The organism is Bacillus sp. LQ01 (genome assembly GCF_057624735.1).
The window spans coordinates 401,541-632,226 of record NZ_JBYEZL010000001.1; the positions used below are offsets into that span (position 1 = coordinate 401,541).

The 230,686-nt window shown below is 35.7% G+C and carries 247 protein-coding genes, 1 tRNA gene, 5 pseudogenes, 2 riboswitches and 4 other annotated features (2 of these 259 only partly in view); of the genes and pseudogenes, 161 read left to right on the forward strand and 92 right to left on the reverse strand.

The features are described 5' to 3' along the window. Both addA and AC22L0_RS02180 read left to right on the forward strand, forming a co-directional pair. On the forward strand, positions 1-107 hold the 3' end of the coding sequence (gene addA / locus AC22L0_RS02175) for a helicase-exonuclease AddAB subunit AddA (protein ID WP_487272123.1). Its footprint begins 3,619 nt before the window's first position; 107 of the gene's 3,726 nt are visible here — the last part of the coding sequence; its start codon lies beyond the left edge, outside the window; its stop codon occupies positions 105-107. A 12-nt stretch (positions 108-119) separates the two neighbouring features. Beyond that, positions 120-407 (forward strand): RNA polymerase alpha subunit C-terminal domain-containing protein, encoded by a 288-nt coding sequence (locus AC22L0_RS02180; RefSeq protein WP_000255725.1) that lies wholly within the window; start codon positions 120-122, stop codon positions 405-407. Between the two features lie 137 nt (positions 408-544). Here the strand turns inward: AC22L0_RS02180 and gerPF are convergent, their stop codons facing one another. The 7 genes from gerPF to AC22L0_RS02215 form a co-directional block, all read right to left on the reverse strand. Then, complete coding sequence (gerPF, locus tag AC22L0_RS02185) at positions 545-760, reverse strand: spore germination protein GerPF (RefSeq protein ID WP_001141566.1); 216 nt, start codon at positions 758-760, stop codon at positions 545-547. Between the two features lie 42 nt (positions 761-802). Continuing rightward, positions 803-1,189, reverse strand: coding sequence for a spore germination protein GerPE (locus AC22L0_RS02190; RefSeq protein ID WP_000902322.1), 387 nt, complete (start codon positions 1,187-1,189; stop codon positions 803-805). A gap of 15 nt (positions 1,190-1,204) precedes the next feature. Then, complete coding sequence (gerPD, locus tag AC22L0_RS02195) at positions 1,205-1,399, reverse strand: spore germination protein GerPD (protein WP_001052807.1); 195 nt, start codon at positions 1,397-1,399, stop codon at positions 1,205-1,207. A 6-nt stretch (positions 1,400-1,405) separates the two neighbouring features. Then, the gene (gerPC, locus tag AC22L0_RS02200; RefSeq protein ID WP_001070760.1) at positions 1,406-2,020 is read right to left on the reverse strand and encodes a spore germination protein GerPC; all 615 of its coding nucleotides are present in this window, start codon (positions 2,018-2,020) and stop codon (positions 1,406-1,408) included. Positions 2,021-2,087: 67 nt separating this feature from the next. Next, positions 2,088-2,294, reverse strand: a complete 207-nt coding sequence (gerPB, locus tag AC22L0_RS02205; protein ID WP_001012508.1) for a spore germination protein GerPB — start codon at positions 2,292-2,294, stop codon at positions 2,088-2,090. A gap of 14 nt (positions 2,295-2,308) precedes the next feature. Then, positions 2,309-2,530: a spore germination protein GerPA gene (gerPA, locus tag AC22L0_RS02210; RefSeq protein ID WP_001111187.1), complete on the reverse strand. Its 222-nt coding sequence runs from the start codon at positions 2,528-2,530 to the stop codon at positions 2,309-2,311. Between the two features lie 94 nt (positions 2,531-2,624). Continuing rightward, positions 2,625-2,804, reverse strand: coding sequence for an aspartyl-phosphate phosphatase Spo0E family protein (locus AC22L0_RS02215; RefSeq protein ID WP_000462845.1), 180 nt, complete (start codon positions 2,802-2,804; stop codon positions 2,625-2,627). Between the two features lie 246 nt (positions 2,805-3,050). On the opposite strand from AC22L0_RS02215, the gene AC22L0_RS02220 reads away from it, so the two are divergent. Then, positions 3,051-3,950 carry a fumarylacetoacetate hydrolase family protein gene (locus AC22L0_RS02220; RefSeq protein ID WP_001213086.1) on the forward strand — a complete coding sequence of 300 codons (900 nt, stop codon included), beginning with the start codon at positions 3,051-3,053 and terminating at the stop codon, positions 3,948-3,950. 35 nt (positions 3,951-3,985) lie between these two features. Here AC22L0_RS02220 and AC22L0_RS02225 read toward each other — a convergent pair whose 3' ends face one another. Beyond that, complete coding sequence (locus AC22L0_RS02225; RefSeq protein WP_000926864.1) at positions 3,986-4,270, reverse strand: hypothetical protein; 285 nt, start codon at positions 4,268-4,270, stop codon at positions 3,986-3,988. Between the two features lie 110 nt (positions 4,271-4,380). Continuing rightward, positions 4,381-5,571 carry an ornithine aminotransferase gene (gene rocD / locus AC22L0_RS02230; protein ID WP_000616658.1) on the reverse strand — a complete coding sequence of 397 codons (1,191 nt, stop codon included), beginning with the start codon at positions 5,569-5,571 and terminating at the stop codon, positions 4,381-4,383. Between the two features lie 150 nt (positions 5,572-5,721). Between rocD and AC22L0_RS02235 the strand changes: the two genes are divergently transcribed. Beyond that, complete coding sequence (locus tag AC22L0_RS02235; RefSeq protein ID WP_000233495.1) at positions 5,722-6,090, forward strand: YisL family protein; 369 nt, start codon at positions 5,722-5,724, stop codon at positions 6,088-6,090. Positions 6,091-6,144: 54 nt separating this feature from the next. Here AC22L0_RS02235 and AC22L0_RS02240 read toward each other — a convergent pair whose 3' ends face one another. Next, positions 6,145-6,699, reverse strand: coding sequence for a DUF2777 domain-containing protein (locus AC22L0_RS02240; protein ID WP_000616049.1), 555 nt, complete (start codon positions 6,697-6,699; stop codon positions 6,145-6,147). 238 nt (positions 6,700-6,937) lie between these two features. Between AC22L0_RS02240 and asnB the strand changes: the two genes are divergently transcribed. The 3 genes from asnB to katB all read left to right on the forward strand — a co-directional run bounded on the left by asnB (position 6,938) and on the right by katB (position 11,457). Then, positions 6,938-8,785 carry an asparagine synthase (glutamine-hydrolyzing) gene (asnB, locus tag AC22L0_RS02245; protein ID WP_162279730.1) on the forward strand — a complete coding sequence of 616 codons (1,848 nt, stop codon included), beginning with the start codon at positions 6,938-6,940 and terminating at the stop codon, positions 8,783-8,785. A 186-nt stretch (positions 8,786-8,971) separates the two neighbouring features. Beyond that, positions 8,972-9,931: a ferrochelatase gene (gene hemH / locus AC22L0_RS02250; RefSeq protein ID WP_065704614.1), complete on the forward strand. Its 960-nt coding sequence runs from the start codon at positions 8,972-8,974 to the stop codon at positions 9,929-9,931. A gap of 59 nt (positions 9,932-9,990) precedes the next feature. Then, positions 9,991-11,457, forward strand: coding sequence for a catalase KatB (gene katB / locus AC22L0_RS02255; RefSeq protein WP_098021194.1), 1,467 nt, complete (start codon positions 9,991-9,993; stop codon positions 11,455-11,457). A gap of 289 nt (positions 11,458-11,746) precedes the next feature. On the opposite strand, the gene AC22L0_RS02260 is transcribed toward katB, so the two are convergent. Beyond that, the gene (locus AC22L0_RS02260; RefSeq protein WP_023901154.1) at positions 11,747-11,902 is read right to left on the reverse strand and encodes a hypothetical protein; all 156 of its coding nucleotides are present in this window, start codon (positions 11,900-11,902) and stop codon (positions 11,747-11,749) included. A gap of 368 nt (positions 11,903-12,270) precedes the next feature. Between AC22L0_RS02260 and AC22L0_RS02265 the strand changes: the two genes are divergently transcribed. The 7 genes from AC22L0_RS02265 to AC22L0_RS02295 all read left to right on the forward strand — a co-directional run bounded on the left by AC22L0_RS02265 (position 12,271) and on the right by AC22L0_RS02295 (position 19,548). Then, entirely contained in the window at positions 12,271-12,621 is a 351-nt protein-coding gene (locus tag AC22L0_RS02265; RefSeq protein ID WP_000486133.1) for a YtxH domain-containing protein, read from the forward strand. 45 nt (positions 12,622-12,666) lie between these two features. Continuing rightward, positions 12,667-17,214, forward strand: a complete 4,548-nt coding sequence (locus AC22L0_RS02270) for a cation-translocating P-type ATPase (RefSeq protein WP_487272125.1) — start codon at positions 12,667-12,669, stop codon at positions 17,212-17,214. 5 nt (positions 17,215-17,219) lie between these two features. Further along, a complete protein-coding gene (locus tag AC22L0_RS02275) occupies positions 17,220-17,516 on the forward strand; it encodes a hypothetical protein (protein ID WP_098279289.1) in 297 nt (98 codons plus the stop codon). Further along, positions 17,506-17,739 carry a hypothetical protein gene (locus AC22L0_RS02280; protein WP_000148973.1) on the forward strand — a complete coding sequence of 78 codons (234 nt, stop codon included), beginning with the start codon at positions 17,506-17,508 and terminating at the stop codon, positions 17,737-17,739. Before AC22L0_RS02275 ends, AC22L0_RS02280 begins: the two co-directional genes overlap by 11 nt. A gap of 116 nt (positions 17,740-17,855) precedes the next feature. Continuing rightward, positions 17,856-18,473, forward strand: a complete 618-nt coding sequence (ytaF, locus tag AC22L0_RS02285) for a sporulation membrane protein YtaF (RefSeq protein WP_238439296.1) — start codon at positions 17,856-17,858, stop codon at positions 18,471-18,473. A gap of 20 nt (positions 18,474-18,493) precedes the next feature. Beyond that, positions 18,494-18,730, forward strand: a complete 237-nt coding sequence (locus AC22L0_RS02290; protein WP_001238640.1) for a hypothetical protein — start codon at positions 18,494-18,496, stop codon at positions 18,728-18,730. 176 nt (positions 18,731-18,906) lie between these two features. Beyond that, on the forward strand, positions 18,907-19,548 hold the full coding sequence (locus AC22L0_RS02295; protein WP_000076219.1) for a DUF1232 domain-containing protein: 642 nt from the start codon (positions 18,907-18,909) through the stop codon (positions 19,546-19,548). A 120-nt stretch (positions 19,549-19,668) separates the two neighbouring features. Here the strand turns inward: AC22L0_RS02295 and AC22L0_RS02300 are convergent, their stop codons facing one another. After that, on the reverse strand, positions 19,669-20,904 hold the full coding sequence (locus AC22L0_RS02300) for an ammonium transporter (protein WP_065704608.1): 1,236 nt from the start codon (positions 20,902-20,904) through the stop codon (positions 19,669-19,671). A gap of 213 nt (positions 20,905-21,117) precedes the next feature. Between AC22L0_RS02300 and AC22L0_RS02305 the strand changes: the two genes are divergently transcribed. Together AC22L0_RS02305 and AC22L0_RS02310 are read left to right on the forward strand one after the other, a co-directional pair. Beyond that, positions 21,118-22,419, forward strand: coding sequence for an alpha-amylase family glycosyl hydrolase (locus AC22L0_RS02305; protein ID WP_098905981.1), 1,302 nt, complete (start codon positions 21,118-21,120; stop codon positions 22,417-22,419). Positions 22,420-22,811: 392 nt separating this feature from the next. Then, positions 22,812-23,033 (forward strand): annotated as a pseudogene (locus AC22L0_RS02310) (hypothetical protein); the annotation flags it as partial. Between the two features lie 862 nt (positions 23,034-23,895). On the opposite strand, the gene AC22L0_RS02315 reads toward AC22L0_RS02310, so the two are convergent. Beyond that, on the reverse strand, positions 23,896-24,387 hold the full coding sequence (locus AC22L0_RS02315) for a YajQ family cyclic di-GMP-binding protein (protein ID WP_001040149.1): 492 nt from the start codon (positions 24,385-24,387) through the stop codon (positions 23,896-23,898). Between the two features lie 230 nt (positions 24,388-24,617). Between AC22L0_RS02315 and AC22L0_RS02320 the strand changes: the two genes are divergently transcribed. Continuing rightward, positions 24,618-25,472 (forward strand): CvfB family protein, encoded by an 855-nt coding sequence (locus AC22L0_RS02320; RefSeq protein ID WP_000281260.1) that lies wholly within the window; start codon positions 24,618-24,620, stop codon positions 25,470-25,472. A gap of 53 nt (positions 25,473-25,525) precedes the next feature. Here the strand turns inward: AC22L0_RS02320 and prsA are convergent, their stop codons facing one another. Together prsA and AC22L0_RS02330 are read right to left on the reverse strand one after the other, a co-directional pair. Continuing rightward, entirely contained in the window at positions 25,526-26,383 is an 858-nt protein-coding gene (prsA, locus tag AC22L0_RS02325) for a peptidylprolyl isomerase PrsA (RefSeq protein ID WP_001214216.1), read from the reverse strand. Positions 26,384-26,512: 129 nt separating this feature from the next. Then, complete coding sequence (locus AC22L0_RS02330; RefSeq protein ID WP_001120851.1) at positions 26,513-26,644, reverse strand: DUF3941 domain-containing protein; 132 nt, start codon at positions 26,642-26,644, stop codon at positions 26,513-26,515. Between the two features lie 100 nt (positions 26,645-26,744). On the opposite strand from AC22L0_RS02330, the gene AC22L0_RS02335 reads away from it, so the two are divergent. Further along, complete coding sequence (locus AC22L0_RS02335; RefSeq protein ID WP_000364432.1) at positions 26,745-27,602, forward strand: YitT family protein; 858 nt, start codon at positions 26,745-26,747, stop codon at positions 27,600-27,602. A 25-nt stretch (positions 27,603-27,627) separates the two neighbouring features. On the opposite strand, the gene AC22L0_RS02340 is transcribed toward AC22L0_RS02335, so the two are convergent. The 3 genes from AC22L0_RS02340 to AC22L0_RS02350 form a co-directional block, all read right to left on the reverse strand. Continuing rightward, positions 27,628-27,825: a DUF3813 domain-containing protein gene (locus tag AC22L0_RS02340; protein WP_000527407.1), complete on the reverse strand. Its 198-nt coding sequence runs from the start codon at positions 27,823-27,825 to the stop codon at positions 27,628-27,630. Next, positions 27,826-27,966: a hypothetical protein gene (locus AC22L0_RS02345; RefSeq protein WP_000516816.1), complete on the reverse strand. Its 141-nt coding sequence runs from the start codon at positions 27,964-27,966 to the stop codon at positions 27,826-27,828. Between the two features lie 105 nt (positions 27,967-28,071). Continuing rightward, positions 28,072-28,881, reverse strand: coding sequence for a Cof-type HAD-IIB family hydrolase (locus tag AC22L0_RS02350; protein WP_001041232.1), 810 nt, complete (start codon positions 28,879-28,881; stop codon positions 28,072-28,074). Positions 28,882-29,371: 490 nt separating this feature from the next. Between AC22L0_RS02350 and AC22L0_RS02355 the strand changes: the two genes are divergently transcribed. Further along, the gene (locus AC22L0_RS02355) at positions 29,372-29,551 is read left to right on the forward strand and encodes a YjzC family protein (protein ID WP_000531421.1); all 180 of its coding nucleotides are present in this window, start codon (positions 29,372-29,374) and stop codon (positions 29,549-29,551) included. Positions 29,552-29,759: 208 nt separating this feature from the next. Next, positions 29,760-32,360, forward strand: coding sequence for an ATP-dependent chaperone ClpB (gene clpB / locus AC22L0_RS02360; protein WP_000365404.1), 2,601 nt, complete (start codon positions 29,760-29,762; stop codon positions 32,358-32,360). Between the two features lie 38 nt (positions 32,361-32,398). Here clpB and AC22L0_RS02365 read toward each other — a convergent pair whose 3' ends face one another. After that, positions 32,399-32,581 (reverse strand): YjzD family protein, encoded by a 183-nt coding sequence (locus tag AC22L0_RS02365; protein ID WP_001211116.1) that lies wholly within the window; start codon positions 32,579-32,581, stop codon positions 32,399-32,401. A 156-nt stretch (positions 32,582-32,737) separates the two neighbouring features. On the opposite strand from AC22L0_RS02365, the gene AC22L0_RS02370 reads away from it, so the two are divergent. The 7 genes from AC22L0_RS02370 (at position 32,738) to AC22L0_RS02400 (ending at position 39,130) form a co-directional block, all read left to right on the forward strand. Beyond that, on the forward strand, positions 32,738-33,472 hold the full coding sequence (locus AC22L0_RS02370) for a lipase family protein (protein ID WP_000028691.1): 735 nt from the start codon (positions 32,738-32,740) through the stop codon (positions 33,470-33,472). Positions 33,473-33,501: 29 nt separating this feature from the next. Beyond that, positions 33,502-34,374, forward strand: a complete 873-nt coding sequence (locus tag AC22L0_RS02375) for an NAD-dependent epimerase/dehydratase family protein (protein WP_487272126.1) — start codon at positions 33,502-33,504, stop codon at positions 34,372-34,374. A gap of 54 nt (positions 34,375-34,428) precedes the next feature. Further along, entirely contained in the window at positions 34,429-34,605 is a 177-nt protein-coding gene (locus AC22L0_RS02380) for a ComZ family protein (RefSeq protein ID WP_001986215.1), read from the forward strand. A gap of 537 nt (positions 34,606-35,142) precedes the next feature. Beyond that, positions 35,143-36,075, forward strand: coding sequence for a beta-ketoacyl-ACP synthase III (gene fabH, locus AC22L0_RS02385; protein ID WP_001100533.1), 933 nt, complete (start codon positions 35,143-35,145; stop codon positions 36,073-36,075). Positions 36,076-36,106: 31 nt separating this feature from the next. Beyond that, the gene (gene fabF / locus AC22L0_RS02390) at positions 36,107-37,345 is read left to right on the forward strand and encodes a beta-ketoacyl-ACP synthase II (RefSeq protein WP_487272127.1); all 1,239 of its coding nucleotides are present in this window, start codon (positions 36,107-36,109) and stop codon (positions 37,343-37,345) included. A 106-nt stretch (positions 37,346-37,451) separates the two neighbouring features. Continuing rightward, positions 37,452-38,240 carry a DUF2268 domain-containing putative Zn-dependent protease gene (locus AC22L0_RS02395; RefSeq protein WP_000513275.1) on the forward strand — a complete coding sequence of 263 codons (789 nt, stop codon included), beginning with the start codon at positions 37,452-37,454 and terminating at the stop codon, positions 38,238-38,240. A 143-nt stretch (positions 38,241-38,383) separates the two neighbouring features. After that, on the forward strand, positions 38,384-39,130 hold the full coding sequence (locus AC22L0_RS02400; protein WP_000966128.1) for a YjbA family protein: 747 nt from the start codon (positions 38,384-38,386) through the stop codon (positions 39,128-39,130). Positions 39,131-39,286: 156 nt separating this feature from the next. Here the strand turns inward: AC22L0_RS02400 and trpS are convergent, their stop codons facing one another. Then, entirely contained in the window at positions 39,287-40,276 is a 990-nt protein-coding gene (gene trpS, locus AC22L0_RS02405; RefSeq protein WP_000110985.1) for a tryptophan--tRNA ligase, read from the reverse strand. 76 nt (positions 40,277-40,352) lie between these two features. Then, positions 40,353-40,569, reverse strand: a binding site (T-box leader). Between the two features lie 105 nt (positions 40,570-40,674). After that, positions 40,675-41,055 carry a DUF3899 domain-containing protein gene (locus AC22L0_RS02410; RefSeq protein ID WP_001044997.1) on the reverse strand — a complete coding sequence of 127 codons (381 nt, stop codon included), beginning with the start codon at positions 41,053-41,055 and terminating at the stop codon, positions 40,675-40,677. A gap of 319 nt (positions 41,056-41,374) precedes the next feature. On the opposite strand from AC22L0_RS02410, the gene AC22L0_RS02415 reads away from it, so the two are divergent. From AC22L0_RS02415 to AC22L0_RS02435, 5 genes are all read left to right on the forward strand, one after another. After that, positions 41,375-43,030 (forward strand): peptide ABC transporter substrate-binding protein, encoded by a 1,656-nt coding sequence (locus AC22L0_RS02415; RefSeq protein ID WP_000727217.1) that lies wholly within the window; start codon positions 41,375-41,377, stop codon positions 43,028-43,030. A gap of 128 nt (positions 43,031-43,158) precedes the next feature. Further along, entirely contained in the window at positions 43,159-44,088 is a 930-nt protein-coding gene (opp3b, locus tag AC22L0_RS02420; RefSeq protein ID WP_000534172.1) for an oligopeptide ABC transporter permease, read from the forward strand. Beyond that, the gene (gene opp3C, locus AC22L0_RS02425; RefSeq protein ID WP_000974106.1) at positions 44,085-45,101 is read left to right on the forward strand and encodes an oligopeptide ABC transporter permease; all 1,017 of its coding nucleotides are present in this window, start codon (positions 44,085-44,087) and stop codon (positions 45,099-45,101) included. The genes opp3b and opp3C overlap by 4 nt, the downstream gene beginning before the upstream one ends. A gap of 18 nt (positions 45,102-45,119) precedes the next feature. Next, positions 45,120-46,163 (forward strand): ABC transporter ATP-binding protein, encoded by a 1,044-nt coding sequence (locus tag AC22L0_RS02430; RefSeq protein ID WP_000854346.1) that lies wholly within the window; start codon positions 45,120-45,122, stop codon positions 46,161-46,163. Then, positions 46,156-47,091: an ABC transporter ATP-binding protein gene (locus AC22L0_RS02435; protein WP_000166348.1), complete on the forward strand. Its 936-nt coding sequence runs from the start codon at positions 46,156-46,158 to the stop codon at positions 47,089-47,091. Before AC22L0_RS02430 ends, AC22L0_RS02435 begins: the two co-directional genes overlap by 8 nt. A gap of 143 nt (positions 47,092-47,234) precedes the next feature. Here AC22L0_RS02435 and AC22L0_RS02440 read toward each other — a convergent pair whose 3' ends face one another. After that, complete coding sequence (locus AC22L0_RS02440; protein ID WP_009327244.1) at positions 47,235-48,680, reverse strand: MATE family efflux transporter; 1,446 nt, start codon at positions 48,678-48,680, stop codon at positions 47,235-47,237. 352 nt (positions 48,681-49,032) lie between these two features. Between AC22L0_RS02440 and AC22L0_RS02445 the strand changes: the two genes are divergently transcribed. Then, positions 49,033-50,679: a peptide ABC transporter substrate-binding protein gene (locus AC22L0_RS02445; protein ID WP_000727250.1), complete on the forward strand. Its 1,647-nt coding sequence runs from the start codon at positions 49,033-49,035 to the stop codon at positions 50,677-50,679. A gap of 29 nt (positions 50,680-50,708) precedes the next feature. On the opposite strand, the gene AC22L0_RS02450 is transcribed toward AC22L0_RS02445, so the two are convergent. Beyond that, entirely contained in the window at positions 50,709-50,912 is a 204-nt protein-coding gene (locus AC22L0_RS02450) for a hypothetical protein (protein ID WP_000559971.1), read from the reverse strand. A gap of 594 nt (positions 50,913-51,506) precedes the next feature. Here AC22L0_RS02450 and spx point away from each other — a divergent pair. Then, positions 51,507-51,902, forward strand: coding sequence for a transcriptional regulator Spx (gene spx, locus AC22L0_RS02455; protein ID WP_000258267.1), 396 nt, complete (start codon positions 51,507-51,509; stop codon positions 51,900-51,902). 49 nt (positions 51,903-51,951) lie between these two features. Here the strand turns inward: spx and AC22L0_RS02460 are convergent, their stop codons facing one another. Further along, positions 51,952-52,626 (reverse strand): TerC family protein, encoded by a 675-nt coding sequence (locus AC22L0_RS02460; RefSeq protein ID WP_000362615.1) that lies wholly within the window; start codon positions 52,624-52,626, stop codon positions 51,952-51,954. 345 nt (positions 52,627-52,971) lie between these two features. Between AC22L0_RS02460 and mecA the strand changes: the two genes are divergently transcribed. From mecA to pepF, 4 genes are all read left to right on the forward strand, one after another. After that, a complete protein-coding gene (mecA, locus tag AC22L0_RS02465) occupies positions 52,972-53,655 on the forward strand; it encodes an adaptor protein MecA (RefSeq protein WP_000350716.1) in 684 nt (227 codons plus the stop codon). Between the two features lie 72 nt (positions 53,656-53,727). Continuing rightward, positions 53,728-55,272: a cardiolipin synthase gene (locus tag AC22L0_RS02470; protein WP_000799198.1), complete on the forward strand. Its 1,545-nt coding sequence runs from the start codon at positions 53,728-53,730 to the stop codon at positions 55,270-55,272. A gap of 80 nt (positions 55,273-55,352) precedes the next feature. Further along, the gene (locus AC22L0_RS02475) at positions 55,353-56,597 is read left to right on the forward strand and encodes a competence protein CoiA (RefSeq protein WP_487272128.1); all 1,245 of its coding nucleotides are present in this window, start codon (positions 55,353-55,355) and stop codon (positions 56,595-56,597) included. Positions 56,598-56,648: 51 nt separating this feature from the next. Beyond that, a complete protein-coding gene (gene pepF / locus AC22L0_RS02480) occupies positions 56,649-58,475 on the forward strand; it encodes an oligoendopeptidase F (protein WP_048568765.1) in 1,827 nt (608 codons plus the stop codon). Between the two features lie 131 nt (positions 58,476-58,606). Here pepF and AC22L0_RS02485 read toward each other — a convergent pair whose 3' ends face one another. The 4 genes from AC22L0_RS02485 to AC22L0_RS02500 form a co-directional block, all read right to left on the reverse strand. After that, a complete protein-coding gene (locus AC22L0_RS02485) occupies positions 58,607-58,780 on the reverse strand; it encodes a hypothetical protein (protein ID WP_000750355.1) in 174 nt (57 codons plus the stop codon). Between the two features lie 229 nt (positions 58,781-59,009). Then, the gene (locus AC22L0_RS02490; protein ID WP_000360656.1) at positions 59,010-59,903 is read right to left on the reverse strand and encodes a ClpXP adapter SpxH family protein; all 894 of its coding nucleotides are present in this window, start codon (positions 59,901-59,903) and stop codon (positions 59,010-59,012) included. Then, on the reverse strand, positions 59,903-60,301 hold the full coding sequence (locus AC22L0_RS02495) for a globin domain-containing protein (protein ID WP_000043386.1): 399 nt from the start codon (positions 60,299-60,301) through the stop codon (positions 59,903-59,905). Before AC22L0_RS02495 ends, AC22L0_RS02490 begins: the two co-directional genes overlap by 1 nt. A gap of 168 nt (positions 60,302-60,469) precedes the next feature. Continuing rightward, a complete protein-coding gene (locus tag AC22L0_RS02500; RefSeq protein WP_000191120.1) occupies positions 60,470-61,048 on the reverse strand; it encodes a CYTH domain-containing protein in 579 nt (192 codons plus the stop codon). A gap of 144 nt (positions 61,049-61,192) precedes the next feature. Here AC22L0_RS02500 and AC22L0_RS02505 point away from each other — a divergent pair, with 144 nt between their 5' ends. The 4 genes from AC22L0_RS02505 to AC22L0_RS02520 are packed head-to-tail and all read left to right on the forward strand — an operon-like array spanning position 61,193 to position 63,957. Then, positions 61,193-61,564 carry a UPF0738 family protein gene (locus AC22L0_RS02505; RefSeq protein ID WP_001180003.1) on the forward strand — a complete coding sequence of 124 codons (372 nt, stop codon included), beginning with the start codon at positions 61,193-61,195 and terminating at the stop codon, positions 61,562-61,564. Between the two features lie 30 nt (positions 61,565-61,594). Continuing rightward, a complete protein-coding gene (gene yjbM / locus AC22L0_RS02510) occupies positions 61,595-62,233 on the forward strand; it encodes a GTP diphosphokinase (protein ID WP_001081482.1) in 639 nt (212 codons plus the stop codon). A gap of 18 nt (positions 62,234-62,251) precedes the next feature. Beyond that, the gene (locus AC22L0_RS02515) at positions 62,252-63,049 is read left to right on the forward strand and encodes an NAD kinase (protein ID WP_000673190.1); all 798 of its coding nucleotides are present in this window, start codon (positions 62,252-62,254) and stop codon (positions 63,047-63,049) included. 14 nt (positions 63,050-63,063) lie between these two features. Beyond that, the gene (locus AC22L0_RS02520; protein ID WP_098663894.1) at positions 63,064-63,957 is read left to right on the forward strand and encodes an RluA family pseudouridine synthase; all 894 of its coding nucleotides are present in this window, start codon (positions 63,064-63,066) and stop codon (positions 63,955-63,957) included. Positions 63,958-64,005: 48 nt separating this feature from the next. Here AC22L0_RS02520 and AC22L0_RS02525 read toward each other — a convergent pair whose 3' ends face one another. The 7 genes from AC22L0_RS02525 to AC22L0_RS02555 form a co-directional block, all read right to left on the reverse strand. Beyond that, on the reverse strand, positions 64,006-65,394 hold the full coding sequence (locus AC22L0_RS02525) for a peptidase G2 autoproteolytic cleavage domain-containing protein (protein ID WP_487272129.1): 1,389 nt from the start codon (positions 65,392-65,394) through the stop codon (positions 64,006-64,008). Between the two features lie 123 nt (positions 65,395-65,517). Beyond that, positions 65,518-66,258: a bis(5'-nucleosyl)-tetraphosphatase PrpE gene (gene prpE, locus AC22L0_RS02530; RefSeq protein WP_000872694.1), complete on the reverse strand. Its 741-nt coding sequence runs from the start codon at positions 66,256-66,258 to the stop codon at positions 65,518-65,520. 76 nt (positions 66,259-66,334) lie between these two features. After that, the gene (locus tag AC22L0_RS02535) at positions 66,335-67,495 is read right to left on the reverse strand and encodes an FtsW/RodA/SpoVE family cell cycle protein (RefSeq protein ID WP_000654704.1); all 1,161 of its coding nucleotides are present in this window, start codon (positions 67,493-67,495) and stop codon (positions 66,335-66,337) included. Between the two features lie 238 nt (positions 67,496-67,733). Then, positions 67,734-68,660, reverse strand: a complete 927-nt coding sequence (locus tag AC22L0_RS02540) for a glycosyltransferase family 2 protein (RefSeq protein WP_002004643.1) — start codon at positions 68,658-68,660, stop codon at positions 67,734-67,736. Positions 68,661-68,673: 13 nt separating this feature from the next. Further along, positions 68,674-69,426 (reverse strand): class I SAM-dependent methyltransferase, encoded by a 753-nt coding sequence (locus AC22L0_RS02545; RefSeq protein WP_001292838.1) that lies wholly within the window; start codon positions 69,424-69,426, stop codon positions 68,674-68,676. 183 nt (positions 69,427-69,609) lie between these two features. Next, positions 69,610-70,455, reverse strand: coding sequence for a TylF/MycF family methyltransferase (locus AC22L0_RS02550; protein ID WP_000444386.1), 846 nt, complete (start codon positions 70,453-70,455; stop codon positions 69,610-69,612). 122 nt (positions 70,456-70,577) lie between these two features. Continuing rightward, positions 70,578-71,474: a BclA C-terminal domain-containing protein gene (locus tag AC22L0_RS02555; RefSeq protein ID WP_487272130.1), complete on the reverse strand. Its 897-nt coding sequence runs from the start codon at positions 71,472-71,474 to the stop codon at positions 70,578-70,580. 165 nt (positions 71,475-71,639) lie between these two features. Here AC22L0_RS02555 and AC22L0_RS02560 point away from each other — a divergent pair, with 165 nt between their 5' ends. The 10 genes from AC22L0_RS02560 (at position 71,640) to AC22L0_RS02605 (ending at position 79,745) form a co-directional block, all read left to right on the forward strand. After that, positions 71,640-72,737 carry a glycosyltransferase gene (locus AC22L0_RS02560; RefSeq protein ID WP_000932913.1) on the forward strand — a complete coding sequence of 366 codons (1,098 nt, stop codon included), beginning with the start codon at positions 71,640-71,642 and terminating at the stop codon, positions 72,735-72,737. Positions 72,738-72,948: 211 nt separating this feature from the next. After that, a complete protein-coding gene (locus tag AC22L0_RS02565; RefSeq protein ID WP_053513441.1) occupies positions 72,949-73,638 on the forward strand; it encodes a class I SAM-dependent methyltransferase in 690 nt (229 codons plus the stop codon). Further along, on the forward strand, positions 73,635-74,321 hold the full coding sequence (locus AC22L0_RS02570) for a glycosyltransferase family protein (RefSeq protein ID WP_001271187.1): 687 nt from the start codon (positions 73,635-73,637) through the stop codon (positions 74,319-74,321). Before AC22L0_RS02565 ends, AC22L0_RS02570 begins: the two co-directional genes overlap by 4 nt. Positions 74,322-74,335: 14 nt before the next feature. Beyond that, positions 74,336-75,016: a glycosyltransferase family protein gene (locus AC22L0_RS02575; RefSeq protein ID WP_000651529.1), complete on the forward strand. Its 681-nt coding sequence runs from the start codon at positions 74,336-74,338 to the stop codon at positions 75,014-75,016. A 14-nt stretch (positions 75,017-75,030) separates the two neighbouring features. Further along, positions 75,031-75,768 carry a sugar phosphate nucleotidyltransferase gene (locus AC22L0_RS02580; protein ID WP_000676160.1) on the forward strand — a complete coding sequence of 246 codons (738 nt, stop codon included), beginning with the start codon at positions 75,031-75,033 and terminating at the stop codon, positions 75,766-75,768. Between the two features lie 8 nt (positions 75,769-75,776). Continuing rightward, a complete protein-coding gene (gene rfbC, locus AC22L0_RS02585) occupies positions 75,777-76,322 on the forward strand; it encodes a dTDP-4-dehydrorhamnose 3,5-epimerase (protein ID WP_000869415.1) in 546 nt (181 codons plus the stop codon). Positions 76,323-76,337: 15 nt separating this feature from the next. Further along, entirely contained in the window at positions 76,338-77,306 is a 969-nt protein-coding gene (rfbB, locus tag AC22L0_RS02590) for a dTDP-glucose 4,6-dehydratase (protein ID WP_487272131.1), read from the forward strand. A gap of 15 nt (positions 77,307-77,321) precedes the next feature. After that, on the forward strand, positions 77,322-78,176 hold the full coding sequence (gene rfbD / locus AC22L0_RS02595; RefSeq protein ID WP_000664653.1) for a dTDP-4-dehydrorhamnose reductase: 855 nt from the start codon (positions 77,322-77,324) through the stop codon (positions 78,174-78,176). 108 nt (positions 78,177-78,284) lie between these two features. Further along, positions 78,285-79,055: an enoyl-ACP reductase FabI gene (gene fabI, locus AC22L0_RS02600; protein WP_000421886.1), complete on the forward strand. Its 771-nt coding sequence runs from the start codon at positions 78,285-78,287 to the stop codon at positions 79,053-79,055. A gap of 141 nt (positions 79,056-79,196) precedes the next feature. Continuing rightward, positions 79,197-79,745, forward strand: a complete 549-nt coding sequence (locus tag AC22L0_RS02605) for a spore coat CotO family protein (RefSeq protein ID WP_098202690.1) — start codon at positions 79,197-79,199, stop codon at positions 79,743-79,745. A 48-nt stretch (positions 79,746-79,793) separates the two neighbouring features. Here the strand turns inward: AC22L0_RS02605 and exsY are convergent, their stop codons facing one another. After that, positions 79,794-80,258, reverse strand: coding sequence for an exosporium assembly protein ExsY (gene exsY, locus AC22L0_RS02610; RefSeq protein ID WP_001277743.1), 465 nt, complete (start codon positions 80,256-80,258; stop codon positions 79,794-79,796). Positions 80,259-80,383: 125 nt separating this feature from the next. Between exsY and AC22L0_RS02615 the strand changes: the two genes are divergently transcribed. Continuing rightward, on the forward strand, positions 80,384-80,743 hold the full coding sequence (locus AC22L0_RS02615) for a DUF1360 domain-containing protein (protein ID WP_000899664.1): 360 nt from the start codon (positions 80,384-80,386) through the stop codon (positions 80,741-80,743). 101 nt (positions 80,744-80,844) lie between these two features. Beyond that, positions 80,845-81,030: a hypothetical protein gene (locus tag AC22L0_RS02620; protein ID WP_021727509.1), complete on the forward strand. Its 186-nt coding sequence runs from the start codon at positions 80,845-80,847 to the stop codon at positions 81,028-81,030. A 75-nt stretch (positions 81,031-81,105) separates the two neighbouring features. On the opposite strand, the gene exsF is transcribed toward AC22L0_RS02620, so the two are convergent. The 6 genes from exsF to AC22L0_RS02650 all read right to left on the reverse strand — a co-directional run bounded on the left by exsF (position 81,106) and on the right by AC22L0_RS02650 (position 86,321). Then, positions 81,106-81,609 (reverse strand): exosporium protein ExsF, encoded by a 504-nt coding sequence (gene exsF, locus AC22L0_RS02625; RefSeq protein WP_000492943.1) that lies wholly within the window; start codon positions 81,607-81,609, stop codon positions 81,106-81,108. Positions 81,610-81,776: 167 nt separating this feature from the next. Then, positions 81,777-82,244: a spore coat protein CotY gene (cotY, locus tag AC22L0_RS02630; RefSeq protein ID WP_001277719.1), complete on the reverse strand. Its 468-nt coding sequence runs from the start codon at positions 82,242-82,244 to the stop codon at positions 81,777-81,779. 142 nt (positions 82,245-82,386) lie between these two features. Continuing rightward, the gene (locus AC22L0_RS02635) at positions 82,387-84,453 is read right to left on the reverse strand and encodes an ATP-dependent helicase (protein WP_000191202.1); all 2,067 of its coding nucleotides are present in this window, start codon (positions 84,451-84,453) and stop codon (positions 82,387-82,389) included. Positions 84,454-84,553: 100 nt separating this feature from the next. Further along, positions 84,554-84,976, reverse strand: coding sequence for a GNAT family N-acetyltransferase (locus AC22L0_RS02640; RefSeq protein WP_000543306.1), 423 nt, complete (start codon positions 84,974-84,976; stop codon positions 84,554-84,556). A 1-nt stretch (position 84,977) separates the two neighbouring features. Continuing rightward, a complete protein-coding gene (locus tag AC22L0_RS02645; protein WP_000765863.1) occupies positions 84,978-85,496 on the reverse strand; it encodes a YjcG family protein in 519 nt (172 codons plus the stop codon). A 93-nt stretch (positions 85,497-85,589) separates the two neighbouring features. Then, complete coding sequence (locus AC22L0_RS02650; protein WP_000084013.1) at positions 85,590-86,321, reverse strand: alpha/beta hydrolase; 732 nt, start codon at positions 86,319-86,321, stop codon at positions 85,590-85,592. Positions 86,322-86,524: 203 nt separating this feature from the next. Between AC22L0_RS02650 and AC22L0_RS02655 the strand changes: the two genes are divergently transcribed. Both AC22L0_RS02655 and AC22L0_RS02660 read left to right on the forward strand, forming a co-directional pair. Then, a complete protein-coding gene (locus AC22L0_RS02655) occupies positions 86,525-87,436 on the forward strand; it encodes a DMT family transporter (protein WP_000806941.1) in 912 nt (303 codons plus the stop codon). A gap of 76 nt (positions 87,437-87,512) precedes the next feature. Next, positions 87,513-88,085 (forward strand): Crp/Fnr family transcriptional regulator, encoded by a 573-nt coding sequence (locus AC22L0_RS02660; RefSeq protein WP_070757200.1) that lies wholly within the window; start codon positions 87,513-87,515, stop codon positions 88,083-88,085. Here the strand turns inward: AC22L0_RS02660 and AC22L0_RS02665 are convergent. From AC22L0_RS02665 to putP, 3 genes are all read right to left on the reverse strand, one after another. Next, complete coding sequence (locus AC22L0_RS02665; protein WP_084065209.1) at positions 88,078-88,746, reverse strand: DUF4386 domain-containing protein; 669 nt, start codon at positions 88,744-88,746, stop codon at positions 88,078-88,080. The two genes, AC22L0_RS02660 and AC22L0_RS02665, sit on opposite strands and share 8 nt — an antisense overlap. A gap of 201 nt (positions 88,747-88,947) precedes the next feature. Beyond that, positions 88,948-89,346, reverse strand: coding sequence for an Ig-like domain-containing protein (locus AC22L0_RS02670; RefSeq protein WP_000878734.1), 399 nt, complete (start codon positions 89,344-89,346; stop codon positions 88,948-88,950). 155 nt (positions 89,347-89,501) lie between these two features. Then, complete coding sequence (gene putP / locus AC22L0_RS02675; RefSeq protein WP_000107211.1) at positions 89,502-90,980, reverse strand: sodium/proline symporter PutP; 1,479 nt, start codon at positions 90,978-90,980, stop codon at positions 89,502-89,504. Between the two features lie 453 nt (positions 90,981-91,433). Next, positions 91,434-91,671, forward strand: a binding site (T-box leader). Between the two features lie 42 nt (positions 91,672-91,713). Further along, positions 91,714-91,958 (forward strand) — a binding site (T-box leader). 52 nt (positions 91,959-92,010) lie between these two features. Between putP and trpE the strand changes: the two genes are divergently transcribed. The 10 genes from trpE to AC22L0_RS02725 all read left to right on the forward strand — a co-directional run bounded on the left by trpE (position 92,011) and on the right by AC22L0_RS02725 (position 101,200). Then, complete coding sequence (gene trpE / locus AC22L0_RS02680) at positions 92,011-93,429, forward strand: anthranilate synthase component I (protein ID WP_139894373.1); 1,419 nt, start codon at positions 92,011-92,013, stop codon at positions 93,427-93,429. Beyond that, on the forward strand, positions 93,426-94,013 hold the full coding sequence (locus AC22L0_RS02685) for an aminodeoxychorismate/anthranilate synthase component II (RefSeq protein ID WP_000636318.1): 588 nt from the start codon (positions 93,426-93,428) through the stop codon (positions 94,011-94,013). The genes trpE and AC22L0_RS02685 overlap by 4 nt, the downstream gene beginning before the upstream one ends. Then, complete coding sequence (gene trpD, locus AC22L0_RS02690) at positions 94,010-95,035, forward strand: anthranilate phosphoribosyltransferase (protein ID WP_001067334.1); 1,026 nt, start codon at positions 94,010-94,012, stop codon at positions 95,033-95,035. Before AC22L0_RS02685 ends, trpD begins: the two co-directional genes overlap by 4 nt. A 1-nt stretch (position 95,036) precedes the next feature. Beyond that, a complete protein-coding gene (gene trpC / locus AC22L0_RS02695; protein WP_139894374.1) occupies positions 95,037-95,798 on the forward strand; it encodes an indole-3-glycerol phosphate synthase TrpC in 762 nt (253 codons plus the stop codon). Next, a complete protein-coding gene (gene trpF / locus AC22L0_RS02700; protein WP_000865118.1) occupies positions 95,795-96,409 on the forward strand; it encodes an N-(5'phosphoribosyl)anthranilate isomerase in 615 nt (204 codons plus the stop codon). Before trpC ends, trpF begins: the two co-directional genes overlap by 4 nt. Next, positions 96,406-97,599 carry a tryptophan synthase subunit beta gene (gene trpB, locus AC22L0_RS02705; protein WP_001105018.1) on the forward strand — a complete coding sequence of 398 codons (1,194 nt, stop codon included), beginning with the start codon at positions 96,406-96,408 and terminating at the stop codon, positions 97,597-97,599. The genes trpF and trpB overlap by 4 nt, the downstream gene beginning before the upstream one ends. A 3-nt stretch (positions 97,600-97,602) precedes the next feature. After that, positions 97,603-98,379 carry a tryptophan synthase subunit alpha gene (trpA, locus tag AC22L0_RS02710; protein ID WP_000537852.1) on the forward strand — a complete coding sequence of 259 codons (777 nt, stop codon included), beginning with the start codon at positions 97,603-97,605 and terminating at the stop codon, positions 98,377-98,379. Between the two features lie 73 nt (positions 98,380-98,452). Continuing rightward, a complete protein-coding gene (locus AC22L0_RS02715) occupies positions 98,453-98,812 on the forward strand; it encodes a DUF4029 domain-containing protein (RefSeq protein ID WP_000946131.1) in 360 nt (119 codons plus the stop codon). A 114-nt stretch (positions 98,813-98,926) separates the two neighbouring features. Beyond that, a complete protein-coding gene (locus AC22L0_RS02720; protein ID WP_487272132.1) occupies positions 98,927-100,426 on the forward strand; it encodes an L-lactate permease in 1,500 nt (499 codons plus the stop codon). A 90-nt stretch (positions 100,427-100,516) separates the two neighbouring features. After that, positions 100,517-101,200 (forward strand): DUF2278 family protein, encoded by a 684-nt coding sequence (locus AC22L0_RS02725; RefSeq protein WP_001128613.1) that lies wholly within the window; start codon positions 100,517-100,519, stop codon positions 101,198-101,200. 14 nt (positions 101,201-101,214) lie between these two features. Here AC22L0_RS02725 and AC22L0_RS02730 read toward each other — a convergent pair whose 3' ends face one another. Then, entirely contained in the window at positions 101,215-102,048 is an 834-nt protein-coding gene (locus AC22L0_RS02730) for a hypothetical protein (RefSeq protein ID WP_000424528.1), read from the reverse strand. 196 nt (positions 102,049-102,244) lie between these two features. Here AC22L0_RS02730 and AC22L0_RS02735 point away from each other — a divergent pair, with 196 nt between their 5' ends. Together AC22L0_RS02735 and AC22L0_RS02740 are read left to right on the forward strand one after the other, a co-directional pair. Then, a complete protein-coding gene (locus tag AC22L0_RS02735; protein WP_000650099.1) occupies positions 102,245-103,030 on the forward strand; it encodes a zinc ribbon domain-containing protein in 786 nt (261 codons plus the stop codon). A 19-nt stretch (positions 103,031-103,049) separates the two neighbouring features. Continuing rightward, positions 103,050-104,285 (forward strand): TcaA 3rd/4th domain-containing protein, encoded by a 1,236-nt coding sequence (locus AC22L0_RS02740; protein ID WP_097997944.1) that lies wholly within the window; start codon positions 103,050-103,052, stop codon positions 104,283-104,285. Positions 104,286-104,331: 46 nt separating this feature from the next. Here the strand turns inward: AC22L0_RS02740 and AC22L0_RS02745 are convergent, their stop codons facing one another. Further along, positions 104,332-104,754, reverse strand: coding sequence for a hypothetical protein (locus AC22L0_RS02745; RefSeq protein ID WP_000332420.1), 423 nt, complete (start codon positions 104,752-104,754; stop codon positions 104,332-104,334). 200 nt (positions 104,755-104,954) lie between these two features. On the opposite strand from AC22L0_RS02745, the gene AC22L0_RS02750 reads away from it, so the two are divergent. The 3 genes from AC22L0_RS02750 to AC22L0_RS02760 all read left to right on the forward strand — a co-directional run bounded on the left by AC22L0_RS02750 (position 104,955) and on the right by AC22L0_RS02760 (position 107,485). After that, the gene (locus tag AC22L0_RS02750) at positions 104,955-106,289 is read left to right on the forward strand and encodes an FAD-dependent oxidoreductase (RefSeq protein WP_487272133.1); all 1,335 of its coding nucleotides are present in this window, start codon (positions 104,955-104,957) and stop codon (positions 106,287-106,289) included. 100 nt (positions 106,290-106,389) lie between these two features. After that, a complete protein-coding gene (locus AC22L0_RS02755) occupies positions 106,390-106,878 on the forward strand; it encodes a GNAT family N-acetyltransferase (RefSeq protein WP_000634326.1) in 489 nt (162 codons plus the stop codon). Between the two features lie 196 nt (positions 106,879-107,074). Continuing rightward, the gene (locus tag AC22L0_RS02760) at positions 107,075-107,485 is read left to right on the forward strand and encodes a DUF3908 family protein (protein WP_097997942.1); all 411 of its coding nucleotides are present in this window, start codon (positions 107,075-107,077) and stop codon (positions 107,483-107,485) included. Between the two features lie 30 nt (positions 107,486-107,515). Here AC22L0_RS02760 and AC22L0_RS02765 read toward each other — a convergent pair whose 3' ends face one another. The 5 genes from AC22L0_RS02765 to odhA all read right to left on the reverse strand — a co-directional run bounded on the left by AC22L0_RS02765 (position 107,516) and on the right by odhA (position 117,323). Next, the gene (locus tag AC22L0_RS02765) at positions 107,516-109,057 is read right to left on the reverse strand and encodes a SagB family peptide dehydrogenase (RefSeq protein WP_001175532.1); all 1,542 of its coding nucleotides are present in this window, start codon (positions 109,055-109,057) and stop codon (positions 107,516-107,518) included. Between the two features lie 15 nt (positions 109,058-109,072). Further along, positions 109,073-111,022 carry a TOMM precursor leader peptide-binding protein gene (locus AC22L0_RS02770; RefSeq protein WP_000615607.1) on the reverse strand — a complete coding sequence of 650 codons (1,950 nt, stop codon included), beginning with the start codon at positions 111,020-111,022 and terminating at the stop codon, positions 109,073-109,075. Further along, entirely contained in the window at positions 111,019-112,938 is a 1,920-nt protein-coding gene (locus AC22L0_RS02775) for a putative thiazole-containing bacteriocin maturation protein (protein ID WP_001061550.1), read from the reverse strand. The genes AC22L0_RS02770 and AC22L0_RS02775 overlap by 4 nt, the downstream gene beginning before the upstream one ends. Positions 112,939-113,062: 124 nt before the next feature. Further along, positions 113,063-114,322, reverse strand: a complete 1,260-nt coding sequence (gene odhB / locus AC22L0_RS02780; RefSeq protein WP_000569926.1) for a 2-oxoglutarate dehydrogenase complex dihydrolipoyllysine-residue succinyltransferase — start codon at positions 114,320-114,322, stop codon at positions 113,063-113,065. A 133-nt stretch (positions 114,323-114,455) separates the two neighbouring features. Next, positions 114,456-117,323, reverse strand: a complete 2,868-nt coding sequence (gene odhA / locus AC22L0_RS02785; RefSeq protein ID WP_097997940.1) for a 2-oxoglutarate dehydrogenase E1 component — start codon at positions 117,321-117,323, stop codon at positions 114,456-114,458. Between the two features lie 725 nt (positions 117,324-118,048). On the opposite strand from odhA, the pseudogene AC22L0_RS02790 reads away from it, so the two are divergent. The 6 genes and pseudogenes from AC22L0_RS02790 to AC22L0_RS02815 all read left to right on the forward strand — a co-directional run. Next, positions 118,049-118,123, forward strand: a pseudogene (locus AC22L0_RS02790) (permease); the annotation flags it as partial. 28 nt (positions 118,124-118,151) lie between these two features. Then, complete coding sequence (locus AC22L0_RS02795; RefSeq protein WP_001178294.1) at positions 118,152-118,334, forward strand: DUF3976 domain-containing protein; 183 nt, start codon at positions 118,152-118,154, stop codon at positions 118,332-118,334. Between the two features lie 132 nt (positions 118,335-118,466). Then, a complete protein-coding gene (locus AC22L0_RS02800; protein WP_097813770.1) occupies positions 118,467-118,829 on the forward strand; it encodes a hypothetical protein in 363 nt (120 codons plus the stop codon). A gap of 111 nt (positions 118,830-118,940) precedes the next feature. After that, positions 118,941-119,099, forward strand: a complete 159-nt coding sequence (locus AC22L0_RS02805) for a hypothetical protein (RefSeq protein WP_227751897.1) — start codon at positions 118,941-118,943, stop codon at positions 119,097-119,099. 81 nt (positions 119,100-119,180) lie between these two features. Continuing rightward, a complete protein-coding gene (locus AC22L0_RS02810) occupies positions 119,181-119,726 on the forward strand; it encodes a hypothetical protein (protein WP_139848090.1) in 546 nt (181 codons plus the stop codon). 158 nt (positions 119,727-119,884) lie between these two features. Continuing rightward, complete coding sequence (locus AC22L0_RS02815) at positions 119,885-120,481, forward strand: DUF4878 domain-containing protein (RefSeq protein WP_001169482.1); 597 nt, start codon at positions 119,885-119,887, stop codon at positions 120,479-120,481. A gap of 61 nt (positions 120,482-120,542) precedes the next feature. On the opposite strand, the gene AC22L0_RS02820 is transcribed toward AC22L0_RS02815, so the two are convergent. The 3 genes from AC22L0_RS02820 to AC22L0_RS02830 form a co-directional block, all read right to left on the reverse strand. After that, positions 120,543-120,615: transfer RNA gene (locus tag AC22L0_RS02820), tRNA-Val, on the reverse strand. A 270-nt stretch (positions 120,616-120,885) separates the two neighbouring features. Beyond that, positions 120,886-121,350: a hypothetical protein gene (locus tag AC22L0_RS02825; protein WP_325832566.1), complete on the reverse strand. Its 465-nt coding sequence runs from the start codon at positions 121,348-121,350 to the stop codon at positions 120,886-120,888. A 588-nt stretch (positions 121,351-121,938) separates the two neighbouring features. Then, complete coding sequence (locus AC22L0_RS02830; RefSeq protein ID WP_000196288.1) at positions 121,939-122,160, reverse strand: hypothetical protein; 222 nt, start codon at positions 122,158-122,160, stop codon at positions 121,939-121,941. A 407-nt stretch (positions 122,161-122,567) separates the two neighbouring features. Between AC22L0_RS02830 and AC22L0_RS02835 the strand changes: the two genes are divergently transcribed. The 6 genes and pseudogenes from AC22L0_RS02835 to calY all read left to right on the forward strand — a co-directional run bounded on the left by AC22L0_RS02835 (position 122,568) and on the right by calY (position 127,383). Then, positions 122,568-122,795 (forward strand): hypothetical protein, encoded by a 228-nt coding sequence (locus tag AC22L0_RS02835; protein WP_000251856.1) that lies wholly within the window; start codon positions 122,568-122,570, stop codon positions 122,793-122,795. Positions 122,796-122,946: 151 nt separating this feature from the next. Continuing rightward, positions 122,947-124,233 (forward strand): D-alanyl-D-alanine carboxypeptidase family protein, encoded by a 1,287-nt coding sequence (locus AC22L0_RS02840; RefSeq protein ID WP_000247031.1) that lies wholly within the window; start codon positions 122,947-122,949, stop codon positions 124,231-124,233. A gap of 190 nt (positions 124,234-124,423) precedes the next feature. After that, entirely contained in the window at positions 124,424-124,993 is a 570-nt protein-coding gene (gene sipW, locus AC22L0_RS02845; protein WP_000767792.1) for a signal peptidase I SipW, read from the forward strand. 60 nt (positions 124,994-125,053) lie between these two features. Continuing rightward, positions 125,054-125,641 carry a CalY family protein gene (locus AC22L0_RS02850; protein WP_000172854.1) on the forward strand — a complete coding sequence of 196 codons (588 nt, stop codon included), beginning with the start codon at positions 125,054-125,056 and terminating at the stop codon, positions 125,639-125,641. A 119-nt stretch (positions 125,642-125,760) separates the two neighbouring features. Continuing rightward, positions 125,761-126,399 (forward strand): annotated as a pseudogene (locus tag AC22L0_RS02855) (DUF4047 domain-containing protein); the annotation flags it as partial. Between the two features lie 390 nt (positions 126,400-126,789). Further along, a complete protein-coding gene (gene calY, locus AC22L0_RS02860; protein WP_000053714.1) occupies positions 126,790-127,383 on the forward strand; it encodes a biofilm matrix protein CalY in 594 nt (197 codons plus the stop codon). Positions 127,384-127,456: 73 nt separating this feature from the next. Here calY and AC22L0_RS02865 read toward each other — a convergent pair whose 3' ends face one another. Both AC22L0_RS02865 and AC22L0_RS02870 read right to left on the reverse strand, forming a co-directional pair. Then, positions 127,457-127,780 carry a helix-turn-helix domain-containing protein gene (locus AC22L0_RS02865; RefSeq protein ID WP_000578885.1) on the reverse strand — a complete coding sequence of 108 codons (324 nt, stop codon included), beginning with the start codon at positions 127,778-127,780 and terminating at the stop codon, positions 127,457-127,459. A 79-nt stretch (positions 127,781-127,859) separates the two neighbouring features. Further along, positions 127,860-127,994 carry an anti-repressor SinI family protein gene (locus AC22L0_RS02870; RefSeq protein WP_000276219.1) on the reverse strand — a complete coding sequence of 45 codons (135 nt, stop codon included), beginning with the start codon at positions 127,992-127,994 and terminating at the stop codon, positions 127,860-127,862. A gap of 342 nt (positions 127,995-128,336) precedes the next feature. Here AC22L0_RS02870 and inhA1 point away from each other — a divergent pair, with 342 nt between their 5' ends. The 11 genes from inhA1 to AC22L0_RS02925 all read left to right on the forward strand — a co-directional run bounded on the left by inhA1 (position 128,337) and on the right by AC22L0_RS02925 (position 141,491). Further along, positions 128,337-130,727, forward strand: coding sequence for a M6 family metalloprotease immune inhibitor InhA1 (gene inhA1 / locus AC22L0_RS02875; RefSeq protein ID WP_001035943.1), 2,391 nt, complete (start codon positions 128,337-128,339; stop codon positions 130,725-130,727). A gap of 171 nt (positions 130,728-130,898) precedes the next feature. After that, positions 130,899-132,266, forward strand: coding sequence for an aldehyde dehydrogenase (locus tag AC22L0_RS02880; protein WP_458910372.1), 1,368 nt, complete (start codon positions 130,899-130,901; stop codon positions 132,264-132,266). A gap of 240 nt (positions 132,267-132,506) precedes the next feature. Continuing rightward, positions 132,507-133,490, forward strand: a complete 984-nt coding sequence (potA, locus tag AC22L0_RS02885) for a spermidine/putrescine ABC transporter ATP-binding protein PotA (protein ID WP_087875086.1) — start codon at positions 132,507-132,509, stop codon at positions 133,488-133,490. Further along, positions 133,487-134,335, forward strand: coding sequence for a spermidine/putrescine ABC transporter permease PotB (potB, locus tag AC22L0_RS02890; RefSeq protein WP_000715500.1), 849 nt, complete (start codon positions 133,487-133,489; stop codon positions 134,333-134,335). Before potA ends, potB begins: the two co-directional genes overlap by 4 nt. Before the next feature lie 6 nt (positions 134,336-134,341). Then, entirely contained in the window at positions 134,342-135,142 is an 801-nt protein-coding gene (potC, locus tag AC22L0_RS02895; protein ID WP_000714192.1) for a spermidine/putrescine ABC transporter permease PotC, read from the forward strand. A 38-nt stretch (positions 135,143-135,180) separates the two neighbouring features. Further along, positions 135,181-136,230: a spermidine/putrescine ABC transporter substrate-binding protein PotD gene (gene potD, locus AC22L0_RS02900; protein ID WP_000772485.1), complete on the forward strand. Its 1,050-nt coding sequence runs from the start codon at positions 135,181-135,183 to the stop codon at positions 136,228-136,230. A 59-nt stretch (positions 136,231-136,289) separates the two neighbouring features. After that, positions 136,290-136,937, forward strand: coding sequence for a phosphatase PAP2 family protein (locus AC22L0_RS02905; protein WP_000727790.1), 648 nt, complete (start codon positions 136,290-136,292; stop codon positions 136,935-136,937). 110 nt (positions 136,938-137,047) lie between these two features. After that, a complete protein-coding gene (locus AC22L0_RS02910; protein WP_084065183.1) occupies positions 137,048-139,240 on the forward strand; it encodes an MMPL family transporter in 2,193 nt (730 codons plus the stop codon). 101 nt (positions 139,241-139,341) lie between these two features. Next, entirely contained in the window at positions 139,342-139,758 is a 417-nt protein-coding gene (locus AC22L0_RS02915) for a hypothetical protein (protein WP_000490301.1), read from the forward strand. A gap of 100 nt (positions 139,759-139,858) precedes the next feature. Further along, the gene (locus tag AC22L0_RS02920; RefSeq protein ID WP_097813774.1) at positions 139,859-140,782 is read left to right on the forward strand and encodes an RluA family pseudouridine synthase; all 924 of its coding nucleotides are present in this window, start codon (positions 139,859-139,861) and stop codon (positions 140,780-140,782) included. 91 nt (positions 140,783-140,873) lie between these two features. Continuing rightward, a complete protein-coding gene (locus AC22L0_RS02925; protein ID WP_097813775.1) occupies positions 140,874-141,491 on the forward strand; it encodes a DUF1648 domain-containing protein in 618 nt (205 codons plus the stop codon). Between the two features lie 40 nt (positions 141,492-141,531). Here the strand turns inward: AC22L0_RS02925 and AC22L0_RS02930 are convergent, their stop codons facing one another. The 4 genes from AC22L0_RS02930 to AC22L0_RS02945 form a co-directional block, all read right to left on the reverse strand. Then, positions 141,532-142,359, reverse strand: a complete 828-nt coding sequence (locus AC22L0_RS02930; RefSeq protein WP_000747593.1) for a CAP domain-containing protein — start codon at positions 142,357-142,359, stop codon at positions 141,532-141,534. Positions 142,360-142,824: 465 nt separating this feature from the next. Further along, positions 142,825-144,153, reverse strand: coding sequence for a (Fe-S)-binding protein (locus AC22L0_RS02935; protein ID WP_000209649.1), 1,329 nt, complete (start codon positions 144,151-144,153; stop codon positions 142,825-142,827). Next, positions 144,150-145,562, reverse strand: coding sequence for a glycolate oxidase subunit GlcD (gene glcD, locus AC22L0_RS02940; protein ID WP_000890754.1), 1,413 nt, complete (start codon positions 145,560-145,562; stop codon positions 144,150-144,152). The genes AC22L0_RS02935 and glcD overlap by 4 nt, the downstream gene beginning before the upstream one ends. Before the next feature lie 117 nt (positions 145,563-145,679). Continuing rightward, positions 145,680-146,804: a CdaR family transcriptional regulator gene (locus AC22L0_RS02945; RefSeq protein ID WP_139848088.1), complete on the reverse strand. Its 1,125-nt coding sequence runs from the start codon at positions 146,802-146,804 to the stop codon at positions 145,680-145,682. A 127-nt stretch (positions 146,805-146,931) separates the two neighbouring features. On the opposite strand from AC22L0_RS02945, the gene AC22L0_RS02950 reads away from it, so the two are divergent. The 9 genes from AC22L0_RS02950 (at position 146,932) to AC22L0_RS02990 (ending at position 155,243) form a co-directional block, all read left to right on the forward strand. After that, a complete protein-coding gene (locus tag AC22L0_RS02950) occupies positions 146,932-147,906 on the forward strand; it encodes a YncE family protein (protein WP_001234147.1) in 975 nt (324 codons plus the stop codon). Then, positions 147,899-148,570 (forward strand): response regulator transcription factor, encoded by a 672-nt coding sequence (locus AC22L0_RS02955; RefSeq protein WP_001046405.1) that lies wholly within the window; start codon positions 147,899-147,901, stop codon positions 148,568-148,570. Before AC22L0_RS02950 ends, AC22L0_RS02955 begins: the two co-directional genes overlap by 8 nt. A 3-nt stretch (positions 148,571-148,573) precedes the next feature. Then, positions 148,574-149,974, forward strand: a complete 1,401-nt coding sequence (locus tag AC22L0_RS02960) for a sensor histidine kinase (RefSeq protein ID WP_000494818.1) — start codon at positions 148,574-148,576, stop codon at positions 149,972-149,974. A 382-nt stretch (positions 149,975-150,356) separates the two neighbouring features. After that, positions 150,357-151,046, forward strand: coding sequence for a FadR/GntR family transcriptional regulator (locus AC22L0_RS02965; RefSeq protein WP_254905699.1), 690 nt, complete (start codon positions 150,357-150,359; stop codon positions 151,044-151,046). Between the two features lie 168 nt (positions 151,047-151,214). Then, positions 151,215-151,934: a (Fe-S)-binding protein gene (locus AC22L0_RS02970; RefSeq protein ID WP_000869150.1), complete on the forward strand. Its 720-nt coding sequence runs from the start codon at positions 151,215-151,217 to the stop codon at positions 151,932-151,934. Positions 151,935-151,950: 16 nt separating this feature from the next. Further along, positions 151,951-153,372, forward strand: coding sequence for a LutB/LldF family L-lactate oxidation iron-sulfur protein (locus AC22L0_RS02975; RefSeq protein ID WP_000061930.1), 1,422 nt, complete (start codon positions 151,951-151,953; stop codon positions 153,370-153,372). Beyond that, complete coding sequence (locus AC22L0_RS02980) at positions 153,372-154,082, forward strand: LutC/YkgG family protein (RefSeq protein WP_000147183.1); 711 nt, start codon at positions 153,372-153,374, stop codon at positions 154,080-154,082. The genes AC22L0_RS02975 and AC22L0_RS02980 overlap by 1 nt, the downstream gene beginning before the upstream one ends. A 112-nt stretch (positions 154,083-154,194) precedes the next feature. Further along, positions 154,195-154,917 carry a prepilin peptidase gene (locus AC22L0_RS02985; RefSeq protein ID WP_000495716.1) on the forward strand — a complete coding sequence of 241 codons (723 nt, stop codon included), beginning with the start codon at positions 154,195-154,197 and terminating at the stop codon, positions 154,915-154,917. Positions 154,918-154,931: 14 nt separating this feature from the next. Next, positions 154,932-155,243, forward strand: coding sequence for a cyclic-phosphate processing receiver domain-containing protein (locus AC22L0_RS02990; protein ID WP_001103760.1), 312 nt, complete (start codon positions 154,932-154,934; stop codon positions 155,241-155,243). Between the two features lie 27 nt (positions 155,244-155,270). On the opposite strand, the gene AC22L0_RS02995 is transcribed toward AC22L0_RS02990, so the two are convergent. The 7 genes from AC22L0_RS02995 to phaQ form a co-directional block, all read right to left on the reverse strand. Beyond that, positions 155,271-156,122 (reverse strand): formate/nitrite transporter family protein, encoded by an 852-nt coding sequence (locus tag AC22L0_RS02995; protein WP_000893027.1) that lies wholly within the window; start codon positions 156,120-156,122, stop codon positions 155,271-155,273. A gap of 202 nt (positions 156,123-156,324) precedes the next feature. Continuing rightward, positions 156,325-157,119, reverse strand: coding sequence for a TerC family protein (locus AC22L0_RS03000; RefSeq protein ID WP_000383326.1), 795 nt, complete (start codon positions 157,117-157,119; stop codon positions 156,325-156,327). 82 nt (positions 157,120-157,201) lie between these two features. After that, positions 157,202-157,375, reverse strand: a riboswitch (yybP-ykoY riboswitch). 38 nt (positions 157,376-157,413) lie between these two features. After that, the gene (locus AC22L0_RS03005) at positions 157,414-158,733 is read right to left on the reverse strand and encodes a TrkH family potassium uptake protein (protein WP_000822330.1); all 1,320 of its coding nucleotides are present in this window, start codon (positions 158,731-158,733) and stop codon (positions 157,414-157,416) included. A 114-nt stretch (positions 158,734-158,847) separates the two neighbouring features. Next, a complete protein-coding gene (locus AC22L0_RS03010) occupies positions 158,848-159,033 on the reverse strand; it encodes an alpha/beta-type small acid-soluble spore protein (RefSeq protein ID WP_001140707.1) in 186 nt (61 codons plus the stop codon). A gap of 147 nt (positions 159,034-159,180) precedes the next feature. Then, positions 159,181-159,624, reverse strand: a complete 444-nt coding sequence (locus tag AC22L0_RS03015; protein WP_001067916.1) for a MaoC family dehydratase — start codon at positions 159,622-159,624, stop codon at positions 159,181-159,183. Between the two features lie 101 nt (positions 159,625-159,725). Further along, positions 159,726-160,250, reverse strand: a complete 525-nt coding sequence (gene phaP / locus AC22L0_RS03020) for a polyhydroxyalkanoic acid inclusion protein PhaP (protein WP_000448594.1) — start codon at positions 160,248-160,250, stop codon at positions 159,726-159,728. Positions 160,251-160,292: 42 nt separating this feature from the next. After that, the gene (gene phaQ, locus AC22L0_RS03025) at positions 160,293-160,745 is read right to left on the reverse strand and encodes a poly-beta-hydroxybutyrate-responsive repressor (RefSeq protein WP_000939955.1); all 453 of its coding nucleotides are present in this window, start codon (positions 160,743-160,745) and stop codon (positions 160,293-160,295) included. 198 nt (positions 160,746-160,943) lie between these two features. Here phaQ and phaR point away from each other — a divergent pair, with 198 nt between their 5' ends. From phaR to AC22L0_RS03050, 5 genes are all read left to right on the forward strand, one after another. Then, entirely contained in the window at positions 160,944-161,426 is a 483-nt protein-coding gene (gene phaR, locus AC22L0_RS03030) for a polyhydroxyalkanoic acid synthase subunit PhaR (protein WP_000566942.1), read from the forward strand. 150 nt (positions 161,427-161,576) lie between these two features. Next, entirely contained in the window at positions 161,577-162,320 is a 744-nt protein-coding gene (locus tag AC22L0_RS03035; RefSeq protein ID WP_000250407.1) for an acetoacetyl-CoA reductase, read from the forward strand. An 83-nt stretch (positions 162,321-162,403) separates the two neighbouring features. Continuing rightward, complete coding sequence (gene phaC / locus AC22L0_RS03040; RefSeq protein WP_000206336.1) at positions 162,404-163,489, forward strand: class III poly(R)-hydroxyalkanoic acid synthase subunit PhaC; 1,086 nt, start codon at positions 162,404-162,406, stop codon at positions 163,487-163,489. A 95-nt stretch (positions 163,490-163,584) separates the two neighbouring features. Next, positions 163,585-164,778: an NAD(P)/FAD-dependent oxidoreductase gene (locus AC22L0_RS03045; RefSeq protein WP_000772518.1), complete on the forward strand. Its 1,194-nt coding sequence runs from the start codon at positions 163,585-163,587 to the stop codon at positions 164,776-164,778. Between the two features lie 23 nt (positions 164,779-164,801). Continuing rightward, positions 164,802-166,151: a TrkH family potassium uptake protein gene (locus AC22L0_RS03050; protein ID WP_001204707.1), complete on the forward strand. Its 1,350-nt coding sequence runs from the start codon at positions 164,802-164,804 to the stop codon at positions 166,149-166,151. 38 nt (positions 166,152-166,189) lie between these two features. Here AC22L0_RS03050 and AC22L0_RS03055 read toward each other — a convergent pair whose 3' ends face one another. Then, positions 166,190-166,525 carry a DUF3905 domain-containing protein gene (locus AC22L0_RS03055; protein ID WP_000726027.1) on the reverse strand — a complete coding sequence of 112 codons (336 nt, stop codon included), beginning with the start codon at positions 166,523-166,525 and terminating at the stop codon, positions 166,190-166,192. A gap of 148 nt (positions 166,526-166,673) precedes the next feature. Between AC22L0_RS03055 and AC22L0_RS03060 the strand changes: the two genes are divergently transcribed. The 11 genes from AC22L0_RS03060 to cbpA all read left to right on the forward strand — a co-directional run bounded on the left by AC22L0_RS03060 (position 166,674) and on the right by cbpA (position 179,276). Then, a complete protein-coding gene (locus AC22L0_RS03060) occupies positions 166,674-166,826 on the forward strand; it encodes a hypothetical protein (protein WP_000240799.1) in 153 nt (50 codons plus the stop codon). Positions 166,827-167,054: 228 nt separating this feature from the next. Beyond that, positions 167,055-168,131 carry a putative 2-aminoethylphosphonate ABC transporter substrate-binding protein gene (locus AC22L0_RS03065; RefSeq protein ID WP_000750895.1) on the forward strand — a complete coding sequence of 359 codons (1,077 nt, stop codon included), beginning with the start codon at positions 167,055-167,057 and terminating at the stop codon, positions 168,129-168,131. 20 nt (positions 168,132-168,151) lie between these two features. Further along, positions 168,152-169,153: a putative 2-aminoethylphosphonate ABC transporter ATP-binding protein gene (locus tag AC22L0_RS03070; protein ID WP_000006190.1), complete on the forward strand. Its 1,002-nt coding sequence runs from the start codon at positions 168,152-168,154 to the stop codon at positions 169,151-169,153. Continuing rightward, positions 169,154-170,911, forward strand: coding sequence for a putative 2-aminoethylphosphonate ABC transporter permease subunit (locus tag AC22L0_RS03075; protein WP_000425514.1), 1,758 nt, complete (start codon positions 169,154-169,156; stop codon positions 170,909-170,911). A gap of 21 nt (positions 170,912-170,932) precedes the next feature. Then, a complete protein-coding gene (phnX, locus tag AC22L0_RS03080) occupies positions 170,933-171,727 on the forward strand; it encodes a phosphonoacetaldehyde hydrolase (protein ID WP_000687365.1) in 795 nt (264 codons plus the stop codon). Positions 171,728-171,742: 15 nt separating this feature from the next. Next, entirely contained in the window at positions 171,743-172,840 is a 1,098-nt protein-coding gene (phnW, locus tag AC22L0_RS03085) for a 2-aminoethylphosphonate--pyruvate transaminase (protein ID WP_097994915.1), read from the forward strand. Continuing rightward, positions 172,837-174,021: a saccharopine dehydrogenase family protein gene (locus AC22L0_RS03090; protein WP_000862174.1), complete on the forward strand. Its 1,185-nt coding sequence runs from the start codon at positions 172,837-172,839 to the stop codon at positions 174,019-174,021. Before phnW ends, AC22L0_RS03090 begins: the two co-directional genes overlap by 4 nt. Positions 174,022-174,061: 40 nt before the next feature. Continuing rightward, positions 174,062-174,844, forward strand: a complete 783-nt coding sequence (locus AC22L0_RS03095; protein ID WP_000117667.1) for a DeoR/GlpR family DNA-binding transcription regulator — start codon at positions 174,062-174,064, stop codon at positions 174,842-174,844. Between the two features lie 421 nt (positions 174,845-175,265). Continuing rightward, positions 175,266-177,566, forward strand: coding sequence for an NEAT domain-containing leucine-rich repeat protein (locus AC22L0_RS03100; RefSeq protein WP_002060989.1), 2,301 nt, complete (start codon positions 175,266-175,268; stop codon positions 177,564-177,566). Between the two features lie 330 nt (positions 177,567-177,896). After that, complete coding sequence (locus AC22L0_RS03105) at positions 177,897-178,526, forward strand: class II aldolase/adducin family protein (protein WP_000896005.1); 630 nt, start codon at positions 177,897-177,899, stop codon at positions 178,524-178,526. A 126-nt stretch (positions 178,527-178,652) separates the two neighbouring features. Then, a complete protein-coding gene (gene cbpA / locus AC22L0_RS03110; protein WP_001264207.1) occupies positions 178,653-179,276 on the forward strand; it encodes a cyclic di-AMP binding protein CbpA in 624 nt (207 codons plus the stop codon). 173 nt (positions 179,277-179,449) lie between these two features. Here cbpA and AC22L0_RS03115 read toward each other — a convergent pair whose 3' ends face one another. Beyond that, entirely contained in the window at positions 179,450-180,220 is a 771-nt protein-coding gene (locus tag AC22L0_RS03115; protein WP_001234107.1) for a divergent polysaccharide deacetylase family protein, read from the reverse strand. A gap of 477 nt (positions 180,221-180,697) precedes the next feature. Between AC22L0_RS03115 and AC22L0_RS03120 the strand changes: the two genes are divergently transcribed. After that, the gene (locus AC22L0_RS03120; protein WP_000495536.1) at positions 180,698-180,979 is read left to right on the forward strand and encodes an aspartyl-phosphate phosphatase Spo0E family protein; all 282 of its coding nucleotides are present in this window, start codon (positions 180,698-180,700) and stop codon (positions 180,977-180,979) included. A 29-nt stretch (positions 180,980-181,008) separates the two neighbouring features. On the opposite strand, the gene AC22L0_RS03125 is transcribed toward AC22L0_RS03120, so the two are convergent. Beyond that, a complete protein-coding gene (locus AC22L0_RS03125) occupies positions 181,009-182,505 on the reverse strand; it encodes a DUF3149 domain-containing protein (RefSeq protein ID WP_000865053.1) in 1,497 nt (498 codons plus the stop codon). 195 nt (positions 182,506-182,700) lie between these two features. On the opposite strand from AC22L0_RS03125, the gene AC22L0_RS03130 reads away from it, so the two are divergent. The 4 genes from AC22L0_RS03130 to AC22L0_RS03145 all read left to right on the forward strand — a co-directional run bounded on the left by AC22L0_RS03130 (position 182,701) and on the right by AC22L0_RS03145 (position 185,887). Next, positions 182,701-183,147 carry a MarR family winged helix-turn-helix transcriptional regulator gene (locus AC22L0_RS03130; protein WP_000203336.1) on the forward strand — a complete coding sequence of 149 codons (447 nt, stop codon included), beginning with the start codon at positions 182,701-182,703 and terminating at the stop codon, positions 183,145-183,147. Between the two features lie 156 nt (positions 183,148-183,303). Continuing rightward, positions 183,304-184,998: a M3 family oligoendopeptidase gene (locus tag AC22L0_RS03135; RefSeq protein ID WP_048568823.1), complete on the forward strand. Its 1,695-nt coding sequence runs from the start codon at positions 183,304-183,306 to the stop codon at positions 184,996-184,998. Between the two features lie 137 nt (positions 184,999-185,135). After that, a complete protein-coding gene (locus AC22L0_RS03140; protein WP_000941970.1) occupies positions 185,136-185,669 on the forward strand; it encodes a DinB family protein in 534 nt (177 codons plus the stop codon). A gap of 101 nt (positions 185,670-185,770) precedes the next feature. Then, the gene (locus AC22L0_RS03145) at positions 185,771-185,887 is read left to right on the forward strand and encodes a DUF6254 family protein (protein ID WP_000038355.1); all 117 of its coding nucleotides are present in this window, start codon (positions 185,771-185,773) and stop codon (positions 185,885-185,887) included. A gap of 11 nt (positions 185,888-185,898) precedes the next feature. Here the strand turns inward: AC22L0_RS03145 and kinB are convergent, their stop codons facing one another. Beyond that, positions 185,899-187,107 carry a sporulation sensor histidine kinase KinB gene (kinB, locus tag AC22L0_RS03150; RefSeq protein WP_139894378.1) on the reverse strand — a complete coding sequence of 403 codons (1,209 nt, stop codon included), beginning with the start codon at positions 187,105-187,107 and terminating at the stop codon, positions 185,899-185,901. A gap of 206 nt (positions 187,108-187,313) precedes the next feature. Then, a riboswitch (PreQ1 riboswitch) is annotated at positions 187,314-187,357 on the forward strand. A 93-nt stretch (positions 187,358-187,450) separates the two neighbouring features. Between kinB and queC the strand changes: the two genes are divergently transcribed. The 4 genes from queC to queF are packed head-to-tail and all read left to right on the forward strand — an operon-like array spanning position 187,451 to position 189,829. Next, positions 187,451-188,113, forward strand: coding sequence for a 7-cyano-7-deazaguanine synthase QueC (gene queC, locus AC22L0_RS03155; RefSeq protein WP_070757165.1), 663 nt, complete (start codon positions 187,451-187,453; stop codon positions 188,111-188,113). Further along, entirely contained in the window at positions 188,113-188,604 is a 492-nt protein-coding gene (gene queD, locus AC22L0_RS03160) for a 6-carboxytetrahydropterin synthase QueD (RefSeq protein WP_000368414.1), read from the forward strand. Before queC ends, queD begins: the two co-directional genes overlap by 1 nt. Continuing rightward, positions 188,597-189,313, forward strand: a complete 717-nt coding sequence (gene queE, locus AC22L0_RS03165) for a 7-carboxy-7-deazaguanine synthase QueE (protein ID WP_000036298.1) — start codon at positions 188,597-188,599, stop codon at positions 189,311-189,313. The genes queD and queE overlap by 8 nt, the downstream gene beginning before the upstream one ends. Before the next feature lie 18 nt (positions 189,314-189,331). Continuing rightward, the gene (gene queF / locus AC22L0_RS03170; protein ID WP_001986050.1) at positions 189,332-189,829 is read left to right on the forward strand and encodes a preQ(1) synthase; all 498 of its coding nucleotides are present in this window, start codon (positions 189,332-189,334) and stop codon (positions 189,827-189,829) included. A gap of 48 nt (positions 189,830-189,877) precedes the next feature. Here the strand turns inward: queF and AC22L0_RS03175 are convergent, their stop codons facing one another. Continuing rightward, positions 189,878-190,063: a YkvS family protein gene (locus tag AC22L0_RS03175; RefSeq protein ID WP_001165082.1), complete on the reverse strand. Its 186-nt coding sequence runs from the start codon at positions 190,061-190,063 to the stop codon at positions 189,878-189,880. Between the two features lie 272 nt (positions 190,064-190,335). On the opposite strand from AC22L0_RS03175, the gene AC22L0_RS03180 reads away from it, so the two are divergent. Further along, positions 190,336-190,479: a hypothetical protein gene (locus AC22L0_RS03180; protein ID WP_176268594.1), complete on the forward strand. Its 144-nt coding sequence runs from the start codon at positions 190,336-190,338 to the stop codon at positions 190,477-190,479. Positions 190,480-190,567: 88 nt separating this feature from the next. After that, positions 190,568-191,170, forward strand: coding sequence for a histidine phosphatase family protein (locus tag AC22L0_RS03185; RefSeq protein ID WP_000703098.1), 603 nt, complete (start codon positions 190,568-190,570; stop codon positions 191,168-191,170). 35 nt (positions 191,171-191,205) lie between these two features. Here the strand turns inward: AC22L0_RS03185 and AC22L0_RS03190 are convergent, their stop codons facing one another. Then, positions 191,206-191,784: a GNAT family N-acetyltransferase gene (locus AC22L0_RS03190; protein WP_000619548.1), complete on the reverse strand. Its 579-nt coding sequence runs from the start codon at positions 191,782-191,784 to the stop codon at positions 191,206-191,208. Positions 191,785-192,118: 334 nt separating this feature from the next. On the opposite strand from AC22L0_RS03190, the gene AC22L0_RS03195 reads away from it, so the two are divergent. The 13 genes and pseudogenes from AC22L0_RS03195 to AC22L0_RS03255 all read left to right on the forward strand — a co-directional run bounded on the left by AC22L0_RS03195 (position 192,119) and on the right by AC22L0_RS03255 (position 202,884). Further along, entirely contained in the window at positions 192,119-192,313 is a 195-nt protein-coding gene (locus tag AC22L0_RS03195; protein ID WP_000356684.1) for a hypothetical protein, read from the forward strand. Positions 192,314-192,412: 99 nt separating this feature from the next. Next, the gene (locus AC22L0_RS03200; protein ID WP_000502197.1) at positions 192,413-192,730 is read left to right on the forward strand and encodes a hypothetical protein; all 318 of its coding nucleotides are present in this window, start codon (positions 192,413-192,415) and stop codon (positions 192,728-192,730) included. Positions 192,731-193,207: 477 nt separating this feature from the next. After that, entirely contained in the window at positions 193,208-193,567 is a 360-nt protein-coding gene (gene nrdI, locus AC22L0_RS03205) for a class Ib ribonucleoside-diphosphate reductase assembly flavoprotein NrdI (protein ID WP_000959447.1), read from the forward strand. Next, positions 193,554-195,638, forward strand: a complete 2,085-nt coding sequence (gene nrdE / locus AC22L0_RS03210) for a class 1b ribonucleoside-diphosphate reductase subunit alpha (RefSeq protein ID WP_001215839.1) — start codon at positions 193,554-193,556, stop codon at positions 195,636-195,638. The genes nrdI and nrdE overlap by 14 nt, the downstream gene beginning before the upstream one ends. 154 nt (positions 195,639-195,792) lie before the next feature. Further along, positions 195,793-196,371 (forward strand): annotated as a pseudogene (locus AC22L0_RS03215) (ribonucleotide-diphosphate reductase subunit beta); the annotation flags it as partial. Between the two features lie 189 nt (positions 196,372-196,560). Further along, positions 196,561-197,334, forward strand: a complete 774-nt coding sequence (locus AC22L0_RS03220; RefSeq protein WP_000274263.1) for a GIY-YIG nuclease family protein — start codon at positions 196,561-196,563, stop codon at positions 197,332-197,334. Positions 197,335-197,463: 129 nt separating this feature from the next. After that, positions 197,464-197,859, forward strand: a pseudogene (locus AC22L0_RS03225) (ribonucleotide-diphosphate reductase subunit beta); the annotation flags it as partial. Positions 197,860-198,075: 216 nt separating this feature from the next. After that, entirely contained in the window at positions 198,076-198,456 is a 381-nt protein-coding gene (locus AC22L0_RS03230) for a GntR family transcriptional regulator (protein WP_000687512.1), read from the forward strand. Beyond that, positions 198,453-199,151: an ABC transporter ATP-binding protein gene (locus AC22L0_RS03235; protein WP_000137747.1), complete on the forward strand. Its 699-nt coding sequence runs from the start codon at positions 198,453-198,455 to the stop codon at positions 199,149-199,151. Before AC22L0_RS03230 ends, AC22L0_RS03235 begins: the two co-directional genes overlap by 4 nt. Next, complete coding sequence (locus tag AC22L0_RS03240) at positions 199,148-199,930, forward strand: hypothetical protein (protein ID WP_000843921.1); 783 nt, start codon at positions 199,148-199,150, stop codon at positions 199,928-199,930. Before AC22L0_RS03235 ends, AC22L0_RS03240 begins: the two co-directional genes overlap by 4 nt. Before the next feature lie 14 nt (positions 199,931-199,944). Beyond that, on the forward strand, positions 199,945-200,847 hold the full coding sequence (locus AC22L0_RS03245; protein ID WP_000528788.1) for an ABC transporter ATP-binding protein: 903 nt from the start codon (positions 199,945-199,947) through the stop codon (positions 200,845-200,847). After that, entirely contained in the window at positions 200,847-201,623 is a 777-nt protein-coding gene (locus tag AC22L0_RS03250; RefSeq protein ID WP_487272135.1) for an ABC transporter permease, read from the forward strand. The genes AC22L0_RS03245 and AC22L0_RS03250 overlap by 1 nt, the downstream gene beginning before the upstream one ends. Positions 201,624-201,870: 247 nt before the next feature. Then, positions 201,871-202,884: a CPBP family glutamic-type intramembrane protease gene (locus AC22L0_RS03255; RefSeq protein ID WP_487272136.1), complete on the forward strand. Its 1,014-nt coding sequence runs from the start codon at positions 201,871-201,873 to the stop codon at positions 202,882-202,884. 29 nt (positions 202,885-202,913) lie between these two features. Here the strand turns inward: AC22L0_RS03255 and AC22L0_RS03260 are convergent, their stop codons facing one another. Beyond that, positions 202,914-203,096, reverse strand: coding sequence for a DUF3913 family protein (locus AC22L0_RS03260; RefSeq protein WP_000707107.1), 183 nt, complete (start codon positions 203,094-203,096; stop codon positions 202,914-202,916). A gap of 100 nt (positions 203,097-203,196) precedes the next feature. After that, positions 203,197-203,649, reverse strand: coding sequence for an Lrp/AsnC family transcriptional regulator (locus AC22L0_RS03265; RefSeq protein WP_487272137.1), 453 nt, complete (start codon positions 203,647-203,649; stop codon positions 203,197-203,199). Between the two features lie 126 nt (positions 203,650-203,775). Between AC22L0_RS03265 and AC22L0_RS03270 the strand changes: the two genes are divergently transcribed. From AC22L0_RS03270 to AC22L0_RS03280, 3 genes are all read left to right on the forward strand, one after another. Beyond that, positions 203,776-204,186, forward strand: a complete 411-nt coding sequence (locus AC22L0_RS03270; protein ID WP_098280549.1) for a carboxymuconolactone decarboxylase family protein — start codon at positions 203,776-203,778, stop codon at positions 204,184-204,186. Positions 204,187-204,196: 10 nt separating this feature from the next. Further along, on the forward strand, positions 204,197-204,751 hold the full coding sequence (locus tag AC22L0_RS03275) for a cysteine hydrolase family protein (RefSeq protein WP_141536694.1): 555 nt from the start codon (positions 204,197-204,199) through the stop codon (positions 204,749-204,751). Between the two features lie 86 nt (positions 204,752-204,837). Further along, positions 204,838-205,236 carry an SseB family protein gene (locus AC22L0_RS03280; protein ID WP_000435265.1) on the forward strand — a complete coding sequence of 133 codons (399 nt, stop codon included), beginning with the start codon at positions 204,838-204,840 and terminating at the stop codon, positions 205,234-205,236. A 27-nt stretch (positions 205,237-205,263) separates the two neighbouring features. Here AC22L0_RS03280 and AC22L0_RS03285 read toward each other — a convergent pair whose 3' ends face one another. Further along, complete coding sequence (locus AC22L0_RS03285) at positions 205,264-206,184, reverse strand: S66 peptidase family protein (protein ID WP_098280550.1); 921 nt, start codon at positions 206,182-206,184, stop codon at positions 205,264-205,266. A gap of 115 nt (positions 206,185-206,299) precedes the next feature. Here AC22L0_RS03285 and AC22L0_RS03290 point away from each other — a divergent pair, with 115 nt between their 5' ends. Next, entirely contained in the window at positions 206,300-207,388 is a 1,089-nt protein-coding gene (locus AC22L0_RS03290; RefSeq protein WP_098023025.1) for an NAD(P)H-dependent flavin oxidoreductase, read from the forward strand. Positions 207,389-207,409: 21 nt separating this feature from the next. Here AC22L0_RS03290 and dltD read toward each other — a convergent pair whose 3' ends face one another. The 5 genes from dltD to AC22L0_RS03315 all read right to left on the reverse strand — a co-directional run bounded on the left by dltD (position 207,410) and on the right by AC22L0_RS03315 (position 211,725). Further along, positions 207,410-208,585 carry a D-alanyl-lipoteichoic acid biosynthesis protein DltD gene (gene dltD, locus AC22L0_RS03295; protein WP_487272138.1) on the reverse strand — a complete coding sequence of 392 codons (1,176 nt, stop codon included), beginning with the start codon at positions 208,583-208,585 and terminating at the stop codon, positions 207,410-207,412. Continuing rightward, a complete protein-coding gene (dltC, locus tag AC22L0_RS03300) occupies positions 208,582-208,821 on the reverse strand; it encodes a D-alanine--poly(phosphoribitol) ligase subunit DltC (RefSeq protein ID WP_000807310.1) in 240 nt (79 codons plus the stop codon). The genes dltD and dltC overlap by 4 nt, the downstream gene beginning before the upstream one ends. Positions 208,822-208,888: 67 nt before the next feature. Further along, positions 208,889-210,055 carry a D-alanyl-lipoteichoic acid biosynthesis protein DltB gene (dltB, locus tag AC22L0_RS03305; protein ID WP_000127929.1) on the reverse strand — a complete coding sequence of 389 codons (1,167 nt, stop codon included), beginning with the start codon at positions 210,053-210,055 and terminating at the stop codon, positions 208,889-208,891. Then, on the reverse strand, positions 210,052-211,566 hold the full coding sequence (gene dltA / locus AC22L0_RS03310) for a D-alanine--poly(phosphoribitol) ligase subunit DltA (protein ID WP_000770512.1): 1,515 nt from the start codon (positions 211,564-211,566) through the stop codon (positions 210,052-210,054). The genes dltB and dltA overlap by 4 nt, the downstream gene beginning before the upstream one ends. Before the next feature lie 12 nt (positions 211,567-211,578). Next, complete coding sequence (locus AC22L0_RS03315) at positions 211,579-211,725, reverse strand: teichoic acid D-Ala incorporation-associated protein DltX (protein WP_000440293.1); 147 nt, start codon at positions 211,723-211,725, stop codon at positions 211,579-211,581. A 337-nt stretch (positions 211,726-212,062) separates the two neighbouring features. Between AC22L0_RS03315 and amaA the strand changes: the two genes are divergently transcribed. From amaA to AC22L0_RS03340, 5 genes are all read left to right on the forward strand, one after another. Beyond that, entirely contained in the window at positions 212,063-213,232 is a 1,170-nt protein-coding gene (gene amaA / locus AC22L0_RS03320; RefSeq protein ID WP_098280551.1) for an N-acyl-aliphatic-L-amino acid amidohydrolase, read from the forward strand. 224 nt (positions 213,233-213,456) lie between these two features. After that, positions 213,457-213,639 carry a hypothetical protein gene (locus tag AC22L0_RS03325; protein ID WP_000929022.1) on the forward strand — a complete coding sequence of 61 codons (183 nt, stop codon included), beginning with the start codon at positions 213,457-213,459 and terminating at the stop codon, positions 213,637-213,639. Next, positions 213,632-214,078 carry a flavodoxin gene (locus AC22L0_RS03330; RefSeq protein ID WP_000041153.1) on the forward strand — a complete coding sequence of 149 codons (447 nt, stop codon included), beginning with the start codon at positions 213,632-213,634 and terminating at the stop codon, positions 214,076-214,078. Before AC22L0_RS03325 ends, AC22L0_RS03330 begins: the two co-directional genes overlap by 8 nt. Before the next feature lie 24 nt (positions 214,079-214,102). Then, the gene (locus AC22L0_RS03335; RefSeq protein WP_098450674.1) at positions 214,103-214,876 is read left to right on the forward strand and encodes a hypothetical protein; all 774 of its coding nucleotides are present in this window, start codon (positions 214,103-214,105) and stop codon (positions 214,874-214,876) included. A 185-nt stretch (positions 214,877-215,061) separates the two neighbouring features. After that, positions 215,062-215,223 (forward strand): hypothetical protein, encoded by a 162-nt coding sequence (locus AC22L0_RS03340; protein ID WP_000651086.1) that lies wholly within the window; start codon positions 215,062-215,064, stop codon positions 215,221-215,223. Between the two features lie 2 nt (positions 215,224-215,225). Here the strand turns inward: AC22L0_RS03340 and AC22L0_RS03345 are convergent, their stop codons facing one another. Next, on the reverse strand, positions 215,226-216,128 hold the full coding sequence (locus tag AC22L0_RS03345) for an aminoglycoside phosphotransferase family protein (RefSeq protein WP_487272139.1): 903 nt from the start codon (positions 216,126-216,128) through the stop codon (positions 215,226-215,228). A gap of 83 nt (positions 216,129-216,211) precedes the next feature. Here AC22L0_RS03345 and AC22L0_RS03350 point away from each other — a divergent pair, with 83 nt between their 5' ends. Beyond that, a complete protein-coding gene (locus AC22L0_RS03350) occupies positions 216,212-216,730 on the forward strand; it encodes a hypothetical protein (RefSeq protein WP_000715262.1) in 519 nt (172 codons plus the stop codon). A gap of 83 nt (positions 216,731-216,813) precedes the next feature. On the opposite strand, the gene AC22L0_RS03355 is transcribed toward AC22L0_RS03350, so the two are convergent. The 3 genes from AC22L0_RS03355 to AC22L0_RS03365 all read right to left on the reverse strand — a co-directional run bounded on the left by AC22L0_RS03355 (position 216,814) and on the right by AC22L0_RS03365 (position 218,590). Then, positions 216,814-216,963 (reverse strand): hypothetical protein, encoded by a 150-nt coding sequence (locus tag AC22L0_RS03355; RefSeq protein ID WP_000743742.1) that lies wholly within the window; start codon positions 216,961-216,963, stop codon positions 216,814-216,816. Between the two features lie 18 nt (positions 216,964-216,981). Continuing rightward, positions 216,982-217,155 carry a hypothetical protein gene (locus AC22L0_RS03360; protein ID WP_000341062.1) on the reverse strand — a complete coding sequence of 58 codons (174 nt, stop codon included), beginning with the start codon at positions 217,153-217,155 and terminating at the stop codon, positions 216,982-216,984. 76 nt (positions 217,156-217,231) lie between these two features. Further along, positions 217,232-218,590: an MATE family efflux transporter gene (locus AC22L0_RS03365; RefSeq protein WP_000665550.1), complete on the reverse strand. Its 1,359-nt coding sequence runs from the start codon at positions 218,588-218,590 to the stop codon at positions 217,232-217,234. 187 nt (positions 218,591-218,777) lie between these two features. Between AC22L0_RS03365 and uppP the strand changes: the two genes are divergently transcribed. After that, positions 218,778-219,569, forward strand: coding sequence for a bacitracin resistance undecaprenyl-diphosphatase (uppP, locus tag AC22L0_RS03370; RefSeq protein WP_000796258.1), 792 nt, complete (start codon positions 218,778-218,780; stop codon positions 219,567-219,569). Between the two features lie 29 nt (positions 219,570-219,598). Here uppP and AC22L0_RS03375 read toward each other — a convergent pair whose 3' ends face one another. Next, on the reverse strand, positions 219,599-220,186 hold the full coding sequence (locus AC22L0_RS03375; RefSeq protein ID WP_001999429.1) for a thioredoxin family protein: 588 nt from the start codon (positions 220,184-220,186) through the stop codon (positions 219,599-219,601). 33 nt (positions 220,187-220,219) lie between these two features. Continuing rightward, positions 220,220-220,651, reverse strand: a complete 432-nt coding sequence (locus AC22L0_RS03380; protein WP_070757154.1) for a regulatory YrvL family protein — start codon at positions 220,649-220,651, stop codon at positions 220,220-220,222. Between the two features lie 160 nt (positions 220,652-220,811). Here AC22L0_RS03380 and AC22L0_RS03385 point away from each other — a divergent pair, with 160 nt between their 5' ends. After that, positions 220,812-221,231: a MarR family winged helix-turn-helix transcriptional regulator gene (locus AC22L0_RS03385; protein WP_000081432.1), complete on the forward strand. Its 420-nt coding sequence runs from the start codon at positions 220,812-220,814 to the stop codon at positions 221,229-221,231. Between the two features lie 154 nt (positions 221,232-221,385). Continuing rightward, on the forward strand, positions 221,386-221,541 hold the full coding sequence (locus tag AC22L0_RS03390) for a hypothetical protein (protein ID WP_000184928.1): 156 nt from the start codon (positions 221,386-221,388) through the stop codon (positions 221,539-221,541). 22 nt (positions 221,542-221,563) lie between these two features. On the opposite strand, the gene AC22L0_RS03395 is transcribed toward AC22L0_RS03390, so the two are convergent. Further along, complete coding sequence (locus AC22L0_RS03395) at positions 221,564-222,799, reverse strand: dicarboxylate/amino acid:cation symporter (protein ID WP_000814807.1); 1,236 nt, start codon at positions 222,797-222,799, stop codon at positions 221,564-221,566. Between the two features lie 1,271 nt (positions 222,800-224,070). Between AC22L0_RS03395 and AC22L0_RS03400 the strand changes: the two genes are divergently transcribed. Continuing rightward, positions 224,071-225,414 carry a TrkH family potassium uptake protein gene (locus tag AC22L0_RS03400; protein ID WP_000383522.1) on the forward strand — a complete coding sequence of 448 codons (1,344 nt, stop codon included), beginning with the start codon at positions 224,071-224,073 and terminating at the stop codon, positions 225,412-225,414. 35 nt (positions 225,415-225,449) lie between these two features. On the opposite strand, the gene AC22L0_RS03405 is transcribed toward AC22L0_RS03400, so the two are convergent. Then, a complete protein-coding gene (locus AC22L0_RS03405; RefSeq protein ID WP_000136535.1) occupies positions 225,450-225,824 on the reverse strand; it encodes a hypothetical protein in 375 nt (124 codons plus the stop codon). A 188-nt stretch (positions 225,825-226,012) separates the two neighbouring features. Here AC22L0_RS03405 and ytfJ point away from each other — a divergent pair, with 188 nt between their 5' ends. Both ytfJ and AC22L0_RS03415 read left to right on the forward strand, forming a co-directional pair. Beyond that, positions 226,013-226,480 (forward strand): GerW family sporulation protein, encoded by a 468-nt coding sequence (gene ytfJ / locus AC22L0_RS03410; RefSeq protein WP_000204234.1) that lies wholly within the window; start codon positions 226,013-226,015, stop codon positions 226,478-226,480. Between the two features lie 108 nt (positions 226,481-226,588). Further along, entirely contained in the window at positions 226,589-226,678 is a 90-nt protein-coding gene (locus tag AC22L0_RS03415; RefSeq protein WP_000608227.1) for a hypothetical protein, read from the forward strand. 352 nt (positions 226,679-227,030) lie between these two features. Here the strand turns inward: AC22L0_RS03415 and AC22L0_RS03420 are convergent, their stop codons facing one another. Continuing rightward, positions 227,031-227,270 carry a YkuS family protein gene (locus tag AC22L0_RS03420; protein WP_000101022.1) on the reverse strand — a complete coding sequence of 80 codons (240 nt, stop codon included), beginning with the start codon at positions 227,268-227,270 and terminating at the stop codon, positions 227,031-227,033. 86 nt (positions 227,271-227,356) lie between these two features. After that, positions 227,357-227,596 carry a DUF3911 family protein gene (locus AC22L0_RS03425; protein WP_000752512.1) on the reverse strand — a complete coding sequence of 80 codons (240 nt, stop codon included), beginning with the start codon at positions 227,594-227,596 and terminating at the stop codon, positions 227,357-227,359. A gap of 414 nt (positions 227,597-228,010) precedes the next feature. Between AC22L0_RS03425 and ilvE the strand changes: the two genes are divergently transcribed. Both ilvE and ilvB read left to right on the forward strand, forming a co-directional pair. Next, the gene (ilvE, locus tag AC22L0_RS03430) at positions 228,011-228,907 is read left to right on the forward strand and encodes a branched-chain-amino-acid transaminase (protein ID WP_001005487.1); all 897 of its coding nucleotides are present in this window, start codon (positions 228,011-228,013) and stop codon (positions 228,905-228,907) included. A 15-nt stretch (positions 228,908-228,922) separates the two neighbouring features. Then, positions 228,923-229,150, forward strand: a binding site (T-box leader). 72 nt (positions 229,151-229,222) lie between these two features. Beyond that, positions 229,223-230,686 carry the 5' portion of an acetolactate synthase large subunit gene (gene ilvB, locus AC22L0_RS03435; protein WP_000095832.1) on the forward strand. The gene runs 237 nt beyond the window's last position, so 1,464 of the gene's 1,701 nt are visible here — the first part of the coding sequence; its start codon is at positions 229,223-229,225; its stop codon lies beyond the right edge, outside the window.

Consider the following 230,686-nt stretch of genomic DNA (forward strand, 5'->3'; position numbering starts at 1 on the left):
AGCTTTCGTTATATGCAAAAGCACTGGAGAAAAGCTTACAACATCCTGTAAAAGAGAAATGTTTATACTTCTTTGATGGGAATCACGTTGTAAATATTGAAGAATAGAGGGGCTTGAAAATGGTAACGGAAAAAACGTTAAGAACTTGTGAACAGGGACACGAGTACTATAAAAGTAGCGATTGTCCAACTTGCCCAGTCTGTGAGAAAGAGAGAAAACCAAAAGAAGGTTTTCTCTCTCTTCTTTCAGCGCCAGCAAGAAGGGCATTAGAACACCATGGAATTCAAACTGTAGAAGAACTCTCAAAATATAGTGAAAAAGAAATATTAAAACTGCATGGTATGGGACATGCGTCTTTGCCGAAGCTTAGGAGGGCTTTGGAGGAGAGCGGGTTATCATTTAAATAAAATGAAATAGTGCCTCTTCACTACTTACTTGTTTATACCACTATTTGTGGACAGTAAAGTTCTTGCTTATTAAAATTTTATTTTAATAATTTTGAATTAGATAAAAGAAAAAAGTAGGAGAATATCTCCTACTTTTTTTACGCTGTTCCAATCTGATCTTGATCTGCCACATCAGAATCAAATGTATTCGTTGCACTAACACCGTTAAACGTATTCACGACAAACCCAACATTGGAAGCTCCAGATCCGTTATAGGCTTTCGTGTTTTCTTTCGGAGATACGTTATAAAAATCTCCTAAGTTGAAAGAGCCGTTACTGTTTTGCACGACGAGATTTCCTACAACCGAAGGCATACCATCCACCTACTTTACTAAGCTTTTTAATTACTATATGAATTATTGTGCGGAAGGTTCATCCGTAATATATTGGCGGATTTGTATAATACGAGAGTTATTAAAACCATAATCAACATTTCCAATTTGAAAGCAACCAGAATTTAAAAGTGTGCGTAATTCAACGTTATTAACTTCAATAAAAGGGCATTCATTTACAATGTTTAATTTTACATCTGTCGTTCGTTTTGGAATTGTAATGTGTTCATCTGTAAAGATTTCAAAAGCATCAAAGCGACCTTCTCCCCGTATATAAAAAGGAATTTCACGGTGGACGGCAATAGCTCTACTTTTTAATTCCATTTGGTTTGCATCTCCAACTTGAAATACACCAGCAATCCCTAAAGAAATAATAGAAACATTTTGGACAATAGACACATGATGCAACATAATTTCTCAGTCTCCTTAACCTGGAGTAGGAGGGACATCTGTTACTAATGGTACAAATGGACCCTCTGTAACTGTTTCAAATGGTGTATCGAGAATAGAAGATAGAATGAGGAGATTTGCATCTCCAATTAAAAAGAGTGCGGACGACGATACACCGTTCATTTTAATCTGTCCGACTTTTAACTCACGGTTTACAACGTTAAGGTTCATACATACTTACTCCTTTCGGAAATTTCCCGGTATGTGCTGAATAAAGGAGAGAAAGGCTTTGTCAATATCTTGTTTCATTGCCTGAATAATGATATCTCGTAAATAATCTGGATCTGTTGAAATACCTTCATATGATTGCGCTTGTGATAAATAATAAGGGAGTCGATGCTCCATCTGTTTTTTTATGTCATCCACCATCATTTGTCGATACATTTCATCAAGCGGTGTCCGCTCTTCTTGTTCAAAATGGAGAATACGATTATATGCTTCTTCATCTAAGTATCGATGCATTTCTTGGAGGATACCTTGATAAAAGTCTGGGTTTGTTTCAGTTTCAGGGTTTACCTTCAATGTTTCTGTATCCACTTGAAAATCTTCAATTTGTTGTCCTTTTGCTGAAAATGGGTTTAAACCAATATTTAAAGTACCATTTAAATTTTCGACTTTTAATTGATCGAATTTGTATTCCACTTTTCCTACAGAAGAGGAGGGGCGATTTTTTAATTCGTTAAGCTCTTCTTGGAGTTGGCGCACTTGATCTTCTAAATTCAGGATGGCTGCTTGTTGTGTTTGAAGAGCTTGTTGAAGTTGGTGTAAGTAAGTATATATATCTTGATTCATTTGTGAAACCTCCTTTTCAATAGGGAGGGTAAAAATATTCCTGCTATATATTTATGACAAGGATGTCTTAAGAAGAACTAGTTGATGGTTTGATAGAAATAATTTGTCCTTTCGCCTGTAATGGGCGAAGCGGCTCCGTAAATCCGCCCGTATTTGAAAATTTAGATAGGGCTTTAATACTTCCGGCAGTACCAATTTGGAACACAGAAGAGGTTGTAATGCTATCAATTTTAATACTGTTGATGATGATACTTTGGTTTACATAAAAATTCAATGCAATTGCCTCCTTTAAGTTGAGCCAATTATCGCTTGATCGATTACATCTGAATCGTTGACAGTCGTTGCACTTTGATAATTGTAGACAGAAACATTGTCTCCAACGTTGAAAGAGCCGGCCCCGGCGAAAGCACGTGAGTAACTAATAGGCCTAATCGCAAATACATCTCCAATATGAAAAATACCACTTGATCCAATATTGACGATACGAATATGTCCGACCATAGCTGGCATATAAAACACCCTTCGTTTTTAAAATTTTCTTTTCTACTATTGTATGGGCGTTTTCAATAAAATGTGTGTTTTTTTGAAATAAAAGACACACACGCTATTGCGTGTGTGTGTCGAGTGTTTGATTTGGGTGAAAATCCGTATGTACATGCCAAATTACATTTAAGAGCCTGTCCAGTTCTTGGCTACAATCCACTGTTTTTTGAGAAGTCATTCCATAGCGTTCAGCAAAATAAATCATTTTTTCACGTTTTTTTTCAATCGCTTGCTCAAACATTGAAATCGGCTCCATCTCTAAATGAAATTTTTAGTATATATGTAGTACATATTATACAAAAACTCCATAAAAAAGAAATACCTTCGCTAAAAAAAGTAAAATTTCTACATTTTATGCCAAATATAAAGGCGTAACGAATAGGGTATGAGAAGAATATTGTAAAAATTAGCGTGTATGAGAAGGTTTTTTTCTTACGGATGCGAATACAATTAAAGGGCATGAGTTTTAGGATGGAGAGTGGAAATATTGCGTTTTGTAACGGCGAAGAAAGAAGAAAAGGTATTTGTAGGTATTGTGGATGAAGAAGAAAAAAAGGTATTACACTTAAGAGAAGCGCAAAGACAAAAAGGGGAAAAGGTTACAATCCCTATTACAATGTTAGAGTGTATTGAAAGAGGAACTGAATGCTTTGAGAAAGTATGTGAAATTGTAAATTGGGCAAAAGAGAACGGGGAAGCGGCGTATTATCCGTTAACAGAGGTGAAAATATTAGCACCGATTCCAAGGCCAAGAAAGAATATTTTGTGCGTTGGAAAAAACTATCGTGAGCATGCCATAGAAATGGGCGGAATAGAGTCTATTCCAGAAAATATAATGATTTTTACGAAAGCACCAACAACAGTTATTGGCATAAATGAGCAAATTAATGGTCACCCTCATGCAACGGACGAACTAGATTACGAAGGAGAATTAGCTATCATTATTGGTAAGCGAGGGAAGCAAATAAAAAAAGAAAAAGCGCTTGAGCATGTTTTTGGTTATACGATTATAAATGATGTAACAGCTCGAGACATTCAAAGAAAACATAAACAGTTTTTCCTTGGGAAAAGCTTCGATACATTTTGTCCGATGGGACCGTATTTAATTCATAAATCGGTGGTTAATGCGCCGAATGCATTACACATTGAAACGGTAGTAAATGGAGAAGTAAGGCAAACTTCCAACACAAATAAAATGATTTTTTCAATAGAAGAAATTATTTCAACGATAAGTAAAGGAATGACTTTAGAACCAGGCGATATTATCGCAACAGGAACCCCGGCTGGTGTCGGAAAAGGTTTCACACCACCGAAGTTTTTACATGCTGGTGATGAAGTGGTTATTACAGTAGAAGGAATTGGTACTTTGCGAAATGTAGTGAAGTGAAGAAAAGAGCTATCTTGTTAAAAGATAGCTCTTTTTTATGGCCTTGGGTTATAGAGGTAATCAATAACGGAAAAAGTGTAAAGACCAATGAATGCAAGTGTACAAATGCCAAATAGTATAACCGTAAGTGCGCTTTTTTCTCGTCCAAAACCAATGATAGTAAGAATAACAGCAGTCCAAAATGATGCTTTCAGTAGTGTGAATGTAGTAGGAGTTGAGTAGTGAGTAAGCCATGTTGTGGAAAGTAGGAAGCCAAAGAATGTAACTAAAATAAAAGATGTAGCTAAATAGTTAATATGTTTACCATATCTTAATAGCATATCGCATCTCCTTTACGATTTTAAAATACAGAAAATTACAAAATTATCTTAATGTAAATGAATATAAAAAGAAAGAGGTTGTCCCAACATGTCGGACAACCTCTCTATCATTACGATAATACAGCTTTAATTTTTTGGAATGCCCACTCTAAATCTTCTTCAGAGATTACTAGAGGTGGTGCGATACGAATTACGTTTTCATGTGTTTCTTTACATAGTAGACCAGCTGCTTTTAGTTGTTCACAGTAAGGACGAGCTGGTTCGTTTAATTCGATACCGATGAATAAACCTTTACCGCGAACTTCAGTGATCATTGGGTTATCAATCTCTTTTAATTGCCCAACTAATTTTTCACCTAATTGAAGAGAACGCTCTGTTAATTTTTCTTCTTCTAACACTTCAAGAGCTGCGATAGAAACAGCACATGCAAGTGGGTTACCACCGAATGTAGAACCGTGAGAACCTGGCTCGAATACGCCTAAAATGTCGCGGTTTGCTGCTACGCAAGAGATTGGGAATACGCCGCCGCCAAGTGCTTTACCAAGTATGTACATGTCAGGAGTTACATTGTCCCAGTCACAAGCAAATACTTTACCAGTACGGCCTAAGCCAGTTTGGATTTCATCTGCTACAAATAAAACGTTTTCTTTTTTACATACTTCAAAAGCTTCTTTTAAGTAACCAGCTGGTGGGATGTTAATTCCTGCTTCACCTTGAATTGGCTCTAAAATGAATGCTGCTGTGTTTGGTGTAATTGCGGCTTTTAATGCTTCTAAATCACCGTAAGGAATTACAACGATGCCAGGAAGCATTGGACCGAATCCACGCTTGTACTCTTCGTTTGAAGACATAGAAACAGAACCCATTGTACGTCCGTGGAAGTTATCTTCACAAACGATGATTTCAGCGCGGTTTGCTTCTACTTTCTTCACATCGTAAGCCCAGCGACGAACTGTTTTAATTGCAGTTTCAACAGCTTCAGCACCTGTATTCATTGGAAGTACCATTTCTTTATTAGTTAGTTTCGCAACTTTTTCGTACCAAGGACCTAATTGATCGCTATGGAAAGCACGAGAAGTTAACGTAACACGATTAGCTTGGTCAATTAAAGCGTTAATAATTTTCGGGTGACGATGACCTTGGTTTACTGCAGAATATGCACTTAATAAGTCCATATAGCGGTTTCCTTCAGGATCTTCTACCCAAACACCTTCTGCTTTAGAAATAACGATTGGAAGTGGGTGATAGTTATTTGCTCCGTATGTGTCTGTAAGTTCGATAATATCCTTAGTTTGAATCATGATTGTTCCCCCTTTTGTTATTACAAGAAGTTTGTAAATACTCTAAATATTATAGCATTTAAATGTAAAAAAGCGAAACATTTCCTGAAAATAAATGAACATGTTATCATATAGAGTGAAAAAGTGTGAAAAGAGGAGGTAAGGGATACGATGGTACATATGCATATTACAGCATGGGCGTTAGGTTTAATTTTATTCTTCGTTGCGTATTCACTTTATTCAGCAGGAAGAAAAGGTAAGGGTGTACATATGGGGCTTCGCCTAATGTATATCATCATTATTGTGACAGGCTTCATGTTGTACATGAGTATTGTGAAGACAGCAACAGGTAGCATGCACATGTGGTACGGCCTGAAAATGTTAGCTGGTATTTTAGTTATCGGCGGAATGGAAATGGTTCTTGTGAAAATGAGCAAAAACAAACCAACAGGGGCGGTTTGGGGCTTATTTATTGTTGCGCTAGTAGCAGTATTATACTTAGGACTGAAATTGCCACTTGGCTGGTACGTATTCAAATAAAAATAAAACCACCTTATAATCTCAAAGACTTGGGAGATAAGGTGGTTTTTTATTTTATGTCGCATCGATATGCAACTCTTCTCCATTTACTTTCGTAAAACGGAACATATTTTTATTTGACGTAGTGTGACGGACGAAATGGTGCTGCAGTGTACAGATCATTTCGTCGTTATCAAACAAAAGAATATTTACTCCTTCGCGTGACTCCTCTTTCGGTAAGAAAGATAAATAATTATGACAATACATGCAATCATATAAAGAGTAGTGAAGTGATTGCAATGATTCAGTTAATAATGTGAAGACAGAGTCAGGTAATTCCTCGAGCCATTCATTATAGCTAAGAAGTAACTTTTTTCGAATACGTACCATTTCACCATTTTGCAAATGGTGTTGCTCGTTGGCGATTTGTAATACATCTTGTTCATAGAAACGGGCTGGTAACCAATTGTTATTATACAAAATTTCAAACCCATCTTCGGCAATATCTTCTAATAGAAACGCTTCATCATTTTCATCATCAAAGAATACCCATTCATTGTTTATATATTCTACATTACCGACTGTATGAGCACGGGGCTGGTTATATAAAATATGTTTACGTTGTATCATATACGATTTCTCCTTTATGAAAAGTAGTTATTCCTGTTATAGACAGTTCGTGCGTTCTTTATAACTAGACACATCTAGACATAGGTGGGCATACAATAAAACACGTTTTACTGAGTGAGAATGCTATTCCATATGTGGATAGTAGGTTATCGTCAAGTTTTTCATTTTTTGATCCGCACTCTTAGGGTGGGGATTACTGCACGTTCAAGAAAAGAAATAAGATGGAAGGATGATTTATATGTGCGGGATTACAGGATGGGTGGATTATAAACGCTCATTAGAAGGAGAAAGAGATGTCGTTACGAAGATGGCTGAGACGTTAGCGAAGCGGGGGCCGGATGATAATAAAGTTTGGATTAAAGGAAATGTCGCATTTGGGCATAAACGGTTAATTGTTGTTGATCCTGAGGGGGGGAAACAACCGATGACTTGTTTAAAAGATGAAACGAATTATGCCATTTGCTATAACGGTGAACTTTATAACACAGAAGACATTCGAAAGGAATTATTAAGAAGAGGGTATACGTTCAAAGGTCATTCTGATACAGAAGTATTATTAGCTTCTTATATTGAATGGAAAGAAGAATGTGTCGATCATTTAAACGGTATATATGCGTTTGCAGTATGGGATGAACAGAAAGAACAAGTATTTATTGCGAGAGATCGATTAGGTGTAAAGCCACTTTTTTATAAATATGATAGCGGACGCTTACTATTTGGTTCGGAGTTAAAAGCGATATTGTCGCATCCAGATGTGAAGGCGGAAGTAACATTAGAAGGGTTATCAGAAATATTCGGACTCGGACCGTCAAGAACGCCTGGCCACGGTATTTATGCTGGTATAAAAGAATTACGTCCAGGTCATGCGATGACATTTTCAAAGAACGGTTTGTGTATATGGAGATATTGGAATGTAGAAAGTAAAAAACATGAAGACTCTTTTGAAGAAACAGTAGAGAAAACGCGTTTTTTACTACAAGATGCTATTACAAGACAGCTTGTTTCTGATGTACCACTATGTACTTTTTTATCAGGTGGTGTAGATTCGAGCGCTATTACAGCTATTGCAGCGAAAGAATATGAGAGATCGGGAAAAGGGCAATTACACACGTATTCTATTGATTACGAAGATAATGACAAATACTTTAAAGCAAATGCATTCCAGCCAAATTCAGATGCTCCGTTTATTAATTTAATGACTGAGACATTTCAAACAACCCATCATCGCTGCGTCATTTCGAATGAAAAATTAGCAGAGTATTTAACTGAAGCAGTACTTGTTCGTGATTTGCCTGGTATGGCAGATATCGATTCGTCATTATTATGGTTTTGCCGAGAAATTAAACAAGATTTTGTCGTTGGCTTATCTGGAGAATGTGCAGATGAAATATTTGGTGGATATCCGTGGTTTTATAGAGAAGATGATTTACAATCGAGTGCATTTCCATGGATGCGTTCTACAGAGGCACGTGAACAACTTCTAAAAAAAGAATGGAGAAATAAATTAAAATTACAACAATATGTACAAAGGCGTTATGAAGAGTCGATTCAAGAAGTTCCTATTTTAGAGGGGGAAAGTCCGCTAGAAGCAAAAAGACGCCAATTATTTTATTTAAATATGGTATGGTTTATGACAACATTATTAGACAGAAAAGACCGCATGAGTATGGGGGCAAGTTTAGAAGTACGTGTTCCATTTGCAGATCATCGTCTTGTCGAATATGCGTGGAATATTCCTTGGGAAATGAAAATGTATAAAAACCGCGAAAAAGGTCTATTACGTAAAGCGTTAGAAGATGTACTTCCGCATGACATCTTATATAGAAAGAAGAGTCCGTATCCGAAAACGCACAATCCACACTATACAAACGCAGTAACAGTATGGCTTCAAAATATATTAACGGATAAAGGTTCAATTTTACACGAACTGTTTGATAAAGAGCAGTTGAGCGGATTGATTCAGTCTGGCGGCAGTGCATTTCAAACACCATGGTTTGGTCAATTGATGACTGGGCCACAGCTTTTAGCTCATTTAGCACAAATTCATGTTTGGTTTAAAGAATATGGGGTAAATATTAAGGAATAAGGGAAAAGCGGCTTACAATTATGTAAGTCGCTTTTTATTAAAGAAATTGTCATATAAAATTCAAAATCACCTTATAAATAATACTTAATTAGAATTATTATTTTGACGTACTTATTATTACTTGTTATAATTGGAAACAAACGTTCGGAAAAAGATTCTCATTTATAAAATTGAGGTGTTATATAGATGACAAAGAAAAGAATAGGTTTACTCGTAATGGCGTATGGAACACCAGAATCATTAGACGATGTAGAGGCATATTATACACATATCCGTCACGGGCGTACGCCATCAGAAGAAGCGCTTGAAGATTTAATTGGGCGCTATAAAGCGATTGGTGGAATTTCACCGCTTGCAAAAATTACGAAAGAGCAGGCGCATAAATTAACAGATTCAATGAATAACATATTTACAGAGTATGAATTTACTTGTTACTTAGGTTTAAAACATATTGCACCATTTATAGAAGATGCGGTAGAAGAAATGAAGCGTGATGGGATTGAGCAAGCGATTAGTATCGTATTAGCGCCACATTACTCTACATTTAGCATTAAAGCGTATAATGACCGTGCTATTCGTCTTTCGCAAGAAATTGGTGGTCCTGTTATTGAACCAGTTGAACAATGGTATGATGAACCGAAATTTATTTCGTATTGGGCAGACCAAATAAAAGAGACGTTTACAGAAATTGATAATAAAGAGAAAGCAGTCGTAATTTTTTCAGCGCATAGTTTGCCAGAAAAAATTATTGCAACAGGAGACCCATATGTAGAACAACTAAAGCATACGGCAGATTTAATTGCAGAAGCTGCAAATATTCAAAACTATACAATCGGTTGGCAAAGTGCTGGGAATACTCCAGATCCGTGGATTGGTCCAGATGTGCAAGATTTAACGAAAGATTTATATGAAGAGCATGGGTACGAATCTTTCGTATATTGCCCAGTTGGTTTTGTAGCGGAGCATTTAGAAGTTTTATATGACAACGATTATGAATGTAAAGTTGTAACGGATGAATTAAATGCCAAATATTTCAGACCAAATATGCCGAATGCACAATCTGCATTTATCGACTGTTTGGCTGAAATTGTTTCCAAAAAAGTGAAGGAAATAGTTGACAAAGATTTAGTTTTGAATAATAATTAATTTATAATAATTTTAAATAAATAATTATTACTACGAAAGAAAGAGGAGGATCCCCCTAGATGAATCCAAATAATCGCTTAACAACAAACCAAGGTGCTCCAGTTGGAGACAACCAAAATTCTCGTACAGCTGGTCGTCGTGGACCAGTATTATTAGAAGACTATCATTTAGTAGAAAAACTTGCGCACTTTGATCGTGAACGTATTCCGGAGCGTGTTGTGCATGCACGTGGTGCAGGTGCTCACGGTGTATTCGTAACGAAAAATAGTATGAAGCAATATACGAAAGCAGCATTTTTACAAAATGAAGGAACTGAAACGCCTGTATTTGTTCGTTTTTCAACGGTTATTCATGGTCAAGGTTCTCCTGAAACAGCACGTGACCCACGTGGGTTTGCTGTTAAATTTTATACAGAAGAAGGAAACTACGATATCGTAGGTAATCATTTACCAGTTTTCTTCATTCGTGATGCAATTAAATTCCCTGATATGGTACATTCCTTAAAACCAGCACCTGATACGAATATTCAAACGCCAGATCGTTATTGGGATTTCATGACGTTAAGTCCAGAATCTACACATATGATGACATGGGTATTTTCTGATTACGGTACACCAGCAAGCTATCGTGAAATGGAAGGTTTCGGCGTCCATTCATTTAAATGGATTAATGAAGAAGGCAAAATTGTTTATATTAAATACCACTGGAAACCACAGCAAGGTGTACGTAACTTAAATGCGAAAGAAGTGCAAGAAGTACAAGGGAAAGACTTCAATCATGCAACTCGTGACTTGTTCGATGCAATCGAAAAAGGAAATTACCCAAAATGGGATTTACACGTACAAGTTATGCAATTAGATGAAATGGACTCTTTGGACTTTGATCCGCTAGATCCAACGAAAGTATGGCCAGAAGATCGCTTCCCATTAATGGAAGTAGGGACAATGACGTTAAATCGTAATCCGAAAAACTTCTTTGCAGAAGTAGAGCAAGTAGCGTTCTCTCCAAGTGCAACTGTAAATGGTATTGAGCCATCGGAAGATAAATTATTACAAGGTCGTTTATTCTCTTACCCAGATACACAGCGTTATCGTCTTGGTGCAAATTACTTACAAATTCCTGTAAACTGCCCATACGCAGCTGTTCATAATCAACAACGTGATGGTGCGATGCAAGTGAATCAAAACCCATCTACAATCAACTACGAACCGAGTCGTCATGCAGAGAATCCAGTTGAAGATAAAACTTACCGCGATTCAACTATGAAAGTAGAAGGCTATGTATCTCGTGAAAAAATTGAGAAACCAAATGACTTCAAACAAGCAGGTGAGCGTTACCGTTCATTCTCTAAAGAAGAGCAAGATAACTTAATTGCAAACTTAACAAATGATCTAAAAGACGTAAATGAACGCACAAAATTATTAGCTGTTTGTAACTTCTTCCGTGCAGATCAAGAATACGGTATGCGTTTAGCACAGGCATTAAATGTTGATATTACGCAATATGTAGGAAATGCTCCGAAATAAATAGGAAAAGACGACCGGGCTTTGGTCGTCTTTTTTGTATAAAGTTATGTGGGGTATTTCGCATGTAAAACATGTCGGAATTTGTTGGTAAATCGATATGTTGTGTCGAACCGTTGATATATTGAAAGAAACAATCGATATATTTGAAAAATCGTTGATATATCCAAAAAATCGCTGATATATTCTCTCTAATACCAGATTGGGTATTGAGAAATCTATGTAACAAGTTCCCATTATTTAATAAGGCTAAGTGGCCTGAGTTCTACGATAGATAGGAACTCAGGCTTTTTTATGCAAAAAATTTATGAAATCTTTTTGGAATAAAACTGAGGACAAGAAAGAGGGCGATTTCTCCTAAAATAGCGACAATGATATTGAATAAAAAGGTACGGAAATTTGCAGTGATATGAGTAAGAATCGCGTATTTCCAATAAGATAAGCTCATGAAAATCACTCCTTGTAGCATTTTTTATAGTATATAAAATTTGTTTCGTAAAAGTGCGTGTCTTAGTTTGTGATTTGCGAAAAAACAAAATAAATTCTCAATATAATCTCAACAATTGCGTAACAAAACATGGAATATATTACCTGTTTAATGGCATAGGAATAGGAGTGTTTACAAAAATGTTTTTTGAATTAATATAAAATTTGCAAAAAACTAATAAATTGTTGAAATAATGCAAACGTAAATATATACTCTATATATACTTTTTACAAAAAAAGGATGTGATGAAATGAATTACATGTTTACTTGGTAGGATAGGATTGATTCACTTTACAAATTCGAAAAAAATTAAGTGAGGAGAAATGTACATGTTTCAATTTATGAAATCACCAATCGGTATAGCGGTTGGAGTAGCAGCGGTTATATTAGCGTCACCAAAAGCGAGAAAGGGGTTAAGAAAGCTAGCGGTAAAAACAGTATCTGCTTTTCTCGGTGCAAAAGAACAAATTCAAAATGCTAGTTCAGAAATGGAAGAAGCTTTACCGAAAGTAAAAGAAGCGGCACGTAAAGTGGCAGTAAAAACAGTATCGCCAATTATTGGAGCAGTAGAAGCTGTACCGACAACTATTTCTAAATTTCAGGAAAAATGGGCGTCTCGTGTAAATGCATATCATTCTGAGCAGAGTGTAGATTACGAAAGCATACCTGTTACTCCTTAGATAGTAAGTGATTTTACTTCCTTTACAAGGATAAGGAGGATGATGATGCAGAGTAAATTATTAAAAACGAGATTTATACGATCGTTACCTGGAAGAATTCGAATTGAAATATATAAACTAAAATACAACTTGGACATGGCGAACTTGATAGTAGAACGTTTTCGTGACGTGGAAGGTATTTATCAAGTGAGTCCCTCTATCTCTACAGGAAGAGCCCTGATTACTTACGATATCAACAAGACCTCTCTACATACCGTTTGTGAAATAATTAAACTCCTAGAAGAACAAACTACAAAGAATACTAACTTTAACAATATTGAAGAAACGAAGAAAGCAGAAGATTCTTCATCTAGTGTAATTTCTTACGAGAAAAAAGGTGAAGGTGTTCCATTGCCACTAGCGCTTTCTGTCGCTGGATTAGGTGCGTTCGGTATAAAGCAACTATTTATGGGAAGATCGGCTTTAGCTAGAAGTCCAGGGCTTTTTTACTTGTCGGGGGCTTTATCTGTTTTGACGGGATACCCGTTTTTAAAACGAGGATTCAAAAAAATGGTTGCTAGCAAAAAAGTGAATTCTGATCTAGTGCTTGGCATAGGAACGCTTGCACTCGCACTAGCGCGGGAAAATATCGTCGTACTAGCGGGACTTAGTCTATTAAATTATTTAAATTGGAAGCGTAGTCAAGCGAACATAAATGAAGAGACAGATTCGTATAAAGAAAGAATTTTATCCCCGGAGATTAAAGCATACAGTGAAAAGCAATCGAAATGGGGCATGCTTTTTGGGGGAGCAACATGGGCCTTTACGAGAAATCCACTACGCGGAATGGCGGTTTTATTAGCTGCGAATCCGAAACCTGCAGTTTCGTCTGCTGAGTATGCATGGCGACAAGGAGATCTCGTTGCGAGGGAAAGAGGATATCTTATTCCAAATGAAGGATCGTTATCTCAACTGTCCCGAACGAGAACAATCGTATTTGACGATGTATCGCGTATATTCTGTCATGAAGAAGCGGAGATTAGCTGCATTTCAGAAGATGAAGGGCAAGTTTGGTGCACGGCAGCCTCACTGCTGGAGAAAAGTGGGCATGATTGGAAAGAGGAAGTTGTGCAACGAGCGAAGCAAACAGGAAGAACGTTAAGGAAAGCTTTTGAAATCGAAGTTGATGACGAAGGGATAAAAGGTGACATACAAGGCATTCCATCCTTTATCGGGAGTAAAGTATTTGTGCAGCGAAATGGTGTAGATATAAGTGCTTATGAGTTAGAAGTGAAAGGACTTGGCAAAGAAGGATTTAACGTTCAGTTCGTTGCTAAAGGTAAAAAATGTGTAGGATTGTTAGTTGGATCGAAAATTACGATTACACCTGAATTCACAGAAATAATGAAAGAATTAGGTGAAAATCAGTGGAAGTTTGCAGTTTTGCAAAATAGTTTACATGTAAATCATAGTGTTCTTTCGCAGCACGGTATTGATGCAAGTTGGCAACATAGTGATGTTGTAGAGCGTGTGGAGCGTATTCGTTCAGATGGGGAAGAAGTATTATTTGTTTGTGAGGATAATATTGAATTTCCGTCTGTATCTTATTATGAAATGAAAAATATATTTCAGTCAATCGTCTATGCGAAACAAATCGATTTATTAGTGAAAGAACATTTTCGAGTAGCGAAAATATGGAATATTGCCGGGGAGATGCTGGCTGTTTGGTCTATATTCACGGCACCTATTATCGCTTTAATGGCAAATGCTCTATCTTTAACGCTTTTATCTAGAGCGAAGCGAGTAAGTGAGAAGATTTTTTCTAATAAAAAGTTACTGAATATGAACCACTCGGTAGCTAGAGAAACTTCTACAAAATGGTATGCACTCTCGCAAAAAGATGTAATAAAAGATTTACAAGTGGAGAAACAGCAAGGGCTAAGCGCTCGAGAAGTGAAAATGCGACAAGAAAAGTATGGAATGAATAGAATTGAACCGAAGCAGTCTGTTCCTTGGATTGTTTCATTTATGGGGCAATTTAAAGAGTTTACATCGCTTATTTTACTTGGAGCAGCTGGATTGTCTGTATTATCAGGCGGGGTGTTTGATGGATTAGCGATGGGGACAATTCTCGTCGTCAATGCGGTAATTGGAACCCTTCAAGAGCGAAAAGCAGAAAAAGTAGTAGAAGCTTTAAATCAATTCCGTGCGCCAAATTGTATAGTAACCCGTGAAGGGGAAGAGATAGAGGTAGCAAGTAGTGAGCTCGTCCCAGGTGATGTTGTCTGCCTTCAAGCCGGAGACCGCGTACCTGCGGATCTTCGTATTATAGACTCTTGGAATTTAGAAGTTAATGAAGCGATGCTAACGGGTGAGTCTCTACCAGTTGAAAAGAAAGTGGATGCGGTAGGGGAAGAATCTTCGTTAGCGGAGCAGAATAATATGCTCTTTATGGGCACATCCGTAACGCGCGGCAAGGCGAGAGCTATAGTAGTGGAAACCGGGATGAGTACAGAGATGGGCTATATGATTTCCTTAATGAAGGGGGAAGAAACAGAGCCTACACCACTACAGCAAAAGGTGACGTCTATTAGTAAAACCTTTATTAAAGGAGCATTTGTGGCTGGCGGTATTGTGCTTGTAGCAGGATTGCTACGCGGTTTACCGATTACGCAAATGATTACAACAGCAGTTGCTCTTACAGCATCTGCTGTGCCAGAAGGTTTACCGATTATGATTACAATCGCTTTAAGTGCAGGAATCTTTCGTATGCAAAAGCAAAATGCACTTGTTCGGAAGCTTTCCAGTTTAGAAACGTTAGGTAGAACAACTGTTATTTGTTCTGATAAAACAGGTACTCTTACGAAGAATGAAATGACAGTTAAAGTCATTGCCACACCAAATCGTATGTGGAGTGTATCGGGTGATGGATATGAACCAGTTGGTACAATATCGGATGTAACGTCGTCTAAAGTCGCAGCTGCTGTAGAGATGGAAGTAGAAGAAGCGACTTATCATGAAAGTGAAAAAACGCCGTTAGAACATCCAGATTTTGTTCGCGTTCTGCAAATTAGTGTTCTTTGTAATAATAGTAAGTTAGAACATGAAGACGATCAGTGGATTGTGAAAGGTGACCCAACTGAAGGGGCTTTATTAAGTTTTGCTTCTAAAGCGGGTGTTTCATATAAGGATATGGCATCATTTGAACGACATCATGAAGAACCGTTCGATTCTGAGACGAAAATTATGAGTGTCGTTTGTAAGGAAAATGAATCATTGTATAAGTTTTCGAAAGGATCTGTAGAGGCAATCCTTACTAGATGTAAATGGTATCAACATAACGGTGAAATCTATCCGTTATGTGATAAAGAAAAAGAGGTCATTTTACAACAAAATGAAGGTTTTGCAGAACAGGCATTACGTGTATTAGGTTTTGCGTATAGTAATGTTGAGAATGATGACCTTATTTTTGTTGGATTAGTTGGTATGATTGATCCACCAAAACCTGAAGTGGAAGAGAGTATTCGTGAAGCGATTGAACTTGGTGTAAAGCCTGTCATGATTACTGGGGATCATCCGACTACGGCAATTTCTATTGCGAAGCAGACCGGTATTTGGAATCGTGATGATCGTGTTTTGACAGGGGTAGAAATCGACAATGTAACAGATGAACAATTAAAAGAAATTGTAAAAAATACTTCTGTTTTTGCTCGCGTAACACCGGCACATAAGTTACGTATAGTAGCTGCATACCAAGCGGACGGTCAAATTGTAGCGATGACTGGGGATGGTGTAAATGATACACCTGCTATAAAGAAAGCGAACATTGGTATTGCGATGGGGCAAACAGGAACAGAAGTAACGAAAGAAGCTGCGGATCTTATATTGAAAAAAGATCATTTCGGTTCCATTGTGGAAGGGGTAAAAGAAGGTAGAACGATTATTGGTAATATTCGTAAAGCGGTTGGATGTTTATTGACGGGAAATTTAGCTGAAGTATTAGTGACAAGTGCGGCAGTTATTGCGGGAATGCCGATTCCGTTAGTACCAATTCAAATTTTATTAATGAATCTTATTACAGATGCTTTACCAGCGATGATTTTAGCTGTAAATCCTGGAAACAAAACGAAGCAAATGAAACGTCAAGATATTGTTGATAAAGAGTTGTACAAAAAAGTTGTAACGCGGGGAATACTGCTTGGAACAGGTTCACTTGCTTTATTCGGTATGAGCTTAGCGGTTGGCGTGCCTCTTGCGGTAGCGCAAACATCAGCATTTGCAGCATTAGTTGCCGGTCAACTTATTCAAACATTCTCTTGGAGACAAGAAGGATCGGACGAAACGATGCGTGATTGGTCAAAAGATCGTTTCTTTGTGACGGCGTTAGGAACGTCTTGGCTTGTATTATTATCAGCTATATATGTTCCGCCATTTGCTCGTATATTCCATACCGCTCCATTAACATTTATGCAATGGGTACCTGTTCTTTTTGTAGCTGGTACAGTGTCTCAAATTTCAAAACCTATTATTAAATTAATCTCATATAAGAATGATGACTCGAAAAAGTTGGTAGTTAATGAACTAGCATTATTAAAAAACAGTGTAAAGGAGTAATGAAAATGATACGAAAAATTGTTATTGGATCTACTTTAGCGTTAGCAAGTACCGCTTTATTACCTGTTGTAAGAAATACACTCCGTCCACTTGTTGAATCAGGTGCAAAAGGTGTGAAGTCTACTTTTGAAACGATTAAAGAAGAAGTGGAAGATATTATTGTAGAAGCGAAAATGGATAGAATGCAAAAACAATTCGAGAAAGAACTTTCTCATGTTGAAGAAGAACATTCTAATGAACAAGAGATAATTGAAGCAGCTGCAAAGGTTGAGGAAAAGGAGGAAGTAAGAAATGACGCATAAAGCTGTTGAACAAGATGTAGATTACCACCTAGAGAAAGCGTTAGAACATTTTGAGCAAGCATTAGATTTAAGTGTAAAAGCGGTATCGGAAAATAAAGCGATGCAAAAAGAAATTTCTAGTAAAATGGGATCTTTTACGGGAGATATTTTTCAATTCGTTCGCGAAAAAGGAAAAGTACATCGTATGAATATAATGAAGTGGTTCACTCTACCCCGTTTTTAAACAGAGCTGTTAAGTGGAAGGAATATAGGGAGTTATTTTCTTCCTATATTCCTATTCCATGCTATGTATGTCACGTTAGTTTCCGGGATGTTCAACAATACGAAGGGGTGAACGAAATGGCAGCATGGATGATGGTATTAGCACTAACGTTTTCATCGAGTATTGACAACTTAGGGGTAGGAATTTCTTATGGCATTCGAAATATAAAAATTAGTCATCTATCAAATTTTATTATTTCGGTAATTTGCTTTTTATTTAGTGTAGTAGGAATATATTTTGGCTTATGGCTATCAAAAATTTTACCTGGGATAATGCCGGTTGTAATCGGTTCGTTCTTATTAGTTATAATCGGTCTCCGAATCATCTTACTAGCAATTCCTCGGAAGGTTTCGGTGCAAGAGATTGAAGGAGAAGTGGGGGACACTGAAATAAATGGCTTAACGAAAAATATCGGTAAATCTGGGGGAATCGGTTTTGTGGAGTCTATTTTTCTTGGGATTGGTTTATCTGCTAATGCGCTCACAAATGGATTAGGAGCGGGTTTGTTCGGTTTGAATCCAATTGCTGTTTGTATTGCAGCTGCAGTTGGTAGTTTTATTACAGTATGGGGCGGAGTTGTGTTGGGAAGAAAGATAGCTCACGTTCGCATCGGTAAATTCACTTTAGGTCAGTTTGGTACATTGATTAGTGGAACATTATTATTAGTTATTGCCTTTGCTGCATTTTTTGATTAATTCATAGAAGGTGAGTGAAAGTGAGATTACTGTATAAAAGACTGAAATATTCGGAATTAGAATCGGAGTTACAATTAGTAGAAAGTGTTTTAAGTTCGGGGTATTTTATTTTATTGGATTTAATCTTCGTATCTTTCTTATTAATGGTACTGACCTTTTCTATGCATCATTCATTTTTTATAGCAATTGTCACATTCGTGAGTTCTTACATAATTTGTGGTAGTGTATTTTTATTATTACGGAAATGGTTAAAATGAGTTAAAAAGCTATCTTAATTTTTTAAGATAGCTTTTTTGTTTACAAAATGTAAACATATAAAGGACTTCTATCTTGTAAATAGTCAAAAAAATTTGTTAATATGAATTGTATAGAGATTGTAGTTGTTTTTCTTATAATAACTATGGTTATTCTCGTGAATAAAGGGGAATGAGATATGTCTCAAGATAATGAAAAAAGTAATCTTGGATTGTTGTTGAAAAAGTTACTTAAGGAAAAGTCTTTATCGATGCGAAAGCTTAGTTTGCTTACTGAAATTGATACGGCTACTATTTCAATGATTGTAAATGGTAAGCGAAAGGCAAATCCGAAGCATTTGCAAAAGTTCGCGGAGAGTCTTGGTGTTCCAGTTGGTGATTTGTTTGTGGCAGCAGGCTATTCTATTGAAACGAAACAGGAGGAGCAATCGGATATTCATGTTTCCATTAATAACATTGAACATTTACTTGAATCCGCACAGCTCTATGATCAAAAGTTTAGTATATCGAATGTAGAGCAGCAATTAACGAATTATGAACAATATTCGCAAACAGAAGAAGGCAAAGAAACGATTGAAAAGGGGTTTCTTGAAAAGATTCAAAAGGTAAGCAGTATTGGCCCGTTTATTAATGATTTAAAAGAATTGTATGAAAGATTTACGAAGAAGAAGGGAACGACTGCAGAACTTGCTTTAATGGGAAGTGCGCTGATCTACTTTATATTATCGGTCGATGTAATTCCGGATTATATATTTCCAATCGGCTATTTAGATGATGCGGTTGCAGTACAACTCGTTTTAAATGCACTAATGAAAAGGTAAGATGTTTATGTGAATAGATAGATAAGGATATTTATATACCAATAGTTTGAGATAATTGTATCGTTATGAATATACGAAAAAGGTGTACCCCGTGTTAGAACGGAGTACACCTTTTTCGTTTTAATTTGCCGATTCTTCTACATACTCATAAGCTTTCTCACCATGCATCGAAATATCAAGTCCCATGTGTTCCTCGTGCTCATCTACTCGAACGGGGAGGAAAAAGCTAATAACTTTAATAATGGTGTACGTCATTATGATTGTAAAGGCATAGGTTGCCCCGATTGCTACAAGTTGTTTAAACAGTAACGCGGCGTTTCCGTAAAACAATCCGTTCGCACCATCCCCGTTTACGGCAGTAGTTGCAAATAGTCCTGTTGCAATACCGCCCCAAGTTCCTCCGATGCCGTGGCATCCAAAGGCATCAAGTGTATCGTCATAACCGAATTTTGTTTTTAAGAAGAAAACGGCGCCAAAGCATAATATGCCACCAATTGCTCCGATAAGAAGGGCGGAGAAAGGTGTAACGAACCCGCAAGCTGGTGTAATAGCGACTAGACCAGAAACAACTCCGCAAGCAGCTCCCATTGCGGTCGGTTTTGATTGGAAGAACCATTCAGAAAGCATCCAAGTTAGAGCCGAGGCAGCGGCGGCTATATTTGTATTAATAAATGCAGTTAACGCTACGTCGTTTAAGGATAATGCGCTGCCGACGTTAAAGCCGAACCAGCCAAACCATAATAAACCTGCGCCTAACATTGTAAATGGCAAATGGTGAGGAGAAGAACCATTTATGTTTTTTCGTTTTCCAAGGAAAATAGCTAATACAAGACCAGCAACTCCGGAAGTGATGTGAACGACGTTTCCGCCAGCGAAGTCTAGGGCGCCAAGTTCCCTTAGCCACCCACCGACGCCCCATACCCAATGAGCGACAGGATTGTAAACGATTGTTGTCCATAGAAGGATAAAAATAAGAAAGGCAGAAAATCGCATTCTTTCAGCAAATGCACCTGAAATTAAAGCTGGAGTTAAAATGGCGAACATGAGTTGAAACATCATGAATAAATTGTGAGGAATAGTAGATGAGTAGTCTGGATTTGGTGCGTAGGTAACTCCGTTTAGACCGAACCAATCAAGTGTACCGATAAGCCCGTGCCAATCTGGTCCGAATGATAAAGAATAGCCGATAACAATCCATTGAATCGAAACGATAGCCATTGCGCTATAACTATGCATCGTTGTACTGAGTACGTTTTTGCTGCGAACCATACCTCCATAAAAAAGTGCCAATCCTGGTGTCATCAACATGACCATTACTGTCGTCATAAACATAAAAACTGTATCTCCCATATCCATGATCTCTCCTCCTGTAATGTTAGAAAAAATAACATATATTTGTTATGTTTCATATCATATTCGAAATTAAACCAAAAATCAACTAAAAATTCAGAAGATTATATATATGATGTAATGAAACCTAACATGAATTATTTTGTGAGGATTAAAATCGACATATGCGCTTCATTCAGAAAATTGGTATAATATTCTTACAATTAAAGAACTTGGGGGATGCGTGTGGGAAAAATACGGACTAGGAAACTATTCATTTGTTTTTGCTTAGCTGTTGTTTTGTTTGTACCAATACATACTTTTGCAGACGAAAAAAGAGAGTGGCGAGATGAAGTTATATACTCCATTATGATTGATCGCTTCAATAATGGAGAACCGAAAAATGACAAGCAGTTAGAAGTTGGTAATTTAGAAGGGTATCAAGGCGGGGATATAAGAGGAATTATAAAAAGGTTGGATTACATAAAAGAAATGGGTTTTACTACCATTATGCTTTCGCCGCTTTTTGAAAGTGGAAAGTACGATGGATTAGACGTGCGAAATTTTAAAAAGGTAAATGAACATTTCGGGACAGACAATGATGTGAAAGAACTTGTAAAAGAAGCTCATGCAAAAGGAATGAAAGTTGTATTTCAATTTCCACTTGGAGAAAACGAACAACAGGTAATTGATGCAACGAAATGGTGGATAAAAGAAGTTGATTTAGACGGAAGTTATGTTATACATAGTGAAAAAAAGCCGCGTTCCTTTTGGGATAACGCGCAAAAAGATATGCAAGTGATAAAGAAAGATTTTCGTATTATGACAAAGGAGGATGGTGAATACAACGAAAAAATAGTAGAATCGTTTTCTAAAGCAGATGTATCGGTGAAATCGTTATACGATGTGAGTAAAAAAGAAGGAGAATTTGTTACGCTTTTAGATGATCAAGAAACAAAAAGATATGCGCGTATTGCAAAAGAAAATATGTATTATCCGCCATCACGTTTAAAACTGGCGCTTACTTATTTGTTAACATCACCTGGAATTCCGAATTTTTATTACGGAACTGAAATTGCATTAGATGGAGGAAGTGTACCCGATAATAGACGATTAATGGATTTTAAGTCAGACGAAAAATTTATGCAGCACATAACAAAACTAGGTGAACTTAGGCAGGCGAGACCGTCTTTACGACGCGGTACGTTTGAGCTTCTGTATGATAAGAGCGGGATGAGCGTACTAAAACGAAAATATAAAGATGAAGTAACTTTAGTAGCAATTAATAATACGAAAGAAACACAAAAAGTCTCCTTACCTGCAAGTGCAATTGGTGAAAAACAAGAGTTAAGAGGATTGTTGCAGGATGAAATTATAAGAGAGGAAAACGGAAAATTTTATCTCGTTTTAAAGCGTGAAGAATCAAACGTGTATAAAGTTAACGGAGAAACAGGTGTGAATTGGTTATTTATCTCCTTAATCGTTGGTGTGAATGTATTATTTATTGCGTTTTTAATTGCAGTTAAAAGGAAACGTAGATGAGAAGTTGCTGGCTCTATGTTCATGTCTTCTTATTGTATATGTAAGTTTGTTCGGTGGCGCGGTAGTATTTATTCTGTTGATATGAAATTTCTTAAGAGAAACGATGTGAGAATGAAAACGTCCCTAGTGAGAGGAGGGCCAGGTTAGGAAGGGGATTTTCTTCCTAACCTGTTTTTTGTGTTAGCACCGATAGGGAAGAATCTTTGAAACAATCAATAATTGCAACTATATTAATTTTACATTACATTAAAAGTTAGAGAATACTCTTATACTAATACAGTGCTAAATAGTAGGTGGGAAAATGGAGTTTTACGATTTGGGTATTACCATTAAAGAGCTTAGAATTTAAAAAAATATATCACAATCCGAATTATGTCATGGAATATGTTCACAAAGTCAAATTAGCTATTAATCTAAATACTTTATACTTATTAGGTGAACTTTACTATTTAAAGGGATGGAATTTATTAAGATTTAAACAACAGAATGAAGAAGATATTGCAAATAACATAAAAAAAGCATTATTTATATTTGAACTAACAGAAAAAGAAAATCTGATAAAAATGGTTAAAGAAAAATATTTTGAAAACCAAAATGAAAAAAGCCACTCATAATTCATTTGGGGATTACTTGAAATATAATAGAACCTACAGGGAAAATCCCTGCAGGTTCTAAACTTATAAACTTTCTTCTAAAATATTAGTGTTTAATATAAATTTTTGAATAAGAGTTTACTTAGTGTACTTTTTATTTTGAAGTCTGCATCTTTATTAACCATTTATGCTTCTTTTTAACTCCATCCAAATATAATTAAAATTAAGATGGTTCAAGTCGGAGGAAGGCGCTTTGAGGTGTCTTTTTTTATGACTTTTATCATTAACTATTTAATGTTTTTTTAAATGATTACATGACATAGTTTTTTTGTACCAAGCTTTGTTGATACAGTTAGACTTATCCGTTAGTGAATTCGCATTATTAGAACATCCTACAGTATTTAGGGAGAATGTGGCCAATAAAAACCATAGTATTAATTTCTTCATATAACCACTTCTAACTCTTTTTTAATTAACATTTTTTAAGTTCCTTATTAATTTTACAATACATTAAAGGTTGGGAAATATTCTTATACTCATAAATTGTTACGTTTTGGCGGGGGGAGGAATTATGAGTTACAGCGATTTTTAAGATGACTTTGGTCTAGGGTGTAGTTACTAAGAAAAGTAATTCAAATCGAAGGGGGAAACGTCTTGAGGTGTCTTTTTCTTATTTTCAATAAGGTCTGCTAAATACATGTATAAAACAAATTCTACAATAAGGCCTAGTTTAATCATACGGTCACTTGTAAAGTATGCGTATGGTTAGACCCTGTTCACTTAGCGATTTTCACCGCATATACCTTTTTCTATAGTTTGTTCTCGTAATATTGTCTCTACAAGACAAAAAAGAAAACTCCTCTAATTAAGAGGAGTTTTCTTTTTAGCGGTAGTTAATGAACTGTACGTCGATTGGTAAATCAGCGCTACGAACAGCTGCGATTACTGCTTGTAAGTCATCACGGCTTTTTGCTGTAACACGTACTTGATCATCTTGTACTTGTGTTTTTACTTTTAATTTCATTTCTTTAATGATGTTGTTAATTTTTTTCGCGTTATCTTTATCGATACCTTGTTGAAGTGTTGCGCGTTGGCGAACAGTGTTGCCAGTTGCAGCTTCAACTTTTCCGTAATCTAAGTTCTTAATTGGAACGTTACGTTTTACAAGTTTAGAGATAAGAACGTCTTTTACTTGCTCTAATTTAAACTCGTCATCAGAAGTTAAAACAAGTACTTCTTTTTCTAATTTAATATCACTTTTACTTCCTTTAAAGTCATATCGGTTTTGGATTTCTTTTAATGCGATATTAATTGCGTTTGTTACTTCAGGTAATTCTACTTTCGAAACGATGTCAAAAGAACTATCTTTTGCCATAGTTAGCACCTCCAAATAAATTTCTAATCTTTTTATGTACTGTACATACTAAAGTATAGCTGAAAACGAGTCTAGACTTAAGTGTTTTCGTACTTATATTCATGTAACCTCATTTTATTATAGTGAATTTTGGGTAGTTGGACAAATATAGGAAAAATCATGTTATAATTAACTTTTGTTTGGAATGATAAAAAAGATAATTTTATATATATAGAAGGGAATTAAAAAATATGTATTTGCAAATAGGATCGATTGAACAGGTAACTGTTTTACGCGAAACGGAAATCGGATATATGGTTGGGAATGAAGAAGAAGAAATTTTCCTACATAAAAACGAAGTGGCTGGAGAAATTGAAGAAGGCGATACGATTGATGTATTCTTATACCTTGATCACCAAAATCGTATTTCAGCAACAATGAAGGAACCGATTATTACAACTTATGATTGGAACTGGGTAAAGGTTGTAGAAGTTATTCCTAGTTTAGGTGTGTTTGTTGATATTGGTGTGTCAAAAGATATACTAATTCCAGCTGATGAGTTCCCGATTTATATGCCGGTATGGCCAGAAGTAGGCGACGAATTATATTGTACGTTAAAATTAACGAATCGTGATCGTTTAATTGCTCTTCCGGCAAGAGACAGTGATATGCAAGAAATTATCGTAGATGCAACGCCATCTATGCGTAATAAAAACGTAAACGGACGTGTATATCGTTCACTTCAAGTTGGTTCATTCATACTAACGGATGAGCATTTCCGTGCTTTCCTACACCATACAGAAAGAAAAGAACAAGTCCGCATCGGTCAGCGTGTAACGGGCCGTATTATTGACGTAAAAGATGACGGTACAATTAACATTTCACTTCTTCCTCGTAAAGAAGAAGGAATGGAAGATGATGCTGCAGTAATTTATGCATATATGGAAGAACGAGGCGGAGCAATGCCGTTTTGGGATAAGAGCCATCCAGAAGATATTAAAGAACGCTTTAACATGAGTAAAGCTGCATTTAAGCGCGCACTTGGTAAGTTGATGAAAGAAGAAAAGGTTTACCAAGAAGAAGGTTGGACGTACTTTAAGAAATAAGATGAAAGATTAAAAAGCACACCCTTATCTAAAAAGATAAGGGTGTGCTTTTTTTAATTTCCTTGCGGAGAAACAAGAGTAAATGTATCTTTCAAATCACTATCATTTATTTTAATATTTGCCTTTTTTAATTCCTCTTGTAACAATTTTTTGCTGAATACAGGATCAGCAGTACGTTCTTCCTCTAAGTTTTTGCGAATAGAGTTTTTTACCTCATCGTAAGGTTTTAAATCTTTTTTATCAGTTAATTTAATAACGTGATAACCGTTTGATGATTTTACGGGATTGCTAATTTGTCCAACATTTAGTTTGTAGGCAGCCGTTTCGAATTCAGGAGCCATTGTACCTGAATTGAAGTATCCAAGGTCTCCGCCTTTATCTTTTGATAGTAGATCTTGTGATTCTTGTTTTGCTAATTCTTCAAATGAAGCACCAGCATCTAGTTTACTCTTTATTTCTTTCGCTTCATTTTCGTCACTTACTAAAATGTGACTCGCTTTAATTTCTGGCTTATAGTGGTCTTTTACGTCTTTCTCTGTAATGCTTTTCTTAATCGCTTCATTCATAGCAAGTTTGAACTTAATTTGATTTTTAAAATCCTCTTCATCTTTTAAACCATTATTTTCTAATACTTTTTTGAATTGATCTCCATATTGTTTTTTTACCTTTTCTACTTCTTTATTTACCTCTTCATCAGATACTTTATATTTTTTTGTGATGACGTCTTGTGCCATCATTTCGTATAGCATGTCTTTTCCGTAACGATCTTTCAATTGTTTTTCGAAGTTATCCTTTGTAATGGTCGAGTCTGTTGCTGTAGCGACTGTAGCTGAGCCGTTTTTTTGTCCGCAAGCAGATAACATCAATATACTTATTAGTGCAGTAATAATGAAAATATGTTTCCCTCTCATGCCAACACCTCATCCGAATATGTTATCGCTATTGTAGAATATAGAAGTGAACATGAAGTGAATTTTTAATGTTTTTTTCCTTTAAAATGTAAAAAAGTACATCAACATAATTGTTGATGTACGATGGAATCAAAGGTGATCGGTCTTTTTAGAGTATGCACGTTTACCTTGCTGAATATTTTTTTGCTCTTGCTCATTTTTTTGTGTGCGTTTTGCGTTATTATCGCGTGCTTTTTTGTCGTTATCACTCGTATGTGGCATATGTATCAACTCCATTTCTAAACGTTGTACGTTTATCATTTCCTTTTTCGTAAAGACTATGTATAGCGGTGCATTTATGAAGGGTAAAGGTGGATTCGAAATGGATTTGAAGTTGAATTATACTGAACTTATAAAGAAGTTAATCGTTGTAATCATCGCAGGTTTATTAAACGCGATTGGGATGAATTTATTTTTAACACCAGCAAAAGTGTATGCGAGCGGCTTTGCTGGATTGTCTCAATTATTATCGCAAATATTAGGTGATTTTTTATCGATTCACATATCTACGGGAGTATTGTTTAGCTTATTTAATATTCCTGTCGTTATTTTAGCGTGGAAAAAGGTTGGAAAGGCCTTCACCTTTTTTAGTTTTCTTTGTGTTATATTTATGACTCTGTTTCTAGAAATCATCCCTGTTAGAGCGGTTTCGAATGATATCATATTAAATGCGATTTTTGGTGGGATTATTTCGGCAATTGGAGTAGGGATTGCTTTAAAGTGGGGTGCTTCTACAGGTGGATTAGATATTATCGCCATGATTTTATCAAAAATAAAAGATAAGCCTGTCGGTACATACTTTTTCTTTTTTAATGCAATTATCATTATTGCTGCTGGCTATGTATATGGATGGGAAAAAGCGTTGTATACGCTAGTGACTTTATATGTATCAACGAGAATTATTGATGCAATTCATACTCGTCATGTAAAGATTACAGCATTAATTGTTACGAAGAATGGGGCAGACGTAAGAAAGGCGATTCACTCGCGATTAGTAAGAGGGATTACAACGATACCAGCAACAGGTGCTTATACGAATGAAAATAAAGAAATGTTAATGATGGTTATTACCCGTTACGAGTTATACGAATTAGAGAGGATTATTAGACAAGTGGACCCAGGTGCATTTACAAATATACTGCAAACAGTTGGGGTGTTCGGATTGTTTCGGAAAGATTAAAGAGGACCAAAGTTGGTCCTCTTTTTTAATGTAAATTCGTAATGTTTTGCAATTGCTCTTGCATTTCACGGAGCTGAACTTTTTCAGCAGTTGAAGAGTTTGCGTAAGCGGATTGCAAAGCATTTTTTGCTCTATACACGAGATCTTGTTGCTCAGTACCGCTTGAACAAGATACGGCATTTTCAACAGCATCTCTAGCTTGTTGGAATAGTAAGTTCCCCATTTAAACCCCTCCAAAAGAAGAGTTACTTCTTGCTTTTTCTGCCTCAGCTAATGTACCTCTGTACGGGAATCTTGCATCATGCTTCATAACAGCATCGGCTCCTTGTTGGATAAAACGTTTTGATTTGTTCTTTTTACCCATTCGAAAAACCCCCTTTATTTAGCTGAAAACAATCGACGCAATGTCTCATGCGTCTACTTATAGTATGGACATTTGGCAGGAAACTATAAGTAGGGAATTTTTAGATTACAACCCAAGAACCTCTTCTAAATATAAAGCAATACCATCTTCTTCGTTCGTTAACGTCGTATGGTTTGCGAGTGATTTTAATTCAGGGATGGCATTTCCCATTGCGATGCCGTGACCAGCAAATTCAATCATTTCAAAATCATTATCTTCATCACCGAAAGCGATAATTCGCTCTTGTGGAATGTTGTAATGACTAGAAATTTTTTGTAATCCAACTGCTTTATTTAATCCGCTTTTCACAATTTCAATAATCGGCCAAGGTGCGCCCCATTTTCTATGGTCGATTACTTCCGCATGCATATCCGTTAAATGTTGACGAATTGCAGTAGAATGCTCGTCATGTGCGTCAATTAATAAGCAAGTTGGATGATCGTTTAAAATATTTAATAAGTCTCCCGTAAAAATCTTAGGAGAGCCGAATTCGAAAATATGTTTTTTATCTTCATCAATTTCACGAACATACACATCGTCCATTACTTCCGCGTATATATTTTTTACGCCAAAATCAAAGCAAGCTCGGACAATTTCTTGCGCTGTTGCTAGCTCAAGAGGAGAGTGATGTGTTCCCCAGTTTGAATCAAGAGGATGATGTACGTAAGCGCCGTTAAAGTTTACGATAGGTGTGTTAAGATCAAGTTCTTTATAGTAATCGTAACTAGCACGGAATGGACGTCCTGTTGAAATAACAACAATATGTCCCTGTTCCTTTGCTTTTGCAATTGTATGTTTCGTTCGAGTGGAAATTATTTTGTTGTCTGTTAATAAAGTGCCGTCTAAGTCTAATGCGATTAAATGTTGTTTGTTCATAATTTCACCTCTTATAATAATTTTTTTGTATCTATCTGTATTTCCGTTTTTAATATGCAGAAATAAGAGGTTAGGCTCGGTGAAATCACCATAGATGGAAATTTCACTATATATCCATCTTACGTCTCAAAGCGCTGTGGTGTCTACTATTTATCGTTGGAAATTAAGAAAAGTCAACATCTTTTTAGAAAGTTCAAACAATGTTTCTTTCATTATGTACAAATTGTGAAAAGGGTTACATTGCTCGTGTGATGAGGCATATAATGAACATGTAATCTTCTCGTATATGTTTGACTCTCCTTTGAAACTAGCCTAGAGTAGGTTGGTTTCTTTTTTTTCTACAAGTAGGAAAGAAATCCCTGCTTACGCTTGTGTCATTCATATATATGTACAAGAATGAGATGTAGTACTGTTTCCTAAACATGACAGAAAAGCTTTCTTTTAAAATGGATATACTAATGAGGCAAGACGTCATGGAAGGAGAATGAAGATGGGACAAAATCGCAGGTTTCGTTCTGGACAAAAAGCGCCGAATGATGGCATTTACGTAGAAATTGGTGAAACGGGAAGTATGGTGAAAGATCCGCAAATGGTGAAATTAACTGCCGGTGAAAAGTTTCCGGATAACACGAATCATAACCGCCAGTGGACATATAAAAGAAAACCGTAACAGAAGCCGCAATCATTATTGCGGCTTTTTTGTCGTTACACATTGTAATTTCATTTACCGTATTTTTAGCAGTATAATGAATGCTCTCTTTTTCTTTTTCAAATAATAAGTTTGAAAATACATAGGCAAAATTATTGTATAAAAAAGTCAGTTGGCGTATAATCAAATCAAAGGTCAAAGAAAGTCAAACTTTTGGAGGGCTGTAAAGATGGACTTAAATCAAATGACAACAAAAACACAAGAGGCGATTATGAGTGCCCAATCTTTAGCGGTATCTCATCATCACCAAGAGGTGGATACTGTTCATCTATTACTTGCATTATTAGAAGAGCAAGATGGATTAGCAGTACGTATATTTCAAAAAATGAATGTTGATATAGAAGCATTAAAGCAAGGTGCTGAAAGTTTAATTAAAAAGAAACCTTCTGTAACGGGGAGCGGTGCAGAAGTTGGAAAATTGTATGTAACGAGCGCTCTGCAACAACTGCTTGTAAGAGCAGGGAAAGAAGCAGAAAAACTGCAGGATGATTACATTTCAGTAGAACATGTGTTGCTTGCTTTTTCTGAAGAAAAAGGCGATATAAATCAATTATTTACAAGATTGCATATTACGAAAGATAACTTATTACAGTCTTTAATGACAGTTCGGGGGAATCAAAGAGTGACGAGTCAAAATCCAGAAGCAACTTATGAAGCGTTAGAAAAATATGGTCGTGATTTAGTGGCGGAAGTGAGAGCAGGGAAAATTGATCCTGTAATCGGCCGTGATAGTGAAATACGACGTGTAATTCGTATTCTTTCACGTAAAACGAAAAACAATCCTGTTTTAATTGGGGAGCCAGGTGTTGGTAAAACAGCAATCGTTGAAGGGCTAGCACAGCGTATCGTGAAAAAGGATGTACCTGAAGGATTGAAAGATAGAACGATTTTTGCGTTAGATATGAGTGCGCTCGTAGCAGGTGCGAAATTCCGTGGTGAGTTCGAAGAGCGTCTGCAAGCTGTATTAAATGAAATTAAAAAGAGTGAGGGCCGCATTTTATTATTCATTGATGAACTTCATACAATAGTTGGAGCTGGTAAAACAGAAGGTGCGATGGATGCAGGAAATATGTTAAAACCGATGCTTGCGCGTGGTGAACTGCATTGTATCGGGGCGACGACGCTCGATGAATATCGCAAATATATTGAAAAAGATCCAGCACTAGAAAGACGTTTCCAACAAGTATTAGCAGAAGAACCAACTGTTGAAGATACAATCTCAATTTTACGTGGATTAAAAGAACGCTTTGAAATTTATCACGGTGTAAATATTCATGACCGTGCGATTGTAGCGGCGTCAGTTTTATCAGATCGATATATTTCAGATCGCTTCTTACCTGATAAAGCAATTGACCTTGTTGACGAAGCATGTGCAACAATTCGTACAGAAATTGATTCTATGCCGACAGAATTAGATGAAGTAACGCGACGCATTATGCAGCTGGAAATTGAAGAAGCGGCTCTTGGAAAAGAAACGGATCGTGGTAGCCAAGAGCGTCTAAAAACATTGCAACGTGAATTATCGGATTTAAAAGAAGTTGCAAGTGGTATGAGAGCGAAATGGGAGAAAGAAAAAGAAGAAATTCACAAAGTTCGTGACTTACGTGAACATTTAGAACGTCTGCGTCGTGAATTAGAAGAAGCAGAAGGTAATTACGATTTAAATAAAGCAGCCGAACTTCGTCACGGGAAAATTCCAGCAATTGAAAAAGAGTTAAAAGAAGCGGAAGAAATGGGCGCGCATAATAAACAAGAAAATCGTTTATTACGTGAGGAAGTAAGTGAAGAAGAAATTGCAGATATTGTTTCACGCTGGACGGGTATTCCTGTTGCGAAACTCGTGGAAGGTGAACGCGAGAAATTATTACGCTTAGAGCAAATCTTATCAGAGCGTGTTATCGGACAAGAGGAAGCAGTAAGCTTAGTGTCAGACGCAGTTCTTCGTGCTCGCGCTGGTATTAAAGATCCAAACCGCCCGATTGGTTCTTTCATCTTCTTAGGACCAACAGGTGTTGGTAAAACAGAACTTGCAAAAACGCTAGCCCAGTCTTTATTCGATAGTGAAGAGCAAATGATTCGCATTGACATGTCTGAGTATATGGAGAAACACGCAGTGTCACGCTTAATTGGTGCACCTCCTGGATATGTAGGATATGAGGAAGGCGGTCAATTAACAGAAGCGGTAAGACGTAAACCATATTCCGTTGTTTTATTAGATGAAATTGAAAAAGCACATCCAGAAGTATTCAACATTTTATTACAAATGTTAGATGATGGACGCATTACAGATTCGCAAGGTCGTACAGTGGATTTTAAAAATACAGTTATTATTATGACTTCAAATATCGGATCTGCTCATTTACTAGATGGATTAGAAGAAGATGGTTCGATTAAAGAGGAATCAAGAGACCTTGTAATGGGGCAATTAAGAGGACATTTCCGCCCTGAATTTTTAAACCGTGTTGATGAAATTATTTTATTCAAACCTCTTACAACGAATGAAATTAAAAGCATTGTTGATAAAATTGTAAAAGAACTACAAGGTCGTCTAGCTGACCGTCACATTACAGTAGAATTAACAGATGCAGCAAAAGAATTTGTTGTGGAAGCTGGTTTCGACCCAATGTACGGAGCTCGTCCATTAAAACGATACGTACAGCGTCAAGTGGAAACGAAATTAGCACGAGAATTAATTGCAGGAACAATTACTGACAATAGTCACGTAGTTGTTGATGTAGAAAATAACGAATTAGTCGTTCATGTGAAATAAAAATAAAAAAGAGTTCGGATAAAATCCGGACTCTTTTTTTAGTGTTGTTCTACTGGCTCGTTTGGAATTGCAGCTGAAATTGCTAGTACTAACACAGCAAGAACAACTGAGAAAATAGACGCTTGGTTAAAGTCGTATGTACCGCCAGTCATAGAGCCGATTACATAGCTCATCATATGTACAAGTAAGAACGACCAAATTAATGCCCAAATGAAACGCATATTTTACACCTCTATTCGTTCAATCTGTCCTTATTGTAACACAATTGAAAAAAGAATATAGAAAAATATTTGTAGATTTTTCAACGCAAATTTGCATTCCGTTCATACATTATAAAAGAGTACTTTTATATGTTTAGAAAATAAGGCGGGGGAAAAATGAGTATTACGGAACGTTTTTTTTACTTAGAAAAAGAACCATGTGTCATTTATTTACCGGAGAAGCCAAATGGATTTTCTGTTATGCTCCTCGGTGATTATAACTACTTTATTGAGAATGGTACAAGTTTATGGACACAACATGCGGGTAAATCTTATTTTTTACATGGTCTTATTGAACAAGGCTACACGGTCTTTTCCTCTAATTTATACGGAAGACATTGGGGAAACGATCAATCTGTTCGTCTGGCAAAACGTTTATATGATGTTGTTTTGAGAAAAGAGACGTTAAATGCGAAAATGCACATTATGGCAGATGGTATGGGAGCGCTTGTAGCACTTGAAATGATGAACAAATATCCTGAATGTATTCGTTCTGTTGTTATGCTAAATCCGTGTTTAGATTTACCGGAATATGTAAGTTTTGAGAAAGAGCATAAATTTTTTTACAAGAGACTCGTGAAGGAATTAAGTTTGGCGTATGATGCCAAAGAAGAAGAATTAGAATCAAAAATAAATAAGAAATCATTTACGCTTCTTCCATCTTGTGTACCTGTTAAAATTTTCGTATCAACACAAGAAAAAAGAGGAAGAAAACAGCAGTTGCGTAGATATGAGAAAATGAGGCAACTAAATCAATGTGATACTTCTGTCTTGTTCCATCTGCAAGATGTGAAATATAAAATGGTTAGGCAAACGACTGATTTCTTTAAAAAATATGAAGAAGAATTATGAAGCTCCCATATACATAAATGAGGAGCTATTTGTTTCAGAGGGAAAGGGTTGGTGGTATGGAACGCGTGCTGATAATAGGTGCACTTACGTTTGTAGGTTATCACCTTGTAAATAAAATGATTGCAGAAGAAGTGGAAGTCTATGGTCTTGATTTTGATGAATTCGATAGTATGACCAAAATTAATGAAGAGAAGTTATTATTAATTGGGCGAAATGCGTTATTTACGTATTATTCGATAAGAGATGAAGATGGATGGAGATCGGTTGAGGAAGAGAGATTCGATACTGTTTATTTTTGCTTATATGAGCCAAATCAGCAAAGTGGATTTCGGAATGAAAGAGTCATATTACAATATTTAAAGCGAATTATAAGAATGTGTGAAGAACAAAAAGTGAAGTTAAATTTAATTTCTTCTATTGAAGTAGGCAGTACAGATGAATCCGAAAATAAGCGCCTATTTTTGAAAGTAGAAGAAGGATTGAAAAAAGGGAATTTACAATATAGTGTATTTCGAGTTCCAACATTATATGGACCGTGGCAACCGTCCTTTATGATGTTTCATCAGCTTATTTTATCAGAATTAGTTGAAAAAGAGTGGCGTTGTACGATTGAGGAAAAGGGGAATGATTTACTTTACGTTGAAGATGTATGTGAATACTTATGGGAACATGGAACGAACGAGGCGCATCTTGGTATATACAATTTACTTAGTGGTAAACAGTCATTATGGGAAAAAGGTATGAATCTTTTACGCGCGGATGATAAAGTAAATAAAAATAATAACGAAGTAAGAGATGAGGCTATCGAAGTAATTTCAATAAAAAGAAATACTCCGTTAGAATACGGTTTAAATAAGCAACTGGCACACATGAAAAAATATAAAGAGTTATACGAAGGGTAGTACGCGTGTTACACTATTGTATGTGAAAGTTTTAATGGAGAGGAAGAGTATAATATGAACGAAAAAAGCATGCAGTTTTTACAAATCGCAATGAAGCATTTACCGGAAGCAAAGGCAATTTTAGATGATAATGGAATTGCACTTGATATGGAGAAGGCACAGCCGGTGTTAGAGTTGTTAATGAAAGTTATGAACGAAGCTTACGAGCTTGGGAAAGCAGATAAAGAATAAAAAGCATCTTTTTAAGATGGAAGAGAGGCCCGAACCGTGGATAGAAGCGGTCAGGGCCTTTTTTATTCTCGCCTGGGGGAAAACCAGAGATATGAAGAGGATAAAGGAAAAGTAGTGAGGAGAACTGTCTAGTTTAGAAGGAAAGCAGATAAAGAATAAAAAGCATCTTTTTAAGGTGGAAGAGAGGCTCGAACCGTGGATAGAAGCGGTCAGGGCCTTTTTTATTCTCGCCTGGGGGAAAACCAGAGATATGAAGAGGATAAAGGAAAGGTAGTGAGGAGAACTCTCTAGTTTAGAAGAAAAGCAGATAAAGAATAAAAAACATCTTTTTAGATGGAAGAGAGGCTCGAACCGTGAACAGAAGGGTTTGAGTCTTTTTATATTTGAGAGGTATGTTTCTGTTTCTTTTAATGAAAAATAAAGTGGATAATGCGTTAGCTTTCTGTTTTATGCGAAATATATTCTAGACAAAAATACATTTATGTTTTAAAATTAGTACCAAGTCATAATAATTGATATAAAACGGAGGGCTGCGATGTGAACGTGGGCATTTTAGGGATCGGAAGATATGTGCCAGAAAAAGTAGTCACAAATCACGATTTAGAAAAAATAATGGATACATCCGATGAATGGATTCGTACGAGAACGGGAATTGCAGAAAGACGCATTGCCGATGATACAATAGATACTTCATATATGGCCGTAGAGGCTGCAAAAAAAGCACTTGAAGATGCAGGGGTTAGCGGAGAAGATATCGATCTTATTTTAGTGGCGACAGTAACACCAGATCGTGCGTTTCCAGCAGTAGCTTGTGTCATTCAAGAAGCGATTGGAGCGAAACATGCAGCTGCAATGGATGTAGGTGCAGCATGCGCTGGTTTTATGTACGGAATGATTACAGCGCAGCAATTTATTCAAACGGGGACTTATAAAAACGTATTAGTAGTTGGTAGTGATAAGCTATCTAAAATTGTAGACTGGAATGATCGAAATACAGCGGTATTATTTGGAGACGGAGCCGGTGCTATCGTAATGGGAGCAGTTTCAGAAGGAAGAGGCGTTCTATCTTTCGAATTAGGTGCAGACGGAAGCGGCGGTAAGCATCTATATCAAGACGAGTATGTTATGATGAATGGCAGAGAAGTCTTTAAATTTGCCGTTCGTCAACTTGGTGAATCTTGTCTTCGCGTGCTGGATAAGGCTGGTCTTACAAAAGAGGATGTGGATTTCTTAGTACCGCATCAAGCGAATATTCGTATTATGGAATCTGCAAGAGAGAGATTAAATTTACCACAAGAAAAAATGAGTATGACAATTGAAAAGTTTGGTAATACATCAGCTTCTTCAATTCCAATTGCAATGGTAGAGGAATTGCAAAATGGACGTATTCAAGATGGTGATTTAATTATACTTGTTGGTTTTGGCGGCGGATTAACATGGGGAGCAGTCGCTCTTCGTTGGGGTAAATAAGGACTGAGAGAAAAAAAGGAGTGTATTTTGTATGGAAAAAAAGAGGGTCGTAATTACAGGACTAGGAGCTGTTACACCGGTCGGAACAGATGTTGAAACAGCATGGGAAAACATTAAAAAGGGTGTATCTGGAATCGGACGACTTACAAGAATTGATCCGGAACTATTTCCAGCAAAAGTAGCAGCGGAAATTAACGACTTTGAAGTCGAGAAATATATTGATAAAAAAGAAGCGCGCCGTATGGACCGCTTTACACAATATGCAGTAGCAGCAGCGAAAATGGCAGTTGCAGATGCAAAGCTTGAAATTACAGAAGAAAACGGACCTCGAATTGGTGTATGGATTGGATCAGGTATTGGCGGTATGGAAACATACGAACAACAATTTAAGATTTTTACTGAGAAAGGCCCACGCCGCGTGAGCCCATTCTTCGTACCGATGATGATTCCGGATATGGCAGCAGGTCAAGTATCAATCGCAACAGGAGCAAAAGGAATTAACACTTGTTCTGTAACGGCTTGTGCATCTGGTGCAAACTCAATTGGTGATGCATTTAAAGCAATTCAGCGTGGTGATGCTGATGCAATGATTACAGGCGGAGCAGAAGCACCGCTAACAAGTATGGCATTCGCAGGATTTAGCTCAGCGAAAGCATTAACATTTAATGAAGACCCAGCAACGGCTTGCCGTCCATTTGATAAAAACCGTAGCGGTTTTGTAATGGGTGAAGGCTCAGGTATTCTAATTCTTGAAGAATTAGAGCACGCATTAGCGCGTGGTGCTCACATTTACGCGGAAATTGCTGGTTATGGTGCAACTGGAGATGCGTTCCATATTACAATGCCTGCTCCTGGTGGTGAAGGCGGAGTGCGTGCAATGCGTCAAGCTTTAGCTGATGCAGGCCTACAGCCAGAAGATATTGATTACATTAATGCGCATGGTACAAGTACGGATGCGAATGAAAAATATGAAACGATGGCAATTAAAGAAACTTTCGGTGAGCACGCGTATAAAGTAGCGATTAGCTCAACGAAATCAATGACAGGTCACTTATTAGGAGCAGCTGGTGCTGTTGAAGCGATTTTCTCTATTAAATCAATTACAGACGGAGTAATTCCGCCAACAATTAACTATGAGACACCAGATCCAGAATGTGACTTAGATTACGTACCGAATCAAGCGAGACACCAAGAAGTAAACGCGGTGTTAAGTAACTCATTAGGATTTGGTGGTCATAACGCAGTGTTAGTATTTAAATCGTATAAATAATAGATGAAATAAGGAGTTTTTTCGCAATATATTGCGAAAAAACTCCTTATTTATTTTTACGCCTTTTTCTCCTGTAGCATATACATAAGAAAAAGGAGGGATAAAGATGGGGATTGTTGAAACAGCTGAATGGCTACATTTATATTATGGGCGGCCAGAAAAACTTTGTGAGAAATTTACGAAGTATATTCCGTTGCCAAAAGAAAGGTTGTATCGCTTTTTAATTTCAAAAGGGATGTATCGCCCGATCATGCGCGGAGAAAAGGAAATTAAAGAATTAGAGGAAAAGGAAATTTGGAAAGAATTGAGCCTGGAGTATGATAAACTGAAAAACTGGTTAAAAGGTCCAGATGTCCCTGTCTTTATTTTATTATCAGATTCCTATAATCGAACTGTACAAGAAGAGTATAACGGTAGGGCTGGATTATCTATGCGTCATGTTATTTTCTTATTCGTATGTGGACGGAATTCGGTAGAAGAATTAAAAGTGTTATTAGCGCATGAATATCATCACATATGCAGGTTACATCAAATTGAGACGAAAGAAACAGAATATACATTACTTGATACGATGATTATGGAAGGGCTAGCTGAACAAGCAGTAACAGAAAGGTATACAGAAAAAAACAATGCACCGTGGACGGCGTATCTTTCAAAGGAAGAGGCTATTTATTATTGGAAAAATATTGTACATGAAAGAATAAGTATAAAACGAGGAACAAGGGAACATGACATCTTATTAAATGGCTTTCACTCTTATCCGAAGATGCTTGGCTATGCGCTTGGATTTCATATTGTCAAAGATTGTGTAACTTTGGAAGGAGAAGATACACTTTCTTTATTATCTATAGATGCAAAAGAAATATTGAATAAAGCAAGTACATTTCATATATAAAAAAACAGGAGTTCTATTTCCTGTTTTTTTAGTATTAATAGAAGAAAAAATAATAATTAGAATATATTTCCTCAAGTGGAATAAAGTTAAGCGAAAATGAACATAATGATTGGTACAAACAGTAGTGAAGTGAGGGGTAGTGAATGTTATATCTACATGATGTATGGGTAAATTGGTTTGAAGGTGAAGAAAATGGGTATAACGTTTGTCATTTTTACGAATGGCGGAAAGATGATACGATTGAGCTATTAGATCAAGTGCCATTATTAAAAGTAGATGCCACATTATATCATTACATCGAGAACGAATTGTTAGAGCTTCCGCAAAAAATGCTGGAAGACGTACATCATAAGGCTTATATTCGTAAAAATCATGAACGTTTGCAGCAAGAGTATTGCTTTGTTGTTACAGATGGAAAAGGAATTATTGCGATTGACACAATTGGTTACAATGTACCAATTCGCAAAAGCAGACTTATACCACGCCAAGAGCAGATGGTATATGAGATGGTAGAAAACGTACAAGCAGAAAAGTATGAGTTCCAAGTAGAAGAAACAGAAAAAGAACATCACATTTTATCACCATCGCCTTTCATTATGAATGGCTTGACTCGTAAAGAAAGACAGCTAAAACAATTATTATTTATGGCGTTAGATCAATTACATACAACGAAAAATACAGCAGAAATTCGCTATTGGTTCACAGAGTGGGATCCATCAGCATATGGAATGGTTCAACATATGGAATTTGAAGATATTTGGGTTAAGCTGTATGATGAAGCGAAAACAGGCTGGTCTGATAAGCATGAACAATTATGCGAGCGTCTCGTAAAAGGACAGCCATTTTTTGAAAAGTTATGGGAAATGGAAAATGAGCAAAAGGTAAATTAAAAAACCGCCAATTGGCGGTTTTTTAATTTTGTAGTAATCCAGCTCCGGCGGCAAGAATGTTCGGTGGCTTCGCGCCTTCCTGCGAGGCAAAAAGCGCCTCTACGTCAGGAGCTCCATCCCCCTCACATTCTGAACGAGCCGCTTCCACCTTATATGTTACCTACGTTTTCTGCTTAGTCCCATTGCGTTTTCTACTTTGCGTAGTTGTTTGAATGCAACGCGGTTTGCTTTTTCTGCACCTTTGTCTAGAATTTCGTCTAGTTCTGGTGAGTTGATTAGTTCGTTATATTTGTCTTGGATTGGACGAATTGCTTCTACGACTACTTGCGCTAGGTCGCCTTTGAAGTCGCCGTATCCTTTTCCTTCGTACATTGCTTCAATTTCTTCAACTGTTTTTCCAGAGAATGAAGAGTAGATTGTTAATAAGTTAGAGATACCAGGTTTGTTTTCTTTATCAAATTTCACAATACCTTCAGAGTCAGTAACAGCACTCTTAATTTTCTTTTCAATTGTTTTTGGTTCATCAAGCATACTGATCATTGATTTTGGATTCGGATCAGATTTACTCATTTTCTTCGTAGGTTCTGTTAATGACATAACGCGAGCGCCTACTTTTGGAATACGAATTTCAGGAATTGTGAACACTTCACGGAAGCGTTTGTTGAAACGCTCTGCTAGGTCGCGTGTTAATTCCATATGTTGCTTTTGGTCATCACCAACTGGTACGATTTCAGTGTTGTAAAGTAAAATATCAGCAGCCATTAATGGTGGATACGTAAGTAATCCAGCTGGAACTGAATCTCTACCCGAAGCTTTATCTTTATATTGCGTCATACGTTCTAATTCTCCAACGTAAGCAACAGATTGCATGATCCATCCTAATTGAGCGTGTGCTGGTACTTCTGATTGTACAAATAAAGTAGCTTTTTCAGGATCGATGCCGCATGCTACATAAAGTGCAGCAAGACTGCGGATGTTTTTACGAAGTCCGACGGGATCTTGAGGTACTGTAATCGCATGTTGGTTTACAATACAGAAATAACAGTCGTGTTCATTTTGAAGCTCTGTAAACTGCTTCATTGCGCCTAAATAGTTTCCAAGTGTAATCGTTCCACTTGGCTGAATACCAGAAAAGATAACTGACATAAGTAATTCCTCCTAAAATTGAATGCGTGATGGGGGGGAGAGAAGGCAAACAAAAAAGCCCATTCATCCCAAAAACTATAGGGACGAATGGACCGCGGTACCACCCTAATTATTTCACTACTGTGAAATCTCTCTAATCCATAATAACGTTAGGATATAACGCCAAAGCCTACTACTTTCGGTTCGGTTTGGTGCTCAAAAGCCCATTCCATACTGTACAATTACTTGTTCACACCAACCACAAGCTCTCTGAAATTGCCTCAATATGTACTCTTCTTTATCATCGCATACATATAAATTTATTTATTGTTACTTGAGCTCTTTTAATATGAAAGAACTAAAGTTTTATAACAAAATGTTTTGCTGATTATTATATCATATGGGATAGTGTTTGCAAACTACATCAAAATAGTAAAGCTAATAAGGGTCGAGAACAACCCAAGGAAGATACCTGTAATACAAATTGGATATGTCCATTTGAATGAATATGTTTTATAAATACGTTCTTTCTTATCTGTAGGTTCCTCGACTTCTTCAATTAAAGAGTCAATCTTTTTGTTCGTACCAAATACTCTTTGGAATGCGTAAATGGTTACATTGAAAAAACCATTTTGAAATATGTATAAAAAACCGCCGATAAGAATAAAAAACAGTGCAATATAAAACAAAATGTTGACAAAGTTCAACAAAAATTGAGATGAAATGAGGAATGCACCAATACTAGAAGCAATCATCGCTATAAAAATTAGTATACAAGTATGAAAAAAAACTTTATTCAAAATATTCCCCTCCGTCAAAATATTACTAGAATTATTATACTATAAAAGCTATAATAAGTACTAGGATTAATTTTTTGAAAATTATACACAATTAAAGGTCTGATTTTAAGATGATGGTAGCAATGTTAATGTATCCCTTTACGAAAAATTAAAAATATAAATATTTTATTAAAAATTTTAACAAAAAAACAAAAAACTATATTCACAATTGTTATATTATATGTATAATGAAAATTGTAGAAACTTGGAGATTATTCTTTCAATTCTACTTTTTAACAAGTGAGGGTACAGGAAGTGCAATTAGGGGAGGCAACACAACATGAAGAAAAAGATACCGTTATTACTTGCATCAACTTTAACTGCAAGTATGTTGCTTAGCGCGTGTAGCTACCAAAAAGATGACGCAAAAGCAAAAGGGAAAGAGAACGCTACGAGTAGTAGTAACGGAAAACAGATTCTTAATTTAACAGAGTTATCTGAAATTCCGTCAATGGATGCATCATTAGCATCTGATTCTTCATCTTCTACAGCATTAAATAATACGATGGAAGGTTTATATCGTATTGGCAAAGATCAAAAGAGAATGCCTGGAGTTGCAGAAGATGTCGAAAAGCTAGATGATGGGAAGAAATACATATTTAAATTAAGAAAAGATGCGAAATGGTCGAATGGGGAACCTGTAACAGCTAAAGACTTTGTGTATTCATGGAAAAGAGCAGTAAATCCAGATACAAAAGCAACGTATTCATACATTATGTTCGATATTAAAAATGCAGAGAAAATTCATAAAAAAGAATTACCTGCTGACCAATTAGGTGTAAAAGCGATTGATGATTATACATTAGAAGTAGAATTAGACAATCCCGTTCCTTACTTTATCGATTTAACAGTTTATCCAGTATTTTACCCACTAAATGAAAACTTTGTAAAAGCACAAGGTGATAAATTTGGTTTAGAGGCAAATACAACATTATATAACGGTCCATTCGTTATGAGTGATTGGAAACATGAACAAAGTTTCCAATTCAAGAAGAATCCTTCATATTGGGATAATAAAACGGTTAAAATCGAAGAAATCAACTTTAATATTGTAAAAAATACAGCAACTGATGTAAATTTATATGAGACAAACGCGATTGATCGAGCGGCTTTAACGTCTGAATTTGTTGATAAGTTTAGAAAAAGCCCAGAATTCCAAACAAGAAAAGAAGCAGGAGTTGCTTACTTAAGATTTAATCAAAGTAATCAATACTTAAGTAATAAAAACTTAAGAAAAGCAATTTCAATGTCCTTTGACCGTGATAACATTGCAAAAGTTATTTTAAATAACGGCGCAATTGGAGCTTACGGATTTGTTGGAAAAGATTTCGCTGAAGGTCCAAATAAAAAAGATTTCCGAGCTGAAAATGGAAAGCTAGTTGAAACAAATCCAAAAGAAGCAAAAAAGCTTTGGGAAACAGCGAAGAAAGAGCTTGGAACTGATAAAATCGAACTAGAATTCTTAAACTTTGATAATGAAGATGCTAAAAAAGTTGGGGAATTCTTAAAAGGTGAGATGGAAAAGAACTTACCAGGTTTATCAATTAAAATTAAACAGCAACCATTCGCACAAAAAAATAAATTAGAAGATTCTCAGCAATATGATATTGCGTTTGGTATTTGGGGACCAGATTTCCCAGATCCAATCTCATATTTAGATATGTTTGTTACGAATGGTTCTCAAAATAAAACAGGGTATTCTAATCAGAAATATGATGAGTTAATCCTAAAAGCTAAAACAGATACAAAAGATTTACAAGCTCGCTGGGACAACCTTCTAGAAGTAGAGAAGATGTTAATTAAAGAGGATGCAGTTATCACTCCAATCTTCCAAAAAGGTTCAGCGTATGTAGTAAAAGGTGCCGTAAAAGATATTATCCCAATTAACTATGGTGGTAAATTAACTTACAAATGGGCATCTGTTGAACAAAAATAATCTTTTTTTTCCATCGTTTACAAGGGTATATGCCTATGATGGGCATATGCTCTTATTTTAAAAAAATAAAAGTAAGAATATTTTAAACTATCTTATTGCTTTTGAGAAAAACGGGGAGGTGCTTGACTATGGGACGTTATGTATTAAAACGTTTCGTGTACATGGCTTTGACATTATTTTTAATTACTACAATGACTTTCTTTTTGATGAAATTACTTCCGGGTTCTCCGCTTAAAAACCAGGAGAAGCTATCACCGGCACAAAAAGAAATCATTCTTGAAAAATACGGATTGAATGATCCGGTACCAGTTCAATATGCACGTTACTTAGGTAACTTAGCAAAAGGTGATTTAGGGGTATCATTCCAATATGATAACCGCCCAGTAACAGACATGATTGTGGATCGTATTGGACCATCAGCCCAATTAGGTTTACAAGCGATTATATTAGGAACATTTATCGGTTTAATTTTAGGTATTGTTGCCGCACTTCGTAATAATACGTGGGTAGATTATAGTGCAACAGTTATTTCGGTACTCGGAATGTCGGTACCATCATTCGTATTCGCCGCATTACTGCAATATTTCGTAGGGGTAAAACTAGGCTGGTTCCCAGTAGCATTCTGGAAAGGACCAGAGTTTACTGTAATGCCTACAATTGCATTATCGATGGGAGTTATCGCGACAATCGCACGTTTCTCTCGTGCAGAATTAATTGAAGTTATGCAAGCCGATTACATTTTAACAGCGAAAGCGAAAGGAATTAGCCAAGGCGTTATCATTGTCAAACATGCACTTCGTAACGCGTTAATTCCAGTTGTAACAATTTTAGGACCAATGGTTGCGGCATTAATTACAGGAACACTTGTTATCGAGCAAATTTATGCTGTACCAGGACTTGGGGAACAATTCGTTAAATCGATTACTTTAAATGACTATACAGTTATTATGGGAACTACGATTTTCTATAGTGCGATCTTCATTTTAGTTATTTTCATTGTCGATATTTTATACGGAATTATTGATCCTCGTATTCGTTTAGCGGGAGGGAAAAAATGATGAAAGATGTACAAAAATTATCTCCAGATTTATTTCAACAAGCCAATCAAAATAATGTTGATAATGAAGTCATTGCCCGTCCAAGCTTAACGTTTTGGCAAGATGTAAGAAGACGTTTATTCCAACATAAAGGTGCGATGCTTGGCCTTGTATTGTTAGTTATCATTGCGCTATTAGCGATTTTTGGACCGATGGTAAGTAAACACTCGTATAAAGAGCAAGATTTAGGTCGTGCGAAATTACCACCAAAAATTCCAGTTATTGAAAATGTTCATTGGTTACCATTTGACGGTACAGATCAATATGGTGTTGACCAATATGAAAAACGTGATATTAAAGAGTACTTCTGGTTTGGTACAGATGACCTTGGCCGTGACTTATGGACAAGAACATGGGAAGGTACACGCGTATCATTATATATCGCTCTTTTAGCGGCAGCAATTGACTTAGTAATTGGGGTTGCATACGGAGGTATTTCAGCATTCTACGGCGGTAGAGTAGATAACATTATGCAACGTATTATGGAGATTATTAACGGTATTCCATACTTAATCATCGTTATTTTAATGGTAATCATTATGGGATCTGGTATTTGGTCAATTACACTTGCGATGGCGATTACAGGTTGGATAGGGATGTCGCGTATTGTTCGTGGACAAATCTTAAAGTTAAAAAACCAAGAATATGTATTAGCATCTCGTACATTAGGTGCAACAAATACACAATTAATTGTGAAACATTTAATTCCAAACGTAATGGGACCTATTATCGTAATGACAATGTTTACAATTCCATCAGCGGTGTTTGGTGAAGCGTTCTTAAGTTTCATCGGTTTAGGAATTCAGCCACCATTTGCGTCACTAGGTTCTCTTGTAAATGATGGTTATAAATCTATTCAAACGTATCCGCATATGATGTTCATCCCTGCGGTTGTCATCAGTATATTAATTTTAGCGTTTAACTTAATGGCAGACGGATTACGCGACGCGTTAGATCCAAAAATGCGTAAGTAAAAGAGGGGAGAGGCAAAGATGAAAACATTGTTAGAGGTAAAAGATTTACAAGTCTCCTTTGATACACATGCAGGTGAAGTACAAGCTGTACGCGGCGTTACTTTTGATTTGAAAAAAGGAGAAACATTGGCGATTGTAGGAGAATCTGGTTCAGGGAAATCAGTTACTTCTAAAGCGTTAATGGGATTAATTCCGAATCCTCCTGGACGCATTAAAAATGGTGAAATCGTATTTGAAGGTCGTGACTTAACAAAATTAACAGAAAAAGAAATGCAGCAAGTACGCGGTAAAGATATTGCGATGATTTTCCAAGATCCAATGACATCATTAAACCCAACGATGACAATTGGAAATCAAATTATGGAAGGTCTAATTAAACACCAAGGGATGAGTAAAGCAGATGCACGTAAAGTTGCTTTAGAGTTAATTGACCTTGTAGGTATTCCAAATCCAGAAGCTCGTTTAAAACAATATCCTCACCAATTCTCAGGTGGTATGAGACAGCGTGTAGTTATTGCGATGGCGTTAGCTTGTAACCCGAAGTTATTAATTGCCGATGAGCCGACAACAGCGCTAGACGTTACGATTCAGGCGCAAATTTTAGAACTTATGAAAGACATTCAGCAAAAAACAGAAGCAGCAATCATTTTCATTACGCATGACTTAGGTGTAGTAGCAAACGTTGCGGACCGAGTGGCAGTTATGTACGCTGGTAAAGTTGTTGAAATTGGAACTGTAGATGAAATTTTCTACAATCCGAAACATCCATATACTTGGGGTTTAATCGCATCTATGCCAAGTTTAGATGGTTCAGAAGAAGAGTTATATGCAATCCCTGGAACGCCTCCAGATTTATTGAAGCCGCCAAAGGGAGATGCTTTTGCACCACGTAACCCACAGGCACTGAAAATTGATTTTGAAATGGACCCACCTTTATTTAAAGTAAGTGATACGCACTATGCGGCAACTTGGTTACTTCACGAGCAAGCTCCAGAAGTAAAACCGCCGGCAGTCGTTGAAAAACGCATTCTTCAAATGAAAGCAGGTGAACAACATGACTAAACAACGTGAGAAATTAATTGAAGTAAAAAATGTAAAGCAGCACTTCGACGTGAGTGGTGGTGTTGTCAAAGCGGTTAATGATATTTCATTTGATATTTACCGCGGAGAAACATTTGGTCTTGTAGGAGAATCAGGTTGTGGTAAATCGACAACTGGAAGAACGATTATTCGTTTATATGATGCAACTGCTGGTGAAGTGTTATTCGATGGTGAAAATGTACATGGTAAAAAATCACGCGCAGAGCTGAAGAAATTCAACCGTAAAATGCAAATGATTTTCCAAGATCCATATGCATCATTAAACCCTCGTATGACAGTAGGGGATATTATTGCAGAAGGTATCGATATTCACGGACTAGCGAAAAGTAAAAAAGAGCGCATGGACCGTGTTCATGAACTATTAAACACAGTTGGTTTAAATAAAGAGCACGCAAACCGTTTCCCACACGAATTCTCAGGTGGACAACGTCAGCGTATCGGTATCGCTCGAGCGCTTGCTGTAGACCCAGAATTTATCATTGCCGATGAGCCGATCTCAGCACTTGACGTATCGATTCAGGCGCAAGTTGTAAACTTACTGAAAAAGCTACAAAAAGAAAAAGGTTTAACATACTTATTCATCGCCCATGATTTATCAATGGTAAAATACATTAGTGACCGTATTGGTGTAATGTATCGTGGCCAAATCGTTGAGTTAACAACAAGTGATGAATTATATGCGAATCCAATTCATCCATATACGAAATCACTATTATCAGCGATTCCACTTCCAGATCCAGATTATGAGCGCAATCGTAAACGTATCGTATATGATCCATCACAGCATAATTATGGTAGTGAAGCACCAACAATGCGTGAAATTCGCCCAGGACATTTCGTACTATGTTCGGAAGCGGAGTACAAGAAATATAAAGAGATTTATCAATAAGAAAAAGAGCCATTCTTCTGTTATGGAAGGATGGCTCTTTTTCTACTATATAAAAGAATTGTATACATTTGTCGGTCAGTCGATATATTTAAAGAATCGCCGATATAAATCTCATGTATCATTAGTGATATCCATATGCAAAATTACTGAACTTGAACAGAAACATTCTCCTCTTGTTCTTCAGGTTTAACAAGCGCATAACGCTCCCATGCTCTACTTTTCCAGCGGAAGAACATAATAATGGCACGTGTCCATTCGTCGATGGCGATTGCTAGCCAAATACCAACGAGCCCCATATCTAAATGAAAGGCGAAAAAGTAACCTAGTGGTAAACTCATTAACACCATAGAGAATGCACCGATTAAAACAGGATATTTTGCATCACCAGCTGCACGAAGCGAATTAATGATGACGATGTTCATCGTACGTCCCGTTTCAAGTAGTACACTTAGTAAAAGAACACTTGCGCCTAACCCGATAATGTGCGGATTATCTGTAAACAGTCCCATTAATTGTGTACGGAATGTAATAACGAGAGCGACCATACATAAAGTTACACCAATTGCCCATTTTACACTTTTCCACAAGCGTTCGTATGCTTCATCTTTTTCGCCACCACCAACGAGGCGGCCAATAATAATGGCTGTTCCCATACCAATTGCAATTGCAAATAAATAAGTGAACATGGAAATGTTAGTAGCGTATTGTCTAGCAGCTAATGATTCCGTTCCTAAGTACGTTGCGTAATAAAGGAAGACGATTTGACAAGCTTGATACATCACTTGTTCAAATGCAGATGGAATGCCAATTTTTAAAATTTTCCCAATGTATTCTTTGGATAAAGTGAAGTAATATTGTAATTTCACACGATATTCCATAACGCGGTATAGTAACCAGAAGAAAACAATAAGTGCGATCAATCGACTGATAGCGGAAGAAATTGCAGCCCCTTGTACACCGAGCTCAGGGAAACCAAATTTCCCGAAAATGAGTACGTAGTTTCCAGCGATATGAATCATATTCATTCCGAGTGAAATAAACATCGCTTGCTTTGTAAAACCGTGTACACGGATAATTGCGGCTAATGAGTTAATAATAGCTTGTAGGAAGATGGCTCCTCCGACGATAGATAAGTAGTTTTGCGCATACGTTAGTACATCGCCTTGTAAGTTCATTGCGAGCATCATATGTTTCGAAAATAAAAGAAAACCAGCGCTTATAACGAGCCCAACTATTAAATTTAATGTGACGGCTAATGCTGATATTTTAGATGCTTCCATAAAGCGTTTGGAACCGAGGTATTGAGATACAACGATAGCAGCGCCGTTCCCGATGACTTCTAATACCAAAATCGCAATATGAAGATATTGATTCGCTGCACCAACCCCAGATACAGCATCGTCTGATAATGCACTTAACATGAAAGTATCAGCGATCCCCATTAACATAAAAAGAAAAACTTCTAGAAAAATAGGCCATGTTAATAAGAATAAACTTAATTTCTCAGTAGGCCCGTTTTTTGCCTGAATTGCTGCCATGTCCGTCCCCTCTTTACCGATATCTATTTTTAGCAAAATGTATCGTAACATACTTTCTTAACCTTTGCACTCATTTTAGCCTACATATTTTTATTATGAAGAGAGTGCTATTTTATGATAAAAACAAAAGGATAATTATACATAAAATATTATGAGATATAAAATTCATTTTTCTCTGATAATTTAGAAAAGTATAAAAAATATTATTTTTAACACTTTAGTATGAATAATCAGCAATATGAAACGTTTACAAAGGTATATTTTTTAACGAAAAATTTTAATGAAATAGAAATATAAATATACAAAAAATATATTTGTGTGTATAATATGAATTATTAGAACATATATATATTTCTTTTTGTTTGAAAATGAAAGGGTTAACATTTTTTTGGAGGGTGGAAGTATGAAAAAAAAGATACCAGTTTTTGTAGCATCAACAGTAGCGATGAGCATGATGTTAGGGGCATGTAGCTATCAAAAAGATGAATCGCAAGCAAACGCTAAAGGGGATAGCGGAAAAAGCGGCGCGAAGCAAGTTATTAACTTAATTGAAACACAAGAAATTCCAACGATGGATCCAGCGTTATCAGCTGATGCAGTTTCTTCAAGAGTAATGACTAATACGATGGAAGGCTTATACAGTTTAGGAAAAGATGATAAGCTAGTTCCTGGTGTAGCGAAGGAATTCAAAAAATCAGAAGATGGTAAAAAATATACATTTAAATTACGTGAAGACGCAAAATGGTCAAATGGTGAGCCTGTGACGGCAAAAGATTTCGTATATGCATGGCAAAGAGCGATTAACCCAGATACAGCTGCGAAATCAGCGTACATTATGTATGATATAAAAAATGCAGAGAAAATTAATAAAAAAGAGATGAGTCCGGATCAATTAGGGGTAAAGGCGATTGATGATTATACATTAGAAGTGGAATTAGATAATTCAATTCCATACCTTGTAGATTTAATGGTATATCCAATCTTCTATCCTGTGAATGAAAAGTTTGTGAAAGAGCAAGGTACGAAGTTTGGTTTGGAAGCGAATACAACGCTTTATAACGGGCCATTTACATTAAGTGATTGGCAACATGAACGTAGCTTTAAAATGACAAAGAGCGCGTCATATTGGGACAATAAAGAAGTGAAGATTGAAGAAGTAAACTTTAATATTGTAAAAGATACATCTACGCCAATTAACTTATATGAAACAAATGCAATTGATCGAGCGTCGTTATTAGCGGAGTTTATTGATAAATATAAAGGAAAACCAGATTTCCAAACAGTAGAAGATACATCTGTATTCTTCCTTCGTTTAAATCAAAAAGATCCAGCTTTAGCAAATAAAAATATTCGTAAAGCAATTTCACTTGCTTTTGACCGTAAGCCATTCGTGGATACATTATTAAATAACGGTTCTAAGCCAGCGACAGGATTAATTCCTGATAACTTCATTAAAGGACCAGATAAAAAAGATTTCCGTGCTGTAAACGGGGATATTGTAAAACCAAACGTGAAAGAAGCGAAGAAATATTGGGAAGCTGGTAAAAAAGAACTTGGTAAAAATGAAATCGAATTAGAATTATTAAATGAAGATGTAGAGTTATCAAAGAAAACTGGTGAATATTTAAAAGGTGAATTAGAAAAGAATTTACCAGGTTTAACAGTAAAAATTAAACAACAACCATTCGCACAAAAACTAAAATTAGAAGATGCGGGCGATTATGTCATGTCATTCTCTGGATGGAGTGCGGACTTCCCAGATCCAATTACATATCTTGATATGTTTGTAACAGATGGGTCACAAAATAAGATGAAGTACTCTAATCCAAAATACGATGAAATCATTATGAAGGCGAAAAAAGATGGAAGCGATGTAAATGCTCGTTGGAAGAACTTATTAGAAGCAGAAAAAATGTTACTTGATGATGCTGCGATCGTTCCAGTATATCAACGTGGTAGAGCATATTTACAAAGAGATTCAATTAAAAATATGTATAACCATAAATATGGCGGCGATTTAAGCTTTAAATGGGCGTCAGTAGAGAAATAAGAAAAAAAGCAGGTGATCACCTGCTTTTTTTAATACGTTCGTTTCTTATAAATGCCTTTTCCGCCAACTTGGTTCCAGCCAGATTGTACATCCAAACTTTTGTTAACAAACTTCATTTTTTCTTTTCCACCAAAGAGCTTTTCGCCGATGCTATTTGTAATGACACCAATCAATGCTGTTATTCCGATGATGAGGGCAGCAACCGTAATAAAATCAATAAAAAAAGCAATCATTTGAAAACTCCCCCTTTGCCTGTCTGTATGTTTATTGTATGAGATAAAAAATGAAAAAGAAAGAAATGTCAGAAAAATATTTAATTTACTTTAGAAATCATGTAGACAGGAGGGAGGATATTTGTTAAAATAAGAACAAATGTTCCTTTTTTATTCTCATTTGTATAGTCTTACATTTCTTAATTGATTTATCAAGAAAAAGTAAGAAAACGTTCTCTTTTTCATAGGGAAGATTATAGATAAATAACTATATATTATATGAAAAATCTATGGGAAGTGAGTAGTAAAAGGGTTGAAAGTTATTGTTAAAGTACAGCTGAAATGAGCGTAATCATGTTACATAGCAGTGAAATACACGGGAGAGTTTTCTCAACTAGCAGGAAATTTACTGTATATTTCTTGCAAAATCTATTGTATAATGATTATAGAAGTTACTTATTAAAAGTAATTGTTGTTTATTATAAGTTGTTGCTTACATGAAATGTGATTTTTGTACTTTTCAATAAGACAAGTTATCACGAAAAATTGCTGAAGTTAGAAATTAAAACTGTATTTAGTACAGAATTTGTACTCTTTAAGGAGAGTGAGCTTTGTATGGTAACATTATATAGTTCTCCAAGCTGTACGTCTTGTAGAAAGGCGAAATTATGGCTAGAGGAAAATCATATTCCCTATACAGAACGTAATATTTTCTCAGATCCATTAACGATTGAGGAAATTAAAGAGATTTTACGTATGACAGAAAGCGGAACGGATGAGATTATTTCTACTCGTTCGAAAGTTTTCCAAGAATTGAATGTAAACTTAGAGTCTTTACCACTTCAAGATTTATATAAGATGATTCGTGACTATCCAGGGATTTTACGTCGTCCAATTATGATTGACGAGAAACGCCTTCAAGTTGGTTACAACGAAGACGAAATTCGTCGTTTCTTACCACGTACAGTAAGAACGTTCCAATTACGTGAAGCACAACGTCTTGTAAATTAATTATAATAATATGAAAACCTTCTACCTATTATATAGTAGAAGGTTTTTTTTAATGTTTCACATTGCGTAATCGAACTTGTTGTACAATAAAGCCGATGCATAAAATAGTGAAAATGAACAAATAAGGAATGCTTGCAGTGAAACTTGGATTGTTATGAAAAAAGGTTGCAAGTCTGTCTTCATGTGTAACCATTTTTCCTGCAGTATAGGCAAGAATTGCTGCACCGCAATAAATGAGGAATGGAAATCGCTCCATAAGTATTAAAATAAGTTTGCTGCCCCAAATAATAATCGGGATAGAAATGAGTAAGCCGATTATGACGAGTAAAAATCTCCCGTGAGCTGCACCTGCAATGGCAATAACATTATCAAACCCCATAACGAGATCCGCGAAAACAATTGTCCGCACAGCTTGAAATAAAGTTGTTTTTCCTTGAATAGAAGAAAGATCGTTGCTATTATCGGTTAATAAATTGACTGCAATTAATGTAAGTAAAACCCCGCCAATCAATTGTAGAAATGGAATGTCGAGTAAATAGACAGCTAGTATAGTAAGGACAATTCTTAGTACAATCGCTAAAAGAGTACCGATCAAAATAGCCTTATTTCGTTTCGATTCAGGTAAATTTCGGCTAGCTAGTGCGATGACGATTGCATTGTCACCACCTAATACAACATCGATACCGACAATCATTAGTACGGATGTTAAAAACTCTAAGTCCATTCGTCTGCCTCCATTTATGATGTTTTAATAAGCGAACTATATGTATGTGATGAAGAAAGTTGTTGTTAAATAATCTCTTCTAATAGAAGTTTCACTTTATTACAGTGTACGGGGGAATGTGGAAATGTATGTCCAAATTTTTTGTAAGTAAGAAATCGCTATAATAATATATTTACGTAGTTGATCGAGTAAAGATAGGCATATAACTATTTTTGTAAAATAAATCGATTTTATTTCCATTCTGGAGAATCTTATCATAAAATGAGAGTACAAGAATCTATTGATTTGTCATATGAGTGGGGAATCCCTTCATAACAATTCTAAGCAGGAAGGGAGAGTTGTATTTTGGATATTGAAAGAATTAATGATCATACGATGAAATTTTTTATTACGTACATTGATATAGAGGATAGAGGATTTAATCGTGAAGAGATTTGGTATGATCGCGAACGAAGTGAAGAGCTCTTTTGGGAGATGATGGACGAAGCTCGTGATCATGACGATTTCTTTATTGATGGGCCGTTATGGATTCAAGTGCAAGCAGTCGATAAAGGGATTGAAGTACTTGTCACGAAAGCAGAGCTTTCAAAGGACGGGCAAAAGCTGGAACTACCGATAGGGGTAGACAAAATTATAGATATTCCTCTAGATGAAGGCATCGAATCATTATTCCAGCAAGAATTAGTCGAAGAGGTAGAAGAACAAACAGGAACAAACTTTAATGAAGATGGTACGTTTGGCTTTTTAATTAAGTTTAATGATTTTGAAGATGTCATTTCATTAAGTCATCGTCTTATCTTTGAAGATATAAAAGATGAGCTGTATTCATTTGAGAACCGCTATTATGTATATGTGGAATTCGATGAAGTGCTACATGATGAAGAAGAAATCGATCGTATTTTAAGTATTATTTTAGAATATGGAGAAGAATCAACTTTAACAATTCATCGTGTAAGTGAGTATGGAAAACAAATTGTGAAAGAGCATGCGCTTGAAACGATTCGCAATAATTTTCCTGCTAAAACGTAGGCCGATTTCTGTAGTATGAAATCGGCTTTTTATATGAAGAATAGGAAAGCTTTCTTAGTTAGGAGGTAAGAGATGAAAAATACGTTAAAGCTGATTTTCTTTATACTGCTATTGTTCGCATTATTTGTTTCGTTACGTATGTTTATTGATGTAGCATTTTATTCAGATGTGATTGGGATAAAAGATGTTTCGGTTTTAGGTATTATTAGTATTTTATTTACAGTATCTGCGTTTTTAATTGGTTGCGTTATTTTCTTAGAGAACCGTCATCCGTCAAAAACACTTACATGGCTCATTGTGTTAGGTATTTTTCCGGTATTTGGATTCTTCGCTTATTTATTATTCGGACAGAACTTTCGGAGGAAGAGAATGTTCCAAAAGAAGGCGTTGCTCGATGAACAAGCGTTTTTACAATATAAGGGGCATGAAGATTACGAAGAACGGATTTTACGCAATCATAAGCATCAAGAGCTGTTATTTCGTTTAGCGGATCGCTTAGGCGCTTTAAATATTTCATTTCAAACTGAAACGAGAACATTAACAAATGGAGATGAAACGTTTCAGGCCATTTTAGATGGATTAAAACGAGCGAAACATCACATTCATATGGAATATTACATTGTGCGTGATGATAAGCTTGGAACGGAAATTAAAGATATTTTAATACAAAAATCAAAAGAGGGCGTAGTCGTTCGTTTTTTGTATGATGCGGTTGGAAGTTTTAAATTATCAAAATCGTATATTGAAGAATTAAACGATGCAGGAGTCGAAATGATTCCGTTCTTCCCTGTACGCTTTCCGATTTTAAACGATAAAATTAATTATCGAAATCATCGAAAAATCGTTATTATTGATGGAAATGAAGGCTTTGTAGGTGGATTAAATATTGGTGATGAATATTTAGGGAAGGATAAGTACTTCGGCTTTTGGCGAGACACACATTTATATTTGCGTGGTGAAGCTGTACAAAGTTTGCAGCTTATTTTCCTTCAAGATTGGTTTTATATGACTGGTGAGGCTGTGCTAGCCCCTGAATATTTACAAGCGAAAGCAGTTGAGGGGGAGCATTGGGGAGGCGTGCAGCTTGTTGCAGGTGGGCCTGATAATAAATGGGAAACGATTAAGCATTTATATTTTGCCATGATTGCTTCTGCTCGGAAATCCATTTGGATTGCAACGCCGTATTTTATTCCGGATGATGATATTTTATCCGCATTAAAGGTTGCTGCACTTGCTGGTATTGATGTTCGTTTATTAATGCCGAGTAAACCGGATAAGCGTACTGTCTTTTACGCATCGAGATCTTACTTCCCAGAGCTTTTAGATGCAGGTGTAAAGATATATGAATATGAAAAAGGTTTTCTTCATAGTAAAGTTGTCATCGTCGATTCTGATTTAGCTTCAATTGGGACAGCTAATATGGATATGAGAAGTTTTCATTTGAATTTTGAAGTAAATGCCTTTTTATATGATACAGATAGCATTCGAAAACTTGTTCAAGACTTTAAAGATGATTTAGAAGAATCAAGTGAAATTCATGTTGATCATTTTCATAAAAGACGTCTTCATAGACGAATTGTTGAATCAACATACCGCTTATTATCACCTTTATTATAAAAAGAGATGTCCGAAATTGGGACATCTCTTTTTTAAAAGGAATTTGTAACAAATTGTAGAATATAAGGAGCTGAAAGGGTGTGATTACGATATTTATCGCTAAAAGAGAAAACGGAGAGAAAATTCATTTACTCTATAATTGTAATGAAAAGCTTTTGCGCCGTATGCGTCAACAAGAACGATTCTTTTGTGTAGCTTGTGGAAAGGAAGTGCAAATGAAATTAGGGAAACAAAAAAGTTGGCATTTTGCTCATAAAAAAGTGAATTCATGTCTTGCCTTTTATGAAGCGGAATCAACGTATCATATGCACGGTAAAGAATTGTTATATAGATGGTTCAAGCGTCAAAACTTTCAGGTGGATATAGAGTACTACCTTCCAGAAATTAAGCAACGACCAGATGTTTTTGTAGAGAGGGCGGGCAGAAAAATTGCAATTGAATACCAATGTGCAAACCTCGCTATAGAGCAGCTGTACAAAAGAACATATTCGTATTGGCAAGCTGGTATACAGGTCATTTGGATCGTTGGTGGAAATCAATTGAAAAAGCAATCTGCATATTGGATGAAATTTTCCTCACTTATGGCTTTCTCCTTACAATCTTATCCTCAGCCACTTCTTATTTTCTTCTGTCCGAAACAAAAAACATTTATGAAATGTGTATTTGTCACTCCCTTTTCTACAAATGTCTTTTTCTCACATACTATATATTTACCAACTGATACGACTACTTTTGAAATGCTTTTTTCTCCCGTTCCTTTCGGGAAAGAAAGATTGGGTGAAGAGTGGAAGAAGAGAAAGAACTACTTCCGCAAAAATGCCCTGCCGATTTGGAATTATAATTATAAGTCATTATTACGCCTCTTATATCAATTTAAATGTACCCCAGCAAGCTTTCCTTCTGAAATTGGTGTTCCACTCCCTTCTGCATTTGCTTTACAAACAAACCCATTTATATGGCAAGCTTTTCTATATATGAAGTGTATAGGGAAGCTTGCAGTGGGAGAGTGTATTTCTCTTCAATACGTGTGTAGTTATGTAAAAAGGTATACGAAAAGGCGGATACTTCCGTACTTTTCAAAGCATATATGGAAAGTGGCAGTTACTGAATATATGACATTTTTATGCTATATAGGTGTTTTGCGTAAAGTGGGAACTTATACGTACCGGAAAATAAGGGATGTCATGATGTTAAAAACAGAGGAGGAGATTATAAAACATGATGAGATTTGCTTAATACATGCGCTATCTTTATTTGAGGCAAATTTTAACATGAGAGGAGGAAAAGGGGATATAATAAAGAATGATTGTGAAGGAATTACATAAGAAAAAAACGAATTGTACTTAAGTAGAGATATTTAAAGGAGGGCTTAAAGAATGTCTGAACAAAACAAAGCGAAAGCATTACCAGATCGCAACGAGATTGAAGAAGCAAGTACGTGGCGATTAGAAGATATTTTCCAAACGGATGCAGAATGGGAAAAAGAATTTCAAGCTATTAAAGAGCTATTGCCGAAGTTAACTGAATTTAAAGGGAAACTTAGTGACTCTGCGGACAATTTACTTGAGGCATTGCAATATGAAGATGAAATTTCAATGCGATTAGGTAAGTTATATACATATGCTCATATGCGTTACGATCAAGATACAACAAACTCTGTATATCAAGCATTAAATGATCGCGCAACAAATTTATATTCACAAGTATCTAGTAGCACAGCGTATATTGTTCCTGAAATTTTATCGATTTCAGAAGATACACTGCAAACATTCTTGAAGGAAAATAGAGATTTAAGTGTATATGAACATGCATTAGAAGAAATTACACGTCAACGCCCGCACGTATTATCAGAAGCTGAGGAAGCTTTATTAGCGGAAGCATCTGAAGTAATGAGTTCATCAAGCAATACATTCGGTATGTTGAATAACGCGGATTTAAAATTCCCATCTATTAAAGGGGAAGACGGAGAAGAAATAGAAATTACACATGGCCGTTACATTCAGTTTTTAGAAAGTGATGATCCTCGTGTTCGCAAAGATGCATTTAAAGCTGTATATGAAACGTACGGAAAATTTAAAAACACATTCGCAAGTACGTTAAGTGGAGCAGTAAAACGTAATAATTTCAATGCGCGTGTTCGTAAATATGATTCTGCTCGCCAAGCTGCATTGAGCAATAATAATATTCCGGAAGCAGTATACGATCAACTCGTTGAAACAGTAAATGACAACTTACATTTATTACACCGTTACATCGATATTCGTAAGCGTGCACTAGGACTTGATGAGCTTCATATGTATGATTTATATACACCACTTGTACCAGAAGTGAAAATGAATGTGAAATACGAAGAAGCGCAAGACCTTTTATTAAAATCTTTAAACGTACTTGGTGATGAATATGTTGATATTTTGAAAGAGGCATATGAAAATCGCTGGGTAGATGTGTATGAGAATAAAGGAAAACGAAGCGGGGCATATTCATCTGGTGCATATGGAACAAATCCGTATATTTTAATGAACTGGCATGATAATGTAAATAATTTATTTACACTTGCTCATGAGTTTGGTCATTCGGTGCATAGTTACTATACAAGAAAAACACAACCGCACGTATATGGTGATTATTCCATCTTCGTAGCAGAAGTGGCATCTACTTGTAATGAAGCGCTTCTAAATGATTATTTATTAAAAACGACAGAAGATAAGAAAGAGCGTCTATATTTATTAAATCATTATTTAGAAGGGTTCCGTGGTACTGTATTCCGTCAAACGATGTTTGCAGAGTTTGAACATATTATTCATAAGAAAGTACAAGAAGGACATGCTGTCACGCCAGACATGCTAACGGAAATTTACTACGATTTAAATAAGAAATATTTCGGTGACGCTTTAGTAATCGACGAAGAGATTGGTTTAGAATGGTCTCGTATTCCACACTTCTACTACAACTATTACGTATATCAATACGCAACAGGATTTAGTGCAGCGACAGCTCTATCTAAACAGATTTTAGAAGAAGGACAACCAGCAGTAGAACGTTATATTAACGAGTTCTTAAAAGCAGGAAGCTCTGATTATCCAATTGAAGTGCTGAAAAAAGCAGGAGTAGATATGGCATCTCCTGAACCAGTAAAAGAGGCACTACAAGTATTTGAAGAGAAATTAAATGAATTAGAAGCATTATTATTTGAAGAAAAGTAATGAAAAAAGACGAGGGATTGTATCCTCGTCTTTTTTGTTGAATAGATTTAATATCGATATTTGTTGAAGAGAAAGGTGGATTTTTTTGTTTTTTCTAACTGAAAGGATAGCTTTACGGCTGATTTTTGAAATTAAAACCCTTTGAATCGTTTTTTATAATTGAAATAAGAGAGTGTGATAACGATGATTCCGAATAAAAGAGGTAAGGCAATAATTTTAGGAAAAGCTTGTAGTAGAGAGAGGATGTACAAGAAAAAAGAAACGATGACAGCTAGAAAGAGAAGAGCAATATAAGATTTTTTCATAAATAAACCCCCTAAATGACCTTTTTTATAGCTTATTCAAAAATGAAAACGTTTAGAATGTGACAAAAGTGTGAAATTCGACAAAAGGGGTTGTCATCTGACGTCGAATCTTGTAATATAATAAGCGTGAACGAATTCACATACAAACATATACCCCTTTGTTTGAACGTGAAAATTTCTCCCATCCCCTTTAATATTTTTATAAGCCGTAAAGAAGAAGACCTGGTGTTTACACCAGGTCTTTTTCTTTTGCTATCCATTTCCAATAACGTTCGCATTTTACTTCTATCATTTGTACTTTTCGTTTCAGTTGTAATTTTTTTAGTTCGCGTTCAATTTCTTGTTGCGGACAGTCATAAATAAATGCTACTTCTTTTGAAGATATAAATTGTGTTGCTTCTAGTAGCACTTCTAAAGGTGGTAATGGTTCTGGCTCAATTTCACATTTTACAAGTTCTTTCAATAATTGTACGTATACATCGTAGGAATAATTTCCAGCGATTTTAATACCTTCTTCATCTGAGTTTGCATGAAAAAAGACGAGGGAAGGTATTTCTGTAATATGCATTTCATTCGTGAATTTCAAGTCACATTGGAAAGCTTTTTTTGCACTAGCAGAATGTAGATCTTTTTTAAATTCTTCTACATCAATATTGCTATCTCTCGCACATGCAAGTAATAGTTCGCAATCAGGGTTTGATACATTTTCAAGGAAAATGTATTCTTGGAGTTTTCGCAAAAACTTCGAACCTGCTTTTCGGCCTTGCAACTCCGCTGCCTTAATTGCCATCGAAACTAAATATGGTGTTGACGATGCTTCTTGCATATGTACTTTTCCATCACATGAAAAACCTTGTAAACTGGTTGTCTTTTCCCACACAAATCGAATATTAGCAGGTTTATTCCATTTGTGTGAGGAAGCGTTCGTTCCATCCACTTTCCCTGTTACGATATGACGAATAGAGAAGTATTTCCCGTATTCAAGCCATAGTTTAATAATAAAAGGCTCAATTTCCCAGCAATCTTTACAAAGTGGATCAATAAATAAATATGCTTCTACAGACTTATGCTCGCATGCGGAAGGAGATGGCATATTTATATGCTTTGCTTCCTGCTTATCCATTACACTTCACCTGTTTCGTTTGGAGTATTAACCATATGCTGAGCGGTTAATGCTAAACGTTCAAAAACAAACTCTCTTATATGACCATGCACTCCAGTATCATCCATTGCTTGCTCCATACATGATAGCCAAGCCTCTGCTCGTTTTGGGGTAATCTCAAACGGGAGATGGCGTGCTCTTAACATAGGATGACCATGTTCTTCAGTGTACAAATTAGGACCACCTAAATATTGGGTTAAAAATTGCTTCTGCTTCCTAGCGGTTTCTGTTAAATCTTCCGGGAAGATGGGAGATAAGTCAGGGTGTTTACTGACATAGGAATAAAATGTATCTACTAATATTGCAATGCATTGTTCACCGCCAATTGCTTCAAATGGTGTCATCGGTTGCTTGCTCATCCTTTATAAACTCCTTTTTCCATGAAATGTATATCTATTGTAGCAATGGAATGTTCGAGAGGGCAAATAAACAGCCTTCTCAAAGATTCTTTGCTTATTCTACGGGTGTAACCTTTTTTAGTGAGATGTATCCACTAGTGAAACATATTCACTAGTGGAATTTTCACTTTAGCGTGCTTTGTTTTGTTTGGCAAGGAAAAAGCGTTTTACTTTGTTATTTGTATGGCGAACAGGTATGTTATGTTGCGTTAATAAATCAATAAATGCAGCTTTTCCTGTTTCTTCATCTTGCACTTCAAATTCAATTTCATAATCATCGTGATTGTAATAGAAACTATGATCAAAGACAAGCGTTCCGCCTTTAAATAATGTTTCTGCTCTTTCTGTTGTTAAACTACCCATATATGTTAAAGCAGAAACAGGAATTTGTAATTTGTGTAATTGATCTACTACTGCTCCTTGAATGATTGTGTTTGTTTCCATCATCATTTTTGCTTCGTCTTCTGTTACGACTTGATGCGTTTCTAATAAACCGATTTCTGCAGGTTGTTTCAACGTTAACGTATAAGTTTCTCCTTTATGACGAATACGAAGTGCAGAGCCAGCTTCTTTTAACGAGAAGTCAGGTGTTTCAAAGTAGTGATTCACTTGTTTTGTAAATGCTTCAATAGAAAACGATTTACATAATGTATCGAATTCTTCTTTTGTAACGATATTTTTGAATTCAATTTCAATTTCTTGTGTCATTGTATAATCTCCTTTTGAAAAATAATTCTTTACACATTATCGCTTTTTCATAAATTTGGTTCAATGTTTTATTTGTTTGCGTCCATGTTATGATACAATAATACTGTTAAGTAAGACAGGAAGTTGAGATGGAGGAGTTAGAGCATGCAAAATAAAATCCAAGTTAAGAGCGTAGAAAAGAGAGAGAATGCTCTTATTTTTTGTGCGGAAAATAGTGAAATAGAGGTAAAGGAGTTAAGTGCGCGTAATCACGTACTTGTAGACTCAGACAATTTATCATTTTTATATATCTTAGAAAATGAATCATCTTTCATTTATGTAAGTATTCCGCACACATGCTGGGAAGCAATGCATGAAGCGATGAATAACGATGTGGTTATGTTCGTTCGCGTGAATGACATTGAAATGGAATTAGAAGGATTAAAAGAAGAAGTAGAATATTTAGTTGAAAATATTGAAGGTAATGCAAATTACGGAGAAGAACTAGTAACTGCTGTAGAAAAAGTATTTCTATAAGCAAATGGATTGATTTTGGTGGTGGTTGAAATGAATCGAAATTGGGAAGAATTTTTAGCACCTTACCACCAAGCGGTGGCAGAGCTGAAAGTGAAACTAAAAGGAATGCGTACTCAATTTGCAATGTTAACAGAGCATTCTCCAATTGAGTTTGTAACAGGAAGGGTAAAGTCGGTTGCAAGTATTATTGATAAAGCGGAGAAGAGAAATGTACCGCTAGACCGATTGAGAGAAGATATGCAGGATATTGCTGGGCTTAGAATGATGTGTCAATTTGTTGATGAGATTAAGCCTGTTGTAGAATATCTTCGAAAACGAAATGACTTTGAAATCGTGGAAGAACGTGATTATGTTACGCAAAAGAAAGATAGCGGTTATCGTTCTTATCATGTTGTCATTAGTTATCCTGTTCAAACGATTCAGGGTGAACAAAAAGTATTGGTAGAAATCCAAATACGCACGCTAGCAATGAACTTTTGGGCAACAATTGAGCATTCTTTAAATTATAAATATAGTGGACGTTTTCCTGAAGATATTAAAATAAGGTTGCAACGTGCAGCTGAAGCGGCGTTTTTATTAGATGAAGAAATGTCTTCTATTCGTCTTGAAATTCAAGAAGCGCAAAAGGCTTTTTCAAGAAAGCAAGAAACGAAAGATTCTGAATCATAAACTAAAGGGTGTTGGGCGATGAAATTTACAATTATGTCAAAGGGAGATCAATCATCAGATACACTGGCAAGCACGATGAAAGAGTACTTGCTAGATTTTGGATTTATAATGGATGAAAAGGAACCCGATATTGTAATTTCTGTTGGGGGAGATGGAACGCTTTTATATGCGTTTCATCGTTATTATAATCGATTGGATGAAACAGCATTTGTTGGTGTACATACAGGACATCTAGGTTTCTATGCAGATTGGTTACCGACAGAAGTAGAGAAATTAGTAATTGCAATTGCGAAAACACCATTCCAAGTGGTGGAATATCCGCTTTTAGAAGTTATTATTCGCTATGTGAATGGAAGTAAAGAGTCACAGTATTTAGCGATGAATGAGGCGACTGTAAAAAGTGCAGAAGGTACATTAGTAACAGAAGTAGAAATACGCGGAGAATATTTTGAAACATTCCGCGGAGACGGCCTTTGTATCTCTACTCCTTCAGGAAGTACCGCGTATAATAAAGCGCTTGGCGGAGCGATTATTCACCCATCTATTGAAGCGATACAAATTGCAGAAATGGCGTCCATTAACAATCGTGTATTTCGTACTGTAGGATCTCCACTCGTATTGCCGAAGCATCATACATGTGTGTTAAAGCCAGCTGCAGGAATGAACTTACAAATTACAGTGGATCATTTAACGATGGTTCATCAAGATGTGAAATCAATCCAGTATCGCGTCGCAAACGAGAAAGTACGATTTGTTCGTTTCCGTCCATTCCCGTTCTGGAAACGAGTTCGTGACTCGTTTGTTGCAGATAAATAGAAAGGGTTATATATTTGAACAGATTTACATTGAAATGGGATATAGGTCCGGCTGAAGAGGGAACTTTAGTTAGGGAATTTTTGAAAACGAAATGTATTTCTAAAGCCGCTTTAACGGATATAAAGTTTCACGGCGGGGCAATTGAAGTAAATGGTCAACATGCGAGTGTTCGTCATCAGTTGCGTGCTGATGAAGAATTACGTGTCTTTTTTCCAGTTGAGGAAAGAAGTGAAGGGATGATGGCAGAAGATATCCCTTTAAGCATTGTATATGAAGATGACGCGGTTCTTATCATTAATAAAGAGGCGAACATGTCAACGATTCCGTCTAGAGAACATCCGACAAGGAGTGTTGCCAATGCGCTTTTATCTCATTATGATAAGCAGCACCTTGCAAGTACAGTGCACATCGTAACACGTTTAGATCGTGATACTTCGGGGCTTATGCTTATTGCAAAAAATCGTTTCGTGCATCATCTTTTATCGAAGCAGCATCAACAAAAAGCTGTGAAACGAACGTATGAAGCAATTGTTCACGGAAAGATTGTAGAACGAGAAGGAATGATTGATGCACCAATTGGTCGAAAATCTGATAGCATTATTGAGCGAACGGTTTGTGAGGATGGACAAAGGGCAGTTACTCATTTTAAGGTAATTGATAGTACATATCATAAGACACATGTAGCGCTTGAGCTTGAGACAGGAAGAACGCATCAAATTCGTGTGCATATGGCTCATATAGGACATCCGTTACTTGGTGATAGCTTATATGGAGGGAGAAGGGATGAAATGAAACGGCAAGCACTTCATAGTAAATCTTTGACGTTTTATCATCCTATTTTAGAGAAAGAGATGTCTTTCACTATAAAGCTTCCAAGCGATATGCAAGAAGTGTTGCGGCATACTTAAAAAGGGGACAAAATTCTTATATTATAAAGAATTTTGGTCCCTTTTTTCTTAGCGGAATAATATTAAAATTTGGTTTTCACCCGTACGCTTTATAACGAAAAATCCACTTTCGGCTTTTGTAGCAATGCCATTGTCATTTGGACGACAATATCCATGTGCTTCGCAAGTGCCGTCATCACGTACTAACATTTGTCCAATTAATCCGACAGGAAGCCACTCGGCGCGATCTTTTCTTGCTACATATTTGCAAGTTGGATCCCATTCTGTATTTAAAAGAGGTTGTATTTCTTCGGCTTCCGTCCATACATATTGGCGTTTTCCAAAGTTATCTGTTTTATAACGTTTTTGCCAACTTAAAGCCCCGCTATTTCCTATAAGGGCAGGGGTTGCACTAGATATTCCTAAAATGAACGAATCGCGTGAAGTAGCTATCCGAATTTTTTCTTCGTTACTAAATGTAACGAAATAACCGACATCAATAGGTTTATAACCTTCGGTTTCAAACATTTGTGCAAAATCCGTTCCGCTTGCATTGTAAGACGCGCCCTCAATGTACATTTCTCCATTATGAGCAAGCCATTTAGCCCCGATATTATGGTCGGTGTCGCTTACACCATTTGCAATAAACCAAGAATAAGCTTCTTCTGCAGTGCCGAAGCGCCCCATAATATGGCTACCTGCAAAATGAGCTGTTGATGTATGATGACCTTCCGCATGAGAAGAGGATCCGTTAGCGATAGTTGCGTTTCCTTCTGCGTGTGCTGCTTCGCCTAAAGCAATTGTCTGTTTACCCTCCGCATGAGAATAAGCCCCGCCTGCTGTCGTTTCACTTCCCTCACTATGCGAACTATGTCCAGTTGCTTTTGAGTTTGATCCTTCTGCATGAGAGAAAGAACCTTTTGCGTGTGTTAATAAGCCTTCCGCATGTGCTGCCATGCCCTCCGCATGAGAGTGAAGCCCCTCTGCATATGCATATCGGCCGCCCCTTTTAACTTTTGTATTTTCAGATGTAGGTGTCTCAATTATGAGGGGTTTTTCAGGTTGTATATCATTCGATGAAGCCAATGCCTCTTTTATTTTTTTTACTTTGTTTATAATAGCAGCTGGAATTTCTGGTTCCACTTTTTTATTTATTGCTACAGAAATATTTTCTTCCGTCTTTTCTTCTGCTTGATTAGAATGTATTACCTGTTCATCTTGATTTGAAAGCTGTTTATTTTTTTGTTGCATCTTTATTTTTCTGCGATTGATTATGCGGCTCATCACAGCATTTTCTAAAGAGACATATGTTGGTTTTACTTTGCTTTTTTTTGATGACTCTTGTTCTTCCAGTTCTTCTATCGCTGCAGCCCGAATACTACACCAGTTGTTAATTCCGTACATGGGCAGATATAAAGGGGGAAATTTTCTTTTTTGTTTAGAAGATTTTTTCTTCATTCTGTCACCTCCTGCGACATTATATGTAGTGTAATTAAAAAAAGATGCACTTTATTGCATCTTTTTTTAATTACTTTACCTAGTTTTATATGAGATCTGCCTAAATAATGCTAAGTAAGGTAGTTATGAAATTGGACGGAATTTCTCAGCGACAAAAGGTAAAGAAGAAGGGACAGAGATAGTCTCCATTTCAGGATAACGTAATCCGGTTAATTTGCCACCAAATACAGCACCAGTATCAATATTGACTGTCTGATTGACGAATCGAGGTTCTGCTACTGGTGTATGTCCATATACAATCCAAGCTTGCCCCTTGTATTCTTGCGCCCAATCGCGACGGACAGGTGAGCCATCGGCATGCTTTTCTCCTGTAATATCGCCATATAATACAAAGGTTTGTACTTTTTTATCTCGTCTTCCTATATAATCTTGCCGAATCCCAGCGTGACATACGATTACTCTTTTTTCATCTAGTATGTGGTAGAGCGGTGATTGTTCATAAAGAGTGATAAACTTTTCTTTTATAATGTTTTGCTTATTAGGAGGAAGTGCCTCATATTCAGCAACAGTTGTTTCAAGTCCGTGAGCGACTGTTACATTACGCCCAAGGAAAAATCGATATAGTTTATTACAGTGATTTCCAGGAGCGTAATAAGCTTCTTTTTTATGTATGACAAGTTCCCATACAATTTCAATCATACGTAATGAATGAGGACCACGGTCTGTAATATCGCCAACGAATGCAAGTTTACGTTGGTCAGGGTGAACCGGTAGACCGCTACTCCAGTTATATCCTAGCTTCTCTGTTAAATTTTGAAACTCTTGGAAGCATCCATGAATATCTCCTATAATGTCATATTTCATATTTAAACCTCCATCGTATTTTTCATTAGTATATCTAAAAAAGGATAGAGATAAAAATATAGCGTTTTTGTGTTGTTCATTTAAACATAAAGATTTTCGTTCTTGAGCGAACATTTAAAATGAATCCAATCGCAATCATGTATGTAAGCAGTGAACTTCCTCCGTAGCTCATAAGAGGTAATGTTATCCCTGTAATGGGAAGTAATCCGATTGTCATCCCGATATTTTGGAATACTTGGAAAGTAAACATTCCGATTGTACCAGCGCAAATGTAACTACCGAAAGGGTCATTACTTTCTAAAGCAATATGAATCATTCGAAAAATGAGTAAGAAAAAAAGAGAAATAATGACACTTGCGCCTAGAAATCCAAATTGTTCAGCGACATTAGTGAAAATAAAATCTGTATGTGGTTCTGGAAAATATACTTGTCCATTTTCCCACCCTTTTCCTTGCATTTCTCCGGATCCAGTCGCTAAGAATGCTTGTCTTAATTGATAGCCTTGTGCATCATATTTGTAAGGTGCTAACCATCCGTAGAAGCGATTTAATTGATATTCTTTTAAAATGTGTGCTTTAAAGAAATCTGTGTGAGTAAAAAAAATATATATTAATGTAGTTCCAGCAACGAAAGTAGCTGAAACTAATCCGAAAATAAAACGCCATCGTATGCCAGAAACTAGTATCATTGCTGCAAGCATCGCTGAAATGACCATTGTATTTCCTAAATCTGGTTCCTTTGCGATGAGTAGTAGTGGTGGCAAACTTGTTGCAAATATTTTTCCAAGTAGTAAAAAATCGTCATGTATTGTTTGGGAAAAATATTTCTCATTATGGTTTGCTATAATTCGTCCAATGACGATAATTAAAAATAATTTCATAATTTCAGAAGGCTGAAAATTTCCGATGCCTGGGAGCCTGTACCAAGCGGTAGCGCCTTTAATTGTAACGGCACCTGGTACTTGAAGTTCTAGTCCAATAAGTAGTACCATTGCAAAGCTGTACAAATACCAAGCAATTTTTTGATAACGATCGAAGTCGAGAATCATAATAACACCAATGGCTATAAATCCAATGAAATACCATTGGATTTGCTTTAGTACAAAATTGACGTTTTGTAAAAATGGCGGTAAAGAGGCTTGCGCACTTGCAATAGCACAACAACTAACAATCCCAATGGCAAATAAAATAAATAGTAATACGTAGTCTATTTGATATTGAGAATTTGGATCTTTCAATGTAGGTATTCCTTTCTACTGCTCTTTATAGTAATGGATTTTATCCCGCATTAATGGGCAGTAAGACCCCTACCTCAAAATTCAGCGAAAGCGAAGAAGTTAGGTGGGGGATCAACTGCCCGTAAAAGCCCGATTGGTGAGAGCTGATTAAAGTTTCACTTTATAGTATGAGAAAGAATGTATGAACTATACGAATGATTCACATATAGTCCATACACTTTTAATTTTGCAGAGTAGTTTAATTGTTTAACTCTTTAATAATTATATCCAAACAATGGGAAAGACGTACATGTGCGTCAGGAAAAATATCTAGTTGATGAAGATAGTATTTTAAGGAACTTTTACACCATTGGTAAGCACTAAGTAGAGCTGCTCTATAGTCTGTAGTATTTTGTAAAAAGCCATATTCTTTTGCTGTTATAACGAGGTGTGTGAAATCTTCACAACCTTGAAGGAGCTTATTGTGTATTTGTTGTCCAGCATGGTAGCGAAATTGACTTAAAGGCTCAGAAATGTATATTGCATTTCCTTTAGAAAGTAAAGAAATCCATGAGGCCATATCAACACTACAAGAATATTGTCGCTCTTTAAGGGTGCCAAAAGGTTCAGTGAGCAATTCCTTTCGGAACAAGGTAGTTGTAGGCTCACCGATAATGTTGTGTCCACCCTTTAACATCCAATTACCTAAAAATATCCCGTTTAATGGGGTGTCTTCACTATATAACCTTTGTGTTGGATGGGAATCACCTATTAGATTTCCATGATCATCAATGCGTACTCGATAAGAAGTAACAAGAGCAAGATTTTTATTGGGATCTTGCTCAAAATAGGTCATCATTTTTTGTATTTTATGCTTATAAAACACGTCATCGTCCATTAAAAAATTTATATACTCACCATTTGATTTTTCTATGAGCATAAGGTCATTGTGAAATTGTCCTAGAGTAGGGATATTTCGAATGTATGTTATATTTTTATAATTTGGTAAGTATTGTTCGCGTATTAAAGTTGCTGTTTCATCATTTGTACTATCATCTCCGATGATGATTTCAATATTAGAATAAGTTTGTGCCAATGCACTTTCTAGAGCAATTTTGAAATAATGAGGCCGATTATAAGTGGGAATAAGGATGGAAACGAGAGGTGGATTTTTTTCATTCATCATACATAACTTCCTTTCAGAAGCTTTTTTTTGTAAGAACAATATCTTGGTAACTTGTATATTCATGTCTGCCGCACCATAAACCGTAATGCGGCTTATTGATTATTTCTAGGCCGTACTTATTCAATAGATTGCAAATATCTGTCTCAGGATAAGCAACTGCGAAATTCGGAATATCTTTATTTACAACGTAGCAATTTTCGATTCGATGATAAAAACCTAATGTACTTTGTCCTGCATTTAAATAATAGGACGATTCAGGATTTATAAGAAAGAATGTAATGAAACATCTCCCGTCTTTTTTTAATACACGTACAATTTCAGATACGTAATGTTCTAATTCTTTTGGGAGAAGATGCGTAAATACAGAAGTTAAAAAAATAAAATCGAATGTCCCGTCTTCATAGGGGAAACGATATTGAGAGGCATCTTCTTTTCCTTCTGGATTATAGAATTGATTGTATATGTCAACATGTTCAAAGTGAAAATTATTACGCATAGTTGAAATGTTATTTTGACACCAAGTAATTCCATCTTTAAACAAATCAAATCCATAATACGCTCCATCATCATTTAAGTAATTCAATAATGGTACAGCCATTCGACCGACGCCGCAGCCTACATCTAATACTTTTTCATTTGGTTTTAAAGCGCCAATTTGAATAAAATGCTTTAGGAACTCTTTTCCAACTTTTTTGAAGTCGCCACCTACATATTGGACGAGTTCAGGAGGGGGGAGTAAAGTCATTTCTTTGTTAAGTTCACTCATGAGTATACCCCTTTCTTGTATGAGAAGATGCAGTAAATCTATTAATAAAATTTTCAATTTGTATTGAGAGAACACAGGAAAACAATTGTTATATGTAAGGAGATTCCGAAAAAGAATACTTAATTGGATTAGAAGTGAGAGAAGGATGAGTGAAAATGAAATCTCCTATAGATTAAATCTTTTTTATTCTTTTCTCCAATAAACGCCAAATACATCAATTTTAGTAATAGGGGCTTTTAAATTTCGTTGGTTTCTAAAGTCTGTCACAGCCTCAGCGCATGGCGGTAGCCCGTAGTCATCGATAATTATATAGCCACCTTTAGAAACTTTATCATATAAGTTCACGAGACCATCCATTGTGGATTCGTACATATCACCATCAAGCCGTGCAATTGCTATTTTTTCAATTGGTGCTGTTGGTAAAGTATCTTTAAACCAGCCTTTTAAAAATTTCACTTGATCATTTAGTAAATCATATTTTTTGAAATTCTCTTGTACTTGTTCTAAAGAGACGCGTAAATAATCGAATGTGTGCAAATAATCACCGTAATCTTTTGGATATTGTTCTAGATTCGGTGCTGGCAAACCTTCAAATGAATCAGCGACCCACACATTACGATTCGTAATGTTGTTTGCTTGTAAAAAACCATTCATAAAAATGCACGATCCTCCGCGCCATACACCTGTTTCAATAAAATCTCCCTCTATATTTTCACGAACAACGGTTTCCATTGCCTCTTGTAATTGGTTCATACGTTCTCGACCGATCATGCTATGTGCTGCTCTTGGCCAATCCATTCCATCATGGCGTTCACTTTTTGAAACATTTGGTTTTACAATTTTTAAGTTATGGTTTTCAGCATATTGCTTAATGAATAAAGGGAGGGGGACTGTAACTGGCTCGAATTCTAGTTCTTTTGAAATATGTAGAGATGCGGGTAAGTATGCCTCATATTCTAACCATATTTCAAATAAAATGGTCTTCTTTAGCAATTCGAGATAAAGCTGAACAGCAGATTTACTTTCCATATTTGTGCCTCCTGCAAAATGTCATACAACAATATGATTATGTAGATAGCGAATGTTTCATGATTGAATTTGAAATTGAAAAAGCAGTAAAACTGATATCAGTTTTACTGCTAAGTAAAAAATTAAGCGATTTTTTCAATAATAATAGATGCATTTGTACCAACAGCTAATGATAGCCCAAGCCCTGTAACGATTACTTCAATTAATGATGGAGTTGTCGTAATTTGCGTAATTGCTTGAACAACGATAGGTGCTCCAACTGAGATTAAAGTGGCCCCAGTACCTGGAACAGATACCCCATTTACTTGGATTGTAAGTCCTCCTAATAGACTTACTGCTGCAGTGTATACGATAACGGTAATTTTATAGAATCCAGTTTGACTAATTACGAAAGTATCAGGATCTAATTGAGAAATTGCTGTACCAAACTGAGATCCAACAGTATTAAATGGTACTGGAGCATTAAGTCCAATATCCAAAGAAATCCCAGCGGAGTTAAATGCATACAATCCTGCTGGAAGCCCTAGTCCAGATGGTCCAGTCGGTCCAGTCGGTCCAGTAGCCCCAGTCGGCCCCGTAGGTCCAGTACCCCCAGTGTCACCAGTCGGCCCTGTAGGTCCAGTAGCCCCAGTGTCACCAGTCGGCCCCGTAGGTCCAGTAGTCCCAGTGCCACCAGTCGGCCCCGTAGGTCCAGTACCCCCAGTGTCACCAGTCGGCCCCGTAGGTCCAGTAGTCCCAGTGCCACCAGTCGGCCCCGTAGGTCCAGTAGTCCCAGTGCCACCAGTCGGCCCTGTAGGTCCTGTAGGTCCTGTAGGTCCAGTTGGCCCAGTCGGTCCAGTTGGCCCGGTAGGTACAGTCGGCCCCGTAGGTCCCGTCGGTCCAGTCGGCCCGGTCGGCCCAGTCGGAAGGGTAAACGGTGGTATCGGTGGTAATGTAGGTCCTACAAGATTAGGGTCAAATGCACTAGCTGATAAAGATTCATCGGGATTTAATCCATTTGAATAATTATTATTTGACATAAATTCACCTCCATAAAGCGTTCATTATATAGTAGATGCAAAACCGAAAGAAAATGACACGGACATTTGAATTATTGAAAAGAAATCTTAAACTACTTGAACAATTTAAAAAAATGGAAAGTTTAGTATATGTATAACATATGATTGATTTGGAAGAGGGTGATTATGTTGAACAAGCAAGGAATTACAATTAGTTTATGTATGATTGTTCGAGATGAGGAGGAGACAATAGCCCGTTGTTTAGAAACAGTTGAAAAAATTGTGGATGAAATTATAGTAGTTGATACAGGTTCCGTCGATCGAACGAAAGAAATCGTAGAGAAATACACTTCTAACATATATGATTTCCAGTGGATTGATGATTTTGCAGCAGCAAGAAATTTTTCTTTTTCAAAAGCGACGCAAGAGTATATATTGTGGCTAGATGCAGATGATGTCTTATTAGAAGATGCTCAAGAAGCATTGAAACTTTTAAAAAGAGAATTAGATCCTAAAATTGATGCTGTTTCGATGCCTTATCATCTTGCAATGGATTCTAACGGGAAACCTTTATATTGTACAAAAAGAAATCGACTTGTAAAGCGTGAAAAACAATTTCAATGGTTTGGAAAGGTTCATGAGTATTTAGCTATTTCTGGTGAGGTTTTTAGTAGTAATGTTGCTATTACACATAAAAAAGAAAAAAAAGTAACAAATCGTAATTTGAAAATTTTTCAAAATACTGTAGCGGCAGGTGAAGAATTAAGTCCGAGAGATTTATTTTATTACGCAAATGAATCTACGGATAACCAAAAATATGATGATGCAGTTCTTCTATATGAAACATTTCTTAATCAAGACGAAGGATGGTATGAAGAGAAAATTTATGCATGTGGTAAGTTAGGAGATTGCTATGCAAAGCTAGGAATGTGGGAGAAGGCAATCGAATCTTGTGTGAAGTCGTTTCGGTATGACGTCCCTAGAGGAGAGAATTGTACAAGAATAGGATATATATATATGGAACAAGAAAAATATAATGAAGCGATATTTTGGTTTAAACTTGCTACGGAAGTACCAATGGCAACGGAAAGTCCTTTCCATAGTCCAGCTAGCTACACATGGCTACCCTATTTACAAATGTGTATTTGTTATAGCAGGTTAGGGGAGCAGGATAAAGCGTATTATTACAATGAATTAGCAGCTTCTTATGTTCCGAATAATGCTGCAATTGAATATAACCGTAAATATTTTCGGGGAGTTTTTGATAAACCATATAAAGTGTAATAGGTTTCGTTTTTTAGAAATGATTTATCGCTATTCTAACTCTAATAGATTGGTTATATATTAGAGTATCAGTAACGTAACCAATATAAATAAAAGATTTTATACTGCTATTTGCGGGCTAATAATCATTGGGGGATGAACAAAATCTGCACTTTATAGAATTCATATGAGATTTATATTTCTAATTCAATTTGCATAAGGAGTGTGTGAAATGAATCGCGAAAAAAGTTCTTTATATGAAGAAAAATCCGAGCATTATTATAATGCAGCGAATCCGAATTTATTAAAGCATATAAAAAAGGAATGGAAAGAAGTTCTTGATATTGGTTGCTCGAGCGGTGCATTGGGAGCAGCTATTAAAGAAAACGGTACACGTGTATCAGGAATAGAGGCATTTCCAGAGGCGGCAGAAAAAGCGAAGGAAAGACTAGATCATGTTATTTTAGGGGATATAGAAAAAATAGATCTTCCTTATGAGGAGGGGCAATTTGATTGCGTCCTATTTGGGGATGTATTAGAGCATTTATTTGATCCGTGGGCTGTGATTGAAAAGGTTAAGCCATATATAAAGCAAAATGGTGTGATTTTAGCAAGTATACCAAACGTTGCTCATATTTCAGTATTAGCTCCCTTACTTGCTGGAAATTGGACGTATACAGAATATGGTTTATTAGATAAAACACATATTCGTTTCTTTACATTCAATGAAATGCTAAGAATGTTTTTAAAAGCAGGATATTCAATTAGTAAAGTAGATCGTGTATATGTTGATCATAAAATGTATGAGTCGCTTATTGAGGAGTTATATGGAATTTGTAAAAAATATCGTCTTGGAAGTGGCTTCATGGCTGAGACAGTTGTATTTCAGTATATTATTGAAGCTGAAAAATCACAATTATGAGTGCTGCAGACAAAACAATATTATTTGTTACATGCATAAATGATCGGAAATTGTATGCAAACTGCGTGCGACATATATTGCAATTGTTAGTACCGCCAGGGTATATTGTCCAATTTATGCCGATTCGAAATGCGAAAAGTATGACGAGTGGATACAATCAAGCCATTTCGCATCCAGCGAAGTATAAAGTGTATTTACATCAAGATGTTTTTATTATAAATAGGGCTTTTTTATACGGATTACTTCAATTATTTGAGGAACATGAAAACCTTGGGATGATTGGGATGGTTGGAGCGCAATATGTTCCTCCGACTGGCGTATGGAACGAAGGGCGTGGAATTGTAGGAAAAGTCATTGGTTATATGAATGATTTGTTTTATATGGCAAGTTTAGAACAACCGTATCATGAATCAAAAACATTTATTCCTGTAGAATGTATTGATGGTTTATTAATGGCGACACAATATGATGTTCCGTGGCGAGAAGACTTATTTGACGGATTTGATTTTTATGATGTATCCCAATCATTTGAATTTAAAAAAGCAGGATATACAGTCGGTGTACCTGTACAGCGCGATGCTTGGTGTATCCATTATCATTTTGATGTGAATATGACGAACTATGAAAAGTATCGGAAAATATTTGTGGAACACTATATGTCAGATGTAAATAAGGAAGAATAAAAGGGGGGACAAAAATGAAAGATCATACAATATTAGTCGTTGTTTGTGTAAATAATGAGGAGCTTTTCAAACAATGTGAGAGCCAAATAAGAAACATTTTTGTTCCCTCTGGTTATGTCGTGCAAATTTTTCCGATACGAGATGCGCAAAGTATGGCAAGTGCATACAACCGAGCCCTTTCATATCCAGCGAAATACAAAGTGTATATACATCAAGATACATATCTTATTAATCGAGACATGTTTTCTACACTTATATCTCTTTTTAAAGAAAATGAAAAGCTTGGTTTAATAGGAGTCGCTGGGGCTCAGTTTTTACCGAATAACGGGATATGGTGGGAAGGAAAAAATTTAGTAGGGAAAGTGATTGAGTATAGAAGACGGAATTATCAATTATTAAATTTAGATCAGGTTTTTTATGGTAATCAACCATTTTTGTCAGTTCAGGCAATTGATGGTTTATTCATGGCAACGCAGTATGATATTCCGTGGCGAGAAGATTTGTTTCAAGGGTTTCACTTTTATGATGTGTCACAGTCTTTAGAGTTTCAAAGGGCTGGTTATTTAATTGGTATCCCAAATCAAGCAAATTTATGGTGTATTCATTACAACGGGGATGAGTTTGATGCGGATACATATGAGAAGTACCGGAAAGTGTTTGTAGAACATTACAAAGATATATTATCTCCATCATAAAGGAGAGATGAAAAGTGAAAGGAATTATTTTAGCAGGTGGTACTGGATCGAGATTATATCCAATAACGAAAGTAACGAATAAACATTTACTTCCTGTTGGTCGGTATCCGATGATTTATCATGCGGTATATAAGCTAAAACAATGCGATATTACAGATATTATGATTATTACGGGTAAAGAGCATATGGGGGATGTTGTTAGCTTTTTAGGGAGTGGTCATGAATTTGGAGTGTCCTTTACGTATCGTGTGCAAGATAAAGCGGGCGGGATCGCACAGGCGTTAGGGCTTTGTGAAGATTTCGTCGGGAATGATCGTATGGTAGTTATATTAGGGGATAATATTTTTTCAGATGATATTCTTCCGTATGTTGAAGAGTTTGCAAATCAAAAAGAAGGTGCGAAAGTGCTATTGCAATCTGTAGAAGATCCCGAAAGATTTGGCGTAGCACATATTCAAAACCGAAAAATAGTTGAAATTGAAGAAAAGCCGAAAGAGCCGAAAAGTTCTTATGCGGTTACGGGAATTTATTTGTATGATTCGAAAGTCTTTTCTTATATTAAAGAATTAAAACCTTCTGCACGGGGAGAACTTGAAATTACAGATATAAATAATTGGTATTTAAAACGAGGGGTACTTACTTATAATGAAATGAGCGGCTGGTGGACTGATGCGGGAACTCATGCTTCGCTTCAAAAGGCGAATACGTTAGCGCGTGATATTAATTTTGGGAAACAGTTTAACGGAGAATAGGTGAGAATATGAAAGTTGTAGAAACAAATTTTACCGATGCAAAATTGTTAGAACCGAGGTTGTTTGGAGACGAGCGTGGCTTTTTTTCAGAGAGTTATAATAAGCAGGTGCTAGAAACATTAGGGATAACGTATTCATTTGTACAGGATAACGTATCTTATTCGGCTAAGGCAGGAACGATTCGGGGACTACACTTTCAAAAAAAACCGAAAGCACAAACGAAACTCATTCAAGTTATGCAAGGGGCAATTTATGATGTTATCGTTGATTTACGAAAAAAATCACCAACATTTAAACAATGGAAAGGATATATTTTAAGTGCAGATAACCATCGGCAATTACTAGTGCCAAAAGGGTTTGCGCATGGATTTTGCACGCTTGTTCCGCATACTATCGTTATGTACAAAGTAGATGAATATTATAGCGCAGAGCATGACTCAGGATTACTTTGGGAAGATAAAGATTTAGCAATTCCTTGGCCAGTAACCGATCCTATATTGTCCGATAAGGATCAGATATTACCATTATTAGAGGAATATGAAGATAGTTTTTAAGTAGGAGCGTTGTTTATGAATATATTAGTGACAGGTGGGGCTGGATTTATTGGAAGTAATTTCGTTCATTACATGCTACAAAGTTATGAAACATATAAAATTATTAATTACGATGCATTAACATATAGTGGGAATTTAAATAACGTAAAATCTCTTCAGGATTACCCGAATTACTCTTTTGTAAAAGGAGAAATTCAAAATGGAGAGCTATTAGAACACGTTATAAAAGAGCGAGACGTACAAGTGATTGTAAATTTTGCAGCTGAATCACATGTGGACCGTAGTATTGAAAATCCGATTCCTTTTTATGATACAAATGTAATTGGAACGGTCACTTTATTAGAACTAGTTAAAAAATATTCGCATATAAAACTTGTGCAAGTGTCAACGGATGAAGTGTATGGCTCTTTAGGAAAAACAGGGAAGTTTACAGAGAAAACACCGTTAGCTCCAAATAGTCCATATTCTTCAAGTAAGGCGAGCGCGGACATGATAGCTCTATCTTACTATAAAACATATCAATTACCGGTTATAGTAACGCGTTGTTCTAACAATTATGGACCGTACCAGTATCCTGAAAAATTAATTCCATTAATGGTTACGAATGCACTAGAAGGAAAAAAACTACCGCTATATGGTGATGGTTTAAATGTAAGAGATTGGTTACATGTAACGGATCATTGCAGTGCGATTGATGTTGTTCTGCATAAGGGACGTGTAGGAGAAGTATATAATATAGGTGGAAATAATGAAAAAACAAATGTAGAAGTTGTGGAACAAATTATTACTCTTTTAGGAAAAACAAAAAAAGACATTGAATATGTTACAGATCGTTTAGGGCACGATCGTCGTTATGCGATTGATGCAGAGAAAATGAAGAATGAATTTGATTGGGAACCGAAATATACGTTTGAACAAGGATTACAAGAGACGGTGAAATGGTATGAAAAGAATAAGGAATGGTGGAAACCACTAAAAGATTAGTAAGGGGCATGTTAAATGAAAGAGAGGGTTATCATAACAGGAGCAAACGGTCAATTAGGAAAGCAACTATTTGAAGAGTTAGACTCTGAAGAATATGATATATATCCATTTGATAAAAAATTATTAGATGTGACAAATATATCCCGAATACAACAAGTGGTACAAGAAATAAAACCACATATAATTATTCATTGTGCTGCCTATACGAAAGTAGATCATGCGGAGAAAGAACAGGATCTTGCATATAGAATAAATGCAATCGGAGCTCGAAATGTAGCGGTTGCTTCACAATTAGTAGGGGCGAAGCTAGTTTATATTAGTACTGATTATGTATTTCAAGGCGCCAGACCAGATGGATACGACGAATTTCATAGTCCAGCGCCGATAAATATATATGGGGCCTCTAAGTATGCGGGGGAGCAGTTCGTCAAAGAGTTACATAATAAATATTTTATCGTTCGCACATCGTGGCTATATGGTAAATATGGGAATAATTTTGTGAAAACGATGATGCGATTAGGAAAAGAAAGAGATGAAATATCTGTTGTAGCGGATCAAGTTGGCTCTCCTACGTATGTGGCGGATTTGAATATGGTTATTAATAAGCTCATTCATACTTCTTTATACGGTACATACCACGTATCAAACAGAGGCTCATGCTCTTGGTTTGAATTTGCACAAAAGATATTTTCATACGCCAATATGAAAGTGAATGTATTACCTGTTTCAACGGAAGAATTCGGGGCTGCAGCTGCGAGGCCCAAATATTCTATCTTTCAACATAACATGCTACGATTAAATGGTTTTTCACAAATGCCGTCTTGGGAAGAAGGATTAGAGCGGTTTTTTATAGAAACCAAAAGTCATTAACAAATTTCTGTTAATGACTTTTTTGTTTGCCTTTAAGCGGTTTTATGGTACTATAATTATAGTATCAGGTACTAATAACAAGTATAAGTATTTCTGGGAGGATATATCATGGAACTATTACAAGGGAAAACATTTGTTGTTATGGGCGTTGCGAACCAAAGAAGTATTGCATGGGGAATAGCTCGCTCTTTGCATAATGCAGGTGCAAAATTAATATTCACATATGCAGGAGAACGTTTAGAAAGAAACGTTCGTGAATTAGCGGACACATTAGAAGGACAAGAATCACTTGTATTACCTTGTGATGTAACGAATGATGAGGAACTTACAGCTTGCTTTGAAACAATTAAACAAGAAGTAGGTACTATTCACGGTGTAGCACATTGTATTGCTTTTGCAAATCGCGATGACTTAAAAGGTGAATTTGTAGATACTTCTCGCGATGGATTTTTACTTGCACAAAATATTAGCGCATTCTCTTTAACAGCTGTAGCAAGAGAAGCGAAGAAAGTAATGACAGAAGGCGGAAATATTTTAACATTAACATACCTTGGCGGCGAGCGCGTTGTGAAAAATTATAACGTTATGGGTGTTGCGAAAGCTTCATTAGAAGCGAGCGTGAAATATTTAGCGAACGATTTAGGTCAACACGGTATTCGTGTTAACGCTATTTCTGCAGGACCAATTCGTACGTTATCTGCAAAAGGTGTAGGCGATTTCAACTCAATCTTAAGAGAAATTGAGGAGCGCGCACCACTTCGTCGTACAACAACGCAAGAAGAAGTTGGCGATACAGCAGTATTCCTATTCAGTGATTTAGCACGCGGTGTAACAGGAGAAAACATTCATGTTGATTCAGGGTATCATATCCTAGGATAAATATAATATTAATTTTTAAAGGACAATCTCTAAATGCTGAGATTGTCCTTTTTATTTGTTCTTAGAAAGAACGATTTTTAACGAAAGTTCTTACCACGTGATGAATATAACTATAATAGTACACGATTTATTTAGCTACGTATGGAAGTGGGAGGGACGAGTGTGAAGAATAAAAATAAAAGTTCAACAGTTGGAAAACCGTTGTTATATATCACGCAAGTAAGTTTAGAACTTGCTGCACCGAAAATAAAAAGGATTATCCTGACAAACTTTGAAAATGAAGATCAAAAAGAGAAAAGTAATAGACAAGAAAATATTGTAAGAAGTGCTGTGGAAGAGGTAATAGAACAAGAACAACAAGAAGAGCAGCAAGTGGAAGAAAAAATAGAAGAAGAAAAAGAAGAACACATAGAACAAGAAGAGCAAGAACCAGAACCAGAACCAGTAAGAACTGTCCCGTATAATAAATCATTTAAGGATATGAATAATGATGAAAAAATTCATTTTTTACTAAACCGCCCTCATTACATTCCGAAAGTAAGATGCAGAATAAAAACAGCTACAGTCTCATATGTTGGATCGATCATATCGTATCGTCATGGCATTGTATCTATTATGCCGCAAAATAGTATGAGAGATATTAGGTTGTCTATAGATGATATCCAATCGATTAGTATGGCCGGTTTTTAAATATGTAAAGGTGGTAGAAAGCTTCTACCACCCCAATAGTTTTTTAGTTTACTTTACGATAGAAACGTCGCGTAAGCATTGAATCGCACAGAAACAGCTTAAATCAACAGTAATGCAAGTAGTTGTAGATATTAATCTTGCATTTGGTACAGCTAAAAACGTACAAATTGGATCGTCACCAGGTGGTACCGGAGTACCGTCACCTAATACTACAGTTAATACACGTAGCACAGCACAGCTATCATCATCTACACTTTCCACACGGAAAATTGGAGATCGGCAGCTAGTAAGGCTTGAAGATGGTGCAAATGCTTCAAAAGGTTCTCCAGTTTTTGTGTATAAAATAAAAGGGCGTGTATTTGCTACTGATGCAGTATTGTGTGCACCTAAAAATGGGATTTCACAACCAGATCCACATGTTGTTGTAGAACAATCTTGTAATTCATTGATGAATTTTACAACGTCAACTACACAATGAGAAGAGCCATGGTGTTTATTTTCGTTACAACTCATTAATGTCACTCCTTATCTTCTTGTTTGTATTTACATTAATAAGATATTGGAGTCGAGGAGATTTGGTCACAATCTCAAGACCTTTTTTTTTAAATAGGCGAAAGAGGATAAGGGTAGGTGGAATTATGCTGTTTACAAGCTGGCTTTTATTTTTTATTTTTGCGTTAGCTGCTTTTAGGCTCACTCGTTTAATTGTTTATGATAAAATTACAGCCTTTTTGCGAAGACCATTTATTGATGAATTAGAGATTACGGAGCCGGATGGAAGTGTATCAACGTTTACAAAAGTGAAAGGTAATGGATTAAGAAAGTGGATTGGCGAATTATTAAGCTGTTATTGGTGTACAGGTGTATGGGTTAGTGCTTTTTTATTAGTCTTATATAATTGGATCCCTATCGTTGCGGAACCGTTACTTGCATTATTAGCTATTGCAGGAGCGGCAGCAATCATTGAAACAATTACAGGATATTTTATGGGAGAATAATATATTTTCATAATACGAGAAAAAGCGGAGTTTAAAAGAATGAGGGAACGGAAATAAAGAGTTGTTCATATAGTAAATAGACAGAATTGACAGTAGAGGAGATGTTTGCTGTGAGCAATAATCTAAGGCAGAATTCATATGACCTGCAGCAGTGGTATCATATACAGCAACAACACCAAGCACAACAACAGGCATATCAAGAACAATTACAACAACAAGGATTTGTGAAGAAAAAGGGATGCAATTGTGGGAAAAAGAAGAACACAATAAAACAATATGAAGAATGAAACACTCATGCTACTGTGAGTGTTTTTTATTATATATAAAAAGCGGTATTTCTGTATAAGAAATACCGCTTTTTACTAGCTAATTTGTGCAACTGTTAATGCTGCAGCACGAATGTCTACAGTTCCAATTAACTGAACTGGCACAATTTGAATTAAGTCACCAGGATTTAAGTTAATAAGAATAACACCGCTGGATACGTCTACTTCACCAGTACCAATAACGTTAGAACGAACTGCTGTACCTGATCCAGGAATAATGTTAGCTGGTGTATTTAATGATAAGAAGAAACGACCAGCTTCTGGTGCAGTAGGTACGTTATCAAGACTAATTGTTAATGTATAACTAATTTGATAAATACCAGCTCGTAGAATTCGAATGCCATCTCCGACACTTACTGTATCATTTATTACAGGAACAGTAATATTTGGGTTTGGACTTACGCTAGGTAATAATAGTGGTGTAAATAGTGAAGCAAACTGAGGTGCAGACGCGTTGAAAGCAAAACCAAAGGCAGGTAGTGTACTAGCTGGCTTCGCCTCACAATCGATTTTAGTAAATTCGCAATCAGAAGAGAACATGTTTTTCACTCCTTTATCTGTTTCTACTTTCAGTTAATGAAAAGGACAGGTTCTATGTTCTAGACAAGTTCCCAATTTTAAGAAATTTACATAAGAATACTCTTTAAGCATGGATTGGGTGGCAGAATACTCTGCCACCCAATCCATGCTTAACTCATTATTTAGTTTTAAATAGAAACATCACGTAAGCATTGAATAGCGCAGAAGCAACTTAAATCAACAGTAATGCAAGTGGAGGTTGATATTAGTCTTGCATTTGGTACAGCTAAAAACGTACAGATTGGGTCGTCACCAGGTGGTACAGCGGTACCATCACCTAAAACTACAGTTAATACACGCAATACAGCACAGTCATCATCATCTATACTTTCTACGCGGAAAATAGGAGATCGGCAGCTAGTAAGGCTTGAAGATGGTGCAAATGCTTCAAAAGGTTCTCCAGTTTTTGTGTATAAAATAAAAGGACGTGTATTCGCTACTGATGCATTGTTATGTGCACCTAAAAATGGAACTTCGCAACCAGATCCACATGTTGTCGTTGCACATTCTTGTAGTTCATGTATAAAACGAACAACATTCGATACACAGTTGAAATCACACTCATGTTGATGATCTTCATTACAATTGCAGCTCATTATGTTCACTCCTTCTCGTGAGTTCTGACATACACTATTACAATATGAGTGGGATATGGCTGATATTACGTTAATTCTCACGATAAAAACAAGGAATTTATATAGGAGGGATGTACATAACGTGATATAAAAAAAGACATCCTTATTTAGTGGATGTCTTTTCAGGTAAATCTTTTCGCACAGTATATAAAAAACGAGATATATCTAATTTCTTTCCTCTGAAAAATTGCGGAGAAGAAATGTAAAGTTCTTCTTTCGCACGTGTAATGGCAACATAAAGTAATCGGCGTTCTTCTTCTAACGCTTCAGAAGTTTCCGTAACACGATCATTTGCATCTTTTAAAGAAGAAGTATGAGGCAGGATTCCATCACTCGCTCCAAGTAAAAAGACACATGGAAATTCAAGGCCTTTTGCGTTATGAATTGACATAAGTGAAACGGCATCTTTTTGCGGCATTGTTTTTAATGCTTCCATTTCTTTTTGACCTTGAATCGCCTCGTCGATAAATTGTAAATAAGCTGGAATATCGGTGAAACGAGTTGCAGACTCCATTAATTCTTCCAACATTTCTTCTTGTATGTCTTTATGCATTGTAAAGGAAGAACGATCGTTATTTTGTAAGTACTCTAAATATTTTCCTTTACCATGAATGATTTCTTTTAATGCTTTTTTCGGTTCTAATTCTTTAATAAACTTAATAAAATCGATGCGCTCATTTACCTTTTTCACTTGAAAAGGTTTTAAGCTTGGATTTAATAGTAAGAAATGAAGAAGAGAAGGGAAGCGCCCCTCACCATATTTCCATTGTTCACGTTCAATAAATGAAATACAATCATCACGTCCGATATACATCGTCGGCAATATGTTTGAAAGTGATTCTAGTCGAAACGGCTCAATCACGAGTCTTAAATGATCTAATACAGGCTTAATTAAAGAATGTTCATAAAATGATTGGCTCGCTCCGTGTTTAATAAACGGGATTTTATGAATGGTAAGCTGATCAAGTAACGAACGACTTACAGAATGTGTGCGATACAGTAAACAAAAATCTTTAAAGTTACGTTCACCACTCTCTACTTTTTCTTGAATAAGCTGCAAAATTTGATTTGCTTCATCAAGAGTCGTAGCAGGTCTTGCATAAAAAGGTTGTACACCTTCCTCACGAACAGAGTATAGCTCTTTATCAAAACGTTCTTGATTTAATTTTATAACTTCATTTCCAAGCCCGACGATAAAGGGATTGGATCGATAATTCGTATTTAGTGCAATGATTGTTGTGTTATCAAATTCTTTTGGAAAAGATAAAATAATTTGGTGACTTGCTCCTCGCCAGCCGTATATCGCCTGGTCGTCATCACCTGCGATAAATAAATTATTTCTTGGCGTGGCTAACAATTTTACGATTTCATATTGTGCATACGATGTATCTTGAAACTCATCTACTTCAATATAGTGAAAACGTTGTTGTAATTGAGTTAGTAAAGGAGCATTATTTTCTAACATATAATATGTTTCCAATAAGATGTCATCGAAATCAATATAATTGTATCTTTGTTTTACCTCTTCAAAACGTTCGTATACTTCTTTAAATTCTTGTTCGACTGGTGTTTTCGCTTTTACATCTTTCGGACGATTTAATTTGTTTTTCTCAAGTGAAATCATCGCGAGCATCGTTTCCGCATCATAATCGTCTTTTAAACGCAATTCTTTTAAGATTTTCTTTATCATAATTTGTTTATGTTTTTCATTTGCTAAAATTTGCTGATTATAACCTTGGCTACGAAGCAATTTTAAAAAAACAGAGTGGAATGTACCAGCAACAACATAGCTACTTGCTGCATGATTCATACCCGGTAACTTCGCAACACGACTTCGTATTTCTTCAGCTGCTTTTTGTGTAAATGTAAGTAATAAAATATTTCGTGGATGAACTTGTTTTACATTTACTAAATAACCAACGCGAGTTGTTAAAACAGATGTTTTCCCGCTTCCGGCACCAGCTAGTGTAAGAACAGGACCTTCTGTTGTACGCACGGCTTCTAATTGTTTTTCGTTTAAAAAAACATTTTGTTGCTCGAGAGCGCGGAAATAAGCCGCATCTACATCTTCTTCCATAATTAAATGGGTAGATGTTTTCGGAATATGATATGTCGCACGCGGAATATCAGCGTGTGTTAACGATTTTTGTGAAAATTTTTCTTGTGTCATATGTTCACCTTCAAAACTATAGCATCAACATTTAACTTTAGCGGAAGAAAAAGAAAATAGCAATGTAAAAAAACAGGAGGGGTCACCTCCTGCTTTCAAATTACAATTCTTTTATCATTACGACGTGCGGGATATTTGCTTCCATAAATACATCAGAACTTGTTACATATCCAAGTTTTTTATAGAAATCTTCAGCATGTGTTTGAGCGTGAAGTTTCAATTTCGGTAGCGAATTTTCTTTTGCATACGCTTCAAGCGAATCCATAATAATTTTTCCGATGCCTTTTTTCCGATGGGAATTTAGCACGCAAATGCGTTCCATTTTTCCTATACCATCAAGGGTGCGAAAACGTCCAGCACCAACTGGAACATCATTGTCATATATAACAACGTGTGTTGAAGTTTCTTCAAACTCATCGTACTCTTCTTCAGCAGAGACACGTTGTTCATTTACAAACACTTGTTTACGTACAGAGAATGCATCTCTTAGTTGTTCGTCCGTTTGTACAATCTGTGCGTGCAAATTAGTTGTTCCCCTTTCCAAGACGGAATGTTTCGTGTACAGTCCATGTTCCATTTTCTAATTGATATAGAAGATGGAAACGATCAATTGGTTGTTCGTAATAGAAATCTTTCATACGTAATCGGCCCAACACATCAGCATGCTCTGCATCTGATAAGCCTTGTCCGATTGTTAAATGAGGTACGAAAGCATATTCGCGTTCTTGCGTGAATAACCCGCTATGCATTTCTTCATTTAAGAAAGTAAGTTCAGGTGTTTTTTCTACTTTAAAGTAAAGGACGTTATTAACAGGTGCGAATGAACCAACTTTCCCAACATGAAGGGTGAAAGGGTTCGTTTTACTTGCGATTGTATGTAACTCGTTTACAATCGACTCTAATTGTTCATCTTGCGCCTCAAAGGGTGTTTTCAATGTAATATGTGGCGGAACTAATGCGTAGTGCGGGTCATAACGTTTACGCAATCCGTTCGCTTTATCTTGAATCATTTTAGATGGAAAAATTACAATGCCTAATTTCATGTTCCAATTCCTCCCTTTGTAAGTCTAGTTAGATTTTGAGATAAATAAATCTCTTTATCTATTATATCAAATTATTCTGAATACTGCTCTCTATTATTTCATTGATAGAATATGAGAGAAGGCTTTCGGTAAATCAGTCTGCCAATATTTCCAAGTATGATTGCCTTCAAATTCCTCATAATGCGTGATGAAGTTTCTATCTGTAAGAAGCGTATTTAACTCACGGTTCGGCCCTACGAAATCAGATACTTGTCCATCAGTACGCTTTACAGCCGTTTCTTCTGTACCGATGACGTGATACAGTTCTAACGCCTGTGGATCTTTGAATTCTTTTGCTAAGTTCATCACTGTCTCATCCACAAATGGTGATTGCATAACGACTTTACCGAATGTATGCGGATACATAAGTGCAGTCATAAAGGAAACTGTTCCGCCAAGAGAATCACCAATTAAAACACGACCTTTTCCCATTTGGTACGTTGGATAATTTTCATCAATATATGGTGCAAGTTCATGAGCAAGGAAACGAATATATGCAGCATTTTTTACTTCATTTGGGAAATATTTTTCTTTACGATCATGTACATTTTTATATGGAATACCGACAATAATTGTACGGTCAATTTCTTCGGTTTCACGAAGGCGCTCAATTACACGGTGCGCTTTACCAAGCTGAAAATAATCTCTACCATCTTGTGCAATTACAACTGTATGTTTGTGCAGTGGTGTGTAATTTACTGGTAAATAAACGAGAAGTGTAACATCTTCTTGAAGTGATGCGCTATAAAATGAAATTTCTTCAATTCTCCCTATTGTTTGACTCATGTAGATCCCCCTAAATAAAAATTTACTGTAACGATTGTAAGAGCGACGCTTGTAGTGAAAAGGAAAGAAATATTCACTAATTGGTGCCTTAATTTCTATTTTACCATAATGGTACGAAGAATCTAAAAAATTAGTATTTAAGTTGCGAAAGAAAACGGATATAATGAAGTGGGATTTTTGACAGGTGAGAGGGGAGACAGGATTTGAAACAAGAAAAATCAATCGCACTACCATTAGCAATTTCTATAATTGCCATTTCCTTTGCAGCAGTTTTTGTAAAGATGTCCTCAGCACCATCTTCAATATTAAGTATGTACCGCTTATGGATTATCGTACTTATTATGCTGCCTATCGTATGGAAAAAAAGAGAGGAATTTAATAGGATTCAAATGAAAGATTGGGGCTTTTTAATTGGATCTGGTTTCTTTTTAGCACTGCATTTTCTTTTATGGTTTGAATCTTTAAAGCATACAACAGTTGCTAGTTCAACAATTATTTTGGCACTTCAACCAATCGTATCTTTAGTTGGAGGTTTTTTTCTATTTAAAGAAAGAACAACATATTCAGCCATTGCAACGATGGGAATCGCTATTTTAGGAGTAATGTGCATTGGTTGGGGAGATTTAGGTTTAAGTAAGCAAGCAATTTATGGTGACATATTATCCTTTCTAAGTGTAATAGCGGTTGTCGGTTATTTATTTATCGGGCAAACGACAGTGAAGAAAGTATCGCACTGGATTTATAGCTTTACAGTCTTTGCGTTCGCAGGTCTTTTTATGGGGATTTATAATGTTATATTACAAGTACCCTTTACAGGTTATACGAAGTGGGATTGGACTGTTTTTCTTTTACTTGCGGTTGTGCCGACAGTGTCACATGTAATTAATAACTGGCTATTAAATTATGTAAATGCAACGACAATTTCAATGAGTATTTTAGGAGAACCTGTTGGAGCATCTATACTTGCGTTCTTCTTACTTGGAGAAAAATTAAATGCAATGCAAATGATCGGTAGCATGCTCGTATTGTTTGGTGTATCTGTTTTCTTAATGCAGCAACAAAAGCGAACAGCAAAAAATGTCGTAAACGAGCCAGTGTATACACAGGAATTATAGTGTTAGGGGAGAAAAGAGAAGTTATGATACTTCTCTTTTTGTTTTATAGAAATGCGGGCGTAGAAGGGGGAGGAAAATGGAAGAGATATTAAAGAAGTATATGAATAGATTTACAACACTAAGTGAAGAAGAGCAGCAAATGATCCTCAGGGAATTACAAATTGAAGAATATAAAAAAGGAACAGTGCTCCTAAGACAAGGAAATGTTCCGTTAAAATGTTATTTTGTATTAAAAGGATGCGTTAGGCAACATAGTATAGATGAAGCAGGGAAAGAAGTTACATCAAATTTTTATACAGAAGAACAGGCAATTTCGAATTTCAACCATCATAAACAAGATAAATCTTCATCATATACGTTAACGTGTTTAGAAGATTGTACTGTAGTTGTTGGTGATCTACATAGTGAAAAGGACATGTATAATAAGTATTCACAATTAGAAGAAATGACGCGTAAAATGATCGAGTACAATTTCGGTGAAGTACAAGATGAACTTGCTGTATTTATCTCATCGACACCAGAAGAGCGATATAAAACATTGTTACGAAAACGCCCGTATTTAATTCATCGCGTTCCACAATATCAGCTAGCAAGCTATCTTGGCATGACACCAGAATCATTAAGTAGAATTAAGAAACGGCTTAATTAGAGTGTTTACCACCTTTCAATAGTAGCCATATCGCAAGTCCTAATTCACCTGCAATTATAGGTAATTGGAATAGTGATTGTATGAGTGAAATCATTGTATCGTATTGTGTAAACATTGTATTCATGACGTGAATTAGCATATAACCGGTAGCAGCAATGAACAGCAGTATACTAATAAACTTTGGTATCTGTTTAGAGAGAAAAGCTACATAGCCTAAAACGAAAAGATGCAATCCAAAAATGATCAATCCTACAGACCAAATGTATTCGAATGCACTGAGAAACAACATTGTATATGTTTCTGGATTTGCAATTGTATTTTTTGAAAGCAATAATGCCAATATTAGATTGAATATAGCAATCCCAAGTATAGCTGTATACATAAGACGAAGCAAAGCGGCTAGTAATGAGAGGCTAGTATGAATTGGTTTTAGAAAGAAATAAAGAGCCCACGCAGCGACAATATCAGTGATAAAAATGATAATCCACCCAAAAACTTCCGCTTTGAAAAGTGAATTTGAAGTTTGGATATTATGGAATGTTGTACTCGCATCTCCTTGTATAACGAGGTTTCCATGAACAAAACCGTAAGAGAAAAATGCAATGAATGCCATAACAAGAAGAGATGTGCTAGCAAATAAGGCGTACTTTCGTTCAGTCATAATATGTCCTCCTTTTCTAATATTGTTTTCATTGTAATAGGGAAGAGAAGGAGATTCATTGACTTAAATCAAGACGGGGAAAGTTTAGTAGAATTTCCATCAAAAAAAATGTATGGTTATATCCAATTTTTTATTAACCTTGTAAAAAGTAAAAACTCAAATATTGAAATCAAGTAAAAGAGTGGCTACGAAGCCACTCTTTTACTTTGGATTTGTCATATAAGGTTGTACATGAATGACACATAGGTCACGAAATTTGCCTTCAGCAGTTGTGACAATTACGACTGCTTTACCTGCACTTTTTCCAGTAATCGTCACGGTGTCACCTTTTGGATATATGGTGATGATATCAGAATTCATATTTGACCAAATAAGCTCTTTATTCGTTGCTTGTATTGGTAAAATAGAAGCTGATAACACAATGTTTTGTCCCGTTTTTATTTTTAATTTATGTTTTTCCATATGAACACCGATGACTGAAATAACAGAAGGAGCAATTGAAATTTTAGGCGGGTTAGGTTGCATGTTTAAACAAGACGCAGAAGTATTTGTGATAGGTGAAAATTTTCGTGTTTGTTGTTGCTGGAAAGCTGCTAACATGTTGGAGTCCCCTTTCTGTATAAGTGCTGATACTCATACTATAAAGGAGTAGTGTTATGTTAAATTTAACGAAACATAAAGAATTTGTTAAATTTGATAAAAAGATTGTCGAACTGTAAAAAATCTCTGCTGTTATGATAACAGCAGAGATTTTTTTATAAATTATGACGATGTTGTTTTTCGAAATCCTCAAATTGCTCTTTAACTTCTTTTGAAGGTTGTGTTAGTAAACTAACAATTACGATGGCTAGTAAACTAATAGCGAAACCTGGAATCATTTCATATAAGAAATCTTTTAAGAATTTGAATTGAGTCCATATAATAACAGTAGCGGCACCAGAAATCATACCGGCAAGTGCGCCCCACTTCGTCATACGTTTCCAATATAAGCTTAATAAAATAGCAGGTCCGAATGAAGAACCAAATCCAGCCCAAGCGTATCCAACAAGAGCTAAAATCGTATCATTTTGTTTAAACGCTAATGCGCACCCAACTAATGCAATAACAAGTACAGCCATACGACCGACAAATACAAGTTCTTTATCAGATGCAGAACGTTTGAAGAATGTACGATATAAATCTTCAGTTACAGCACTAGAAGTAACGAGTAGCTGTGATGAAATTGTACTCATAATCGCTGCTAGAATGGCTGCTAATAAAAATCCAGTAATAAGTGGATGGAATAAAATTTTCCCAAGTTCAAGGAAAATTGTCTCTGGATTAGATAATGTCAACTCTTGTTGTGAATAGTAAGCAATACCAATAAGACCAGTAAACATAGCTCCAACAACAGAGAAAATCATCCAGCTCATACCAATTCTTCGTGCACTTTTAAGTTCTTTTACAGAAGAAATTGCCATAAAGCGTACGATAATATGAGGTTGTCCGACATAACCAAGGCCCCATGCGAATAGAGAAATCATTCCTAAAGTAGAGGCACCTTTAAAAATATCTAGACGTGTTGGATCTACAGATCGAATTGTATCAAATGCAGGTCCAAGTCCGTTCGAATTCATAATTGTTACGATAGGAACAAGAATAAGAGCGACCACCATAATGATTCCTTGTACGAAGTCTGTCCAACTTACTGCTAAGAAACCACCAAATAATGTGTAAGCGACAACAACGCCTGCAACAATGAATAATCCAACATGATAGTTCATGCCAAATGAATTTTCAAATAATACAGCGCCTGAAACTAATCCTGAAGCTACATAAAAAGTAAAGAAAATCATAATAACAAGTCCGGATACTAAGCGTAGCATATGAGATTTGTCGTGGAAACGGTGTTCCAAAAATTCTGGAATAGTAATAGAGTTATTTGCAATTTCTGAGTAGGTACGTAAGCGAGGAGCGACATAAAGCCAGTTTGCGTATGCGCCTAGTGTTAGGCCGATCGCAATCCAACTACTACTTAATCCAACGCTAAACATTGCACCGGGTAATCCCATTAAAAGCCAACCACTCATATCGGATGCTCCAGCACTTAATGCTGTTACTGCGGGGCCTAGTGTACGCCCGCCAAGCATATAATCTGTTAAGTTGGACGTTCGTTTGTAGGCGAAATAGCCGATTACTAACATCCCGAGCATGTAAATAGAGATAGAAGTTAAAGTTAACATCTGCGTACTCATGTAGTTCCCCTTTCTTTTGTCAGGTCTTTTGATGCGTTATGCATATTTATCCCGCATTAACGGGCAGCAAAACTCCCACCTTAAAATTGGCTGGGCAAGGAAGTTAGGTGGGAGATCAACTGTCCGTTAATGCCCGATTGATTCAACTAATAATCAGTGGGGATGAACACCCTCTACTGATTAAAGTTTCACTTTATAATCTATCATGATTATTCTGAAAAATCCATATAGAAATACGAATTTTCAGAAATGTAAGCGTTTTTTGATGTCATTTTACTTTTTTAATATATAATATTCATACAAAAAACCTTATTTTTAATAGAGTATTTATTATATTTACATAAAAAGAGGTTGTTTTGTCAATATAATATTGAAAGGAAAGAAAAATAAAATTTTTAAAAAAGTATTGACTTGTGAAAAAAGTCAGGTCTATAATGAGTGCAACTTAAAAAAATGCAAGCGTTGATGAAGAAGAGTACACATGATGAACATGTCAGAGAGCTGATGGTTGGTGCGAATCAGTATGGAATTGATGTGGAATGGGCTTCGGAGCTTCCAAACCGAAACGAAAGAAGTAGGCTTTGGCGACATGATCTCATCGATACAAGAGACACGTATTGTTTTTGATACGGTAAAGTGCGTTACATTTGTAACGAATTAAGGTGGCACCACGGGAGTACCCGTCCTTTCTATAGGATGAGTACTCCCTTTTTGTGTATAAAAAATTAAATAAATGAAATCGTTTAAGTAAGAAGAGTACGTATATTGGAGACGTTACAGAGAGCCGGGAATAGGTGGGAGCCCGGTACGGTGCCATATACGGAATGGGCTTACGAGAGGTATGCTGAACAATTATTTTTAGTAGGCAACCCGGGTTCCGCCGTTACAAGGATAAGGTATAAAATTTGTACCTGAACAAAGCGGGATGCTTTTGCATCCAACACGAGGTGGTACCGCGGTATATTTATCGTCCTCTACATATTTTCGATATGTAGGGGACTTTTTTATTTTTCAGGGTGAGGTGAAGGACATGATGACGAAAGAAGAATTTATAAAACAAAAAAGAGAGAGAAAGACATTTTTAGTAATCACTGAAGAAGAAGGAGATAGCATTACGCCAATTTCTTTATATAGACGTATGAAAGGGAAGAAGAAATTCTTATTAGAAAGTTCACAGCTTCATCAAGATAAAGGGCGTTATTCTTACTTAGGATGTAATCCTTATGGAGAAGTGAAAAGCGTTGGTACGGAAGTGGAACGAACGATTTACGGCCGGGCAGAAAAGTTACAAGGTAACGTACTGCAAGTGTTAGAAGAAGTAATCATACCATCACAAGTAGACAGTCCATTTCCATTTTGCGGAGGAGCAGTTGGTTATATTGGATATGATGTCATTCGACAGTATGAAAACATTGGAGCGGATTTACACGACCCATTAAATATTCCGGAAGTACACCTTTTACTATATCGTGAGTTTATCGTTTACGATCATTTACGCCAAAAGTTGTCGTTTGTATATGTATGCAGGGAAGATGATTCAACAGATTATGAGGAAGTATACGAAAGGCTACGAGTATACAAAGAGGAAGTGCTACAAGGAGAAGAAGCTGAAGTAAATGCAATACAATCCCCATTATCATTCACTTCTTCTATAACGGAAAAAGAGTTTTGTGAGATGGTAGAAATTGCGAAAGAATATATAAGAGCGGGAGACATATTCCAAGTCGTACTATCACAGCGTTTACAAAGTGAATGTATTGGGGATCCATTCGGGTTATACCGAAAACTTCGAATTGCAAATCCATCACCATATATGTTCTATATCGATTTTCAAGATTATGTTGTACTCGGTTCTTCGCCGGAAAGTTTACTATCAGTAAGGGAGGATAAAGTGATGACGAATCCAATTGCTGGTACAAGGCCGAGGGGGAAAACGAAGAGGGAAGACGAGGAAATCGCAAAAGAACTGTTAGGCAATGAGAAAGAGCGAGCAGAGCATATGATGCTTGTAGATCTTGGGCGAAACGATATTGGTAGAGTGAGCGAAATCGGCTCGGTTACGATAGATAAATATATGAAAGTAGAAAAATATTCTCACGTTATGCACATTGTATCTGAAGTTTACGGAACATTGCGAAAACAAATGGGCGGATTTGATGCGTTAGCGTATTGCTTACCAGCAGGGACGGTTTCTGGAGCTCCGAAAATTAGAGCGATGGAAATTATAAATGAACTAGAGAATGAAAAAAGAAATGTATACGCTGGTGCAGTTGGATACGTTAGTTTTTCAGGAAATCTTGATATGGCGCTCGCTATTCGAACGATGGTCGTAAAGGATGAAAAAGCATACGTTCAGGCAGGAGCAGGAGTCGTTTACGATTCAGATCCAGTAGCTGAATATGAAGAAACATTAAATAAAGCGAGAGCGCTTTTGGAGGTAATGAAATGATTGTACTTATCGATAATTACGATTCGTTCACATATAACTTGTATCAACTGTTAGGCGAACATGAAGAAGAAATTGTAGTTGTAAGAAATGATGAAATAACGATAGAACAGTTAGAAGAGATGAATCCAAGAGGAATTGTACTTTCACCAGGACCAGGAAAACCAGAGGATGCTGGCATTTGTATCGACGTCATCCGTCATTTTTATAAGAACGTTCCCATATTAGGGATTTGTCTTGGCCACCAAGCGATCATAGCTGCATTTGGAGGAGACATTGTTAGAGCAGAACGTATTAAACATGGAAAAACATCGCGTGTGAAACATAACGGAATGTCAATCTTTTCATACGCTACACAGCCGCTAACGGCGATGCGCTATCATTCCCTTGTTGCAGAGCAAACGAGCTTGCCAAAGTGTTTTGACATATTAGCGACAGCGATGGACGACGGAGAAATAATGGCAGTCCGTCACAATTATTATCCGCTCTTCGGATTACAGTTTCATCCGGAATCAATCGCAACAGAAGAAGGCGGAAAGTTAATACGTGCCTTTTTAACAGAAGTAAAAGAGGAGGAAAGAGTATGAATAACTATCTTCGTAAATTAGTTGAGGGTCAACATTTAACAGAAGAGGAAATATATAAAGCAGGATTACTTTTATTAAGTGAAAACATATTAGAAAGTGAAATTGCAGCTTTCTTAGTCTTACTGAAAGCGAAAGGTGAAACTGCAGAAGAAATATACGGTCTCGTTCGAGCTCTTCGCGAAAAGGCATTGCCGTTTTCGAACCATATACAAGGAGCAATGGATAATTGCGGGACGGGTGGCGATGGTGCTCAAACGTTTAATATTAGCACAACATCAGCATTCGTACTGGCAGGAGCAGGTGTAAAGGTTGCAAAACATGGTAATCGTGCTGTTTCTAGTAAAACAGGAAGTGCAGACTTATTAGAAGAACTAGGTGTAAATATTAGTAGTACGCCAAACGAAATTGATTATTTACTAGAGCATGTAGGTATTGCATTTTTATTTGCACCAGCGATGCATCCAGCACTAAGGCGCATTATGAAAATAAGAAAAGAGTTAAACGTGCCGACGATCTTTAACTTAATTGGCCCTTTAACAAATCCAGTGAATTTAGAAACACAATTTGTCGGTATTTATAAACGAGATATGTTATTACCAGTTGCACAAGTATTACAAAAGTTAGGCCGGAAACAAGCACTTGTCGTAAATGGAAGTGGTTTTTTAGATGAAGCATCATTACAAGGGGAAAATCACGTAGTCCTTTTAAAAGGTAATGAAATAGTAGAAATGAGTATTGATCCAGAAAAGTATGGTTTTTCAAGAGTGAAAAATGAAGAAATTAGAGGGGGGAATTCAAAAGAAAATGCAAAGATTACGCTTGAAGTATTGAGCGGAGAAAAGAGTGTTTACCGCGATACCGTTTTATTAAATGCAGGTCTAGCTCTTTTCGCAAATGGAAAAACGGAAACGATTGAAGAAGGAATTAAACTCGCGGCACATAGCATCGACTCTGGAAAAGCATTAACCAAATTAAACTTATTAATTGCAGCAAGCAACGAAAAATTAGAAAGGGTGAACTAAAGTGGGGACGATTTTAGATAAAATTGTAGAACAGAAGAAAAAGGAAGTTGCGGAGTTATATGAAATATATACACCAGTAAAAACAAAAAGAAAGGCACATTCACTTGTAGAAGCGTTACAGCAGTTTACTGTCATTGCAGAAGTAAAGCGAGCATCACCATCAAAAGGAGATATCAATTTACACGTTGACGTACGAAAACAAGTGGGAACATATGAGAAATGTGGTGCAGGAGCAGTTTCTGTTTTAACAGATGGTCAATTTTTTAAAGGATCGTTTCACGATTTACAAACAGCAAGAGAAGAAAGTAACATTCCGCTTTTATGTAAAGATTTCATAATCGATAAGATTCAAATCGATAGAGCGTATGAAGCGGGAGCAGATATTATTTTACTAATTGTAGCAGCGTTAACGAAAGAGAAGTTAAAAGAGTTGTATAGCTACGTGTTAGAAAAAGGATTGGAAGCGATTGTTGAAGTTCATGATGAACAGGAATTAGAAACTGCGATTGTATTAAATCCGCACGTTATTGGTATTAATAATCGTAATTTAAAAACGTTCGAAGTAGATTTAAGCCAAACTGAAAAGCTTGGAAAAAGATTGAATGAGGAGAAACTACTTTGGATTAGTGAAAGCGGGATTCATTTAAAAGAGGATATTATTCATGTTAAAAAAGCAGGAGCAAAAGGTGTATTAATTGGAGAGGCACTTATGACATCATCTTCTATTAGTAACTTTTTTGAAGACTGTAAGGTGAATATATGAAAGTGAAAATTTGCGGCATCACTGATATGGAAACAGCAAAACGTGCTTGCGAATACGGCGCAGATGCACTCGGATTTGTTTTTGCAGAAAGTAAGCGGAAAATCACTCCAAAGAGAGCGGAAGAAATCATTCAGGAGCTTCCAGCCAACGTGTTAAAAATCGGTGTTTTCGTAAATGAATCAGTAGAAGTGATCCAGAAAATTGCAGATGAGTGCGGGTTAACACATGTACAACTACATGGAGATGAAGATAATTATCAAATTAGAAGATTGAATATTCCGTCTATAAAATCACTAGGAGTAACTTCAGAAAGTGATATGAAAAACGCTCAAGGGTATGAAACGGATTATATATTATTTGATAGCCCGAAAGAAAAGTTTCATGGAGGAAATGGAAAGACATTTTCATGGGAACTACTTGGGCATATGCCAAAAGAATTGCGAAAGAAAACGATATTAGCTGGTGGATTAAACGCTCTTAATATAGAAGAAGCAATTCGAACTGTTCGGCCTTATATGGTCGATGTGAGCAGCGGAGTAGAGACAGAAGGAAAGAAAGATGTAGAGAAAATAAAACAATTTATTATAAAAGCGAAGGAGTGTTCCAAATGAACTACGCATATCCAGATGAAAAAGGACATTACGGTATATACGGAGGACGATACGTTCCAGAAACGTTAATGCAATCTGTACTAGAACTAGAAGAAGCATATAAAGAAGCGATGCAAGATGAGGCATTTCAAAAGGAATTAAATCATTATTTAAAAACGTACGTCGGAAGAGAAACACCGCTTTATTTCGCTGAAAATCTGACGAAGTATTGCGGAGGTGCAAAGATTTATTTAAAACGTGAAGATTTGAATCATACAGGAGCTCATAAAATTAACAATACAATCGGTCAGGCACTACTTGCAGTGCGAATGGGCAAGAAAAAAGTTGTCGCTGAAACAGGAGCTGGACAACACGGAGTTGCAACAGCTACTGTATGTGCTCTTCTCGGATTAGAATGCGTCATTTTTATGGGAGAAGAAGATGTAAGACGTCAAAAATTAAATGTGTTCCGAATGGAATTACTCGGAGCGAAAGTAGAAAGTGTAGCGGCAGGTAGTGGTACATTAAAAGATGCGGTAAATGAGGCGCTTCGTTACTGGGTTTCACATGTGCATGATACGCACTACATTATGGGATCTGTTCTCGGACCACATCCATTCCCGCAAATTGTACGTGATTTCCAAAGTGTAATTGGAAATGAAACGAAAAAACAATATGAGGCGTTAGAAGGAAAGTTACCAGAAGCAGTCGTTGCTTGTATTGGCGGTGGTAGTAATGCGATGGGTATGTTTTATCCATTCGTACACGATGAAGAAGTTGCTCTTTACGGCGTAGAAGCAGCAGGGAAAGGCGTTCATACAGAACAGCACGCAGCTACTTTAACGAAAGGAAGCGTTGGGGTTTTACACGGATCGATGATGTACCTTCTGCAAAATGAAGAAGGACAAATTCAAGAAGCTCATTCTATTTCAGCAGGGCTCGATTACCCGGGTGTTGGGCCAGAACATAGCTTACTAAAAGATATTGGCCGTGTTTCTTATCATTCGATTACAGATGATGAAGCGTTAGAAGCATTTCAATTATTAACGAAAAAAGAAGGGATTATTCCGGCTTTAGAAAGCTCACATGCTGTCGCATACGCTTTAAAATTAGCGCCGCAAATGAAGAAAGACGAAGGGCTTGTCATTTGTTTATCTGGCCGTGGTGATAAAGATGTAGAGAGTATAAAACGTTATATGGAAGAGGTGTAAAAAATGGGAGTCGAAAAAATTACAGCAGCGTTTGAAAATGGTAAGAAAGCATTTATTCCGTACGTAATGGGCGGAGATGGTGGCCTTGAAAAATTAAAAGAAAGAATTCGTTTTCTAGACGAAGCAGGAGCAAGCATCGTTGAAATCGGCATCCCGTTTTCAGATCCAGTTGCAGATGGCCCAACAATTCAAAGAGCAGGGAAGCGAGCGCTAGATAGCGGTGTAACAGTAAAAGGCATTTTTCAAGCATTAATAGAGGTAAGGAAAGAAGTGCAAATTCCGTTTGTACTCATGACATATTTAAATCCAGTACTTGCATTCGGAAAAGAACGATTCATCGAAAACTGTATAGAAGCAGGGGTAGACGGCATCATCGTTCCAGACCTACCATATGAAGAACAAGACATTATTGCACCGCTCCTTCGAGAGGCAAACGTTGCGCTAATTCCACTCGTTACCATCACGAGCCCAATTGAGCGAATCGAAAAAATTACGAGTGAATCAAAAGGATTTGTTTACGCAGTTACAGTAGCGGGCGTAACAGGAGTACGTCAAAACTTTAAAGGTGAGATTCATAGTTACTTAGAAAAAGTAAAATCACATACGCATTTACCGGTAGTGGCAGGGTTCGGTATTTCAACAAAAGAACATGTAGAAGAAATGGTTACAATATGCGACGGAGTTGTCGTTGGAAGTAAGATTATTGAGCTTTTAGAAAATGAAAAGCAAGAAGAAATATGTGAATTAATATATGCAACAAAACAAAAAGAAGAGGCGTAGTCTCTTCTTTTTGTTTTGCGTAATAAATGTTAAAATATACAGAAAATACATATAATTTAGAGGGTGAGAAGGCATGCTAAGACGTAAACTACTATATCTATTCTTAACTGTACCGCTATACGCTTGGCTCATTAGCATGACGAAAATAGAGTTAATGGCTCTATTTTTAGGGTATGTATTCATCTTTTCCAACTTAAATCGCATTCAAGAACAGTCTATTTTAGAAATATGTCTATTTTCGATTAGTATAGAATTATTTAGTATCGTTTCGATTGTATTATTAAACGAATTATTTCTACGGATTCATTCATTTACATTAATGAAATTTTGGAATATTATATTGCAAGCAATATGTACTTACATTGTGTTTGTTGTGTTGAAAGAAATAGTCGGAAAGCAGACAGTTTTTCAGGATAATAGAAAATGGGAGTGAATGAAAAGGAGCCGTTTGGTTCCTTTTTTGAATCTGTTGTAAAAATAATTGAAAATTATAGTATCTGTTATATAATAGTTAAAAATTGTATTTTAAACGAAATGAGATGATAACATGGCCATATTGTTGGCACTTATCCCAATTATGATGATTTTCATTTGTTTATTTTTATTTAAACAAACGTCATTAAGGTCCTCGTTAATTTCTTATGCTGTGTCTGTTGGAATCGTTTTACTCTCGCCAATGTTTCAATTAGGGATAAGTGAAACTGTGCACGCAACGATTAAAGGATGGTTAATTTGTTTTATTGTCGGGTACGTTTTATTTTTCGGTATTTTTTTATTTCACCTCATGAACAAAATGGGGTACATCGATCAAGTAGCACGTTTTCTAGAAGCAGTTACTCAGGATCGCTTATTACAAATGCTGCTTATGTGTTTTGGCATTTGCCCGCTTATTGAATCAGTAAGTGGATTCGGTATTGGCTTCATGGTTGCAGCACCTATTTTTCTTTCATTAGGATATAAACCATTTCAAGCTGTACTACTCTCATTCATCGGCTTACTAGCTAGTTCATGGGGCGCAATGGCAACTGGTACGATTATCGGTTCGCAGCTAATAAATATGCCTCTTACAACACTTGGCACAAATACAGCGCTATTAAGTATTCCGATGTTTGCTTACTTCGTTATTCTTTCTTTACACGTTGTTGGCGGCTGGCAAGCGGTTATAGAAAAGTGGAAAGAAGGAGTAGGGTTCTTTCTATTATTTTCTCTCGGAATCTATCTTTCTAATGCGCACGTAAGTGTTGAACTAGCCGGGATATTAAGTTCTATCGTTACGATTACCTTTGGCTTTTTTATCATTAAATTAAAAGGAAAAAGTGGGCAAAATCTTATAACAGAACATGCGGCTGCAACGGAGAGAGAAGTATCCATTATAAAAATTATTAGCCCTTATATATTTCTAACAGTTTGTATTTTACTTTCTCGCCTCGTTCCAGCATTACATGATTTGTTCAGATCATATGCGGTTCTTGATTTGAAATCATACTCTTACAAACTAGAGTTACTATATTCACCAGGATTTTGGCTCGGTATGACTTGCTTATTTACTATTATTTTCTTCCGCATCCCGTCTAATATTATTAAACAATCACTCTCACAAACGATTAAACAATGGATTCCATTTGCTATTACGACGACAATGTTTATCGCCATTTCAGAACTAATGGGTGCATCTGGCATGCATTCATTACTCGCAAAGACAGCTGGTGAAACATTTGGAACCTTTTTCGTTTTCGTTGCTCCGTTTATTGGCGCTATTGGTGGATTTTTAACAGGTAGTAACGCAGGATCAAATGCAATGTTTATAAAACTACAAATGCAAACCGCACAAAACGTAGCACTCCCGTGGCAATATGTCACAACACTTCAAAACACCGCATCATCAGTAGCGACAATTGCTTGCCCATCACGGATTACACTAGGTGCTTACTTATGTAATATCCCTTACCGTGAAAATGAACTATTAAAGAAGACGACGTTAATGATCTTTGGTGCGGTTTTGCTTGTAGTGGTAGAAGTTATTGTTTGGTATATGTTGAGAAATTAAAAATCCTCCTAACATAGGAGGATTTTTTTTATGAGTGGATAATGATTTAAATATGAATAGCTTCTACTAAATGAATAGGAGATGAAATGTATGCCCCTAAAAAACTACGGTGTGTTAAAAGGTACAGTTATACAATCAAAGATTGGAAAAGGGAAAACACCTCATTATCAAGTTCATTTACAGGGCGAGACAGGAGTAAATTATCGTATTGCAATTAACGTAAAATCGCAAAGCTATCCGTCAGAAGTTTTATATTTTGCGAGTAACAATATTAAGTCAGAGGCGATTCATATTTTACCGACATTACCATTCGGTTTTACAGAAATAAAAAACAATGAACCGAAAGTAGCTTTAGATTATGTAAGAGGAAATCTATTTGACTCAAATCAAATGATTCCTTTGCCTCCCGAAAAAGCAGGAGCAGATAATGATTTAAATGAAAAAATAGAACGTTATATAAAACGAGCAATAGAAGAAAAAGCAATTATTTACGCGTTTGGTGAAAGATGGGGACCAGAAGAAAATACACCAGATTCCTATTTTCATTTCAAACCAGGAAACGGTATACATGATATTCATATGAATCAAGGGAATGTAGAAAAATGGCAAGGTGATGATGGCATATGGCAAGACGGAGGAATACTCATTCACTTTGAAAAGGAAGAAGAATGGATTGGTATCTTTCTTGCATTCCAATCACAGTCATGGTGTACCGATGAAGAAGGGCATGCTCGTGTGCCCGTTGAGCATTGTGATTATAAGGGGAATAATTAATAAGAAGAGGGCGTTTAAAAAGAACGCCCTCTTCTTATTTTATAAAACGAAAAACTAACAAGTGTAGAAATACAAGAGAAAAGCAGTGCTACACTAGAAAACGCAATGAGATACATATTATATTTCATAACCTGTCCAATTAGCTGGTTACTGTCGTATTGAAACAGTCCCGCGATGATGTTGAATAAAAATAAAACGATAAACATGATGATAACACCGTCTATTGATCCTTTAATGTCTGGTTTACTTAAAGCGATATGTGCGGAAATGCAAATGGCGATAAATAAAAATAACCAAAAGGAAGGATTCAATAAATTGCCGATTGTAAATAAGCTTTTCAATAATACAAACGTCGACAAGAGCATGTTTTGGATCATTTCTACATTAATAGAAGTAGAAGCAATCGTTTTTTCGAGAGTTGTATTAAATAAAAAATATGATTCTGGTACGAAATAGCGCATTAAAAGGATTAGTGCAGTAATACCAGAAATAATAGGCCCAATGCCGATGAAGAAATTTCCAATCCGTTGATACACACTTTTTTGATTGTATTGATGTTGTACGTAACCTAAAGCCCCTTGACTTGTATCTGTCGGGAAGAACTGCGTTGCTACAATCTTATGACGGAACAGCACGCACATAATGGCATGTCCAAGTTCGTGAATAGGAACACCGATCCAAGCCGTTAATAGGAATCCTTTTCGTCCAAAAGCTCTCGACCAATACATCCGTGTGAGAGATTCTAAATAGCCTAATAGAAATCCAATTACAATGATAACGCCAATTAAAGATAATAATTGGATTACGCTTGTAAGGAGTATTTGAAAAATTGAGTTTACCAATTCCATTGCCAGTCATCCAATCTGTTAAAAATATTATTTATTCTGTTTCATAATAGCATTTTTTTTCAAGATTACTAGCACATATATTTTCTTTCGGAAGAAGGATTTCAGAATCTTTTTCTTGTAGTCATGTTTTATGTCCAAAGTCATATATTGAATTTGTAACACCCTATATGGTATATGCTTAAGGAGGGATAAGAGAATGAAATGTCCGTCATGTCATACAGAAAATGCAGCGGAGGCAAAATTTTGCGGGAATTGTGGACATTCGTTAACGGAAGAGGTAGTGGCAAGTAGTGGTCAAGAAGAAGGGTCGGAACAAGCACGTGCGGCACAAGCAAAGGAAGCTCGGCCAAATGAAACGGTAGAGCAAGCGAAGCGGTTTGCGAGCGGCTATTTTCAATTTTTTAAACATGCATTACAAGCACCGACAGCGATTATGAAAAGCGGCGCTATTGAAGTGCGAAATGGAATTGTAAGTCTTGTTCTTATTTGTTTTTTAGGAGCATGTATTTTTTATAGAATGATGAGTGCAGCATCAGCAGTTACGAGAACATTTGCACCAGATATATCTACTCCCACGTTTTTTGGAGAATCTATAACGGTCTTTTTCTTTTTATTAATTTTAACTTTATTTGTCGGATTTATTATTTTTGTAAGTGGCAAGATGATGAAATCATCTTTTTCGTTTCTTGAAGTATTTGGTATATGGGGAACGATAGCGACGCCGACTATTGTCATATTAGTCCTTTCTTTTCTTTTTAGTTTCTTATTAATCTTTTTCTTACCGATATTATTATCGGTAGCTGCAACTTATATAGGGATTAGTATAACTGTAGCCGTATTAAAGCTAGACAATGGTGGATTAGATCTCGTTTACACACTTATTATTGCAAATGTTTTAATTGGAATTGCAACATTCATTGTACTTTGGTCTTACATTAGCACGATAATTCAAGCCTTAACACAGGGAATAACTGGCTTCTAATGAAAAGGTGGTTGACTGGATGAATGTATGTACAAAGTGCGGAGTTCAGTTTGAAGATAGTGTGCAATTTTGTCAAAACTGCGGGACGAAGAGGGGACGTTCTGTAGTAAAGAAGAACATGAGCGGTGGTGTAAAAGTTGGCATTACACTGTTAGCGCTATTTGTTATAGCGATTATTGGATTGTATTTGTACGGATTGTCGTATTATACGCAGGTGGCACAAGTAGACCGGATGATTACGATTTTACAAGAGAGGGACGGAGAGAAATTAGCTGAGATCGTTACGGCAGATGATCCATCGGTTATGATAACGAGAGAGAGCGTAACGCCTCTATTTTCATATATAAAAGAAAATCCATCTTACGTGAATGAATTAAAACAATATTTGAGACAAGGTGAAAAACAACGGGACGGAATAGAAAAAGCTGATTTTTCATTAACGAAAGACGGAAAGTATTTCTTTATATTTGATCGATATAAATTGAAAGCGAAGACGTACTATACAACTTTGCTTACAAATGAAAAAGGCGTATCGTTAAAAATGAACGGAAAAGAAATTGATAAGACAGATGACAAAAAGTTTGAGAAGCAATATGGGCCATTTCTTCCGGGAAATCAAGTGTTTCAATCAGAATATAAAAATGACTATGTAAAACTATCACGTGAGGAAAAGGTTGTACTTATGAAACAAAGCCAAAATAACGTAACGATAGATTTAACGTTGCAAGGTCAATATATTACAGTTCAAACGAACGCGCCTGGTGCAACATTGTACGTAAATCAAAAACCAGTTACAGCGCTCGCAGGAGAAGAAATTACATGGGGGCCTGTAGCGACTGATGGAAGCGCGAAAATTTATTTAGAACGAAATGGAGAAAATGGACGGGAAACGACAAAAGTAGAGACGGTAACGGCACTTTCGTCTTATAATCTTCCATTTCAAAAGAAAAGTACAGAAAAACCAGTTGTTTATAATGTTACTCCAACGCCCGCGACTGAGTATGTATATAATGGTTTCATCTTTCCTGATAGTGATATTCGAAAATTAACGAGCGCAGATTTAACATATTTATCGAAAGAGCAGTTGAAAATTGCTAGAAATGAAATATATGCAAGGCATGGACATATTTTTCAAACGAAAGATATGCAAGTGTATTTTGCAAAACAGTCTTGGTATAGAGAAAATCCTTATTTTACAGGAAAGTTAACAGATATCGAAACTTATAATATTGAACTAATCAAATCAAGAGAATAGAGCGCGTGAAAAAGGTACAGTGTATATTGCTGTACCTTTTCTATCGTTATTTGGCTGGACGAGGTTCCCTAGAGAAAAAGATATGAAAGAGAAATGTGACTTTACTTGCCCCTCCTGATGTACTGGCTTGCACATCAGATAAAGAACTAGACGTTAAAGCAGCTTCAGAATGAGGAGGGACGATTATTTTAAGAGCATCATCTGATTCTGAGGATGCAGTAACTGTTATTGTATCGTCAGAAAAATTTAAAATTTTAACAGTACCGACTGGAAAGATGGCCTTGCGAGCATGTGATGCAGAAGCGAAGCGGGTAGCTTTCCAAATAGTTTGTGAGAAAGTGTCATTGTCAGATAACCAAGCACGAGCACTGTATAAAGTTACACTAACGGTAAACTCCTGTTCAAGCGGGAGGGCGGGTTTCGGTTCTATCGGTTCCTCTGGAAGCTGGACGAGAAGGCCGGCGCACATGTATGTTTCACCTACTTTCAACTGGTTACTGTTATAGGATATTAAACATGTTGTTTATAAGACACGACAGGTACCTATTCATACATAAGTTTGTGCACAAAATTTGAAGATGAAATTCTCTTTCTTTACAATGGAAGTAGGTGTTATTTCTATAAAATATGGAAAACGTAAAGAGTATGTAAAAAAGAAGGAGTGGTAAAGTGAACTATGTCATTATTGGCGGAGATGCAGCTGGTATGAGTGCAGCGATGCAAATTGTTAGAAACGATGAAAATGCAAATGTTGTAACTTTAGAAAAAGGTGAAATTTATTCATACGCTCAGTGTGGATTACCGTATGTCATTAGTGGTGCTATCGCTTCAACTGAAAAGTTAATCGCGCGCAACGTGAAGACGTTTCGTGAGAAATATGGAATTGATGCGAAAGTGCGTCATGAAGTAACGAAAGTAGATACGGAAAAGAAAATGGTGTACGCAGAGCATACGAAGACGAAGGATGTCTCTGAATTTCCATATGATCGATTATTAATTGCGACTGGAGTGCGTCCTGTTATGCCAGAATGGGAAGGACGGGAATTACAAGGCGTTCATCTTTTAAAAACAATTCCTGATGCTGAGCGCATATTAAAAACGTTAGAAACGAATAAAGTTGAAGATGTAACGATTATTGGCGGTGGTGCAATCGGACTAGAGATGGCAGAAACATTCGTCGAACTTGGTAAGAAAGTAAGAATGATTGAGCGAAATGATCATATCGGTACGATTTATGATGCAGATATGGCTGAATATATACATAAAGAAGCAGATAAACACAATATTGAAATTTTAACGAATGAAAATGTAAAAGCATTTAAAGGAAATGAACGAGTAGAAGCAATCGAAACGGATAAAGGTACGTATAAAGCAGATCTTGTTTTAGTGTCGGTTGGAGTGAAGCCAAATACTGATTTTCTTGAAGGAACAAATATACGTAAGAATTATAAAGGGGCAATCGAAGTAAATGCATATATGCAAACGAATGTGCAAGACGTATATGCAGCCGGTGATTGCGCAACACATTACCACGTTATAAAGGAAATTCATGATCATATCCCGCTCGGAACGACAGCCAATAAGCAAGGGCGACTTGCTGGACTGAATATGCTGGATAAACGAAGAGCATTTAAAGGTACGTTAGGTACAGGCATTATTAAATTTATGGATTTGACACTCGCAAGAACAGGATTAAATGAAAAAGAAGCGAAAGGGCTACACATCCCGTATAAAACAGTCAAAGTAGATTCTACAAATATGGCGGGCTATTATCCAAATGCAAAACCACTTTACTTGAAATTACTATATCGCTCCGATACGGAACAATTATTGGGCGGGCAAGTAATTGGAGAAGAAGGGGTAGATAAACGGATTGATGTGATCGCAATGGCGCTTTTCAATAAAATGAGTATTCATGATTTAGAAGACGTCGACTTAAGTTATGCACCACCATATAACAGCGTGTGGGACCCAATTCAACAAGCGGCAAGGAGAGCAGAATAGCACTTTTTAAAGTGCTATTTTTTTGTTAAAGGGGAATTATCATTTTTGTCGAATGAAGAGGATCAGGAAATAGTTACATATGAGGAAGGGGAGTTTTTTTATGATTGTAGCACTTCAAAAAGTTCAAGAATCAGAAAAAGAAATATTACGTAATTTGTACGCATTATATCTTCATGATCTTTCTAAGTTCACTATGAATATAACTATCGGAGCCAATGGTTTTTTTGGATACAAAGATTTGCATATGTTTTGGAAAAATGACGGAATCACGCCGTATTTTATAAAAGTTGATCATAGTATTGTAGGATTCTTATTACTACTGGAACGTCCGTTTTTGAAGAAGGAAAATGATTTTGGTATTAATGATATTTTCATATTGAATCAATATAAAGGAAAAGGAATAGGTAAACAAGCTGTTGAGAATTTACTAGAAGAGAAAAGAGGACAATATTTCGTTATCGAACTTCTAAAAAATGTACCAGCAGTGTCGTTTTGGAAGAAAGTATATAAAAAACTGAACATAGAATTTGATGAGAGAGAGCAGTTAATTGATGATGAAGAATGTCTCGTTCAAACGTTTAAAATTTAATGAAATTGGTTTTCCTTTTATATTACTTTGAAATTTAACTTTATCCCGCTATTTGCGGACAGTAAGACCCCACTGATTAAAGTTTCACTTTATTTTGAATATACCGTTTCCCCTTGAAAACATATTACGTATCGCTTATATTTTCATATAGTATTTATTTTTTAAACGAAGCAATGAACGAACCAGGGGGCGCAGTATGGCAATTAACATGAAAACAATCGAAGAATGGATTGCTGAATCAAATGCAAGACATGAAGAAGACTTTGGACACGTTGTGGAAGAAATGAAAGAAGTATGTGTCGGACTTGATAACGCGACATTAATTTATACGAAAAATGTATTTTGTTTCGGTAAAAAAGTAGAAGTCTTTTTCTTCTTCCAAGACCATGTCGTGATTGGACAAGAAAAAGACGAATATATTGAGATTGAAAAATTAAAGTATGATGACATTACAAATAGTAACTTAAAAACAAATGACAAAAATACTACGTTAGAATTAAAGTTTGGTAACGGACAATCTATCAATTTAGATAGTTTAAATGATAACTACGGTACGAAAAATTGGTTATTTGCTAGACAAATTAAGAGTATTTTTAAGTTAATCTAGTAAAAAAGCACGCCGTCCATCGGCGTGCTTTTAACTATGCAAAGCCCCTTTTAACCAATTCCGCGCCCGATATGCCCCAACTGGAACTTGAATAAGAGATGTTTCATTCCCAGTATCTATTCCGTACAATTGATCACATGCATTTGTATCAAAACTAAGTAAAGGATGCCCGCCCATCCCCATAGCAGTTGCAGCAAAAACGAGTTTATGAACGAGTATACCTGCTTCCATTTGGTGAATACGGTATCCTCTATAGCCTAATGCACGTGTATAGTAATCTTTCTGTCCGACTACATGTAAGCAAAGTGGTACTTGAAAAAGGTTTACGTTATCCATCGTCATACTAGACTGAAGTGGGTAGCGAAGGTCTCCATACCGAATTGGTTGTATGGAATGTGTTTTACTGTTATAAGCGTAAGCTCCGTTTTCAATATTTTTCACGCTATAAAAACATCCGTATAAGGAGACGCGTGTATTTTCATTTGTATACTTACCGTCAAGGTCGTTGTAATAGGGGAAGGAAAGGCTCGCTTCTTGTAGTAAAGTAGCGAGCTCAGCTGCATCCCATTTCGTTAAAATAAAATCCGCATCAGGAGAATATCGTTTTTTACAAAGTTGTAGGAAATCATACGATAACCGTTCTACTTTTGGTAGCTGTACAGCGTACGGATTATGTTGATAGTGCTCTTCATGATGTAGTGTTTGGAAGTGTGCTGTTGATTCGATCATAGAAGCTTCATTTATTTTTGTTATCATCGGATATTCACCTACATGTTTTGAGCGAATGAAATGTTCATGTGCGAGCGGCGGAATTTGTTGCAACAACTCATGAGAAGTAACTGTTTTATTTTCACGGTAATCATTGTGAAACCAATTAGTTTCTGGCTCTGTACTTAAAGGAATAACGGCATACACACTTTCTTCACCTTCTGACAATCCGAGTAAATGGTTCAGTGCACGGTCTAGAAATTGAAAGTATACGCCGTTTGTATAACCGAATTGCTTTGCACATTCTAGCAATTGTCCAATGAGGACCCCGCTATCTAATCCTTGAAGACGATATGAAAAATTATTGTATTTAAAGAAATTTTTCCAAAACATAGTGGATACGAATGCAGCACCGAAACAATCATCTATATTACAGCGATTACCGAGTGTGTCTGCCAAATAAGAATCGAAATTTCCTTCGCGAAGTAAAATAAGTCGGTGATGCGCGGCGTCATAATGGTAAATGCCGTCTGGGTAATCGTCAATCTTTAAATAGATATACAATTCATTCGGATATAAAGCACCACCCGAAGGAATAGATCTTCGTAATACATTTCTCTCGCTATTTAGCTGACATAATTGTGTTACACCAAATGAATACCAAAGGTAGTGACCAATCTCATCTAAAGTAGGTGTAGTAGAAGAGTTCGGTAAAGATAATGGGATTTCTAAGGAGAGCGGGATGGTAGGTAAATTTCGATATAATTTATAAGGAAGCGGTGCGTCTTTCCAGTCCACCTCATGATTCGGCATAATTTCATCGATAGAGAAATGGAGATGATGTAAAAAAGTATCTAGCTGCATGAAATCCCTCCTTTACTATGGAAACGGATGTGGATGTGGATTTAATCTTTCATTCGTTAAAGGTTCGTCTGTATATCCAAGTGTCATCGGTACGGTATATACCCGGTCCAGTCCTGTAACTCGAGTAAGATGGTGACCAAACGTCATCGGTAGCATGCCTGGAATAATAACTTTTACACAATGTAATCCATTCTTTTCTATGAGGGGAACGGTTTGATCTACAACGATTATTTCAAGATTAGATTGATGCAAACGATTTAAAAGTTGGTGGAGATCGGATGTTAGATCCATATCAAATGATTGTGATACATTCATTTCTTGGAACGTTTGCACCGGTGCATCTTCCCGTAAAAGGAAGTGAAGACGTTCTTCTGTTTCTTTCAATCCATACAGCATACTATGGTCTTCCATTTTATTAACGAAATAAGGATCTTGTAAGCATTTTTCGTAGTATTCTCTTTTGTGCTCGAGCTCATCGTCTGTTATAAGTAACATGCCTGCTATTTCTTGAATGGCGCTTTTTAAGGCTCGAATAGGATCTAAATGAGCGCCTCCTGCACAAACAACGTTCATTCCATTTTCACGCGTATTTTTTGCAATTACCCATAAGCTAGGAATGCCGTGTTCCATCGTCGCGTTAAAAGCGTGTAATTCATATCCGGTAATCGTACGTAACCGCTGAATCATTAATTGTAATTCTGTATCATTTGCTGAATTAAGATCCAGGCGGGGAAGAGGTAATTCGGCATACCAAGTGAGTAAGAAGGCATCACGCTCTACAATTTCTAAAATGCCGTGAAAAATCGCTTCTTCTAAACTACCGCCAATTGCACATCCATTTGATGTTTCATACACGAAAGCATCTCGATGACCGAGGCTATAATAAGCAATTGATTCAGGAACTAAAAGCGGTCTGTTTTGTGATAAAGAATATCCCCATACCCAGTTTTGCTCATAATCAGGATCAAACGGCTTGAATGGAAAGTTATCACGATTGTAATGTTCATTTGTATGGACACCGAGTGTGAGGGGATTTAGTGCATGTTCCTCTAAATCATGAAAACTACCATGCACATTTGTCTTTTTCCCTCGAGGCGACATACCGCAATATCGTTCTAAACCTTCTAAAATAGCAGTTGCTTCACTCACTGCAAATGAATGAGTTCGTCCCGCAACACCTTCATTTCCGAACATTAATGGCATGTTTATAATGACGTCAGCGAATGGTAATACAGAATGCTGCATTTTTCCGTTCAACATACCGACCCGATAATCTAAATAGTCTCTCGTTAAAAATGTGTTTAGCTCATGAATGGAACGGCAGCGATACGTTTCGGTGCTTACTTTTAAACTCGGTTGTAAAGAAACTTCCGCCGCATCCGCAGTATCATCAGGTAAATTACTACATACAGGACAGAGAGGATCTGGAAGAAAAGAATGCCGCGTACATTGTAATGTTTGTAAGTTTAGTAAAATAAGTTCATTTTCTAAAGAAGAATGGTTATGAGTTAATATTTTTCCTGTTTCTGCGCAAATAAGATGGCACATTTGCAACATTCCATTTTGGGTGGCACGTACGTCACGTCTCGTTACATTATCTGCTTTAAAGGCATATTTCCGCTGTAGTTCCCACATTTCTTTTTGATCAAAGCCAGCGATAAAACGGCGTCCATCAGAACAATGGGAACATCCAGGCGTAAGAGGATGAATGTAAGGACCGATAATACCTTCGCCAAATGAAGTAAAACCACGAAGCCATGGAATATGATTTGAGCGAAAAATAAGTTCGGCATCATGATGAATAGTAGAAGGAGATCCGTCATGTAATACGAGAGCGAGATGAATATTTTCAGGAAGTTCTTCTGTAAGGGTCTGCTGACGAATGATGGAATATTGTTTGCATAATTGATCATGTACATAGTCTGCAAGAAGGCCATCTCCTATAAGCAATATATTTTGAATCATAAACCGTCCTCCTTTGCAATTAATACCCCATACACACCGTCTAGGTTTTCTTTCAAAAATGGTTCGATTGCTAAATCGAACACGAAGGGATAAAAATTATGTTCTTCTAAATGCTGTAAGGCAAGCTGTAAAGATTGCACACTTGGAATTTCTTCTTCCGCTTGTATTTCCACTCTAAAAGAATCCGTGTCATATAAAATAATAGAGGATTCAGGCAAGATATTAGCTCTGTAAGGAATTTCTTCATTTTGAACGTGAAAGAGTGATAGTTGTAGTGCGTTTCGTAACGCTAACGTCATATTAATATTAGATGCACCGTACCATCTATCATTTATACCAACCCAAACGACTGGAAAACTGAGAATCTCTTCACTCATTGCGATTTTAGGTGTTTCATGGATTGTAGAGAGAGCATCGTAATAAAATCTACAATGTTTATCTTGAATATCAATTAAATCAACAGTTGTAAGTTCCTCTAGAATATGTGACTGCCGCTCATACAGTTTATTGTTTAAATGTTGTTGTAGTGCCCGGTAAAATCCTTCTGTCATCGTTTCTCCAGCACCGATACCGATATTGTTATGTTCAGGAATAAGGCGGTGAATGATTTCTGCTACATATGTTTCAATTCCTGTTAAACCAGCTTCTCGGCGTGCTTCATTATGAGTCAATCCACTACGAGTCATAAGAGGCAGAAGGGGAGCTGGGCCATCTGATAGTGGAGTAGCTACTTGAATATAGCATTGTGATAATGGTAATTGATATGAATCTTGTTCATCCCATACATGGAATATACCGGCTTCTTTAGAAGTTAATGAATCGAAAAAGCGGAATACATCAGTTGAAGTATGTTGGCCATACCGATGCTCAAGTTTTTCAGAAATATTTTCTATCGTATCAATTGTAAAACTTTCATCAGTTACAAGAGGGTGTTTTATAAAAGGATGCCACGTTCCTTCAAGTGTTTCATAGTTTAATAAAAAGAATTGTGATTCTTTTTCACGATATGAATCATCCGCGACATGTTTAAACAATTCAAAAACGATTACATTTGCTAACATGGCAGATGTAATTGGTGAGAAGGAATCCGATGAATTTTCATTTTGTAAAGTCGTTTCATGTAGCCGATGCCATGCGGATTCCCAGCATTCATCACGATTTTCTGTTACGACAGGTCCAGCTATACCGAGTGTTGATAAACAAATAGCTGGTATGAAATTCTTTTTCGTTTCTCTACAAATAGTGTGAACTGTTTTTAAACCGTCAATGTCTCCGTTTTGAGAAACATATAAAATCCAATCAAAAGGTTCGAATACTTCACGCAAGGGACGGTCAATTGTAGTATCGATTTCTTGAAGGAGTACACTGTTATCAACTTCATATGCACATTCTATTAGCTCATGTATTCTGTCATAGTTTGTTTCATCCCGATCTGTAACGAGGTAATGAAATGTAGGTAAACCAGATTCTAATAAAGAAGAAACTAAGGAAGTGAGCATATCCCCAGAACCAAGTACAAGGACATTTGCTCCGCGGTATGTTTCAAACTTTAAAGCACCTGAATGAGAATCAGCTTCTAAAAATTCAATTTGTGAAGCATATCTGTCGAGTAATGTACTGTTTAATTCATGAGGTGCATCTTGATTTGCATCGCGAACGAAACCATTTTCATATAAAATCTCTCCAATTTCAAATACACGGTTTTGATAGGGGAGAGGGAGGCCATCGGTTATTTCGGCTAAAGAATAATTCCCGTTAAACATTGGCATTAATTTTTCAATCCAATCATAAATTCCATCACCGTCCATACGAAATGAACTGGCGTTATTTCGAAAATAGACACCCCCGTTTGAATCGGGGAGGAAGAAAGTATCCTTATTTACTTTAAGTTTTGCATGAATTGGAAGGTTATTCATTTTAATCCTCCTTACGTTTAGGCATACATTATTACCTTATGTCATGAAATTTGTCCCGTATGAACACAATAAAAAAAGGCTGTAGAATGATTCATTCTACAGCCTTTAATAGATTTTTAATCTATCAACCTTCTAATAATAATGACTTTGGATCTTCAAGCATATCTTTAACAGCAACAAGGAAGCTAACTGCTTCTTTACCATCAACAATACGGTGATCGTAAGATAAAGCAATGTACATCATTGGGCGGTTTTCCATACGCTCGTTATCAATTGCAACTGGGCGTACTTGGATTTTATGCATTCCTAAAATACCAACTTGTGGGCTATTTAGGATCGGTGTTGACATTAGAGAACCGAACACACCACCGTTTGTAATTGTAAATGTACCACCTTGTAGTTCTTTTAATGAAAGTTTGTTGTCACGTGCTTTTTTACCTAATTCACGAATTTCACTTTCAATTTCAGCGAAATTTAATTGGTTGGCATCGCGTACAACTGGAACAACTAATCCATCTGGAGCTGCTACTGCAATACCGATATCATAGAATTTTTTAATGATAAGCTCGTCACCTTGAATTTCAGCATTTAATAATGGGAATTGTTTTAATGCTGCAACAACTGCTTTTGTGAAGAATGACATGAAGCCAAGACGTACATCATGTTTTTTCTCGAAAGCATCTTTGCGTTCTTTACGTAATTCCATGATCGCACTCATATCAACTTCGTTAAATGTTGTTAACATTGCAGATGTTTGTTGAACTTCTACAAGACGTTTTGCAATTGTTTGACGGCGGCGGGACATTTTCACGCGCTCAACTGGTTTTTCGAATTCCGTTTTTGCAACTGGAGCAGGAGCTGGACTCTTTGGAGCAGCTGGTGCTTCTTTTGGTGCTGCAGCATGAGCTTGTACATCATGTGGTCTCACGCGTCCAAGTGGGTCTGTGCTACGTACGTCGTTTAAGTCGATTCCTAATTCACGAGCCATTTTTCTAGCAGCTGGTGATGCGATAGGACGGTTTGTATTTGGTAACCCTTGTAGTGTTGCAGTTTGCTCAGCATTTGGTGCCGCAGCTTTCGGTGCTTCAGTCGTTTCTTGTTTTGGTTGCTCAGCCACTGGTGCAGGTGTACTTACTGCAACTGGTGCTCCATTAGCATCTAAAATTGCGATAGTTGCACCAACTTCAACTGTATCCCCAGGTTCGCCTAGTAACTTCGATACAATACCTGAATCTTCTGCAATGATTTCTACATTGACTTTATCGGTTTCAAGCTCAACAACGCTGCCACCTTTCTCAACTTTGTCGCCTACGTTGATAAGCCATTGTGAAATAGTTCCTTCAGTAATAGATTCTGCAAGCTCAGGTACTTTAATTTCGATCATTTTAAATGTCCTCCCCTTATTTGCCTAACGGTGTGTTTTTTCTTCTTTTGTCTTCGGTAATCTCCATTTGTTAGCCTGGCCTTGGGCAGAATATCTGCCCAAGGAACAAGCTAGAAAGCTTCATTGTTACTTTTTAGTTGCTGTAAACTTCAATTTCTTGTTTATCTTGACGGAAGTTATACTTCACATCTAAAGCATGTGCAACAATTAGTTCTTGCTCAGCTTTGTGAGCGAATGGATCGCCGCCAGATGGACTAGAGCGATCAGGACGTCCAATGTAGCCTGTTTTCACTTTATCTCCAGCAAGCTCGAACAGAATTGGAGCCATGTAATGCCATGCGCCCATATTACGAGGTTCTTCTTGAACCCAAATGATTTCTTCTAAGTTTTTAAAGCGTTTAATAATAGATTGAACTTTCTCAGCAGGGAATGGGTACAATTGCTCAATACGAACGACATGAACTTCGTCTAAGTTGTACTCATGTTTACCAGACTCGATTTCTGCTGCTAAGTCAATCGCCATTTTACCTGTGCTTAAAACAAGACGTTTTACTTTATTTGGTTTCATGCCAAGGTTTTCTTGTTCTAAAGCAGGTTGGAAACGTCCTTCGCTTAACTGACTAGCAGTTGAAAGCGTAAGTGGGTGACGTAATAAACTCTTCGGCGTCATCAATACTAATGGTCGAACAGCTTCTGTTCCTAAGATAGATGCTTGACGACGCAGGATATGGAAGTATTGAGCCGCGCTCGTTAAGTTTGCAACTGTCCAGTTATTCTCAGCAGCTAACTGTAAGAAACGCTCTGGACGTGCACTAGAGTGCTCTGGTCCTTGACCTTCATAACCGTGTGGTAATAGAAGAACTAAGCCAGATTTTTGACCCCATTTTGCTCTTCCAGCTGAAACATATTGATCAAATAATGCTTGCGCAGTATTTGAGAAGTCACCATATTGCGCTTCCCACATAACAAGAGTTTCTGGAGCGAATACGTTATAACCATATTCGTAACCAACAACAGCAGCCTCTGATAACGGACTGTTATGAACAGAGAATGAAGCATTAATGTTTGGTAAGCGATGTAATGGTGAATATGTTTCATTTGTATCAGTATCGTGTAATACGATATGACGGTGTGCGAATGTACCACGCTGTGAATCTTGACCAGTTAAACGAATTGGCGTACCTTCTTGTAAAATAGAAGCGAATGCTAATGATTCAGCAAGTGCCCATTCAATTTTGCCGTTCTCTTCAAGAGCATCTTTACGGCGCTCAAGAATTTTCTTCACTTTCGGATATACGTTAAAGCCTTCTGGCCAAGATAGTAGACCTTCATTAATTGCACGAAGTGAGTCAATCTCAACGCCAGTATCAATTGACTGAATACCTTTTGCAACAACATCTGGTACTTTAACGTGAATTGTTGCATCACTCGTATCAGCTGGTGGTACTTGTGCATAGTCGGATTTTAATTGCTCTTGTATAAACTGTGTAATTGTTTCAACCTCATCTGCATTTAGAACACCAGCAGCTTGTAATTGATTTGCATAAATTGCTCTTACAGTTGGATGGTTTTTAATTTTTTTGTACACTTGTGGTTGCGTAACTGCCGGGTCATCCATTTCGTTATGACCGTAGCGGCGGTAACCAATTAAATCGATTAAGAAGTCTTTTTTGAACAACATGCGATATTGAATCGCAAGGTTAGCAGCTGCAAGACAAGCTTCCGGATCATCAGCATTCACGTGAACAATCGGAATATCGAAACCTTTTGCAAGGTCACTTGAATATTTCGTAGAACGAGAATCATAGCTATCAGTCGTAAAACCAACTGCATTGTTTGCGATAACATGAATCGTTCCGCCTGTTTGGTACGCGTTCAATCTGCTTAAGTTGAGTGTCTCAGATACAATACCTTGACCAGGGAATGCAGCATCACCATGAACTAAAATTACGAATGATTTTGAAGTATCTTGATCTGGAAGACCAGATTTTTTACGATTCTCTTGAGCCGCACGTGCGAAACCTTCTACTACAGGATTCACGAACTCAAGATGACTCGGGTTATTTGCTAATGTAACGCGAGTACTAACTTCTTCGTTACTAACGACTTGTTCTCTACCTAAATGGTATTTCACGTCGCCAGTCCAGCCAGAATTAGCCACTGCGCCTTCTATTTTTGCATGTTTGAACTCAGCAAACATGTGGCTATATGGTTTTTCTAATACGTGAGCAAGTACGCTTAGGCGACCGCGGTGAGCCATACCAATCATGACATCCTCTACGCCGTTCTTAGCACCTTCTAGAACAATTTCATCTAAAACAGGTACAAGCATATCAACGCCCTCGATAGAGAAACGTTTTTGCCCAACGAATGTTTTATGCAAGAATTGCTCGAAACCTTCAACAGCTGTTAAACGTTTTAAAAGAGCAGTTCGTTTTTTATTTGATAGTGGTTGACGCAATGAATTTGATTCCACCATTTGATGCAACCACGCGCGTTCTTCACTATCTTGTATATGAGAAAATTCATAAGCTAAAGATTTTGTATAAACGTCTTTTAATCTATGAATTACATCAAGTGCAGTGTGAATACCTTCTGGTGCATCTTGCCATACCGTTTTCGCTGGAATCGCTTTCAAGTCAGCATCGCTCAGTTCGTTCATTGCTTTCTCAAGAAGAGATTGTCCATTTGCAGCATCTTCCATCGGGTTGATGTGAGCCAACGTGTGCCCGAAAGAACGAATCTGCTCAACAAGTTGAACGACTTTAAGAATTTTTTCAATGTTACCTGTGTTTTGAGGAGAAAAATGTGTTGCTGTGTTGTCCCCTGTTACGACATCATCTTGAAACGAAGGAGCTCCAAAAATTTCAAAAAGCTCTTGTAATTCCGGATCAACAGAACCTGCTCCAGTTACGTAAAGATCATACTGCTCAATAACATAACCAAGGTTCGGACCGTGGAACTTGGCCCAAGGGTTTGTCGTTGTATTCTTCCTCGTCATTTGTTTAAACCTCCCAATGCATATAATCCTTTTCCATACAAAGGTGCATTTTGCTCTTTTTCAATAAGTAATGAATCAATAATCAATGTAAATGTTTTTCTTTACTCTTATGTTATTACAATAATTTACATAATACCAAACACTATTACTTATCTGTTTTGTAAAAAAACATTCACAATAACTTATCACCCAAGTTAATCTTTCATGTTATAAAGTAATTTTACAGAAAAATGGGGTGGATATATTTGGTATGCCTATACTAATAGCTATAATTGTTGCATTTAAATATAGGTATAATAGTTAGAATGTTTCGATAAAAACAGTTTGAATTATGTATATTGAAATAATAAGCGCTTTCATAGATATTATACAACAATATAACGGAATATAGTATAAAAAATAAAAAATTATGAATTTATCGTAAACTTTATTTAGATAGTGTTAAATATTGAAAGGAAAGTGAAGGATTTCTACAAAAAAAGTTGCTAAACATAAAAAATGCTCCATAAACAGTTAGTTTCTATAAATATGACGAAAAACACCGTAAAACAAATAACGCATTTCGTGAAATAAAGAAATAAATGAAATATTTTAAAAGGATAAAACAAATATGGAGATATTAAATTTTAAAAAAAGAAGTGAGGAGATATAGTAACAGTTATTTACAGTGTTCCGTGTTTCGCTTCAAAATAGACGTGCTGAAATTTAAAAAAGTTTCTTCTATATTATTGAATATACTTATGGCACTTACAATGAGTACCGTCTTTATCTCATTTGTTGTTTTAGCAAAAAGATATTAAGATGGAGGAGAGAAAGGAAGATTAACATATGCAAATGATGTATGCTTTTGGCATTGGGCTTGTATTATTTTTAGCCGTATTCTTATTTATTCGTAAAGACGTTCAAGGTGGGACATTAACGAAGCGAGGATTTTATAAATTAATCGGCTGTTTAGTTGTTATGCTTATAGCAATTATTGTAATGATCGTATTAATTAATCAGTCACTATAGAATGTAAAAACGGAACCTTACTTTGGTAAGGTTTTTCTTTATTGTTCAACCTGAAAATTACCACCAAATCCATTTTCTGAAAATAAATTGTGTTATATAATCCAATGAAATGATAGATAAGGAGTGTAGTATATGAATAAAAAAACTATCTTCTATTTATTAACTTGTATACTACTTGTAGCTAGTACTACTTATATAATATGTAACAAAAGAGAACAAGTGCCACCTATATTAGTATGGGACGAACAAGAATACTATGTTACGAATGAACCTGCCAAAGTAGAAGAAGTTGGGCAAAAACTTGGCGAAGTAACAAAGAAAATTAAAACAAGTAAAAAACCTACTAAAAATAGAGAATCTAATACATTACAAGAGAAAACAGAAGTATTCACAATGATTGAGGAAGAAAAAAGTGATTACCCGCCTTTAATCATAAAGGAAGCTTATAGTGATGAATATAGGGTAGTGAGGCTGATGTTGAAGCAAGTATTATGATGAAAAGGAGGTTCATATGCAGACACTAACTTCGTATCCGTAGTCGTTAAGAAAAATATTAGTCTTTTTCCTCCTATCCGTGCCGCTTACATTTTGATGAATAGAGGAGCAATGCAAAAGAGAGATTTCATTTTATATTTATTATTTACTGCTATTAATATATCGCTTTGGTTATTGCATATGATTTTTGATTGGAGTATGTGGATGGTAGCAGGGCATTATATAATTGGAGCAATTGTTATTGTTTTTTCAAATATAAATAAGAGATAATCCAGCAATCTTAAAGTTGCTGGGTTTTATTTTGATATTTATAATTAAGAAACAAATTTTGAATAGAGAGTAGTGGGCGTTATGAGATGGAAAGCAGGAACGTTTGAAAAAATAGAAACGAATGACTCATCTATTGAGAAACTCATACATACATTTAAGGAACAAAACGTAAATGGCGGAGTGGTTATAAGCTGTTTTAAAGTACATAACGAAAAATTTTTTAAAGAAATACCATATTGGAAAGATGGACACGAGCACTTCTTTAGAAGAATCTTTAACTCTTTAGATATAATCAATAGCTTAGAAGAGTTAAAAATACATACGTCAGAAAAATATAAGTTGCATTTTAAAGAGCAATGGGCAGTCATGCTTGATGGTAGCATTGCCGCTCAAATTTTGTCGGGCGGAGCATATGAAGGATTTAAGGAACGACCAGTTATCGCAAAACAATTAGCCGTGAATGTATGTCAATATATGTTCCAAGATCGCTATGAAGATATTAAAGTGTTCAAAAGCTATTGCCCTTGGACAGATTGGTTTTACGATGTTGCATGGGATGCTACTTGGATGGTGTTAGATAGTAGGGAGCGTAAAATGTGGTTCATTTGTGCTACGGATACAGATTGATAGAAGAGGGGCCTTGTAGGAATGCTGCAAGGTCCTTTATCTTTTGGGAATTAATAGAAAACAAATCATATAAATGCTATACTAAAAAATGTTTGTAATGTCAGTTTCATAATATTGTATGATGCTGACTTACTAGAAAAGATAAGAGGAGAATGAACGTGCAAAAGATAAAGAAATTATTGCTATTAATGATGGTAGTAGGATTAACAGCAGGTGTTTTAGCGGGGTGTGCAAATCCGAAAGATACTACAGAAGAATTTTTAACAGCGATACAAAAAGGTGATGTAGAAAAGGCTCGTACATTTGTTGAGAGTGACAAGGAATTTAATAAACTAAATGAAAAAACAGATGATGCTGAGGCAAAAGCAATGCTAAGTGCAATTACGAAAAACTTTAAATTTGAAAAGCTAGAAGAAGTATCGAAAAAGGATGACAAAGCAGAAGTGAAAGTGAAAATTACATCTGCAGATCTATCCGTTGCTGTAACAAAAGCAGTGGGAGAAGTTATGCCAATGGCGTTCGCTAGTGCCTTTAGTGAAGACAAAGAACAATCTGAAAAAGCAATCGAAAAAACAATGACATCAACTATCGTCAAAAACTTAGCAGATAAAGATGCAGCAATGGCAACTCGCGAAGTTACATTGAACTTAAAGAAAGACAAAGATGGCGACTATAAAATCGTTGCTGACGATAACTTGAAAGAAGTATTGTTTGCCAATGCGAAGTCTTTGGAGAAGATGTTTGGTGGGAAGTAATTGAATTAGATAAAAAGAGACACCATATCACGTAGAAGGTTGATATGGTGTCTCTTTTTTATGATCCCGGAGAGGCTCGAACTCACGACCTCCACCCTGTCAAGGTGGCGCTCTCCTTGCTGAGCTACGGGATCCCAACTATAAATGTTACCATCAGCAATGTATTTTCATTTCATTCGTGTAATCGGAGAATTTGTACAATTTGTTGAGTATTGTAACATTTGATGTATTCCTATAATAGCAACAAACTTTAATGGTGTAAAGGTGTAATTTTCTGAATATTCATATTCTAATTTTTGTATAAAAAAATAAGCCCCGAAGAGCTTATTTTAATAATAATATCAACGCAATTATCAATGATATTTTCAAAAATACAATCATAAATAATGGAGCTTGTTCATAAGCTATCGTCCTGTAACTGTCATTCCTGCTGTGTAAATTGTATCAATAGAACCGTCAGCGCCTTTTATTTCGACTTTATAACGATATGTTCCATCCTCATAAATATCATCGCCATATCCTGTGAAAGTTGCAATTTCATCATTGCTTTCAGCTGGGACCCATTGATTTTGCCAACGGAAGTTGGTTTCAAATTCTCCCCATCTATCGCCATATTTCTTTTCAAGGCTGACATTGTAATGAATTTCTTCAGCTCGGTCATTTGTAATTCTTGCAATTACGCTGTTACCAAAAGTAACTTGTGTAGAGTGTACCTGAACTGTAACACCGTTCACCGTTTCACCAGGACCACAAATGTAATGACAACCATCCCATTCGTCAGCATGTGCTTTTGGTGTTTCAATGTTCATAACCGTTAAACCGCCTAAAGCTAATGCGCCAGTTAATAATACTTTACCAAATGTTTTCACTTGAAATTCCCCCTAAGTATACTCTCAATTCGTTCGATAGATATCACATTAATCTAATGGAACGTTTTTTCCTTAAGTGTATTCGCTATGAATCTTTCATCTTGTAGTAATCTAATCACTACATAAAATTTCATAGTTTTGATTCCATATATGTATCATGATTTACATAGAACAAATCTGTTAATACGCTTTGGTTATTTACTTATTCCACTACTTCTATTACCTTTTATTGGTAAAACGTTGGTTTTATTATATAACATTATTATCTATTTACAAGAGAAAATAATACTGTATGCAAAAATGCATAATAAAAAACACTGCTTGTATTCTAGATTACAGATTAAATGGAGTGTTGGGTTTCAATTAATATTTGAGTGGAACTTAATGCTAATTTTTTATGCTTAACAGTATGCATATATCATCGTTTATTAAAGTCATAATTGATAAACCTTGTTCAGGGGACGCTCTTCCTGCTGAGCTACAGAATCTTCAAAAGGGAAAGTATAAGCGATTATGCTAGTAATGTATGAAGGAATAATGATGAGAAGCGAATTCAGTAGAAAGTAGTCTTTGGATGTAGTGGTTATATTATTTACGATACCAATCCAAAGGACCTTCAGCACTCAAATCAACAAGAAAAGGGAGTAAGAAATGTAAAGGTAAGCTTATAAGTTCTGGCATAGCGTTCACCGTTTTCTTTGATAGATATTGTCTCATAAAACAATACGGACAATCCTTTTCAAATGTCACGAGTATTGCCCATACATCTTTTATTGTCCACTTCGTTTTACAATACGTACAACGCGTCATGAGGTTCCTCCTCATTTTAAGTTTTCTTCTAGTATACTCCATTCCATTGTAAGAAAGTCATTTGTATTTGGTGTGGTAAAATGTAAGTTGTTTTATTTTTATGTGAATCTATTTAGTCATTTATGAACAATTACATATCATTTGATATTTTTGCAGAATGATAGATTTTCAGTTTCAATATGCCAATTGGCCAATATATCCTTTTTACAATTTACTGAAAATCATGTATAACAGAGATACATGATTATTTTATCTCGCTATTTGCGGGCAGTAAGATCCCTTACCTCGAAATTCAGCAAAAGTAAAGAAGTTAGGTTCGGATCGGAATGCCCGTAAAAGTCCGATTCGTGAGGGTTGATGAAAGTGTCACTTTATAAATATTCAGAAGTAGAGGGAGAAAAGTTGTAATGGTAAGAAAAACGTTCAAGATGCGCGTGTCTAAAAATAGAACGATTTCGATTAATGGATCGATTCTTGATGTGGATGTTACACATGATGAATTTTTACAAGAGTTTGTTGAGTGGGTTGATTCTAAAGGTTGGTCGTTTATGGGAATAACAGATGAGATTACGCCCGAGGAAGCTAGTCAAAAGTTAATAGATTCGTTGATTGATGAGAAGGATAAGAAAGAGTAATTCCTTCTTATTTTTATTGTATATTTATGTTCTTTATCGTAAAAGTATGATATAGTAAAAAATAGTGAAAATTCTTCCAATATAATACAAATTACATATGATTGGTAGATTTATTATTTTGTTAAGGAGTAAATGGAAAAGGGAGAGTCATATGGTAAATTTTAAGAAAATTTTGGTTTTTATTACAGTTATTTGTTCGTTTTTTTTGACGCCCATAACATTGCGTGCTGAGACGAATATTGGAGTAAATCCAGAACAAGTTGCACCACCACCTGCGGAAGGACCGAATGTTTTTAGTCAGTTTGCAACGACAATTGATGCAAAAACAGGAGATGTTTTGTATGATAAAAACGCATATCACCGAGCATATCCTGCTAGTACGACGAAGGTGTTAACAGCGATTTTACTCATGGAGCATACAAAGCCAGAGGATCAATTTACATTTTCACAATTAGCATTAGATCAAGAGAAGAGTAATTATCAAATTGAGTTTCAACCTGGAGAGACAATTAATAGAAATACTGCGCTTATGATTTTAATGGTGCTGAGTGCGAATGATGTGTCGTATGCGATTGCGGAGCGGATTGGCGGGAGTGTTGAGAATTTCGCTAATATGATGAATGAGAAAGCGAAGCAATTAGGGGCGAAAGATAGTCACTTTGTAACACCGAATGGATTGCATGATCCGAACCATTATACGACGCCGTATGATATGGCTATGATTACGAAGGGTGTGCAAAAGTATCCTGAAATTTTACAAGCGATGAATACGAAAAGAACGACAGTTACGACGTCTAGGCAGACGGTGTCTATTTTTAATAAATCTAATTTTTTTGAAAATCCATATAGCATTGGCGGTAAGACAGGGTTTACGAATGAAGCACGTAATACACTTGTTTTATTAAATGAGAAAGATGGAAATCGTATTATAAGCGTAGTAATGGCTTCTCAAAGACCTGAAATTTATGAAGATTTGAAGCAGATGGCGGAATATTCTTTCGGTCAATTTACGAAGCAAATGGTGCTTGATAAACATAATTGGCATCAAAAAACAACATATTTAAATAAAGATGTTAATTCTGAGTTGGAACAAAGTGCGGAGCTTATGCTTAAGAAAGATGAAGGGAAAAATGTGAAAACTATTTTCCGGGCGGCTTCATTAGATAAAGAATCTTTATATCATAAAGGAATACATCGTGGTGAGGTAGTTGGTGCAGTTGATATTACGAAAAATAATCAAACAATTGCGACGGTAAATGTTCTTTCAACAGAAGATGTCACTTTTACGATGCCTAAAAAAGATACAACTATGCCTGAAGTAAAAGACTCAAATGTGAAAGTAATAAGTGTTGGGATAGGTGCGATTATATTATTTGGAGCAATTTTATATGTAGTGTTGCGCCGAAATACAAAAGGAATGAAATCAGAAGGTAAATAAATTACTAATAAAAAGACTGTGTAAAATTTTGGCACAGTCTTTTTTCTATATTTTAAATAACTAATAATTGTAAATTTTCTTATTGCAATAACTTAAAGTTCGTTATATCATTTACTTGTGTTCTTGTTAAAGAACAAAGTGGATATTGCATACTTGAAATAATATAAAACAACGGAGAGGGAGAGAGACGATGAAATTAATATGGAAGATAATTAGCAACGCGATCTCATTTGTTTTATTTGCATTGATGGTTTTTTTAGCTTTTGTAGTTATTTCTTCAAAAGCAAGCGGTGGTGATCCGACAGTGATGGGATATCAATTTAAGAGCGTTCTTTCAGGATCAATGGAGCCGACGTTTTTAACAGGATCAATCATTGCAATAGAACCAAACAAAGATGGTTCTAAATATCAAAAAGGTGATGTTATTACCTTTAAAGAGAAAGATCAAAAAATTATCACTCACCGTATTATCGGTGTGAAAGATACAAATGGAAAAGTAATGTATGAAACAAAAGGGGATAACAACAACGGACCAGATTTAGAGCCAGTACTTGCAGAAAATGTAGTTGGAAAGTATGCAGATATTACAGTTCCGTATGTTGGTTATTTACTGAATTATGCGAATTCAAAAGCGGGAGCAGCATTACTTCTTATTATTCCAGGAGTCTTTTTACTTGGGTATTCCGCGATTTCTATTTTTGGTGCTATTCGTAGCATTGACGGAGAAAAGAAAGATAAAAAAGTAGAACAATCCGTCTAGTTCGTTTGGTTATACTTTCCGTTTAGGAAGTTAACAAATATATATTAAGGGGATATGGACATGACTTTAAAGAAAAAATTAGGAATGGGTATTACATCAGCAGTATTAGGAGCAGCTTTAGTTGGTGGAGGAACATTTGCATTTTTCAGTGATAAAGAAGTGTCAAATAATACATTTGCGGCTGGAACACTGGATTTAGCATTAAATCCATCAACAGTTGTTAACGTATCGAATTTAAAACCTGGGGATACAATTGAAAAAGAATTTAAACTAGAAAATAAAGGCTCTTTAAATATTAAAAAGGTTCTACTGAAAACAGATTATAATGTAGAAGATGTAAAGAAAGACAATAAAGATGATTTTGGTAAACATATTAAAGTAACATTCTTAAAAAATGTAGATAAGCATGAGACAATTGTGAAACAAACTACTTTAGATAAATTAAAAGGTGACACACTTACAGCTGTAGATAATGATTTATCGGCTTGGTTCTGGGATGAAAAAGGTATTTCAGCAGGTAAATCTGATAAATTCAAAGTGAAATTTGAGTTCGTTGATAATGGAAAAGATCAAAATCAATTCCAAGGCGATAAGTTACAATTAAATTGGACGTTTGATGCACAACAAACAGCAGGTGAAGAAAGATAATAAGAAAAAGGGCTATCACATGGATAGCCCTTTTTCTATTTTTCTAGTATTTGTCTATCAATTTTAATAGTTCTTTACTATAATATAGATAATGTTCTGTATAAAGAACGTAATGTTCGATGGGAGAGATTAAGATGCTGAAAAGACCGCGTAATTTTAAAAAGATGCTTATATTGCCGTGTATGTGTTCTATTACGTTTTATTTAGGATCTCAAATTATGACGCATACAGAAGCGGCGTTCATTCATGAAACGAAAGTAGAAGCGACGCTTTCTACAGCAATTATATTTCCGAAAACAGTTAATACGTTAAAAGAGCAATCTGAGAAACATAAACAGTTTATTGAGCGTGAGTATGGAACGATGAAGGGAAAATCGAAAGCAACTTCTATTGAAGAAATAAAACAGGCGATTTCTGTATGGCAACAAGGGCGTGAGAAAATTGTTGCTGAGAAGGAAGCCCTGCAAAATGTATATACTGAAATAGAAGCTCCTTACAATCAAATACAAGAAGAATTAAAGGTAAATAAAGATGAGTCGATGCAGCAAGTGTCCATATATGTAAATGAAGGCTTCCGCAGTATCAAAGAGAAGCGTGACTATATTGAGAAAGAAATTAGCTTGAAAGCTATTGATGAGCAAATTCAGGCTCTTCAGCAACAATTAAACGTTGCAATTGAAGCGGAAGGACAAAAGAAAGCCGAAGAACAGAAGAAAGCAGAAGAACAGAAAAAGCTAGAAGAGCAAAAGAAAGCGGAGTAACTGCTTTAGTGAAACAGCCGGAAAACAAGAATGTGGTGTAAGAGAGAGTGAACGAATAAGCAAGACTAGTAATATTTATACGAGTGTGAGGGAACGTTAGCCCTCACCTCTTTGTTTTTCTTTTTTCTTATAGTATTAAATGATTTGAGTGTGAAAAAAGTTATAAATTATCATTGTTTTTTTCTGAAAAGTCTAAATGATATTGAGAAATAAAAATAACTGAAAATATTAATAAATATGTGTTGTGTTTATATAGGGTTGTTCGTTATAATGAACATAAGGTTTTTAAAAAAGAACACATATTAGCTAAGCTAATATAGTTTTCTTTACATCTCTTATTGAAAAATAAGTGATAAAAATATAAAAAAAAGCTAGGGGGAATTGATTGTGAGTCTGAAAAAGAAATTAGGTATGGGAGTTGCATCAGCAGCATTGGGGTTAGCTTTAATTGGTGGAGGAACATTTGCATTCTTTAGCGATAAAGAAGTATCAAACAATACATTTGCAGCTGGGACGTTAGACCTTACATTAAACCCTAAGACGCTTGTAGATATTAAAGATTTAAAACCAGGGGATTCTGTTAAGAAAGAGTTCTTATTACAAAACAGCGGTTCGTTAACTATTAAAGACGTTAAATTAGCAACAAAGTATACTGTTAAAGATGCAAAAGGTGATAATGCTGGTGAAGACTTTGGTAAGCACGTTAAAGTAAAATTCCTTTGGAACTGGGATAAACAAAGTGAGCCTGTATACGAAACAACTTTAGCAGACTTACAAAAAGTTGATCCAGATCTTTTAGCTAAAGATATCTTTGCTCCTGAGTGGGGAGAAAAGGGTGGATTAGCAGCTGGTACAGAGGATTATCTATGGGTACAATTTGAATTTGTAGATAATGGAAAAGACCAAAATATCTTCCAAGGTGATACATTGAATTTAGAATGGACATTCAATGCTAACCAAGAAGCTGGGGAAGAAAAATAATAAAAAAAGCGGGTATTCCCGCTTTTTTTTATAAAGAAAAAGAAGTGCTGGTTGTAAGCACTTCTTTCTATTATTATTTTTGATTTTGCTTCCACTTTGTAAATTCAAGAAATTCACGAAATTGTTCTTTGGAGACACCAGAGTTCATTGCATCTTTAACGAGTTGTGTCCATTCGGAGTCTAGGTTAGTTTCCTTTGTTGTTTCATCATGAAGTAAAGTATCAACTGGAATTTGTAGAACTGCTGCGATCTTTTCAAGAAACTGAATGGAAGGGTTTTTTTGTAAATTTCGTTCTATAGAACTAATGTAAGATTTAGCAACGCCAGCTTTTTCGGCAAGTTCAGTTAATGAAATCCCTTTTTGTAAACGAAGGCGTTTTATACGTTCTCCAATCATATTTGCGCACCTTTCTATCAATATGTAGTTGTCTTATGATGTCATTATTATAACATAAACTTCGTTAAAAAGAACAAACCTATTGAGCCTGACTGGATGGCTTCATACGTTGGAAAAATTGCTCGATGTCTTGCATGGCGATACCAGCATCTAGAGCTTCAAGTATTAAATCAATCCATTCTTGATCCAGTGCGTCTGTCTTATCTTTGTACAAATGTAATTCCTCCCTAATTATCGGTCATAATTGCTGCTACAGAATACATGATAATGAAATCCGATTTTGTGTTTTATATAGTGAATTATCAAATATTGTGTAGATGAAACAAAGATAAAATCCCCATTAAACTCCCTCTATGGAAATTATAAATTGTTCGATAAAAACTTTCAATATTTTCAGAAAACATTGTTGAATTGTGATATATTCGTATACTAACTATGAAATTTTTACAAATATATTAAAAACATTACATAATATGACTAAATATTGAAAAAATATTGAATTTTTAATAAAATTCAATTTGTAATACATATTATTTATTAGGGGAGGAAATAAGGGATGAACAAGAAACCGTTCAAAGTTTTGTCATCAATCGCATTGACAGCTGTATTAGGCCTTTCATTCGGAGCTGGCACTCAATCTGCATATGCTGAAACGCCTGTGAATAAAACAGCTACGAGCCCAGTTGATGATCATTTAATTCCGGAAGAACGTTTAGCAGATGCATTAAAAAAACGTGGGGTAATTGATTCGAAGGCTTCAGAGACAGAAACAAAGAAAGCAGTCGAAAAGTATGTAGAGAACAAAAAGGGTGAAAATCCTGGGAAAGAAGCAGCGAATGGGGACCAACTTACGAAAGATGCATCCGACTTTTTAAAGAAAGTGAAAGATGCGAAAGCAGACACGAAAGAAAAATTAAATCAACCAGCAACAGGCACACCTGCAGCAACAGGCCCAGTTAAAGGCGGTCTAAATGGTAAAGTACCAACTTCTCCAGCGAAACAAAAAGACTATAACGGTGAAGTTCGTAAAGACAAAGTACTCGTTTTACTTGTAGAGTACGCTGACTTTAAACATAATAATATCGACAAAGAGCCTGGATATATGTATTCTAACGATTTTAATAAAGAACACTATGAAAAAATGTTATTCGGCAACGAGCCATTCACATTAGATGATGGAAGTAAAATTGAAACGTTTAAACAATATTACGAAGAGCAATCTGGTGGTAGTTATACTGTAGACGGAACAGTTACAAAATGGTTAACAGTTCCTGGTAAAGCTGCTGATTACGGTGCAGATGCTGCTAGCGGCGGCCATGATAATAAAGGGCCAAAAGGGCCACGTGATTTAGTAAAAGATGCATTAAAAGCAGCTGTAGATAGTGGTATTGATTTATCAGAGTTCGACCAATTTGATCAATACGATGTAAATGGTGATGGAAATAAAAATCAACCAGACGGTTTAATCGATCACTTAATGATTATTCATGCGGGTGTTGGACAAGAAGCTGGCGGTGGTAAATTAGGTGATGATGCAATTTGGTCGCACCGTTGGACAGTTGGACCAAAGCCATTCCCAATTGAAGGTACACAAGCGAAAGTACCATATTGGGGTGGAAAGATGGCAGCATTCGACTACACAATTGAACCAGAAGATGGAGCAGTTGGTGTATTCGCACATGAATATGGTCACGATTTAGGTCTTCCAGATGAGTATGATACACAATATAGTGGTCAAGGTGAGCCGATTGAAGCTTGGTCTATTATGAGTGGTGGAAGCTGGGCTGGTAAAATCGCTGGAACGACGCCAACGAGTTTCTCACCACAAAATAAAGAGTTTTTCCAAAAAACAATCGGTGGTAACTGGGCAAATATCGTAGAAGTAGATTACGAGAAATTAAATAAAGGTATCGGTCTAGCGACATATTTGGATCAAAGTGTTACGAAATCAGCAAGACCAGGTATGATCCGTGTTAACTTACCAGATAAAGATGTTAAAACAATTGAGCCAGCATTTGGAAAACAGTATTACTACAGCACAAAAGGTGATGATCTTCATACGAAGATGGAAACACCACTGTTCGATTTAACAAATGCAACGAATGCAAAATTTGATTTCAAGTCATTATATGAGATTGAAGCAGGTTATGATTTCCTTGAAGTACACGCTGTAACAGAAGATGGTAAACAAACGTTAATTGAAAGACTTGGTGAGAAAGCAAATAGTGGAAATGCAGATTCGACAAATGGAAAATGGATTGACAAATCATATGATTTAAGTCAATTCAAAGGCAAGAAAGTAAAATTAACATTTGATTACATTACTGATGGTGGTTTAGCATTAAATGGATTCGCTCTTGATAATGCTTCATTAACAGTAGATGGTAAAGTAGTATTCTCTGATGACGCAGAAGGTACACCACAATTAAAATTAGATGGTTTCGTTGTATCTAACGGAACAGAGAAGAAAAAACATAACTACTATGTTGAGTGGAGAAACTATGCTGGGGCAGATAACGCGTTGAAATTTGCTCGCGGTCCAGTATTTAACACTGGTATGGTTGTATGGTATGCAGATTCAGCTTATACAGATAACTGGGTTGGTGTACATCCAGGACACGGTTTCCTTGGTGTAGTTGATTCTCATCCAGAAGCAATTGTTGGTACTTTAAATGGTAAACCAACAGTTAAGAGTAGTACACGATTCCAAATCGCTGATGCAGCGTTCTCATTCGACAAAACGCCAGCTTGGAAAGTCGTATCTCCAACGCGTGGAACATTTACGTATGATGGCTTAGCAGGCGTACCAAAGTTTGATGATTCTAAAACGTATATTAATCAACAGATTCCAGATGCAGGACGTATTTTACCGAAGCTTGGTTTGAAATTTGAAGTAGTAGGACAAGCTGATGATAATTCTGCAGGTGCTGTTCGTTTATATCGTTAATACTGTAAAACTACCGAGAGATTTTCTTTCGGTAGTTTTTTTGTGAGCAATGAATTTTATATAGCTGAAAAAGTCATATATAATGTAACCTTAAGAATAGAGATTTGTTATATATGAAGTCTATATAAATAATGAAAGAATTGGATAAAAATAGTGGAAGAAGGTGAGTGAATGAGTATTTCCTCTATTGTAAGTAGGCAAAAGGAATATTTTTTAAAAGGGCATACGAGAAGCATCGAAATGAGAAAGAATAATTTGAAGAAGCTTTATGAAGGCATTCAGCATTTTGAAGAAGAAATATTTCAGGCATTGAAATTAGATTTAAATAAGTCAGTTCACGAGTCGTTTACAACGGAAGTTGGATATGTATTAAAAGAAATTTCCTTTCAATTGAAACATATTTCATCGTGGAGTAAACCGAAACGAGTTCGAACAGCACTCACTCATTTTGGATCAAAAGGAAAAGTAGTGCCAGAACCGTATGGTGTGACGCTTATTATTGCACCGTGGAACTATCCTTTTCAATTAGCAATTGCACCACTTGTAGGAGCACTGGCAGCTGGAAATACAATCGTTTTAAAGCCGTCAGAGTTAACGCCAAGCGTTTCAAAAGTGCTTAAGAGAATGTTAGATGAATTATTCCCAGAAGAGCTTGTAGCGGTAGTAGAAGGTGGCGTTGAAGAGAGTACATCTTTGCTGAGGGAACCGTTTGATTATATTTTCTTTACGGGTAGTGTTGGCGTTGGAAAAGTTGTAATGGAAGCAGCAGCGAAACAGTTGACGCCGCTCACTTTAGAACTTGGCGGGAAAAGTCCTTGTATTGTACATAAAGATGCAAAGATAGAGATGACAGCAAGAAGAATTGTTTGGGGTAAGTTTTTAAATGCAGGGCAGACGTGTGTAGCGCCTGATTATATGTACGTGCATTCTTCCGTGAAAGAAAAGCTAATTGAGGCACTGCGACATGAAATTACAGAGCAGTATAGTAAAGAACCTTTGCAAAATGAAAATTATGTGCGTATTGTCAGTGAGCGTCATTTTGAACGATTATGTGGATTTTTACAAGATGGTCAAGTCGTAATTGGTGGAAACTATAAGAAAGATACATTACATATTGAACCGACAGTACTAGCGGATATTACATGGCAAGATACTGTTATGGAAGATGAAATTTTTGGTCCGATTTTACCAATCATAGAGTACGACAATATAGAAGATGTAATTGGCACAATCCAGCAACATCCGAAGCCGTTAGCGTTATATGTATTTTCTGAAGATAAAGAAGTACAAAAGAAAGTGACGAGTAATATTTCATATGGTGGAGGCTGTATTAATGATGTTGTCTATCATCTTGCTACGCCATATTTACCTTTTGGGGGTGTTGGAAGTAGTGGATTAGGGGGGTATCATGGGAAAGAAAGTTTTCGGACTTTTTCACATTATAAAAGCATTTTAGCCCAATCTACAGCATTCGACATGAAAATTCGTTACTCTTCTACAAAAAGTGCTTTAAAATTCATCCGAAAGTTGTTAAAATGATGATGGTGTTTATCAGTAGGCGTAGCCGTATGATAATAGCCCCTTCGCAATGGAAGGGGTTTTTCTGTTCGACGTTATGTATCATGCGAAAATGAATCAAACATACTACATAAAGAATAGAAACGAACGCTTGCTAAATAACCATTTTTGTTTGGATCGAAACAAAAAAATAGTCTATAGAACATAAATATTTATTCATGAATATAAAAATTTAAAATTTAAGATAGATAGGACGGGAAAATGAAAAAGATTATTAAAGTTGAAGCAGTTGAAAAACATTTTGGAAATCAAGTGATTATCCCATCTCTTTCTTTAGATATTAAAGAGGGAGAGTTTTTAACAATTTTAGGGCCGAGTGGCTGCGGGAAAACGACGTTACTTCGTATGATCGCAGGATTTGAAACTCCAACTAAAGGGAATCTTTTATTAGATGATGAAAGAATTAACGATTTGCCGCCATATAAGCGTCATATGAACCTAGTGTTCCAACATTACGCACTATTCCCACATATGACAGTAGAGAAGAATATTTGTTTTGGTATGAAAATGCAGAAAGTATCAGCAGCAGAGCAGAAAGAGCGTGCTGAAGAGGCAATGCGTTTAACGCAGTTACTTGAGTTCCGTAATCGTAAACCTGCGAAGCTTTCTGGTGGACAACAGCAGCGTGTTGCAATTGCAAGAGCGATTGTAAATAATCCGCGTGTATTACTATTAGATGAGCCACTTGGAGCGCTTGACTTTAAGTTACGAAAAGACTTGCAACGTGAATTGAAAAACTTACAACGTAATTTAGGAATTACGTTCATATACGTAACGCACGATCAAGAAGAAGCAATGAGCATGAGCGATCGTATTGTAGTTATGAATAAAGGACATATCGAACAAATCGGAACACCGAAAGAAATTTACAATAAGCCGAAAACATTGTTCGTTGCGACATTCATCGGTGAAAATAATATTGTGAAAAACGGGGAAGGCTATGTAGCAATTCGCCCTGAAAATGTAAAAGTACGTTCGGTTGAAGAGTCAATTTTAAAAGAATACCATCTTGGACATATTGAAGATATCGAGTTTGTCGGAAATATGGAGAAGCTTTATGTACGTGATGAGAAAACATCAGAATTACTAATGGCATATCAAACTGCTGAAGAGGCAGTACAGTGGAGCATTGGAGATAATGTATATGTAGGCTGGGAGCAAGAGGACGAGGTGACCTTAAATTGAAAAAAGGGAAATTACTCGCACTACCTACAGTCGCGTGGCTGTTAATTTTCTTCCTAATCCCGCTCGTATTCGTATTAGGATTCGCCTTCATGCAGCGCGGAGCTTACGGGACAGTAGAAATGCAATTTACGCTGGAGAATATATCCCGTGTGTTTGATCCATTATACTTAGGAACGTTATGGGAAACTGTTAAAATTGCAGTTATTACAACAGTAATATGTTTATTAATTGGTTATCCGTTTGCGTATACAATTACAATTGTTGACCGCAAATACCGCTCTATTCTTTTATTATTGGCAACGATCCCGTTTTGGATTAACTTTCTTGTTCGTTCATACGCATGGATTGTTATTTTACGTTCACAAGGTCTTGTGAATACGTTGTTATTAAAGCTTGGCATTATTAGTGAACCGTTAAATTTATTATATAATACTCCTTCTGTAATACTCGGAATGGTCTATTCTTTATTACCATTTATGATTTTACCAGTGTATGCAGCAATTGAGCAGTTGGATAAGCGTAAGCTAGAAGCGGCTTATGATTTAGGAGCAACACCAATAAAGGCATTTTGGAATATAACAGTGCCGATGACGATGTCAGGAATTGCGACTGGTTCTATTTTAGTATTCGTTTCTTCTATCGGAATGTTTGTTGTATCAGACGTGATGGGCGGATCGAAAGTAGCATTAATTGGAAACGTTATTCAAAATCAATTCTTAGGTGCACGTGACTGGCCGTTTGGATCTGCGTTATCGATTATCGTTGTTCTATTCTCTGTTCTGTTAATTTACTTATATTATCGTGCAACGAAAGTATATAAATATAATGAGAACGGAGGGGAATAGGCAAAGATGAAGAAGTTTTTAGTTTCTTATTCTTGGTTAATTTTGTTATTCTTGTATTTTCCAATGATGGTTTTAATGGTCTATTCTTTCAACGACTCTCGCATTAATGCGGAGTGGGAAGGTTTTACATTCCATTGGTATACAGATTTATTTCAAAAACAAGATGTTATTGATGCATTTGTAAATAGTATTACGATTGCAGTTATAACAACGATTGTGACAACGGTACTTGGTGTATTCTTTGCAATCGCTTTACATCGTTATAAATATCGTTTTGAAGGGGCTATTAATGGCCTTGTATATTTACCAATTTTAATTCCTGATATTTTAATGGGATTATCTTTACTAATTCTTTTCAGCCAGTTAGGAATGGAACTTGGACAAACAACGATTATTATTGCACATATTACATTTAGTATTTCGTTTGTTGTTGTTATTTTAGCTGCGCGTCTTTCAAGTATGGGACGTGACTTAGAAGAAGCTGCAAATGATTTAGGAGCAACGCCTTGGCAAACGTTTCGTTATGTAACGTTCCCAGCAATTGCACCGGGAGTTATTTCGGCAGCATTATTAACATTCACATTATCAATTGATGATTTTGTAATTAGTTTCTTCGTATCAGGACCAGGATCAACAACATTGCCACTATACATTTACAGTATGGTTAAGCGCGGAGTATCACCAGAAATCAATGCTCTTTCTACAATTTTAATTGTTGCTATCGTAGGATTAATGGTTCTATCTGAAATCTTCCGGAATAAAGGTGCAGATGGTGAAGAAAACTCTGGAGGACACCTTCCTTTATAATACGAACGATATAGAAAGTACAAGGGGGTAATAAACCGATGAAATTAATGAAAAGAATAGCTGGCGCAGCAATTAGTTTTAGCCTTGTTGCTGGTGTGCTTGCTGGTTGTGGTGAAAAGAAAGAAGAATTAAATATTTATAGCTGGGCTGACAATTTTGATGAGCAAGTGCTAAAAGATTTTGAAAAGAAATATAATGTGAAAATTAACTATGACAAGTACGCAAGTAATGAAGAAATGCTTGCGAAATTACAAGCTGGTGGCGCAAAGTATGACTTAATCCAGCCGTCTGATTACATGGTTAAAACAATGGCGAAAATGGACTTATTAGCGCCGTTAGATAAAAAGAATATCCCGAATATCGAAAATATGGTTTCTAATTTCAAAACACCTGCGTTTGATCCAGAGAATAAATATTCTTTAGTGTACACTTGGGGTGTAACAGGGATTGCATACAATAAAAAGTATGTGAAAGAAGCACCTACAAGCTGGGCGGACTTATGGAATGAGAAATATAAAGGACATGTAACGTTACTGAACGATTCTCGTGAAGTATTAGGAGTGGGTCTTAAGAAGCACGGGTTCTCAAACAGTACGAAAGACGATGCACAATTAAAGACAGCAGCAGATGATTTAAAGAAGCTGCTTCCAAACTTATTAGCATTTGATACAGATAACATTAAACAAAAATTCATTACAGAAGATGCTTGGATCGGAACAGTTTGGTCTGGAGATGCAGCATTTATCGCAAAAGATAATAAAGATGTAGAATATGTTGTACCGAAAGAAGGCGGCACAATTTGGGCTGATACGTTAGCAATTCCAAAAGGTGCAAAACATAAAGAGCTTGCTGAGAAATTTATGAACTACTTACTAGATGAAAAAGTAAGTGTGAAAAACTACGAGTCAATTGGTTACAGTAATCCAAATGAAAAAGCTCATCCTCTTCATAGTAAAGAATACCGTGATAATCACATGATTTTCTTAACGAAAGAAGAGTTAGATCGTACAGAATGGCTTGTTGATGTAGACGATAAGTTAAAAGACTATGATCGTTACTGGACAGAGCTAAAAACAAAAGGTAAATAAGTAAGGAAATGCGGTTTCTAAAGTAGAAATCGCATTTTTTCATAGTAGGAGGAAATCGTTTGAAGAAGAAGTTACATCAGTATGAGGTAATGTGTATCGGTTTGTTATTTGCTGTATTTGGTATTGTTGCTTGGCGCGTACATGCAGGTGGCGTTACAGTGATGGATACATATGTCCGTGGATTAGTAAGAGGGCTACAAACGGAAAGTTCTCTTATATTTTTCTCGTACTTTACAAAATTGGGATCAGCAATTGGGATAGTCACTACGCTCGTTATAAGTTTGCTTGTTTTTTGGAAGAAGCGTTATTATGCTGCGATGATTGTATATCCAATGGGGATTTTAATAACACATCTTGTGAATAAAGGGATAAAAGAGATTGTAAAGAGAGAACGTCCGTCATTAAATGAAGCGCTAGATGCACTTGGATATAGTTTTCCTAGTGGACATGCAATGCTATCGATTATGACATTTGGATTTCTTACTTATATCATTGCTGCTAATTTGAAAAGCGTAGCTGGGAAATGTGTCACAACGATTTTGATGGGTATAGTAATTCTATCGATTGGATTAAGTAGAGTCATTTTAAATGTACATTACCCAACTGATATTTTAGCTGGTTACTGCGTAGGTGGTATTTTGTTAATTATCGCGATTTACTACCATCGTTTACTTACTGAGAGATTAGGGCTTAATAAAGAGAGATAGAAAAACGTCTGGAAAAACTATTATTATAGTTTTTCCAGACGTTTTTTGTTTATATCAAGATGTGATACAGTATAAGTGACAATTGAATTATTTAAAGTAGGTGAAAATGTGTGAAGACAAACGTACATAAAGTTGATAAGTGGGGGAAGTTAGGAGCCTTTTTGTATCAGTTTCGTTATACAGTAATTGTAGCGTTACTGTTGCTCGCAATCGCACTTGGGATTTTTGCTCCAAAGCTACCGGGAGTATTAGGTGGTGACGGTTTCCAAACGGAAGGCGACTATCAAAAAACAAAAGAAATTTTAGATCAAGATTTTAAGAAGTCTCAAGATACGCTTTTGCTCGTTTTTGAGAAAAATAAAGATGCTTCGCATGAGGAATTTAAAAAGCGAATAGATGAAATTGTAAAGAATGTTCAAGAGAAAGAGAGCTATGAATCTTTCCATCACCCAATCCAAAATAAAGAAATGCTACAAGATGACATCGGTTATGCGACAATTTTATTTTCCGGGAAAACAAATAAAGAAAGAATGGAAAAGACATTACAATTTGCTGATGAGATTGAGAAAGAAAGTAATGTAGCATTAAAAGTAACACCTACAGGATTTCCGAAAATTAATCAAGAGATTAATGAAAGAACGCAAAATGATTTAAAAGTAGCAGAAATGATTGGATTACCAATTGCGTTTCTTGTATTACTATTTTCGTTTGGTAGTCTTTTGGCATCAATTTTACCGATTTTGAATGGGGCGCTTAGTGTTATTAGTACGATGGGGATATTGTATTTCATCGGTGTTGATAAAGAACTATCTATTTTCGTGTTAAACGTTGCACCGATGATTGGACTTGCATTATCTATTGATTTTGCGCTATTATTTGTGAACCGTTTTCGAGAGGAAGTTGCTAAACGAACGGTAAAAGAAGCGATAGCAATTACATATCAAACGGCAGGACGTGCGATTGTATTTTCAGGATTATGCGTATTTGTTGGGTTATCCGGTTTGTTTTTCTTTAAGATAGATTATATTCAATCTGTCGCGATTAGCGGAATGATTGTTGTCATTATGAGCATTTTATTCTCACTCACACTTCTTCCAGCACTATTATCGTTAATAGGTAAAAGAATATTAAAAAAGAATCAAGTAGCACATACGCCGGCAAAAGCATGGCGTAAATTTGCACAATTTGTGATGAAACATCCAATTGCAATGATTATTGTTGTTACAACATTTATTGTTATTTGCTTATTACCGTTACGTACAGCTAATTTGCAGTTCCCTGGTGTTGAAGCTTTACCTGAAAAGAGTGATACAAGGATTGCATATGAAAAGTATGAAGAAGCATTTAATGAAACTGTCAAAACACACGCTGATGTTACGTTAGTTGTAGAGACGAAAAAAGATATGAAAGAAAAAGAAAGTCTACAAAAGATAGAAGAAGTCGTTCGAAAGTTAAAAGATGATAAGAAAGTACATGAAGTAAGAAGTTTATACGACGGGTTAACTGGAATGAAAGCAGATCAAGTTGTTGGAATATTGCAGTCGCCAGAATCAGCGAAACTAACTCCTGTATTTGAAGCATACACGCAAGGGAATAAGACGACGATAGAAATCTTTTTGAAAACAAAACCACGTACAGAGACTGCAAAACAGTGGGTACGTGACTTTAAAAAGAACTATAAAGAAACGGATGTTACGTATTATCTAGGCGGAATGACGACGTTTCAACAAGAATTAGAAGATGAAATTAAAGATAAAGTTGTAATTGGTATGTCTGTTATATTTGGATCGACCTTTGTTATATTATTATTTGCATTCCGATCTATACTCATTCCAATTAAGGCAATTGTTATGAATATACTTAGTTTAAGTGCAACCATTGGAATTGTTGTTTGGTTATTTGAAGGTGGTCATTTCGGTTTAGAAGCAAGTCCGGTTCTGTTTGTCTTACCAATCTTCATTTTTGGCCTCGTATTTGGGCTTAGTATGGATTATGAAGTATTTCTTATTTCACGTATTCATGAGCTCTATGAAGAAACAGGAGATAACGATCAAGCAACGTTAGAAGGGCTCGTTTCAACAAGTAGAATCATTACATCAGCTGCTTTAATAATGATTGTTGTAACTGGTGCATTCGCATTTACTGATATTTTACCAGTAAAGCAGATGGGTCTTGGCGTTGCATTAGCAATATTTCTTGATGCAACAATTATTCGTCTTATGCTCGTACCAAGCTTAATGAAGTTATTTGGAGACTGGAACTGGTGGTTACCATTTCGAAAAAAACGAGAAAAAGCATCGTAAAAAATGCTCATCAATATGATGAGCATTTTTTATGAATAGCAAAGCCTACATTTTGCAAATAGTATGTGATAAGAACATTACATAATAAGTAGGTGAAGGCAATGTTTCGTTATTTTAAGTTTAAGTTAAATGATACAGTACAGTTTGCTGAGAACGATGGGCATATGTATCGCATTGTCGGTTATCGGTTAGAAAAAGGATTTTATCCAAAAGATGAATGGACTCATATCATTTATGAACTACTTAGAGAATTTGACGGGTATACGATGGATGCAGAAGAGGAAGAACTTGTAAAGGTCGTTCAAGTAGAGGATGAGTATTACAAAATACAAGAAGTATCAGGTTATCGCTATCCAGTAAAAATGAAACAAAAACAACAAGTGATGAAAATAGAAAAGATGGACGATTTATTAGATGCTTACAATGATTATAAAAGGTTGGCGGATTTCTTTAAGGATTTATCGTATGAACAAAAAGCTGAAGAAGTATTGTTAGAAATGAAAAGACTTAGAGCTTGAGGGGCAGTCTATTATAAGACTGTCCTCTATTTTTGACAGTGCATCAAAGTGTGTTTTCCGTTACAATGAGAGAATCAATAGAAATAAGGTGATAAACAGTATGGAAACAAAGAAAAAGGGCGAATGGTGTGAAATTATCGTTCCAGCTAAATGGAATGGTATAAGTATTGAATCGGTATTAAAAGTAGAATGGGAAATACCGAAAAAGCTATTACATCAGCTTCGTATGGAAAAAGGTGTTACGGTTAACGGGGAACAAAGAAGATGGAATGAGCTTTTAAAAGAGAACGATAAGTTACAAGTCCATATGTTTGCGGAGGAAGAGTACGGTGTAGATCCAGAATATGGTGAATTACATGTAGTATACGAAGATGATCACGTACTTATCGTAAATAAACCAGAGCAAATGGACACACACCCTGCTGAAAAAGGTGGAACCGGGACGCTTGCAAATCTTGTTGCTTTTCATTTTCAAATGCAAGGTTTAGAGACGAAGGTGCGTCATATTCATCGTTTAGATAAAGATACGACAGGTGGTGTCGTGTTTGCTAAGCATAGAATTGCTGGTGCAATTATGGATCGTCTATTAATGGAAAGAAAAATTAAAAGAACGTACGCAGCGCTCGTTGAAGGGAAAGTAAAGAAGAAACAAGGAAAGATTGATGCTGCTATCGGAAGGGATCGCCATCATGCTACAAGGCGTCGTATTTCTTCAAAAGGTGACCAAGCTATCACATATTATAAAGTAGAAAAGTATTTTAAGAAGCAAAACACGACTTTCGTAACGTTACAATTAGAAACGGGTAGAACACATCAAATTCGTGTTCATATGAGTCATAATGGTAATCCACTAGTTGGGGATGTATTATATGGTGGACAAACAAAATATATGTCCAGTCAAGCATTGCATGCGATGAAGATAAATTTCTTGCATCCAATTACGAAAGAAGCAATTGAAGTTGATGTGCCGTTTCCTACAAATTTAAATAAAAAAATAAAAGAATTTCAAAAAGAAAATGCGTAAAGTATAAGTTTTAACTTGAAAAAAGTAGATTTTTGCAGGGATTTCTCTAAAAGAAGCGAAGCCGTTAAGAGAAAAGAGAGGTGAGAATCACTTGATCAAATATAAGTATGTACTTGGAATATTTTTCGCTTGTCTTTTACTTACTCTATTTCTCTATCCCTATTTACCAAATCGTATGGCAGTACATTGGAATGTAAATGGTGAGCCAAACGAGTTTATGAGTAAACAAGTTGTTGTAGCATTTATTCCCTGTTTTATTATTTCTTCATATGGATTTTTGTATATTATTTCACATAATATATTTAAGTTTAATGAAAGAGAGCATGGTATTATAGGCGGCTTTATAAAGAAAATTACGTTATTTATGTTGTTTATTCATATGCTTATCCTCTTTATTAATTTTAGGAAGGTGATATCCTTTCAAACAGGATTAACGATTGGGATTAGTATGTTTCTTTTTATGCTGAGTAAAGAATTTAAGAACATAAAAGGCAAAGAAAAAGAAAAAGAAAAAGACCCAATTAAATTACAAAAAATTCGTTTAGTGAGTAGACGGATTTTTCAAGTGATGGCATGGGGCATATTGTTTTCATTGTTTTTGAACTTAGAGTGGGGATTTTATGTATTGCTTAGTATAATAAGCTGTGGATCTATGTTGTTTATGTTATATATTTTCTATTCATACATAATAGAAAGCTATGAAACTTAAAAAAGAGTCTTCTCATTATGAGAAGACTCTTTTAATCTATTTACTTCGTAATAAATTGTTGTGTCCAGTAGTTGCCGCTTTCTACATAACCAACACCGATGTGAGTGAAGCCGTTATTTAAAATGTTTGCACGGTGTCCAGCGCTGTTCATCCAAGCTTGTACTACTTCTTCAGGTGTACGTTGGCCTTGAGCGATGTTTTCACCTGCAGATGTATAAGAAATACCAAATTTCTTCATCATATCAAACGGAGATCCGTATGTAGGGCTGTTATGATCAAAGTAGTTGTTTTTTTGCATATCTTCAGACTTAATACGTGCTACTTTGCTTAATTCAGTATCGATTTTTAGTGCTGGTAAGCCTTGTTTTGCACGCTCAGCGTTTGTTAATTCAACAACACGTTGTTCGAACTCACTTAAAGATTTTGCTTCTTCAGCAGGCTTTTGCTCAGCAGGTTTTTGTTCAGCAGGTTTTTGAGTATTGTTGTTTTCAGCAGGCTTTTGAGCTTCTGGTTTTTGAACTTCTTCAGCAGGCTTTTGCTCGGCTGGTTTTTGTTCAACTGGCTTTTGAGTTTCTGGCTTAGCTGTTGGTTGCTCAGTTACAACATTTTCAGTAGGTTGTTGACCAGGAATGAAGCAGTTTGGTTGGAAGTTTCCTTGTTGCCATTGTGCTAATGATTCAACTCCCATAGATTGTAAGAATGCTTGTAATTCTTGTTGGTTCATTTGTTTCATCATCACTTTTGAATGCTGAATATTTTGAACCTTTACGTTAGATGGTTGTACTGTTGCAGCTTGTGCATCTAGAGAAGATACTCCTAAAGTAAGAGCTGTTGCAGCAGCTACAGATAATAAAACACGCTTTTTCATGATGTGTGTCCCCCTATATAAAGTTTTAATTTGTTTTCACACGATTTGTTTTTGACAGCCTGTCTGACTGACAAATTCATCGTAGCATACAATTTGCGAGAAAAAAGATGGAAAAAAATTCATAGACTTTAAAATTACCTAATTTATCCTAAGAGGAGAAGGGAGCAAAAATAAGAGAAATATAGAGTATAAAAGGAATTTATAGTGTTTTTATACTTGGTTTTAAGAGGGGGTTTTTGGATAAAGTTACCTAAATAGAAAATGAAGAATCCTATTGTATCAATGGTTTGAACGATTTTTTGAGGAATATAATGGATTGATTTTTACAAAACTGTAATGTTTCTGTTGTTCTTTTTTATAATAAAGTAACATATTTTTAATGTTGTAGCAGACAAAAAAGCGGCTATCTCTTTACATAGACGAAGGAGATAGCCGTTTTCCTATTATTACGTATGTTACGAGTTATTACGAGTTAGTTTCAATTGCTTCTAATAATAAATCCACAATGTGAATTCCTCTCATTTTATGAGAAAGCCCTTCTCGCTCAATGCCCAATTTCATTTGTAATAAACAACCTGGATTTGCAGTAACAATGGTTGCTGCTTCTGTTTCATGCACACGGTCCATTTTGTAATCTAGAAATTCCATTGATAACTCTGAATGAACAATATTGTAAATACCAGCAGAGCCACAGCAGCGGTCGGCATCTTTCATTTCTCGATATGTTGCACCTTGGATAGCCTCTAGTAACATACGAGGTTCAGAAGATGTGCGCATAACATTGCGTAAATGACAAGAGTCTTGATACGTAATAACTTGCGGCGTGAGTCGTAAGTCAGTTCGCTTATGGAAGTCTAGTTCTACTAGTATAGCAGTAATATCTTTAATTTTAGAAACAAACTGCTTAGCACGTTCAGCCCAATCCGGATCATCCTTTAAAAGATAATCATAGTCTACAAGATAAGCCCCGCAACCACCTGCATTCGTAATAATATAGTCGATGTTTAAATCTTCGAATGCTTTTATATTTCGCTTTGCTAATTCTTTTGCTCCACTCTTTTCACCAGCATGTCCATGCAATGCACCGCAGCAACTTTGTGTTTTCGGAATAACGATATCACAACCAGCTAATTGAAGAAGTTTCATCGTTGCGTTATTTGTTTCTAAAAACATCGTATCCATTAAGCAGCCTGTGAAGAATGCAACTTGTTTTTTCTTTGTACTTTCTGCAGGTAAAAATGAAGGACGATCTTTCATCGCTTTCATTTTAGGGACTTTTGGTAAAACGAGATCCATCGTTGCAAGGGTTTCAGGGAATAACTTCATAATCCCTGTTTTATGTGTTAGCGTTTGTAAACCAGAACGTTGATAAAATCCGATTAGTCCAGTTAATGTTCTCATTCGATTTTGATGGGGGAATAATCCTTCAAAAACGACTTTTCGAACAGCTTTCACTGGCACTGAGAATTTTTTATTTTGATTAATAATATCACGAGCTTCTTCTAATAAATGTCCATAATTTACACCAGATGGACAAACAGGCTCACAAGCACGGCAGCCAAGACAAACGTTTAATGTATTTTCAACATCTTCATCTGGCTCGATTAAACCATCAACGACTGCTTTCATTAATGCGATACGTCCGCGAGGTGAATGTGACTCTTTATATCCAGATTGAATGTAGGTAGGACAAGTAGGTAAACAAAAACCGCATCGCATACAGTTTAGTAATTCATCTTCACTTAATCGTTCTTTAAATTCTTTTTGAATATTTTCTTTATTTAATGTGGTCATCGCTCAACCACCACTCTTTTTCGAGTGTCTTTCGCGAACATTTTTCCAGGATTCATAATGTTATTTGGATCGAAAGCTTGCTTTATTCCTTGCATAGCTGCAATACCTTCTTTACCTAATTTCATTTCTAAATATGGAGCTTTCATTGCACCAACACCATGTTCACCAGTAATTGTGCCACCAAGTTCAATTGCTTTCGCAAATATTTCAGCAAAAGCTTGCTCAGCTCGGTGCATTTCTTCTGCATTACGAGCGTCTGTCATACAAGTTGGATGTAAGTTACCATCACCAGCGTGCCCAAACGTACAAATAGGAATATTATATTTTTTTGCAATGGTATTAATAGCTTCAACCATTGGAGCTATTTGTGAACGTGGTACAGTTGCATCTTCTAATATTGTAGTAGGTTTTAATCTTGCAAGCGCTGATAGGGCACTACGACGAGCGGTACGAAGCGCATCTGCTTCTGTTTCATCTTTTGCAACGCGAACATCAACCGCATTCATAGAGTGACAAACGTTAGCCATTTTTTCAATATCTCGATTGACTACCTCGGGCGGACCGTCTTGTTCGATTAATAAAATTGCTTTTACATCTGTAGGTAAACCGATTTGTGCAAACTCTTCTACTACTTCAATTGTCGGTTGGTCTAAAAACTCCAGTGTTGCTGGAATGATTTTATTTGCAATAATAGAAGAAACAGCACGTGCAGCTTCATTAATATCTTCATATAGTGCAAGCATTGTTTTCTTTGTTTCAGGCATAGGAACAAGTTTTAATATAGCTTCTGTTACCACGCCAAGTGTTCCTTCAGAACCGATAAATAAACGAGTTAAATCGTAACCAGCTACATCTTTTGCTAATTTACCACCAGTGCGAATAATATCGCCATTTGGTAAGACAAGTTCAAGCCCCATTACATAATCACGTGTTACGCCATATTTCAAACCGCGTAATCCACCTGAGTTTTCATTAATATTACCGCCGATTGTAGAAATTTTCATCGAGCTTGGATCTGGTGGATAAAATAAACCTTTTTCTTCTACCGCTTTAATAATATCAAGTGTAATGACACCAGCTTGTACAGTAATTGTTAAGTTTTCTTCATCAATTTCTAAAATATTGTTCATATGGCGGAAAATAAGGACGATACCGCCTTCAAGTGGACATGTTCCTGCGCAAAGATTTGTTCCAGACCCGCGCACATACACAGGAATTTTGTGAGTGTTACATACTTTTAACACTTCAGCTACTTCATTTGTATTACGAGGAGCAATGACTGCATCAGGCATTGCTTGGAAGTTTGGAGTGGCATCATAACTATAAGTTAAACGCCCCATATTGGATGTATCTACATTATCTTCGCCAACAATAGATACGAATGAATGAATAATTTGTTTTTCTAACATTGGAAATCCCCCTCAAACTGTTAACGTGTTTAGTTATAATAAACAACGTGGTAACAGTGCTTTCATTATAATGATAAAAAAGTCGAGGGATTCTTTCTATGTATAATCATCTAAAGATTAATCTGTTTTATCGTTCTTTTTTGTATGATTATCTAATAGGAGGAGTGCGAAGTATAAAACGTTTAAGTCTTTGAATTGTTTTGGATCAAGTCCTGTATGTTCTTCAATCTTTTTTAGCCTATAATGTAAGGTGTTAATGTGTATATGTAATTGTTTAGCTGTCTGTTTATAAGATTGGTTATAATCGATAAATAAGCGTAAAGTGTGCATAAGCTCAGGAGATGATAGTAAGCTTTCGATGGTACGCTCTAGAAATTGTTCACGCGTTTCGACAGAAATATCTTGTAAACACATTTCTAAACGTAAATCTTCATTAAATACAATTTTTTTCGTTTCCAATGATACAGAAAGAGCACGTAATGCTTGTTCGTAACATATGTTCATATTGTTTGGGGTAACTGTTTGCCCAATCCCGATATATAAAGGAATAGAAAATAAAGCTTCGCAGTCTTGTTTTAACCGTTTTAAGAACTGATAAGTTTGTTCTTTGGAGCTCATCGCTGTAAATAAAATAAAACGATCATTTCCCCAGCGAACAAATAGATGCTCTTTTGTTAAAATATTTCGTACATGTTGCCATATTTTACGCTGGAGCATTGTGTCATTTTTGCCAATAGAAAACAAAACAAGTTGTTTTTTCTTATATAAATCAATGCCAAGTGTTTTGGCACGATCAAGAAAACTCGGGGACCACTCTGTATTTTGAAGCCAATCAAAGACAAAAGCTTCATAAGAACGGTGCTCAAGTTCTAATTGCTCTAAAAAGTAGTTTTCATGAATTAATAATTCGGTCATCTTACGCAATATTTCTCCGTAGCGTGAAATATTTTCAGGTTCTCCGGTAATCCCAATGACACCAATTACTTCATCATGAAATAATAGAGGAAGATTCATCCCAGCCTTTACACCTTGCAATCGCCTTTCATCTTCTTTTGTAATGATGACGGTTTTCTTTTGTTTAGCGCAGCGGAGTGCACCTTCATGAAATTGGCCAATTCTTTCTGTATCTGTACTTGCGATAATAACGCCTTCTATATTAATGATAATTATATTTTCTGTAATTAGTCTGCGTACTTCTCGTACAATTTTATTCGCTAAATCAGGAAATAGCATAATTGACACACCTCAAATTCTATTTGTTGTACATTATATATGTAAATTGAGTAAGAAAGGGGAATTTCACACTTTCCACACATTTATTTGTTATTTTACAATTATAACGAAATCATCTGAAGATGGAGGGAATCTTTTGAGAAAGTATGTTTTTCTTCTCTGTTTTTTATTTCTATTAGTAGGGTGTCAAGGAAGTTCATATACACCAATTGCTAAAGATAAAAATGTTATTATAACTACGAATATAAAAGAAGGCAGTATTAGTTTTATTGATAAAAAGGATAAAAAGTTAATTACGACATGGGAACTAAATGAGCCAATGGCCGGAATCACACTGCTTCCAAATGGCGATGAAATACTTGTATACGGTAAGCAATTAGAATATATGTATGTATATTCACTAGCGGAAGGAAGGCAAGTGGAAAAATATAAAACTGGAAAGGGCATTGTAAATGTGGTCGTATCAGCAGATAAAAAACAATTATTTGCTGCTGATCAAAATGTTCAAAAGGTAAGGTTCTTTACAATAAATGGGAAAGAAACAGGAAATGTTTCAACAGGAAAAGGGCCTATAACGATGGTAGAGTATCAGAATCGGTTATCTGTACTAAACTTTTATGATACGAAACTAACGACAATTGATACGAAGAAAAAAGAAGTTGTTCAATCCTTTATGATTCCGCCAGCATCAACAGGAGCGACGATTAGTCCTGATGGGAAAGAAATATGGATTGGCGGGCATGGTGATGGAAATCAAGTGAATGAGAAAGTATTAGTGTATTCTTTACAGAGCGGTGAAATGGTGCGTTCTTTACACGCTCCATTTATGCCTGTGAACATAACGAAAGATAATAAGTACGTATATGCATTAAGCCACGGTTCGAATATGCTTAGAAAATTTGATACTAGTACGTATAAAGAGGTAGCTTCCGTTGAAATAGGCTCAAATCCATTTGCATTTTTGAAAAGCGGAGCAGAAGGATATGTAGCAAGTTATGATAGTGATGAAGTGTGTGTTATGGATATGAAGAGTATGAAAATAAAACAAACAATTAAAGTCGGAAAAGGACCGTTTCAACTCATAGAGAGGGAAGGGAAGGACAATGAATAAATATAGAGTGCTAGTTGTAGATGATGAAAGTGATATGAGGCAGCTTGTTGGAATGTATTTGGATAACTTTGGATATGAGTGGGGAGAAGCTGAAAACGGAAAAGAGGCTCTTAAAAAACTAGAAACGAATCATTATGATTTCGTTGTATTAGATATAATGATGCCAGAAATGGATGGACTTTCAGTTTGTAAAGAAATTAGAAAAACGTCAGATGTGCCGATTATATTTTTAACCGCAAAAGGTGAAGAGTGGAATAGGGTGAATGGCTTACGTATGGGAGCAGATGATTATATTGTAAAACCGTTTAGTCCTGGTGAATTGGTTGCCCGTATGGAAGCTGTACTAAGAAGATATACAAAGCAAGAACAGCAAGAAGAGATTCAATTTGGACCAATTCTTATCAATGAAAAAAGCAGACGAATTGAGGCGAATGGTGAGTCGATTTCTCTTACTGTAAAAGAGTTTGATTTACTATATTTTCTTTGTCAGCATACAGGACAAGTATTTAGCCGGGAGCAATTACTTGAAAAGGTATGGGGATATGATTATGCCGGAAGTACAAGAACAGTAGATACGCACGTGAAAACGATGCGCTTGAAGCTTGGAGAAAGTGGAAACTACATTCAAACTGTTTGGGGTGTAGGCTATAAATTTGAGGTGTAACATATGTTTACGATGGTACAAAAACTTTGGCTTACAGTAGTATGTGCAGTATGTGTAACAGTGTCCTTTCTTTATTTCGTATCTTTATACTCGTATGAAAAGTTATACGTTGATAATTTAAAAACTTCGTTAGTAATGGAAGGGAAAAGTCTTGCTGCTCAATATGATAAGCGTGAAGGAATATCAACTTTTGAAGAGAAAGTAAGATCGTTTGATCAAATATCTAGTTCAGATGTTATTTTCGTATCTAATCCGCGTGATTTAAGCGCATGTTTGCCTTTTGATGTGCATCATCATTCTCTTATAAGTGAAGGAGATAGGCAAACGCTATTAGATGGGAAAACTGTGACAAAAATAGGATATGAAGAACATTTTGACCGTAATATTATGGGGGTTGTCATTCCTGTATTGGAAAATAAAAAATTAGTCGGAATTGTCTATTCGTATATTCCTTTAAAAAGTATAAAAGATTTAATCTATGATATGGGTCTTATTTTAGCACCGTTAGCAATTGCTATGATTTTAATTACGATATGGGTTGGAAGAAAAATTATAATTGCAATTACGAAGCCACTTTCGCAAATGGAGCGGGTTGCAAATCATTTGGCTACGGGAGATTTTTCGGAGCGGATTACAGTTTCTTCAGAGGATGAAATTGGACGATTAGGAAAAGCATTTAATAAAATGGCAAATTCATTAGAAACAGAAGATGTAAAGCGTAAGGAATTTTTAGCAAATGTTTCGCATGAACTTAGAACACCACTTAGTTATATAAAAGGGTATAGCGAGGCTATTTTAGATGGTGTTGCAAAGGGAGCTCAGCAGGAAAAAGTAACTCAGCTAATTCATAAAGAAGCAGGTCGTATGCAGCGTCTCGTTCATGACTTGTTAGACTTAGCACAATTAGAAGGTGAGCACTTTCCGTTAAAGAAGCAACCTATCGTTTTTTCACAGCTGATTGAAGACGTATTAGATACGTATGAGATTAAGTTTATAGAAAAGGAAATTCATATTTCAACCAATTTAAATCCAGAGGTCATTGTCATGATTGATGAGGATCGTATGCAACAAGTGCTTCATAATGTGTTAGATAATGCGATACGATATACAAATCAAAAAGGAAATATCGTTATAACTTTAGAGCAAATCGATGATTACTGTGAATTAAAAATAAAAGATACAGGAATTGGCATTGATATAGAGCATTTGGAGAATCTTGGGGAACGCTTTTACAGAGTTGATAAAGCGAGAAGTCGTCAACATGGTGGAACAGGTTTAGGCCTTGCTATTGTGAAACAAATTGTTCATATACATGGTGGACAGTGGAAAATTGAAAGTGAAAAAGATAAGGGAACAACGGTTATTATTAAACTGAATGTACAGGATGAGGGGGGCATGTTCTAATTTTTAGGGCATGTTCTTTATATTGAAGAAAATATTTATCCCGCTATTCGCCGGTCAGTAAGACCCTCACCTCAAAATTCAGCAGAAGCAAAGAAGTTAGGTGGAGGCACTGCTGCCCGTAAAAGCCCGATTGGTGAGGGCTAATAATCAGTGGGGGATGAACAAAACCCTCACTGATTAAAGTTTCACTTTATACGTAAAAATATAAATTAATATGTAATAAATATCGAAAATTTGACTATTTTATGAACAAAACATTTGTACTTCTTATCAATTCGGTCTAAAATAGTTATGATGCAAAGTTCTTATAAATCGTTTCAATTGTTGTTTGGAAGATACTGAGGTGATTTAACTGGAGTACAAATCTATTAAACCGAAAAAAATTTACGAAGAAGTATCTGAAGCTATTTTAACAATGATTAAAAATGGTACGTTAAAACCTGGTGACAAACTACTTCCTGTGCATCAATTAGCTGAGCAGTTTCAAGTTGGCAGATCTGCTGTTCGTGAAGCGCTAAGTGCGCTAAGAGCGATGGGCTTAATTGAGATGAAACAAGGAGAAGGTACATATGTGAAGAACTTCGATTCTTCTTCATTAACGAAATCATTAAACAATAGATTATTAATGAAGAAAGAAGATATTTTGAATTTATTAGAAGTACGAAAGGTGCTTGAAGTGGGGGCAGTTCGAGTAGCGGCGGCAAAACGTACGGAAGATAATTTACAAAATATGAAACATTGGTTAGATGAAATGGCAAAGAGCATTGGAGATGAAAAGGCTGGCGAAAAAGCCGATTTTCAATTTCATATGGGAATTGCAGAGTCTTCGCATAATAGCATTTTGCTTGAACTCATGAATCATGTTTCAGAGATGATTGCTGAAACGATTGGTGAATCAAGACGCATTATTTTATATGGTGAACAAACGACATCAGAACGACTTATAGAAGAGCATCAAGTTATATATGATGCGGTGTTAAAACAAGATGTAGAATTAGCGCAGCAAGCAATGCTAGATCACTTAACAAATGTAGAAAATATTGTCACAGGTAAAAACGATATAAATTCGTAATTTAATCTTTTAAAAATTTAATTTTCTGATAAAATAGAGAAAGATTAAGTAAGCGTTTTCTTTAGAAGAGGGAGAGGATAGGCCATGGTTGAGCCTATTTCTTCTCTGCTAAGTCATCTGATGACCATATGTTTGTTGGTGAAGTTGTAAAAAGGGGGAGTAATAGTTATGAAAGTTACTTTATTTGTTACTTGTTTAGTCGATATGTTTGAAACAAATGTCGGCAAAGCAACGGTTGAAGTGTTGGAGCGTTTAGGTTGTGAAATTGAATTTCCAGAAGCGCAAGTTTGTTGTGGTCAGCCTGCTTATAATAGCGGCCATGTAGAAGCAGCAAAAGAAGCAATGAAACATATGATTGAAACTTTCGAAGATGCAGAATATATTGTTACGCCATCTGGTTCTTGTGCGACAATGTTTCATGAGTATCCACATGTTTTCAAAGATGATCCAAAGTGGGCTAAACGTGCACAAAAAGTTGCTGATAAAACTTATGAATTTACACAGTTTATTGTGGATGTTTTAAAGGTTACTGATGTTGGTGCAAGTTTACCAGGGGTCGCTACTATTCATAAATCATGTCATATGACACGTATGCTTGGAATAAAAGAAGCACCAGGAATTTTATTATCAAATGTAAAAGGATTAACTGTGAGAGATTTGCCAAACGTGCAAAATTGTTGCGGGTTTGGGGGAACGTTTTCAGTTAAGATGACTCCAATTTCTGAGCAAATGGTAGACGAAAAAGTAGATAGTGTAATGGAAACAGGTGCAGATTATTTAATTGGTGCAGATTGTGGGTGTTTGTTAAACATTGGCGGACGTATTGAGCGTTTAGGAAAAGAAGTAAAAGTAATGCATATTGCTGAGGTACTGAATAGTCGCTCATGAAGGGGGAACATAAGCTATGTCTATGAAAATCAGTGAGAAAAAATTTAATGATCGCGTTGGTGATGGAATTCAAGATTCGTTTATGCGCGGAGCAGTATCTTCTGCACAAACGCGTTTATATACGAATCGCTTAAAAGCCGCAGATGAACTAGGAAACTGGGAAGAGTGGCGTGAACTAGGTGAACAAATTCGTCAACATACGTTAGAAAATCTTGATTATTACTTAATGCAGTTAAGTGAAAATGTATCAAAAAGAGGCGGACACGTGTACTTTGCGAAAACGAAAGAGGAAGCAGCAAAGTATATTCAAGACGTTGCAAAAAAGAAGCAGGCAAAAAAGGTAGTAAAATCAAAGTCGATGGTAACAGAAGAAATTAGTATGAACCATGCGCTTGAAGAGATTGGCTGTGAAGTGTTAGAGAGTGACTTAGGAGAGTATATCTTGCAAGTAGATAACGATCCACCTTCACATATTATTGCACCTGCACTTCATAAAAATAGAACGCAAATTCGCGACGTATTTAAAGAAAAGCTAGGCTATGAAAATTCTGATGACCCGTATGAAATGACAAAGTTTGTTCGTAAACAACTTCGTGAGAAATTTATGGATGCAGAAATTGGTGTAACTGGTTGTAACTTTGCTGTTGCAAATACTGGCTCTCTTTGTTTAGTAACGAATGAAGGTAATGCAGATCTTGTTATGTCAATTCCTAAAACACAAATAGCGGTAATGGGTATGGAACGTATGGTTCCGACAATGGAAGAATTAGATGTTTTAGTTGGTTTACTATGTCGTAGTGCAGTAGGTCAAAAATTAACAAGTTATGTAACAGTAGCGGGGCCAATTCAAGAAGAGGAAGTTGATGGACCTGAAGAATTTCATTTAGTTGTTGTTGATAATGGTCGCTCTCAAATTCTTGGATCTGAATTCCGTTCAGTATTACAATGTATTCGTTGCGCTGCTTGTGTTAATGTATGTCCTGTATATCGTCACGTTGGTGGACATTCATATGGATCGATTTACTCAGGACCAATCGGTGCGGTATTAACACCGCTTCTAGGTGGATATGATGATTACAAAGAGCTTCCTTATGCATCTAGTTTATGCGGAGCATGTACAGAAGCTTGTCCAGTAAAAATTCCATTGCATGATTTATTATTAAAACATCGTCAAGTCATCGTTGAGCAAGAAGGTCGTGCACCACTTGCAGAAAAACTGGCTATGAAAATGTTTAGTATGGGTGCTTCTTCAGCTGCTTTATATAAAATGGGTTCAAAAATGGCACCAGCGGCAATGAGTCCATTTACATCTGGTAATCGTGTATCAAAAGGTGTTGGACCACTTAAAAACTGGACGGATATTCGTGAATTTCCAGCTCCAAGTAAAGAACGATTCCGTGATTGGTATAAAGATCATAAGAAAGGCGGGGATAAATAATGACAGGATTAATTCAAAACCGTGATGCCTTTCTAGATAACATTGCAAAAGAACTTGGGCGCGCGCGTAAAACAGAAGGTGTAGAGCGTCCAGTATGGAAAAGTAATGTGAATATAGAAACGTTAAAAGATTATTCACAAGAAGAATTACTAGAAGTGTTTAAAGAGCAATGTACAAACATTCATACAACTGTAGTAGAAACGACAAACGACCGTTTAGGTGAAGACCTTCAAAAAGTAATCATGGAAAACGGCGGGGGACCTATTTTATTATCAGCAGATGCGCGTTTTGATGCATATGGTTTAACATCTTTATTTAAAGAAGAACTTCCAAAACGAGATGTTGAAGTAAATGTATGGGATCCAGAGAGAAAAGACGAAAATATGCGTTTAGCTGAAAAAGCGAATATTGGTATTGCATTTAGTGATTATACATTAGCTGAATCTGGTACAATTGTTGTACAAAGTCATAAAGGTCAAGGGCGTTCTTTACACTTTTTACCGACTGTATATTTTGCTATTATTCCACGTGAAACACTTGTGCCTCGTATTACACAAGCAGTTCAGGATATGAACTCACGCGTAGAAAATGGGGAGACAGCGGCATCTTGTATTAACTTTATTACAGGGCCAAGTAACTCGGCTGACATCGAGATGAATCTTGTTGTCGGAGTACATGGACCATTAAAAGCAGTTTATTTCATCGTATAAAAGAGGGGAAAGCAGGCCTGGAAATGGCCTGCTTTTTAGTAGAATAAAGGATAATATGAAGTAGAAGTTCTCTCCTTTTTTTGCTATGTTTTTTGGGAAAGGAGAGGAAGGGATGTTCACTTATTTATATGCACTGTTAGCAGGGATGGTGTTTGGTTCTTTTTTTATGCTAGTTGCGATGAGGGTTCCATTAGGTGCTTCTATTATTACCCCGCGTTCACATTGTGATTATTGCAAATATGTGCTAAGGACAAAAGAACTAATCCCCATCATTTCATTTTATATACAAAGAGGCTGTTGTACGAATTGTAAGAGGAAAATTCCAATTATGTATGTAGCATTTGAATGTATAACAGGAGGTATATTTCTTCTTACAGTGTATATGATTGGAATAGAACGAGAGCTTATTATTATTTTATCCCTTTTTTCGCTACTTCTTATTATTTCAGTTACAGATTACTTATATATGTTAATTCCTGATTGTATTTTAATTTCGTTTGCCTTTTTACTCATTCTCGAAAGTGTTTTTGTACAATTAGTTACTTGGACAGATAGTATAGCTGGTAGTGGTGTTATATTTATTTTGTTATATTGCATGCAAAAGATATATCCAGAAGGGCTTGGCGGAGGAGATATAAAACTACTTTCGTTACTTGGATTTATAGTAGGAGTGAAAGGAGTTTTTATCGTTTTATTTTTAGCATCTTGTTTTAGTCTTTGTTTTTTCGGGATTGGTATCGGATTAAAACGTATAGAAGTACGAAAGCCAATTCCATTTGGTCCTTTTATTAGTCTCGGGGCAATATGTTATGTATTGGCCGCATATTCAAATTAGAGAGGGAATCGAAAATGAACGTATATATGGATGATCAAAGAAGTTGCCCGTTCGGGTATGTGCCCGCAACTACAGTAGAATGTGCTTTGCAAATGGTTCGGGATTATGATGTGAATATTCTTTCTCTTGATTTTAATATGGGATGGGGAGCGAAAAATGGACTAGATTTTGTAGAAGCTTTTTGTACAGAGGGGTTATATGTAAATGAAATTCACTTTCATACGAATGATGTCATCGGTATGCACAAGATGAAACAGAGAATGGATAAGGGAAAGGAAGAAGGAGAAATTACTCCTCACCTTGTTATTAAATACGTGGGAAGCTAAAAACTCCAAAGTAAAACTTTGGAGTTTTTAATGTTTCATATGGGCTTGTAAAGGAATAATCTCTTCTTGTTGAGCTGTTGCGATTTCAGTTTCTTCCTGTTGAACTTCAGGCGTTTTCTTTGTTAAGTAGTGGTATACCATACCGACAAATACTGATCCGCCAATAATGTTACCAATTGTAACAGGAATTAAGTTATGAATAGCACCTGAAAAAGAAATTGTCTCAGGATGCGGTGAAACTAAAGATAAAGCAAAGAGTGATAAGTTTGCAATACTATGTTCGTAACCAGATAAGAAGAATGTGAAAACAAGTAGCATCATGACCATTATTTTTGCTGTGTCACCTTTAACCTGAGAAGGTAAGAAGCAAGCAAGACATACGAGCCAGTTACATAAAATGGCTTTAAAGAATAACTGCATCGTAGGTGTATTCATCTTTCCTTCAACGACTTTACTCATTAAGTGACCGTGATCAATTGCTTCAAAAATTCCAGTTGCGTAAAATAGTAAGGCAAAGAATAATGCGCCGGCTAAGTTACCTGCATAACAAGCAACCCAGTTACGAAGTGTATCAGAAATCGTTGTTTCTTTTCTTAAAGTTGCGACAGTAAAGTACATTGTGTTCCCAGTAAACAATTCAGCACCGCCATATATAATAAGTACGAGAGCAATCCCGAAAAACATAGAAGCGGCTAAATAAGTTGCTGGTGAATCTGCAATGTGAAAAAAGTTACCTAATTTAAAACATAGTACAATAATAAAACCGATATAAATACCAGCAAGTGCAGCACGAATGAAATATTGCATTGGGTTTGTATCTAGTATTTTCTTTTTGCTTTTAGCCAGTTTGACAACATAATCTAGTCCTTGTTCTAGCATGAGTAATACGCTCCTTTAGTAAATCTTCTATAAATACTCCTTATATGAATAAAGTACATGGAATTGTTCTTACTTTCAATAAGTTTGTGCAATGTTTCACAAAAAGGACATACATACATTAAGAAAACGTTTACAAAAGGTAGTATAATGGAATTTTTTCTGGACATTGCGAGGAAGAAAGGAAAAAGAAAAAGCGCTGTAATTACAGCGCTTTTTCGTCTAAATTCTTTTCCACTTTTACTTCTACTTCTTTTGAGAAGAACCAACCACCAACTGCGATTCCGACTAATACAATCCAGAATGTAAGCTTCCACGGAGTGGATTCTGGGAATGAATGTGGAATTACATTTAATGCAGGATGTGCTAATGTATAAACTGCTAGCTTCACACCAACCCAACCTACAATTAAGAATGCTGCAGTTTCAAGCCCTGGTTTACGTTTTAAGATTTGTACGAAAGCAGTTGCTGCAAATCGCATAATGATTAATCCGATAAGTCCACCTACAAAGATAACAACGAATTGCCCAGTATCAAGACTACCAATTGTACCTAGTCCTGTTTTTGGTAAAGTCATTGCTAGTGCAACAGCAGCTAAAATTGAATCAACTGCGAAGGCGATATCAGCAACCTCAACTTTAAATACAGTCCACCAAAAGTTCTCTTGTTTTTTCTTTGCTTCTTTTTCTTCTGTTTCTTCATCTGTATTCTTTTTAACATATGTTTTAAATAAGTGATTACCAGCGATAAACATAAGGTAGATGGCACCGATTGCTTGCACTTGCCATACATCGACTAAGAACGAAATCATAAATAACGATCCAAATCGGAAAACGAATGCCCCCGCTAATCCGTAAAATAGTGCTTTCTTTCGTTTTTCTTCTGGTAAATGTTTTACCATAATTGCAAGAACAAGAGCGTTATCAGCCGCTAAAATCCCTTCAAGTGCAATTAGGATGAGTAATACCCAACCATACTCCAATAATAATGATACATCCATGTACATTCTCCTCTCATCTCTATAACTTCTAAATAAGTGAAGAATTTCCCCACTATTTAGTTTCCCCATACTCCTGCCTATTAACTTTGGGAGAATCTGGAAATGAATGCAAAAAAGACCTCTGCCGTTAATAGGCAAAGGTCTTGCTAGACATATGTAATAAAAATGCCAACAAAGCCGGAAGAACTAAGTTCTACGTAATGACGACTTTGTTTCCAAGATATATTCTTGGACGCTACTCCCCTTTGGAGATATGTTATTGTATTCTCATTATATGGATAATTTATACGGTTGTCAACCTGTTAAAATATCTTCATTCGGATATTTTATTTTTCGGTTCTTTTTACGAGCAAATGAAAATGCCAATGTTAAAGGACCCATTTTCCCAAAAAACATCATAAAAATAATAATCGCTTTTCCAATTATAGTTAAGTGGGGTGTTAAGTTCATACTGAGGCCAACAGTCCCAAATGCTGAAAATACTTCGAAAGCACTCATCAATAGAGGAACTCGTTCAGTAATACTCAAAATTAAAATAGCAAAAAAGATAAATGAAATAGAAATAATAGTAATGGTTAATGATTTGACAATGAGAGTATCTTTAATGGATTTTTTAAATACGACAATATCTTCTTGTTGTTGTAAAAATTTAAATACGCCAAAAAATATGATTAAAAATGTTGTTAACTTAATCCCCCCACCCGTTGAAGCACTACCAGCACCAATAAACATAAGTAGCATCATTAATAGTAGGGAAGGTTTTGACAATGTAGAAATATCAACTGTATTAAAACCGGCAGTTCGCGTTGAAATTGCTTGGAAATAAGAGGCCATTCCTTCTTCAAATGGGGTAAACCCTCTCATAGAAAGGGAGTTATGGAACTCGAATATAAAAATAAAAAGGGTAGCAATAATGTTGATGATTAGAGTAGAAGAGAGCATAAGTTTTGAATGTAGTGTAAGGTTTTTAAAGTTTTTCTTTCTTTTTATGTCTACGATCACTGTAAAACCAATTCCACCTAAAATGATGAGAGAGGAAATGACGAAATTGACAATAATGCTATGAGAATGGGACATTAAATTATCGCTCCACACAGAAAAACCAGCATTGTTAAAGGCTGAGATTGAATGGAAAAAACTATAATAGATCCCTTTGGTAACCCCGTATTTTGGTACCCACTCAAAAGAAAGAATTAAAGTAGCGATACATTCGACTGTAAAAGAGAATAAAAATAATGCTTTGGCAAGACGGATGACGCCGCCTATATTCGTTTGATTTAATGCTTGTTGCAGTAAAATCCGATTTTGAAGACCGATTTTTCTTCCGAGCATAATCGCAATTAAGACAGCAAAGCTCATAATACCAAGCCCGCCAACTTGTATAAGCGTTAAAATGATACATTGTCCAAACAAAGTAAATACTTTTCCAGTGTCCACAACACCAAGCCCTGTAACCGTACAAGCAGAAACTGTTGTAAATAAAGCATCGAGCCATGAAATAGACGTTGTTGTAGCAATTGGAAGCTTTAATAAGCATGTACCTATAATTGATAACATGATAAAAGACAAAGTAAGAACGCGGGGAGGACTCATACGAATGTTAATCCGTTTCATGTTATATATCGTTCCTTTCTGTTTGCTCTTACTAGTATGTGAAAAAGTCCGATTATGTATGTGAAAAATAGAAAGAGGCAGAGAATATCTGCCTCTAAGCCATATGTTATATTATTATCCACGTAATTGTTGTTGAGCTAAAGAAACAAGACGTTTTGTTACTTCACCGCCAACTGATCCGTTAGAACGAGATGCTGTATTAGACCCTAAGCTTACGCCGAATTCTTGTGCAATTTCATATTTAAATTGATCAAGTGCTTGTTCAGCACCTGGAACTAGTAATTTGTTTGTTTTTGCCATGATGATACACATCCTTATGAGTAATCCAGTCCAGATAAGTACTTATCTGAATTGGTACTGTTATTTTATGTGGAACCGGCGTGCTCATACGCGGAAGTAATCGGTGTGATTAGAAGTTATTGGATAGAAAAAAGAGTAGCAAATTTGCTACTCTTTTTTTAGTATTGTCGCTGTACCTTCCACGACAATATCATCCGATTGATTATATATATTTGTTTGCAACGTAATGATTTTTTTATCGTCACGCTTCTTAATAACCTCTGCCACAACGCGAAGTGTATCACCGATTTTGACAGGGGCACGGAATGAAACATTTTGGGATAAATAAATCGTATTTTTGCCTGGGAGTTTCGTTCCAAGGATGGTAGAAATAAAACTCGAAACGAGCATACCATGGGCAATACGTTCTTTAAACATTGTCGTTTTCGCAAAAGAATCTAAAATGTGAATAGGATTCACATCTCCAGTCAATTTTGCAAAATTGATAACATCTTCATCTGTAATTGTTTTTGTAAGGGATGCTTGATCACCGACTTGAATCTCATCATAGCGAAGCTCCGGAACAGTTTGTGCTTCTTGAAATGGATTCATTTTGTCCTCCTTCTTTTCCATATCGAAAAATGTTAGCCATCTTGATGTAGTAGGAGGAAGAAAGAGTTTTGTTTGTGCTGCGGTTAGCTCCCACATTTTTCTTACTTGATGGAAGTAAATAGATTTTTTGAGTTTTCCTCGAACTTTTTTGCGAGTTCCAACTGTTTTGACTTGAACTCTTCCAAAAAACCCTCTAACTGTTTTTGAGCCTCTTCACGTTGTAATTGTTGTTGCTCAATAAATTGTTTTGTTGTTTCTTCAAATTGACCGCTTGTTTGTGTAAGAATTGACAAAGATGTTTTTGTAGGAGAAACAGTAAGTTGATGCATATGAGCAGAAAGTTCCTTCCATTTGTCCTGCCACTCGTTAATTTGATCATTTAAGGAGTTTCCAGTTAATTGTTTCACGTAATCTGTATATTGGTTGTTGAACTGAGCAGTGAGTTGTTGTAGTTCTTTTTCTAGTTCATCTACTCCTGATGTTAATTTATGCAAAGCGTCTTGTTGTTGTTTTAATGTTTCTAAAGTAAGCTGCTCTAATTGTTTCCCAGCTGAAGAGAAAAGGGAAAGTGATTGAGACCAGTTTTTCCAAAATGCATCGACTAATTCGTATGGTTTAGTTTCCATTGTTTGACCCCCAAATGTTTTTTTGCATATTGTGAACGCAGATTACTCTGCTGTACCACCAGGTGAAGATGAAGAATCCTTTTCATCCTTTTCTGGAGAAGTAGAAAATGGAAAGAATGCATTGGTGTATAACGTGAAAAACGTTCGCAACATATTTTGATAATGTTCAAAAGAAGTCGCACATGTTGTTAAATATTGCTCTCCATATTCAGTTAAAGAATAAATTCTTTTTGCCGGCCCTCCATCGCTTGTATCCCAAGTAGAAGAAATAAGGTTTTCTTTTTCTAATTTGCGTAGTGTTCTATAAACATTACCTTGGTCAACAGAAGAAAAGCCGATATCCATTAGCATTTGAATAAGTTTGTAACCATGAAGACTCCAGTCTTTTAGACAGAGAAGTAAGAAGGGAACTAAGAAGTTTTTTGGCATGGAGTTTGGTTGCTTCGCTTGGTTGCTCTCCAAACTTTCGCGTTGTTCTGGTTCATTTTGTAGCATGATTGTGCATCACCTCATGAATCAGTTAGATGGAATTTTTTGCTTATAAGTGCAATTTACACCTATCTGTTTTTAAAGTCAACACATTTGTTAGAAAATAGAAAAAAATAAAATATAGACTTGAAGTTTTATTCAGAATATTAGAAAATAGTGAATAGGTTGAATTGTTTCAAAAACGAAAAAGGGAGTGTAGGTAAAGTGATTGATCAAAAATTCGATCCACTACAAGCATGGAAAAATGCTTATGAACAAACCGAAACATTTTGGGGAAAAGCGCTCAATGAAACAATTAAAACAGAAGAATATTCTGCTTGGATGGGCAGCGTTCTAGATTTGAATTTGTTTTATCAAAAAGCATTAAATGATACGACAAAAAACTATTTAGAACAAGTAAATGTGCCGACGAAAGAGGATATCGCAAGAGTAGCTACGCTAGTTATTAACTTAGAAAATAAAGTAGATAACATTGAGGAGTTTCTAGAGGAGAAAGTCGATTCTTTAGGACAAGCTCCTACATTAAAGCGTGATGTGACGAAAGTGAAACAAGATATTCGTACGCTTGAAACAAAAGTAGATCAAATTTTAGAATTGCTAGAAAAGCAAAATGCAGTACTAGCTAAACTACAAGTACCTGTAAAAGAAGAGGTAAAGCCTGCGAATAAGCCAGAAAATAAAAAATGATAAAAGCGCTTGTTTATAACAGATAAAAGAGAGAGGGAGAATCTCTTTTCACGTATAAACAGCGAAACATAATTATATATGGACTCTATAGTATGAGTACTAAAATGATTCATAACAATCGTTCACAAATTCATTTAAGGGGGAAAAGAAATGGTTCAATTAAATGGAAAAGTAGCAATCGTAACAGGTGGAGCAAAAGGAATTGGAAAAGCAATTACAGTAGCATTAGCACAAGAGGGAGCAAAAGTAGTTATTAACTATAATAGCAGTAAAGAAGCAGCTGAAAATTTAGTGAATGAATTAGGAAAAGACGGACATGATGTTTATGCAGTGCAAGCGGATGTTTCTAAAGTAGAAGATGCAAACCGACTTGTAGAAGAAGCTGTGAATCATTTTGGTAAAGTTGATATTCTTGTTAATAATGCTGGTATTACAAGAGATCGTACATTCAAAAAGTTAAATCGTGAAGATTGGGAGCGCGTAATTGACGTGAATTTAAGTAGCGTATTTAATACGACAAGCGCTGTTCTTCCATACATAACAGAAGCGGAAGAAGGAAGAATTATTAGCATTTCTTCTATTATTGGTCAAGCAGGTGGATTTGGCCAAACAAACTACTCAGCAGCAAAAGCAGGTATGTTAGGATTTACAAAATCATTAGCGTTAGAACTTGCAAAAACAAATGTCACTGTAAACGCTATTTGCCCAGGATTTATTGATACTGAAATGGTAGCAGAAGTACCAGAAGAAGTACGTCAAAAAATCGTTGCAAAAATCCCGAAAAAACGTTTTGGTCAAGCCGATGAAATTGCAAAAGGTGTAGTATACCTATGCCGTGACGGTGCGTATATCACAGGTCAACAATTAAACATTAACGGCGGATTATATATGTAATGAAGTAAGAAAAAAGTGCATATCCATAGCAGGAATGCACTTCTTTTTTTAAGAAGGAAATCGACCAAAAAGGAGATAAAAAAATGACTACATTCGCAACAGAATGGGAAAAGCAATTAGAGCTATACCCAGAAGAGTACCGAAAAGCATACCGCCGAGTGAAAAGGGCGAGTGAAATTTTATTACGTGAACCAGAGCCGCAAGTAGGGTTAACGCCGAAAGAGGTTATTTGGACGAAGAATAAGACGAAGCTTTATCGCTACATTCCAAAACAAGAAAAAACACAAAGAGTTCCAATTCTGTTAATATATGCCCTTATTAATAAACCATATATTATGGATTTAACTCCTGGAAATAGTTTAGTGGAATATCTAGTGGATCGTGGTTTTGATGTGTATATGCTTGATTGGGGCACATTTGGTTTAGAAGATAGTCATTTGAAATTTGATGATTTTGTGTTTGATTATATTGCAAAAGCAGTAAAAAAAGTAATGCGAACTGCAAAATCGGACGAGATTTCTTTACTTGGTTATTGCATGGGTGGAACGCTAACTTCTATTTATGCAGCACTTCATCCGCACATGCCAATTCGTAATTTAATTTTCATGACAAGTCCTTTTGATTTCTCTGAAACAGGATTGTATGGCCCTCTATTAGATGAGAAATACTTCAATTTAGATAAAGCGGTTGATACATTTGGAAATATTCCGCCAGAAATGATTGATTTCGGAAACAAAATGTTAAAGCCAATTACGAACTTTGTTGGTCCATATGTTGCTTTAGTAGATCGTTCAGAGAATGAGCGCTTCGTCGAAAGCTGGAGATTGGTTCAAAAGTGGGTTGGTGATGGTATTCCGTTCCCAGGTGAATCATACAGACAGTGGATTCGTGATTTTTATCAAAATAATAAGTTGGTTAAGGGTGAACTCGTTATTCGCGGACAAAAGGTAGACCTTGCAAATATTAAGGCGAATGTCTTAAATATTTCCGGGAAACGTGATCATATCGCTTTGCCATGTCAAGTAGAAGCATTACTAGACCATATTTCTAGCACAGATAAACAATATGTATGTTTACCAACAGGGCATATGTCTATCGTTTACGGTGGAACAGCTGTAAAACAAACATATCCGACGATTGGAAATTGGCTTGAAGAGCGTTCTAATTAAAAATAAAAAAATCCAACTAGCTTATGTTAGTTGGATTTTTTTATGAAAAATAACAAAACATAGAAAGGAGAAATTTATATTTTAGGAGTATAATTATGAAACTTATGATGGGTAAGTTGTTTTGGAATACAGGAGTTTCTGTACCTTGTTATCCACTGTTAGAAAATGATATGATATGTGATGTGCTCGTAGTTGGAAGCGGCGAAGCCGGTGCTCATATAGCGCATTCGTTAGCGAAAATTGGCATGAGTGTTACACTTATTGAAAAAAGAGCAATTGCGTGTGGTAGCACAGCTGCTAATACAGGTTTACTACAATTTCTTCATGATAAATCGTTAACCTCTCTTATCCATACATTTGGTAAAGAAAAAGGGGTACGAGCATATAAGCTTTGTTATGAAGCGCTAAGAACAATGGAAGAGGTTATACCGACTCTTGATATTAATCCCCATTTTATTCCGCGAAATAGTTTATATTATGCAAGTAAAAGTGAGGATGTCTCATTTTTACAAGAGGAATATAATACGTTACAGAATTATGGATTTCCAGTTGAATATTTTACAGAAGCTGATATTAAGAAACGTTATTCTTTTGCAAAACAAGCAGCGTTATATACGCAAGGTGATGCTGAGGTGAATCCGTATTTACTAGCGTATAGTTTTTTGCATAAAGCAAACCAAATGGGAGCTAATATATATGAACATACAGAGGCAATACATATAAAAAAACGCAAAAATGATTTAATTTGTTACACGAAAACAGGAAATCAAATTGTAGCAAAGAATATTATTATGGCGACAGGTTATGAGGCGCTTTTTGGAAAGAAAGAAAAAAATACAACAGTAGACACCTCTTATGCAATTGTAACAAATGAAATAGATCAATTTGAAGGCTGGCATGAGCGATCGTTAATTTGGGAAACGGCACGGCCCTACTTATATTTTCGAACGTATCGAAACCGCATTATTGTAGGCGGATTAGATGAAGCGCTACAAATTCAAACAATTGGTGATACGAAATTATTGCATAAGCGTGATATCCTTATTAATATTGTAAAAGAGATGTTCCCGCAGTATAAAAATATACAGGCAGACTACTATTGGGCAGCCGCATTTGGTGGTACTCATGATGGTCTCCCCATTTTAAAAGAAGACGAAAAGATACATAATTTGTTTTATGCATTGCCGTATGGAGGTAATGGAACTGTATATGGAATGGTCTTTGCCAAATTATTTGAGCAGTTATTTACAAATAAAGAAAGTAAAGATTTTTCTTTATTTAATCGATAGAAAAAAGGTAGCGAAGTGATGGAATGAGAGATATAAAAAAGTTTTTACAAAAATTACGTCCTGTACAACTCATCGTTTTGTTTTATTTATTAGCGGTAGTTGTATCGGTGATATTGCTTAGTTTACCGTTTGTTACGAAGCCTGGTGTGAAATGGACATTTATAGATGCGCTTTTTACATCGGTTAGTGCGGTAAGTGTTACGGGACTGTCTGTTATTACGATTTCAGATACGTTTACTACAGCAGGAATTATTGTTTTAGCTCTTATTTTACAATTAGGCGGCTTAGGAATTATGGCGCTTGGGACATTTGTTTGGATCATTACGGGGAAAAAGATTGGTTTGCAAAGAAGAAGATTAATTATGGCAGACCATAATCAAGGAAATTTATCGGGTCTCGTAGAATTGATGCGTTCTATTTTAATTGTAATTATTTCAATAGAACTTATTGGAGCAATCTTATTGGGGACAAGATTTTTACTTTACTTTCCGACTTGGCAAGAAGCTTATTTTCACGGTTTCTTTGCAGCTGTTAGTGCGACTACGAACGGCGGATTTGATTTAACAGGACAATCATTAATTCCGTATAAAAAAGATTATATTGTTCAAATGATTCATATGTTACTAATTATTTTAGGAGCGATTGGTTTCCCTGTGCTAATGGAAGTGAAACAATTCCTTAGTAAAAGGAGACAACAATTATTCCGTTTTTCATTATTTACAAAATTGACGACAACAACATTTTTTGCACTCGTTGTTGTTGGTACAATTATGATTTTTTTACTGGAGAGAAATCATTTTTTAGTAGGAAAGTCATGGCATGAAACTGTATTTTATACATTATTCCAATCTGTGACGACGCGAAGTGGTGGACTTGCAACAATGGATATACGTGAATTATCACAACCGACGCTTTTATTTATGAGTATATTAATGTTTATAGGGGCATCTCCAAGTTCGGTTGGGGGCGGAATACGTACAACTACATTTGCTGTTAGTATATTGTCACTATACACCTTTGCAAGGGGCGGTAGAACAGTTAGAGTCTTCAAACGTCAGCTACATGAAGAGGATGTACTGAAAGCATCTGTCGTTATGACGATGGGGATTTTGTTATGTGCTACTGCGCTATTCATTTTATCTATTACGGAAAATGTACCGCTTATGAGCTTAATTGTTGAAGTTTGTTCTGCTTTCGGAACGACGGGACTATCAACAGGTGTCACGCCTGATTTAACAACTGTTGGGAAACTTGTACTTATTGTGCTTATGTTTATCGGACGCGTTGGTATTTTAACATTTATTTTAGCTAGTGGTGGAAGGGAACAACCACCTCGCTATAAATACCCGAAAGAGCGGATTATTATTGGATAGTATGAAACCATTCTACCTACGTTAGGTAGAATGGTTTTTTAGTCGTTAATTCCAAATTGTGGATGCATGAAAGCTTCATCTTTATTATCCGCTTCGTTTTTTAGCAACTCTTGATTTTCTTCTGAAATCCACCCAATATCATTTGTAGGATGGATCCACTCATCGCCAGCCATAATGGCAGGATCTACTTCATCACTCCAATTGTTAAGCGGACTGTTCTCGGAATTATATTTACTGTCTCCAATTACAACATTATATTGATTCACAAAAGGTTGTTGCATCGTTTTTCCTGTTCCTTTAAAAGATGGAAAATTCATTTGATGCGGGAGCGTTTCGTCTAAAATGGGTGATTGAATCTTTTCTTTTTTCTTCAAAATTATCGCTCCTTTTTATAATGATTTCTTCATATGTAGTATTTCCATCTAACGCCTCTTATGTACTTGTTAACACTTGCCAGTAATAATTATTTTAAGTTGTTTCAAACTAGAGTAGAAAGTGATTTCTTGAGAGCAGGTGAATGTATTGGTAAAAAGAAAAGTGAAACAAAATGCGGCAATCAATAATAATAAAACTCCGAAAGAAAGCTTACCAGATGCAGAATTTGCATTAGAGTATGAAGGAGAAAATAGCGCAAAGTATGCGAATCGTAATTCAAAAAAAGGGAAACAAAAATGAGGCGTTTTTTACAAACGCCTCATTTTTTTGTGGGATTATAAAGGTTTTTTTAATTATTTGTAAATTTAGTGTTTTCTATGAGCAGAAAAATGCGAAAAAACATAGAAGTAGCAACGTATTACACAAAAACAAACAACAAACAAAAGATTAATGTTGGTTTAATACTGCTTTTACACTAGTTGTTTATATTTGAGTTGTACATAAGATTTGTAAAAGGAGAGAGAAACAGTGAAAAAAACAATCTTTAAAGCTGTAGCGACTGGAATGGTATTTTCGTTATTAATGGGGTGTGGTGCAAAGAAGGAAGAAAGTGCTGGAGCGAAAGTGAAAGATGACAAATTATCTGGATCATTAACTGTTTACACAGCAATTGAAGAAGAGCTTGTACCAATTTATCTTGATTCCTTTAAAAAGAAATATCCTGATGTGAAATTGAACATTGTACGTGATTCAACAGGAGTTATTACTGCGAAATTGCTAGCTGAAGGGAAAAATACACAAGCAGATGTTGTATGGGGAACTGCGGCATCAAGTCTATTAGCTTTAGATAAAAAAGATATGTTAAAAGGATACTCTCCAAAAGGAGCAGATCGTGTTCTTCCACAATTTAAAGATGATAAGCAACCTGAAAAATGGGTAGGAAATACTGCATTTATGACGGGGATTGCTGTAAATAAAGAAGAGTTAAAGAAGAAAAATTTACCGATGCCAGAATCATATGAAGATTTAACGAAACCAGAGTATAAAGGAACACTTGTTATGCCACATCCAGCATCATCTGGAACAGGATTTTTAACAGTTTCTGCATGGCTACAAATCATGGGTGAAGATAAAGGCTGGGATTACATGAAGAAACTTCATGATAATATGGCAAGTTATACGCATTCAGGATCAAAACCAGCGAAATTAGCAGGAGCGGGTGAATATCCAGTTGGCGTATCAATGGTTTATAGTGCTTTGAAAGAGAAACAAAAAGGTGCACCAGTTGAAGTTGTATTGCCGAAAGAAGGATTAGGTTGGGAAGTAGAAGCGAACGCACTTATTAAAAAAGATAATGCAAAAAATGAAAAATTAGCGCAAGCATTTTTAGATTGGGCGATTACTGATGATGTAATGAAGTTATACTTCGAGAAAAATGGATTTGCGACAATTAAAAATGATTATAAACTTCCAGATGGATTCCCTAAAGATGTAACAGAAAAGTTATACAAAAAGAATGACTTTAAGTGGGCAGCAGAAAATCGTGACAAAATTTTAGAAAAATGGGAAAAAGAGTTTGGACAAAAAGCAGAACCGAAAAAGTAAGTGAGTGGGAGAGAGAAAAAATGAGCGAATATTTATCAATTCAACACATTCAAAAACAGTTTGATGCATTTACAGCGTTAAAAGATATTTCTTTTACTGTGAACAAAAATGAGTTTGTATGTTTATTAGGCCCAAGTGGTTGTGGGAAAACGACATTGCTTCGAATTTTAGCAGGTCTAGAAGAGGCAACAACAGGTAGTATAGCTGTGAATGGAAAAGATATTACAGCATTACCTCCTGGAAAGAGAAATTTCGGAATGGTGTTTCAATCGTATGCATTATTTCCGAATTTAACAGCACTTGAAAATATTGAATACGGCTTAAAGACAAAAAAATATGGAAAAGCAGAAGTAAAAGAGAAAGCGCTAGAGGCGTTAAAACTTGTAGATTTACTGAATGTAAAAGATAAATATCCTGCTCAAATGTCTGGTGGACAACAGCAGCGAGTGGCACTTGCACGTGCGCTCGCTCTGTCTCCAGATATTTTGTTACTTGATGAGCCGTTATCTGCTTTAGATGCGAAAGTACGTGAAAAGTTACGTAGAGAAATGCGTGATTTGCAAGAGAAAGTAGGAGTAACAACTATTATGGTCACGCATGATCAAGAAGAGGCATTAACGATGGCTGATAAAATTGTTGTAATGAATCATGCGGAAATTATGCAGATTGGAACACCAGAGGAGATTTATCAAAGACCAGCCAATCCGTTTGTGGCAGATTTTATTGGTTCTATTAATTTCTTTTCGAAAAATAACGAAGAGCATGCAATTCGTCCTGAACATGTAACAATTGTACAAAAGGACGGTATTAAAACAGTTGTGGAAAGTATGGAGTTTCGTGGATCTGTATATCGGACGGAAGTGCGAGTCGTAGAAGAAAACACACACCTTTATAATGAGAAAATTGTAGTGGATATATTAGCATCAGAAGTAGAAGTAGCTGATATTAGAAAAGGAAAGCCGATTCAAATCTCTTTCTCAGAAAATCATATGTTGTCATATGGAAAGAAGGTCATTGTATAGATGGAGATGTTAGAAAACTACAAGGTAGAAAGTGCGAAAAAAAAGATTAAGAGAAGTATAGGGAAAGAGGAATGGATCCAAAGGCTTGTAATTATCGGTATGATTCTTTCCTTCCTTATCATACTTGTATTACCACTATTACAACTATTTACACAAGCTTTTTATAATAAAGATGGAGTTTTCATTGGTTTAGCGAATTTCAGTAAATATTTCACAACACCGACTTTAGTTCAGTCTTTACAAAATACGGTATGGATTTCGGGCGCAACAACAATTATTTCAGTTTCAATTGCATTCGTTTACGCATATGCAATTGCCCGTACGAATGTTTTTGGAAAGCGTGTATTTCAGTATGTAGCGTTATTACCATTGTTTGCACCAACGATGATGCATGGTATAGCACTTACATATTTATTTGGTAATCAAGGGCTAGTAACGAAAGGAATGTTTGGGTTATTTGAAGGTATACAAATCCCTTTATATGGACCAGTAGGAATTGTAATAGCTGAAGTTATGTATACATTTCCGCAAGCCTTTCTCATATTACTAATTGCCTTTCAAGGATCCGATTATCGTTTATATGAAGCTTCTAATATGCTAGGGGCGAGTAAAACAAAACAATTTTTCACGGTTACTTTACCTAGTGTAAAGTACGGATTAATTAGTGCAATGTTTGTTGTGTTTACACTTAGTTTCACTGATTTTGGGGCACCAAAAATTGTTGGTGGACAATATAATGTGCTTGCTACTGACGTATACAAACAAGTAATTGGACAGCAAAATATGTCGATGGGTGCAACAGTTGGAATGATTTTATTAATCCCAGCTATATTCGCATTTGCAGTTGATCGTATTACGCAAAGAAAGCAGGCGAATTTCTTATCTTCAAAAGCAGTACCATACAGAATAATAGCTAATAAGAAAAGAGATGTCATCTCATTCATATACTGTAGTGTGATTACATTTATGATCATTCTGTTATTTGTGGCAGTTGGTATTGCTGCAAGTGTGAAAGTATGGCCATATAATATGAGTTTTACATTTGAGCATTTTAATTTTTCGAGTTTAACAGGAGATGGACTTGAAGCATTTAAAAATAGCGTAATTGTTTCAGCAGTTACAGCAGTTATTGGGGCGATTTTAACATTTGTATTTGCATATGCAATTGAGAAAATAGACCAGCTACAATTCTTCCGAAAAACAGGTTACTTTTTCTCTATCGTTCCTTTAGCCATACCAGGTTTAGTACTCGGATTAGGATATGTCTTTTTCTTTAGTCAACCAACGATTCAAATTTTGGGACTATCAGTAACGAACCCGTTTCATTCTTTATACGGAACAATCGCTGTGTTAGTACTAGTAAATATCATTCATTTTTATTCTGTAACATTTGTCACGGCAACGACTGCTTTAAAGAAATTAGATCGAGAGTTTGAGCTTGTTTCGCAGTCGATGGGTATTCCGTTTTATAAAACATTCTTTAGAGTAACGGTACCAATGTGTTTACCAGCAATTTTAGAAATGGTAATGTACTACTTCGTAAATTCAATGGTAACTGTATCGGCAGTTGTATTCCTATATGCAGCTGATTTTAAACTAGCTGCCGTATCAATCGTAAATATGGATGATGCAGGAAATGTGGCGCCAGCAGCTGCAATGAGTGTGCTTATTGTTGTTACAAATATTGTAGTAAGAGTTGTATATGAATGGGGAACGAAAGCACTTCGTAACCGAACTTCACAATGGCAAAAAAGATAAGTAAGAAAGGTGATGGACAGAATGAAAATTGAAGCAGTTATTTTTGATTGGGCAGGGACAACAGTTGATTACGGATGTTTTGCACCACTAGAAGTATTCATGGAGATTTTTCATAAACGGGGTGTAGCAATTACAGCAGAAGAAGCTCGTAAGCCAATGGGGTTATTAAAAATAGATCATGTAAGGGCACTTACTGAGATGCCTCGTATTGCGAGTGAGTGGAATCGTGTTTTCCGACAATTACCAACAGAAGCAGACATTCAGGAGATGTATGAAGAATTTGAAGAGATTCTCTTCGCTATTTTACCGCGCTATGCTTCGCCGATTAATGGAGTAAAAGAAGTGATTGCTTCTTTACGTGAAAGAGGAATTAAAATTGGTTCAACGACTGGTTATACGAGAGAAATGATGGATATTGTAGCAAAGGAAGCAGCGTTACAAGGATATAAACCTGATTTTCTTGTTACGCCAGATGATGTTCCAGCAGGCCGTCCATATCCATGGATGTGCTATAAAAATGCAATGGAACTTGGTGTGTATCCGATGAACCATATGATAAAAGTTGGGGACACAGTATCAGATATGAAAGAAGGTAGAAATGCTGGAATGTGGACAGTTGGTGTAATTCTTGGCAGTAGCGAGCTCGGTTTAACGGAAGAAGAAGTGGAGAAGATGGATTCGGTAGAACTTCGTGAAAAAATAGAAGTAGTTCGCAATCGTTTCGTTGAAAATGGGGCGCACTTTACGATAGAAACGATGCAGGAACTCGAAAGCGTAATGGAACATATCGAGAAACAAGAACTTATTATTTCATAAAAGGGGAATAGGATCATGACTGAAAATCACTACTTATTATTAACACCAGGACCATTAACGACAACAAAATCAGTAAAAGAAGTTATGCTATACGATTGGTGTACGTGGGATGATGAATATAATACGATGGTGCAAGAAGTAAGAGCTAAACTTGTATCGTTAGCGACGAAGGAAGAAGAGAAATATACAACAGTGTTAATGCAAGGAAGCGGTACGTTTTCAGTTGAAGCAGTAATTGGTTCTGTTATTCCGGCAAATGGGAAGATTCTCGTTTGTACAAATGGTGCGTACGGTAAGCGCATTGTGCAAATGGCAGAGATGTTACAGATTGATGTAGTGGTCAGTCAAACAGAAGAGTGGGAACCTACTAATATTGTAGAAGTAGAGAAGTTATTGCAAGAAGATAAAGAGATTACGCATATTGCAGTTGTTCATTGCGAAACGACGACAGGCATTATAAATCCAATTGTAGATGTATGTAAATTAGGAAAACAGTATGGAAAGGTTACAATTGTTGATGCGATGAGTAGTTTCGGCGGGATTGAAATAGACATTGCGGATTTACAAATTGATTTTTTAATTAGTAGTGCGAATAAGTGTATTCAAGGGGTTCCTGGATTCGGATTTGTAATCGCAAAACGTGATGAATTATTGAAGTGTAAAGGGCAAGGACGCTCTTTATCTCTTGATTTATATGATCAATGGGAAACGATGGAAAAACAAAATGGGAAATGGCGTTTTACTTCACCTACACATGTTGTACATGCTTTTTATCAAGCACTACTTGAACTAGAAAAAGAGGGAGGAGTAAGAGCGCGTTACAATCGATATTACAACAATCAAAAACTACTAGTAAATAGAATGGGAGAAATCGGATTTAAGCCACTAGTAGATGAGGAATACCAATCTCCTATTATTACATCTTTCATTTATCCAAAAGAGGGATTCGAGTTTCAACAGTTATATAACGAATTAAAGCGTTATGGATTTGTTATTTACCCTGGGAAAATTTCGAAAGTAGATACGTTCCGCATTGGAAATATCGGTGATGTACATGAACAAGATATTAATCGCTTAGTTGATTGTATTGCTAAAGGAGCTGTTATTGGGTGAAAGTGTTTTGCTTAGGTGGAGCAGGTAAAATTTGTCGCGAAGCTATTTTGGATTTAGTTCAATTTTCATCTTTTGAGACAATTACAGTAGCTGATTTTAACGAGGTAGAGGGCCGTAAAGTAGTAGAATGGCTCAACGACCCTCGTGTTGATTTTGTAAAAGTAGATGTAACGGATCACGAGGATACGGTTGCAAAAATGATTGGTTATGACATTGTAATGGACGGTACGACGATAAAGTTAAACAGATTGTCGACCCGCTGTATTGCAGAAGCAGGATGTCACGGTGTGAACTTAAATGGATTTGGTGAAGAAAATGAATCGCATGCTATATTTGTTGAAAATGAAAAGATATGTTTACCTGGATTTGGCATGACGCCGGGTGTAACGCAAATGATGGCAATGCATGCAGCAAATCAATTGGATACTGTAGAGTCTGTCCGTGTAAGTCACGGTTCGTATCGTCCGATTGCTTTTTCTGCATCAATTACAGAGACAACGACATATGAATATGATCCATATTTACCATCGCGTACAGTGTATGAAGATGGTGAATTTAAGCAAGTACCTCCGTTTGCGCGTCCGAGAGAAATAGAATTGCCAGAGCCTTATGGTAAGGCAACGCAGTATATCATTCCGCATTCTGAAACGATTACGCTAGCAAAGGCATTAGAAAATAAAGGTGTCAAACTGATAGAGACGAGAGGAACTTGGCCACAGCAAAATATGCAACTTGTACGTGCTTTATATGATTACGGCATATTGCGTAATGATCAGATTGAAATAAACGGGAAAGAAATAGGCATTATGGATTGTATTTCACAGTATTTATTGCAATCGAAAGAAGGGCAAGAAACAGAGCTTTATGGTTATGCACTTCATGTAGAAGTAATAGGTATGAAAAATAATGAGAAGCAAAGACATGTGTTATATCATACACATCCGTTATCTGATGGTTCTGTTGTAGGATGGGAAAAATTAAGAGCGTATACGAGAAACGTCGGTATTCCATTTGGGATTGCTGCAGAGTTAATTGCAAATGGAAATGTAAATAGGGTGGGTGTTGTTACGCCTGAAGAAGCCTTTGAAAATCCACAATTGATTTTTGATGAGCTAGCAAAGCGCGGTATTCATATTCATGAAGAAGTTTCTACTTATAAAGAAAATTATAGCTTTGTATAAGTAAGGACGTTTATAAGGGAGATATAAATGAGGTGAAGCTATGTCTGTAGTAGGAGAAGAAAGAAAGCGAACCATTCTTGAAAAGGTAGAATTTAAAGGGAAAGTAAAGGTTTCAGAATTAGCGAGAGAATTTGCTGTATCAACAGAAACGATTCGTCGATATTTAGAAGAATTAGATCGTGAAAAGAAGCTGAAAAAAGTGTATGGTGGAGCAGTTCAACTTCCAGGCGCTGGAGTAGAGGCACCAATGTTAGAAAGAGAAATGCTACATATAGAAGAGAAGAAAAGAATTGGTTATAAAGCAGCGACATTTGTAGAAGACGGTGATGTCATTGCAATTGATGATGGAAGTACACCGCTTCAAATGGTTCCATACCTTGTTCATCGTAAAAACTTAACGATTGTAACAAGTTCATTTCCAGTCGCAACACAATTAATTTCTTCTATTAATAAAAAGATGTTTCACGGTGAAGTTTTGTTTATAGGTGGAAAAGTATCTCCAAAGCATTCGCGTGTATCAGGGTCTATTTCTCAGCAAGTCATACAGCAATTTCATTTTCATAAAGCGTTCGTTTCGATTGATGGGTTATTACCTAGTTTTGGAGTTTCCAGCTTTGAATTAGAGAAAGCGAAATTGTCAGAGGCGATGATGAAATTAGCTGAGAAAACATATATTTTATGTGATCATACGAAGGTAGGCGTGAAAGGGAATTATCGTATAGCAGCAATTTCGCGTATTCAACACGTAATTTGTGATAAAAAAATGCCATATAGCTTTGAAGAAGAACTTAAGAAGCATAATATTCAGTGGACAGTTTGTTAAATACAGTGAAAGCACATAAACTCCCGCCTAATTTTTAGGAGGGAGTTTTATTATCTGTAAATCGTAAAATAAAAGATTTGCAGTTATGCAAAAAGTGGACACATTTTCTCACCTCTTTCATATAATTTACCAATACAAAAAAAGTTGGTCGAAGGAAAGAAGGGAGAACATGTCAGAACGAATATATAATAAACTTGTATTGTACGCGAATATTTTGCAAAAAATCGGTGTCATCAATGAGAAGGAAAAAAGTGAAATTCTTCATACGATAGGTAAAAAAGCCCTTTGAATAAAGGGCTTTTTTATTTTTTATCTTTAAAAATATAAATTTAATGCAATATTCTCATTGACAATGATAATGATATTCATTATCATTTATTTGTGGATAATTGATAATAATTATCAATTGTAAAGATTATATATGATAGGAGATATTATTTTGAAAAAAAATTACATGAAGGCGCTAGTAGTAGCGACAACATTAGCAATTCCATTTGCTACGTACTCTACTCCAGCATTAGCGGCATTAAAAGTTGAAGCAAATCAATCGGTAGCAGCAGCGAGTGATCGCACGTATGATACTGAGATTAAAATATATAAGGACCAAAAAGATGAGCCATCTATGGTTTCTCAATATATAAAAGATCCTAAAGTAACGATTGCAGCTGGCAAAAAAATTGTCACTGTAACAATGCAAGATAGTGATTATTTTCAATATCTTAGAATAGAAGATAGAAACCAGCCTGGTGTATTTCATGATGTGAAGGTTTTGTCAGAAGATAAGAGGAAGAATGGAACGAAAGTAGTTCAATTTGAAATTGGTGAGTTTGAGAAGAAGCACAATATGCAAATGCATATACTTATTCCAGCTATTGGATATGATCACAAATATCAAGTTCAATTTGAAATTAAAGATCCAACTGTAGGTAACAAAGAAACAGAGAAACCAGATGATAACTCTAATTCAGGCAATACGGAAACGGATAATCCAGTTGATAATCAAAATATGATAACAGATAACAAATTAAGAGAACTTGTGAATAAAAAAGTATTTAATAGAAAAGATTTAAATACACCAATTACGAAAGAAGAGTTATTACAAGTAAAGGATTTGTTTTTAAATACGAATGAGATACTTGATTATAGTGCATTAAAATATATGCCAAATTTAAAATCTTTAACAGTTGCGAATGCGAAGATAAAAGATCCGTCGTTCTTTGCGAACTTAAAGCAATTAAGTCATTTAGCTTTGCGTGGTAATGAATTTTCAGATGTAACGCCACTTGTTAAGATGGATAATTTAGAATCTCTTGATTTAAGTAATAATAAAATTACAAACGTTGCGCCACTAACTGAAATGAAAAATGTAAAAAGTTTATTTCTATCAGGCAACCAAATAGAAGATGTAACAGCATTAGCGAAAATGGAACAACTAGATTACTTGAATTTAGCAAATAATAAAATTACGAACGTTGCTCCATTAAGCGCTTTGAAAAATGTAACATACTTAACTTTAGCAGGTAATCAAATTGAAGATATTAAAGCGTTATATTCATTACCTTTAACAGACTTAGTATTAACACGTAATAAAGTTAAAGATTTATCCGGCATTGAGCAAATGAAGCAATTAGAAGAATTGTGGATCGGGAAAAACGAAATAAAAGATGTTACTCCTCTAAGTAAGATGACACAGTTAAAACAATTACACTTACCTAACAATGAGTTAAAGGATATTACGCCATTATCAAGTTTAGTAAACTTACAAAAGCTTGATTTAGAAGCGAATTATATTTCAGACTTATCACCAGTTAGTAATTTGAAAAAATTAGTATTTCTAAGTTTTGTTGCAAATGAAATCCGTGATGTCCGACCAGTTATAGAACTAAGTAAGACGGCTTATATTAATGTCCAAAATCAAAAAGTATTTTTAGAGGAAACAGAAGTAAATAAAGAAGTAAAAGTACCTATATATGAAAAAGATGGTGAGGTTTCTACGAAAATCCGTCTGAAGAGCGATAACGGTACGTATAGTAATGGTGTAGTGAAATGGAGTACACCAGGTGAGAAAATATATGAATTTGGTGTGAAAGATCCATTCGCGGATACAGGAATTTTCTTTACAGGGTCTGTTATTCAAAATGTAGTAGAAAGTAAAGACGGTAATACGTCTAAAGAAGATGAGAAAACAGAAGTGGTAGAATTTAAAGATGTACCAAAGGGACATTGGTCAGAAGAAGCAATTAATTACTTAGCGAAAGAAAAATTATTTATAGGCTATGGAAATGGTGAATTTGGATTTGGTGATAACATTACTCGTGGACAAGTAGCTCTTCTAATACAAAGGTATTTAAAATTAGAAAATAATCTAGTACCAAAAACGGCATTTACAGATACGAAAGGAAATATGTATGAAACGGCTATTGATGCAGTGGTTCAAGCTGGAATTATGACAGGCTATGGAAATGGTATGTTCCGTCCAGATGGAGTATTAACTCGATATGAAATGTCAGTAGTATTACAAAGAGTATTTCAGTTAAAAGAAAATGAAAATAGTGCAGAGAATTTTAAAGATATACCAAATGACCATTGGGCGAAAGGATATGTGAAAGCTTTAGTGGATAATAAAATATCAAAAGGCGATGGGGAAGGGAATTTTTTAGGAGATAATTTCGTAACACGTGAACAATATGCACAGTTTTTGTATAATGCAATAAAGAAATAAAGTGAAACTTTAATCAGTGGGGGTTTTGTTCATTCCCCACTGATTATTAGCCCTCACTAATCGGGCTGCCCGTTAATGCGGAATAAAAAATGAGGAAAATACGCTATTCTTTAATTAAAGAGTAGCGTATTTTTATGTACAAAATGAAATAGGAAATAGATAGGAGTATAGACATATGAATAGCCTATTTTAAAGAAGAACCACGAAACTATATTGACAAAAAAGCGTTCTCATGTGATAATTCAATTAATTTTTAGAATAATCAAAAAATATTCCTTTTACATAGAAAGGATTCGAACCTTATATGAATATTATGCCGGGGGTGACGAAATGTTATTTTTTCTGAAGAAATGGAATGAATTAAAAGATGTGAAATCTGAATTGGCACTTCGTGATTGGTTTTATGGTACCAAAATTAGCTTATCGCTATGTACGTCAAAAGAGCCGTTAACATTCTTAGTAAATGTTGAAGGAAGAGATAAAGGGCTATTTTCGGAAGAAGATTTTATTGTCGTAAATTGCATGTGCGAGTCAGTATTTGAAAATGAAGAAAAACCAGCTGCAGAGTCATTTATGCATGCGGATATTTATAAAAAAAGTAGTGCAGGATGTATTTTACAAGTGCAGACTGTAGATAGTCATTTAATATCAGAGTTATATGGGGAAGAAGGAGAAGTAACGTTCGATAAACGCAGTGTGGAGCGTGTTTTCGGAAAAGAAGGTATAACAGAAATGACAATTCCAATTGTAGAAGATGAAAAAAAATTCGCTGATTTATTAGAAAGGAATGTTCCGAATTTCATTGAAGGTGGAGGAGTAGTTCTTGTTCATAATTACGGCATGATTGTGTGGGGAAAAACGCCAGAAGAGGCGAAAAAATGGCTAGAGGGTATAGAATATTTAATGAACTATCATGTAAAGTTATTAATGATTAAGGGGGCAAGGAGCTCTGTTATATAAAAATGGATGTGATATAGCTACAAGTTAATAAATAAATGAAAGCGTTTTAAAAATAATTTCACTCATAAAATATAGGTCTCCTTATTATATATAGATTACATGTTGACATGTAAGGAGGAACATATTTTGCGAGTTAAATATCATTTTCTGCCAAAGCAGCAAGTAACATTTTGCAAAATAAATGATTCTGGTGAAGAGGCACTGCAAATGATGAACGAAACGGGATTTCGAGCCATCCCGGTATTAGCAGAAGATGAGAAGAAATTCACGGGGATTATTTATAAAGTAGATTTATTAGAAAAAAAATGCAATAGCGGATTAGAGCATGTAAGTGCAGGGGATATGCTCGACGATTCCAATGCATTTATTTTTGAAAAGGATTCCTTCTTCAGAGCCTTTTATGTAATTCGTCGGCTTCCGTTTTTAGCCGTGCTAAATGATTATAATGAATTTGTCGGTATGTTAACGCATTCGAATATATTTGATGTTATTGAAGATTCATTTGGTATGCGAACAGGTGGTTATATATTAACAATTGCAACACAAGATTGTAAGGGAACGATTAAAGAGCTTGGGACATTGTTAAAAGCATATAATATCGGTGGCCTATTTACGCTAGATAACGGTGATCAATATATCCGCCGCGTTATTGTAAATATATCAGATGAGTTAGATGAAACAAAATTAAAGCAATTAATCGGAAAAATAGAGAAAAAAGGATTCAGAGTGAGTCACGTAGATTATATTTAAGTTAAAAAGAAAAGTACCTATCTGTTATATATAGATAGGTACTTTTTTGTCCCACTATTTGTGGGTAGTAAAATCCACGCCTCAAAATTTGGTGAAAGCAAAGAAGTTAGGTGGGCGGGTGTTACCTGTAAAAGCCCAATTGGTGAGGGCTGATTATATGTGAGTAATGAACTTTATTTTGAAACAGGAGGCGGGGATAATGCTAGATCAGATAAGAAAATAAAGTCTGCATGCTCACGAATTTTAGGGATAGAAGTTTCAATAACGCGTGATGTAATTTCACCTGGGGGGCCCACATGCCCGATAGCTACCATAATAGGTTTTTCTTGAATTTTTTTGATGAGTAATTGGGCTTGTTTTGAAATATGTCCTGCTGTATACACATCATCAAAAAATAGTTGGTTTTCAATAATAGGAACTCCTAATTCTTTTCCGATTTTTGGGACGACACTATTAGGATTCGTTTTACTATCTAAGTAAAATAAACCGTGTTTTTTACAAGCAGCAAGTATAAGGCGAACAATTCTTTCATCCGCTGTTACTTTTGACCCCATATGATTGTTCATTCCAATTGCATGCGGTACTTCTTGAATGGCTTGTTCAAGTCGGTTGTTTATTTCTTCATCGCTTAAATCAGTTGTAATTGCTTTCGGCCCAAGCCATTCTTTTTTACCTTTTATAGGTTCCATTGGCATATGTATAATAACTTCATGGCCTTTCTTATGGGCAGCTATTGCGTCTTCTTTTGTGGAAGGAAGAAAAGGCATAACAGCAACAGTGAGTGGAATGGGAAGTGATAACATTTGATTAGTCCCCTTCATATTATTACCGAAATCATCAATGACAATAGCAACTTTATTCGTATGAGCATTTGCTTGAATAGGAAATAAGAAAGACGGTAAAAACAAAACAATGATGAATAATGCAATCGTATATTTTCGCATATAAATATTTCCTTTCTATTGTTATCCTGCTATTTGTGGGTAGTAAGACTCCCACCTCAACATTGGGCTGGATAGGTGGGAGATTCACTGCCTACCCGATTGGTGAATGCTAATTATCAGTGGGGGCTGAACAAAAAAACACTGATTAAAGTTTCACTTTATCAATCATCATTATGTTTTGCTTTTTTATATAAATTAAACAAAAAATGTCGAAGAAAAGTAGGTGGAAAATTAAGAATCCCCGGTTTACGTAGAATTTATAAAAAAAGAAGATGAAAAAAATGTCTATTATTGCGAATGTATTTACAAAGATAGAATAATTTGTAATAATTCTCAAAGTGAGGGTAAAGATTTGTAAATTACAGGGAGAAAATGTTAAATTTTCTGATTCTTCAAATTTGCATATGATTAAGTAGTTAAAAAAAGTCAATGGAGAAGTGAAGTTAAGAGCATGGAAGTATAATAAGGGGGATATGGATGTTTACTGTAAAAAGGAAGTACACATTAGAAAAGCTTTCACGTGATATTCATATGAAACGTGAAGAAATGATTCAACTAGGATTAACAAGTGGGCTAAATAGTAGGGAGACAATTCAAGTTAGTCAAGAATTGGACAAGCTTATTTTACAATATCAATGTTATAAAGAAAAACAAACACCGAAATGGTTTTCAATTATAAAAATACCTATTTTCCAAATCGGGTATGAAGGAAAATCAAATAATTTTTGGCGAATGCTTGTGGCTGGTTTTATGAAATAAGTATAATTACCCTTATAGGATAAGGATAATTATACTATGTGTAACGGAATTTCGATATGAACTGTCGTTCCTTCATTTTCTGTACTGTCGATAAAAATATGCCCATTATACATCTCTACAATTCGTTTACATATGACAAGTCCAAGACCTGTTCCAGTATCTTTATTAGTAAAGAACGGATGAAAGAGGTGTTTTTGAATATGTTGCGGAATCCCTTTTCCAGTATCTGTAATATGCAGTTGTGCGTGTGTTTCATTGTTTTTTACTACAATGGTTAGTGTATCATTAGAAGTCATGGCCTCAATTGCATTTTTGGTAATGTTTAAAACCACTTGTTTCATATGGTCTTTCGAACAACGGATATGAACAGGATGGTCTGGCAAATGTAAATGGAATACAATGTTATGTAAATTCGCCTCAGATTGAATAATTAATGCTACCTCATTTAGAATTGTTCTTACATCATATGTTTGTTCGATGATGGCGGTTGGCTTTCCTAGAATAAGAAATTCACTTACAATTTCATTGATTCGCTCTATTTCTTGTTCAATTACGGAAAAGTAGAACTGATCTTGTTCATCTTTATATTTCTCTTTTAATAGAGCGACGAGTCCTTTAATTCCAGTAAGAGGATTACGGATTTCGTGTGCTGTACTCGCTGCAAAAGTTCCAACTAATTCAATTTTCTGTAGTTCATTTTGTTGTCTTTCAAGTTTTGTTTGACGTTTTAACAACATATATTGAGCAAGCAAAAATAAAATAGACATTAAAAATAAAGTAGCTATACACTCTATTGCAACCCACTGGTATAAGGTTTTTTGATGAATGGGTAATGGAGAAACAGAGACCTTCCAATTTAATCTTTGGAGTGGGGTAGTAAGCATATTAGAATGCGTATCACTTGTGTCGTTATTATCATCGGTTAGAAAAACTACATCATGTTTATCAGTTACCTCAAAATGGTATTGTGGTTTAATGGCATTTAAAGAAGAGGAAATGTAATCAAAGCGTAAACTAGCTAATAATAATCCTGAGAGCTCCTTCTGTTTATTAAATATGGGGGCAGCAATCATAATAGCTTTATGTCCAAGAACGCGATCAGTAATGACTGATGATACAGTGGTTTTTTTAGTTTGGAGCGCGTCTTGAATATATTTACGGTCTGAAACATCTATAGGCTTTGATTCATCTTCAGATGCGATTGTAATGACTCCTTCTGGTGTAGCGTAATATAGACCAGAAAAGCGTGCATCGTTTCCATCTGTATCATGTACAATTTGTTTAATGCCATTTATATTACCAGTCTCGGTGCCTACAACTTTTGCAAGCATGTCTAAAGCAGAAATTGCTTCACCAAGATGATGATCCAAATAATCTCTATATAAAAAGAGAACTGTATGAGCAGATAATTTGTTTTCCTGTTTCATTTTATATGTATGGTACGAATAAAATGTAGCACCAATCCCTATTGTCGGTAGGATAACAAGCAATATATATATAATTATGCTTTGGAATTTGACTTTCAAATGTGGTACTCCTTCTTTTTTTATTATCATTATATATAAACTATGTTAAAATTGTCATGTTTTTATTCAAGAATGATTTTTAATATATTAGGGGAGAGGAAATGGATGAGTGAATGCTCATTCGGAATTCACATGAAGTATGAAGTGGTATTTTCTTTTTATTGCTGAGAATTTAAGTGAAGGGTTGAAAGTTGTATGACATCAAATAATGAACGAGAAGATATTTCTCAATCTTTAAAAGTATTTATTGCATTATCTCGTGTACATCGTTCTGTTATGGATACTACAAATAAATCTATACAAAGTAACGGGTTAAATCCAACTGAATTTGCTGTATTAGAACTGCTATATCATAAAGGCGGTCAACCACTCCAGCAAATTGGTGAGCGCATTTTAATAGCTAGTGGCAGCATTACATATGTTGTAGATAAGTTGGAGAAAAAGGGATTAGTAAAGAGAATCCCATGTCCGAATGACAGACGTGTTATTTACGCGCAATTAACTGAGTCTGGGGAGAACTTTATTGCTTCTATTTTTCCGGGGCATGAGAAAGTTATACATCAGTCTTTTGAAATGTTAACGAAAGATGAAAAAGATGAATTACTTGATTTATTAAAAAAAATTGGGAAGTATGAAAAATAATATGTTCCAAAGGAGCTTTGGATAAATAAATCCAAGGCTTTTTTATTTGTAATGAACTCATGGCAGTCACTGCCGAAATTTGTTGAAAATTAAGAGGGGATTCGAGAATACGTATTGAATTATAATAAAGGTATGTAATGGAGAGGAGGCTCGTTCATGTCATTTAAAGACTATGAATATAAACGCCCAAATATTGAAGAGTTAAAAGAGAAATTTACTGTTGCTTTAGAGAAGTTTGATAACGCAAAAACTGTAGAAGAACAAAAACAAGTCATTCATTCAATTAATGAGATTCGCAACGATTTTGGTACAATGGGAAACCTTTGTTACATTCGTCATTCTGTTGATACGACGGATACTTTTTATAAGGAGGAGCAGGATTTCTTTGATGAATTCTCTCCAGTTGTACAAGGATATGGTACAAAATATTATAAGGCACTCATTAATTCTCCATTTCGTGAAGAATTAGAGGCGTATTATGGAAAACAATTATTTGCTCTAGCAGAATGTGATTTAAAAACATATTCAGATGAAGTCGTGAAAGATTTACAATTAGAAAATAAATTATCATCGCAATATACACAGTTATTAGCATCTGCAAAAATTGACTTTGCTGGAGAAGAAAGAACGTTATCGCAACTGATTCCGTTTATGCAAGGAAAAGAAAGAAGCGAACGTAAAGCAGCAAGTGAAGCATACTACGGATTTTTAGCTGGAAATGAGGAAGAACTAGATCGTATTTATGATGAGCTTGTTAAAGTGAGAACGAAAATCGCAAAATCTTTAGGTTTCAAAAACTTTGTTGAACTTGGATATGCAAGAATGTACCGTACAGATTATAATGCGGAGATGGTGGCTAATTACCGTCAGCAAGTGCTAGATTATATCGTTCCCGTTACAACGGAATTAAGAAAGCGACAACAAGCACGTATCGGTGTAGAGAAGTTAGCTTATTACGACGAAAACTTTGAGTTTGCTACAGGTAACCCAACTCCAAAAGGAGATGCGGATTGGATTGTTGATCATGGAAAGACAATGTATAAAGAGTTATCGATTGAAACAGATGAATTTTTCAATTTCATGCTAGATAATGATTTATTAGATTTAGTTGCGAAAAAAGGAAAAGCTGGTGGCGGATATTGTACATATATTGAGAATTATAAAGCACCATTTATTTTCTCAAACTTCAATGGAACATCTGGTGACATTGATGTATTAACACATGAAGCAGGTCATGCTTTCCAAGTATATGAAAGTCGTAAATTTGAAATTCCAGAATATAATTGGCCAACATATGAGGCATGTGAAATCCACTCTATGAGTATGGAATTCTTTACATGGCCATGGATGAAGCTATTCTTTGAAGAAGATGCAGATAAATATTACTTCTCTCACTTAAGTTCAGCACTTCTGTTTTTACCTTATGGTGTATCTGTTGATGAATATCAACATTATGTATATGAAAATCCTGAAGCATCACCTGAAGAGCGTAAGACAGCATGGCGTAACATAGAGAAGAAATATTTACCACATCGTGATTATGAGGATAATGATTATTTAGAGCGCGGTGGTTTTTGGCAACGTCAAGGGCATATTTATAGCTCACCGTTCTATTATATTGATTACACGCTTGCTCAAATTTGTGCGCTACAATTTTGGAAACGTGCAAGAGATAATAGACAAGAGGCTTGGGAAGATTATGTGAATCTGTGCCAACAAGGTGGAAGTAAATCGTTCTTAGAATTAGTAGAAGTTGCAAATTTAACATCACCATTTGCTGAAGGCTGTGTGAAAAGTGTTATTACAGAAATTGAAGCATGGTTACATGCGATTGACGACACAAAATTGTAAAAAACATGCGCTTTTTTTCACATGTTTAACATCGACATAATGGGAAAATGATGAGATAATAAAAGAAAATTCAGAATACTAAAGAGGTGTTTCTAATAAGGAGCACCTCTTTTCACAAACAAAAGGGGGGAACAAGTATGCTTCAATCTAATATGGATGTAAGTTTAGAAAGTTTAGTAAACTCATTACAGTCTACTCGAAGCACGCTATTATCAGAAATTGAAATGTTAAATGACACAGAAGTGAATGTAAAGCCACGCCGTGATAAATGGAGCATTATTCAAATTTTACACCACTTGCATTTAGTTGAACAATCTGTCACGTCTGCCCTTGTATATGCTTTACAAAAAAAGGAAAGAAACATGACTCCATTTAAAGACCTCCAACTTACGCTTGATCGCACACATAAACGAGAAGCTCCTCAGCAAATGCAACCAACAGAAACTTTAATGAAAAAACAGCAAGGAATTCAATTGCTAGAACATTCACGCCAAGAACTATTACACGCGCTTCATAGTGTTATAGATGAAAAAGATTTATTTGAAAATGGATTAAAGCATCCTGTTTTTAATGATCTGAATTTGTATCAATGGGTTCAATTTCTTGATTTGCATGAACAAAGACATCTTACGCAGTTAAAAGAGGCGAAACATGCAATTTTGCAACGCTAAAGTGGAAGAAGTGGGAAACCACTTCTTTTTTGATACGTGCATAGTTTTCTTTCTTATTTTGGAATACTACATGGAGAAAGAAAAGAAGGAGTTGAAAAAACATGTCTAAGAAGAAGCGAGAAGAAGAGCGCGCCTGGAAAGCACGTAAAGAAAATCAACAACCGCACGGAAAAGTGAAAGCTTTTGCTGAATTAGTTGAAGGAACAGAAAAAACGTGATGAGTATTTCATCACGTTTTTTGTATGAGTGGAAAAGTTAATAAAAAGGTTGTACCGATTCCTTTTTCACTTATAATATCAATTTTTCCATTCATAGCTTGAACAACACTGAATACGACCATCATTCCAAGTCCAGTACCTTTTTCTTTCGTTGAATAAAAAGGAGAGCCAAGACGTTTTACTTGTTCTGAATCCATACCGACTCCTGTATCTTTTATATATAACTGAATATGCTTATGATCAGGAACTAATGTGAAATAAAGATCACCGCCTTTTGGCATAGCCTCAATGCAATTTTTTAAAATATTTAATAAACATTGATTTAGTTTTTGCTTTTCACCAGCGATAAAAAAAGAAGTGCTTTGCTTTATATAATGAGTACGTACATTTGTTAAATTAGTAAGCGGTGTAATTAACGACAATGCATGTAGTAATTCTTCTTCTAACTGTAATGTTTGTTCTTTTTCAATGCTTGGTTTAGCAAAGGTTAAATAATCTGTAAGAACATGATTTGCTTGTTCGATGCCGTTAATGGCAATGTCGATATACAATTTTCGTTCCTGCTCAGTACATGTATCTGATTGTAACAGTTGTAAAAAACCTTTCGTTGAAGTTAATGGATTGCGAATTTCATGAGAGATAGACGCTGCCATTTCACCAATTAAATGAAACTTTTCAGCATTTATAAGTTCGTTTTGGAGACGAACTTGAGTTTGTAATATGTGCAGTAAATATAAAATTAGAATCGTACCAAGCATTGAACATAACTCATACACAATAATATGCAGTATATAATCAGTCTTATTTGTAACCTTTGAAAGGAAGAAGGGTATCCAACTAAATCCGTATGTGAGACTGTAGATAATAGCAAGTGCTATTTTTATACGATTAGAAGTTTGATTAAAAAATTTATATGTTAATAGTAGAACAATAAATAGAAGAACAGAACCGATAAGAGATGGGAAAACACCTACCCCACCTAATAATAAGCGATATATGTTTAATACAACTAAGATAGAACCACCAGCAATAGGCCCTCCCGTTAATGTACCGACAATTAATACAATATGGCGCATATCAAATTGAAAACCATTATTTGTTTTTGCTGCAAATGTAATACAGAGTACGGTAGCAAGGCAACAGAGTACAATGAATATAGCTGAATTTAATTTAGGAGAGCGTTTCCCTTTTTGATTCCAAAATAAATGATATACGAGCATTGTAATCAGGATGAATAATATATTTAAAAAGAGATAAATAATAAAGGATTTCAGTGGGATGCCTCCTCTCTTCTTAGATTAAATTAATCATACTATAAAATGAAAGAAATGAAATAATAAATAGCGGAAAAATCAGAAATTTTTACGCTAGTATACAATATGTTACAATAAGCTGTGTCAATGAAAGAAGAAATTCCGTGCATCGCGCGGGAGAGGTTCGCGAACTCCCTCTATAAAAAACTATGGAAACAACAATATCCTTAGGTATTGTTTTGTTTTTTTATTGTGACAGTTCAAGAACGTTCTTTCTTCTTATTTATAGTAGAGAAGGAGAATGAGTGAAATGAAAAAAGAAAAAGCAGTTGTTGTTTTTAGTGGAGGACAAGATAGTACGACATGTTTATTTTGGGCAATAGAGCAGTTTGCAGAGGTAGAAGCTGTAACGTTTAATTACAATCAACGTCATAAGCTAGAAATTGATTGTGCAGCGGAAATTGCAAAAGAACTAGGAATAAAGCATACGGTACTAGATATGAGTCTATTAAATCAACTTGCTCCAAATGCGTTAACCAGAACGGATATGGAGATTACACATGAAGAAGGTGAATTGCCATCGACATTTGTAGATGGACGAAATTTACTCTTCTTATCATTTGCTGCTGTATTAGCAAAACAAGTTGGAGCACGTCATATTGTAACGGGTGTATGTGAAACTGATTTCAGTGGTTATCCAGACTGCCGTGACGTGTTTGTGAAATCGTTAAATGTTACTTTAAATTTATCTATGGATTACCCGTTTGTCATTCACACGCCACTTATGTGGATTGATAAGGCTGAAACATGGAAATTATCAGATGAACTTGGAGCATTTGAGTTTGTTCGAGAAAAAACATTAACATGTTATAACGGAATCATTGGTGATGGTTGCGGTGAATGTCCAGCATGTCAACTTCGTAAAACAGGATTAGATACGTACCTACAAGAACGCGAAGGAGCGAATAACTAATGGATAACTTTTTTGGATTTCGCATCGTAGAGAATTTGCAAAAAATGGACAAGGATATTCAGCGTAAACAACTCAAATACCATAATAAAAGAGTAATGGTCAGCAAGGAATTTACATTTGATGCAGCACACCATTTACACTGTTATGAAGGGAAATGTAAAAACTTACACGGTCACACATATAAAGTTGTATTTGGAATTAGTGGATATGTAAATGAAATAGGTCTTGCAATTGACTTTGGAGATATAAAAGAAATTTGGAAAAATGAAATCGAAATTTATCTAGATCATCGTTATTTAAACGAAACGTTACCTGCAATGAATACGACTGCTGAAAATATGGTCGTTTGGATTTATGAAAAGATGGCAGAAGCACTAACAAAAGAGAATCGAGTGAACGAATATAAAGGAGCTCGCGTTGAATTTGTTCGTCTATTTGAGACGCCGACTAGTTATGCGGAAGTAAGACGGGAGTGGATGCTTGATGAGTAAAATCCCTGTCTTAGAAATATTCGGTCCGACTATTCAAGGTGAAGGAATGGTTGTAGGGCAAAAAACAATGTTTATTCGTACAGCTGGTTGTGATTATAGCTGTGCTTGGTGTGATTCTGCTTTTACGTGGGATGGATCAGCTAAAGATCAAATTAGACAGATGACACCAGAAGATATTTGGGATGAGCTTGTTGCAATTGGAGGAGAAAATTTTTCTCATGTTACGATTTCAGGTGGAAATCCGGCATTACTGAAAAATATTGAGTTTCTTCTTTCTATATTAAAAGAAAATGGAATGCGAACGGCAATTGAAACGCAAGGGAGTAAATGGCAAGATTGGTTACTTCAAATTGATGAGGTAACAATTTCTCCAAAACCACCAAGTTCAACGATGAAAACAGATTTTCATAAGTTAGATGCTATTATTCAGAAACTAGCAGGAAAAGATATTAGTTTAAAAGTAGTAGTATTCGATGATCATGATTTTGAATATGCAGTTAAGATGCACGAACGTTATCCAAAGGTACCATTTTTCTTACAAGTAGGAAACGATGATACAAAAACAGTGGATGATGCGATGCTTATAAAAAATTTATTAGATAAGTATGAATGGCTGATTGATAAAGCTGTAAATTGTAAAGAGATGAATGATGCAAAAGTATTGCCTCAGCTTCATGCGTTAGTATGGGGAAATAAGCGCGGCGTATAACGAGAAGGGATGTTTAAAATGACAGGAAGATTAGATGAAGATTTAAAAGATGTAACATTACTAGGGAATCAAAATACAAAATATTTATTTGAATATAGCCCAGAAATATTAGAGGTGTTTGATAATAATCATCCAAACCGTGATTATTTTGTAAAATTCAATTGTCCTGAATTTACAAGTTTATGCCCGAAAACAGGACAACCAGATTTTGCAACAATTTATATTAGCTATATTCCAGAGCAAAAAATGGTAGAGAGTAAATCTTTAAAGTTGTATTTATTTAGTTTCCGCAATCATGGTGATTTCCACGAAGATTGCATGAACGTTATTATGAACGATTTAATTAAATTAATGGATCCGCGTTATATTGAGGTATGGGGGAAATTCACACCACGTGGTGGCATTTCAATTGATCCATACTGCAACTACGGGCGCCCAGGTACGAAGTATGAACAAATGGCTGACTACCGCATGATGAACCACGATCTATATCCGGAAACAATTGATAATCGTTAATAGAAAGAAAGGGCCTGTATAGTATACAGGCCCTTTCTTTCTATTATATTATGCATTTTGATTAATGACAGTATAGTTTTTATGACTTACAACTGTAAGAGGTTCCATATCTAGTTCTCTAAAATTCTTCATAATTGTTATATCAACAATAACAGAGTTTTGATTTACTTTTTGAACACGGCCTTGCATTCCACCTTTAAATTCGATGATATCTCCAGTTTCTGCGATCTGCATAAGCAACTCTCCTTGTTACAGTTTTCCCAAAAAAAGAATAAATTTGGGTTTTTTTATTTCCTCCTATTTTGAACCATATTTCCTACTTTGTAAATGTTTCCAAAGTAAAAATTCGAAAAATATTCACTTTTTGTAAGAAAATATGTAGAAAATCCATGTTTTTTAGAAAAAATAGCAAAAATGCGAGAATCTTTATATCGAGGTATAATGAAAAAGTAGAATAACCTGCTGAAGTGGGAGAAATTAGAGGCGGTAAAATGATGTTTGAATTTGTGGGGAGTGTTATAGCTTTAATTTTATTTTTATTTTCTTATATGCATTTAAAAAAGATTCGTCAATATGATACGAGTACATATTTTGATGGGATGGATGGTATCCATGCTTCGATAACACATGATAGTGGTGGAGAGATGTAAAGGGATATAACTTTATTTTCTTGCGTGGTATGATGTTTAGAACTAGTGCATAATAGAGTTCATAAGTGATGAATGGAGAGTGAAAAGAATGAAGATTTCTTTTATTCGTCATGGTTGTTTAAGTCGTATAAGAGAACCGATGACAATTAATTCATTTCACGAATGGATGAAACAGTATGATTCCGAGTCAATGATACAAAAAGCTAAAATGCCGATAGAAACAATAGAGGCAATTGAAGCAGCGAAATTTGTCTTAACAAGTGATCAAAGGCGTGCTGTACAATCAGCAGCTGAATTGACGGATTCTTTATCTTTTATGCAAAATTCTCTTTTTAGAGAAGCTGAAGTTCCTTCATGCTTTTTTGCTCCGAAGTGGTTGAAATGCACAATTAAGGTATGGATGTTCATTGGACGAACATTATGGATACTTGGCTACCATAAAGATGTTGAGTCTTATAAGGAAGTAAGAGAGAGGGTAAGGCAAGCGGCTTACCTGTTACATCGTTATGCTCTCGTACATGGAAGTATAGCTCTTGTAGGTCATAATTATGTGAATGTAATGATTGGTGCCGAACTGAGAGCGATGGGATGGTCTGGTTCTCCTATTTTGCACAGAGAGCCATGGGGATGTACAACATATACGTTTCACGAGGCGATGGATGGAAATATATTAAATACAAATTTAACATAAAAGCACACGATTTATATAAATCGTGTGCTTTCTTTTTAAGATATAGAAATTTTGACGTTTAATGGTTTTACGAGATGAGCATAAGGTTCCCCTACTAGCATAACAATTTCATCTTTTTTATAACCTAACTTTTCGTATAGTGAATAGGCGCGTTTGTTTTCTAAATTAACAAGTAAAGCGATTTTTTTATGCCCTTTTTCAGTTGCATAGATTTCGGCAGCTTCAATTAATTTAGAACCTATCCCTTTTCCGCCGTGTGCACTTGAAACTGATAATGTATCAATGTAATACTCATCAAGCTCAGCTTCTTTTTCTAACGTAATTGATTCATCTTTATGTAATGCTCTTAAGTGATGTACAATTGGTGCGTCAAGCTGTGTTGCTTCACTACCGTGATAAGCGACAATAATTCCAACTGCACTCTCGTCTTGTTCATAGACAAAACAGTTTTCGTAGCTCAGACGGTTATTTTCTTTTGAGAACCATGTCTCAAGTCCTAGTAATACTTCTGCTTCAACTGTGCTACCTGTGATTTTTTCAGCAATTTCATGCAGAGCATTATACAATAAAGGAGCTATTGCCATTGCATCTGTCTTTTTTGCTTTCCGAATCATAGTATCCCTCCTAGTTCTATTTGTATATTGTAGCATAGTGGTATGGAACTTTGCATAATTGAATGCCGAAATGTTTGATATAGAGAAGTAGCTATGTTAGTATATGATATTTAGTGGACATATAGTAAAACAATATTGTTTGCGAAATAACGAAAATAAAATCATGGCATAACAACGAGATAAAGTGAAACGTTAATCAGTAAGATTTTTTGTTCATTCTACGACTGATTAGTAGTCAACACCAATCGGACTACCTGCAAATAGCGGGATAAATTTACAGTTGTTGACCTATAGAATATAAGATAAAATAAAATATTGCAGAGAGGTGAAATACATGGATAAAGAATTAGCAAATACAATTTTAGATCAGCTAAAAAATGGTGAAATAAAGGAGTATGTTGTTACGAAAGATGTATTTTATACGTTCAGAGAAGTTGTTGTAAATAGAGAAGACTTTAAGCATTTCATTGGTAACGCACAGCGAGGCGGGCAAGTGATTTATACATATTCAGAAACGCCACGTTCATAAAGGAGAATTTTGATCAGCAGGGCATCTCTCACTGATTAGTAGCCTTCACCAAACGGACGTTTCATGCGGGATAAATAAAAGATAAAGGAGAGGGGAATTATGGGCGATTTTAAACAAGGCATTTTACCACATTGGGATTATATGTGGAAAGATAGAGCCGGCAATCGATTTATGGGAATGGTTATGTATCCAGAGAAACGAAAATGTTCAGCAAAAATGCTTCAGAAAATAAAAAGAGCATATGAAGAAGCAATAGAAATTAAAGTAACTGTACAAGTTCAACATACATATCAGTACGTAGAAGGACTGATTGTATACTTTGATGAAGAGGCTCCTGTATGTACAATGCTTGATAAAGATGAAAATCCACATCATATATTTGTAAAAGATATTTTGCGCATTGAGTACTCTGAATAAACTTTTCATAAATAAATTGAAGTTCCATAATAATAATCTTTTTCTATAATAGTTATCTTTTAGTATGTAACGAAAAACGAAAGTATATGTATAATATATTTAATAAGGTAAATTTGATAAATGTAATCGTTTTTTAGAGCAGATTATAGTTTCATATCTGTTCTTTTTTGCGTGATGCTGGAGAAATATATTTCTTCAGCATCTACCGTTTTATGACAAAATATATTGTTAACTTTTTTAAAAATAAGGTTAAATTCGTTGACAACTTTTTTGAAAAGCACTTTATTGACATGAGTTTTAGAATGTTGTTTCATAGTCATTGTATTGAAAAAAAACGGCTATCATGTCGAAAAGTAAAAGTTAAAAAAAGAAAGAATTTATACATATATCTTGTGTCTTATTTTGAAACGTAATACAATATATAGAGAAATCAAGAACAACATATAGAGAATATAGATTTGAGAGGGAGGGTCGGAAATGTTAGTTGCATATGATTCTATGACAGGAAACGTGAAGCGTTTCATTCACAAATTAAATATGCCGGCCGTTCAAATTGATGAAGATCTAGTAATAGATGAAGACTTTATTCTTATTACGTATACAACAGGTTTTGGAAATGTACCAGAACGTGTTTTAGACTTTTTAGAGCGCAATAATGAAAAATTAAAAGGCGTATCTGCAAGCGGCAATCGTAACTGGGGAGACATGTTCGGTGCAAGTGCTGACAAGATTTCTACTAAATATGAAGTGCCTATTGTATCAAAATTTGAGTTATCTGGAACAAATAACGATGTAGAATATTTTAAGGAAAGGGTGCGGGAGATTGCGACACATTGAACTGAATAATGAAATCACGCAAATGCAGGACGGTTTTTATCAGCTTCATAAAGATAAAGAGGCATTAGAAGTCTTTATGGAAGAAGCTAGAGAGAATACCGTTCCTTTTAATAGCGTGGCAGAGCGAATGGAGTATATGAAAGAACATGATTACTATTACAACGTTCTGGACGAGTATAGCTTGGAGGAAGTAGAGGAAGTATATAACATCGCTTATGGTGAAAACTTCGAGTTCCAATCTTATATGGCAGCATCTAAGTTCTACAAAGATTATGCGTTAAAAACGAATGATCAAAAACAATACTTAGAAAGCTATGAAGATCGTGTAGCAATTGTTTCATTATACTTAGGACGCGGTGATGTTTCGAAAGCAAGACAATTCGCAAGCATGATTGTAAAACAAAACTACCAACCAGCGACACCAACCTTTTTAAATGCGGGAAGAAGCAGAAGAGGAGAAATGGTGTCTTGTTTCTTGTTAGAGATGGATGATAGCTTAAATTCAATTGGCTTTAACATTAATACTGCGATGCAATTATCAAAAATCGGCGGGGGAGTAGCTTTAAACTTATCTAAGCTACGCGCACGTGGTGAGCAAATTAAAGGTATCGACAACGCTGCAAGTGGCGTAGTACCTGTTATGAAATTGCTTGAAGATTCGTTTTCATATGCGAATCAGCTTGGCCAACGAAAAGGTGCCGGTGCAGTATATTTAAACATTTTCCATTGGGATATTATTGAATTCCTTGATACAAAAAAAATAAATGCCGATGAGAAGAGCCGTATTCAGTCTCTATCAATCGGAATTATCGTTCCAAGTAAGTTCTTTGAGCTTGCTGAGAAAAACGAACCTTTCCATGTTTTCGCGCCTTATACGGTTTATAAAGAATATGGCAAGCATTTAGATGATATTGACATTGATGAAATGTACGATGAATTAATGAGCAATCCGAAAGTGAAGAAGAAGCCACTAGATATTAGTGCACGTGATATGCTTATTAAAATCGCTATGATTCAGCTTGAGTCTGGTTACCCATACTTAATGTTTAAATCAAATGCAAATAATCAACATCCATTGAAGGATATTGGAACTGTGAAGATGTCGAACTTATGTACAGAAATCTTCCAGCTTCAAGAAACTTCAGAAATAAATGATTACGGTACAGATGACATTATCCGTCGTGATATTAACTGTAACTTAGGATCGTTAAATATCGTAAACGTAATGGAAAATAAAGAAATTCGTGAAGCAGTTCATGCGGGAATGGAAGCTTTAACAGCTGTTTCTGATATGACGATTATTCCGAATGCACCAACTGTGAAAAAAGCAAATGACGAGCTTCATTCAGTTGGACTTGGAGCAATGAACTTACACGGATATTTAGCAAAAAATAAAATCGCTTATGAAAGTGCAGAAGCGAAAGAATTCGCTCGTACATTCTTTATGATGTTAAATTACTATTCTATTGAGAAAAGTATGGAAATCGCTACAGAAAAAGGCGAGACATTTAAAGACTTCGATAAATCTGATTATGCGAATGGCACATACTTCGAAAAGTATGAAACGACAGATTACAGTCCTGTAACTGAAAAAGTTCAGCAACTATTTGAAGGAATTCATATTCCGACAAAAGAAGATTGGACAAGTTTAAAAGAGCAAGTGCAGAAGAATGGTTTATACAACTCATATCGTCTTGCCATTGCTCCAACACAATCAATCAGTTACGTTCAAAATGCAACTTCAAGCGTAATGCCGATCGTAAGTCAAATCGAATCAAGAACATATGCGAATGCGACAACATATTATCCAATGCCGTATTTATCAAAAGATACGTTCTGGTACTATAAATCTTCTTACGATATGAATCAGTTTAAATTAATTGATTTAATCGCAGAAATTCAAGAACATATTGACCAAGGAATTAGTACAATTCTTTACGTTAATAGTGATATTTCAACACGTGAATTAGCACGTTACTACATCTATGCACATAAAAAAGGCTTAAAGAGTCTGTATTATACGAGAACACGTAAATTAAGCGTGGAAGAGTGTGTGGCTTGTACCGTTTAATGGCATATTGCCATACTAAATGAATAACCCAATAGTATGAGCAGGGTTATGAACCCTGCTCATACTTGGTTTGTTCTACTAAACGGTTAGCTTTTCATTGTTAGATGGAAATTTAACCGTTCAGTAGAACAATAATAGATATAGGGGTGATTCAATGCGCGCTGTTAACTGGAATAAAAAGGAAGATGATTTCAGTTTAATGTTTTGGAAGCAAAACATCGCTCAGTTTTGGACAGAAGAAGAAATCGCGGTTTCGTCTGACAAAAATACTTGGGTGCAATTATCGAAAGAAGAGCAAATTGCTTATAAGCGTGTATTAGGTGGTTTAACACTTTTAGATACGAAACAAGGTGGCGAAGGAATGCCACTTGTACTTGTTCATCTTGAAAATTTACAAGCGAAAAGTGTATTAGCTTTCATGGGAGCTATGGAAGAAGTACATGCGAAAAGTTATAGTCACATTTTCACAACATTAGCTACAGAAGAAGAAATTGATGATATTTTTGACTGGGTAGACAATCATCCGTTACTTGAGAAAAAAGCTGGTATTATTACTAGTTACTATCGTCGTTTATTAAAGCCTGAAGTAACGAAAAAAGAGTTATACATGGCAATGGTAGCAAGTGTGTTCTTAGAAAGTTACTTATTCTATAGTGGATTTTTCTATCCACTTTACTTAGCTGGTCAAGGTAAACTGACGGCAAGTGGTGAAATTATTAACCTTATTATCCGTTAACTTATGGCGGCTTTTGGTAGAGATACCAATTGAAAAACCCTTTTAATTGCTGGGACCCCCTATTGTAAATTTATCTGTATTATTATTGATGAATATATGCATTCAGGTTATTCTCTAACTATCAATAGATGGAAAGGAGAATAGCTGATAGGGCAATCAGCAGCGAAGCCTTTATCTAGCGATAACATGTACGGAATTTACTATTTAAAAATCAATGGGAAGTATTATATTGGTAAAGATGTGAACGTTTCAAATTTAAAACGAATTAGGGAACATATGTGGATGTTAAAGAGTGGTACACATTATAATAGGTATTTACAAGCAGTATACTGTAAATATGAATCCACTTTAGAATATGGAATTCTAGAGGAAATAGAATGTTCATTGGAAGAATTGAGTGAGATTGAGCAACAGTATATTTGGCTGTATGATTCTTATAATAATGGCTATAACTTGACGTTAGGCGGAGAAGGATTGGGTGGAATTAAATTCACTGAAGAACAATTAGAGAAGAAAAGGCAACGTGTTATAGGTGAAAAAAATCCACAATCAAAAATTACAGATGCACAATTTTTTGAGATTGTAGAACTACTAAAGTGCGGAAAGACAAATCCAGAAATTGCTGATATGTATAATCTTCATCCTAATTATGTATCTTTAATTCGACATAAGAAACGTTATAAATATCTTTGGGGAAAAGTGCAAAATTATATGCCGGTTAAATCTGAACACCAACTGAAAACAAGGGGACGTGTGACTCTTGAAATGTTTTTGGACATCGTTCAGATGCTACAAGCCGGTGAATCTAATGCATCCATTGAAAGAAAACATGGGTTATCGAGCGGCACAGGAAGCCGTATCAGACATCGAAAACTGTATAAACAGTGGTGGGTGCGATACGTAGATAAAGGAACGTTCAACGACTATCCCAATGGCGGTGAAATTCCGCAAGAGGAGTAGGGCCAAGCGGTGGGTGAGAATCCCTTAAATCGAAATGGAGGGCTACCTGAGAAGGTAGATGATATAGTCTCTTCTTACAGGAAACTGTAAGCTGTATAAACGGCATAGGAGTAGCGAACTTATGTGAAGGTAAAGGATGAGTCAATTCACGGCGTATTCGTCGGTATTTTAGCACAACAAATCTTCGCAGAACTTTCTGCAGAAGAGCAACAAGAAGTGCAAAAAGAAACACAAGAGTTATTAATGGAACTATATGAAATTGAAATGGCCTATACAGAAGAAATTTACACTTCTATCGGTCTTGTAGAAGATGTAAATCGTTTCGTTCGTTACAATGCGAATAAAGGGCTTATGAACTTAGGACTTGAGCCGAAGTTTGAAGAAGAAGAAATTAACCCAATCGTTTTAAATGGTTTACGTACAGATACGAAAAACCATGATTTCTTCTCTGTAAAAGGAAATGGTTACGTAAAAGCAACGAACGTTGAAAAGTTAGCTGACGATGACTTCGTGTTTAACTTTTAATATAGGATTATAAAGAAAAGCTGTCTTATTGATTGATAAGACAGCTTTTCTTTATAATTTTGTTTACATAACACTATTATTTTTGTATAGCGATTTATATTTGGGAAGTTCTATTCGGTTAACGGATAGAACTTTTTTGTAATTAAATGGGTATTTACAAACCTTTTGTATCAGTGTATTATTTAACTAGTACACCGATACAAAAGGAGGGAAGAAATGAAAATAGAGTTTTCTCCAAATACACCAATTTACATTCAGGTAATGGAATACATAAAAAAAGAAATCGTAACAGGACATTTATTGCCTGGTGATAAAATTCCCTCTGTCCGTGAATTAGCGAGTGAATTACAAGTTAATCCAAATACGATTCAGCGTACATTTCAAGAGCTAGAACGGGATGGAGTTGTTGTCACACGTAGAGGAATGGGACGGTATGTAACGAATGAAGGGGAGAAAATTATGGAGCTGCGAAAAGAGATGGCGAAAGAATTACTTCATTCTTTTATAGATGGAATGGACAATTTAGGTTTTTCAGAAGAAGAAATTCTTACAATTCTTCGTTCTTCATTACATGATAAGAGGGAGGAGAGCCAATGACAGAGCTATTGAAAATAGAAAACTTATGGAAGAGATACGGATTAAAAGCAGTGATCCGTGAATTAAACATAGAGATTACGGAAGGGAAAATCGTTGGGCTTGTTGGAGATAACGGGAGCGGGAAAACGACGTTATTGAAAATGATTGCAGGCTTGCAACACCCTTCTGAAGGTAGTATTACAATAGACGGTAAAAAGGTAGGATTACAGACGAAAGAAATCGTTTCATTTATGTCTGATAAGCCAGTCTTTGATGATTGGATGACTGTAAAAGATGCTTTATTTTTTTACCGAGATTTTTATAAAGACTTCGATATTCAAAAAGCGGTAGATACGATTGCAGAATTTAAAATACCGTTAGAAGAAAAAATTACAGCATTGTCAAAAGGTATGATAGAGAAGCTGCAAATCATTTTAACATTTTCTCGAAAAGCGAAGCTATACGTACTGGATGAGCCGTTGGGCGGGATAGATCCTCTTTCTAGAGAACATGTATTGGATTTAATTCTACAGTTCTATAGGGAAGATTGTACGATATTAATTTCCACTCACTTAATAAATGAAATTGAAAATATTTTTGATGAAGTGATCTTTTTAAAAGATGGAGAAATGGTTCTATATGAAAATGTAGAAGAAATTCGTTTTCAGAGAGGAAAAGCAGTTCATGAATTGTTTAAGGAGGTGTTTAGTAAGTGAAGTCAGTACTTTCCTATTTATGGAATGTAAATAAGAAAAGATATATTGTTACTTTTTTATTCTTTGTGCTAATTGAAGCTGTGTTATTTTCACAAATGATTGTAAGAAAAAGTGATGCGGCTATCAGTAGACAAGAGGGTATATTTGGAATCATTATGATTATATTTTTCTTTTATATTGTTTATATGTTTATACAAACAATGAAATCATATTCACGCTTACTAACTAATCCAATGTTACGACTTACAGCAATATCTGGGAAACAATATGTAATTTCTATGCTTATTTTCTCATTTATCGCAATGGCTATATGGTATGGGATATGTGGAATTCTTTTCTACGTAAGTTATGTATTAGCTTTTCCTACGACTTCTGTATATGTAGAGGCAAAAGAGATTATGCAAGTAGGCATAATTAATAATTTAATATATACGATAAGCGATTTATTTGAGTTTTTGTTTAGTGTGTTACAAATCATATTAGTAATTACTCTAGTTAAGTTACTTACCAAAAAGAAAAAGGCGCAAAATATACTGATCGTTATTATTTTTCTAGTAATAAATATAGCGATTACTTTAGCGACAACCTTGCTAGGAAAATTAGCTCCAGCTTTCCAAGTATTGCGAAGAGTAGAATATCATAGTGAAAGCAAGAGTCTATTTATTAATATGTTTCAAGAAAATGGATTTAACATTTTTAATATAAGTTTCATGGTAATGGTTAGTGCTCTAATAATATATGTAATTGCTTATATTATCGATAAAAAACTAGAAGTCTAAAGGAGGAATCAGCATTGGGAAACGTAGTAGTAAAGTTAGAGAATGTTCGAAAAAAGATTGGTGGAACGGAAATTATTCGTGGTTTATCATTTGAGGTTCGTGAAGGAGAAGTATACGGTTTCCTTGGACCGAACGGTAGCGGTAAGACGACGACGATCCGTATGATGACAGGTCTTATTTCAATGACAGAGGGCGATATTACAATTTGTGGACATAGTATTCGCTCGGAGCGTGAAAAGGCACTAGAGCAAATTGGAGCGATTGTAGAAAATCCTGAACTATATGATTATATGACAGGAATGCAAAACTTAAAGCATTTTGCGAACATGGCCATTACACCAATTAGTAAAGAGCGCATTGCTGAGATTGTCAAGCTTGTTGAATTAGAGCATGCGATTCATAAAAAGGTGAAAACATATTCACTTGGTATGAAACAACGTTTAGGAATTGCACAGGCATTACTTCATCAGCCGAAAATCTTAATTTTAGATGAGCCGACAAATGGACTAGATCCAGCTGGTATTCGCCAAATTCGTGATTATTTACAACGTTTAGCGAAAGAAGAGAATATTGCTGTAATCGTATCAAGTCACTTATTGAGTGAAATTGAATTAATGTGTGATCGCGTCGTTATTATTAAACAAGGTGAGTTTGTACAAGAGTACAACTTACATGAAAAAGTGAAACATGATGAGGCAGTCGTTGTAGCGTTTGAAGTAGATGAAGTTCAGAAAGCAAATGAAATCATTAAAGGTAAAGCAAAAGGGAATGTAATTGTAGCATCTGTAACAAAAGACAACATTCCGCAACTTGTAAAAAAACTTGTTCATGCTGATGTGCTGGTATATGGCGTTACTGTTCAAAATAAAACGTTAGAGGATGAGTTCTTAGCGATTACTGGGGGAGTGAAAGCGTAATGTTTAAATTAATTCAAAATGAATTTTTAAAGTTGCATGCGAAAAAAGGTATGTATATTTTAATTGGTGTCATTGCTTTATTAGAGATTTTAGGAACAGTAGTATTGGCGAAATGGGGCGACGCTGGTAGCTTAAGTGGATCTTACTTAGATTTTGCAAGTTCAAATATCGGCTTAATTATGATATTCACAACGATCTTTGGAATTACAATAGCTTCTCGTACAATTACAGATGAATTCCAAAAAGGAACGATTAAGCAATTATTAATTCGTCCAAGAAAACGAATGACAATTTTATTTTCTAAATATATTACAGTATTATTAACGATGTTATTTATCGTATTTGCTAGTATGTTAATTGCTATGATTATTGGTATAATTGTAATGGACGGTAGTAAAACTGAATTAACGTTAGGAATTGCTTTAAAAACAATTGTATATCAGCTGTTATCACCATTTTTCTTTGCAACACTTGCATTTTTCTTAGCAAACGTGTTTAGAAAGTCTGTATTACCAATAATTATTACGATGTTTCTATTATTCTTACAAGGTACAATTAACATGGTATTAATGATGTTTGCAAAAGGTGTAGCGAAGTTTGTAGTATTTAGCCATTTGGATTTAAGAGCTTACGATAGCAATAAATTAATTAGTGGCGGAGTAGAACCAACATTTACAGAATTTACATTTACAACTTCATTATTACTTGTAGCTGCATACTTTGTTGTGTTACTTGTAGCATCAAGTGCATTATTCCAAAAACGTGACGTATTATAATAAAAGAAATCCCCGCTTGTAAAAACGGGGATTTTTATTACATAAAATTCACTTAGATTGCAACTTGAAGAACAGCGATATGGTATTTTAAGAGATATGCTGTTTGAAATGATTTGAGAAAAATAGGAAGAATTTCAACTATATTCATATTATAATTTAATTATCCTGCTATTTATAGGGAAAGGATTGCCTATAAAGTACTGATTAAAGTTTTATTGTATTTTTACTATCTTTGGGGGTGTTCTATATGCACTATGCATTTTCACGTATAAGGCTACGTAGCTTTTTTGGATGGATGATTATAGGGGTGCTCCTTATAATCATCCCATTAGGTCTAGCAAATGTTTCTGAGAATACGATGGAGGTTATTTCACAAATAACTGTATTTTTTGTATTTCCGTTACTTTGGCTATACGTAAAAACAAATAAAAATAATATTGTATTTAACAGTTTTTTTAATAAGCCAGGACGTTTACCTTGGGGATTAATTATATTAGCAACGATAATGGGGATGATTTTTTCAGTTGGCATATCTCAGATTCAATTTTACATATTAGCACATACGTTACCGAATTTCTTAGTTACTATGCTAGAAGACGGAAATGTTATTAATACGAGTAACGTATATATGACGATATTTACTTTCATTTCAGCATGTGTGTTAGCACCTATTATGGAAGAGGTTATTTTTAGGGGATTTTTCTTACAGCGAATGGCTTATAAATGGGGAATTAAAAAAGCTGTAATTATATCTTCAATTATTTTTGGCTTAGGACATTTTGATGTTATTGGTGCGTTCATGTTTGGTGTCGTTATGTGTCTTTTATACATAAAGACAAAAAATATATGGACGAATATAGCTGTGCACGCTCTAAATAATTTGATTGCAACAAGTATGCAATTTTTCGGTGGAGAAGAAAGTGGTACAATCTCAATTACTGAATTACAAGCGCAAAGTAATTTATGGATTGGTATCGGTCTTACAGTTGTTGGATTACTTTGGTTAATTCCTTATGTTTGGAAACAATGGCGTACAGTAAAAGAAGTTGGCGTGCCACGAGTACGTTTTATAAATGAGCAAAAAGTAGTGAGTTCATCACAAGAAAATGAAGTGTATAGTCAAGTGATCGTAACCGATAGATTGATGGCCATAGAGTTACCAGATGAGGCTGTAAATAAGCTTCGGTTAGAAGAAAATGATTATGTAACAGTATCTGTAGAAGAAGATAAAATCGTTATAAAGAAAGCACATAATAGATAATTAAAAAGTAGCTCCTTAAGAGCTACTTTTTAATTTGTAATAATTTCCACACGAAAATTATTACCGTTCTTTACATATTTAATATCTGTAACAGTGCGGACCGTCTTTAAAATCTCCACTTTTTCACCAATTCGCGGGATGGTCGGAACATTGTCCCAAATACCAAGCAAGTCATCTAATTGTGCCGTTTTTTCATAAAACCAGATTTTCAATGTAAAGCCCCTTTCTCGAACTTTATGTATTTTAATACATAATATATTATTTTTATTCTTATTGTAAGGGGTTTTTTTATATTTTATGAATAAAAATAAATTAATCTTCTGGGAAGATATGTTCAATATCAGGAGTAAGAGATACTTCTGATAATACGATATGAGAAACGGTCGTTGCATATGAAGAAACATCATTGATAAATTCTTCAAGTTCAACGAGTGAAGGAACAGAAATTTTTACAATGTAGCATAAGCTTCCTGTTACTCGGTAACAAAAACTTGCAGATGGATAAGACTGAATAAATTGTTGCATACGTGTTGTATCACCATTTTTTAAAGTGATTTCTAGAATACAATCTAAAACAAGTCCTGCCTTTTTATAATCAATATCGATTGTGTATTTTTGAATAACACCTTCGCTTTCGAGCTTACGAACACGTTCTGAAGTAGATGGAGCAGATAAGTTTACTCGTTTAGCCAATTCACGCATCGAAAGGCGACTATCATTATATAATTCATTTAAAATTTTTCGATCAACAAGGTCTAATTGCATTTGTAAATATACCTCCAGTAAAATAATGATTTTTGTAAAGGAAAAATATAAATTAAGATTCATATGAAATGTAAAGTGAACGTTATTTATTTTACAATAAAACAGAAGGAAATAGGAGGGGAAATGATGGAGAGAATTTCATTATCAAATGTAGGAGATACAAAGTTTCAAAAGTTATTAGGGCATAATTCGGATATATTACATTCGTGGAGTACGTTAGAAGATAAACTGTACAATAAAGGAACTCTTTCAGCAGAGTTGAAGGAGCAAGTGAGAAGAACATTAGCGTATGGGAATGAATGTCCGTACTGTATGGCAAAGGGAAGACCTGATGATGTGCAAAAGGCAGAGGAGATTGGTGTAGCTGTTACTTTTGCGCATACATTTGTTCATGACCGAAAAGCAATAGATGATACTATGTTTCACGTATTAAAACAATATTGGACAGAAAAAGAAATTGTAGAGCTTTGCGCCTATGTTTGCTTTATTACTGCGTCACAACAACTTGGTTTTCTATTTCAATTACAGCCAAATTAAGGGGGAAATGATGACAAATCAAATAGCACTTATCATAATCGATGTACAAAAGGCATTTCAATTACCAGATTGGGGCGAGAGAAATAATATTTTTGCTGAAGAAAACATGAGAATTTTATTAGAAGAATGGAGAAAAAGGGAACGACCAGTTTTTCATATTCAACATGTAAATAAAGAAAATGCTCAGTCAATGTTTTATGAGAGAGCGGAAACGGTAAACTTTAAAGAAGAAGTGCAACCACTACTTGGTGAAGTGGTTATTCAGAAATTCGTTAACAGCGCGTTCATTGGGACAAATTTAGAAGAGCAATTAAGAAAGAACAAATGTAATGCAGTAGTGGTTGTAGGATTAACGACAAATCATTGCGTGGAAACTACGACACGAATGGCAGGGAATTTAGGATTTACAACATATTTAGTGAGTGATGCAACGGCTACTTTTAACCGTAAAGGTTTAGATGGTAAGGAGTATAGTGCAGAAGATATTCACAGTATGACACTTGTAAATTTACATGAAGAGTTTGCTACGATTGTGACGACAAAAGAAGTATTAAAATTATTTTAAGAAAATAATTACAAATTATGTAGAAAAAAATAAGAATATTTCGTATAATCTAAGTACAATCATTTTGAAAATAGGGGTGGCATCATATGGAGCAAATTTCAGTAAAGAAATTAGAAGAGGTACTTGTTGTAGCAGGGGATGATAAACAGAAGCAAAAGGAATTTTATGAATTGCTCTTATCTACTGAGTTTTATGTTGCTGGTTCACTAGAAGCAGAGGACGGGGCAACAGAGGGAATACTTCGTTTGCGTCATTTCCAAGGAGAAGGTAGATGGATCGTTCCGTTCTTTACACAAATGGAATTTGTAAAAGATGTGTTGCCAGAAGGAACACCCCTTATTACGATACGTGGGAAAGAGTTATTTGGTAGCATTGAGAAAGATGCTACAGCTGTATTAAATGTTGGTACTGATATAAGTAAAACATTTATTCCAGAAGAAATTGCAGATATCGCATCTGGACGAATTTTTAATTATTATAAGTAAAAGGAAAAGCGTAATCGCTTTTCCTTTTTAAGTTGAATATGGAGTGGCTATACCGGAAGAAATAGAGACTGTTTTATTATTCGTGTTTATTGTCGCTGTAGCTCCAAGTGGAATACCGATGTTTGGATTTATATGTCCAATTGGTAAACCGAATAGGACCGGTATATGATATGGTGCGAAATATTCATATAATATTGTTTGCAATGATTGAGATAGCTTTGAAGGATTGCAGTCGTGACAACTTGTGAAAATAACGCCCCTACATTCATTAAACTTTCCAGATAAAAGTAGCTGATTTAACATACGGTCAATGCGGTACGGTTCTTCACCAATGTCTTCAAGTAATAAAAGTGTATTGTCCGTATTTATCTCGTAGGGCGAGCCAATTATACTTGTTAACACAGCTAAATTTCCTCCAACTAACGTACCTGTAACTGTACTGTGAGAGCTAGGTACGATACATTCTGATGCAGATAAAATGGTTGAATACGGATGGAATAGCTGATTGAAAGAAGATAAAGAAAGAGAATCTACACCTTTCCCTAATTCTTCAATCATCGGGCCATGAAATGTCACAAGCTTTGCATAACGTGAAACAGCAGTATGTAAAGCTGTAATATCGCTATATCCCCAAAAGATTTTAGGGTTTTGCCGAATGATTTCATATTGAATGTGAGGGAGGAGACGAGCACTTCCGTAACCACCTCGTGCACAGAAAACGGCCTTCACTTCATTATTTGTAAATGCTTCATGTATATCGTCAAGCCGAACTTGATCACTTCCGGCTAAAAATCCATATTTCTCGTAAACACTCTTCCCGATTATGACGGATAACCCCATCTCTTGTAATATATTCACACCTTTTAATACATTTTCGATTGTAGGTGGACCAGATGGTGCAATGATCATTACTGTATCACCTTGTTTTAATGCATTTGGATAAATCATTAAGCTCAGCCTCCTTCTCTTTCAATATATTCGCTTCATATGAAGTTCAACCCTTGCAAAAGCAGGGGAAAGCTTATCAAATAAAGAAGATATAAAGGAAATAGGAGGGGAAATGATGTTTACAAGTCGAGTAACAGACATATTAAAAATTGAGTATCCCGTTGTTCAAGCCGGTATGGCAGGCGCGATTACGACGCCAGAACTTGTTGCAGCAGTAAGTAATAGCGGAGGATTAGGGACGCTTGGAGCGGGCTATATGAGCCCAGAACAAATTCGTGAAGCGATTTATAGAATAAGAGAACTAACAGATAAGCCGTTCGGTGTTAATTTACTTGTAACGAAAGAGATAGAAATAGAAGAAGAGAAGGTAAATGAGGCGAAAGTATTACTAAGCGGAGTGAATAGAGAATTAGGTATAGAAGTAGAAGGAACGTTAAAGCTTCCAAAAAGCTATAAGGAACAATTACAAGTGCTATTAGATGAAAAAGTACCGGTCGTTAGCTTTGCATTTCAAACGTTAGAAAAAGAAGAAATAAATGATTTAAAAAGAAATGGAATAAAAGTTATCGGAACAGCTACCCATGTGAAGGAAGCGAAAGTACTTGCTGAGCTAGGAGTAGATATTATTATTGGGCAAGGTAGCGAAGCAGGAGGGCATAGAGGAACGTTTATTGGGAAAGAACGAGATGCTATGATTGGTACTTTTGCGTTAATACCTCAGTTAGTAGGGGGTGTTCCGCATATCCCAATTGTCGCAGCAGGTGGTGTAATGAACGGACAAGGGCTTGTTGCAGCATTGGCACTAGGAGCAGAAGGTGTTCAAATGGGATCAGCCTTTTTAACAAGTGAAGAGAGTATTACGCACGATGTGTATAAAGAAGCGGTTTTACATAGTACAGATACGAGCACAACTGTAACTCGTGCGTTTTCTGGGAAATATGCGCGGGGTATTCAGAATGAATTTATAGAGAGACATGAAGGAAAAGAAGAAGGGCTGCCGATGTATCCAGTGCAAAACGTATTAACTTCTAAAATACGCCAAGAGGCAGCGAAGCAAAATAAGGAAGAATATATGTCACTTTGGGCAGGACAGGCAGCATCATTAGCTCGAATCGAATCAGCTCAGCATGTAGTGGAGCGAGTTATGAAAGAAGCAGAGAATACAATCGAACAATTACAAAATATATACAAAAAGACCACTTGAGTAATTCAAGCGGTCTTTTCATTAGTTTGCTTTATAAAATTGTTGGATGGCTTCGTCGATGTAAACCCAGCCTTTCCAACCTAAGTGCATATGATCTTTTAAGAAGTATTTATCGTATTCATGATTTGAGAAGTCGGCAATTGGATAACCAGCTTTTTCAATTTGCTCATGAACTTTCTTATAGTATGCTTCGCGGCGTTCTTTCGGGAAGCCAGCGTAGTCGTACCAAGGACCTTTGACAGGAACAGAAATGAAGAGTGGTTTTGCACCAGATTGTTTTAATAAATCAAGTACAATTTGTAAATCTTCATATTCTGGCGATTGGTCATAAGCATCATTTTTTAAGTAACCTTCACGTTGCTTTAATTTTTTCTTAATTTTGCTATTGAAGTAACCATCTTCGATACCATATTCATTAGATACAGATTCTGCTGCACCTGTTTGATCCGCATGTTTACGAGCCTCTTCCCAGTTCATTTGTTTTAATGAAGGGTCAAGCTTTTCTTTGTGTGGTTTAATATTAAACATAGCTGTAAATAAATCTTTACGATCTAAAATGTTACGGTAAATATAAGCGAAAGGTTTAGCAGCAAGTGCTTTTACTTGATACTTCGTATCATCATAAGCGATACCTTCAAGCGAGATTTTTAATAAAGTTTCTTTTTTTACAATCTCAAAGTTTAATAAACGCTTTGCAATTTGTTTTTTCATTTCAGGTTTTAAATCATTGTTGAAAATGAAGTGGTAACCTTGTTGTTTTGAAAAGTTAGGTGCAAAGTGCGTCTCGTCAATACCTTGTGGTACAAACCATTGCGGAGAAAGAACGAATACCATTTTCTTATCTTTCAATTGATCCATTGTAGATGCGAAGTTTAACACATGTACAAGGTCTTGTGTTCCGCCGCGTCCAAGAAGGAATGGCGTAAATCCTTCAGGCTTTACTTTAAAATAATTAGATGGATGGAAAGCATCCATACGTGCGAATTCCGATGAACCGTACATCGGAAGATATTTTGGATCTGCTAACATCTTTTGCTGTAAAATCATACTTTGAATTTTTTCTTCTTTTAAAGAAGTAGCAGCTTGTTCTACTTTTTCATCACTTAAAAGTGGAAGTAGGAAGCGCGTTGGAATAAGTAAGAATACAGCAAAAAGGGCCAATGCTAAAAGCATCGGACCAAATTTTGCTTTGTTCATCGGATTTCTTCCAACTTTTTAATAACCATGTTTGGTGTAGCCCACTCGTCACGGTCAAAATCAGAAATAGAAACTTCAATATCTAAACGCTCTTGGAATTCAACTAATAAAGATACTACAGCGAAAGAATCAAGGATACCTTCTTCAAATAATTGAACATCTAAGTTTTCTTTCACAATATCGTTTTCACATACTTCTTCTAAAATATCTAATACTTGCTCTTTGAATTCTGCCATTTTTAAAATCTCCTTTATATCCGAAATTATTATATGTGCAACTTCTTAATGGAATAAGAAGGGTGCATTAAAAGTATCTGTTAAGGTGTCCAGAGAAGATTAGGAAACCGAAACATACAACGTGGAACGTAATTACAATCGCAAGGACGTGTGTAAATTTATTGTTTGGCCAAAACTTATGCTTTTTGTTTTTTCGTTCGAAAATATCGAATAAAATGAACAGTGCGGCATGATAGAGACCATAAATAACATATTGTGCAACAGCGCTTCCTTGGATGTGCCAAATTCCCATAATGAAGAAGTTTAAAAATGCACCGATATACGAAATTGTGTAACGGTTCTTAATTAACTTTTTCTTCGTTGCAAAAAAGACGAAACGCATGTAAATAAAATCACGGAACCAGAATGATAAACTCATGTGCCAGCGGTTCCAGAAGTCTTTAATATTACGACTAAGGAATGGCTTATTAAAGTTTTCTGGCGTTTTAATCCCCATCATGTAACTGATACCAATTACGAACGCACTATAACCTGCAAAGTCAAAGAATAATTGCATGCTAGTAGCGTACATAAAAATCACATTAGATAAAAGTGTATCTTGATTGGCGAATACGGCCTTTACAAGATATGTTGTTATCAAGTGTGCAATTATAAATTTGTACAGAAAACCTTGGAAAATACGGTTAAGTCCTGTATATAGTAACTTTTGATATTCTTCACCACTAGGTGGCTTTTGAATATCTTTTTGGAATCTACGATAACGATCAATAGGTCCACTTGAAATCGCAGGGAAGAATAAAACAAACTCCCAGAAATTAAAGAAGGAAAGTTCTTTAATTAAATTATCACGAACTTCAAAGACCATTTGCACAGCTCTAAATGTTACGTAAGACATACCTGCGAAAACAATAAAATGTAATTCAGGTACAAAGGGTGCGATTTTTGCCAAAATAAGTGGCAAAATCGATAAAATAACAGCTATACAAAACATGAATGTACTATTATTTTGTTTTCTTAAAAGTAAATAGCCTTTAATTAGGGCATATTGCCAAATAATAAATGCGGCTAACATAATCGCTTGCTTCGGTTTATCTGAGAAGATAATAGCAATCATGACTAATGTTAATACTGCATTATATTTACGCAACATTTTACCTTTTAATCCAGCTATGATAGTAGGTATTAATAAAATGCCCACTATAGCGAAAAAATAAAATGATCCATATGCGGTCATGCTGTAACCTCACTCAATAATTTTTTGCGATCTACCTTTCCATTTGGTGTCATTGGAATAGAAGATTGATACATGAATTTACGTGGAATCATGTAGTTTGGTAATCGCTCATTGAGTTCTTTTTTGATTGCAGATGTTAATTTGAATTCTTTTTCAAATGAATGTTCTCCAGGAACAACAACCGCTAATAAATAATCGTATTTCTCACCTTTTTTAATTGGAACGATAACTGCTCCTTCTACGTAAGAACACGCACGAAGGTGATGCTCAATTTCTTCTAATTCCATTCGATAACCATGCAACTTAATTTGGAAATCAAGACGACCATTATAGAATAGAAGACCATTTTCAACATAGCCAGCATCGCCTGTTTTATAGGCGCGCTCACCGTCAATCATAGTAAATGCTTTTTCTGTTAATTCAGGGCTTCCTAAATATCCAACGCTTACGCTTGGACCGACAATTACGATTTCACCTTTTTCACCATCAGGTGCAATCGTGCCATCTTCTTTCATAATAAGAAGGCGACAGTCTGATTTACAATAGCCAACTGGAAGTGATTTGTATTGATTAAGCACTTCTTCTGTAACGTGAATACCTGTTACAGCGACAGTAGCTTCTGTTGGACCGTAAGTATTCATAATTGTTGCTTTTGGGAAACGCTCAATTAATTTTCTAGCCACTTCATTTGGTAACACTTCACCGCAGAATAAGAATGTTTTCATGTTCGGTAGCATACTTTCAGAGAAGGATGCTTCCATTAAACACATTTCAGCGAAAGAAGGTGTCGAAGTCCATACTTGAATATCCGATTGCTCTAAAGAAGCAAACAAGTCTTTTGGACGCGCAATCATATCTTTATCGATTGCCCAAAGTGTACCACCTGTTACTAATGATGGGTAAATATCCATTACAGATAAATCGAATGAGAAAGGTGCTTGATTTAAGAATACTTGCCCTGTTTGTAAGTTGAAATCTTCTACAGCCCATTTTGTAAAGCTAACAAGGCAGTTATAAGTAATCTGAACCCCTTTCGGATTACCTGTGCTTCCTGATGTGTAAATAATGTAGAAGTTCTCATCACCTTTTACCGCATGTTCAGGATTTGGAGTGTTCCCTTTATGAGTAAAGAAAATATCTTTTAAGTTGTCTTCACTTACGATGCGAACTGGTAAATCAGTTACAGTTACTGCTGTTGCCGATAAAAGTAATTTCGCACCAGAATTTTCAGCAATACGTTGTACACGATCAGCTGGGATAGATAAATCTACAGGAATGTAAGCATGTCCAGCTTTTACACATCCTAAAAAGTTAACAATCATTTCAGGTTGCATATGGCCATACACCATAATTGGTGAACGATCGTCTGGATACTCAGAAGAAATCCAATGTGCTAACGCATCAGAATCTTCCTTTAATTGTTTGTACGTAATTTTCGCATCTCGCCAAACAAAAGCGGTTTGATCAGGCGTTTCTGCAGCCCACTTTTCAATTTGTTCTAATAACTTCATAACGTTCCCACCCTAGAATTCATTGTAAATAAATGTACTTGTGTTTGTATCATGGAATCCATACAACCAAAGTAATGCAAATAAAATTGCAAGATAATAAACCGTCTTTGCAACCCATTGTGTGAGTGGTCGAGACCATATCTCTTTTAATCTTTCCATGTCTTTCCCTCTCTTAATGAAATAATAGCTCTTTGTAGGTATCATGTCCTACATTATTGTGAAAAAAACAAAATCCCACATTTTAGGTAAAAATAAGTCAAAAGGCTCTTTTTTGATATTAGCACTAAATACTAAAAAAGAAAATCCCTAACTTAGCAATTATATTACATTCAGCATGAATTTGTAATGGGTTTGACATGTAAATAGAAAGTGGATTGTGTGAATACATAAAAGTGGACTATAAGAATACGTAAAAATACAGTATTTGTTTTTATTAATCATTCAAGACGGAGTAAACTTTTAAATTTCTAGTTCTTTTGAAAAGGAGGAAATTATCATGAATAGAGTGTGGAAGAATCTAATTTCGGAAGAAAATATCGTGAAATGGAGAAGGCACTTCCATAAGTATCCGGAATTATCATTTCATGAAAAAGAAACTTCGCAATTTATATATGATACATTATGCTCATTTTCTTCTTTTGAAGTAACGAGACCGACGAAGTATAGTGTACTAGCAATTAAAAGAGGTGTGAAGCAAGGGAAAGTAATTGCGATTCGAGCTGATATAGATGCTTTGCCAATTCAAGAGGAGACAAGTAAATCTTATACATCTGTGAATAAAGGAATGATGCATGCATGTGGGCACGATGCTCACGCAGCTATTTTATTAAGCACAGCAGAGGTGCTATCAAATATAAAGGAAGATTTTGCAGGTGAGATTCGTCTATTCTTTCAGCACGCAGAAGAGGTGTATCCCGGTGGGGGACAAGAAATGGTTGAGGCAGGTGTAATGGACGGTGTTGATTATGTAATAGGTTTACATGTTATGTCTGGATTAGAAAGCGGAAAGATAGGAATTGTGTATGGGCCGATGATGGCGGCACCAGACGTATTTACAGTTGAAATTCAAGGCAAAGGAGGACATGCGGCGCGGCCAGAAGAAACGATAGACCCTATTGCTATCGGAGCACAGATTATTACAAATTTACAACATATCGTATCAAGAAATACGAGTGCTTTTATGCAAAGGGTTATTTCAGTTACACAATTTCATGGGGGAACGGCTGACAATATTATTCCTAGTACAGCAACTTTAATGGGAACCGTTCGTTCATTTAATCAAGCATTGAGGGTGGAAGCAGAAGGGAAAATCGAGAAAATTGTGAAAGGAATTACAGAAGCACATGGAGGATCGTATATATATACGTATCGATATGGATATGATCCGGTTATTAATGATGAATATATTACGAAAATAGTAGAAGAAAGTGCACTACATTTGTTTGGGAATGAGCGTGTTGTGAAGCTTGAACCTTCTATGGGTGGGGAAGATTTTTCAGCATATTTAAGAAAAGCACCCGGTTGTTTCATTAAATTAGGAACAGGTAATGAAAATATATATACTTGTTATCCACATCATCATCCGAAATTTGACGTGGATGAATCAGCATTAATTTGTGGAGTGGAGCTATTTTTAGAGACGACTATAAGATTACTAAAATCATAGAAAAACAAAAAAAGGCAACTGCACTCTATTGCAGTTGCTTTTATTTCTTTCCGTCAGAGAGGGCTGAGAAAGAACTATGCTCATTCATAGTATATGAATAGCTAACGGACAAGCTTGTACATTTTAATCATTTTTTAAAAAATAGTTGTTGACATTGATAATCAATGTCAATTAATCTAAAAGTAGTTGAAATTGATAATTATTATCAATAGGATGGATGCGACATGTTAATGAGAAAAAATTTTCACCTTCTGCGGAGGGGATTAAAAGATAAAAATAAAGATAAAGATGTTGATCAGCATATGGAATGGCAAAGAAATGTAATTCGGTCTGAATATGTAGATGAGAATAAGAGCATTCAAACAGAAAAAGAGATACAAAGTAAAGGGAGAGGTTCAGTTGAGTAAGTTAGTAATGATTTTTGCAAGTATGAGTGGAAATACCGAGGAAATGGCTGACCACATTGCCGGCGTAATTCGTGAAACAGAAAATGAAATTGAAGTTATTGATATTATGGATTCACCAGAAGCTTCTATATTAGAACAGTATGATGGAATTATTTTAGGTGCATACACTTGGGGAGATGGTGATCTTCCTGATGACTTCTTAGATTTTTATGATGCAATGGATTCTATTGATTTAACTGGGAAAAAAGCGGCAGTATTCGGATCGTGTGATTCGGCTTATCCGAAATACGGAGTGGCAGTTGACATTTTAATAGAAAAGCTACAAGAGCGCGGGGCAGCAGTTGTGTTAGAAGGACTAAAAGTAGAATTAACGCCAGAAGATGAAGATGTAGAAAAATGTTTACAGTTTGGAGCTGAATTTGTAAAACACCTTTCTTAATGGCAGAAGGGAGATGAAGAGCAAGTGCATGAGAAAATCTCAATCAAAACGATGACAGATTATCATTTGTATGATTTTATGCGTTGTCCGCATAAATTTTATTTTCGTCATATAAAAAGAAGAGAACCTTCTTCATTTGAATGGCAACAAATAGCACAAATGATTGTCAATCAAATTATTAACGAGTATTACACGCTACCTGCGGGTCAACAAACGAAAATTGTACTTTTAATATTAATAGAAAAGTATTGGAAAAAAGTAAGGATTAATATGTTTGCTTCGAAGACGGAGTACTATATTGTATTAGCGAAGCTAACGGATCACTTATTACAGTTTGTTGAAAAGGATGATAGTCAGACACCACCATTGTTTTTATACGAGAAGTTTCAAACATATATGGAAGAGTTAGGTGTTCACATGTCATTGACATTTGAAGTTGGTGAGTGGAGTGCTGGGTCGTTTGTAATTAAAAAGTATGTCGTCGATGCGGATGAGGAAATGCTTGCTCTTTGTCAGAAGCTAATGACAGTATTCAGTTATAAAGCTTTCGGCGTTCTTCCAGGAAAGATTGAAGTGATTAATTTAATAGAAGGAACTAAGTATGAGTGCATTCCAAAACAGGAAGATATTATAACTGGAATGGCTGATTTATCTAGAATGAAAGAAATGTTGCAACAACCTGAGCATTATACAGAGCGTCATTTTCGTTCTGAGTGTATAAGTTGTGCGTTTCGTAGTGAATGCCAAGGGGAAGAAGTAAAGAAAGAAGCGGAGCAGAAGAAAAATATCGTACATTAAAGGATGCAACTTTGCATCCTTTTTTGTTATTGACATGAAAAGCTTTTCATCATTTACGGTATATTTGTAGCAGATTTTAATAAAGTGAATCTTTAATCAGTGGGGGTTTTGTCAATCACCCACTGATTATCAGCCCTCATTAATCGGGCTACCCGCAAATAGCAGGATAAAGGGAGGAATAATCAATGAAAGATGAAACAAAAGTATTTCAATGGTTAAAAGAACAAAATGCTCCTTTTGAAATTCAACTGCAAATTTTACAGGCATTTCAATTGTATAAAGTCATTGTTGAAATGGATAAAAAGTTAATGATGTATGAGGAGAGAGTATATAGGGAGAGAATGTAATCTCATCCCTGTAATATCGTTTTTAGCTGTTCTGTGCCTGTAATGAATTCGAGTTTATTCTCTGACTCAAAGTTATAAATAATATTATGTAGTAAAGGAATGTATTGATAGAAGATAGTAATGCGATGAATGAGTAATGGATCATGATGAGAAATAAGTGTACTGTACTGTTCATATACAGATGTAGTAAACTCATGTCCGAAATCATAATATAGTCCTGCAAAATCAAAAGCAGGATCGCCAATTTGCGCATCACCAAAATCGATAACACCTGAAATACTTTTGTTATGCTTGTTAAATAAAATGTGATGATGAGTAAAATCAGCGTGAATGATTGTGTTTTGAAAAGTGGATGTAGCTAAACATGCAAAGAAATTTTCAAATAAGCGATTTAAGGCTAGTTTCTGTAATGAAGTAAGGCTAGTAGTGAGATATTGGTTTAATTTTGTTTGTAGCTCTTTCCAGTAGGTACATGTTTTTTCAATAGGGAAACATAGCGTTGTAACTTGGTGTAAAGGAATGCTATGTAGTACCGCAAGGAAAGTAGCTAATTGTGTAATAATTGCTTTCAGCTCTGGATCCTCCAGCGTGGCAACTGTGTCTGTTTTTAATGGTTCACCATGAATGAGAGTATAGTAACTACAAAGAGGAACCTCATCAGATTCATTTTTATAAATTAGGTGATATTGTGGAACTTCGATTTCTTGTAGTGATTGAGTGAGAATTGCGCATAGTTCTTTTTCTAACGGAATTCGCATCGCATATTCCTGTTTTCGCGGGAAACGAAACAATAGCTCATCATTTACTATAACTGCTACATTATCCCATCCTTCTTCATTTTGTTTATATGAATGTATAGAAAGATTAGGCAAAGCTTTTTTTATATAATGTTTGTAAGAGTCCATAATTGTTCCTCGTTTCTAAGTTAAGTTATTTCACTTTATGATATCAGAATTTTCTTTCTATATGTTAAAATATAGCTATCATTATTAAGAAGGGCGGGAGTATTACGAAAAAAAGACTGTTAATCAGTTCTCTATGTATCGCTTTTATATTGTTATGGTCATATAAAGAGGAGGTTTTTGCTACCTTTAAACCGATTGATCAGTACGAGTTAAATAAGGAGTTAAAGAACAAAAGTATAGAAAATTTAACTCATAATGAAATGAAAAAGGTAGGAGAGCATTTTGTGACCGAGCAACTATCAGTGTTTGGGTCTACTAATAAAGAAGATGTGAAACGAAAAGGTGAAGAACTATTTTTAAATAGAGGGTATGAACAATTAATGGGAAATTATTATCCAAATCGTTTTCGAGATTTAGAGTATAAATTTACAAACGAGGAGATACGTGAAGAGACCGATGAGAGTTTTCTTTATCAAGCTGTAGCGTACGTTGCGGGTACTGAAAATGGTAAGAGAAGCGAAATGAAATTGAATTATGAAGTGAAAATTGTAAAGGTTAATAATATATTTATGGTGCTAGAACAAAAGCAGCGCGTACAATAAAGGAAATTCATTGCTCAATAGAACATTTTGGGGTGTGTACTACTTAATGCGGAATAAAAAGGCCCTCAAGGAATAAAGGGCCTTTAAAGATTTTCATTTTGTTGACCAAGTTCTTTTTGAGCAATATATAAATTTCCTTGCTCGACTTGTTTAAGGGTATGAACAGAATCTCCTGCATATCCTTTTTGTGTTTTAACAGTTCTTTTTGAACGATTGGAATCTTGTTTCTTCATATAGTAGGCCACCTTTCATCAAAAATAAACGAAAATGATAAGTATGAGTAATACAGCAGCGAAAATGGTAATGCCCATTAAAAACGAAGTGTTTTTATATTTAGGTGGCTTATGTACATCTTGCCGATATCCAGGTGAAATTTCAGGGGCAAATTCTTCATCGAATGATTGCTTTTTTTCTTTGTCATCCATATGTACCCACCTTTCTTTTTCATTATATTATACGTTACAAGAAAAAATATGCATAAAGAAAACAGCCGCTTTATTATTAGCGGCTGTTTTGTGTTGTATATTTTCGTTGTACTTGAAAGAGACGGATAAGTAGGAAGGCAGCGCCAAATGCTAGACCGATAATAAGACCGATCCAATAGCCTTTTGCGGCCCATTCTGTATACGTTGCTAATATATAACCTAGTGGTAGACCTATTATCCAATAAGCAATTAAAGTCATAATTAGAGCGACATTTACATCTTTATAACCACGCAGAGCTCCTTGTACAGGGGTTGCAATTGCATCTGAAATTTGAAATAAAATCGCAAAGATAAGAAATTCTTTTGCTAAATGATGAACTTTTGCATCTGTCGTATAAATAGAAGCAATTTGATCATCAAAGAAGTAGAGAAGAATCGAATATAATAAAGCAAAGGCAAGGGCTAATCCAATTCCAATCAGTCCGTATTGTTTTGCATTATCGAAACGTTTTGCACCAACTTCGAATCCGACCGCAATAGTCATTGCCATTGCTAAACTTAGCGGAGTCATATATAACAAGGAAGCAAAGTTCATAGCTGCTTGGTGAGCTGCAATAGTTGTCGTACTAAAATTACTCATCATAAGCGTTACCGCAGCGAAAATACTCGTTTCAAAAAAGATAGCAAATCCGATAGGGACGCCAAGCTTTAAGAATGCTGTCCAACTCGAAAGAGAAGGGCGGTATAATTGTTTGAAAATGTTGAAAGAGGCAAAAGGCTCTTTCGTCTGAATAATAATGACTGTAATAATTAAAATGCACCAATATGTTGCAGTGGAAGCAATTGCCGCTCCAACACCACCAAGTTTTGGGAAACCGAAGTTACCAAAGATTAATAAGTAATTTAATATTACGTTAATTGGTAATGATAGTAATGTAATAATCATCGTTGTTCGAGTTTTTCCTAATGCATCAATAAATCCACGTAAAACCGTGTAAGTGAATAAAGGTATAATTCCTATTGCGATAATACTTAAAAATTGAGCTGCAATACGTTCCACAGGTTCTTCTAAGCGCATGCCGTTTAAAATAGGTGAAACGACGAAGAAACCGATGAGGATAACAACGAAACTAGCACAAATTGCTAAATAAACTGCTTGTATGACAACGTGGGGAACGTCCTCTTTTTTCTTGGATCCAACGAGCTGTGCAACAATGGGAGTCGTGGCCATTAAAATTCCTGTTAACCCAGTACTAACTGGAATCCATATACTTGTTCCAATTGCGACACCTGCTAAATCAGTTGGGCTTGCATGTCCTGACATTGTTGTATCGAAAAAGCTCATCGCAAATAATGACATTTGCGTTACGAAAATCGGAAAAAATAGTAATACAAATTGCTTTAACTTTTGTGAGAATGAAGTAGTTTCTTTCATAAAATCCCCTTTCCGTATAAAAAAACAAACTCTTACTATCATACAATTTAATCAAAGATTAGAAAAGAAATACGCGCCTACAACATATGAAGCCAATAAAAAAAAGGATGCACTTTGAAAAGGGATAAGGTATTATGATAAGGTGTGAAAAAATTACATATTATTTGTTATTAAGGAGGCACTACTTGTGGCTGATTGGTTAATTGGTTTAATCATGGGTGCTGTTGAAGGGTTAACAGAGTTTCTACCAGTATCATCAACAGGACATATGATTTTAACAGGACATTTAATTGGATTTGACGATGAGAGAGCGAAAGTTTTTGAAGTTGTAATCCAATTGGGATCGATTTTAGCGGTTGTAGTTGTATTTTGGAAACGATTATGGTCGTTAGTTGGAATTGGGAAAGTAAAAGAAGGGCCATCGTTAAATTTATTACATATTATTATTGGGATGATTCCTGCCGGGGTACTCGGTGTATTATTCCATAGTGCAATTAAAAAGGTTTTATTTGGTCCAGGACCAGTTGTCATTAGTTTAGTAGCTGGTGGTATTTTAATGATTGTTGCTGAGAAGTTTTCAAAACCAAGTACAGCAAGAACGTTAGATGAAATCACATATAAGCAAGCATTTACAATTGGAATGTTCCAATGTTTAGCACTTTGGCCAGGATTTTCTCGTTCTGGTTCTACAATAAGTGGTGGTTTATTAGCTCGCGTGTCGCATACAGCGGCAGCTGAATATACGTTCATTTTAGCAGTACCGATGATGGTAGCTGCAACTGGATTAGATTTAATTAAAAGCTGGGATGTATTAAGCTCGGCAGATGTAACGCTATTTGCAACAGGATTTGTAACTGCATTCGTTGTTGCGATGCTTGCAATTGTCTCATTCTTAAAATTATTATCTCGTGTAAAACTAACACCGTTCGCTTATTATCGTTTCATTTTAGCTGCGGTATTCTATTTCTTCATTATGTAAAATAAAAACCTGCCGAGCTCGGCAGGTTTTTATTTTACTAATTTTTCTATCATGTTTTCCATTACATGTTCCCAAAGAGAAGTATCATCAGCTAATGTAGCACGGAAATTAGCATACATTTCTTTTTGTTTTTCTTCGAATGTTGGATCTTCTTTTTCAGGTAATGTAGCGCGCATTGAAGTTACTAATTCTTGTACTTTTGGAGCGCGTGGTCCAAAGACGGCTTGTTCATTTCCATCTTTATCAATGAAAATAAAGATTGGAATCGCACGTGCTGTTCCATTTGTTAAATATTGATCCATTAATTCTAAGTTTTCATCGCGAATTAATAAACGCATATCAATATTTGCAACTTCAGAAATTCGTTTCATAACAGGTACGCATAAAAGAGCATCGCCACACCAATCAGCAGTTAATACGATAACACGCCAGCCATCATTTTGACGTTCTTCTAATACAGGAAGTAATTCATTTGGAATTAAAAAATTATTGTAAATGTGTAGTAGCTCGTATTGGTTTACTTGCATTTCATTCACATATGTATCAAAGGACATACCTTTATCAGCCCATTGTTGTAAGTTCATAATTAACACCTCTTTAGTAAGATTTGCTTTCATTGTACCAACTTTTATATAGAAAAGCTTGTATTCTTACTCTTTCTTGTCACTTAATAATTTATTTAATAGAAAAAAGAATAGTACGACACATAATTCAGTTAAGTTGGACATTTGTACGCTTTCTATCCAATCATCAGCAGTATGAATGACGAACCAATCTAGTGTAATTTCAATGAATGAGAAAAGAGTGAGAGAAATCCAATTTGGCATGTTTTGAGTCAATGGATATAGCAGCGCTTTGAAGAAACTGAAAATAAATAATGTAATACCATCTAAGAAAGTGATTAATAAAAAAAAGAGAAGTAAAGCAGTACGTGAACTATACGCTATACCTGTAATTTGAAAGATTCCTACATATACAAAAAATATAAATGTAAAAACTATAATGAGAAAAAGAGCAATAATACTAATGATAATTGTTTTATCTTTTAGGCTGAGATTTGAGAACCTCTCCTCCTCACGCATTAAAATACCCCTTTTTCTGGAAGTTGACTTCATTTTATCATGAAATACATATTAAAAAACTACGAATTATGGGAAAATAAGGTGACAAAAAGTAAGATTTCATGTAAAATTATTAATAAGGTTTTTATTTAACTAAATGAAATAAAAGGAGCTGTCAATGTTGTCTCAAAATCGAGAGCAATTAATGGAAGAACTATCGACAAATGTGTTTGCTATGTTTCGCACGTTGCGTAATGATATCGGAAAAATATTCGGTGGTTACATACCGTGGAATGAATTCATCGTCCTAAGAATATTAAATCGTACGAATAAAGAAATGGTATCGCGTGTAGCAAATGAATTAAATGTGTCGAATAGTCATATTACAGCTGTTACAGAAAAATTAATTAATAAAGGTTTTGTAACTCGTTCACGTTCTACATCAGATCGCCGAGTTGTGTATTTAGAGATTACAGAACAAGGGAAAGATTTAGTTGCGAAAATGGAAGATGCGAAAAAACAATATTTACAAGAAAGATTCTCTGCACTTTCAGAAGATGAAATGAATGTAATGATTTCAATTTCCAAAAAACTTATTTAAGTGATTATAAACAAGAAAACGCTTACGTGATAAAATAGAAGGTCTTCCTTATAGATGGGAGATCTTCTTTCGTGTGTAATAGATGTTAATAAATAAAATGTGTATGAAAAAAGATAGAGCGCCATACTACTAATACAAGGAAGGAGGGAGAAATATGACGAATCGTAACGGTAGTAAAGGGAGCGGTAATCAAGGATCACCAAAGTCCGGCCAGTTTAATCAAGAATTTAGCACTGAATTTGAAACTGGTAATGATAATAAAGGGAAAGAATATCGTTCTAAAAAAGGGAGTAAATCAAAAAAGGAGTGAATTAATTCACTCCTTTTTTGATTTACGATGCTGCCGATTGATCCGTATTATATTTTTCTTCTGATTTTGCGACAATCATTGCGCAAATTGCATCGCCAGAAATGTTTACAGCTGTTCTAGACATATCTAGAATACGGTCAATACCGATAATTAAAGCGATACCTTCTACTGGTAGATTTACTTGATTTAAAACCATTGTAAGCATTACAAGTCCAACACCAGGTACACCAGCAGTACCGATACTAGCTAGTACAGCAGTTAATACGACCATAGCTAATTGCGGTAATGTAAGTTCAACTCCGTATACTTGAGCGATAAATACAGTGGCTACTCCTTGCATAATGGCAGTACCGTCCATATTAATAGTTGCCCCTAGTGGTTGTACAAATGAGCTTATCGCTTTTGGAACGCCAAGCTTATCTTGTGCTGTTTTCATTGCAAATGGAAGCGATGCATTAGAGCTAGATGTACTAAATCCAATTGCCATTACTGGCCCGAAATGTTTAAAGAAACGAACAATACTTTCTTTTGCTAATATCTTTAATAAGCCACCATATACAAAGACCCCGTGAATAATGAGTACTAACATAACGACAATCATATACTTGAACATCGCAGCGACGCCTGCAAGCCCCATTTTACCAACGGATGAAGCGAGCAAACCGAATGTTCCAATTGGGGCTAATTTCATAACGAGATTAACAAGATACATCATTAATTCGTTGCCCTGTTCAAGTAATGAATGGATACCTTGAACTCGTTTTCCTAAAATAGCTATACCGAGTCCAATCAATACGGCAAAGGCAATGATTTGTAACATGTTTCCGTCAGCCATCGCTTTTGCTGGGTTATCTGGTACGATATTTAGCAATGTGTCAACGAAAGATGTTTCAGTTTTTGCACCTTCATACTTAAGACCTTCTGTTTTAAAATTACCGCCAGCTCCTGGTTTTATAATAAGTGCAAATGTAACCGCTATAGAGATGGCAACCGCAGTTGTTACGAGAAAGAATGAAATTGATTTTAAACCGATTCTTCCAAGTTGTTTCGGATCTCCAAGGCCGGCAGCACCAAGTACGATAGAAATGAACACAACAGGAACAACTAGCATTTTAATAAGTCGAATAAACAATTGACCAATTGGGTTGAACACATATTGATTTAGTGGCTCAAAGATAGATGGAGCAGCTAAATTTAGAGTGAGTCCAACAACTAGACCTAGAAATAATGCGATTAAGATTGCTTTTGTTTGTTTCAATAAAATCCCCCCTTTTGTTTTTGTGAAATTTCTTTCTAAAGTAATTATACCGAAAAAATCCCTAATTTAACAATATTTTCTGAATTTTTTGGTTTTTAGGTGTAGATAGACTGATTTTGTGTTTGGAAAATAAAATAGACCATCACATAGGATGGTCTAGGGAAGGGGACAATTTATGTCAATTTAATTAGGGATGGAAGTTGCTTTAAGACACTGGGGAATGTCTTATAAATTAGGGAGGAACAACTTCAATACATATACTATAAAAGGTAGGTGTGACTCTCATGTGAACATAGGGTGAAAGAGAGAGGGAGTTTTAAATAAAAGATAGAAAGACAAAAAATAAGACCATCACATAAGATGGTCAAGGAAGGGGACAATTTATGTCAATTTAATTAGGGATGGAAGCTGTTCAAAGACACTGGGGAATGTCTTATAAATTAGGGAGGAACAACTTCGATACATATACTATAAAAGGTAGATGTGACCTCTGTGTGAACATAGAGTGAAAGAGAGAGGGAGTTTTAAATAAAAGATAGAAAGACAAAAAAATAAGACCATCATTTATAAGATGGTCAAGGAAGGGGACAATTTATGTCAATTTAATTAGGGATGGAAGTTGCTTTAAGACACTGGGGAATGTCTTATAAATTAGGGAGGAACAACTTCGATACATATACTATAAAAGATAGATGTGACCTCTGTGTGAATATAGAGTGAAAGAGAGAGGGAGTTTTAAATAAAATGAAAATTTAATGAGTGTTTTTTGTTCATCCCCTGTTGATTATTAGCCTTAACCAATCGGGCGTTTATTGCCCACAAATAGCGGAATAAAAGATAAAGCAAACAAAAAATAAGACCATCATTTATAAGATGGTCAATGGAAGGGGACAATTTATGTCAATTTAATTAGGGATGGAAGCTATTCAAAGACACTGGGGAATGTCTTATAAATTAGGGAGGAACAGCTTCGATACATATACTATAAAAGGTGGATGTGACCTCTATGTGAACATAGAGTGAAAGATATGGGGATTTGAAAGATAGTACATATGAAATTGTTATTGCTAGCAATATAGAATTAGGATATAGAGTTTTCCAGCAAAAAACGAAAAGGAATCTGAATATAAATAAAAGTTGTAATCTATGAAAAAAAAGATTATGCTCAACTATATTATGAGAATATAAGGTTTGTCCCAATTATTTAAGGGCTTTTAAAAAGCTTTTTATTGTATGAGGGGAAGCTTCACTTTAATAAGGGAGTTAGTGATATGGACGTAACAAAAAAACAAGGGCTGTATAATCGTCTTATACGATTAAACCCACCACAAATATTAGCATTAGGCTTTTTCTGCTTAATTGTGGTTGGCGGTTTGTTATTAAAATTACCATTCGCAACGAAAGCACATATTAGTTGGGTAGATGCTTTCTTTACAGCAACGTCAGCAGCGACCGTAACTGGTTTGGGAGTAGTGGATACAGCAAGTACATTTACGATGTTTGGCGAAATTGTTATTATGTTTTTAATTCAAACAGGTGGTCTAGGTCTTATGACAATTGCTATTTTAATTGTTTGGGTACTAGGTAAAAAAATCGGATTACGCCATCGTTTATTAATTGGAGAAGCATTTAATCAAACAAATATAGGTGGTCTTGTAAAATTAGTAAAGCGTGTCTTTATATTTTCGATTTGTATTGAACTTATTGGGGTCATCTTTTTATCGTTTCGCTTTATTCCAGAGTTTGGTTTTGGAAAAGGTTTATACTATAGTATTTTTCATGTAATTGCATCTTATAATAATGCAGGGTTTGCTTTATGGCCAGATAATTTAACAAGATATGTAGGGGATCCCATTATTAATATTGGGATTTGCTCTTTAATTGTAATCGGAGGACTCGGTTTTACCGTATTAATTGATATATGGTATAGTCGCAGTTTTCGAAAATTATCACTTCACTCAAAAATAATGATTATTGGAACAGTAGTGCTAAATGTTATAGCAATGATTGTGATTTTTGTATTGGAATATAATAATGTGAAGACGTTAGGGAATTTATCTTTAAATGAAAAACTATGGGCTTCCTTCTTTCAAGGTATTACTCCGCGGACAGCTGGATTTAATACGGTTGACTATGGAGGTATGGAAGAATCATCTATATTATTTACGATGATTTTAATGTTTATTGGTGCAGGAAGTGTATCGACAGGTGGAGGAATTAAATTAACGACGTTTGTTATCTTAATTACATCTGTCCTTTCTTTCTTTAGAAAAAAGGAGGAAATTGTTTTATTTCAGCGTACAATTAAAATGTCGACAGTAACGAGGGCATTAGCAATTGCTGTTGCCAGTCAAATACTTATTTTAGCAGCGGTATTCATATTAATGCTTACAGAAAACTTCAGCTTTATTCAATTATTATTTGAGACAATATCAGCGTTTGGCACAGTCGGATTAACGATGGGAATTACTGCACAGCTATCGGCATTCGGAAAATGTATTATTATGTTTGTTATGTTCTGCGGATTAATTGGACCATTAACACTTGTGTTCTCTTTAGCGCGACCAGCAAAACAAAAAATAAAATATCCATCGGAAGATGTGTTTACAGGATAAGGTATCCCGCGTTAAGCGAGATACCTTTTTCTTTTTTAGAACAGGGAGAACAATAGACCAATAAGTGCTACTCGGAATAAAATTGCGATAAGTGCAGCAATTCCACCGACAACTGCAGCGATACCGCCAGTTACAGTAGCTCCGCGATTATAAGCGTAAATACCGAGTAAAACAGAAACAAGACCAAATAGTGTTGGAAATGTAAATAGCGATAAGATAGATAGCGCAAGAGCGATAAAACCAGCAGTTGATCCAGCAGCGGACGATTTTACAACATCTTTATCGTCTTTATCATCGTAATCATAATCAATGCGTTGTGGTGCAACCTCAGCGGCGTACTCTTCTTTATAGTCACTATAATCACTATCTATTCTATCTCTTTTTTTATAATCATCAAATTTCTCAGTCAAAGTCATGACTCCTTTCATAACAAGGTTCAATAGTAGTATGTATCTCTTTTTCTTTTTTATCCCGCTATTTGTGGGAGTCGAGCTACGTACACATCCCACTGATTAAAGTTTCACTATACCGGAGCATGTACAGGGAGTAGTATCTTTTAAAAGAAGGAAAATGTTTTTTTGAAATAGGAAAAGTTAGTATGACTTCCTCTATTTTGGAAAATATAAAAAGGAATAATGAGGAAAGGGTGCAATACATAATGGAACATCCAATTGAAAATTTAATGAAAACGGCAATGACAAATTTAAAAGAAATGGTAGATGTAAATACAATTGTTGGGAGCCCGGTTTCAACAGCTGACGGAAATGTAGTATTAACAGTATCTCAAGTGGCTTTTGGTTTTGGAGCTGGTGGAAGTGATTTTAAAGGGGATTTCATCACTGAAAAACATAACGGTGGGCAAAATCAGCATAAAGAGAACAAACAAGGGCATCCATTTGGAGGAGGAAGCGGGGCTGGGGTTTCCATTAGTCCAGTAGCTTTTTTAGTAGTTGGTTCTAATGGGGTGCAAGTATTACATCTCAACAGCAGTACACATTTAATTGAAAAGGCTTTAAATACTGTACCAAGCACTGTAGATAAATTTGTGAATGGTCGTCAAAAGTGAACTTGCATTTTTTAGGAATTATGATATATTAGAAAAAGTGCGCTTTAGGATGATCGGAATAATTGAAATGTAAATATATATGATGTGTGGAATAAGGGAGAGGAATTTATGATTAATATCAAAAACTTAGTAGTTGGCTTATTTATGTTAGTTAGCGGCTTTGTTGTATATGTAATAAAAGAAAAAGCTCCATTCTAAAACAGACAAACCGTTAATGTCTGTTTTTAATTTACGGAAAAAAGTTGACAAGTTATTGTATTGGTGTTAGAATTTTAATTCGTGTCTCGGTTACAGCTAGTGTAAAGTAAATATCTCTTATGAATGCAATACGAAAAGTTTGCGAAAGATCGGGTAATTTTATCAACAACTTTTGTGAACAAACCCTATAAATTGTATTTATAAGCTATATATGTATACTAGTGAATCAAGGAGCGGTCAGTGGAACCGTAATGATGAGAGAGAGGTAGGGCTTTCATCCAGTATATGTTACTTTCCCGTTAGGTGAATATAAAAAAGAGGACTCCTTTTAAAAGGGGTCCTCTTTCATTTTTTAAGTGCGACTTTCAACTTGTTGACAAATTTCATCCGTTGTTAAACCGTGAGCTGTAATGACTGATCCTTTAATTGATGTATCTGCAATGCCCATCACATTAGAATCTTGCCCAGTTACAACGCAACAATCACACCCTTGTGCATCCTGTTCTGAGTTAAGTGTAACAACTTCATGACCTTGTTGTTGAAGAGCTTGTTGAACGTCTGTTAATGAGTTTTCAACGCCAATTCTAGCCATAATTATCACCTCCTACCATCTAATTGCTAGTATGCTCAAGTTCACTGCATATATTTATGAAAAGACGGTAGGAAGTAAATCTTTGTTTAGTCGTTATATACGCCAGTAAGCATTTGACTAACGAATTGATCGTTTAATGTATCTTGTGCTGAAGAAGTATTTGAATGGATGTCGATTGAAGCAATAAAATGATTATGTTCTTTCGTATTTGGTTCTACCTCTACGTAATTATCGAATTTACAAAAACCTTTCGTATCCATTAGATCAAATAATTGCAGCATTTCTACTACCTCTTGTCTCGTTCCTTTAATTTGTACACACGCCATATTTATTTCCTCCTTTATTTTGACAAATTGTTTTTTAAAAATAGGATTATGATTACGAAATGAAAAATATGAATGTTATTTTTAGACAGCGCTATTTTTGTTATTTTCCCCCTTTTTCAGCAAAAGTCGTTATATATCCCCGGATTTATAAAATCGGACGTCCGTTTATTGAATACAATAGATTCGTATCAATTGATGAAAATCCTTCTTTTAAACAAATATTTTTTTAGTGGAAATTGGCGAAAAAAATTTTTTGACTTTTTGTAAACGTTAACAATGTTGTTAAATCAGTATAAGCAAAGAAGTACGTATGATTAAAAATTATAAATTTTCTAAAAATTCACTTGATTTATTTAGAAAGGAGAGTAAACTAGGAAACAATAAAAAATTCATAGAACATAGGAGGCGCTTCTAGTGAATGAGCAATGGATTTTCTTAAATGGAGAATTTGTTCCAAAAGATGAGGCAAAAGTTTCAGTATATGATCATGGCTATTTATATGGCGATGGAGTGTTTGAAGGAATTAGAGTTTATAGCGGTAATGTTTTCCGTTTGAGAGAGCATCTTGTCCGGCTGTATGAATCAGCAAAATCAATCCTTTTAGAAATTCCATATTCATTAGATGAAGTAACAAATATTGTTGTTGAGACGATTCGACAAAATAAATTATCTAATGGATACATTCGCCTTGTTGTATCAAGAGGAGCAGGAAATCTTGGATTGGATCCCGATTCATGTAAGAAGCCGAATGTAGTAGTAATTGCAGAACAATTATCTTTATTCCCACAAGAATATTATGAGAAAGGGATTCCAGTTGTAACAGTTGCAACGCGCCGAAATCGTCCCGATGTTTTATCCCCTCAAGTAAAATCTTTAAATTACTTAAACAATATTTTAGTTCGTATTGAAGCGAAATTAGCTGGAGTACAAGAAGCACTTATGTTAAATGATCAAGGATATGTAGCTGAAGGATCAGGAGATAACGTGTTTATTGTTAAAGGAAATAAATTAATTACACCACCAAGTTCTGCTGGAGCGTTAGAAGGTATTACACGAAACGCCATTTTAGAAATCGGCGAAAAACTTGGGTATGACGTAAGAGAAGAGTTATTTACAAGACATGATGTATATGTAGCTGATGAAGTGTTTTTAACAGGAACAGCTGCTGAAGTGATTGCTGTTACGACAGTAGATGGTAGAACGATTGGCTTAGGGCAAACAGGTCCACATACGAACCGTTTATTAAAAGAGTTTCGTAAGTTAGTTGTAGAAGATGGAGAGAAAATTTACGAAGAAAATAAAGTTGGATAACAACTTTTTTAACATAAGAAAGCGTTGATAGGGAGGAGTAGTTGATTGTGAAGCCTCACAGAGAGTCGGTGGTTGCTGAAAACCGATGGTTCACGTCGACGAACATCGCCCTTGAGTGCTAAGCTAAAGCATTTGTCTAGGCTTAGACGGTAGCTCCGTTATTAGCTAGATCCATTTATGGATCACTGAGGCAAGAGTATTCTTGCGAAGAAGGGTGGTACCGCGAAATCTTTCGTCCCTTCAGCACATAGCTGGAGTGTGGACGTAGGATTTTTTTATTGTATAAAAGTTTGAAAAAGGGGGCTTATAAGAACAATGTCTTCAAAAACGGAAGAGAAACTGGCAACTGGTGCACAGCTATTGTTAGAAGCGCTAGAAAAGGAAGGCGTAGAAGTGATTTTCGGTTATCCGGGTGGTGCCGTTTTACCTCTCTATGATGCATTGTATGATTGTGAAATTCCGCATATTTTAACAAGGCATGAGCAAGGGGCAATTCACGCTGCTGAAGGGTATGCCAGAATTACAGGGCATCCAGGGGTTGTAATTGCAACGAGTGGGCCAGGTGCTACAAATGTAATTACGGGTCTAGCTGATGCGATGATTGATTCATTGCCACTTGTAGTATTTACAGGCCAAGTAGCAACAACGTTAATTGGGAGCGATGCTTTTCAAGAGGCAGATATTATGGGACTTACGATGCCAGTGACAAAACATAACTATCAAGTGCGAAAGGCCTCAGATTTACCTCGAATTATTAAAGAAGCATTTCATATTGCTAAAACTGGAAGACCAGGACCAGTCGTTATTGACCTTCCGAAAGATATGGTAGTCGAGAAAGGTGAGCAATGTAGCAATGTACAAATGGATTTACCGGGATATAACCCTAATTATGAACCGAATCTACTTCAAATAAACAAATTACTCAAAGTAATTGAAACCGCAAAAAAACCGTTAATTTTAGCTGGAGCGGGTATATTGCATGCGAAAGCTTCGAAAGAATTGACAAATTTTGCTCGTAAATATGAAATCCCTGTTGTGCATACATTACTTGGTCTTGGTGGTTTTCCACCAGATGATGAACTATTTCTAGGGATGGGAGGAATGCATGGTTCTTATACAGCAAATATGGCGTTATATGAATGTGACTTACTCATTAATATAGGCGCGAGATTTGATGATCGGCTTACAGGGAATTTAGCTTATTTTGCTAAAGGGGCTACTGTTGCGCATATCGATATCGATCCAGCAGAAATTGGGAAAAATGTGCCAACTGAAATTCCTATTGTTGCAAGTGCTAAGCGGGCATTGGAAGTATTACTTGAACCAGAAGGGGGAAAAGAAAATCATCATGAATGGATCACTTTATTAAAGGGGAGAAAAGAACAATATCCATTCTCTTATAAAAGAAATTCTGAAAGTATTAAGCCCCAATACGCAATTGATATGTTATATGAAATTACGAAGGGAGAAGCGATTGTAACAACAGACGTTGGGCAACACCAAATGTGGGCAGCCCAATATTATCCGCTGAAAAATCCAGATAAATGGGTAACTTCTGGTGGATTAGGAACGATGGGGTTTGGATTTCCAGCAGCAATCGGTGCGCAAATTGCAAAGCCTGAAGAATTAGTTATTGCAATTGTTGGTGATGCTGGATTTCAAATGACTCTACAAGAATTAAGTGTATTAAAAGAACACGCTTTACCCGTTAAAGTATTTATTTTAAATAATGAAGCTTTAGGAATGGTAAGACAGTGGCAAGATGAATTTTACAATCAA

Excerpts from the sequence above, each read along its gene's own strand:
- AC22L0_RS02180 (WP_000255725.1), top strand. The coding sequence starts at position 120 with ATGGTAACGGAAAAAACGTTAAGAACTTGTGAACAGGGACACGAGTAC.
- gerPF (WP_001141566.1), bottom strand. The coding sequence starts at position 760 with ATGCCTTCGGTTGTAGGAAATCTCGTCGTGCAAAACAGTAACGGCTCT.
- AC22L0_RS02190 (WP_000902322.1), bottom strand. The coding sequence starts at position 1,189 with ATGTTGCATCATGTGTCTATTGTCCAAAATGTTTCTATTATTTCTTTA.
- gerPD (WP_001052807.1), bottom strand. The coding sequence starts at position 1,399 with ATGAACCTTAACGTTGTAAACCGTGAGTTAAAAGTCGGACAGATTAAA.
- gerPC (WP_001070760.1), bottom strand. The coding sequence starts at position 2,020 with ATGAATCAAGATATATATACTTACTTACACCAACTTCAACAAGCTCTT.
- gerPA (WP_001111187.1), bottom strand. The coding sequence starts at position 2,530 with ATGCCAGCTATGGTCGGACATATTCGTATCGTCAATATTGGATCAAGT.
- AC22L0_RS02215 (WP_000462845.1), bottom strand. The coding sequence starts at position 2,804 with ATGTTTGAGCAAGCGATTGAAAAAAAACGTGAAAAAATGATTTATTTT.
- AC22L0_RS02225 (WP_000926864.1), bottom strand. The coding sequence starts at position 4,270 with ATGCTATTAAGATATGGTAAACATATTAACTATTTAGCTACATCTTTT.
- rocD (WP_000616658.1), bottom strand. The coding sequence starts at position 5,571 with ATGATTCAAACTAAGGATATTATCGAACTTACAGACACATACGGAGCA.
- AC22L0_RS02235 (WP_000233495.1), top strand. The coding sequence starts at position 5,722 with ATGGTACATATGCATATTACAGCATGGGCGTTAGGTTTAATTTTATTC.
- AC22L0_RS02240 (WP_000616049.1), bottom strand. The coding sequence starts at position 6,699 with ATGATACAACGTAAACATATTTTATATAACCAGCCCCGTGCTCATACA.
- asnB (WP_162279730.1), top strand. The coding sequence starts at position 6,938 with ATGTGCGGGATTACAGGATGGGTGGATTATAAACGCTCATTAGAAGGA.
- hemH (WP_065704614.1), top strand. The coding sequence starts at position 8,972 with ATGACAAAGAAAAGAATAGGTTTACTCGTAATGGCGTATGGAACACCA.
- katB (WP_098021194.1), top strand. The coding sequence starts at position 9,991 with ATGAATCCAAATAATCGCTTAACAACAAACCAAGGTGCTCCAGTTGGA.
- AC22L0_RS02260 (WP_023901154.1), bottom strand. The coding sequence starts at position 11,902 with ATGAGCTTATCTTATTGGAAATACGCGATTCTTACTCATATCACTGCA.
- AC22L0_RS02265 (WP_000486133.1), top strand. The coding sequence starts at position 12,271 with ATGTTTCAATTTATGAAATCACCAATCGGTATAGCGGTTGGAGTAGCA.
- AC22L0_RS02270 (WP_487272125.1), top strand. The coding sequence starts at position 12,667 with ATGCAGAGTAAATTATTAAAAACGAGATTTATACGATCGTTACCTGGA.
- AC22L0_RS02275 (WP_098279289.1), top strand. The coding sequence starts at position 17,220 with ATGATACGAAAAATTGTTATTGGATCTACTTTAGCGTTAGCAAGTACC.
- AC22L0_RS02280 (WP_000148973.1), top strand. The coding sequence starts at position 17,506 with ATGACGCATAAAGCTGTTGAACAAGATGTAGATTACCACCTAGAGAAA.
- ytaF (WP_238439296.1), top strand. The coding sequence starts at position 17,856 with ATGGCAGCATGGATGATGGTATTAGCACTAACGTTTTCATCGAGTATT.
- AC22L0_RS02295 (WP_000076219.1), top strand. The coding sequence starts at position 18,907 with ATGTCTCAAGATAATGAAAAAAGTAATCTTGGATTGTTGTTGAAAAAG.
- AC22L0_RS02300 (WP_065704608.1), bottom strand. The coding sequence starts at position 20,904 with ATGGATATGGGAGATACAGTTTTTATGTTTATGACGACAGTAATGGTC.
- AC22L0_RS02305 (WP_098905981.1), top strand. The coding sequence starts at position 21,118 with ATGCGTGTGGGAAAAATACGGACTAGGAAACTATTCATTTGTTTTTGC.
- AC22L0_RS02315 (WP_001040149.1), bottom strand. The coding sequence starts at position 24,387 with ATGGCAAAAGATAGTTCTTTTGACATCGTTTCGAAAGTAGAATTACCT.
- AC22L0_RS02320 (WP_000281260.1), top strand. The coding sequence starts at position 24,618 with ATGTATTTGCAAATAGGATCGATTGAACAGGTAACTGTTTTACGCGAA.
- prsA (WP_001214216.1), bottom strand. The coding sequence starts at position 26,383 with ATGAGAGGGAAACATATTTTCATTATTACTGCACTAATAAGTATATTG.
- AC22L0_RS02330 (WP_001120851.1), bottom strand. The coding sequence starts at position 26,644 with ATGCCACATACGAGTGATAACGACAAAAAAGCACGCGATAATAACGCA.
- AC22L0_RS02335 (WP_000364432.1), top strand. The coding sequence starts at position 26,745 with ATGGATTTGAAGTTGAATTATACTGAACTTATAAAGAAGTTAATCGTT.
- AC22L0_RS02340 (WP_000527407.1), bottom strand. The coding sequence starts at position 27,825 with ATGGGGAACTTACTATTCCAACAAGCTAGAGATGCTGTTGAAAATGCC.
- AC22L0_RS02345 (WP_000516816.1), bottom strand. The coding sequence starts at position 27,966 with ATGGGTAAAAAGAACAAATCAAAACGTTTTATCCAACAAGGAGCCGAT.
- AC22L0_RS02350 (WP_001041232.1), bottom strand. The coding sequence starts at position 28,881 with ATGAACAAACAACATTTAATCGCATTAGACTTAGACGGCACTTTATTA.
- AC22L0_RS02355 (WP_000531421.1), top strand. The coding sequence starts at position 29,372 with ATGGGACAAAATCGCAGGTTTCGTTCTGGACAAAAAGCGCCGAATGAT.
- clpB (WP_000365404.1), top strand. The coding sequence starts at position 29,760 with ATGGACTTAAATCAAATGACAACAAAAACACAAGAGGCGATTATGAGT.
- AC22L0_RS02365 (WP_001211116.1), bottom strand. The coding sequence starts at position 32,581 with ATGCGTTTCATTTGGGCATTAATTTGGTCGTTCTTACTTGTACATATG.
- AC22L0_RS02370 (WP_000028691.1), top strand. The coding sequence starts at position 32,738 with ATGAGTATTACGGAACGTTTTTTTTACTTAGAAAAAGAACCATGTGTC.
- AC22L0_RS02380 (WP_001986215.1), top strand. The coding sequence starts at position 34,429 with ATGAACGAAAAAAGCATGCAGTTTTTACAAATCGCAATGAAGCATTTA.
- fabF (WP_487272127.1), top strand. The coding sequence starts at position 36,107 with ATGGAAAAAAAGAGGGTCGTAATTACAGGACTAGGAGCTGTTACACCG.
- AC22L0_RS02395 (WP_000513275.1), top strand. The coding sequence starts at position 37,452 with ATGGGGATTGTTGAAACAGCTGAATGGCTACATTTATATTATGGGCGG.
- AC22L0_RS02400 (WP_000966128.1), top strand. The coding sequence starts at position 38,384 with ATGTTATATCTACATGATGTATGGGTAAATTGGTTTGAAGGTGAAGAA.
- trpS (WP_000110985.1), bottom strand. The coding sequence starts at position 40,276 with ATGTCAGTTATCTTTTCTGGTATTCAGCCAAGTGGAACGATTACACTT.
- AC22L0_RS02415 (WP_000727217.1), top strand. The coding sequence starts at position 41,375 with ATGAAGAAAAAGATACCGTTATTACTTGCATCAACTTTAACTGCAAGT.
- opp3b (WP_000534172.1), top strand. The coding sequence starts at position 43,159 with ATGGGACGTTATGTATTAAAACGTTTCGTGTACATGGCTTTGACATTA.
- opp3C (WP_000974106.1), top strand. The coding sequence starts at position 44,085 with ATGATGAAAGATGTACAAAAATTATCTCCAGATTTATTTCAACAAGCC.
- AC22L0_RS02430 (WP_000854346.1), top strand. The coding sequence starts at position 45,120 with ATGAAAACATTGTTAGAGGTAAAAGATTTACAAGTCTCCTTTGATACA.
- AC22L0_RS02435 (WP_000166348.1), top strand. The coding sequence starts at position 46,156 with ATGACTAAACAACGTGAGAAATTAATTGAAGTAAAAAATGTAAAGCAG.
- AC22L0_RS02440 (WP_009327244.1), bottom strand. The coding sequence starts at position 48,680 with ATGTTACGATACATTTTGCTAAAAATAGATATCGGTAAAGAGGGGACG.
- AC22L0_RS02445 (WP_000727250.1), top strand. The coding sequence starts at position 49,033 with ATGAAAAAAAAGATACCAGTTTTTGTAGCATCAACAGTAGCGATGAGC.
- AC22L0_RS02450 (WP_000559971.1), bottom strand. The coding sequence starts at position 50,912 with ATGATTGCTTTTTTTATTGATTTTATTACGGTTGCTGCCCTCATCATC.
- spx (WP_000258267.1), top strand. The coding sequence starts at position 51,507 with ATGGTAACATTATATAGTTCTCCAAGCTGTACGTCTTGTAGAAAGGCG.
- AC22L0_RS02460 (WP_000362615.1), bottom strand. The coding sequence starts at position 52,626 with ATGGACTTAGAGTTTTTAACATCCGTACTAATGATTGTCGGTATCGAT.
- AC22L0_RS02470 (WP_000799198.1), top strand. The coding sequence starts at position 53,728 with ATGAAAAATACGTTAAAGCTGATTTTCTTTATACTGCTATTGTTCGCA.
- pepF (WP_048568765.1), top strand. The coding sequence starts at position 56,649 with ATGTCTGAACAAAACAAAGCGAAAGCATTACCAGATCGCAACGAGATT.
- AC22L0_RS02485 (WP_000750355.1), bottom strand. The coding sequence starts at position 58,780 with ATGAAAAAATCTTATATTGCTCTTCTCTTTCTAGCTGTCATCGTTTCT.
- AC22L0_RS02490 (WP_000360656.1), bottom strand. The coding sequence starts at position 59,903 with ATGGATAAGCAGGAAGCAAAGCATATAAATATGCCATCTCCTTCCGCA.
- AC22L0_RS02495 (WP_000043386.1), bottom strand. The coding sequence starts at position 60,301 with ATGAGCAAGCAACCGATGACACCATTTGAAGCAATTGGCGGTGAACAA.
- AC22L0_RS02500 (WP_000191120.1), bottom strand. The coding sequence starts at position 61,048 with ATGACACAAGAAATTGAAATTGAATTCAAAAATATCGTTACAAAAGAA.
- AC22L0_RS02505 (WP_001180003.1), top strand. The coding sequence starts at position 61,193 with ATGCAAAATAAAATCCAAGTTAAGAGCGTAGAAAAGAGAGAGAATGCT.
- yjbM (WP_001081482.1), top strand. The coding sequence starts at position 61,595 with ATGAATCGAAATTGGGAAGAATTTTTAGCACCTTACCACCAAGCGGTG.
- AC22L0_RS02515 (WP_000673190.1), top strand. The coding sequence starts at position 62,252 with ATGAAATTTACAATTATGTCAAAGGGAGATCAATCATCAGATACACTG.
- AC22L0_RS02525 (WP_487272129.1), bottom strand. The coding sequence starts at position 65,394 with ATGAAGAAAAAATCTTCTAAACAAAAAAGAAAATTTCCCCCTTTATAT.
- prpE (WP_000872694.1), bottom strand. The coding sequence starts at position 66,258 with ATGAAATATGACATTATAGGAGATATTCATGGATGCTTCCAAGAGTTT.
- AC22L0_RS02540 (WP_002004643.1), bottom strand. The coding sequence starts at position 68,660 with ATGATGAATGAAAAAAATCCACCTCTCGTTTCCATCCTTATTCCCACT.
- AC22L0_RS02545 (WP_001292838.1), bottom strand. The coding sequence starts at position 69,426 with ATGAGTGAACTTAACAAAGAAATGACTTTACTCCCCCCTCCTGAACTC.
- AC22L0_RS02550 (WP_000444386.1), bottom strand. The coding sequence starts at position 70,455 with ATGGAAAGTAAATCTGCTGTTCAGCTTTATCTCGAATTGCTAAAGAAG.
- AC22L0_RS02555 (WP_487272130.1), bottom strand. The coding sequence starts at position 71,474 with ATGTCAAATAATAATTATTCAAATGGATTAAATCCCGATGAATCTTTA.
- AC22L0_RS02560 (WP_000932913.1), top strand. The coding sequence starts at position 71,640 with ATGTTGAACAAGCAAGGAATTACAATTAGTTTATGTATGATTGTTCGA.
- AC22L0_RS02565 (WP_053513441.1), top strand. The coding sequence starts at position 72,949 with ATGAATCGCGAAAAAAGTTCTTTATATGAAGAAAAATCCGAGCATTAT.
- AC22L0_RS02570 (WP_001271187.1), top strand. The coding sequence starts at position 73,635 with ATGAGTGCTGCAGACAAAACAATATTATTTGTTACATGCATAAATGAT.
- AC22L0_RS02575 (WP_000651529.1), top strand. The coding sequence starts at position 74,336 with ATGAAAGATCATACAATATTAGTCGTTGTTTGTGTAAATAATGAGGAG.
- rfbC (WP_000869415.1), top strand. The coding sequence starts at position 75,777 with ATGAAAGTTGTAGAAACAAATTTTACCGATGCAAAATTGTTAGAACCG.
- rfbB (WP_487272131.1), top strand. The coding sequence starts at position 76,338 with ATGAATATATTAGTGACAGGTGGGGCTGGATTTATTGGAAGTAATTTC.
- rfbD (WP_000664653.1), top strand. The coding sequence starts at position 77,322 with ATGAAAGAGAGGGTTATCATAACAGGAGCAAACGGTCAATTAGGAAAG.
- fabI (WP_000421886.1), top strand. The coding sequence starts at position 78,285 with ATGGAACTATTACAAGGGAAAACATTTGTTGTTATGGGCGTTGCGAAC.
- AC22L0_RS02605 (WP_098202690.1), top strand. The coding sequence starts at position 79,197 with ATGGAAGTGGGAGGGACGAGTGTGAAGAATAAAAATAAAAGTTCAACA.
- exsY (WP_001277743.1), bottom strand. The coding sequence starts at position 80,258 with ATGAGTTGTAACGAAAATAAACACCATGGCTCTTCTCATTGTGTAGTT.
- AC22L0_RS02615 (WP_000899664.1), top strand. The coding sequence starts at position 80,384 with ATGCTGTTTACAAGCTGGCTTTTATTTTTTATTTTTGCGTTAGCTGCT.
- AC22L0_RS02620 (WP_021727509.1), top strand. The coding sequence starts at position 80,845 with ATGTTTGCTGTGAGCAATAATCTAAGGCAGAATTCATATGACCTGCAG.
- exsF (WP_000492943.1), bottom strand. The coding sequence starts at position 81,609 with ATGTTCTCTTCTGATTGCGAATTTACTAAAATCGATTGTGAGGCGAAG.
- cotY (WP_001277719.1), bottom strand. The coding sequence starts at position 82,244 with ATGAGCTGCAATTGTAATGAAGATCATCAACATGAGTGTGATTTCAAC.
- AC22L0_RS02635 (WP_000191202.1), bottom strand. The coding sequence starts at position 84,453 with ATGACACAAGAAAAATTTTCACAAAAATCGTTAACACACGCTGATATT.
- AC22L0_RS02645 (WP_000765863.1), bottom strand. The coding sequence starts at position 85,496 with ATGAAATTAGGCATTGTAATTTTTCCATCTAAAATGATTCAAGATAAA.
- AC22L0_RS02650 (WP_000084013.1), bottom strand. The coding sequence starts at position 86,321 with ATGAGTCAAACAATAGGGAGAATTGAAGAAATTTCATTTTATAGCGCA.
- AC22L0_RS02660 (WP_070757200.1), top strand. The coding sequence starts at position 87,513 with ATGGAAGAGATATTAAAGAAGTATATGAATAGATTTACAACACTAAGT.
- AC22L0_RS02665 (WP_084065209.1), bottom strand. The coding sequence starts at position 88,746 with ATGACTGAACGAAAGTACGCCTTATTTGCTAGCACATCTCTTCTTGTT.
- AC22L0_RS02670 (WP_000878734.1), bottom strand. The coding sequence starts at position 89,346 with ATGTTAGCAGCTTTCCAGCAACAACAAACACGAAAATTTTCACCTATC.
- putP (WP_000107211.1), bottom strand. The coding sequence starts at position 90,980 with ATGAGTACGCAGATGTTAACTTTAACTTCTATCTCTATTTACATGCTC.
- trpE (WP_139894373.1), top strand. The coding sequence starts at position 92,011 with ATGATGACGAAAGAAGAATTTATAAAACAAAAAAGAGAGAGAAAGACA.
- AC22L0_RS02685 (WP_000636318.1), top strand. The coding sequence starts at position 93,426 with ATGATTGTACTTATCGATAATTACGATTCGTTCACATATAACTTGTAT.
- trpD (WP_001067334.1), top strand. The coding sequence starts at position 94,010 with ATGAATAACTATCTTCGTAAATTAGTTGAGGGTCAACATTTAACAGAA.
- trpF (WP_000865118.1), top strand. The coding sequence starts at position 95,795 with ATGAAAGTGAAAATTTGCGGCATCACTGATATGGAAACAGCAAAACGT.
- trpB (WP_001105018.1), top strand. The coding sequence starts at position 96,406 with ATGAACTACGCATATCCAGATGAAAAAGGACATTACGGTATATACGGA.
- trpA (WP_000537852.1), top strand. The coding sequence starts at position 97,603 with ATGGGAGTCGAAAAAATTACAGCAGCGTTTGAAAATGGTAAGAAAGCA.
- AC22L0_RS02715 (WP_000946131.1), top strand. The coding sequence starts at position 98,453 with ATGCTAAGACGTAAACTACTATATCTATTCTTAACTGTACCGCTATAC.
- AC22L0_RS02720 (WP_487272132.1), top strand. The coding sequence starts at position 98,927 with ATGGCCATATTGTTGGCACTTATCCCAATTATGATGATTTTCATTTGT.
- AC22L0_RS02725 (WP_001128613.1), top strand. The coding sequence starts at position 100,517 with ATGCCCCTAAAAAACTACGGTGTGTTAAAAGGTACAGTTATACAATCA.
- AC22L0_RS02730 (WP_000424528.1), bottom strand. The coding sequence starts at position 102,048 with ATGGAATTGGTAAACTCAATTTTTCAAATACTCCTTACAAGCGTAATC.
- AC22L0_RS02735 (WP_000650099.1), top strand. The coding sequence starts at position 102,245 with ATGAAATGTCCGTCATGTCATACAGAAAATGCAGCGGAGGCAAAATTT.
- AC22L0_RS02740 (WP_097997944.1), top strand. The coding sequence starts at position 103,050 with ATGAATGTATGTACAAAGTGCGGAGTTCAGTTTGAAGATAGTGTGCAA.
- AC22L0_RS02745 (WP_000332420.1), bottom strand. The coding sequence starts at position 104,754 with ATGTGCGCCGGCCTTCTCGTCCAGCTTCCAGAGGAACCGATAGAACCG.
- AC22L0_RS02755 (WP_000634326.1), top strand. The coding sequence starts at position 106,390 with ATGATTGTAGCACTTCAAAAAGTTCAAGAATCAGAAAAAGAAATATTA.
- AC22L0_RS02760 (WP_097997942.1), top strand. The coding sequence starts at position 107,075 with ATGGCAATTAACATGAAAACAATCGAAGAATGGATTGCTGAATCAAAT.
- AC22L0_RS02765 (WP_001175532.1), bottom strand. The coding sequence starts at position 109,057 with ATGCAGCTAGATACTTTTTTACATCATCTCCATTTCTCTATCGATGAA.
- AC22L0_RS02770 (WP_000615607.1), bottom strand. The coding sequence starts at position 111,022 with ATGATTCAAAATATATTGCTTATAGGAGATGGCCTTCTTGCAGACTAT.
- AC22L0_RS02775 (WP_001061550.1), bottom strand. The coding sequence starts at position 112,938 with ATGAATAACCTTCCAATTCATGCAAAACTTAAAGTAAATAAGGATACT.
- odhB (WP_000569926.1), bottom strand. The coding sequence starts at position 114,322 with ATGATCGAAATTAAAGTACCTGAGCTTGCAGAATCTATTACTGAAGGA.
- odhA (WP_097997940.1), bottom strand. The coding sequence starts at position 117,323 with ATGACGAGGAAGAATACAACGACAAACCCTTGGGCCAAGTTCCACGGT.
- AC22L0_RS02795 (WP_001178294.1), top strand. The coding sequence starts at position 118,152 with ATGCAAATGATGTATGCTTTTGGCATTGGGCTTGTATTATTTTTAGCC.
- AC22L0_RS02800 (WP_097813770.1), top strand. The coding sequence starts at position 118,467 with ATGAATAAAAAAACTATCTTCTATTTATTAACTTGTATACTACTTGTA.
- AC22L0_RS02805 (WP_227751897.1), top strand. The coding sequence starts at position 118,941 with ATGCAAAAGAGAGATTTCATTTTATATTTATTATTTACTGCTATTAAT.
- AC22L0_RS02810 (WP_139848090.1), top strand. The coding sequence starts at position 119,181 with ATGAGATGGAAAGCAGGAACGTTTGAAAAAATAGAAACGAATGACTCA.
- AC22L0_RS02830 (WP_000196288.1), bottom strand. The coding sequence starts at position 122,160 with ATGACGCGTTGTACGTATTGTAAAACGAAGTGGACAATAAAAGATGTA.
- AC22L0_RS02835 (WP_000251856.1), top strand. The coding sequence starts at position 122,568 with ATGGTAAGAAAAACGTTCAAGATGCGCGTGTCTAAAAATAGAACGATT.
- AC22L0_RS02840 (WP_000247031.1), top strand. The coding sequence starts at position 122,947 with ATGGTAAATTTTAAGAAAATTTTGGTTTTTATTACAGTTATTTGTTCG.
- sipW (WP_000767792.1), top strand. The coding sequence starts at position 124,424 with ATGAAATTAATATGGAAGATAATTAGCAACGCGATCTCATTTGTTTTA.
- AC22L0_RS02850 (WP_000172854.1), top strand. The coding sequence starts at position 125,054 with ATGACTTTAAAGAAAAAATTAGGAATGGGTATTACATCAGCAGTATTA.
- AC22L0_RS02865 (WP_000578885.1), bottom strand. The coding sequence starts at position 127,780 with ATGATTGGAGAACGTATAAAACGCCTTCGTTTACAAAAAGGGATTTCA.
- inhA1 (WP_001035943.1), top strand. The coding sequence starts at position 128,337 with ATGAACAAGAAACCGTTCAAAGTTTTGTCATCAATCGCATTGACAGCT.
- AC22L0_RS02880 (WP_458910372.1), top strand. The coding sequence starts at position 130,899 with ATGAGTATTTCCTCTATTGTAAGTAGGCAAAAGGAATATTTTTTAAAA.
- potA (WP_087875086.1), top strand. The coding sequence starts at position 132,507 with ATGAAAAAGATTATTAAAGTTGAAGCAGTTGAAAAACATTTTGGAAAT.
- potC (WP_000714192.1), top strand. The coding sequence starts at position 134,342 with ATGAAGAAGTTTTTAGTTTCTTATTCTTGGTTAATTTTGTTATTCTTG.
- potD (WP_000772485.1), top strand. The coding sequence starts at position 135,181 with ATGAAATTAATGAAAAGAATAGCTGGCGCAGCAATTAGTTTTAGCCTT.
- AC22L0_RS02915 (WP_000490301.1), top strand. The coding sequence starts at position 139,342 with ATGTTTCGTTATTTTAAGTTTAAGTTAAATGATACAGTACAGTTTGCT.
- AC22L0_RS02920 (WP_097813774.1), top strand. The coding sequence starts at position 139,859 with ATGGAAACAAAGAAAAAGGGCGAATGGTGTGAAATTATCGTTCCAGCT.
- AC22L0_RS02930 (WP_000747593.1), bottom strand. The coding sequence starts at position 142,359 with ATGAAAAAGCGTGTTTTATTATCTGTAGCTGCTGCAACAGCTCTTACT.
- AC22L0_RS02935 (WP_000209649.1), bottom strand. The coding sequence starts at position 144,153 with ATGACCACATTAAATAAAGAAAATATTCAAAAAGAATTTAAAGAACGA.
- glcD (WP_000890754.1), bottom strand. The coding sequence starts at position 145,562 with ATGTTAGAAAAACAAATTATTCATTCATTCGTATCTATTGTTGGCGAA.
- AC22L0_RS02955 (WP_001046405.1), top strand. The coding sequence starts at position 147,899 with ATGAATAAATATAGAGTGCTAGTTGTAGATGATGAAAGTGATATGAGG.
- AC22L0_RS02960 (WP_000494818.1), top strand. The coding sequence starts at position 148,574 with ATGTTTACGATGGTACAAAAACTTTGGCTTACAGTAGTATGTGCAGTA.
- AC22L0_RS02970 (WP_000869150.1), top strand. The coding sequence starts at position 151,215 with ATGAAAGTTACTTTATTTGTTACTTGTTTAGTCGATATGTTTGAAACA.
- AC22L0_RS02975 (WP_000061930.1), top strand. The coding sequence starts at position 151,951 with ATGTCTATGAAAATCAGTGAGAAAAAATTTAATGATCGCGTTGGTGAT.
- AC22L0_RS02980 (WP_000147183.1), top strand. The coding sequence starts at position 153,372 with ATGACAGGATTAATTCAAAACCGTGATGCCTTTCTAGATAACATTGCA.
- AC22L0_RS02985 (WP_000495716.1), top strand. The coding sequence starts at position 154,195 with ATGTTCACTTATTTATATGCACTGTTAGCAGGGATGGTGTTTGGTTCT.
- AC22L0_RS02990 (WP_001103760.1), top strand. The coding sequence starts at position 154,932 with ATGAACGTATATATGGATGATCAAAGAAGTTGCCCGTTCGGGTATGTG.
- AC22L0_RS02995 (WP_000893027.1), bottom strand. The coding sequence starts at position 156,122 with ATGCTAGAACAAGGACTAGATTATGTTGTCAAACTGGCTAAAAGCAAA.
- AC22L0_RS03000 (WP_000383326.1), bottom strand. The coding sequence starts at position 157,119 with ATGGATGTATCATTATTATTGGAGTATGGTTGGGTATTACTCATCCTA.
- AC22L0_RS03005 (WP_000822330.1), bottom strand. The coding sequence starts at position 158,733 with ATGAAACGGATTAACATTCGTATGAGTCCTCCCCGCGTTCTTACTTTG.
- AC22L0_RS03010 (WP_001140707.1), bottom strand. The coding sequence starts at position 159,033 with ATGGCAAAAACAAACAAATTACTAGTTCCAGGTGCTGAACAAGCACTT.
- AC22L0_RS03015 (WP_001067916.1), bottom strand. The coding sequence starts at position 159,624 with ATGAATCCATTTCAAGAAGCACAAACTGTTCCGGAGCTTCGCTATGAT.
- phaP (WP_000448594.1), bottom strand. The coding sequence starts at position 160,250 with ATGGAAACTAAACCATACGAATTAGTCGATGCATTTTGGAAAAACTGG.
- phaQ (WP_000939955.1), bottom strand. The coding sequence starts at position 160,745 with ATGCTACAAAATGAACCAGAACAACGCGAAAGTTTGGAGAGCAACCAA.
- AC22L0_RS03035 (WP_000250407.1), top strand. The coding sequence starts at position 161,577 with ATGGTTCAATTAAATGGAAAAGTAGCAATCGTAACAGGTGGAGCAAAA.
- phaC (WP_000206336.1), top strand. The coding sequence starts at position 162,404 with ATGACTACATTCGCAACAGAATGGGAAAAGCAATTAGAGCTATACCCA.
- AC22L0_RS03045 (WP_000772518.1), top strand. The coding sequence starts at position 163,585 with ATGAAACTTATGATGGGTAAGTTGTTTTGGAATACAGGAGTTTCTGTA.
- AC22L0_RS03050 (WP_001204707.1), top strand. The coding sequence starts at position 164,802 with ATGAGAGATATAAAAAAGTTTTTACAAAAATTACGTCCTGTACAACTC.
- AC22L0_RS03070 (WP_000006190.1), top strand. The coding sequence starts at position 168,152 with ATGAGCGAATATTTATCAATTCAACACATTCAAAAACAGTTTGATGCA.
- AC22L0_RS03075 (WP_000425514.1), top strand. The coding sequence starts at position 169,154 with ATGGAGATGTTAGAAAACTACAAGGTAGAAAGTGCGAAAAAAAAGATT.
- phnX (WP_000687365.1), top strand. The coding sequence starts at position 170,933 with ATGAAAATTGAAGCAGTTATTTTTGATTGGGCAGGGACAACAGTTGAT.
- phnW (WP_097994915.1), top strand. The coding sequence starts at position 171,743 with ATGACTGAAAATCACTACTTATTATTAACACCAGGACCATTAACGACA.
- AC22L0_RS03095 (WP_000117667.1), top strand. The coding sequence starts at position 174,062 with ATGTCTGTAGTAGGAGAAGAAAGAAAGCGAACCATTCTTGAAAAGGTA.
- AC22L0_RS03100 (WP_002060989.1), top strand. The coding sequence starts at position 175,266 with ATGATAGGAGATATTATTTTGAAAAAAAATTACATGAAGGCGCTAGTA.
- AC22L0_RS03105 (WP_000896005.1), top strand. The coding sequence starts at position 177,897 with ATGTTATTTTTTCTGAAGAAATGGAATGAATTAAAAGATGTGAAATCT.
- AC22L0_RS03115 (WP_001234107.1), bottom strand. The coding sequence starts at position 180,220 with ATGCGAAAATATACGATTGCATTATTCATCATTGTTTTGTTTTTACCG.
- AC22L0_RS03120 (WP_000495536.1), top strand. The coding sequence starts at position 180,698 with ATGTTTACTGTAAAAAGGAAGTACACATTAGAAAAGCTTTCACGTGAT.
- AC22L0_RS03130 (WP_000203336.1), top strand. The coding sequence starts at position 182,701 with ATGACATCAAATAATGAACGAGAAGATATTTCTCAATCTTTAAAAGTA.
- AC22L0_RS03135 (WP_048568823.1), top strand. The coding sequence starts at position 183,304 with ATGTCATTTAAAGACTATGAATATAAACGCCCAAATATTGAAGAGTTA.
- AC22L0_RS03140 (WP_000941970.1), top strand. The coding sequence starts at position 185,136 with ATGCTTCAATCTAATATGGATGTAAGTTTAGAAAGTTTAGTAAACTCA.
- AC22L0_RS03145 (WP_000038355.1), top strand. The coding sequence starts at position 185,771 with ATGTCTAAGAAGAAGCGAGAAGAAGAGCGCGCCTGGAAAGCACGTAAA.
- kinB (WP_139894378.1), bottom strand. The coding sequence starts at position 187,107 with ATGCTCGTATATCATTTATTTTGGAATCAAAAAGGGAAACGCTCTCCT.
- queC (WP_070757165.1), top strand. The coding sequence starts at position 187,451 with ATGAAAAAAGAAAAAGCAGTTGTTGTTTTTAGTGGAGGACAAGATAGT.
- queD (WP_000368414.1), top strand. The coding sequence starts at position 188,113 with ATGGATAACTTTTTTGGATTTCGCATCGTAGAGAATTTGCAAAAAATG.
- queE (WP_000036298.1), top strand. The coding sequence starts at position 188,597 with ATGAGTAAAATCCCTGTCTTAGAAATATTCGGTCCGACTATTCAAGGT.
- queF (WP_001986050.1), top strand. The coding sequence starts at position 189,332 with ATGACAGGAAGATTAGATGAAGATTTAAAAGATGTAACATTACTAGGG.
- AC22L0_RS03175 (WP_001165082.1), bottom strand. The coding sequence starts at position 190,063 with ATGCAGATCGCAGAAACTGGAGATATCATCGAATTTAAAGGTGGAATG.
- AC22L0_RS03185 (WP_000703098.1), top strand. The coding sequence starts at position 190,568 with ATGAAGATTTCTTTTATTCGTCATGGTTGTTTAAGTCGTATAAGAGAA.
- AC22L0_RS03190 (WP_000619548.1), bottom strand. The coding sequence starts at position 191,784 with ATGATTCGGAAAGCAAAAAAGACAGATGCAATGGCAATAGCTCCTTTA.
- AC22L0_RS03195 (WP_000356684.1), top strand. The coding sequence starts at position 192,119 with ATGGATAAAGAATTAGCAAATACAATTTTAGATCAGCTAAAAAATGGT.
- AC22L0_RS03200 (WP_000502197.1), top strand. The coding sequence starts at position 192,413 with ATGGGCGATTTTAAACAAGGCATTTTACCACATTGGGATTATATGTGG.
- nrdI (WP_000959447.1), top strand. The coding sequence starts at position 193,208 with ATGTTAGTTGCATATGATTCTATGACAGGAAACGTGAAGCGTTTCATT.
- AC22L0_RS03220 (WP_000274263.1), top strand. The coding sequence starts at position 196,561 with ATGTACGGAATTTACTATTTAAAAATCAATGGGAAGTATTATATTGGT.
- AC22L0_RS03230 (WP_000687512.1), top strand. The coding sequence starts at position 198,076 with ATGAAAATAGAGTTTTCTCCAAATACACCAATTTACATTCAGGTAATG.
- AC22L0_RS03235 (WP_000137747.1), top strand. The coding sequence starts at position 198,453 with ATGACAGAGCTATTGAAAATAGAAAACTTATGGAAGAGATACGGATTA.
- AC22L0_RS03250 (WP_487272135.1), top strand. The coding sequence starts at position 200,847 with ATGTTTAAATTAATTCAAAATGAATTTTTAAAGTTGCATGCGAAAAAA.
- AC22L0_RS03255 (WP_487272136.1), top strand. The coding sequence starts at position 201,871 with ATGCACTATGCATTTTCACGTATAAGGCTACGTAGCTTTTTTGGATGG.
- AC22L0_RS03265 (WP_487272137.1), bottom strand. The coding sequence starts at position 203,649 with ATGCAATTAGACCTTGTTGATCGAAAAATTTTAAATGAATTATATAAT.
- AC22L0_RS03270 (WP_098280549.1), top strand. The coding sequence starts at position 203,776 with ATGGAGAGAATTTCATTATCAAATGTAGGAGATACAAAGTTTCAAAAG.
- AC22L0_RS03275 (WP_141536694.1), top strand. The coding sequence starts at position 204,197 with ATGACAAATCAAATAGCACTTATCATAATCGATGTACAAAAGGCATTT.
- AC22L0_RS03280 (WP_000435265.1), top strand. The coding sequence starts at position 204,838 with ATGGAGCAAATTTCAGTAAAGAAATTAGAAGAGGTACTTGTTGTAGCA.
- AC22L0_RS03285 (WP_098280550.1), bottom strand. The coding sequence starts at position 206,184 with ATGATTTATCCAAATGCATTAAAACAAGGTGATACAGTAATGATCATT.
- AC22L0_RS03290 (WP_098023025.1), top strand. The coding sequence starts at position 206,300 with ATGTTTACAAGTCGAGTAACAGACATATTAAAAATTGAGTATCCCGTT.
- dltD (WP_487272138.1), bottom strand. The coding sequence starts at position 208,585 with ATGAACAAAGCAAAATTTGGTCCGATGCTTTTAGCATTGGCCCTTTTT.
- dltC (WP_000807310.1), bottom strand. The coding sequence starts at position 208,821 with ATGGCAGAATTCAAAGAGCAAGTATTAGATATTTTAGAAGAAGTATGT.
- dltB (WP_000127929.1), bottom strand. The coding sequence starts at position 210,055 with ATGACCGCATATGGATCATTTTATTTTTTCGCTATAGTGGGCATTTTA.
- dltA (WP_000770512.1), bottom strand. The coding sequence starts at position 211,566 with ATGAAGTTATTAGAACAAATTGAAAAGTGGGCTGCAGAAACGCCTGAT.
- AC22L0_RS03315 (WP_000440293.1), bottom strand. The coding sequence starts at position 211,725 with ATGGAAAGATTAAAAGAGATATGGTCTCGACCACTCACACAATGGGTT.
- amaA (WP_098280551.1), top strand. The coding sequence starts at position 212,063 with ATGAATAGAGTGTGGAAGAATCTAATTTCGGAAGAAAATATCGTGAAA.
- AC22L0_RS03325 (WP_000929022.1), top strand. The coding sequence starts at position 213,457 with ATGTTAATGAGAAAAAATTTTCACCTTCTGCGGAGGGGATTAAAAGAT.
- AC22L0_RS03340 (WP_000651086.1), top strand. The coding sequence starts at position 215,062 with ATGAAAGATGAAACAAAAGTATTTCAATGGTTAAAAGAACAAAATGCT.
- AC22L0_RS03345 (WP_487272139.1), bottom strand. The coding sequence starts at position 216,128 with ATGGACTCTTACAAACATTATATAAAAAAAGCTTTGCCTAATCTTTCT.
- AC22L0_RS03355 (WP_000743742.1), bottom strand. The coding sequence starts at position 216,963 with ATGAAGAAACAAGATTCCAATCGTTCAAAAAGAACTGTTAAAACACAA.
- AC22L0_RS03360 (WP_000341062.1), bottom strand. The coding sequence starts at position 217,155 with ATGGATGACAAAGAAAAAAAGCAATCATTCGATGAAGAATTTGCCCCT.
- AC22L0_RS03365 (WP_000665550.1), bottom strand. The coding sequence starts at position 218,590 with ATGAAAGAAACTACTTCATTCTCACAAAAGTTAAAGCAATTTGTATTA.
- AC22L0_RS03375 (WP_001999429.1), bottom strand. The coding sequence starts at position 220,186 with ATGAAAGCAAATCTTACTAAAGAGGTGTTAATTATGAACTTACAACAA.
- AC22L0_RS03380 (WP_070757154.1), bottom strand. The coding sequence starts at position 220,651 with ATGCGTGAGGAGGAGAGGTTCTCAAATCTCAGCCTAAAAGATAAAACA.
- AC22L0_RS03390 (WP_000184928.1), top strand. The coding sequence starts at position 221,386 with ATGACGAATCGTAACGGTAGTAAAGGGAGCGGTAATCAAGGATCACCA.
- AC22L0_RS03400 (WP_000383522.1), top strand. The coding sequence starts at position 224,071 with ATGGACGTAACAAAAAAACAAGGGCTGTATAATCGTCTTATACGATTA.
- ytfJ (WP_000204234.1), top strand. The coding sequence starts at position 226,013 with ATGACTTCCTCTATTTTGGAAAATATAAAAAGGAATAATGAGGAAAGG.
- AC22L0_RS03415 (WP_000608227.1), top strand. The coding sequence starts at position 226,589 with ATGATTAATATCAAAAACTTAGTAGTTGGCTTATTTATGTTAGTTAGC.
- AC22L0_RS03420 (WP_000101022.1), bottom strand. The coding sequence starts at position 227,270 with ATGGCTAGAATTGGCGTTGAAAACTCATTAACAGACGTTCAACAAGCT.
- AC22L0_RS03425 (WP_000752512.1), bottom strand. The coding sequence starts at position 227,596 with ATGGCGTGTGTACAAATTAAAGGAACGAGACAAGAGGTAGTAGAAATG.